The following is a 230,686-nucleotide window of genomic DNA, read 5'->3' on the forward strand; positions in this document are numbered from 1 at the left end:
TTCATTGTCGTAAAGCAGCGTCATACAGTCGATAAGGACACAGGCCAGGTGGTAGTGTCCGACATAAAACTGAATAACGGATTGATGGAGAACCGGAACTCAATCATCAAGACGATCAAAAAAGCAGCCAACGGATATACCAACTGGGACAGATTCCGCAACCGCTGCCTCTATGTGCTCAGGAAGAGCTCCCGGCCATTGTTGAACCCTGTCATTCCGCCAAAGAAGGTTAAGCAATGACAACAAACGGATTAACATACGACCAGGTGTGGATCACGGCAGAAGGAGCCCGTTTGTATGGCAAAGAAGCAGAACTATATCTGCAGCCCCGCATCCGTTCCCTGAACCGAATGTGCCGCTCAGCGCAGCGATTAATGCGCGGCATTGAAAGTGAGCTGAAGCAGCACGACCATACGAACAACAGGATCCTGTATGCCTTGAGTACAGACGAGATGCTTGCCCACATCGCCATCTGTTGCGAGATGTTTCTGGACGAATACGAAGAACTGCTGGAGACGCAGCCTTAACGGGCCCGTCTCCTTTTCGTTTCCATAAGAAAAACCGCCTGTTTTACCAGACGGCTTCATGGCGGATAAACCTTTTTGGGGTGCCCCGAGACCCCAGGTTATTTCACTTCGATTTCGAGGCCTCCCCAGAAAAATTTAGATCGCCCTTTTTTCAACACCCAAACAGAGCGTAGCTGAAGAAACCTTTAGACAAGCCGAAGCCATCATCGGATACACTGAAGCTATGAATGATGAAAAAAACACAGTAACGATTCTCATTGCCGAAGATGATGAAGATATCCGCCAGCTTGTATCGCTCTATATTCAGAACGAAGGCTGGACACCGCTGCTTGCCAAAGACGGCGAAGAAGCGATGCGCCTCTCCAGAACGTTTCATATCGATCTGGCCGTGCTCGACCTCATGATGCCGAAGCTTGATGGCTATGAAGTGACCAAAGAACTTCGTTCCTCAAGCAACCTTCCCATCATCATCCTATCCGCCAAGAACATGGATACGGACAAGATCCGTGGACTCGATCTGGGCGCCGATGACTATGTCACAAAGCCCTTCAATCCCATGGAACTGATCGCCCGCATCAAGTCACAGCTGCGCCGCTACTATCAGCTGGGTGCCAATGTCCGCAAAGAACAGCAGACCTATATCAGCGGCCCGTTCGTATTGAATCTGCGCACGATGACGCTGACCAAAAACGGTGAGCGCATCGCCCTGACACCAACCGAGTTCAAACTGCTCTCCATCCTGATGGCTTCTCACGAAACCGTCTTTACAAAGATGCAGCTGTACAAGGCCATCGCAGGATCCTACTTTGAAAGCGACGACAACACCATCATGGTCCATATCTCCAATCTCCGTGACAAGATTGAGGACGACCCGAAGAATCCGAAATTCATCAAGACCGTCCGCGGCCTGGGGTATAAATTTGAAAACGAATAAAAAACAAAGACACCGCAGCATTTTCTGGACCCTGATCCTGCAGTACGGCCTCTTCACAGTGATCGTTCTGGCTGCCTCTGCCGGCATTAGCCGCACCATTGATTCGCTTGCCAACCGATCAATGCCATCCATGGATCTTGCCGCAGATCAGAAAATCAGAAACACCATCTCCAACGGAAACTGGGATTCCGTCAATATCGAACGCCTCGCCGGAACCGGATCCTGGTTCACGGTCCTTGACGGCACCGAAATCCTCTACCGGTCCAAAAACATGCCCACGGGTCTTTCCTTTTCATTCGATGATATTGCCTGCATCCCCGACAGCTCCTGGTCCGCCTACTCCGTTTCCTACACCGATGACAGCGGCCGGAACATACGTGAATACACCAACTTCCGCTACACCACGAATAATGACAGCACCGATTACTCCGTTGAAGAATCAGGCATCTTCCAGATTGATACCGCCACCAATACAGTCGTCTATGCCAACACCGCCACGCCGGGAAATCTGACAACATATACCGACACACAGCTTGACTACATCGAAGGTATCCATGACAGCTACCAGATGCTCAGATTACCAATCACCCTTTCCGACGGAACTTCGCTTACTGCCATCGTCGGACGGACCGGCATCGATCCCCAGGCAATGAATGCCGCCTCCATCTACCGCCTCTCCCTGCCGATGACGATCGCCGGCTATATCATGATCATGGTCCTGTTCGTCTGGTTCCTTTACCGCTGGTTCCGCAAGCCAATGCGAATGATCTCAAACGCAATGCAGGATATTTCCAACGGAAGCCTTGGCACAACCATCAGCTACGACGGACCAGCCGAGCTGGAAACGGTCGCCGAAAGCTTTAACACCATGTCCAGACGCCTGGAAGAAGCTGAAGATCAGCGCAACAGGGCCGAGGAACAGCAAACCAAGCTTATCACCGACATCTCCCACGATCTGAAAACGCCGATCACAGTCATTCAGGGATATGCCAAAGCGATCAATGACGGCGTCGTTCCCCAGGATCAGATCCCGCAGTATCTCCATACGATCTATCTCAAATCCAACAACCTGGCCGATCTGATCAACACATTCCATACCTACAGCAAACTTTCGCACCCCGACTTCCATCTTGATCTCCGGAAGGAAAATCTCTGCGAAGTAACCCGCGAATATTTCGCCGCAAAGTATGAAGAGCTCAACATTACCGGCTTCGAACTTGAAGCCGACCTTCCCGAAACTCCGGTCTATGTCAATCTGGACGTACTCAACTTCAACCGCGTCCTGGAAAACATTCTCTCCAATGCCCTTCGCTACAACCCCAAAGGCACAAAAATCCTGGTCCATCTGAATAACGATGAAGAACACCATCAGGCGGTTCTTACTCTCGCCGACAGCGGCATCGGCATCCCGCCCGAAATGGCAAAGCACATCTTCGACCCCTTCTATACCGGCGACGCCTCGCGGGGCACCCATGGCAGCGGCTTGGGTCTCTCCATTGCCAGAACCATCGTCGAAATGCACCGGGGAACCATTGAACTACTCCCCCGGGATGGCGAATGGAAAACCATCTTCCGCATCACGCTTCCAATCATTGACTGAATCAGTAAAAGGGCGATCCCGTTAATGGAACCGCCCTTTCTTTCAACATGTCAGGCCAGATGACTGAGGCGCTCCTCAACACCGGCCCAGAACCGGTCGCAATCCAGCTGCAGACCGATTTCAATGTTCGCCGCCTTATGATACCTGTTGTTCAGATCACATACCGTCCGCCCGTAGCACGGCCCGTGCGACAGATCAATCTCCGCATAGACAGGCTTCAGAGAGAACAGTTGCGGCTCACTGACATACATCACCGTCGTCACATCATGGACATGAACCTGATAGGCGTGCTGGTCAATCTGTTCCTGCAGAATATCTACACAGAGACTGCCTGCCCTGTTGCCAAGCCCCCGCAGCCTCTTCAGCGTCGAATCATCCACAACAGTCTGCTCCGTAAGATCCAGACCCATCATCACGATCGGAACACCCGAGGAATACACAACGGCTGCCGCCTCCGGATCTGCGTAAATGTTGAATTCCGCCGCCGGCGTCGTATTGCCAAATCCGGCCGAACCGCCCATCAGCACAATCTTCTGAATCTTCTGCGCAATCCGTGGCTCCAGACGCAGAGCCATCGCAAGATTGGTCAACGGCCCCGTAGCACAGACCACGATATCGCCATCACCTGCCATCAGCGTACGGATCAGATAACTGACGGCATGTTCTTTTTCCGGCGACCGTGTCAGTTCCACGAAGTCCCGGTTCAGCAGCCCGTTTCTGCCATGGACCGCCTTGGCAAGAATCTGATCACGTACCAGCGGACGATCACAGCCCGCATAGACCGGCACATTCAGACCCAGATATTCCAGAACACGCAGCGAGTTCGCCGTCGTCAGAGACACTTCTACGTTGCCGGCCACCGTCGTGACCGCCAGCAGCTCAAGATCAGCACTGCCGGCAGCTGTCATGATGGCAATCGCATCATCCTTGCCCGTATCGCAATCAATGATAATCTTCTGCTTTGCCATGAAAAACTATGCTTTGGCTGCCGCTTTCTTCTGACCAAGCTCAATCTTGCGCTTCTTATTGATGGAAATAATGCTCGTAATAATGATCGCAAAGATCGTAGCCAGATACGGGATCATATTCAGGAACTCGGTCGGGAAGTTCGTCTGACTCTTCATCGTCGTACCGAGCGTATCTGCGAAACCGAAGATCAGCGAAGCGAACATCGTACCGACCGGATTTCCGCCCGCCATGTTCTGGGCAGAAAGACCGATATAACCACGGCCGTTGACCATGTTCTTCATAAAGAACGTGACCCAGCTCAGCGACATGAACGCCCCGCACAGACCGCAAAGCACACCGCAGAATGCAAAGGAAATGTAGCCGATCTTATTGACCGAAATACCGACCGACTCCGCTGCATGCGGATTTTCACCGACCGCACGAATCCGCAGACCGATTCTCGTCTTCTTCAGCATGAACCAGACCAGGAACACGCACAGGAACGAAATATACGTCAACAAACTCTGCCCCGAGATGATTCTTCCAAGAACAGGGATCTTCTCAATCAGCGGAATATTCACCGTCGGAATCTGATAGCTGCGCATCGTACCGGCCGTCGTCGACTTCTCGCCCGTCAGCAGATACATCACAAATACCGTGCCGCCGCTGGCCATCAGGTTGAACGCAATACAGGTCAGATACAGGTCCGTCTTACCGGTAAGACTGGCAAAGGCAATGAACAGTCCCGTCACAAGACCCGTAACAATCGCCCCGAGAAGACCGGCCCACACCGAGCCGCCGTAATGCGCCGCAATAACACCGCCAAGAGCGGCACAAAGGATCATACCTTCCGTGCCCATGTTGAACATGCCGGCCTTCGCCGTAATCAATGCGGCAAGAGCCGCAAAGATGATCGGCGTCGCCATCTTGATTCCATCCGCAACAAACGCTACCCAATCGATACTCATAAGGACGGATCCTCCTTTTTCGTCTCATCCGAAGATGTCCCGCCGCCATCATCTCCAACAGCCGCTATCTTCTTCGCCGTATCTGTATCAGTCGAAACTGCCTTAACCCCTGCCGAGGCACTGTCACTGTCAGACTTAACCGCAGACTTGGCCTTCTCATCTTCCTCCGCAGCCTTGAAGATCAGACGATTCTTCATGCCGGACATGAAGGATTCAGCCGCAACCAGAAGAATGATGATACCCTGAATGACCGTAACGAACTCAATCGGAATATCGCCGCTCGTATTTACAACATCGGCACCGATACGGATATAGGCAAGAAACAGAGCCGCAACCGGAACCAGCACCGGATTGTTGCGCGCAAGAACCGCAACCAGCAGACCATCGAAGCCGTGTCCCGTCGTCGCTGTCCACTGAAAACGCGTATAGTTGCTCATCATTTCCGTCGCACCGCCAATGCCGGCAAGCGCACCGCCAGCCAGCTGCGCCGTAAAGGAAATGCCAACCGAAGACAGACCGACCGCCTGCGAGAACTTCGGGTTCGCGCCGACAAGACGCATCTTCCATCCAAACGAAGTCTTATAGAAGATGATGGCAACAATGATCACCGCCGCAATCGCAACGAAGACACCGCTCTGAATCCGGAACTTTCCAAGAATGTTGGGAAGCTGGATGCTTTCCGGAATCTCCATGGAACCCATGTAGGAGATGTTCGGATCACGCAGCTTATAGCGAAGAATGTAAACCGCAAGATAAGCAACCGCACTGTTGAGCATCAGTGACGTAACGACGACATTCGCATTGAACTTCCGGTCCAGGATCGCCGGAATGAATGCAAGAACAACGCCCGTCACAATCGCAACCACATACATCAGCGGAACCATGACCGCCGCCGGAAGATTCGCTCCCGCCAGCGACAGACCTGCCCAGGTAACCATCGCAGCCGCCAGCATGAAGATACTTTCACCGATCAGGTTGAACTTATTGACGGCTGAGATGAAGCACATCGACAGACCGCAGAGCGTAAATGGAACCGCAAGATTGATGATGGAACCAATACGGCGCTGCGAAGAGAACGGACCCAGAATGAACTGCTTAATGATGAACAGCGGCTCATCCGAAACAAGAAACAGAATTACCAGCGCAATACCGTAGGCAATCGCAAGGGCCACAATAATGCGAACCACTTCCATTACCGCTTCAATTCGCTGTGTCTTATTCATAACAAGCCCTCCATCTGCGCCGGCGTCATTTCCTTGACTCCAAGCATGTATTCACCAAGCGTCTCTTCGGTAATCTCACTCGCCTTGGCAAATGCCGCAACGATCTTTCCCTTATGAATGACCAGCAGACGATCCGAGCAGCCAAGCAGCTCGTTCAGGTCCGCCGAAATCAGAAGCGTACCCGTATTTTCCTCACGCGCCTTGCGAATGATCGTCTTGCGGATCATCTGCGCCGTACCGATATCAATGCCGCGCGTCGGCTGACATGCCAGAATGAAATTTGCACCGCTCGTAAACTCACGGGCAACGACGACCTTCTGAATATTGCCGCCCGACAGCATACGCACCGGCTGATCCGGACCATCGCAGGCAATTTCAAAGTCCTGGATATACTGCCGCGCAATCTCATCAATCTTCTTATCATCCATGAACATGCCCTTCTTGAAGTCCTTTTTCGTGAAGCGGTCTGCCATGATGTTCATCTTGATGCTCATATTGCCCGCAATACCCTCGATCATCCGGTCCTCCGGAATGTAGGCCATACCGAGATCACGGATCTGACGCACCGTTTTGCCCTTGATCGATGTACCGTTAATATCGACTTCGCCATCCGCGAAATCACCCAGTCCCGAAAGTACCTGTGCCAGTTCCGACTGGCCGTTGCCCTCAACACCGGCAATGCCGACCACTTCACCGGCATCGACATTGAAGGAAATGCCATCCAGAACATGCTGACCGAAGTCGTTGATCTTCACCAGATTGTGAATCGAAACAACCGGCTTTCCGGGCTTGGGATCTTCCTTGTCCAGCGTCAGTACGACATCGCGGCCGACAATGAGCTTCGAAATCTTGGCCTCATCCAGATCCTTCGTATCATAGGTTCCCATGCCCCGGCCATGACGCAGCACCGTCACATGATTGCTGATGCGAAGAACTTCTTCCAGCTTATGGGAAATGAAGATGACCGAAACACCGCTGTCACGCAGCTTGAACAGCTGCTCAAACAGCTCCTCCGTTTCCTGCGGCGTCAGAACGGCCGTCGGCTCATCAAGGATCAGAATCTTCGCACCCTTGTAAAGAGCCTTCAGAATCTCAACCTTCTGCATCTGTCCGACACTCAGGTCCCGCACCTTCGACGTCGCACTCACATTGAAGTTGTACTTCTTTGCAATTTCCTGGGTCGCCTTGACGGCTTCATCAAAGTCATACAGACCGTTTTTCATCGGCTCCGCACCGAGGGTTACGTTTTCCGCAACCGTCAGCGAGGGTACCAGCATAAAGTGCTGATGAACCATGCCGATTCCCTTATCAATCGCATCCAGCGGGTCCGTGATCTTAACAGGCTGCCCATTGAGGAAAATTTTTCCTTCCTGCGCCTCTTCCATTCCGAAGAGAACCTTCATCAAGGTTGTTTTACCGGCACCGTTTTCACCGACAAGCGCATGGATCTCATTTGCCTCAATGGAAAATGTGACACCCTTGTTGGCCACGAATCCGTTCGGATAGATCTTGGTAATATTTTCCATCCGCAATACTTCTGTCACGAGCTTATCCTCCCGATTCTAATATCCATTCCGATTATTCTCTGTTAGGCAGAATGCCACTGACCGGACGTCGTCAGCCCCTCATAACACTACCGGAAATGATGAGGAGTTCACGACGCCCGGCAGGCAGGTTTCCCTGCCTTTCCGAGGCGCTGCTTTTTTACGCAATGGTTTCCCTAAAGAAAATTACTTACTGAACGTTTGCCAGATACGCGTTGTATTCCGTATCGTTCTCAAAATCAAAGTAGCTCTTGACGGTCAGCTCGCCGCTCTTAATCTTATCCGCAGCCTCCGAAATTTCGTTTCTCAGATCTTCCGGCGTATTTGCTTCATAGAAATCATTGTCAACGATACCGACCGAATCCTGCGCAAGACCGAGGTGCGTCGTATGACCCCACATCGAATCATCGCCGTTCTCGATGGAATGCATGATGGAAACCAGAGAGTTGCCTACTTCCTTCAGCATCGAAGTAAGAATGACATCTGCCTTTTCAGGGTTCTCGCCATCCTTGTACATAGCATACTGGTCGGAATCGACACCGATTGCCCACACATCATTCAGCTCCGTGCATGCTTCGAACAGACCATCACCTGAACCGCCGGCAACCTGATAGAAGATATCCGCATTGTTATTGCGGGCCTGATCGAGAACGATCTCCTTCATCTTGGCCGGATCCGTCCAAGAGTCAACCGCCGCCTTAACAACCTTGACGCTTGTTCCGTGAGCCGTGTTGTAATCCATGACACCGTTGACGAAACCGGTAACGAAGTCATTAATGACCGGGTTCTCAACGCCGACGTCAACCGCAACCGTTCCCGTCTTCGTCATGCCTGCTGCCAGCATGCCAACGAGATAGGAACCTTCATTCTGCGCATAGAAGATGCAGGTCATATTGTCCGGCAGCTGATCATCGGACCAGTTTTCATCGAAACCGACGAACTTGACATCCGGATACTCTTCGGCAAGCTTTGCCATGATCTCCATGTAGGTTGAAGATCCGAGAATATACTGATATCCCTGATCAATCGCATCGAGAATGCCGTCTTCGTACTTGTCAGCCTTCGAAGCATCGCCAAGCTCGAAAGTCTTTTCTTCCCAGCCTTCGCTCTTCAGAATCTGCATTCCGGCTTCACCGGAATCCGAGAACGACTTGTCACCGAGAGCGCCGACGATGTAGGCGATCTTCCCCTTGGACTCCCCGGAGTCCGCAGCAGCACTGCTGCCGGAAGAAGATGTGTCCGTGCCTGAAGAACTTCCGCCGCAGGCAGCGAGTGACAGCGACATTGCTGCTGTCATGAGAATGGAAACTAGCTTTTTCATATATCCTCCTTTGATATGATTGCCCTTCAGCTAGCGAAGGGACTTAGCCTGAATTTCAATGCCTCGTCAGATCCTGGATCCACTTCATGGACAGGACCCGGAACACGCCAACCATAGCCTCAATCACAATTGCAAACTTGATAACGCTCACGACAACAACCGGAGCCCAGTGCCACAGGAATGCACCGCAGGCTGCCAGCGGAATCGTCGTCATCCACATGGCAACGATATCCGTATAGAAGCCGGTCTTACCGTCACCGCCGGCTCTTAGAATCGCAATGGTACCGGTCATCTCCAGCAGCGAGAACGGCCAGATCACTACGAATACTTTCATGAATTGTAACGCATAGTCCCGCGTCTCAGCATCCAATGCGTAAAGAGAAAGGAAAGGTTCTGCCCCGAACCATGTAACAGCTGAAAGCAGCAGCCCGATCAGCAGGCCTACCCACAGCATCGACTTCGATTCCTTCTCGACCATCCGCCGGTCATTTTCACCGATTGTCTTGCCGATGACGACCGAACAGGCATTGTTATAGCCGTTGCCGACACTTGCACAAAGGTTGTAGAGAACAACGGTAACGCTGTAGGCCGCCACAACCGAAGATCCCAAATGGCCCGTAATCATGCTCGAAGTACTTGTACCCAGGGACCAGATGACCTCATGGCTGACAATCGGTGCCGAAGCATGCAGGAAATCGCCGGAAATCACCGGATCCGTGCGCTTCAGATCGCCGACCCTGAACTGTACTTTCTTTTCTTTTCTGAGAACAAAGTTTCCGATCACACACAGCTCAACAATCCGCGCAATGACCGTTGCCAGTCCCATGCCGTTGATGCCCAGCGCCGGCAGTCCAAGATGTCCCTGCAGCAATGCCCAGCTGAGCAGAATGTTTACCGAATAGGAAATGACATTCGTCAGAAGAATGACCCGCACCTGTTCAACGGAACGCATGATGCCAAAGAACATAAGGCTGAGTCCGCACAACGGATACATCAGTGCACAGATCCGCAGATATCCGCTGCCAGCCATGATCAGTTCAGGATCCGAACTGTAGATGCCAAGCACCGCCTGCGGAAACACGAGAACAACTGCCATCGCAATCAATCCGATCAGAAACGCAGCCTTGAGACCGGCCGCCAGCACCCTGCGGATCGAATCCATATCCTTGCGGCCCCAATACTGCGCCGCCAGAACCCCTGCACCTACGGCAAATCCGTTGACAACCGTATAGTAGATGAAAAACACCTGATTCGCCTGACTCAGGGCAGCCATCTGCAGCTGGTCATAGCTTCCCAGCAGAATACTGTTGAACGTATCCACGCTGATCCGAAGCAGATCCTGCAGCATGATGGGCACGGCCAGTGCCGCAATCATCCGATAGAATTTTCTGTCCCGAACGATATCCCGCTTCATTTCATTGTGCCCGACTGTTCTTCACCGCCTGCACAAGCCAGTGCCGGAACATTTCTACATCCAGCTTCATCGCCGCCGAAACATTGGCCGGCTTCCCGCTGCGATGACGCACATCCGCCGCCGTATGACCGCGAGTATATGTCCCTTCGCATTCAACGTTGACGTAATAGTCTTCCGTCTGCAGGCACCCGGGACAGACCGCTGCCGCCAGGGCCAGCGCATCATGCATCAAGGCCGCTTCGCCGCCCGCCCTGTGCCTTTGGAACATGAAATCCAGCAGATCCGCCGTCAGAAGCGATGCCCTGCCGCCATCCTTTCGCAGCTCAGCTTCATCTTCCGGATCCATGCATGCCTTCAGTGTTACATCCAGGCCAACCATCGTCAGCGGGATGCCGCTTTGCATGACAACCTGTGCCGCTTCCGGATCCACCCAGATGTTGAATTCGGCCGTCGTCGTCACGTTGCCACCATAGACGGCGCCGCCCATAAACCAGATATGACGGATCAGGGAAGGAAGATCCGGATACAGCAGAAGCGCAATGCCAAGATTGGTCATCGGCCCCGTGGCCAGAATCTCAAGATTCCCCTTCTCTGCGACAGCGGCGTCATGGATCATCTCCGGCGCCAGACGCGGATCGAACTGCTTCATCTTCGCCTGCGGCAGCACTACATCGCCCAGCCCCGTTCTGCCATGGGTCCCGTCCGAAAAATGAAGAGAGCCATGAAACGGCTTCACCGCGCCCCTGCATACGGGGCCGCTGTAGCCAAGATATTCCGCCATGTCCAGATTGTTCTGGCAGACGTATTTCTCCGCAACATTGCCATTTACCGAAGTGATTGCCTTCACTTCAATTTCCGGGCATCCGAACGCCGCCGCAAGTGCGATGGCATCATCCGTACCCGTATCACAGTCAATCAGAAAAGGTCTCACCATAGACTTTCTCTCCAGCGATCAGGCGAGGGACAGCGCCACTTCCATCATTTGCGTGAATGATGTCTCACGCTCTTCGGCAGTGGTTACTTCATCCGGTCCATCAGAAATCGTCAGAATGCACAGTGCTCTGGCACCGCCGGCTGCCGCATTGGTATAGAGAGCTGCCGATTCCATTTCCGCCGCCAGAACACCCATGTCCGCAAACGTCTTGGCATGCGGCAGATCTTCACCATAGAACACATCGGAAGAAAGAATATTTCCTACGTGATAGTGCAGGCCCATTTCCTTCGCCTTGGCAACCGCCTTCTCCAGCAGCTCATAGCTGCAGATCGGAGCGAATGTTCCGGGCACTCCCTGCAGCGCCGGATAGTTGCTGGTGGTGCAGGAGCCCTGGCCGAAGACAACGTCACGTACATGAACATAGGGTTGCAGCGTACCGGCCGTTCCGATGCGGATCAGATTCTTGCAGCCGTAGATATGAATCAGCTCCCAGCTGTAGATTCCCATGGAAGGGCAGCCCATGCCGGTTCCCATAACGGAAACACGCTTGCCGTGATAGGTACCCGTGTAACCGAACATATTGCGTACCGAGTTGAACTGAACCGGATTCTCCAGGAAGTGCTCCGCGATATACTTTGCACGCAGCGGATCGCCCGGAAGAAGCACAGTCTCAGCAATGTCTCCTACTTTGGCGCTGTTGTGCGGTGTTGGTGCAGTCGTATGTTTTGCCATGATATGTTCCCTATCCTTTCCCTTTTTTTTCAGCGAACTGTTTCGCAAAATCTTCCATCTCATTCCAGTCCGGAATGCTGTTGGCTGCTCCCTTGATGGTTACAGCCCGTGCGGCCGCAAGGCTTGCCACCCTGAGACACTCCTGAGCATCCAGGCCTTTGCATACCCCGGCCAGGAAGAAACCGGTAAAGGTATCTCCTGCCCCTGTCGTATCCACCGCATGCACGCGGTAGGCAGGATGGGAAAGCACCGTATCGCCTTCCTGGTAAAGAACGCCATCGCTGCCGACGGTCAGAACGATGACCGCCTGCGGAAACTTTGCATGCAGGGCAGCGAGGATCTCTGGACTGGATCCTTCCTGAAGAGAGCTGAGATAGCTTCCCTCCGTTTCATTGACCAGAAAATAATCAACCAGCTGCAGAGGGCAGGACGCAATCGCATCTGTAATCGGCGAAGCATTGAAGGCAATCTTCATGCCGCGCTTCTTTGCCTGTGTCATTGCATAGGCAAGGTTGTTGACTTCATTCTGCAGAAGAAGAAGGTCACCCGGATCACATTTTTCCAGCATGCGGTCAATGTATTCCTCCTTCAGACAGAAATTGGCACCGTGCGAAATGATGATGCAGTTCTGTCCGCCGGGCGTCAGCTGAATCACCGCGTGTCCGCTTGGTTCATCCAGCACCTGAACATCATCCGCATGAACGCCGCTGTCTTTGAGCAGCTGAATCAGAAAGGTTCCATCCCTGCCGACGGCTCCGGCGTGAATCACCTCTGCCCCGGCTTTAGCACAGGCAATGGACTGGTTCAGCCCCTTGCCTCCATTGAAGAATTCCAGACGGTCTGCAGAAATGGTTTCCCCTTCCTTCACAAAGTGATCTACGGAATAAACGCGGTCAATGTTCAGTGATCCGATATCCAGTATTTTCATTGCTCTTCCCTTTTTCTTTCCCCACCGCATTCGGCAGTGCTGCCGCGGATGACCAGCTGCCGCTCGATTTTGTATTCCCTTGGTTCTCCTGTGTAGCGGCCTTCGATGCGATCAAACAGTGCGCTGACCGCCTTGTCCGCAAACTCGTCGCTGTCGTTGATGACCGACGTCAGCGGCGGTGAACTCAATTCCCCGTAAATAATATTGTCGACGCCTGTCAGTGATACATCCTGCGGAACCCGGATTCCTTTTTTCTGAAATACCTGCAGAACGCCGAGTGCGATCAGATCATTGCCGCAGCAGATCGCCGTCGGCATCTGCTCCAGGGCGGTAAAATAGGCGCCGCTTTTCTTTCCGGAATCACTGTTGAATCCCATCTCGAATACCATGCTCGGATCCACCTTCAGACCCGCTTCCTGCATTGCTTTGCAATAGCCTCCATAGCGGCTGTTTTCAATTGCCGTATGCATCGTTCCTCCGGCATAGCCGATGCGGCGATGGCCAAGATGGATCAGATGCTTTGTCGCAAGGTAGGTACTTTCACAGCGAACGCCATGGACCGAATCAAACGGGCAGCTGTCGTAGGAGTTGATCATGACAACCGGAATGCGAAGCTTTTCCAGTTCCTCCAGAATCGCCAATTGCGCCGAGATGGACGCAAACAGTATGCCATCCACGGAAATCGAAGCCGCCACATGGAGGCAGTTCATTTCCATCGCCGGCTCTCCGCCGGAATCCAGCAGTGTCACCGTATAGCCTCGTGACAACAGAAGATGCTGCACGCGGTTCGCCATCCGGGAATAGAACGGGTTCTGAATGTCCGGCACAATCAGCGCAAGATTATGCGTACTCTGCGTTTTCAGGCTTCGCGCAATCTGGCTTGGCCGGAAGTTGAACTTTTCCACGACCTTCTGAATCCGCGCCGCCGTTTCTTCGTTTACATACCCCGATTTATTGATGAATCTGGAAACGGTTGCAGAAGAAACTCCGGCTTCGTTGGCTATTTCTTTGATTGTCGGACGGTTCCCCATGTTCCCTCCAGTTTCTGTGAAAAGTGCCAAATGGTAACGCTTACATCCCGAATTATAGGATTCCAGATCCAGATGTGTCAACAGAAATCAGGACTTCTGACCGATAAAAACAGGCAATTTCAAAATCCCCCTCATAATTTCACCGCATTCTTTCAAACGTCTGAAAACCGATTGTGTGGAATCGTTTACATATTGCTTGAAATTTCTGCTCCCCTATACTTGAAGCAGGAGATGTGCCCTATGAACGAAAAGATCATTCTCGATGTCGATACTGGAACCGATGATGCGATTGCCCTATGCGCCGCCCTTCTAAGCAAGGATCTGGACGTGCTTGGTATCTGCACGGTCGGCGGCAATGTGGAGCTGAAAAACACAACCGATAATACGCTGCGGGTCGTGACTTGCTGCAGGCGATCCGATGTTCCGGTCCATGCCGGAGCTCCGCTTCCGATGGTCAGCACCCTGCAGCCCTGGATTGCTCAGGCAAAGAGCCTTCCCAGAAAGGAAGGACAGCGCAGCCAGGAAACAGCGATCCATGTCGATCATCTGCCGCTGCCTGAAACAGCGCTGAAAGCACAGGACACCTGTGCCTGCGTCTATCTGATCGAAACATTGAATAAGGCAGCGGATCATTCCATCACCCTGGTACCGACCGGTCCAATGACCAACATCGCCCTTGCCCTGCGTGCAAATCCTTCTATAGCGGATAAGATCAAGCGGATCGTCATGATGGGCGGAACACGAAGCGTCTATCCCGATACGCAGGCGGCCGAGTTCAATGTATGGTGTGACCCGGAGGCACTGGAAATCGTTCTGCAAAGCGGCATTGATCTGACGATGGTTTCTCTTGATGCGACGTCCCATGCCTGCCTCAACGCCAGACAGGCGCAGCAGATCCGGGAAATCCATTCCGCTCCCGCCGAACTGTGTGCAGCCCTGATCGAACACCGCCTGCATGCTTCCGCAGCACATGGCGATACAAAAGGAACGGGTGTCGGAGCCGCCCTGCATGATGCGCTGGCGGTCTGTGCACTCGTTCATCCGGAAGTTCTGAAGATCGAAGATGTTTCCTGCCATGTTGATCTCGGTCATGGCTTTGCCTATGGCGAAACAGTATTGGGAAGAAACTATACCGAAGAAAAACTGGAAGCCAACTGTCACTACGCCTTCTCCGCTGACAGCGGCATCTTCTTCCACTGGCTTTACAGTACGCTTAAGGAAGGATCAGTCAAACAGGCGGCTTGAAAACAGCGTTTCAGCATTTTTCTTTGCCTGCGATACAACGTCCTGCGGGCTGCAGTGCCGGATCTCGGCAATTCTGACAGCCGCTTCTTCAATCATGGAAGGATAGGCAGGAAACGGCACCTGATAGGAAGGAAGAAACGGCGCATCCGTCTCCAGCAGCAGCCGGTCCATCGGAAGAAGACGGATGGTTTCAAGCAGCCGCTCACTGTGGGGATAGGTGATCTGAGGACCGACACTGATGTAATAGCCGAGATCAAGAAATTGTTCCGCATACTTCGGCAGTGAAAAGAAGCGATGGACGGTTCCCTTCAAGCCGGGAAATTCCCTGAGCATCTGAAGAATGTCTTCATCCGCATCACGGTCATGAATCACAATCGGAAGATTCATCTCCTTTGCCAGCTGCAGCTGGGCATGGAACACCGGCTTCTCAATTTCCGGTGCCGGCCGCTGTTCATAGCCATAGTCGAGGCCGATCTCGCCGATGGCAACGGCCTGCGGATCCTGTGCCATCGTTCTCAGCTGATCAATATAGTCATCCGGCAGTCCGGCGGCTTCATTGGGATAGATGCCGACAGATGCCTTCAGAAGGTCATAGGTGTGCGCAAGAGAAATGGAAGCGCGGCTGGAAGGAAGGTTCGAGCCGGACGTAATGATGCGGAATACTCCTTTTGCCTTCTCACTGGCAAGTATTTCGGAAAGATGATCTTTGTAGCAGGGATCATCCATATGAGCATGGGTATCGACAATTCCATCTAACATTCTGTTTCTCCTTTTTTTCTCATTTTACTGCAAGCGCACAGGAAACGTTTTTCAGGAAAAAGTACAAACCGGAATTGCGAACAACGGAAATTATGATTACGCTTTTGGAAGGAGGGTTTCCATGAATCATTCATATTCATTTCCCAAAGTAGAGCTCCATCTGCACCTGGACGGCTCTTACCGTGTTGAAACCATGTGCCGCCTGGCCAAAGAGCGCGGCATCACCATGCCCGGCACAACCCCCGAGGGCTACCGAGAATGGCTTCGGGAACATTCGGATGCTCGATCGGTCAATCGCTTTCTCGAAATGTTTGAGCAGCCTTCTTCCGTGCTTCAGGATCCTCAATCGCTGGAAACAATCACCTTTGAACTGATTGAAGACCTTGCCTTAGACGGTCATGCGGCAGCGGAAATCCGCTTTGCGCCACAGCTTCACACCGCCAAAGGCATGTCACAGGCACAGGCTGTAGAAGCGGTTCTGGCCGGCAGAACGAAGGCTCTGGAAAAATATCCGGATATCGCCATCGGCATTCTTACCTGCATGATGTGCGTAGGGACGGAAAAGGCCAACTGGGATGCGAACATGGAGACCGTCGAAGTATGTCACCGGTATCTTGGCAAAGGTGTGGTCGGCATCGATCTTGCCGGAGCCGAAGGGATTGTTCCTCTGAAAAACTTCGCTCCCCTGTTTGCAAAGGCGAAGGAATATCATCTTCCGATGACCTGCCATGCGGGTGACAGCCAGGGGCCGGAAACAGTGCGCGATGCGCTTGACTTCGGTGTAACAAGAATCGGCCACGGTCACCATATTATCTATGATCCGGACCTTTGCCAGCGCGCCATTGCCAGCGGCATTACCCTGGAACTGTGCCCTACGAGCAACGTTCAGTGCATGAGTGTTCCCTCCTATCGGGAACATCCTCTGAAAGCACTGTACCGGATGGGCATGCTTACAACCATCAGCACCGACAATAAGACCATGAGCCATGTTACGCTCGATGATGAATATGATCACTGCATCCATGACATGGGCCTCAGTGAGAAAGACATGATTCAGATGAATCTCAATGCGATCAATGCTTCGTTTCTTCCCGAGGAAGAAAAAGAACCCGTTCGAAGAACGTTAACAGAGCTGTTTAAACAATGTTGATGGAAAGAAGGGAAAATTTATGAAACAGCCGCACATTCAGCTTGATGAATCCATTCGCGCAAAATGCGCCATTCTGCCGGGGGATCCTGCCCGTCTCGACCGGATTGCCCTGCAGATGACAGATGTCCATGAACTTGCCTACAATCGTGAATTCCGCTCCCTGGAGGGACTGTACAAGGGCCATTGGATTCTTGCCGTATCGACCGGCATCGGCGGGTCGTCCGCTTCGATTGCCATTGAGGAACTTGCGCATCTTGGTGTGGATGCCATGATCCGCATCGGCTCATGCGGCGCTCTTCAGAAAGGAATTCAGCTTGGCGATCTGATCTTCGCCTGCGGCGCCATCCGTGATGATGGTACGTCCAAGGCCTATGTCGATGTTACCTATCCGGCCGTTCCGGATCCGGATCTGCTGCAGTACTGCCGCAGTATCGCAAAGGAAGAAGGCTGGGGCTGCCACACCGGCATCGTTCACAGCCACGAATCGTTCTATATCGATGACAATGCTGAAATCGAAGCTGGCTGGAGTAAGAAAGGGGTACTGGGCGCGGACATGGAGACAGCAGCGCTCTTCGTTGCCGGCCGTCTGCGTCATGTGGCGACGGCATCCATTCTGAACAATGTCGTTGTCTATGGCAGCGATACGGCTGATGCCATCGGAAGCTACAGCGATGGTGCAGTCCGTACCGCTGAAGGTGAACGCCGCGAAATTGCGACAGCTCTGGAAGCTCTGTACAGATACGAAACAGAGAGATAAACACAGCGGGGTGCCTAACGCATCCCGCCTTTTTGAAATATCGATTATTTACCGGCTTTCGGCACGCAGCTGCCGAATTTTTCATTGAACATCTGAAGAACTGACTCCGCAATCTTTCCAACCAGCACCAGGCACAGGATGGTCGCAATGCCGACCGTACCTCCCAGCAGCCAGCCGATCACAAGATTGGCACCGTCCGCGATCCAGCGCAGGGTGTGGTAGTCATCCCGATGGAAGATTCTGCCAAGCGAGAAGATAAAGCAATCATAGGTCGAAAAGCCGACGTCCGGATACTGGCTGAAACCGACGCCGAAGGCATACACCGCAATTCCCATGAGCATCAATGCGATCCGCATCCCCAGCGAAGCTACTGTTTCCGGAAGAATGGCGTCCATCAGACTGATGCCGAGTGAACTTGTAAATACACTTAATACCGTTCCAAACGACACATGGCGACGATCCAGAAACAGGGCAAATCCCACCTGGGCAAGACACCAGACCGCATTGGAAAGACTCAGAGATATGCCGAAGACGATGCTTGTTCCCTTTAAAAATACCGAGAAGGGATCGGTCCCCATACGTGCATGATCGCACATGGAGATGCCGACGCCGATCATGATCATGGCGATCGACTGCAGCACATAGCGCTTCAACAGCCGCTTTGATTTATTTATTTCATTCATCCCTGATTACCTCAACCATGCCGGCCTATTGTAGCACAGCACGAAAAAGGGATATTTAAAAATTTGAGGGGATGGTGACCTGCATTTCAAGGTGATGGGGTTGCCATCTTTTATGTATGTCTGTGAAAGTTTAAGACTCTGGGGTTTGCTTTTTTTGTACAGGTATTGTTCGAATTGGATGAAAAAGACTATCCTTCAGGTAAAGGAGGAATGTTGAGCTCCTGGCAATAATAAAAGCTGGCATCCCCAAACCCTTCGCAGTCCAGCACATGCCAGCGACTCCATTATAGACCTGTCTGATGATCATGATTCATTGTCATTTGCACAAGCTCGTGGAGTTTGTTAAGAATCGCCTGATTCATTCCTCAAACGATTCTTCCACACAGGAAATCATTACAAGAGCTGTTCAGGTCTTTTATGATCAGTCGGTTTCCGAACTGATTGTGAATAATGGCTATCTGTATTACGCAAAGTACAGCAGAAGATTTACCATTCTTGATCATACTGTGACACTGATCATTAAGCGTGTTTACCGGAAAGGCTCGTCTGCAGATGCAGTTCTGCTGTCTTTCATGATCCCCTACAGCAGCCGCACCGCGGACGATTTTACCGCTGTTCTTACTTCATGCGGGGATCGTTCCTTTACCGTTGAAGAAAGCGGTAATTCCTTTGACTATGACGCTGTACGGCTGATCCGCTGGAAGTTCAACCGGTACTGGCAGAGTATTCTCAATACCAGGCGCATTTACCTCAATACGGATATAACCACGAATTGTATTACCCTGCTTGGCAGGCAGTTCCTGCAGAACAGAAAGCTGCGCTGCCAGCTCGTTTTCACATGACCTCTTTTTCTCACAGCAGGAATATCAAAGAAGCCTCTGCGTTCCTATTCTGAGGGCAGAAGGGATGAAAGCCGATCAATACCGAACGAAGGAACGTTTCACCTCATCATTTTGAAGAAAAGCCCTTCGTTCATCATTTTGATTCGGCTTTCCGGAAAGGAATTCATGCATGGTATACGGTATTCAATCGATTCCCTGCAGAATCAGAGGTCATCGGTATGTCTCTTAACACGAATAAAGAGGACATCATGGAGCTCTTCGGCCTGGAAGACAGTGATGTGGAGGACTTCCAGTATCAGAACTTGAATGGAAATGCACAGATCTCAGTCCGGCTCGTTCCGCACTATGAGCCCTGCCCGGAATGCGGCTGTAAAACTCCAAGGATCAAAGATTATTACTGGAAGAAGATTACGCACAGTGTTCTTTCTGATCGTAAATGTACGCTGCTTTACCGGGCCAGACGATATGTCTGTCCGGTATGTCATCGAACCTATGCAGAGAAGAATCCATTCTCCTTTGGCAGTATGAGTATCTCCGCATTCACGGTTCAGAGAGTGCTCACGGATCTGAAGAACTATAACGAGACATTCTCTTCCGTTGCGCGCAGGTATCATCTCTCTCCTGCCACAGCTGCCTATCTGTTTGATGATCACGTCAGTCTTCCCAGGAAACCTCTGCCGGAGATGATCAGCTTTGATGAAGTCTATGCCTTCCGCAACTACAGCGAGAAATTCGTCTGTGTTCTTATGGATTTCCAGAGACAGACGCCCATTGATTTCCTGAACTCCAGACGGGAAGATCGGCTGCTCAGCTACTTTATGAAGATCCCGCTGGAAGAGCGGAAGAAAGTCAAAGCCTGTTCCTTCGATATGTACGATACCTATCGAACGGTCATGAAGAAGTGTTTCCCGAACAGTATCGGTATCGTGGACAGATTCCATCTCTGCCAGGAACTGGGACGCCAGACCGACAGTGTTCGAATCCGTGCCATGAAAGGAACCACAAAAGGTTCCGATGAATACTATCTTCTCAAGAAGTTCAACTGGATTCTCTACAGGCATTCCGACAGCAGCACAAAAGATGGTAAGAAGCTGTTCGATCCAAACGGACAGAGAAGATATAACAATCATTTCAAATTTCCGATTGACTACTATGATCTCCGCGAGAAGCTCCTGAAAATAAGCCCTGAGCTGATGGAGTCATGGAATCTGAAAGAAAAAGTATACGACTACTATGAGACCGCCACGCCCAACGATAGGGAGCAGAAACTGAACGAACTGATTACGGAGTTCAGGAAGTCTCAGGTACCGGAAATGCGTCACTTCGCCAGCACACTGACCAAATGGCGGACCGAAATCATCAATTCTCTTACTACCTACGGCTACATCTACAAGGTCGATTCCAAGACCGGCAAACCCAATGCCTATCATAAGCGGATGACCAATGCGATCATTGAAAACCGAAACTCAATCTGTAAGTGCATCAAGAAGAATGCGAACGGCTATCACAACTGGGACAGATTCCGCAACCGCCTCATGTACGTTCTGGACAAGGATGCGACCTACTCATTGAACCCGATACACTCGAATGTCACAAAAACGGCGAAATAAAAACTTGGCCTCACAGCTGTTCAAACCAGTTGTAAGGTCATGTCTTACTTCAGATGACTCGGGCGCTGAGTTCATGATTATGGGGCGCCAGTTACCCCAGAGATTTATCGCTCCGGTTTGACTCTAACCCCACACATTTCAAAAGCGCCCGAAAAAGAGACTCATATCAAATGGATGAGTCTCTTTCATGTTACTCAGGCACCAAGAGCTGCCGAAATTTTGGGAAGAATCTGTGTCTTGCGCGAAAGAATGCCGACCTGCAGAGAATTCTGTTCCCCATCCTTGTCCGGGAAAGCGGCGGCGGCACGCACCGCCCTCTCACCCGCCAGGAAGATGACGGAACCGTTTTCAAGAATCGAGCTGAAGGCGACGACAAGAAGATCCAGTTCCTTGCGGCGCACGAGATCATTCATTTCGCTCATGATCTCAGCGCGGCGGTTGCGCATGTCCCTGGCCGAAGTAACCAGAACCTGGGAAATCATGACATGGTTGCCCGCAATGTCGAAATACTTAATGTCCTGAATGAGCATCTCATGGATCGATTTGTCCGCTGCCGAAGCCGTTGCGCCGAACATTTCGTTGCCGAAGGTCTCAATATCAAGATCCGCAAGCGCCGCGAGAATGTTTGCGACATCGCGGTCGCGAGGCGTCGTTGTCGGCGACTGGAACATGAGCGTATCGGAAAGCACAGCCCCCAGCAGCAGTCCGGCAAGGTTCTGCGGCATTGGAATCTGATTTTCACGGAACATCGTCGTGATGATCGTTGCCGTGGATCCGACAATTTCATTCCGGAACGATACCGGCTGTGACGTTGCGAAGTCGCTGATCCGGTGATGGTCGACGACTTCGAGAATCTGTGCCTTTTCTACGGCCCGAACGGACTGGGCAAATTCATTATGATCCACCAGAATGATCTTCTTGTTCCGGTAGTTCATGATATGGAAACGATTGATGTACCCGACAAGCCTGCCATCCTTATTGACGACCGGATAGTTGCGGTAGCGCGTCTTCATCATCATTTCCGCCGCATCTTCCACAAGCTCCGTATCCTTGAATACGTGCGGCATCTTCATGATCAGCTTCACCGGCGGCGCCAGGTACAGGAAGCGGCTCGTGTTCATGCTGCCATGGCCGGACTTGATGATCGGGCAGTGATATTTCTTCGCCGCCTCCATCACATCTTCACGAAGATTGTCGCACCAGACAACGATCAGAAGCCCGGCACCTTTGTTTGCGATCAGGTCGAGCTGAGAATCCGGATCATCGCCGATGATGACGATGCGATCCTTGACATCATAGTTGGAAGTACGGTTCTTGGAGAGGGAGATGATGGAAACCTTGCCGTTGATATGCGACTGTTCATCGTCGTAAAGAATCGTTCCGTTAATGGCTTCCGCAATATGATCGACGCTTGTATTCTTCAGCAGCTCAATTTCAGCCGCCGTATCGCCAAGACCGATCTTGGCAAGATCGCTGGTAGAGACGAAGCCGACGATATGATAATTGTCATCCAGAACGGCAAACGACTGCCGGTCCAGCGAATTCATCAGCTGCAGCGTCTCAAACACCGTCGTCTCCGGTGTAATGAAATCAGGCGGATCAATCTCGATTTCACGGATCTGTTTCCGCGCATCATCCAGCAGCATCGGCGCTTCAAAGCCGAAACGCTTCAGAAGATAGTTCGTTTCATTATTCAGCGGCCCAAGCCGGCACGGGATTGCCTTGATCCCCTTCGCCCTCTTAAAGAACGCATAGGCAATAGCCGAGGCTACCGAATCCGTATCCGGATGCTGGTGCCCGGTAATGTAAATCGGTTCCGTATCTTTCATTTCGTTCTTTCCTCACAACGCTGATTATACAGCCTGACCCCCGTTCATTGAACCCCTGCACGATATCGCAGATGCTCATTGCTTTTCCCCTAGGCACCGGCGGATGCCACGGCAAAGCCGCTGCTGTTTATCGACAAAGTGGCTGCCAGGATTCCATTCAAGCATGCACCGAATGCCGCGGGCATCGAGCAATTGATAGATCTCTTCCGTACAGCTGCGCACACTGGCAAGCACCGGCTGACGCGTCAGATGTTCCCGATCGCCCAGCGAAAGATACACATCCGTTAACGAAGTGGAACACGGATGCGCCCTGCAGAAGTCGACGAATCCCGGATACCAGAGCGAACCCGAAGCGCTGACGCAGCGCGTAAAAAGATCACACTGATACACCGCATAGAGCGCAAAAAGACCTGCAAGCGAATAGCCTGCAATGATGCGATTGCCAGGCTTCTGCAAACCTTTTTCAACGGCAGGAATCACCGCACTGCCGAGCCAGGCAAGATAGGTATCAGCACCGCCTTCAAAGGGAGGATCGCGCCGTGAGAGACCATCGGCGCGCCAGGGCGAAAGATCATTATTCCAGTTCATGCGGGAAATGCAGACAAGAGAATGCGGAAGACCAATCTGTCGATCAATTTCTTCCGAAGGATCCTCGAAGCAGTTCAGATAAACGACCGGAGAACCGCTGACGCCCGGAAATACCGTGATGCGCTTTCCATCCAGTTCAAAAACCGAAACATCCATATCAGAGACAGTCTGCGGATCAGTCCTTCAGCGCTTCAAACGCCTGATCAAAATCCGCAATCAGATCATCCGCATCTTCCAGACCGATGGAAAGACGGATGAGATTGTTGTAATGCGACTTCGGAAACATCAGTGTAACGACATCGCCAAGACTGGTCGCAACCGGCGGAATCTTCGTCGCATCGCAGAACCTGCACATTGCTTCATAACCGCCCTTGAGACGTACACCAAGCATCCCGCCGTATCTCTCGCCGCGGAACATCTTTTTGGCAAGCTCATGCTGCGGATGGCTTTCCAGACCCGGATACAGCACTTCCGCAACCTCCGGACGCTGCTCAAACCATTTTGCAAGCTTCATCGCCGTTTCGCACTGACGATCGTTGCGCACATGGAGTGTATGAATGCCGCGAAGAGCGAGCCACGCATCAAACGGGCTGATATGCTGGCCAAGGTTATCCATAATATAGCGGGCACGATCCATATCCTTCTTGCACCCTGCCATTACACCGCACAGCGCATCGCCATGGCCGACAAGATATTTCGTGCCGGAATGAACGACGATATCAACACCCCAGTCCAGCGGCGTCAGAACGTTCGGCGACAGGAAGGTATTATCAACAATGAATTTGCAGCCGTGCGCATGAGCGATTTTCGCGATCTCAGGAAGATTGGCAAGCTTCAGCTGCGGATTCGATTCCACTTCCAGATAGACAACCTTGGTATTGGGACGGAACGCAGCTTCAAGCTGATCAAGATCGAGAATTTCGACACGCGAAGTCTCAATGCCCTTGGAAGGCAGAACATCTTCAAACATGCTTGAAGTGCACATGAAGGTATCATCGGAACAGATCACATGATCGCCGGCATTCAGATTGCCAAAAAGAGCACAGCTGACCGCAGCCATTCCGCACGAGACAATCAATGCGTCCTCGGAATGCTCAAGAGCGCGGATCTTCATCGCAAGCTCGTCGGTTGTCGGATTGGTCGTGCGGCTGTAGATATAGAGGCCTTCCTCCCACCTGGCGCCGCGTTCAAGCATTTCATCATATTCTTCCGCGGTTTCATAGGCGAAGGTCGAAGATTCAAAAATCGGAGTGTTCAGAGCATGCGTCCGCTCATCCGGGTGCTCGCCGCTGCGCACGGCACGCGTCCCAAAACCCATTTTGCTAAAGTCGGTATCATATCTGCTCATTTTCTTTCTCCCAAAGTAACTGGCAAGGTCATTGTAGTAAAAGAGCATTTACAATTCCACAATAAAAAAGAGAAGACCGAAGCGATCTTCTCAAGAGAACCCGGCGGCGTGCATACTTTGCCAAAGGCTATGTCCGCCCCTGCAGTGCTTAACTTCTGTGTTCGGGATGGGAACAGGTGTGACCACTGCGGTATCGTCACCGGATCATATCAGGGGATTGCTCCCTGAAAACTGAATAACAGTACAGACGTAATAGAATGTTGGTCTTTCTAAATGGCGTTTCGATTTCTTCTTTGGATAATAGTCTCGTGTGAATAAATCTTCGATCAATTAGTATCAGTCAGCTCAATGCCTCACGGCACTTACACCCCTGACCTATCAACCTCGTCGTCTTCGAGGGATCTTATCTTCTCAAGGAAGGGGAAGTCTCATCTTGGAGCCGGTTTCACGCTTAGATGCCTTCAGCGTTTATCCGATCCATTCTCAGCTACCCGGCCATGCCGCTGGCGCGACAACCGGTACACCGTAGGAATGTCCATCCTGGTCCTCTCGTACTAGGGACAGCTCTCCTCAAACTTCCAACGCCCACAACAGATAGGGACCAAACTGTCTCACGACGTTTTGAACCCAGCTCGCGTACCGCTTTAATGGGCGGACAGCCCAACCCTTGGAAGCGAATTCACCTCCAGGATGCGATGAGCCGACATCGAGGTGCCAAACCTCCCCGTCGATGTGAACTCTTGGGGGAGATCAGCCTGTTATCCCCAGGGTAGCTTTTATCCGTTAAGCGACGGCCATTCCATTCTGCACCGCCGGATCACTAATTCCGACTTTCGTCCCTGCTCGACCTGTTTGTCTCGCAGTCAAGCACTCTTCTGCATTTACGCTCGATGAATGATTTCCAACCATTCTGAGAGTACCTTTGAGCGCCTCCGTTACTCTTTGGGAGGCGACCGCCCCAGTCAAACTGCCCATCTGCCACGGTCCCGTACCCGGTTTACGGCATACGGTTAGAATTTCAATTAAATAAGAGTGGTATCCCAACATTGACTCCGATGAATCCAAAGATCCAGCCTCTTAGTCTCCCACCTATCCTGTGCATATTTAACCGAAACTCAATAGCAGACTGCAGTAAAGCTCCATGGGGTCTCTCCGTCTAGTTGCGGGTAACCTGCATCTTCACAGGTACTAAGATTTCACCGAGTCTGCTGCCGAGACAGTGCCCAAATCATTACACCTTTCGTGCGGGTCAGAACTTACCTGACAAGGAATTTCGCTACCTTAGGACCGTTATAGTTACGGCCGCCGTTCACTGGGGCTTCAATTCTGTGCTTTGGATTGCTCCGGACACTTCCTTTTGACCTTCCAGCACCGGGCAGGTGTCACCCCCTATACTTCGCCTTGCGGCTTGGCAGAGAGCTGTGTTTTAGTTAAACAGTTGCTAGGGCCTTTTTTCTGCGACTCTTTCGAGTACCCCTTCTAGCTAACGTACGGGGTCAATTTGCCGAGTTCCTTGGCAACAGTTCTCTCGCTCAGCTTAGGCTATTCGCCTCGTCCACCTGTGTCGGTTTTGGTACGGGACAATTGATGATTAACGCCAGAAGCTTTTCTTGAGAGCTGGGTCCACGCTCTTCGCTACTTGGGTCTCCCCGTTCACTCGGTCCGTGCTTTGAATTCCGCTGACGGATTTCCCTGCCAGCCTTCTATATGCACGTCCTGCCCAATCCATTCAGGGCTCACGCTTCCCTTCTCTGTCACTCCTTCACTCATCAACCGTGCGCAGGAATATCAACCTGCTGTTCATCGACTACGCCTTTCGGCCTCGCCTTAGTTCCCGGCTTACCCAGGGAGGACGAACCTTCCCCTGGAAACCTTGGACTTACGCTGAATCAGATTCTCACTGATTTCTCGCTACTCACACCGGCATTCTCACTTCCATGCGCTCCACCACTCCTTACGGTATGGCTTCAACGCTCCATGGAACGCTCCCCTACCACTCATACTTTTCAGTACGAATCCAAAGATTCGGTACTGCGCTTAGCCCCGGTTAATTTTCGGCGCAGAGATACTCGACTAGTGAGCTGTTACGCACTCTTTCAAGGGTCGCTGCTTCTGAGCTAACCTCCTAGCTGTTTACGCGTCTCCACATCCTTTTCCACTTAGCGCAGATTTTGGGACCTTATCTGTTGATTACGGGCTGTTTCCCTTTTGACCACGGACCTTATCACTCGCAGTCTGACTGCAGGGTACTAAAATACGGCATTCGGAGTTTGATATCAGTTGGTATGGCTAGGTGCCACCCGCGTGATTTCAGTGCTCTACCTCCGCATCTCTTCACCCCACGCTAGCCCTAAAGCTATTTCGGGGAGAACCAGCTATCGCTGTGTTCGATTGGAATTTCTCCGCTAATCACAAGTCATCCGCCAACGTTTCAACGGGGGTCGGTTCGGTCCTCCAGATGGTTTCACCCATCCTTCAACCTGCTCATGACTAGATCACTACAGCTTCGGGTCTATCCCTGCATACTGCTCACCCTGTTCAGATTCGCTTTCGCTGCGGCTCCGCATTGTCTGCTTAACCTCGCATGCAAGGATAACTCGCCGGTTCATTCTACAAAAGGCACGCCATCACACATCAATGTGCTCTGACTTTTTGTAAGCATACGGTTTCAGGATCTGTTTCACTCCGCTCCCGCGGTTCTTTTCATCTTTCCCTCATGGTACTGGTGCACTATCGGTCATATAGGAGTATTTAGCCTTGCCGGATGGTTCCGGCTGCTTCCGTCAGGATTCCACGTGCCCCGACGTACTCAGGATCCCGCTCGAGCCTCTCTCGCCTTCGCCTACAGGGCTTGCACCTCCTGCGGCTGAGCTTTCAATCTCATTCGGCTGGCTCAATCAGTCTCTTTATTGCGGTCCTTCTACCCCGACCCTTAGATCGGTTTGGGCTCCTCCGGTTTCGCTCGCCACTACTCCCGGAATTACGTTTGTTTTCTTCTCCTCCGGCTACTAAGATGTTTCAATTCGCCGGGTTTTACTCATCAGCCTATGTATTCAACTGATGATGACACCCCGTTACGGGTGCCGGGTTCCCCCATTCGGATACCCGCGGATCGTTGCCTGTTTACGGCTCCCCGCGGCGTTTCGCCGTTCGCTGCGTCCTTCTTCTGCTCTATATGCCAAGACATCCGCCGTACGCTCTTCTTCATTTAATCACTTCGCGTAAGATTCTCTTCTTACACGGCTTACTGAGAACTGTTATCCAAGTCTTTTACTGTTTTTCAGTTCAGACTTCTTTAAAATCTTTTCAACTATTCAGAAAGACTTTCCTTTTCTGTTATGTCTTTCTCTGTTATTCAGTTTTCAAAGAACATTCCTCTTCAGAGATCTTTTGATCTCTGAAAACCAAACAGGAAACTGCACTCCCTTTGAACGTGCTTGCTTGTACATCTTGCTCCTTAGAAAGGAGGTGATCCATCCCCACGTTCTCGTAGGGATACCTTGTTACGACTTGACCCCAATCATCGGCCCTGCCTTCGACGGTTCCTTCCCCTTGCGGGGTTCGGCCGCCGGCTTCGGGTATTGCCGACTCTCATGGTATGACGGGCGGTGTGTACAAGGCCCGAGAACGTATTCACCGCGGCATGCTGATCCGCGATTACTAGCGATTCCAGCTTCATGAAGTCGGGTTGCAGACTTCAATCCGAACTGAGACAGACTTTAAGAGATTCGCTTCACCTCGCAGTGTCGCTCCTCGTTGTATCTGCCATTGTAGTACGTGTGTAGCCCAGGCCATAAGGGGCATGATGATTTGACGTCATCCCCGCCTTCCTCCGGTTTATCACCGGCAGTCTCTCCAGAGTCCCCAACTTGATGCTGGTAACTGAAGACAAGGGTTGCGCTCGTTGCGGGACTTAACCCAACATCTCACGACACGAGCTGACGACAACCATGCACCACCTGTCTCCCTGATAACCTCTGCTGTATCTCTACAGTTTCGCAGGGGATGTCAAGGCCTGGTAAGGTTCTTCGCGTTGCGTCGAATTAAACCACATACTCCACCGCTTGTGCGGGCCCCCGTCAATTCCTTTATGTTTCACACTTGCGTGCATACTCCACAGGCGGAATACTTATTGCGTTTGTTGCAGCACTGGGTCTCCCCAACACTTAGTATTCATCGTTTACAGCGTGGACTACTAGGGTATCTAATCCTATTTGCTCCCCACGCTTTCGTGCCTCAGCGTCAGTTACTGTCCAGACAGCCGCCTTCGCCTCCGGTGTTCCTCCATATATCTACGCATTTTACCGCTACACATGGAATTCCGCTGTCCTCTCCAGTACTCCAGCCTCCCAGTATCCAAGGCTTTATGGGGTTGAGCCCCACGCTTTCACCTTGAACTTAAAAGGCCGCCTGCGCACCCTTTACGCCCAATAATTCCGGATAACGCTCGCCACCTACGTATTACCGCGGCTGCTGGCACGTAGTTAGCCGTGGCTTCCTCGCGCGGTACCGTCACAAGAGGGTACTCCCTCTCCATTCGTCCCGCGCAACAGAGCTTTACATTCCGAAAAACTTCATCACTCACGCGGCGTTGCTCGGTCAGGCTTGCGCCCATTGCCGAAAATTCCCTACTGCTGCCTCCCGTAGGAGTCTGGGCCGTCTCTCAGTCCCAATGTGGCCGTTCAACCTCTCAGTCCGGCTACGCATCATCGTCTTGGTGGGCCGTTACCTCACCAACTAACTAATGCGCCATAAGCCCATCCACCAGTGTTTCGCTCCTTTAATAATAGAATCATGCGATTCCATTACCTATCCGGTTTTAGTACCCGTTTCCAGATGTTATCCCGGTCTTCGTGGGCAGGTTGCTTATGTATTACTCACCCGTTCGCCTCTGAAAGTCTCAAGCAAGCTTGAAACTCTCCGATCGACTTGCATGTATTAGGCACGCCGCCAGCGTTTATCCTGAGCCAGGATCAAACTCTCCATTTGATTTGACTCTCTTTAACTGACTTTCGTCAGTCAATTCCTTTTTGAATTGACGTTCTTGTTCTGTGCTTTATTTCCTGTTCGGTTTTCAAAGATCACTGCATCGCTTCTCGGCGAGTGCTCATCTAATCTATCGCTATTCTTTTTCCTGTGCAAGTAAATTTTTAAAAAAAAATCCAGATTCTTCAGGAAAGAACCTGGCCCTTCTGTTTTGCCCTGTTACTGCTGCCGCAGCATCTTGAGATACTGGCGGTAATAGTCATTGACGAACTTCTCCTGAAACGGAACTTCCTGCCGCTCCATCATCCCCAGAAGAAGATCCATCTGACTTTCCACCGCTTCCATCACCCGCGCCGGATAATTCATCGTCAGCGCATGTTCCTGATATTCATCCTCATCCAGAATTTCATAGGAACGATCCGGAAACAGCTTCACATCAAGATCATAGTCAATGTTCTTGATCGCCTCCCCATCGTAGATGCTGGGCGAGGCCAGATTGCAGTAATAATAGACACCGCTCTTGCGGATCATTGAGATCACATTGAACCAGTGATGCTTATATAGAAAGTAAACTGCCGGCTCCCGAGTAAACCACTTTCGGCCGTCCGCCTCAACGACCCACGCCTTGTTTGTAACGACCGTATACAGATCATCTGTCTCTTCCAGAACAACGGCCTTGCACCAGGTACGATGGAGCGTCCCATTATGTTTATAGCTTTGGATCCACACTTCCGACCCGGGTTTCAATTTTTCCATCCGCGCTCCTTCCGGCGTATATTGTACTACACGCCCAAAAAAATGCCCCGTTGCCGGAGCATTCCACAGATCATTCCTTCGAACCGGATTCAGGCAGCGAACGGAACCTTTGCCTTCTTCAGACGGTCCACCAGCATCGGCACAACAATGATGCACACGATCATCGTCACCAGATTGTACCAGAGGTTGTAGCCGATCGAATAGGACCAAGCCGCCGAAGAACCGGCTGCCGCCCCTTCCGGAAACCAGAAATAAACGCCGCTCAGCATCTGGAACACATATTTCAGAATCATGGAAATCACAATGCCGAACTGATCCCGGCCCGCAAGGTACCAGACCGTAAATGCACAGATACCGGCGCCCACCAGCGCACCCACAACATAGGCCGCCGTGCCGTTCCAGGATTTGCTGATGCCGAAGAAGGCCGCAGCACCAAGAATGATTCCGAAAATAACCGAACCCGAACGGCTCATCTTCCTAAAAGGCCACAGTGCCGAAGCAAGACCGCATACAACCAGCGGCAGCACATAGTCGAGCAGAATCTGCGGAAACGTAACAAACCACATTTCAAAGCCAAGCACAATGCTGATCAGCCACGAAAGCACCGCATCCGCGACGCCCCACTTCCAGCCCATCTGATACGAGCAGATGAAGACGGCAATGAGCTCCAGCTCAATACTGCCGCCGTTTGGCATCTGAAGAACCGGAATCAGGTTCCCCACAAACTTCAGCACCACATACAGTGCCACGTAAAGCGCAAGATAAGCAATTGTTCTGGTCTTTGCCTGTTTCATAAAAAATCCCCCCTTCGCTTACCAGCGCAGAGGAGACGAAACAAACCTTCTTCTGAACTCCCTACGCTAGCATTAACTAGATCAGGTGATAAGGGTTATTCTCAGCCTCTTTCGAAGCACCCCTGTTCACGTTGGCAATTATAGCATCCTTTACAGTTCATGATAAGATCACCATATGAATACCGTAATCGAACAGATCAAATCATTTCTGGAAGAGCCGGACATGACGGCGGCCCTTGCCAATCTCTCTTCCCTGCTGAAGGAAACCTATCCCGGTACTAACTGGACCGGATTCTACTATGTCAAAAACAAGGAACTGATCCTGGGCCCCTTCCAGGGCCGGCCGGCCTGCACCCATATTCCCTTTTCGAAAGGTGTCTGCGGCGCAGCCTACCGCACCTCTCAGGTACAGCTCGTCCCCGATGTGACCGCCATCGCCGATCATATTGCCTGTGACTCTGCCAGCCGCAGCGAACTGTGCGTCCCCGTCCTGGTCAATGGCGAATGTGTCCTCTTAATTGATATGGATGCGCCGACCATTGCCTATTTCACAGAAGAAATGGCAGCTGAACAGAAAGAAGCCGCCAAAGTAATAGCCAGCGCATGGATTGCCCACCGCTGGCCGAACTGAATCATTAACGGTACATCGAATAAATGGAGCCGCGCTCCAGAAATGCGGTCGCCGCATCAACCGCATCAACCGCCGAGAAGTACATTGCGTGGCAGTCTCCGATCGTTGTCTCACGGATCAGGCCCGCTTTCTGCATCGCCGGACGGATCATCTTGAACACCGAACTGTCCAGATCAAGGTTCAGAAAGCTGCGCCACTCCGTTTCCCCGTCCGCCAGCATCGGCGAACGTTCCACAAGAATCGGCCGGCATTGCGTCCGATACTCCGCCAGGTGCATGCATGTGACGGTATCAAAATCCGTTCCCAGCAGAAGCACATTTCCCTTCAGTTCATACAGCCGCGCCGCCGGCGACTCTTCGCCAAGCGGAAAATGCAGCGACTGCCGGTTGCACATCAGCTTCGCATACCTGCCCCAGGCTGTATACGAATACACCGGATGACCGGAGCACACAACACCGGGGCGATGGCGGAAATTCTCCGCCACAGCTCCCATTCCATTCAACGGCGTATTTTCCGGATCATAGGGAGGCATTGCTTCGCGGATCGTATCCCAGGCCGATGGCAGAGCGGGCGGATTTTCCCACGCCGAAGGATCCGTCTGTTCGCCTGTTTGTGCCGCCATCAGAATTGTTCCATTTTCACCGACGGTCTCAAGCAGCGCATCGACAACACATGCCGCCCCGCCGACAACATAGCCGAACGAAGAAAGAGAGGCATGCACCTCTGCGATTGTGCCATGCGTCAGACCCAGCTGCGCAAGTCCGTCTTCAATAGCTGCTTTTGTCACAACGGTGGAAACCGCTGATTCTTTCCCTGTTTTTGATATCCTGTCCATGTTTTTTTATTCTACTACGAGCGCCCGGGGTATTTCGCCGGCTTTTTTTAGGACATGCCGTATAATAAAAACGAAAACAGGCATTGCAGAACAAAGTTAGATAACAAAGGAGATCATCTTATGCTGAATATTCATGAATCCTCGGAAGACTATCTCGAGGCGATCCTCATGATCCGTGAAGAAAAAGGCAACGTCCACTCCATCGACATTGCCAATCTGAAGGGCTTTTCCAAGGCCAGCGTATCCATTGCCATGAAGAAGCTGCGTGAAAACGGCTATATCGCCATGGACAAGAACGGCCTCATCACCCTTCTTCCGCCCGGCGAACGAATTGCCGAAGATACCTACAAGCGTCATAGAACGCTGACCAGCCTCTTCAAGAAAATCGGCGTCGATCCCGAAACTGCCGAGAACGACGCCTGCCGCGTGGAACATGATATTTCTGAACTGACGTTTTCACGTCTTGTTGAACTGGAACAAAGTATTCCCGAGAAGTAATTGTTCTCACTCCGCCAGGGTGTTTCCTGTGCGGCGAACATAATGCAGCAGCCACCCGGCAAATTCCGACTCGGAAGCCGGGTATTTTTTCTGTATCCAGAGATCGATGGAATGCGCAACACCGGACGCCAGAAAATACAGCTGCACACTCTTCTGCAGCGAATCCTCCTTTGGCAGCTGCAGAAGCGTCGTATCCATATAATGAGCCAGCGCCTGAATCATATCCTCCTGAAATCTCTCATTCAGATGAAACAGAATATGGAACGTCCGCCCGTTCTCACGAATATAGGCAAGATAGCGCGACAGCTTGTCCTCCAGCTTTGTCGAAGAATCAAACTGCGGCGCCTGCTGCGCCAGCGTATCACGGATACTGTCAAGCAGCTCCTGCGGCGACCGGTAATGTGCATAAAAGGTAGAACGGTTCAGATCCGCCCGCTCAGAGAGCTCCGAAACATTGATTTTCGAAAGAGGTTCTTCCTCCAGAAGATCCAGCAGCGCATTCTGCAGCATCTTCCGGGTCATACGTGTACGGCGATTATCTTCTTTGTTCATTCCTACAGTTTACGCGAAAATGATGGATTTTCAACAGGATGTTCAGTTTAATGCCTCATTTACTTCCAGATCCGTAAACTGCCGCGTATACAGCTGATAGTAATAACCCTTCTGCGCCATCAGCTGCTTATGCGTACCGCGTTCAATGATCTTTCCATCGCGGACCACCAGAATCACATCCGCATGCACAATCGTCGAAAGACGATGGGCAACCATGAACGACGTCCGCCCCTTGATGACCGTCGCAATCGCCGACTGAATCTTCTGTTCCGTCTCCGTGTCGATGGAACTGGTTGCTTCATCCAGCACCAGGATCCTTGGATCCGCCAGCAGAGCTCTTGCAAAGGAAATCAGCTGCTTCTCACCGGTCGAAAGAAGATCTCCCCCTTCGCCGACTTCCGAATCCAGCCCCTTGTCCATCTTTTCAACCACCTGCCGCGCATCCACAAGATCCAGAGCGTGCCAGATTTCTTCGTCGCTGGCCATCGGATTGCCATAGCGCAGATTGTCACGCACACTTCCCGAAAACAGATGCGGCGTCTGCAGCACATAGCCGATATTGCTGTGCAGCCACAGCTGCGAACGCTCACGGGCATCTCTGCCATCAATCAGCACCTGACCGCTCGTGGGTTCATAGAAGCGGCACACCAGATTGACCAGCGTACTCTTGCCCGCACCGGTTTCACCGACAATCGCAACATTGGTACCCTGCGGCACCTTCAGATTGAAGTGCTCCAGCACCATGTCATCTCCATCCGGATAACGGAAGCTCACATCCCGGAACTCAATGTCCCCGTACAGCGGCTCCCAGTTCTCCGTCTTCGGCTCAAAGGTATCTCCGTATTTTGCAATCACTTCCGGCGTATCCGTAACATCCGACTTCGTATTCATCAGCTTGTTGAAGCGCTCAATGTTCACCTGCACCGCGATCACCGCCGAAATCGTCTCAATGATGGCCTGAAGCGGATCCATGATGTTCAGTGCATAGCTCATGAATACCGACAGCGTACCGATGCGCATCATGTTCTCCACCGTCAGCTCGCCGCCCCGCCACAGTACCAGAGCCAGTGCCATTGAACCGACAAAGGAAACAATGCCGCTGAGCATCGCCGAATAATGCGTCGCCCTCACCGAAGTGTGCCGCATCAGCTCCGTATCCTTCTCAAAATCCTGAATCATCGACTTCTCAACGACAAGCGTCTTGATCGAGCGAAGACCGGTAATACCTTCATTCAGATCGCCGGTAATCTTAGAATTGATTTCACGGATCTTCCGGTTGATCACAATCAGCCGGCTCTGAAAGACCGAGATCAGAAATGCAGCCACCGGAATCAGAATCGCCAGATACAGTGCCAGCCGCACATTCGTCATGAACATAACGACCAGCGCAAAGATCAGATACGACCCGTTCCATACCAGATCCATCAGGCGCCACGCAAACATCTCACCGATGCGCGTCGTATCACTCATGATGCGCGCATGAATATAGCCGACATTGTTCTGATTGAAATAGCTGAAGCTAAGCTGCTGCACATGATCAAAACTCGCATCACGAAGCTTCTGATCAACACCCATCTCAACTCTTCCGCAATAGTAGGTCGAAATGAAGTTCATGATCACCTGCGCCACCAGCACAACGAGATACAGCGCAATAAACTGCGGCAGCGTGTCCAGCGTCTGCTGCCCGATGTAATGATCCAAAATATACTGCCTGAACAGCGGATAAACCGCATCAATGGCACTGACCAGCACACCCGTAATCAGCATCGGCACCGTGTAGCGCCGGAACGAGCGAACATACGGACGCATGGCCGCAATGTTCTTCCGCATCGTTTTCCAGTCAGTGCTGTGATATTCTTCCTGCTCACTCATGCGTCTTCCTCCTCTCCCGCCTTTACCTGCAGATCATAGGCGCGGGCATAGATGCCCTTCTTTGCCAGCAGTTCCTCGTGCGTCCCGCGCTCCGCAATCCTTCCATGACTCAGAACAATGATTTCATCCGCCTGCATCAGGGTGGTAATCCGGTGGGCAATCAGAAGCACCGTCGCCGAAGATGTCTGTTCCTTGAGCTGATGACGGATTTCCGCATCCGTTTCAGCATCGACCGCCGACAGCGAATCATCAAAGATCATGATCGGCGGCTTCCGGATGAGCATCTGGGCAATGGCCGTACGCTGTTTCTGACCGCCGGACAGCGTCACGCCGCGCTCACCGACGTAGGTATCGTAACCCTGCGAAAAGCTTTCAATCGTCGCATCCAGACTTGCCGTCCTTGCGGCCCCGCGCACTTCCTTCAGATCGGCCGTCGGCACAGCGATCCGGATATTGTCCGAAAGTGAACGTGAAAACAGGAACGGCTCCTGCAGAACCATACCGATATGGCTGCGCAGCCACGAACGATCAATCTTGCGGATATCGACGCCGCCGATCGTAATCGCACCATGGCCTTCCTCCAAAGGATACAGGCGGTCCAGCAGGTACATCAGCGTACTTTTGCCCGATCCCGTTCCGCCAAGAATACCGACCGTCGTCCCTGCCTTCACCGTAAACGTCACATCCTGCAGCACTTCCGTTGTTCCTTCCGGATAGGCGTAGCTCACATGATCAAACACAATGTCGCCATTCATATCCGGCCGGATGACATCCGGCGCATCCTTCTCTTCTTCCGCATTCATGATTTCCCGGATACGGTTTGTCGAAATGCCGGCCCGCGAAAGACTCGAAATGACACGTCCCAGGGCACGCACCGGCCATATGAGCATCATGTTATAGGACACAAAGGCGATAAAGTTCCCCGCCGTCAGATCCCCGGCAACGCAGGCCTTAGCCCCGGCAACCATGACCGCAAGAATCTGACCATAGGACAGAAGATCACCGGAACTCCAAAAGGCGGAAAGATACTTCATCAGCTTGTACCAGTGCCCCGTATACAGCGCATCCTGTTCCTCAAACCGCTGACGCTCATAGCGTTCACGGCCGAACGCACGCACGACCCGTACACCCGTCAGATTTTCCTGGGCAATGGACGAAAGCTTTCCTTCCTCTTCATCCGCCTTCTGAAATTCGGTTCCGATTCTCCGATGAAAATAAAAGCTGTAGAGAACGATCACCGGAATGAAGGCAAGCGAAATCCAGGACATCTTCACATTGATATGGAACATGTAGTACAGCGCCAGCACAATGATGATCACAAACCGGAACAGAAGCACCAGCTGCTCTGAAACAAACAGCCGCACCGTATCGACATCGGAAGTGGAACGCTGAATGATGTCGCCCGTCTGATTCTGCTGGTACCAGTTGAACGGCAGGTACATCAGATGTTCATAGATGTCGTTGTGCATCGTCTGCACCAGCTTCTCCGAGCCAAACGCATTGAACAGCCGGTACAGATACCGTGCAACAGCCGAAAACAGAGCGATGATCATGACGGTCAGCGCCATGGATCCGAGATGTTCCTTGTAAAGCGCAATATGATCATTGACAAAGTTCAGATATCCCGGCAGATCGCCGGCATCACTTCCAATGATGGAGTCGACCGTAAACTGGATCAGCTTCGGATTGATCATCTCCAGAAACGCCGACAGCATCGAAAAAAGGATGCACAACAAAAACCATTTCCAGCTGTACCTGAGAAAATGCACCACAAGAGAGGAATTGTTATGAAACCGTTCCTCTTTTCTTTCTTCCCCCATATTCTTCTCCCCACTCAAACCGAATGTTTTGTCGCATCAATGCGGCTCAGAAGCTCCCGCGTCGACAGCCGCATCGCCCCGTGCGCAAAGATGGAATTCTGAATCAGTGCGTCCGATGTCGCCACCGTCAGCCTGTATTGCTTTGCAAGCCGGACAGCATTGGCTTCAATCCATGCGTCGGCGGTCTCATCGGTCCGCGCATAGACAACTTCGACACTGCCCTTTCTCTGCACGGTTCCGGCATTATTCTCTACCCGATAGCCATCAAAGACAATAATCAGCCGGCCGCCGGTAAATTCCCGATAGGCACTGAGTTCTTCCACCGCCTTTTCCCGGGCAAGATAGAGATCCTCTTTGGAAAGCCGCTTCAGTTCCGGATCATAGAAGATGAAATTGTATCCGTCCACGATCATGCACGGTTCAAGATCCGGTTCAATAACAGGCTTCTTCTGCACCGCCGGTTCCGTCTTCTTCCGCGGTTTTACATTCTTATCCGGATTGCGATTGCGGCCGGAAGTCATTTCAAAGACGCGCTTCACTTCCGCTTCATCCACCTTCTGCTGCGCATAGACCGCGGCCGTTTCCCTCCGCAGGGCCCATACCGGTGTCACGAGATCTTCCACCTCGTTCCAGGGCACGTTATAGCCCGCTCCATTGGCGCAGAAGACAGAGTCCGGCGTCCGCGGCAGATCGGCCAGCGGATCGTAGGCCTTCTGCTTTACGATCGCATCCGCATCCTGACAGACGTCATAGCCATCGCCGACCGCCTGAAAGATGCCCCTTCCATGCGAGTATGCCGTCACTTCCTGCTGATAGTTGAGCAGCGTGCGGGCAGGTCCCCGGCCAGAGATCTTCATCATGCCGCCGTCTTCTTCGACCTGAACCTCTGCCTTGCGCTGATCCAGATCATAGAGCGCATGACTCAGCACATCATTCGGCAGCCGCAGGCTGAACTTCAAATACGGCTCCAGCAGAACATTGTCCGCTTTCATCAGGCCCTGGCGAAGTGCCCTGCTTGCCGCCTGCCTGAGATCGCCGCCCTTGGTATGTTTCAGCGACGCCCTGCCGGCCAATAATGAAATCTTCACATCGGTCAATAATGACCCGGTCAGTACACCGCGCAGACGGCGGTGACGGTAGTAGGAAAGAACGGAATTCTGCCAGCCGGCCGCAAAGGTATCTGCTGACACAAGCGATTCAACAACGATGCCCCGGCCGCGCTCCAATGGATCAATGCGAACCTGCACTTCGCCATAGTGGCGCAGAGGCTCGAAGTGGCCGATCCCGTAAGTTGTGGCAGCGATCGTTTCTTCATACAGAATCGTTCCATTGACAAAGTGCACCGTGATGCCGGTGCGCTCATGGATCTTTTTCTGCAGCACCTCCATCTGCATCGCCCCGCGTATTTCGACCGTGATCCGGTGCGTCTGTTCATCGACATCAATCGAAAGATCCGGATCCTCTTCATTCAACAGACGGCACGCATCCGCAAGGGCCAGCACATTTGCCCCGGGTTCCGCCTCCATCTCGTATACCATGCTCGCAGAGGAAAGGGAGGTGATGCCGCCTTCTTCAAAGCCAAGGCCTTCCCCTGCCTGAAAGGATGCCAGACCGGTCAATACCGCCAGATCCCCGGCCGATACTTCCGGCACCTGTACATAGCTTTTTCCGGAATAGATGCGGATCTCCTTGACCTTCTCATCGCCGCCAACATTCTGACGTGCCGCCAGCGTGCCGCCCGTGATCTTGACATGCGTCAGACGTGTACCGTCATCGGCGGTAGAAATCTTATAGATGCGGGCACCAAAGTCAGCGGGATAGGTGACAGGATCGAGCAGCTCATCCAGCAGATCGAGAACACGGTCGACGCCGTCATCCTTCAGGGCTGAGCCGAACAGAACAGGAATGACCTGCCGTCTGGCAAAGGCGGACCGCAGTAAATCCGGATGAATCGTTCCGTCCGCCATATACGCTTCCAGCAGATCATCGGAAGCCATGGCAAGATGCTCCTCCCTGTCAGCCGCCCCAAAGTCGACACAGGCAGATCCGAAGCAGTCGATCAGGCGCTTCATCAGGTCTGAGCGGCTCAAGGCACTGATGTCCATCTTGTTTACAAAGAGAACCAGCGGAATGGCGGCCGCATTGAGATCATCCCGGATTTCAGTCGTATGACTTTCCGGTCCCTTCTGGCCATTGATCACGACCAGCGCCGCATCAAGAACGGAAAGGACACGCTCCATTTCACTCGAGAAATCAACATGCCCCGGTGTATCGATAATATTTAGATGAAGATCCTTCCAGGTGAGATGGGTTTCCTTGGCATAGATTGTTATGCCGTGCGCCTTCTCTTCAGGATCGTAATCCATGACGGTATTCTGAAAATCGACGCGTCCGGGCTTACGGATTTCTCCCGCCCGCCACAGCATCGTTTCAATCGTAGTTGTTTTTCCCGCATCGACATGTGCCAGCACGCCAAGCGTCGCTTTCTTCATCATCGTCATGAATTTCCAGACAAAATAAACAAAACTTCTGCGACAGCTGCAGTCTTACTTCATCCTGCGCAGATCACTGCCGCACCATGGGCAGAATGGATAACAGACACTTTCACCTTCGCGGACGAGCGTCCTTCCACATACGGGACAGACGGTATTTCCATCCCCATCCATCTTCCAGAAAAGCTCACCGCTCGTGCGCGCCTTAGTCTCTTCTCTTTGGCGTCGGGCTCCCTTTTCAAGGGTAAAGGAAGGATCCTGGTGATTCTTCCGATACCAGGCTTCATAGTCATGATAGGTAAACTGCATGCGCTCAAAGGTGTCCCTGGTATCCTGGACCATCTGCTTCAGCTCTTCATTTTCCTTTTCGAGTGCATGCATGGCGGCAGGATCCGCCGCCCTGCGATACGTTTCCAACCGTACGGCCATCGAACGCAGAAGAGAATCCTTCAGCATTTCCCGCCGGCTGTCTGTAATCTGAATTCTCGTCGGCCGCCGGTACGTGCGCAGATCATTGCCGACAAGAATTCCCACCCAGTCAGGGATATACAGGCTCCAGTCCGATACCCGCTGCTCCAGCGTGGATGAAACAACCAGGTAGTTGTAATCACCGTACCAGGACAGCTTGTTTTCACTCTTGAGATCGCTGAGAGTCACCTTCAGCTCATAGCAGCGGAAGGTGCCTCCCGCATCCATCGAGAGAAAGTCGGCGATTTCATTCCCCATGCCTTGGGAGACGAAACCGATGGTCACTTCCTGGACGCCGTAAAAGCCGTTTTTCTCTGTATCCGAAATCAGGGCCTGTTCCAGCTCCAGGGTTGTCCGGGTTTTCATCGGTTAATCCTTCTCTGCATTGAACACATACTTGTCGAGTCGGTCGAACGCTTCCACGACAAGGGAATACGGAACGGCAAGGTTCATGCGGATGCCGTACGGATCATGGAACGGACGGCCGTCCTGCCACATGACACCGACCTCGGCGCCTTTCTTCTGCAGCGTATCCATATCGACATTGTGTGCCCTGCACCAGTCTTCGCAATGCAGGAACAACATGTATGTTCCCTGCGGCGCTGCGCATTCAACACCCTTGAAGTGATCCTTAATATACTGCGCACCATAGGCGGTATTCTTCGTCAGCACTTCGCGCAGCTGATTCAGCCAGTCATGACCCTCGGGCGTATACGCACCCATCAAAGCGTACATCGACAGTACATTCATCGAATTGTAATGCGTCGTTTTGGAAGCCCGCACCACTTCGTCACGGATTGCCTTGTTGTAGATGATATGGTAGCTGCCGATCAGACCGGCCAGGTTGAATGTCTTGCTGGGCGCGTAGAAGGCAGCCGTATGGTCATGGGCATAGGCAGACACCGACTGCGTCGGAAAATGCTGGTGACCCGCAAGAATCAGATCAGACCAGATCTCATCTGAAATGACGTTGACCTGATACTTCTCAAACAGGGCCATCGCCTTCTCAATCTCTTCTTTCTCCCAGACGCGTCCGCAGGGATTATGGGGCGAGCAGAAGACAGTCGTATGAATATTGTTCTCCCTGATCTTCTGTTCCATGTCTGCGTAGTCCATGCGCCAGACACCATTTTCATCCTTCTTAAGATAGGAAAGTACCGGATTATAGCCGGCAGAAGTAAACACATGCGTAAAGCCGATGTAGGTCGGCGCATGTACAAGAATCGCATCACCCGGCTGACAGAAAACGCGAAGCGCCGAAGCGACACCGCCCAGAACGCCGTTTTCGTAACCGATGTCTTCTTTCTTCAGATCGGTGACATGGTTCTGTGTCCGCTGCCAGTCAATGATCGCATCGAAATATTCCTTCCGCGGTTCATAGTAGCCATAGGCAGGATGTGCCGCGCGCTCTGCAATCCGTTCAGGGATCGTAGGGACCGTCGGAAAGTTCATATCCGCTACCCACATCGGAATCTGCGTAAATCCTGCCTTCGTCAATTCACCGTTCGGCGGGCATTCCACCGCGATCGAATCCTTGCCATGACGCTCTATCAATGTCTCAAAATCGTATTTCATTCCGGATCCCCCGTTTCAATATGGTCCATTATAAACCGTCCCTGCCCCCGTTCAGGCCAATGTGGAAACGTGCTCCGCAATTTTGTCGATTTCGATACCACGTTTGCATTATTGGTCAAAACATGAACATCCACGAAAGAATGATTATTATAATAAACGTGAGACGATACATCAGAGGAGGAGATCTCAACCATGTTCAACATCATTATCCGCGACACCTATGAAGAACTTTCTGCCGAAGCATTCAAGCCTGTTAAGGAAGTTCTGAAGAAGGAGCACCCGGTTCTGGGCCTTGCGACAGGTTCTTCACCCGTTGGCCTTTACAAGGAAATGATCCGCGACCATAAGGAAAACGGAACATCCTATCAGAACGTTGTCACCTTCAACCTGGATGAATATGTAGGCATCCCGCAGAATCACGCCCAGTCCTATTACACGTTCATGCATGAAAACCTGTTCAATTACATCGACTGCCCCGAGAGCCACATTCATGTTCCGGAAGGCTTCCGCAAAGATGAGGAACAGGCATGCGTCGATTATGAAAATGCCCTGAAGCAGTACTCCGTTGACATTCAGGTTCTCGGCATCGGCAGAGACGGACACATCGCCTTCAACGAGCCGGGCACGCCGTTCACAAGCGAAACACATCTGATGGACCTCACCGAAGAAACACGTACCGATAATGCCCGCTTCTTCGACGGCGACATCAACCAGGTCCCGAAGAAGGCAATCACCCAGGGTCTCGCATCCATCATGCGTGCAAAGAAGATCATCCTGATTGCGACCGGCGAAAACAAGGCCCAGGCAGTCTATGACATGATCAAGGGTCCCAAGAGCACAAACTGCCCTGCCTCCATTCTGCAGGACCACGCAGATGTTAGGGTCTATCTTGACAAGGCAGCTGCTTCCAAGCTGGACTGATCAGGCAAATAACTTCCTCATTCATGGAGAGCACAGAAATGTGCCCTCCTTTTTATAAAAAACGGCCGGGAAAACCCATGTGCTTCAGCCATGGGATGAAAGGCCGCTGTTACCGTATAATCCTGAATTTGACAGTTGATGGGTAAATAAAAGTGCCAAAAATGCGATTGTTAAAGGCATTTCTGGCATTTTTTCTTATGCATCGATTGTGCGTATTAAGCCTGCTTTTGCTTCGTTTGGCGAATAATTGTTCGGAGCTTGTTTTTCTTCATGATTTCGTAATCCGTATAAAAGCCAAAAGCTTCATGCAGGTCGTCTGTTATATCTGTCCTTGTATAGGCAGGTTGGTATCCGAGCCCTTCAATTGCCAGCAGCTTCATCGCACGCAAAGTACTTAGGATCTCGCATGTTGTGTATTTTTCATTGAGCTTTTTTTCCAGAATACGATAAACCAGGAGAGCCAGATAACATGTCAAAAAGTGGGCCTTGATTCGGTCTTCTCTTGATACGTGTACAGGTCTTGATTTGAAATCTGTTTTCATGATTCGGAAGGATTCTTCAATTTCCCATCTGCCTTCGCTGACAGAGAGAATATCTTTCACCGGATCGTCTACGAGGTTGGTGCAGACGGCATAGAAACCGTCATACATTGCCTCGGCATTGACCTTGTCTTCATCCAGAGACAGAATCGTTTTGTTGGCAACTTCGCCGTCCTGGGTGACGGATTGTTTCTGAATGAATCTGGCCGGATCGTTTGGATTACGCTTTCCTCTTTTCCTGGCACCGTCTTCAATCATTTTCTTCGCCCGTTCAACCTGTTTGTCACGAATTGATTTCTGGTAGAGGGCATACTTGGGTGAATAGGTGACAATCATCAGCTGGCCAGGAACCTTGCTTGTTCCATAAGGCTCTTCTTTGTAATACAACTCACCTGTATGAGATTCCGGATCAGCGATGACCTCATCCATGTTATGGACAGCCGCCCCATCCGATAAACGTTTCCAGTTCTGGCTGTTCATGGCGGCTTCCCGCTCATCTTTCTTCAGCTTTTTGAGTGATTGAGTGACGATAAAGGCACGGTCATGAATATCGTTGAACTGGCGATTAGCTTCGCTGCCAAGACCTCCATCGGTGCAGATGACAAACTTATCGAAATTGCAGCTGCGAATGACCTTTTGTTCCAAAGGCTGCAGGGATGGCTGCTCATTGGCAGAGCCGTTAAAAATCGACATCGCCATCGGGATACCGTCGGCGTCCATCAGTAAGCCCATCTGAACAATTGGATTCGGCCTGTTTTCTTTGCTCTTGCCATATTCTCTGAGACTGTCGTCCTCTTCGATCTCAAAGAAGAAGTTGGTGCAGTCATAGTAAAGAATGTGCTTGTTACGATGAATGACAAAATTGCTTGATTTATAAACATCCGCCATGATGTAATCCATCTCTTCAGCCAGAACGGAGAGAGCGCGATAAACATCATGAGGCTCATATTTCGGAGCTTCCAGGAGGGATTGACAGTACTTGTAGGAAGCCTGTTTGCTGCCCGGCTCAAGTATGCGTGCATATATCAGGTCGGAAAGAATCGCATTCAAATCATATTGGAATTTATGACGATTGCGGATCGTGCGGCAGGTGTTATCCAGGCGCAGGGAATAGTAAAGACTCTGCAGAAAAAGATAACCAGAGCCAAAGAGACGGTCCGCACCTTTTTCGATCCGGAGGTCAGGATGATAATCGACGGAGATCTTTTCGTTCTCCGCTTTCTCTTCCTCCGTCATTTGTTTGGCCTTTTCTTTTGCCCAGGCAATGACCTCATCTCTGGACATATTCATCTGTGCCATAAGCTCAGACATTTTTCCGAGTCGGGCAACGATTTTAGTGGTTCTCTTTTTACCGTTGGAATTAGTATTCGTTTTTCTGCCGCGGACATCGCCGAGGTAGAAATCCTTCTGGATATAAACGGTTTCGGAAGGGGTATTGGCATTCAGCACAGCAACTCTCATAGATAGCTCCTAAACAATTATATCATAAACCGATGTGTAACGATAAATAAAAACACAAAATTTGACACCAAAAAAGTCAAAAAAACAGCGCCATTAAGCGCTGAATTGAAATTGATCATTTTTTTAAACTGTCAAACTCCCGAGCACAGAAATGTGCCCTCCTTTTTATAAAAAACGGCCGGGAAAACCCATGTGCTTCAGCCATGGGATGAAAGGCCGCTGTTACCGTATAATTTAAGCGGAAAGGAGGTGAAGTCATGTATCTGACGCAGACAAACTACATTCGGCATCTCCCGAAGGACCAGTACGAAGCGATCCTTGAGATGTGCTCGTATGCCAACAATCTGTACAACGTTGGACTGTATCAGATCCGTCAGTATTTCTTTGCGACGAACAAGTATCTGCGGTATGAAGAGAACTACCATCTTTGCAAAGATAATGAAAATTACAAGCTGCTGCAGGCCGGCATTTCCCAGCAGATCCTGCGGACGTGCGACCATGCCTTCCGGTCGTTCTTTGCGCTGCTGAGCAAAAAGAAGTCCGGCAGCTACGACAAGAAAGTGCGCATTCCGCACTACCGCACGAAAGGCGGAAAGTATCTCCTGGTATTGTCAACGAACGCGATCAACATCAGAAACGGCAATCTGATCGTTCCGATGAGTCGTACGTTTTCAAAGCAGCATCCGGATCTGGATTCCATACGCATTCCGGTACCTGAAAGAATTTCAGGCAGGCACATCGCTGAAGTACGCATCGTGCCCGTTCTGAACGGCAAGGCACTGAAGATTCAGTACTGCTACGAACAGGAAGAAGAGCCGCAGAATCTGAATGCGGACAATGTATTAGCCATTGATGTCGGTCTCGATAATCTTGCGTCGTGTGTAACAACCACGGGGACGTCCTTCATCGTTGATGGACGTAAGATCAAATCAATCAACCAGTGGTACAACAGGCAGATTGCACACTACGCATCGATCAAAGACCATCAGAACATCAAAGGCTTTACAGCCCGTATGAGCCGCATCACAGACAAGCGTAACCGGCAGGTGACAGACTACATGCACAAGGCTGCACGCCATATCGTTGATTACTGCATTGCCAATGATATCGGCACGCTCATTGTCGGACACAGCGTTGACCAGAAACAGTCGGTCAATATGGGCAAAGCGAATAATCAGAAGTTTGTTCAGATCCCGTTTGACCAGCTTCGCACGTATCTGAAAACGCTGTGCGAACGATATGGCATTGCGTACATCGAAACGGAAGAATCGTACACGTCAAAGGCATCGTTCTTAGACGGTGACGCGATTCCGGTGTACGACACAAAACATCCGTATGCCGGTACATTCTCAGGCAAACGCATCAAACGGGGATTGTACAGAACCAAAGAAAACACGCTCGTTAACGCAGACATCAACGGAGCGTGCAACATTGCAAAGAAAGGTAAACAGAACCTCAGCTTTGAGGGACTGTGTAGAGGGCTGTTGGCAAGCCCTTTGAGAATAAGGATTGCGTAAGCAATCAGACTTCTCAAGAATCCCACGTGCTTTAGCTGTGGGAGTGTCAACTGGTCTTATATTTTTATTCATTTCTGGATATTTCAATAGGATCAGATGTGTCCTACCATGACAAATAACGAAAAGAGGGGTTTACACATGAACACAGATAGCCACAACCGCACACTGAAGCTGGTACTGACTGCCCTGATGGCAGCCCTTGCCTATATCTCATTTACCTTTCTGAAGATCAACATTCCGACACCGGGCGGCTACACGGCCTTTCACCTAGGCAATACGTTTGATGTCCTGGCATCGTTGCTGCTGGGCGGATGGCTCGGCGGCATCGCAGGCGCGATCGGCATGGGCATCGGCGACCTGCTCGATCCGATCTATGTCACCGTCGCACCGAAGACCATCATCCTGAAGCTTGGCATCGGACTGATCACCGGCCTGTTTGCCCATAAGATTTTCAAAATCAAAACCCTGGAAGGAAAGAAGCTCACGAAGGCTGTCTTCCTCTCCTCCACGGCAGGCATGGTGTTCAATATTATTGGTGAACCTCTGTTTGGCTACGTCTATACGGCCTACATCCTCGGGACACCGGAAAAAGCAGCCAAGACCCTGATGGCATGGAACGCCATTACGACGACGACCAACGCCGTTCTCACCATCATCATCGCTTCGCTTTTGTACCTGGCAATCTATCCCCGTCTGAAAAATAACGGTACACTCCAGAAGATCACTCCCAAAGACTGAGGAAGTCAGACACCGCCGGCTCACTTTCAAGTGATGCGGCGGTGTTTTTTTAAGCAAATTATTATTTTGTTGTCCCGGCAACGTTAATCACTCCTAACCGCCGTTATTCTAGGAACAGATCACAAGGAAGGAGATCCCAAATGACCAAGAAGATTGACCTGAACAAAACTGTATTCGAGCTCACGGAACAATATCCGGAACTCATCGATATTATGGCAGACCTCGGTTTTACGGAAATCACAAAGAAGCCCGTCCTCAATTCCGTCGGCAAAATCATGACCATTCCCAAGGGCGCAAAGATGAAGAACATCTCCATGATGGATGTGGTAACCACCCTGATGGCAAACGGCTTTGAGCTCGAAGGCACCATGCCTGACATCAAAGCAGCACAGCCGGCTCCTGCAGCAGCACCCACTGCTGCACCCTCGGATGAGCAGACCGAACAGTTGAAGGCTTACCTGCGCCGGCTCGGTGAAGGAGAAGACCTTGAAAGTGTACGTGCCGACTTTGTCCGTGAATTCAGTGAAGTCGATCCCTCTGCCATCATGAAGGCGGAGCAGGAACTGATGAAGGAAGGGACGCCGCTCTCGCAGGTACAGAAGCTCTGCGACATTCATTCCGCTCTCTTCCACGGCAAAACCCGCCAGGAGCAGATTGCCAACGCCGAAAAGGCCGTTAACGAATCTCTGAAACGTCAGAAGATTCAGGAACAGATGGCAAAGCGTACCGTCTTCCCCCCGAAGGATTACAGCAACAAAAACGCAAAGGCAGCCGCTCTCGAAGCCATCGACGGACATCCTCTGCACACTCTGACCGCCGAGAACAACGTCCTCAGCCGCCTGATTGAAGAATACAGGAAATCGCCCAGCGACGCTCTGCTTGCGAACATCCGTGAACTGTCCATCCACTATGCAAAAAAAGGCGACCTCCTGTATCCTCTGCTCAAGGTAAAGTACGGAATCACCGGCCCTTCAGATGTCATGTGGACCGTTGACGATGAGATCCGCGACGAACTGGGCGCTCTTGCAAAGGAAGCGCAGCACGATGAGGCCTGGAACGAACGCGCCACTGCAGTTTTGAAGCGGACCGAAGAAATGATCTACAAGGAGCAGAATATTCTCTTCCCGATCTGCGCCGTCAACTTCAGTGAGCAGGAATGGTACGGCATCTACCGCGACGCCAAAGATTATGCCGACTGCCTCACAGTCACGAAGGAAAGCTGGCCCGACGCAGAAAAGGCAGCCGCCCCGGCACAGACACCTGTTCAGGGTGAAATTGTCATGCCCGGCGGACATTTGACGCCTGCGCAGCTGACTGCCCTTTTGAATACGATTCCGATGGAAATTACCTTTGTCGACGCTGACAATATCAACCGCTTCTTCAATGAGGGGCCGAAGGTATTCAAGCGTCCCGGCATGGCCATCGACCGCGAAGTATTCTCCTGCCACCCGCCGAAGATCGAGCCGATGGTGCGCCAGATCATTGACGACTTCCGCAGCGGCAAGCGTGATGAAGTTCCGGTCTGGATGGAGAAAGGCGGAAAGACCATGCTCGTAAGATATTTCGCCGTCCGTGATTCGGAAGGAAATTATCTCGGAACAGCCGAACTGGTCCAGGATATGGAATTTGCCAAAGAGCATTTCATGAACCGGACCAATTAAGGAAACGGTTCCCCATACCCGGTCTTCAACCATTGAAGACCGGGTATTTTTTTATCTCTGCGTTCTGTTGTTTAAACAACGTACTCATCCGCCGGAATATCCGATACTGATCATGCAGTAAGAATAAGGAGAACGCAATGGAAAACAACGTAATTACAGGAAAATCACTGGTAGGCGATCTGGTGAACAACTATCCGGAAACCGCCGAAGTATTCTACGGCATCGGCATGTACTGCCTCGGCTGCCCCGCTTCTCAGGCAGATTCCGTCGAAGATGCCTGCGCCATTCACGGCGTTGATGCGGCCGCGGTTGTTCAGGCGCTGAACGACAAAATCGCCGAAGTCAGAGGGTAATCCGCATGAGCGCAATGTTAGGCCCCATTCATTTCTGGCTCTACGCAAAGATCGGAAACCAGGAACAGCTGACCCGCGAAATCGCCAATGCTGCCGTCGGCAGCGGCTGGATCGATACCGCGGAACCGTATGTAAAAACGCTGCCGCCTCTGGAATCCGTCATTGACGAAGGAAATATCCACGGCTGGCTGCAGGATCAGATCACAGATGCCGAAACCCGTTACGCCGCCCTGGTGTCATTGATTCTTTCCAAACATGAAAAGCGTCTGGAGCAGCTTTGCCAGGCTGCATACAGCTTCGGTCAACAGCATGCCCTGCCGGCAAAATCTCCTGAAGAAGTATACAAGGCCTTCGAAGATTTCTTTGTCAACGGCATGCCGTGCGACCGCGTTAATGCAGTAACAGATACAAGTGCTGACCATCTTTCCTGGGAAATGACGCAGGATATTCATGCGCCTTACTGGAATGGTGACACCGCACCTTACTATGCCATCCGCAAGAGCGTCATGGAAGGCATGCTCAATGGCAGCGGCTATTCGCTCGAATCTCAGGATGATTTCCACTATTCCATTGTCACAAAATAAGGAGGAGTGAATATGGACAGCAAAATGTTTTGTTTTCAGTGTGAACAGACGGCCGGCGGAACCGGCTGTCAGGGATGCGCAGGCGTCTGCGGAAAAAGCTACGAAGTCGCCGGCCTTCAGGATGAGCTGACCGGTGCCCTCATCGGCCTTGCGAAGACGTCAGAAAAGAATGGCAGCCACGAGGCAGGAACCTACCGTCTGCTGATCAAGGGTTTATTCACAACCATCACCAACGTGAACTTCAATGAAGAGACACTGAAGATCCAGATCGATGAAGTTCATGCCGAGAAGGCAAAGATCAGCGCCATCGGCGAGCCTGATTACAACATGAAAGACCTCTGGAATGCGGATGAAGATATCCGTTCCCTGAAATCTCTGATTCTCTTCGGTATCCGCGGCATGGCTGCCTATGCCTATCATGCCGGCGTTCTTGGGTATACCAGTGACGAAGTGAATCAGTTCTTCGTCAAAGCACTGTGTGCCATTGGCGAAAATCACACGATGGATGAGCTGCTTCCGATCGTAATGGAAGTCGGTCAGGTCAACTACAAGTGCATGGAGATGCTTGACCGCGCAAATACCGAGACCTTCGGCAACCCAGAGCCGGCAACCGTCTCTCTGAAGGTGGAAAAGGGACCGTTCATCGTCGTCTCCGGCCATGATCTGTATGATTTGAAGCAGATTCTGGAGCAGACCCAGGGTAAGGGCATCAATGTCTATACCCATGGTGAAATGCTGCCGGCACACGGATATCCTGAGCTTCGGAAGTATCCCAATCTGAAGGGCAACTTCGGTACCGCATGGCAGAACCAGCAGAAAGAATTCGCCAACATTCCGGCGCCGGTTGTATTCACCACCAACTGCCTGATGCCTGTTCGCGCCAGCTACAAGGACCGCGTCTTTACGACGGAAGTCGTTTCGTATCCAGAGCTGGTTCACATCGGCGATGACAAGGACTTTACGCCTGTTATTGAAAAGGCTCTGGAACTTGGCGGATACACAGAAGACACCCAGTTCACCGGCATCAATGGCGGCACCACGGTCATGACCGGATTTGCTCATCATACGGTGCTCGGCGTTGCGGACAAGCTCATCGAAGCTGTCAAGAGCGGTCAGATCAAGCGCTTCCTGCTGGTTGGCGGATGCGATGGTGCGCGCCCGGGCAGAAATTACTACACAAATCTCGTAAAGAATACGCCGTCTGACACAGTGATTCTGACGCTCGCCTGCGGAAAGTACCGCTTCAATGATCTGGATCTTGGTACGGTTGCCGGTCTGCCCCGCATTCTTGATATGGGCCAGTGCAATGATGCGTTCAGCGCCATTCAGGTTGCCCTGGCACTGGCAGATGCCTTCGGCTGCAGCGTCAATGAGCTGCCGCTGTCCATCATCCTTTCCTGGTATGAGCAGAAGGCGGTCTGCGTACTGCTGACGCTGCTGTCGCTCGGTATCCGCAACATCAAGCTGGGGCCGACGCTGCCGGCCTTCATCTCGCCCAATGTTCTGGATTATCTGGTAAAGACTTACAACATTGCGCCGATCGGGACCGTCGATGATGATCTCAAGGCCATCTTCGGATAAACGGAAACATCCATGAAAGAAAAAGTTGGAGAAGTATTTTCGATCGCAGTCGAAAACCCTCCGGTTACGGGCTGCACGATCTCGCGGGAGGTTCAGGGTGGTGACAATGCCATCACCTACTTCTCGCTTGCCGCAAATACAGATATCAGTGCCGAGATTCATCCCTACCATAAGCTGCTGATCGTCGCTAACGGCAGTCTGGAGGTATATGGAACCCCGGAAGTTCAAAAGACGCTGCAGGCCGGTGAGAGTATCCTTACACCTGCCGATCAGCCCATCGGGATCCAAAGCTCTGCAGGAGCTGTTTATACAGAAATCGCAATCAGGAGGAATGACATTATGAATGAAGCAGTAAAAGCCGGCGAAGTATTCCGCCTCGCTGACCTTGTCCCTTATGTGGACGGCAAGATTGTCAATATGGACGTCGTCCATAACGAGAAGATGAAATTTGTCGTCATGGCATTTGACGAAGGAACCGGACTCTCGGAACACGCAGCCCCCGGTGAAGCAATCATCTTTGCCCTCGATGGGGAAGGCGTAATCCGCTATGAAGGTGTAGATCACCCGATCAAGGCAGGGGAAAACTTCCACTTTGCTAAGGGCGGCCTGCACGCCGTAACAGCAGTGAAGAAGTTCAAGATGGCACTGCTGCTGACGCTGGAATAAAACCAGACAGACAATAGAAAAGAGGAGAACAAAATGAAGTACCATGTCAATGAAACATGCATCGGCTGCGGCCTTTGCGCAAGCATCTGCCCCGAAGTATTCTCTCTGAATGATCAGGGTGTCTCAGTCGCAATTGACACTGACGTCCCGGAAGAGGCACTCGACCGTGCCCAGGAAGCGATGAACAGCTGCCCAGTCGGTGCCATTGAAAAAGGGATATTTAAAAATTTGAGGGGATGGTGACCTGCATTTCAAGGTGATGGGGTTGCCATCTTTTATGTATGTCTGTGAAAGTTTAAGACTCTGGGGTTTGCTTTTTTTGTACAGGTATTGTTCGAATTGGATGAAAAAGACTATCCTTCAGGTAAAGGAGGAATGTTGAGCTCCTGGCAATAATAAAAGCTGGCATCCCCAAACCCTTCGCAGTCCAGCACATGCCAGCGACTCCATTATAGACCTGTCTGATGATCATGATTCATTGTCATTTGCACAAGCTCGTGGAGTTTGTTAAGAATCGCCTGATTCATTCCTCAAACGATTCTTCCACACAGGAAATCATTACAAGAGCTGTTCAGGTCTTTTATGATCAGTCGGTTTCCGAACTGATTGTGAATAATGGCTATCTGTATTACGCAAAGTACAGCAGAAGATTTACCATTCTTGATCATACTGTGCCACTGATCATTAAGCGTGTTTACCGGAAAGGCTCGTCTGCAGATGCAGTTCTGCTGTCTTTCATGATCCCCTACAGCAGCCGCACCGCGGACGATTTTACCGCTGTTCTTACTTCATGCGGGGATCGTTCCTTTACCGTTGAAGAAAGCGGTAATTCCTTTGACTATGACGCTGTACGGCTGATCCGCTGGAAGTTCAACCGGTACTGGCAGAGTATTCTCAATACCAGGCGCATTTACCTCAATACGGATATAACCACGAATTGTATTACCCTGCTTGGCAGGCAGTTCCTGCAGAACAGAAAGCTGCGCTGCCAGCTCGTTTTCACATGACCTCTTTTTCTCACAGCAGGAATATCAAAGAAGCCTCTGCGTTCCTATTCTGAGGGCAGAAGGGATGAAAGCCGATCAATACCGAACGAAGGAACGTTTCACCTCATCATTTTGAAGAAAAGCCCTTCGTTCATCATTTTGATTCGGCTTTCCGGAAAGGAATTCATGCATGGTATACGGTATTCAATCGATTCCCTGCAGAATCAGAGGTCATCGGTATGTCTCTTAACACGAATAAAGAGGACATCATGGAGCTCTTCGGCCTGGAAGACAGTGATGTGGAGGACTTCCAGTATCAGAACTTGAATGGAAATGCACAGATCTCAGTCCGGCTCGTTCCGCACTATGAGCCCTGCCCGGAATGCGGCTGTAAAACTCCAAGGATCAAAGATTATTACTGGAAGAAGATTACGCACAGTGTTCTTTCTGATCGTAAATGTACGCTGCTTTACCGGGCCAGACGATATGTCTGTCCGGTATGTCATCGAACCTATGCAGAGAAGAATCCATTCTCCTTTGGCAGTATGAGTATCTCCGCATTCACGGTTCAGAGAGTGCTCACGGATCTGAAGAACTATAACGAGACATTCTCTTCCGTTGCGCGCAGGTATCATCTCTCTCCTGCCACAGCTGCCTATCTGTTTGATGATCACGTCAGTCTTCCCAGGAAACCTCTGCCGGAGATGATCAGCTTTGATGAAGTCTATGCCTTCCGCAACTACAGCGAGAAATTCGTCTGTGTTCTTATGGATTTCCAGAGACAGACGCCCATTGATTTCCTGAACTCCAGACGGGAAGATCGGCTGCTCAGCTACTTTATGAAGATCCCGCTGGAAGAGCGGAAGAAAGTCAAAGCCTGTTCCTTCGATATGTACGATACCTATCGAACGGTCATGAAGAAGTGTTTCCCGAACAGTATCGGTATCGTGGACAGATTCCATCTCTGCCAGGAACTGGGACGCCAGACCGACAGTGTTCGAATCCGTGCCATGAAAGGAACCACAAAAGGTTCCGATGAATACTATCTTCTCAAGAAGTTCAACTGGATTCTCTACAGGCATTCCGACAGCAGCACAAAAGATGGTAAGAAGCTGTTCGATCCAAACGGACAGAGAAGATATAACAATCATTTCAAATTTCCGATTAACTACTATGATCTCCGCGAGAAGCTCCTGAAAATAAGCCCTGAGCTGATGGAGTCATGGAATCTGAAAGAAAAAGTATACGACTACTATGAGACCGCCACGCCCAACGATAGGGAGCAGAAACTGAACGAACTGATTACGGAGTTCAGGAAGTCTCAGGTACCGGAAATGCGTCACTTCGCCAGCACACTGACCAAATGGCGGACCGAAATCATCAATTCTCTTACTACCTACGGCTACATCTACAAGGTCGATTCCAAGACCGGCAAACCCAATGCCTATCATAAGCGGATGACCAATGCGATCATTGAAAACCGAAACTCAATCTGTAAGTGCATCAAGAAGAATGCGAACGGCTATCACAACTGGGACAGATTCCGCAACCGCCTCATGTACGTTCTGGACAAGGATGCGACCTACTCATTGAACCCGATACACTCGAATGTCACAAAAACGGCGAAATAAAAACTTGGCCTCACAGCTGTTCAAACCAGTTGTAAGGTCATGTCTTACTTCAGATGACTCGGGCGCTGAGTTCATGATTATGGGGCGCCAGTTACCCCAGAGATTTATCGCTCCGGTTTGACTCTAACCCCACACATTTCAAAAGCGCCTGAAAAAGCCTGAAGACAAACATCCCCAGGCTGCTTCTCAAAACAGATCCGTTCATCTGACCTTCGCCCGCCCGGCGAGGGTCTTTTTCAATCTGCCGTATCAATGTCACCGGTGATGGAAACTGTGTAATCAGGAAACGCCGCTTCAATTGATTTCTGCAGCTTATCCATCGTCTGTTGATGATCCACATCAAAGCTGATGGTAGCGTCAAAGCGAAGCTGTGTGCCGGCATCGTTCATATAAAAGCCATGGATGTCAAATGCCCCGGATTCTTCTCCCCAGTTCTCAAGCATGTTGCGAACTTTCGGCATTGCCCGACTATTCGGAACTAACAATCGCTTCCCGCGCCGCTCCGCTTGCCAGAATCAAATTGACGCAGTGTAGAAGAAAATCAATAATAAATATAGAAAATACCCAACGCAATTTCTAACAGTTTCAATTTGTTAACCATATTTTGTATTCCTTGCGAAAGGATCCGTCATCTGGTTTTATTAGAGAATACATGTACATGCATTGCGATATAGCTGGATTGAATTCTCAGCTTTCTTAAATATACCTACATTATTTTTATTCTTACCATCAAAAACTCTTAGGCATGGGCGAAAAATAAGTTATGAACCTAACTGTCAGGAAGATAAAGGAGGTGAGGAAGGGAGAGAAGTATCAAACAGAGAAACTTTTCAATAATTGCGAAATGAATTTTTTACCGCCAGTAAATATGAAGGAGACTAATATGGAAACTAACAAGCTGAAAAAGCCTTCTTTAAGATTCATCTGTCAAATAGTAATAATCGTCTGCGGCGGATTAGGACTAATAGGGATGGATTCCCAAAACAAGCTTGATATCTTAATTATTGAGATTCTCGGATCGTTTGTTGGATGCTTACTTCTATATCTATATTTTAAATTGTCAAAGAGTAGTGATATTAAGCAAAAAATCAGGTTAATTTTAGATCAGGAATTCAAATTTTTAATGTTCGTTGTTTCACTATACTTTTGGCCATTTTAGCAGCTTGGTGAATTGATTTCTGATGGGTACCAAATACAGTACAGTTGTTTTTCTGTAATCAGCTATCCTTGCCATACAAGAGGATGGATAACTTTATGGAAGACAACGTAAATTCTTGCGAATGCTGTGACGTATTTGAAGCTGCTGCGCTGAAAGAGCTTCTTCCCTGTCAGGTGGATCATCTTCGTCGGAAATTTGGAAAAGAACCCCTTTTTGCACAGTGTTGGTAGGTTTCAGATTAGAGTAGTTTTATCTGACTCATAAGGACTGTAACAGTTGACATGTAGCTGTTACAGTCTTCTTCTCGTATTTACCGTTATCAGTAAAGAAAAATACACTGCACCGTGGCCTCATGACTTAATCATGTCCTGCTGGTACATCCCTTTTCAGTCTGCCGTATCAATATCACCGGTGATGGAAACTGTGTAATCAGGGAACGCCGCCTCAATTGAATTCTGCAGCTTATCCATCGTCTGTTGATGATCCACATCAAAGCTGATGGTTGCGTCAAAGCGAAGTTGTTTTTTCGCTTCATCCATATAAAAACCATGGATGCCAAGGACGCCGCCCGTCTGCTCAGCGATACGGCGAACCTTCTGCTCCGCTGCTGCGGCCGCATCATCCTGCGTATTGTAGGAATAGACTCCAATGCCTGTCATCAGCACACCTGTCTCTTGATATACAGCCTTCTGAATCTTCCGGTCCAGAATATCCACATCCTTGACCGACATCGTATCCGGAAGCTCCACATGAACAGACCCGATGTAGCGCTGCGGCCCATAATTTGTCAACACCAGATCATATACACCGCGCACACCCGGCTGGTCCGCCACAATCTTCTTCACTTTTTTCGACAGTTCCGGCGCAGGGCGCTCACCAAGAATCGCATTCAGCGTATCTTTCAACAGTTCAACGCCAGACTTTACAATCATTGCCCCGATCACGACGCCAAGCCACGCTTCCAGAGAAATATGCATCACTGCATACAAAATTGCCGCACCAAGAACAGAGGAAGAAAGAACCGCATCCGACAGCGCATCCGCACCCGATGCCTGCAACGACCCGCTGTTAGTTTCAATGCCTTTCTTTTTCACATAGCGGCCAAGTACGATTTTCACAGCCACACCGATCGCCAGAATCACAAGCGACAGCGTCGAATAGGAGGCGGCTTCCGGATGAAGGATCTTCTTCACAGATTCAACCACAGATGAAACACCGGCATAAAGAACCAGTGTACTGACAATCAGCTCACTGAAATACTCAATGCGCCCATAACCCATGGGGTGTTCCTTATCCGGTTTCTTAGCGCCTAGCTTTGTTCCAAGAATCGTAATTACAGAACTCAGTGCATCCGAAAGGTTGTTAACCGCGTCCAGTGTAATCGCAATCGAATTTGCAGCAGCACCAATCACCGCCTTCAAACCCGCCAGGCCAAGATTAACGCCAATTGCCGTCACGCTGGTACGAATAATTACTTTTTCCCGTATATCTTCTTCAGCCATTTATTTCACCTTGGCAATTACTCTCTCATTGCCATCCGCGTACCAGTCTACATCGATCTTGTCGCCAGGAGAAAGGAAAAGGAACGTCGACGCATTTTCCTGCGTCAGCTGCACACGATACACATCGCCGTCTTCCGCTTCCAGATAAACAATCGTATTACCGTCAATGACGGCACTCTTCCAGTCCGCAACCGTGATCGTCGCCGAATCCGTTCTGTCAGCCGCCGCACTATTCGTCCCCAGAAACGAGGCGATCAGCGCATTCAGAGCCGTTTCCGAATTCTTGTCCGCCTTGATCGTATACACCTGCTGGTAGTCGCGGGCATCGACCATTGCATACATCTTGACCAGTCCCGCACTGTCCTTTAAGGAAAGAATGTAGACCGGCCGGTTCTGAATGTTCACCAGCACCGGGAAGGTTGCCGTATAGCCGTAGTTGAGCACTTCGCCCTCCGCCGAAGCCATGACCGAATACTCATCAGCACCCGAAGTCGCAATGAACTGTGCCTCATGGGTCCGCAAATCCACCAGCATGAACCCGATGTTCGAATCATCCGAAACAACCGAAGTCATTCCCGTATAGAGCCAGATATCACCATCCTTTGAAATATAGTTATACCCTTCAGATGTCTGGATAACGCCTTCCTGAGAAAAGATGGAATTGAAGAAACCCTTCTGATAGCGGCCGTAGTCATTCAGTTCTGTTTCTACAAGATCTTCCGGAAACACCCGGTCCACCCAGGAAGGAATATCATCGAGCCCATAGCGCGTACTGGAGCCATCCACCGGATCCACCAGAATCAATCCCGTCACCCGCTTCAAAGACCGGAAGCCGGTATAGGTATATGTCGTACATACATACCATGGTTTCCCCTCATCATCGATTTCAAAGGTCGGATTGCCAAAGAGCACCGTCGGATAGCTGAAGCGAAGATGCCGGTACAGATTCTCATTGAACCATGCGCTTGGCACATAGCGCATCCTCTCCTCAAGGCGCACCAGCTTCGCACTGCCTGTCGTCGTATTGACCAGGATATAACCCGGAATGCCCGCCTTCCGGTTGCGGAAATACTTGATGATGCCATCATACGCAAGCGGCGTCACACGGTAGGTTCCTTCCTGATAGGAAATCTGTGCATACTCCTGGGACACATCGAACTGAGAAACAAGATCGCTCATCTCGCCCATCACCTTATCGCCAAGCTGCTCCGCCGAGTCGCGGTCAATGATCGCCGTCCTGTTGAAGCTGTAGGCAGGAATGGAACTGAACTCGACATCCATCACCTCAATACGCTGCGCATATATGCCCGAACGAAAGAGCGGCGACTCCACCAGCATCAGGATGCCCCAGAAACAGACACACGCAAACACCATGATCTCCACCTTCCGCAAAGGTGTATGATTGCCAATATCCCTTCTTCTTTTCGATTGTTTCGATGCGTGAACAGACACCACGTCAGTCGGGTTCTTTTCCTTTCCAAACAGCAGAATCCCGGCACTTACAACGACCATTGCATAGATCCAGAAGCCGAGGCTGTGAAAATTCACCGCCGGATAATAGGCATAGAAAAGCAGGACAGCCCCAATCACAAGAAGACAGATGCGAGTTACTTTCTGCTTGATTGTCATGATATTTTCCCCGTTCCAATCGATATTAAAATTTTAGCATAGGGGCCGGAAATTCCCGAGGCGCCAGCCGTTTCCTTACATACTCCATACAACCCCTTTACATGAATCGATGTTCTTTTTGCAGATTTTCCCTGTGAAGTTCACATTTCTTTCACATTGACGCCCTAGGATATACGTGTCTTCCAAAAGAAGACAACAATTAATTTCTTTCCCCCTCCAATCAAAGAAATTAAAACATTGCATTGATGAAAAGAACTCCTTCCCCGGGAGTTCTTTTCGTTACTCGTTTGCACCATCACCGGTTTCAGGAACCAGCTGGTAATACTCTTCCATTGTCAGACCGGAAGCCTTGATCTTCTTCGCCTCCTCGACGCCGACATACCGGTAGTGCCACGGACTGTAGACAACGCCGGTAACGGACTGCCTGCCCTGCGGGAAGCGCTCAATCCATCCGTAGTCAGCCGCATGTTCACTGAGCCAGCGATAGGAAGAATAATCCTTGAAACAGGTCTGCAGCTCACATGCACCGTTGTAGTTGCCAATATCCGCCGCCAGTCCCAGCTGATGTTCCGAGGCACCGGGAATATCATCAATCTTGTTCACATAGCCCGAACCGTTGGCGTTGAGATACGTATGGTACAGAGAACGCTGCTCCTTATAGCTGCGATAGCCGTCAACCAGCTTCAGATACACATCATCCGCCTGAGCGGCCGCAAACATCTGTTCCAGTGACGCAGCCGCCTCATCGCGCAGCTGAACATCCTTTGCCTTATATACGTCGACTGACCTCAGATCTGCAGGCACATAGTCTTCCGACAACGTATGGTCACGGTTCACGATCCGTGTCAGGGAATCATCCGATGTAACATCCACGACTTCGGGTGTGGCTGTCGGTATCGGGGTTGGCTGGGGCGTAAGCGCAGGTGTCGCCACAGCAGTGGGCGTCGCCGTCGGCGTAGGTGTCGCAGCAGCCACCGGGTGCAGCGAAGGCAGAGAGATACGGCTGCCGAACTGCAGAAATGCCAGCAATCCCAGGATCACAGCCGAAAGGATAATGACCACAATAACTTTCCAGCGATACTTCGTTTCCATGAAATCAGTATAAACGAAAATGGAACGACCGCGTTCAAAGGATTACCACGCCCGACGAAGAATCGTTTCCAGATCCGAAAGCGAAAGATCCATGAACGCAGACGAGTAATCGCGTGTCTCATGAAGCTCCATGGCAATATCAGAAAGACCCTCTTGATTAACGATGCCAAGTTCACGCAATGAAACCGGAAGGCCCGCTTTTTTCCAGAACGACCGCAGCGCATCAATCCCCGCCCTTGCATTCGTCATCGGATCCCGATCTGAAAGAGCGAACACATTCCGCGCAAACTGATCAAAGCGCCTCACCGTCGCATCATTCAACACCTGTTCCATCCAGAATGGCGTAATGACCGCCAGTGACTCACCGTGGTTCACCCCATAGTGGGCCGTCAGCGCATGGGAAATGCTGTGGCAGCTCCAAGTCCCCTTCTTTCCATACGCAGTCAGTGACTTGATCCCGATGTCCGACGCATACAGAAGATCCGCCCGTGCATCATAATCATCCGGCTTTGCCAGTACCTTCTCCAGCGAGGCCATCACCGTCCGCAGCAGCACTTCCGCAATGCCGTCCGCAATCGGCGCATCAAAGCCCGGCTTGAAATAGTCTTCCAGAATATGGCTCATCGTATCGGCCGCTCCAGCCCGCGTTTGTCGCACAGGTACGCTGAATGTATAGGAAGGATCCGCGATACAGGCGATCGGATACAGCAGCGGATGCGAGAATCCTTTCTTCAGAACCAGCTTCGCATTGGAAATGACCGATGTACTGTTGAACTCCGACCCCGTCGCTGCCGCTGTCGGAATGGCGATCAACGGAAGCGCACGCTGAATTTCACCTGCATGCGTCACCATCTCCCAGAGATCACCTTCCCAGTACACCCCGGCCGCAATGGCCTTGGCACAATCAATGACACTGCCCGCGCCAACCGCAACAATCACGTCACTTTCGCTGCTTCTGGCAGCTTCAACGCCACGCGCCACTGTCTCAATCGAAGGATTGCTTTCAATGCCGGAAAATTCCGTCAACACTCCGTGACAATGCCGCAAAACGTCGTCATAGATTCCGTTTCTTCTGATTGAACCGCCTCCATATACCAGAAGAACCCGCTGATACGAAGAAAGAACAGGATCCAGCTGAACGATCTGTCCCCGCCCGAAATAATACGGAACAGGCATCTGCAGCACAAAGTTTTCCATCGTAAAACCTCCTTACCAAGCTTGACACTCCCACAGCTAAAGCACGTGGGATTCTTGAGAAGTCTGACTGCTTACGCAATCCTTATTCTCAAAGGGCTTGCCAACAGCCCTCTACACAGTCCTTCAAAGCTGAGGTTCTGTTTACCTTTCTTTGCAATGTTGCACGCTCCGTTGATGTCTGCGTTAACGAGCGTGTTTTCTTTGGTACTGTACAATCCCCGTTTGATGCGTTTGCCTGAGAATGTACCGGCATACGGATGTTTTGTGTCGTACACCGGAATCGCGTCACCGTCTAAGAACGATGCCTTTGACGTGTAAGATTCTTCCGTTTCGATGTATGCAATGCCATATCGTTCGCACAGCGTTTTCAGATACGTGCGAAGCTGGTTAAACGGGATCTGAACAAACTTCTGATTATTCGCTTTGCCCATATTGACCGACTGTTTCTGGTCAACGCTGTGTCCGACAATGAGCGTGCCGATATCATTGGCAATGCAGTAATCAACGATATGGCGTGCCGCCTTGTGCATGTAGTCTGTCACCTGCCGGTTACGCTTGTCTGTGATGCGGCTCATACGGGCTGTAAAGCCTTTGATGTTCTGATGGTCTTTGATCGATGCGTAGTGTGCAATCTGCCTGTTGTACCACTGGTTGATTGATTTGATCTTACGTCCATCAACGATGAAGGACGTCCCCGTGGTTGTTACACACGACGCAAGATTATCGAGACCGACATCAATGGCTAATACATTGTCCGCATTCAGATTCTGCGGCTCTTCTTCCTGTTCGTAGCAGTACTGAATCTTCAGTGCCTTGCCGTTCAGAACGGGCACGATGCGTACTTCAGCGATGTGCCTGCCTGAAATTCTTTCAGGTACCGGAATGCGTATGGAATCCAGATCCGGATGCTGCTTCGAAAACATACGACTCATCGCAACGATCAGATTGCCGTTTCTGATGTTGATCGCGTTCGCTGACAATACCAGCAGATACTTTCCGCCTTTCGTGCGGTAGTGTGGAATGCGCACTTTCTTGTCGTAGCCGCCGGACTTCTTTTTGCTCAGCAGCGCAAAGAAAGACCGGAAGGCATGGTCGCACGTCCGCAGGATCTGCTGGGAAATGCCGGCCTGCAGCAGCTTGTAATTTTCATTATCTTTGCAAAGATGGTAGTTCTCTTCATACCGCAGATACTTGTTCGTCGCAAAGAAATACTGACGGATCTGATACAGTCCAACGTTGTACAGATTGTTGGCATACGAGCACATCTCAAGGATCGCTTCGTACTGGTCCTTTGGAAGATGCCGAATGTAGTTTGTCTGCGTCAGATACATGACTTCACCTCCTTTCCGCTTAAATTATACGGTAACAGCGGCCTTTCATTCCATGGCTAAAGCTCATGGGTTTTCCCGGCCGTTTTTTATAACAGACTCCCGGCTCAAAACCGTCTGGGCAGCTTTGAAAGGACCATGATGTTGATGCTTTGTGCCATAATGTAGGCATGATCCGAAACATCGTCTTTGATCTTGGCGGCGTATTGATCACCTATAATCCTGAAGCCGCTCTGTTGATGGCAGGTTACAGTAAAGAAGAAGCCGACCGGCTCAATCATGCCGTCTTTCTTGATCCACTGTGGAGAGAACTGGATCGCGGAACGTACCGTTCCATGAAAGAGGCACTTCCCCTCTTCGTAAAGGCGCACCCGCAGGATCAGGCACTGATCCAAAATTTCTTCTCCAAAGACTGGATGAAGATCCTGTTCCAGCCGATTGAGGAAAGTGTCGTATTTATGAAAAAGCTGAAACAGGAAGGCTATCGCATCTACTTCCTAACGAATTACGCTGCCGACACCTATCAGGAAACCTCGAGCCGCCTTCCATTCTTCAGAATGGCCAACGGCACGGTTGTGTCCGCCGACGTAAAGCTGCTCAAGCCCGATCCCCGCATCTATCAGACACTGCTGGAACGGTATCATCTATCCCCGGAAGAAACCGTCTTCTTCGACGACAGCGAGATCAACGTTCAGGCCGCCATCGCCTGCGGTATTCATGCCTGCACATTTCATAGCGTGAGCGACGCGGAAGAATTCCTGAACCAGCTGCAGTAAAAAGGCACAGAAAAGCTGTGAGATCCCATGTACATATCAACATGGACGCTCACAGCCGTTTTTTCTGCTTAACCTTACTGCTTCATCGTCTGAGGATCATACTCCAGATTGATGCCCGTCTTCTTGTCAAACACATGCACCATCGATCCCGGGAACGTAAACTCAATCGAGGATCCGATCCGGAAGCTGCTTCCCTTCAGATCCAGCGTCGGCACAATGATGATGCCGTCCTTGCCCATCGCATTCACATGCAGATGCTCCGAAGCTCCCATCAGCTCCGCAACATCAACCGTTCCCTTAACCATCTTTCCTTCGGCTCTGGTCAGCGTAATGTGCTCCGGACGAACACCGATCGTCACTTCCTGTCCCTCAACGCCGCGCTCCTTCAGATGCGCACACTTCTCAGCCGAAAGGTCAATCACCGCATCCTCTACCTGCACCGCATAGCTGCCGTCTGCCTTCTTGATCAGCGTTCCATCATAAAAGTTCATCTGCGGAACACCAATGAACCCTGCCACAAACAGATTCACCGGATTATCATATACCGTCTGCGGCGTGCCAATCTGCTGAATGACACCATCCTTCATGATCACTATCCGATCGCCAAGCGTCATCGCTTCCGTCTGATCATGGGTAACGTAGATGAACGTCGTATGGATCTTCTGACGCAGCTTGATGATCTCGGCACGCATCTGGTTGCGAAGCTTCGCATCCAGGTTCGACAGCGGCTCATCCATCAGAAGAACCTTCGGATTACGGACAATTGCACGCCCGATCGCAACACGCTGCCGCTGGCCGCCGGACAGTGCCTTCGGCTTACGGTCCAGATATTCCGTGATGCCAAGGATCTCGGCCGCATCATTGACGCGGGCATCAATCTCTTCCTTCGGCATCTTGCGGATCTTCAGCGGAAATCCCATGTTCTCACGAACCGTCATATGCGGATACAGAGCATAGCTCTGGAATACCATCGCAATATCACGATCCTTCGGTGCCACATCGTTGACACGCTTGCCGTCAATCAGAAGGTCGCCGTGTGTGATCTCTTCCAGACCCGCGACCATGCGCAGTGTCGTCGACTTGCCGCAGCCGGACGGTCCGACAAGGACGATGAATTCCTGATCCTTGATCTTGAGATTGAAGTCATCGACCGCAAGGACACCTTCCTCGGTCACCTTGAGATTCGACTTCTTCTGCGGCTCATTCCAATGATGCTTTTTCTTTGTACCTTCCGCATTGGGATAAACCTTGACGAGATGATTCAGTTCTACGGTTGCCATATATGTTTTTTTGCCCCTTTCCTGGCCGAAAGAATTATGAAGCAGTCCGCGACAGAAGCCCTGCATCCTGCTTGCTGGCAGAGGTTCTTTCCTACCTCTTACTTCCCTTTCTTTAAATGCTGCGCAACAGCCGCAATATGTCCAGCGCTGCGCTTTAGATCCTGACGATCCATGGATCCGTCCTTCAGATGCGACATAAGGTCATCAAGATCCTGCCGGCAGCCCGGCATCAGCAGATCATTGCCTGCCCGCATCGCTTCATGCGCGGTGCATTCCGGATCATTCCAGGTCGTCGTCCAGTCGGTCATGATCAGACCTTCAAAGCTCCACTCGCAGCGTGCCGCATTCATACATAGATTATAGCTGTTTGCCGCATGGATGCCATTGATCTTGTTGTAGCTGGTCATGATGGCGGCAGGCTGGCTTTCCCTGACTGCAAGTTCGAAGCCCTTCAGATACACTTCCCGAAGCGCATGTTCCGACACCATCGCATTGTAATGGAACCGGTTGTTCTCCTGATTGTTGCAGGCAAAATGCTTGATCGTCGCCCCGCAGCCCGGCAGCGACTGAACGCCTCTGGTAACGGCAGCTGCCGTCATCCCCGACAGAAGCGGATGTTCCGAATAATATTCAAAGTTTCTTCCACACAGCGGATTGCGATGAATGTTCATGCCCGGCGCCAGCCAAAGCTGTACATGGAACAGCTGCATCTCCTCTCCCACCGCAATGCCTACCTCCTGCACAAGTTCAGGATCCCATGACGATGCCAGAAGTGTACCGATCGGAAATGCTGTACAGAACTGATAGCGCTCTTCTGCATTTTCCGGCTTCCCGTCACGATCCAGAACACCATCATCCATGTTTTGCGCCATGCCGGTCTTCACTGCCTTGCCATCAACGATCTGAAACTTCTTGCTCAGTCTGAGGCCGGCGGGACCATCCGCCATGGAGAGGGACGCAATGCCCTGTTCTTCAGCGCAGCAGCTGCTGAAGCCGGCGGCTCCCGGAACGCTGCTGTAGACATCCGCCTCCTCATCATCCTTCGGCATACCTGTCACAAGATGAATCAGCTGCTGATCCGAAAGGTCATGAACCGTTCTGCGGATTTCTTCCGGAACGGCTTCATATCCCCTGTCATAGACAACCGTATGCGTAGAGACGCTGATATTCCATTCCACATCATTGCCTGAATAGGACGATCCGGCAAAGCTGGAAATCGCTTCCTGACGCCGCTGTTGTCTGCGCTGGCGGGGAGGTTCGATTTCCTTTGGCTTTGTCTTTGAAACAAAGAGATTCTTCAGCTGTTCCAAAACAACGGACGCGGACAGACGGACTCTGGCCTGGACGCTGCTGCCTTCCAGACTGTCTCCCACAAAAAGCAGAATGTCACCAGCATCGATAACCCACGAAGCCGAAGCCTCGTCATAGCGTTCAAATCGTTCTTTCGGAAGGTGGATCGTTACCCTCTCTGTTTCTTCGGGCTGAAGAAGCTTTGTCTTCTGATAACCGGCAAGCCGACGGTACTCTTCCTGAGGACATGGAACGGACGCATAGATCTGTACCACATCCCGTCCCGAAACACGACCCGTATTCGTCACCTCTACGACGACATCGATTCCCTCATCAGACGCTTCAACGTTCTTCGTCGACAGAGCAAACTCCGTATAGGAAAGGCCATAGCCAAAGCCATAGCGCACCGCCTTCTCAAAGGTGTCAAAGTAACGGTAGCCGACGAAGATTCCTTCCGGATACGGCTCTTCCTTCACATCGCCATCCTGATCGGAGAAAACTGCCGAACCCGGATAATCCGCGTAGTGATAGGCCCAGGAATCCGTCAGCTTTCCCGAAGGATTGACCCTGCCCGTCAAGACATCGCTGACAGCACGGCCCGCCTGCCCGCCCGGCTGACAAATCAGAAGCACCGATCGAATATGCGTGAATGGATCAAGGAACGAAAGGTCCATAACCCCGCCGACATTCAACAGCAGGATAATGTCCGGATACAGATCATTGAGCCTGGTAAGGAATGCCTTCTCCTGTTCTGAAAGAAGATAGTCGCCGGACGCATTTCTGCGATCGCCGCCTTCGCCGGACGTTCTTGAAAGAACATACACAGCGAGATCTGCTTCACTTTTTTCCGGAGCCTCTCCCTGCGGCATCACGAATACGGTTCCGTTATAGGCTTCAAAGAACTGCTGCCCGTAATCCCCTTCGGGATTTCTGGTGCGAAGAACATCCATCGTATCCCAGAAGGCATCTTTCCATTGAGCCCGGGAAGCCTGATACAGCTTCTCGTAGTTATCGAGCCACTTCCCGTTGCACAGATGAATGCCGCCTTCTTCCAGACCCCGACGGACGGAAACCGTCTCGCGCGCATTGACGCTTCCGGACCCCGTACCCCCGCGCACCGTTACAATCGCACCGGGCCCGTACAGATCCACCTTCTCCCCTTTCTTTAAAGGAAGAAGATGATTTTCATTTTTCAGCAGAACCATGCCTTCGGCAGCGGCCCTGCGGCTGAGATCGCCGTGTTGGATTTCGTAATCGCGGATCGACGGATCCGGAAATCCCGGAAGCCCCATATTGCAGATACTCCTTCCAACCTGTTAACCCTTCACACTGCCGGCCGTAACACCGCCGACAATCTGCTTCGACAGAATGAGATAGACGACAATGACCGGAAGAATCGAGAACGCAATCATGGCGTAAACCTGTCCCATATCGAACTTCAGCCAGTCGGCTGCACGCAGCTGCGCAATCAGGATCGGGAGCGTCTTCATACTGTCCTTATGCAGAATCAGGGACGGAAGGAAGTAGTTGTTCCATGAAGATACGAAGGCGAAGATTGCCTGCACGGCAATCGCCGGCTTCATGATCGGAATCACGATCTTATTGAAGATACGGAATTCGCCCGCCCCGTCAATACGGGCACTTTCGAGAAGTTCCTTGGGAAGGTTGCTGTCCATGTACTGCTTCATGTAGAAGAAGACGACCGGTGCCGCAATCGAAGGAATGATCAGCGGAATGAAACTGTTCTCCAGTCCCATGTTGCGGACCAGCTGCTGGAAGCCCAGCGCCGTCACCTGCGTCGGAATCATCATGACCGCCAGAATGAATGTAAAGATCCCTTTACGCCCCTTAAACCGGTACGCATGAATTGCATAGGCAGTCATCGTCGAGAAATAAGTTGTCAAAGCCGCTGTTGCCAGAGCGACAAAGAGCGAGTTGAGCATGCCCCTGCCGACGGGCAGTGTACCATGGAACAGATTATACAGGTTTTCGCCGAGATGATTGCTCGGATAAGCCCTAAAGCCGCGGCTCAGATCGCCATTGGAACGCGTCGCATTGATAAACAGAATGTAGAACCAAATCAGGCAGAGAACCGTCAGGAAAATCAGGACGACATAGGCCAGAATGCGGCGGCCATGGGATTCCGGTTTCATTGCACTGTTGCTGGTGTTTTTCGCAGCCGTCATATCCTTCTCCTCCTTAGTTGTTGACTTCGTCGGCCGCTGTGAAGCGGAAGACGATCAGACTCAGAATGCCCGTGATGATCAGCAGCAGCACGCTGAGAGCACCGCCCATTCCAAAGTTCTTGCTGTAGAGATACTTGTTGAGCCACATGATCAGTGTCATCGAGCTGCGCATCGGATCGCCCGATCCATTGGTCAATATCTGCGGCACATCGAACATCTGCAGGCCGCCGATCAGTGAGGTAATCAATACATAGATGAAGATCGGCTTTAATAACGGCATCGTGATCTTGCGGAAGATCTGTCCCGGGGTTGCGCCGTCGACTTCCGCCGCCTCAAACAGTGACTTGTCGATGCCCATCATGCCGGCCATCAGAAGAATCGTCGTGTTGCCGAACCACATCAGGAAGTTCATCAGAGCAACCAGGAACCTTACACTGCCGACATGGGACATGAACTGATACGGCTGCGAGATTATTCCCAGCTGCATCAGAATCGAGTTTATGGGGCCGCCGTCCGCAAACAGCGTAAAGAACAGCATTGCGAACGCCGACGCCATGATCAGGTTCGGCAGATAGATGATCGTCTTGAAGAAGCGCTGCCCCTTCAGCCGAAGCGAAGGATCCGTGAACCACGCCGCCAATAGAAGCGATACAAGAATCTGGGGCACAAAGCCCAGCACCCACATGATCATCGTATTCTCGAAGTACTTGAGAAAATAGCCCTGCAGAATAATGTTCTTGAAATTCTCAAATCCGCTGAATGTCGGCCCGATATGTTTCAGGCCCGACATATAGTTTTCGAAGAAGCTATAGTAAACTGTGCTGATCAGCGGAATCAGCTGAAAAATAATGAAGACCGCCGCAAACGGAATCAAAAAGATATACCCCCACTTGTTGTAGCCTTCAACGGATCCGTTTTTCTTTTTCGCTTTCATATTGGTTTGCCTCATTTCTCTGTTCCCTGATCGAGGGGCAGTGTCTGTCCGCCGATCACGGAACCTGATATTCCGCCTGGAAATAAGCAGAACCGGCGCACGAAGCAACGATGCCACTTCATGCGCCGGCCGCAGTATCTATTGCTGTAGTAGATTTACTTCGTTGTAACTGTGCTTTATTCCGTCGTCAGATCCGGATACTTCTCAACAATCGCCGTATTGAACTGAGCCAGCGCATCGTCATAGGAAGCGTTGCCATCGAAGTAGTTCTTCATAGCACTCTGGAACTCTTCATTGCAGCCCTGATCATACGGAGAGATGTTAGACATATCGACCTTCTCGGCGCCGGCTTCCAGCTGTGCATACGGGTTCTGGCCGCCAAGGATCTTATTTTCAAACTTCGGATTTGTCGCAAGGTCATTGAGAACGGACTTGGAGTTGACACAGTCAGAATCCTTTTTCGCAATTCCATAGAGAACATCCTTATCCGTTGTCATCGTAAGAATGATGTCCTTGACCAGCGTCGGATTATCGGTTCCGGTCGCAGCCGCAATCCAGGTGCCGCCCCAGTAGAAGCTCTGCGGGCCAACAACCATGCCCCAGCCGCCCTGATGGGCAATCGAATCATCCTCGTCAGCGTGCATCGAGAAGTTGATCAGCCATGCCGGTCCAAAGTAGCAGAATACCTTGCCCTCCGGGAAGAAGCCCTTGCTCCAGTCATCGGACCAGAGTTCAGCCGTCGTCGTTTCGCCGGCATCGACCATTTCCTTGGAGTTATCAACCCATGCCTTCAGGTTCGGATCCACAACAACCTTGCCGTCCTGAACCCACGGAGCAGATACGTTGTTGGAATAAACACGGTATGTATCGTTGACAGTCGAAGTCATCTTGTAGCCGGCTGCTTTTGCCTTCTCAGCTGTTGCCATGAAGGTATCCCAGTCCTTGACAGCTTCCTGAACCGCTTCCGGATCATCCGTTCCAAGGATGTCTTTCGCCGCCTGACGGTTGTAAATCAAACCGGCCGAGCATGCCTGCCAGGACGAACCCTTGATGTTTCCGTTTTCATCCTTGACGATATCCTTCGTGTAATCAAACTGATCCGACAGATCTGCATCCGTGATGCCAAGATCTGCAAGGTTCATGGTCACATCGCTGTTGACATACTTCAGAGCATAGTCGGCTTCCATCAGGAAGATATCGACCTTGTCATCCGGCGAAGCATCCGCATTTCCCGGAAGAACAGCATCGAGGTTGTTCTGGTATGCGTTGTCATCACTCGGGGTGATTGTCCACTTAACGGTGACATCGCCGATCTTGCCGGTCGTATCATCAACCTTCTGATATCCGGGGTAATGATCCTCCATGCGGCTCTTGAACTCTTCGTTCCATGCCTGAATGTTAAGGACGGATCCCTCCGCAGATCCTGACGCATCAGAAGCTGCCGAGCCCGCTGCCGCTGCGGCGGTTGAAGCTGCTGCTTCGGACGAGCTGCCGCAGGCTGCCATCGGTACGACCATGGCTGCCGCTGCAAGTGTGCTGATAAATCTTGAGATGTTCTTGTTCATAATCTCCCTCCTATATGGTTTTCTTTATGCTTCTTTGCAACATCTCATTGCAATTTAGGCCGCATTAAAAACATCTTCATATGCTTCTCTTTTTTCGAACTTTCCGCAGCGTCTATTCTGTGGAAATCCGTTTCACTGTTTCGCCCTTGAGAAGAGTGCCTTCCACAACAATCTGTTCCACGATCTGCGAATCCTTGTTTTCAATCAGATCCACAAGCTTCGCCGCCGCCTTGGCACCGATCGCCTGGGCATCCTGCTTCTCGGTGGTCAGACACGGCCGCGTCTCCTGCGACAGGGGAATTCCGTCATACCCTGTGATGGAGAGGTCTTCCGGAATCCTCACTCCCAGCTTTTCAAACAGAGGCCGGCATCCGATCGCCGTATAGTCATCCGGGAACATCAGTACGCTGGGCCGGTTCGGCAGAGCGAGAACTTCCTCTGCTTCCTTCATCGTCCTTTCTATGTTGTGATATCTCGATTCGCGGATGTATTCCGCCGGGATGTTCAGGCCGAACTCACGTACCGCCTTATTGAATCCGCTCAGACGCTTGATGGTTACAGAGGTCTTCTCGCCATGGATGAACGCAATCTTACGATGCCCCATGGCAACGAGGTACTTCACCAGATCGTAAGCACCCTGCACGTTGTCGCTCATCACGCAGCTGTGGGAATCGAACTGGTAATCGATCGTGATCGTCGGAATCTCGCTGTTGACCAGTTCAACGACCTGCGGATTGTGGAAGTCTACCGATGCGATCAGTACACCATCCACCTTCCGGTACCGGCAATGCGACAGGAAGGAGTTCCCTCCGACCTTTCCGCCGATGAACGTAATATCGTAACCGTGGTTTTCCAGTTCGTTCTTCGCACTGTTGAGGATGTGCGAGAAGTATTCATGGGTCAGTCCGGATTCGGTTCCATCCTCGAAGACGATGCCGATATTGTAGGAACGGTTCGTTTTCAGAACCCTGGCTGCTGCGTCCGGCAGATAATTCATCTCCTGCGCTATCTTCCGGATTTTCTCGGCTGTCTGTGCGCCGACGTCGCCATATCCGTTCAGTGCTTTGGAAACTGTGGATGTAGAAACGCCTGCTGCTCTGGCAATGTCCTTTATTGTCTTCATGGTTTGTTCACCAGTCGAAATCGTTTTCGCAAATTCAATATAATTCGGCTTCCATAGCCTGTCAATATGCTACAGCGCCTATTTTTTAAAAAATGTAAGCGCTTGCCTCTTCAAATTCATGGAATAGAGCTTATAATAGGCTCGAAAGTACGAAAACGTATTCGTATTGCTTTCTGTTTATTTTTACATGCGTTTTCGTCATAAAAAGGAGGCATTCATCATGAAATTCGGTCATTTTGACGATACGGCAAAGGAATATGTCATCGAAACTCCCAAAACACCCCTTCCCTGGATCAATTATCTCGGCACAAAGGATTTCTTCAGCCTGATTTCCAATACCGCCGGCGGCTATTCCTTCTATAAAGATGCCAAGCTTCTTCGTCTGACCCGCTACCGCTACAATAATTGTCCAACCGATCAGGGCGGACGTTATTACTACATTAAAGACGGTGATACGGTCTGGAACCCCGGCTGGCAGCCGACCCGGACGCCGCTGGACAGCTATGAATGCCGCCACGGTCTTGGCTATACCAGGATCACCGGCCGAAAAAATAATGTCAGGGCCGATCTGCTTGCCTTCGTCCCTGTAGAAGATGCCTGCGAAATCAACCGGATCACACTGACCAATGAATCGGACCAGGAAAAGCATCTCGACCTCTTCAGCTTCGTTGAATTCTGTCTCTGGAACGCCATGGACGACATGTCCAACTTCCAGCGCAATTTCTCAACCGGCGAAGTCGAAGTCGTCGGCAGCGTCATCTACCATAAGACGGAATACCGTGAGCGCCGCAACCATTACGCCGTCTACGCCGTCAACAAACCGGTTGCCGGCTTTGATACGAGCCGCGACGCCTTCATGGGTGCCTATCGCGGCTTTGCCGATCCGGAAGTCGTCTTTTCCGGCGAAAGCCGCAACAGCATCGCCCATGGCTGGGCTCCTGTAGGATCACATCATCTCAAGGCCGACCTGAAACCGGGAGAATCCGAAAGCTTCATCTTCGTCCTTGGCTATTGTGAAAATCCCGTCGATCAGAAATGGGAAGCGCCGAACATCATCAACAAGGCGCCGGCAAAGGCATTGCTGAAAAAATACGAAACCGATACCCAGGTCGATGCCGCATTCGCTGATCTGCATGCATACTGGGACCATCTGCTGTCCACCTTTACAGTCCATACTGCCGATGAGAAGCTGAACCGGCTCGTCAACATCTGGAACCAGTACCAGTGCATGGTCACCTTCAACATGAGCCGCAGCGCCAGCTACTATGAAAGCGGACTGGGCCGTGGAATGGGGTTCCGTGACTCGTGTCAGGATCTGCTTGGCTTCGTCCATCTGATTCCGGACCGTGCCCGGGGCAGGATCATCGACATTGCCAATACCCAGTTTGAAGACGGCAGTACCTACCACCAGTACCAGCCGTTAACCAAGAAAGGCAACGCCGATATCGGCGGCGGCTTCAACGATGACCCGCTGTGGCTGATTGCCGGCACCTGTGCCTACCTGCGTGAAACGGGTGATTATTCGATTCTTGATGAGCCGTGTGCCTTTGACAGTGACTTCTCGAAGGCCGTTCCTCTTCTGGAGCATCTGCGCCGCAGCTTCAACTACACAACGACGCATCTTGGGCCGCATAAGCTTCCATTGATCGGACGGGCGGACTGGAATGACTGTCTGAATCTGAACTGCTTCTCGACAGAACCGGGTGAAAGCTTCCAAACCTTCGGACCAAGTGAGGGTCCGGTTGCCGAGTCAGTGTTCATTGCCGGCATGTACGTAAAATACGGACGCGAGTTTGCGGATCTTTTGGAACATCTCCATCGGCATGAAGAGGCAGAAGACGTTCGGAAACATGTCAGTGAAATGATCCGTACCGTGAAAAGCGCAGGCTGGGATGGTGACTGGTTCCTGCGTGCCTTTGATGCCTATGGTCATCCGGTTGGCAGCCATGTATGCAAAGAGGGTCAGATCTTCATAGAGCCGCAGGGCATGTGCGTCATGGCAGGCATCGGCGTCGATGACGGCAAGGCAGAAAAAGCTCTTGAAAGCGTAAAGGAAAAGCTCGATTCGAAGTACGGCATCATGCTGGTGCAGCCGGCCTATACGGAGTATCACGTAGAGCTTGGGGAAATCAGTTCCTATCCTCCCGGATACAAGGAGAATGCAGGCATATTCTGCCATAATAACCCGTGGATCGTATGTGCAGAAACGACGCTTGGTCATGGCGATCGTGCCTTTGAAGTGTTCCGCAAAACGTGCCCGATCTATCTCGAAGACATCAGCGAAATTCATCGTACCGAGCCTTATGTGTACTGCCAGATGGTAGCCGGCCGCGATGCACCGACGTTTGGCGAAGGGAAGAACAGCTGGCTGACGGGAACAGCGGCCTGGACATTCACAGCTCTCTCTCAGTACATCCTCGGCATTCAGCCGACGCTGGATGGTCTGAAGATTGATCCGTGCATTCCTGCCGAAACAGATTCGTATACCGTTGATCGTCTGTTCCGCGGCGTCATGTATCACATTACCGTTAAGAACCCGAAGCACGTGCAGAAAGGTGTTGCAAAGCTCTCTGTCAACGGGACGCCCATCTCCGGTAATGTCATCCCTGCAGATGCGGCCCAAAAGGAAGCACAGGTGGAGGTGATCCTGGGCTGAGGAAAGATCGCACCGGATCCCATCCGGAGATGCAACAGATCCTGTTTATACTGATCGAAATACACCTGTTTTTGGTAAATAAGATAAAAACCGACGCTCATATGACAATAAGTGCCGGTTTTTCTATGCTATAGTTTCATTGTCAAAAGAAAGTGCGAGCCGTAAGGCTGCCTAAGGAGGTAATACATGATGTTTGGCAATCCGTTTTCTGCAAATGTTGAACGCAAGATGACAAAGGAAGAGCTGGTTCAGGCGATCCGTGCCGATCTCTCCGGAGAACTGGAGGCGATCTACGGCTACGACGCACATGTTCAGGCGACCGATGATCCGGTTGCCAAGGCCGTGCTGGCAGATATCCGCGACGAGGAAAAGACGCATATGGGCGAGCTTCTTACGCTGCTGAAATATCTGGATCCCAAGGAAGGCGATCTTTACGCAAACGGCGAGAAGGAAGTTCTCGAAATGCTGGAGGAGCTCGGCATCAAGCCGGCTGACGTTCCGGCGATCAATGGGTCAACGGTCGGAAGTTTAAAGGAGGAAAAGTAAAATGGATTTTCTGATGAGAAGTGACAGCAAGCTTTCCGATGCACAGTGGAAAGCGATGGATGAAAAGGTAGTTGCCGCAGCACGTTCGGTGCTGACAGGAAGAAAGTTTCTGAGTATCTATGGCCCGCTGGGCGCAGGTGTTCCGGCGGTGGAAATCAAGTCGAACGGCTCGAAGAAGATTGCCGTTCTGCCGGAGCTCTCTTCAGACTTCACGCTGGCCTGGAGAGATCTTGAAACAGCGGAGCGTCTCAATGTTCCGACGTCCTGGTCCGAGGCTGTATCGGCGGCCGTTGATACGGCTCTCAAGGAGGATTCGTTGATCTTCCTGGGCGACAAGGACAATGGTGTCACGGGCCTTCTCTCTGCACCGGGCAAGACGATCAAAATGACGGGCTGGGACAAGGATGAAAATGCCTTTGCGGCAGTTTCTTCCGGACTTCAGTACATGCTTGAAAACCGGACCTACGGGGCAAAAGCTCTCGTTGTGAGCCCGGATGTGTACGCTCTTCTGCAGCGCATCCAGCCGGGTACCGGAACGCTGGAAAGCACACGCATCGCAGCTCTGATCGAAGGCAGTATCTATCAGACACCGGTTCTGCCGGCAAAGACTGCTGTACTTCTGGCAACAGATGAGCAGAACATGGATCTTGCAATCGGCCAGGATCTTGTGACGGCATATCTTGGATCTTCGGATATGAATCACGACTTCCGCATCTTCGAAACAGCTCTGCTGCGTCTGAAGAATCCCAATGCCGTTGTCGCATTCCGCGGTTAATCGTTCATAGCGCATCATACATGCAGGCAGGAAGCGGGCAGCGCCCGGCTTCCTGTTTTTTTTTTTTTACGGCTGTTCGGCATGAAAAATGCCCCCTTTCAATAGGAAAAGGGGACATGCGTCATTCACTGCCTGCAGACGCGCCGGCTTACTTCTTTACGCTGTCCTGATTTGCGACGGCGTTGATCGATGCCTGGATCTTTGCCTGATCGCCAAGATAGTAATGCCTGATGGGCTTCAGATTCTCATCCAGCTCATAAACCAACGGAACACCGGTCGGAATGTTCAGCGAGGAAATCTCTTCATCGGAAATATTGTCCAGATATTTGACAAGGGCACGCAGAGAATTTCCATGCGCCGCAATCAGCACGCTCCTGTCCGCCTTAATCTGCGGGATAATTTCCGCTTCATAGTACGGAACGACGCGGGCAATTGTATCCTTGAGGCTCTCGGCCAGCGGCAGTTCGCTGGGGTCCACATTTTTGTACATCGGCTGTCTGGCCGGATTGCGCTCATCATCCTCTGACAGTTCCGGCGGACGTACATCAAAGGAACGCCGCCACAGATGTACCTGCTCTTCACCGTATTTTGCGGCTGTCTCCGCCTTGTTCAAACCCTGCAGTGCACCATAGTGGCGTTCATTGAGCTTCCATGTCTTGATCACCGGAATCCATTCTTCATCCAGCGCCTCAAGCACCGCGTTGGCCGTATGGATTGCACGCTTCAGATAGGACGTATAGCAAACGTCAAAGCTATAGCCGCCTTCCTTCAGCAGTCTGCCGGCACCTGCCGCTTCTGTTCTGCCCTTCTCGGAAAGATCTACATCGGTCCATCCGGTGAAGAGATTCAGCTTGTTCCATTCACTTTCACCATGGCGGATCATTACAAGTCTGTATGTCATGTTTTCTTATCCTCCTTCTGCCTGCATCCGTCGCTGAACAGATGCCCGGGGTATGACTTTATTATAATTAGTCATAGCTAACTTTACCATAACGATGCTTCGAAGATACGCATGAAACCGGTCAAAAGATCTTACGAAAATAAGGAAAAACTACATTTTTTGTAAAATGACGGAATGGTAGCGTTTACATGTGAAATTGTTGTCAAATTGTTCTTGAATCCGTTTTGGAAAGTGGTAACGTAGTCAATGTGAATTCAATCACAAAATAGGAAAGAGAGAAAACTATGACAAAGAAAATCGTACTGGCAGGTGCCTGCCGAACAGCAATCGGAAAAATGGGCGGTGAACTGAGCACGGTCCCCGCCGTAGATCTCGGCGCTGCCGTCATCAAGGAAGCAGTAAAGCGTGCAGGTCTGAAACCGGAACAGATTGATCATGTCTATATGGGCAATGTCATTCAGGCCGGTCTTGGACAGAACCCTGCCCGTCAGGCTTCCATCAAGGCTGGGCTGCCGGTTACCTGCCCTGCCGTTACTGTCAACGTTGTATGCGGATCCGGTCTTGACTGCGTCAACATGGCAGCTGAAATGATTCTCGCCGGTGATGCGGACATCGTCGTCGCCGGTGGCATGGAATCCATGAGCAATGGTCCGTATCTTCTGCCGCATGCCCGCTTCGGCTATCGTATGAATACGCCGAAGGACGGGCTGGTAGATGCGATGGTCCATGATGCCCTGTGGGATGCGTTCGGTGACTACCACATGATGATCACGGCTGAGAATGTTGCTGAGCAGTGGCATCTGACCCGTGAAGAGCTCGATGCCTTCTCCGCAAACTCCCAGAACAAGGCATGTGATGCCCGTGACAACGGCCGTTTCAAGGATGAGATCGTACCGATCGAAGTCAACCTCGGAAAGAAGAAAGGCATCGTCACTGTCGATACCGATGAAGGTCCGCGTGAAGGCCAGACTCCGGAAGTACTCGCCAAGCTGAAGTGCTGCTCCGGCAAGCCGAACGGCGTCGTTACAGCCGGCAACGCATCCGGCATCAACGATGGTGCTGCCGCCCTGGTTGTCATGTCCGAAGAAAAGGCAAAGGAACTCGGCGTCAAGCCGATGGCAACGTGGATCGCCGGCGGACTGGCCGGTGTCGATCCTTCGATCATGGGTGTCGGTCCGGTTGCCGCAACCCGCAAGGTCATGGCAAAGACGGGTCTTACCATTGATGACTTTGACCTCTATGAGGCAAATGAAGCCTTCGCTGCTCAGAGCTGTGCAGTAGCCAAGGAACTGAGCTTCGATCCGGCAAAGCTCAACGTCAACGGCGGTGCCATTGCCCTGGGTCATCCGGTCGGAGCTTCCGGCGCAAGAATTCTCGTCACCCTGCTCTATGCAATGCAGCAGCGCAATGCCCACCGTGGACTTGCAACACTGTGCATTGGCGGCGGAATGGGATGCGCAACGGTTGTTGAACGCGAGGACTGAGCGAAATGTCATTCGTCACATATCAGGCAGACGGTGCGATCGGAACGATTCTTCTGAACCGTCCCGAGGCACTCAACGCCCTGAATTCCAAGGTACTTGATGAACTCAATGCAGTACTCGACCAGGTGGATCAGAATGTGATCCGCTGCCTCATCCTCAGCGGAAGCGGCGAGAAGGCATTCGCTGCCGGCGCCGATATCGGTGAGATGTATCACCTGAATGAAGAAGAAGGAAAAGCCTTCTCGAAGAAAGGCAATGATCTCTTCCGCCGCATCGAGACATTCCCTCTTCCTGTCATCGCCGCTGTCAACGGCTATGCGCTGGGCGGAGGATGTGAGCTGGCCATGGCCTGCGACATTCGGATCGCTTCCGAAAATGCTGTCTTCGGTCAGCCGGAGACAGGCCTGGGAATTACACCCGGCTTTGGCGGAACCCAGCGTCTGGCGCGCCTGATTCCGGCCGGCTATGCCAAGCAGATGATCTACACCGCCCGCAATATCAAGGCGGAAGAAGCGCTGCGGATCGGTCTTGTAAACAAAGTCGTACCCATCAGTGATCTGATGAACGAGGCAAACAAGATAGCTTCCCAGATTGCTGCCAACGCACCGATCGCCGTCAGAAATGCAAAGGCCGATATCAATGAAGGCCTGGAGCTTGCAATGGATCTGGCCATGACCGTTGAAGAGAAGCGCTTCGGTGCCTGCTTCAACACCAATGATCAGAAGGAAGGCATGGGCGCATTCCTTGAGAAGCGTAAGGAAAAGACATTCAAGAATAACTGAAAAGAGGAAAAGAAAAGATGAAAGTAGCAGTTGTCGGAGCCGGAACGATGGGCCGTGGCATTGCCCAGGCATTCGCTCAGTGCAAGGATGTTGAAAAGGTTTATCTCTGTGATGTGGAAATTGAATATGCCGAAGCCGGTCTGCACCGGATCGTCAGCTCCCTGTCAAACCGTGTTGCCAAGGGCAAGATGAAGCAGGAAGAAGCCGGCAGTATTCTCTCGAAGATCCAGACAGGCAAAGATGAAATTGCCGAAGATCCGGACCTTGTCATCGAAGCCGTTCTTGAAGACATGGATCTGAAGAAGAAGCTGTTCAAGCACATGCAGAACGAAGTTGTCAAGAATCCGGACTGCATCTACGCAACCAACACTTCTTCCCTCTCCATTACGGAAATCGGCGCCGGTCTCAAGAAGCCGGTCGTCGGCATGCATTTCTTCAACCCGGCACCTGTCATGAAGCTGGTCGAAGTCATCGCCGGCCTCAACACTCCGGAAGAGAGCGTTGAAAAAATCATCGAAATTGCCAAGATGCTCGGCAAGACACCGGTACAGGTTGAGGAAAGTGCCGGCTTCGTCGTCAACCGGATCCTGATTCCGATGATCAACGAAGGCATTCAGGTTTATTCCGAAGGCATCGCTGACATCAACGGCATCGATACAGCCATGAAGCTCGGGTGCAACCATCCGATGGGACCACTGGAGCTGGCCGACTATATCGGTCTCGATATTGTGCTCGCCATCATGAACGTGCTGTATACGGAAACCGGAGATTCGAAGTACCGTCCGGCTCAGCTGCTGAAGAAGATGGTCCGTGCAAATCATCTTGGTGTCAAGACAGGCATCGGCTTCTACAACTATGCCGATGGCAAGAAAGTACCCGTCGACGCAAAGAAGACGGAAGAAAACGCATAATCCAATTCTCAAGCATGAAAGCGCCGGAATGATTTCCTACACCGGCGCTTTCGACTGAATAAAAATATAACGGAGGTCATTGCAATGGATTTTCAGCTGGATCAGAAACATGAAATGGCGCGCAGACTGTTTCAGGAGTTTGCCGAAAATGAAGTAAAACCGAACGCAATCGAAGTCGATGAAGATGAACGCTTCCCGCGCGAAAACATCGAAAAGATGGCAAAGTACGGATTCCTCGGCATCCCGTTTGACCGCAAATACGGCGGCCAGGGATGCGATCCCCTCACCTATGTGATGTGCGTCGAAGAGCTTGCCAAGGTATGCGGCACAACCGCTGTTGCCCTGTCGGCTCATACGTCGCTGTGCGCAGACCCGATTGCCCAGTTCGGCACCGAGGAGCAGAAACAGAAGTATCTCATCCCTCTTGCCAAAGGTGAGAAGCTCGGCGCCTTCGGTCTGACGGAGCCGGGTGCCGGAACGGATGCACAGGGTGTTCAGACGCGTGCCGTCCTCGATGGTGACAGCTGGGTGCTGAACGGCTCCAAGTGCTTCATCACCAACGGCAAGGAAGCAGACATCTACATCATCATCGCCTACACCGATGTCGTGGCGGATGCCAAGGGAAGAAAGAAGAAGCTGTTCTCTGCCTTCATCGTTGAAAAGGGAACACCAGGCTTCACCTTCGGCACCAAGGAGAAGAAGATGGGTATCCGCGGTTCTGCAACCTATGAGCTGATTTTCCAGAACTGCCGCATTCCGAAGGAGAATCTGCTCGGTGTACAGGGCAAGGGTTTCCCGCTGGCCATGCATACGCTGGATGGTGGCCGCATCGGTATCGCTGCCCAGGCACTGGGTCTTGCGGAAGGCGCCTTCGATCGTACCCTTGCCTATGTCAAGACAAGAAAGCAGTTCGGAAGACCCCTTTCCATGTTCCAGAATACGCAGTTTGTTCTGGCAGATCTTGCGACGGAGATCGAAGCTTCCAAGCTGCTGGTGTATCGCGCCGCTGAAGCCAAGGCGACCAAGGACCGCTTCTCGGAAGAAGCTGCCATGGCCAAGCTTTCCGCAGCCCGTACCGCAATGGATGTAACAACCCGCTGCGTACAGCTGATGGGCGGCTACGGATATATCCGTGACTATGAAGTGGAACGGATGATGCGTGATGCCAAGATTACCGAGATCTATGAAGGTACATCGGAAGTTCAGGAAATGGTTATTTCCGGAGCACTTCTGAAGTGAGGAGGACAGAACAATGAAGATCGTAGTTTGCGTAAAGCAGGTTCCGGATACGATGGGCGGCGTCAAGTTCAAGCCGGACGGAACCCTGGATCGGCAGGCAATGCTGTCGATCATGAACCCGGATGATAAGTCTGCCCTCGAGGCGGCGCTTCGAATCAAGGACAAGGATCCGGACAATGTTACGGTCACGGCATTGACCATGGGTCTTCCGAAGGCAGAGGCTGTTCTGCGGGAAGCGATGGCAATGGGCGCCGATGCAGGTTTGCTGATTACGGACCGTGTGCTTGGCGGTGCAGATACATGGGCAACATCATCGACAATCGCCGGCGCTCTGAAGAAGATGGAGTATGATCTTGTCATTACAGGCCGTCAGGCAATTGACGGCGATACGGCACAGGTTGGTCCGGAAATTGCGGAGCACCTTGGTCTGCCGTGCATCTCCTATGCTTCGGAAATCAGTGTTGAAGGAAACACGGTAACGGCAAAGCGTCAGTTCGATGACCGCTATCATATCGAGCGTGCTCAGCTTCCTGCGCTGGTTACAGTGCTTGGTGAAACCGTGACGCCGCGGTATATGACGCCGGGCGGAATCTTCAAGGCATTCGATACGCAGGTGACGGTATGGGGCCGCAAGGATCTTGATGTGGATGATTCCAACATCGGTCTCAAGGGTTCGCCGACCATGATCACCAAGGCAAGCGACAAGGTTGCCAAGGGCAAGGGTGTCAAGCTGACACCGGAAACGGCAGAAGAGGCAGCCGACGATATTGCGTCACTGCTTCTGGAGAAGCACATTCTGTAATACTGATGCACAAAGAGAAAGGCTGGAGATAATCATGGATTTATCAGAATATAAAGGCGTATTCATCTACGCACAGGAAACAGATGGAAAAATCTCTCCGATTGCGCTGGAACTGCTTGGCAAGGCAAGAGAACTTGCGGATCAACTGGAAGACAAAAGGGTTACGGCAGTGCTGCTGGGATCCAATGTTGCAGGGCTGACGAAAGAACTGGCAGAGTATGGTGCGGACCGCGTCATCGTCGTCGATGATCCGGCTCTGACGGAATATACGAATGAGCCGTATGCGCATGCTCTGACATCGGTCATTGAGACCTATAAGCCGGAGATCTTCCTCATCGGCGCAACGGCGATCGGAAGAGATCTTGGTCCCCGTGTTGCGGCCCGTGTCCATACGGGTCTGACGGCTGACTGCACGGCTCTGGATATCGGCGATTATCCGCTGACTCCGCTGCCTGGACATGAAGCGGAACAGAAACACGGTCAGCTGCTGATGACGCGTCCTGCCTTCGGCGGCAACACTATCGCTACCATCGCGTGCCCGAACTTCCGTCCGCAGATGGCAACGGTCCGTCCGGGTGTCATGAAGAAACTGGCACCGAAGGAAGGTGCACAGGCGGAAATTGTCAACTACAATCCGGGCTTTGAGAAGAACCACTGCTGGGTTGAGATTCTGAAGGTCGTCAAGGAAGTATCCAAGGCGGCAGACATTCAGGATGCTAAGATTCTTGTATCGGGCGGCCGCGGCGTCGGCTCCAAAGAGAACTTCAAGATTCTCGAAGATCTGGCGGATGCGCTTCATGGTACGGTTGCCTGCTCGCGTGCTGCCGTTGATGCGGGCTGGATGCCGAAGGAACTTCAGGTCGGCCAGACGGGCAAGACGGTTCGTCCGAAGGTGTACTTTGCGATCGGCATTTCCGGTGCCATCCAGCATGTGGCCGGCATGGAAGAGTCGGATCTGATCATCGCCATCAACAACGATCCGAATGCGCCGATCTTTGATGTGGCGGACTACGGCATCGTCGGTGACCTGAATCACGTTGTTCCGCTGCTGACGAAGAAGATCAAAGAGACACTGGCAGAGAAAGCTGCCGCTTAAAGGAGAACAGAAGACGTATGAGTGAGAAGGTCTATCGTATATTCGTAATCAATCCGGGATCGACTTCCACGAAGCTGTCGCTGTTTGAGAACGAAAAGAATGTATTTGAGTGCAATGTGTTCCATGATTCGACGGTTCTGCGGTCGCTGGGCGATATCAACAATCAGCTCAGCTACCGTATGGAGGTCATCGAGCAGTTTCTCAAGGAACATAACATCGATCTGACGGGTCTCGATGCCGTCGTCGGTAGAGGCGGCCCCTGCTATCCGCTGGAAAGCGGCACCTATGAAATCAACCAGCAGATGATTGATGATACGCGCAATCACGTGGCAGGCCTCTACCATGCATCGATGCTTGGCGTACAGATGGCCAACGAGATTCACAAGAAGTACGGTGCCCGCATGTTCACGGTGGATCCGACGGTCGTCGATGAGTATTGCGATCTGGCGCGGATCACGGGGGTCAAGGATGTCTATCGCCGGCCGGCTTCCCATGTACTGAACACCAAGGAAGCAGGAAGACGCTATGCAGCTTCGATCGGGAAGAAGTATGAGGATCTGAATCTGATCATCTGCCATATCGATGGCGGTATCACGATCTCTGCCCATGCGCATGGCAAAATGATCGACGGCAATAACGGCGGCGGCGGTGAAGGTCCGTTCACTCCGACACGGATGGGTTCGATGCCGATCACACTGATGCTGTCGGATATGCCGGATGTGACCCGCGATCAGCTGAAGGTGCTGTGCAGTGCGGGCGGCGGCTTCTCGAGCTGGTTCAACACTTCGGATTCGGACAAGATCCATGCCAAGGTTGATGCCGGAGATCCTAAGACTACCCGGATCTGGAAGGCAATGGTGTATCAGATCTGCAAGTGGATCGGTGCAATGGCAACCGTTCTTAAGGGACATGTGGATGGCATTGTGCTGACGGGCGGTCTGATGCGCTTCAATGACATTACGGAACAGATCAAGGATTCCTGCAGCTGGATTGCGCCGATTGCGGTGTATCCGGGTGAATTTGAGCAGGAGGCTCTGGCCTACAACGCTCTGAAGGTGCTGCGTGGGGAACTGGTTCCGAAGCACTATACGGGCAAGCCGGTCTGGACCGGTTTCCATGACGAGGAAACAAAATGAGCCGCAGCTTTGAAGAACTGATGAACCGCCTTTCTTCCTGTGAGAAGAAGGTGCTGTCCGTTGCCTGTGCGCAGGATGAGCCTGTGCTTGAGGCGGTGAAGGAAGCGCATGAAAGAGGCATCGTCGATGCCATTCTTGTGGGCAGGGAAGACGAGATCAAAACCATCGGAACCAGAATCGGAATGAACCTTGCCGATTACCGGATCATCGATGTGCAGGACCCGGCAGAAGCTGCCCATACAGCTGTTTCTCTTGTGCATGACGGCAAGGCTGACATGTACATGAAAGGCATTCTTCCGACGAAGGTTTTTCTGAAGAGTGTTCTCGACAAGGAAGTCGGTCTTCGCAAAAACAAGGTACTGTCGCATGTGGCGGTGTTCGAGATTCCGGGCATTGACCATCTGCTGTTTCTGTCCGATGTGGCATTCATTCCCTATCCGTCTCTGGAAGACAAGAAGGAAATGATCCGCTATTGTGTCGAGATCGCCAATGCCTGCGGCGTAGATATGCCGAAGGTTGCGCCGCTGGCCGCGGTGGAAGTGGTCAATCCGAAGATGCCGGTGACGGTTGAGGCTCAGCAGCTTCATGAAGCAAATGTCGCGGGTGAAATTACGGGCTGCGTCGTGGATGGTCCCCTTTCGCTTGACATTGCCCTCTATGAGCAGGCGGCCATCGAAAAAGGTGCACAGGACAGGCCCTGTGCAGGCAAAAGCGATATTCTGATCTTCCCGGATATTCATGCCGGAAACATCACCTACAAGGCGATCCAGCATATGGTTCCGGGTGTCAAGGCCGGCTGTATCCTGACAGGTACAGCGGCGCCGGTCATTCTGACGTCGCGTTCCGATACCAAGGAAGTCAAGGTCAACTCGATCTGCCTTGCGGCGATTCTCTCCGAGCATCAGAAGAACCGTTAACGAAAATCAAGACCGCCCGTATAACGGGCGGTTTGTCCTAAGCCTATAAGGCTTTATTACTAGCCAGCGTCTTAAGGCGCTGGCTTTCGCATCTTCAATGTTCAAGCCACGATTGCAGTTTAACTCTCTCGCATGCCCGTTAAACGGGCTCTTTTACTCATGGCTTCGCTGTTGTCTTCCGATTCGGATTCGGCTTTCTGTTTTCTTTATCCTCTCCGAACGGATCTTCATATTCCTTTACGCTTAACTTATCTTTTGCGATATCTGCACTTTCCTGTTCACGGATATATTTGCGTATTGTGGATTCATTGATCCCCACTGTGCTCACATAGTATCCTTCTGCCCAAAAATGTCTGTTCCCATATTTGTATTTCAGGTTTGCATGCTTATCAAAAATTTCAAGCGAGGACTTTCCTTTGATGTATCCCATGATCTGTGATACCGAGTACTTTGGAGGGATGCTCAAAAGAAGATGTACGTGGTCGGGCATCAGATGCCCTTCCAGAATCTCCACTCCTTTGTATTTACACAGCCGTTTTATGATATCCCGGATATCTGAGCGCAGTTGATTGTAAATTACTTTTCTTCTATACTTCGGAGTGAACACGACATGATATACGCAGTAATATTTCGTGTGAGCTAATGAATCATATTTGTTAGCCGTATTTGGCACCTCATTCTTTCTAGAATCGTGACTTGGACAATCACCATTCTAGATAGATGGGGTGCTTCTTTCTATAAGAAGCACCGGCCCTCCTCCCGCATAGCGGGAGGTTTTATGTTTCGCACCTCTTCGGTGCTCAACAGCGCTCCTACGCACAAAAAGACCTGCTGCCGGTCAGTATGACCGGTAACAGGCCTTTTTGTTTTGTCAGTCAGCGAGTGCCTTCTTGACTGCGGCAACGGTATCATCATCACCATCCTTGTTGAAGGTGATATCCACCGGAATGCCGTAGCTGTCGCTCAGAACCTTGGCCGCGCCGACGAAGGTATCCGGATGACGCTCCTTATTGCCGGAGACAGCAGCCGCCTTGATATACGGCTTGTTCTTCTCGACAAATGAAGCGACAACCCCCGGCAGTACGCCCGCCCCGTCAGTGTAGGTAATCAGGAATACAGGCTCCGCTACGGTCTCATCTCCTGTTGTGATCTTCAATACGTTATCCGTTCCAAGACGGCTTACAAGCTTCTCAACATTCCCTGTCCGGGATGCATATACAAGTTTCATTTCATGCGCTTCCTTTCTTTAATTGCATAATAATAAGAATCTGAGTGCCAATATAGCATGATTCTTTCTGATTATTGCACAATATGCCACCATGAATTGTGAAAATATATACGAGAGTATTTGGCTTCGCATTGTCCTCTCTCTGTGATAAAAAAGAAAAGTATGAACTTTAAAATTCAGACGTTGACATTATCGGCAATGTTTCTTGCGCTTGGCCAGGTTCTTCCCTTCCTTGTACTGCAGATTCCGACCATCGGTGCGACACTTCTGCCGATGCACTGGCCGATCTTTCTGGCGGCATATACCTGCGGGCCAGAAGCTGCTGCCCTGATCGGTTTCCTGTGTCCGCTGCTGCGCAGTGTCCTCTTCGGCATGCCTGCAATGTATCCAAATGCGATTTCGATGGCTTTCGAGCTTGCCGCATACGGTGCCGTTACGGGACTGCTCTACAGCCGGGCGAAAAAGAAAGATCTCAAGGCAATCTATGTTTCCCTTCTCTGCGGCATGCTGGCGGGGCGGATTGTATGGGGAATTGCTGAGACACTGCTGCTCAGCACAGGAGAGAATCACTTTACCTTTCAGGCGTTTCTTTCCGGGGGATTCATCAACGCTCTGCCCGGTATCATTCTGCAGCTGATTCTTCTTCCATTGCTGGTGAATCGTCTGCGAAAAGCCGGCCATTTTCACTAATGCTGGCAGTAATCGAGTAGGAGGCGGTGATTAACCGCCGTCCTCTCACACCACCGTACGTGCCGTTCGGCATACGGCGGTTTCAGTACTTAGAACACAAGTTGCAGTTGAACTGCAGAATATTTAGGATGAACAGACTCGAAGTATCTGGATGCAGATGGGCATCCCCATTCTTCGAGTTTTCTATTTGACAGCGCGCGCTTGACAGTCGTTAACTGCACTGCCCTGCATGTACCTTTTCGGGTGTTTGCCGCCATGAATGCGTACTGCTTCGGAATGCCAAGTTCTATGAGCTTCCTGTATTTCGTTCTCGGCTTCTTCCAATGCTTCCATATAATCATTCTCATCCTTGTGCGAAGCCACTGGTCCATTTCTTTCAGCCAGCTTCCCAGCTCCGCCACGCCGTAGTAGTTGATCCATCCGGTGATGCTCCGCTTAATCTCCCGACAAATATCGGAAAACTTTCCCGGACGTTTCTTGTTCGTCATGATTTTGAGCTTCTCTTTGCATTTCTTCTTGGATTTCATGTGCGCATAGATGTGATAATGCCCATCCGCTCTTCTACCCATTCCGAACCCCAGATATTTGAACTTCCCACCGTTGGACGCCAGATTGACGATTTTACTCTTCTCCCTGTTTACCTTCAGCTTCAGCTTCCCTTCCAGCATCGTGATACTGCCTTCCAGTATTCTCTCTGCGGCCCTTCTGCTCTTGGCCAGTAGAACAATGTCATCCGCATACCTGATTTCCGGTACTCCTCTGCGTGCATACTCCTGATCAAATTCGTTCAGGTATATGTTTGCCAGCAGCGGACTGAGATTCCCGCCTTATGTAGAGCGAGATATTATGCGGAGTTAATTCTATGACATGATCAATTGATGCATGATATGAATTAAACTACTCCGCATAATGTCATTTAGAACTAATGGGGAAATCCGGATGATCCTGATTTTGCGAACAATCCACAAATGTGTTTTCTGCTGCCACTTCTGGTGCTAGGAATGTAATCGCTTCAGCTTCTGACCGGTAATCTGCTACTGCACATTTCAATGTTGAGCAGATAAAATCGATCAACGGATATGCATTATGCAGAGAGATTAATTTGAAAAACCTCTTAAAATGGACAAATCCGTTAATTAACTCAGCATAACGCCATACTCCACATAAGGCGGGTTATGCGGAGCTCGGCATAACCCGCCCTGAGGACTACCCTGGTCTGTTTCGACGACTACTCCGTTTTCCATCACTCCGGCTTTCAGAAACTGCTTAATCAGCTTCATTACCGCTTCGTCCCTAATTGTCTTTCTCAGTTCCCTGATCAGACGATCATGGTTCAGGGTATCGAAATACTTGGACAAATCCAGAACAACTGCCCAGCAATACCCTTCCTCCGCATATTCTTTTACCTTCATAATGGCCTGCTGTCCACTTCTTCCCGGTCGATAGCCAAAGCTGTTTTCCGCGAATTGTGGCTCATAAAGAGGCGCCAGCACCTGAGCTATGGCCTGCTGTACAACACGATCCTTAACCGTTGGAATCCCCAGTTTTCTCACTCCTCCATCCGGTTTCGGTATTTCCCTGCGTCTTACGGCTGTAGGGTGATAGTAGCCACCCATCATCTGTGCCTGAACCTCGGCGAAATGTGTCTCCAGCCATTCCATTGCCTCCGGGATTTTCATCCCATCGACTCCGGCTGCTCCTCCGTTCCTCCTCACACGCTTCATGGCTTCCTTCATGTTCGGGATTGAACTGATCTCTTCCATGAGGTGCTCGGCCCTGCAACTGCGCTCCCTTTCCTCGTCTTCCGAATGGCAGATGCTCGACGCTTCCGCATGCTTTTCGCATTCCGTGCTATTCCTCTGTGGACAGCCCATATTCTGGTTTTCTGTTTTCATAGCATCTCCTTTCTTTCAATCGGTTACTCAGGATTCATACTGATTCGGCCCTTCACCGCAACTCCCTTTCGGGTTTTCCGGCTACTACGGCCTCGGCTGACTTCCGCAGAATCAGCACCGCCTTCAATGTATAGCGATGGTTCCCGTTCCCTTCGGTACTTCTGCGGATCTCCCCGGGTAAGTACGACAACTTTCGTTCCATCTACCTGCGCCATTTATACCCATGCAATCCGTGCAGTATTGGATTTCTGCCTATATTGCGGCTTCATCCTTGCATGACTACCTCATATGGCGTTCCTGTTCGTCAGGCCAGAACTTTGCCCACGCAGTTAGTATGTTCCTGCGCATCCGGCTTCTTTCAGATTCCACCTTGCGATGGACACCCTTGCCTTCGGCTAACGATTCCTACTGCCAAGTTCGTAGTGGTCTTTCACCACCTAGTTATCGCCCATGCCGGGCACACGAACAAAAGGCCATGCAGGCACAGAAGTTATCTGTGTCCCCATGGCCTTGTTTGTTAATGATGTCAGTTAATCTCGGTTGCCAGCTGTGCCAGCGAATTATTGATGTGCGCCATCGTCTGAATGTAATAGTCATCTTCCTCCGGCGTCAGTTCGCTTTCATCCACCGCATCCAGCTTGTTCATCGCATCTGCGTACTTGCTCATGAACTCGGCATACCTTACCGCCATCGTCAGGTCAGATTTGTCATAGCTGCGCATGAAGTCACAGTATGAATCGAAGAACGCCGCATAGCTGTCCATCGCCTCCTTGAACTCCGGGCGGATGCCGGAGGCTGCTGTTGCCGTGGCTTCCGGTGTCGGCGTCGCTTCCACCGTCGGGGCGGGCGTTGATGTTGGAGTGGGGGCAGCTTCTTCCGTCGCTTCGACAGCAGGTGTTTCTTCTGCCTGCACGTCGATTTCCATCACATTTCCCATTTTCCGTCGTATGTAGACTCTAACGCCATCGGTTAAAGATCCGCTGAAGTAATCGTCATCGTTTCTGTAATCCTGATCAAAGCCGGCATCCTTTACCGCTGCCGCATAGGCCTTGAAGGCATCTTCGTCCATATCTGGAACAGTCATGATCAGACGGTCGGATGTATCGATCTGGATATTACCGCGGGTCACAGGAGGTTCCGGAAGCTTAGCCGCAAGATCACTGATCGGCCACGTGAACTCTTCATAGTCAGCCGGTGCCGTAAGCTCAATCTCAACGGTGGAATCGGAACTCTGCGTAACATTAAGAATGTATCCATCCTGGTCCGCCGCCGCATAGGAATCAGTATCATTTTCTGCATCGACCGTGAATCCCTTGTCTTTGCAGGCACGGACATAAGCCTGATACTGTTCACCATCGAATTTCTGAACAACGACATCCAGCTCCTCATCGTCACTGGTAATTACATACCCATACTTCGAATCCGGCTGCGGAAGACGGGCGGAAAGCTCCGTATCGGGCCAGACAAGCTTCTCCTGCTTTTCTGCTTTTACTGTGGTGGCATACGGAACCGCAAGAACCAGAGCCAAAACGATGAAGATCACTTCCGGAACCTTGGCAAGTGCCGGGACGCGATCCTCTCCCGAAAGCAGTCCCAGCACCAGCAGCACGATCTGGGCAATCGCGATCACAAGTGCCAGCGTCTTTCCGGTGAATAATGCGGCGGCGCCGCCGATGATGGCAAGAATCATGAGGAAAATGATTGCCTTGTATCCTTTGGTGTGACGGAAGGCACGGACAGCTTCCTTCTTCTTCTCTTCCAGGCTGTCCTGGTACTGCTGCTGTTTGAGGCTGGCTTCCTGAAGCTTCGCCTCATCTTTCACGGTAACGATTGTTTCCTTCTTTTCGTCGTCGACCGCGACATTCTTGCCGCAGTACGGACATGTCGCAATCTTCTTTCCCTCTTCGACCTGCAGCTCTGCGCCGCAGTACGGGCATTCCATCTTGATAAGCTTCATAAATTTTCCCCCTCTTTCTTCTGAATGAGCTGATCCAGTTTCATTACCTGCGTGTCGATTCTGTTTCTGGAACGGATGAGACGGTTTCTGGCGCCCCGAAGGACAGCTGCCGCATCCGCCTGCTCTTCATTGATCAGTGTCCTGATTTCCTTCAGCGTCAGACCCGCCTCCTGATAGGTGAGTATCAGTTTCAGCCGTTCAAGGGAACTGTCGGTATACATCTTTTCCTGCTGTTTTCCCTTACGTGCCGCCGGCTTCAGCAGATCGATTTTGTCGTAGAAATACAGTCTCTTTCTCGTGATGCCGAAAGCGGCGCATACTTCATGAACACTCATCATCTGTTCGCATTCTCTGCTATTGACCTTACCCCCGTTCCCTTGGGGAACTGTCAAGCCGTGTTCGTCGCAATCTGTCATGGATTTCATGTGTTTTTCCCTCCATAACAGGACCTGTTTATTTCGCGAACCCTAAAAGCCATGCAGGAAAATGCGGCGCACAAAAGAAAACCCCTGCACCAGCCGGGCTGGTTCAGAGGTCACAAACACAATGGAAATCAGATTAATCAGGAAAGCTCAACGGCACCGGTATAAAGCCCGTAGTACATGCCTTTTTTGGCCATGAGCTTCTCATGGCTGCCACGCTCGATGATTCTTCCATGATCAAGAACCATGATGACATCGGCATTGCCAACCGTAGACAGGCGGTGGGCAATGACGAATACCGCTCTGCCCTTCATCAGATTGTCCATACCGTCCTGAACAATCTTTTCGGTACGCGTATCAATCGATGAAGTTGCTTCATCAAGGATCATGACGGGCGGATCGCTGATCGCAGCTCTGGCAATGGAAAGCAGCTGACGCTGTCCCTGCGACAGACCGCTGCCGTCGCCTGAGGAGTGCCGAAGCGGATATTGTCCATCACGGTGCCGGTGAAGAGGTTGGCCTCCTTAGCGACAAAAGGAGAATTTACTTCACTCCTTTGGAATACTCTTGTTCCATCTGCAGCAGATATTTCTTGGCTTCGATGCCCGCCGCATATCCGCTCAGGCTTCCATCTGCACCGATCACGCGGTGACATGGAATCAGAATCAGAATCGGATTGCAGTGATTCGCCATTCCGACAGCGCGCGAAGCCTTCTTGTTTCCTGTCACTTCTGCCAGCTCGCCATAGGTTCGCGTCACACCATAGGGAATATCGCAAAGATGTTCCCATACATTTTTCTGAAACCCGGTTCCTTCCGGGCGAACCGGCAGATCAAAGCTGCGCCGTTTCCCTGAAAAATACTCGTTCAGCTGCGCCTCGGTGTCCATCACGAGACTGCCCGAAGTATGATCCGCAAGAATCCGGTCCGCCGGGATCTGATCAGCTTCCGCCCCGGCCTCCCTGCGTTCACGGGATGCCTGCTCCACACAGAGGACAGCATCCTTTGAAGCAATGATCCGCAGTGGGCCGATCGGAGTATCCAGGACGCTGCGACTGATGTTATGTGCAAAAATCTGCCGGTATCTTGCCGGGGTCATTCCTATCAGTCTGCGGAAATGATCATAGAATTCTGACAGATTCTCATATCCCGCCATGCCGGCCGCATCCACAATCTCACTGCCGTCCTCCAGCATCTTCCGTGCCGCGCCGATTCTTACCTGAATCAGATATTCCGACGGCGTAATGTCATACTGCTGCTTGAAAACCTGCGTCAGATGCTTGCGGCTCACGCCCGTTTCCTTCATGTCTCTTTCAAGCGTCGCACGGTCATTGTAATGCCTCTCCAGCAGTTCTTTCGTTCGCTGTGAAAGTTCCAGGGCCGGATCATACTGCAGAAGATCGGGACGGCAGCGTTTGCATGGCCGAAACCCGGCCTTTTCTGCTTCTTCCCTGGTTCTGAAAAAGACAACATGATCTCTTTGGGGGAGTTTTGATTTACAGGATGGCCGGCAGTAAATGCCGGTCGTCTTCACACCGTAGAAAAACTGCCCGTCACAGGACGCATCACAGTTTCTTACCGCTCTCCACATTTCTTCATCATTCATAGTCGTGCTCCTCTGCCCAGCTCTGCTCTTTCAGAGGCAACTCTACCATATGACTCATATTGTATTCTTCCAGAAAAGGCGGATTCAATTTTCAAACGCAGGACGCAAAAAAAATCCAAAGAAACAAGCAAAAAACCGGCCCCACATTTCTGCAGGAAACCGGCGTACAGATAGCTGTCTGCTAACGTATATGCCTACCCCTCTTCCGTGGTATTCTGGCATCCGGGTGCGGCCCGCTGAATCTGATAAATATACAGTAATTTACTGTGCTGCAACGGCGATGGCTGCTCCGAGATAGGTCACCGCTTCATCGCCAGTCAACGGCTGCCCGGCATAAATGTTGCCATTGATGTCATAAACGTAGCAGGTTCCATCTTCCGGCTCAGCCAGGCCAATCACAATCGGGTCACCCGTATAGACATCTGCACCGCTGAATACCGTAAGAGAAACGGTCGAGCCGTCTTCAGCTTCCACATCTTCTCTTTCAGTTCCATCCGCCGTCACCTGAATCGTCCACAGGCCACTGTTGTTTGCATCAACCAGCGTTGCGTAGGTATTTCCGGACGGAGCAGTATATGTCGCAAGCACAAGCTCATCACCGTCAGCATTCTGCGCATATACGGCGGCGGTGACCATGTCACCCGTCACATCATTGAGCGAGAATCCTTCCGAGTCTGCAGATTCTTCCGATTCCGCTGTTTCCTCTGAAGCATAGGCATCCTCTGTCTCAGCCGGTTCAGAATATGTCGCAGTGTCATCTTCCACTGCGCCATCGGAAGCGCTTCCGCAGCCCGCCGCCATCGTAGCTGCCATCGCAGCAGCCATCATAATACCCATCAGTTTCTTGTACGTCATTCCTTCTCTCCTTTTTCTTTTGGTTCCATATCTGCCAGTCCATTCGAGCGCAGTTCTATCTGCAGATTACGAACAGACAGCAGCGGAGCCGTTTTTTATACTACCGTTGCCTTAGAGTGCAAAATAGTGCGAAAAAATGGCTGAAGTGAAAAGTTAAATTCCACTTCAGAAGATCGGTGGAAATTAATCTTACAGAAGCGATGAACAGAGGAAAATTTGGCTCTGCGTCATCGCTTTTTGCTTGTATTTCCACTTTTTTGACCCCAAAATATAAGTGTAAAGAGATCTAAAGAGACGCATTGAAAACCAGTGAACTTTTAGCAGTTCATTGTCGTGAAAGAGTAATATCCACTGGCGGATCGACGGCTTTCGCTAAATTATCGTATCTTTAGAACGTATGGCTTCAGAATCACTTCGTCTGGATTTGAAATGTTTTGAAGCCCAAATTCATAGAATTTCTTTGCCGTTGCCGGGCTAAGAAATTCAAGGAGCTGAAAGGATGATTTTCCATTCAGCTTTTCTTTTAGGTAAGAATCGATATTTGATGAAATGATATTGCATGCATACTGATCGATAACACCAATCGCTTTCAGATCGCATTCCTTGGGACAGATTTCCCGAAGAAGCAGGTGCACGTTCTCGAGAGAGCCTTTCTGCCATGAAGCCATCGGGTCGCAGAAGAACATCCTTGTCCTTCGAGTTCCGTCGGATCTGATTTCAGCCTGGTTGGCGCATGTAAATTCTGTGCCTCGGTCTGTCTTAAGAACTTCAACTTCCTTGTTGAACAAATCATGTCCAAGGATTTCATCAAGAAGATTAATACCTGCAAGCATATTGAGCGATGTTTTCGTTTCGTGATACAGGCAGAGCAGCAGATCGTAACGGAGAAACTTGAAGGTTTGAATGAATGGACCATTGGTTGGATCGTTATATACGGTATCCATCTGTACAACCCGGGCATAAGGATTTGCGTACATGTATTCGTCGTATTCCTTACTGGTCCGGCCTTTCGTATAGGAAAGATCTTTGCGAGGCTTAAACTGCCGCTTTTTGGAGGGGACTCTTCTCACCTGCTTTTTCAGATCAAGACAGTTGATGGGAATACCGGCTTCTGTAAACACACCGGTTTCGATATATGTATAAATAGTTTTTTCGCTCAGGCCGATCTCCGGATGGGCTTCCAGGATAGCGTAAACGGATTGTCCTTTATCAAGCAGGGGCTTGATCAGCTCACCGAGTTCCCGTATCGTGCTTGCCGTGGCGTTAACACCAGCCCGCGATTCCACGAGGGTATCACGGTAAGCAGAGTGCGCATGATCGGCATAATATCTGAACTTATCAAATCGACAGCTGCTGTATTTCGAGCACCCGTTGCAGGCCCCGGGGGAACGATCTCTTCTGGTACAGGTGAATTGAACATAGCCCTGGCATTGAATTGTGCAGATCCTGTTGAACCTGCAATGTGCATAGGAGGCACATTCAAGAGGAAGCCTGCACTTGTATGTAAGCTCCCTGTGCAGCTTAATCTCTTTGCCGATTGTAGACTTATCCTTGCCGAGAAGATCAGCCATGGTTTTCTTACTGGATCCATTTTCGATGCCTTTTTGAATGATCTGACGATCGCCAAAAGTAAGATGCGATTGTTTATTGGCGGCTTCCATATAGGAACCTCCTTTCGTGAAGAAGCCGTCGACCCTACGAATATGATACAGGGAGAATGAAGGATTTAATTCAACTGGAAGTTACTGAAAGACATACTTCTACTTAGCACTCCCTGAAGTGGAATTTAACTTTTCACTTCAGAGTGCGAAAAAATGACGTATTTTGGAAAGAATGGTACTTGACAGCCGGAGAAAGGACCACTAAGAAAAATTACCCTGCGGTTCACGTTCGTTATATTCTCCAGGAAACAGTTCCATGTAGACATCCGAAATAAACACACCGTTTTCACCGTGAAATTCAGCATCTCCGCCATGCATTTCTGCAATATTGGAAATGCTGGTAAGACCGATTCCGACCTCCTGCCTTTTGCTGGAAATATAAAATTTTCCCCACTTTCTGATCTTTCCATCCATGCTGTTCTCCATATGGATGATCAGATTTCCCCTGTGTTCCACAGCCGAAAGACGGATAAACTTTCCCCGCTCTGTGCCTTTTTCTACAGTGTCCGCAGTGTCGTTTCCTCCGCAGTCCAGTCTTGCCAGTGCTTCACAGGCATTCTCCAGAAGATTTCCGAATACTACGCATAGACTCTGCTCCATATCCATCGAAAGCATCTCTGGCAGCTGTATGTCAATATCCGTTTCTACGCCCTTTTTCTTTGCCAGAGAAGCATAGTAGGCAATGACCGCATTAACCGCAACATTCTGCGTATAGCGAATATCGCTGTTTTTTGGAATAGCCTTCATCATCTCAGAAAGATATGCGGACAACTCCTGTGTCTCTCCGTTTCTTACAAATTCCTGCAGAACCATGATCTGGTGACGGTAATCATGACGCAGCCGACGAAGCTGCCTTTCATGGTCGAGCACCGTATCCTGATACTTCTTCTGCTCCAGGATTTCCTGATTCATCAGCATAAGCTGACGCTCCTGCTCCTGTGCCTTGCGTCTGTACTCATATGACCTGCGGATCTGCAGCGCACCGACGATGCACATATAGAGGCAGAAAATGCCCGTGCCCAGAAGAAAATAAAACGAGCTGTCATACTCCAGGCTTCCGTTGTAATTGAGCAGTTCTGCTATAGTCCCCCAGCTCAGGATCAGCATACCCGGAATCATCTGTCCGGCAGGCCTGCTGCGGTACCGGAACGCTTCCCATATAACACCGCCTGTAAAGACCAGGACAGAAGCGGGAACAAGGAACTGATATATGCGGGCACTCTGCGAAAACATGACCGTCCCGCTCAGCTGCAATATCACGGTCAGCGGCACCATGACGCAGAGCGCATAATGCAGCGACTGCAATAACTTCCGGAAATGGAAATGCACATATTCCTCAAGAAACATCTCCAGCGGAACCAGGAGGCTGAAAAAACAGACATAGCTGACGATGTACCAAAGATTGGGATCATTCAGAAAGAAAAGCGCAAGATCGCAGTTGGATATGCCCCACAATCCGGTGACGGCCGTGAAAATGCCGATACAGAGCAGAATGACGCCCTCGTGGATCATCTGGATCACAAAAACCGATATGACTGCCAGAAGAATGCCCCCGATCAGCAGGACAAGGCTTTCTCCCATGACATATCCAAGCTTATGCCCATCGTACCGCAACAGGCCCGCCTGATTGGAGATCAGCGGGGCCGCAACGGTCAAGGAGCTCCGGGTCGTCGGCGAAGTGTAATGCAGCGTAATCTCCACCTCACCCTGCTCCATGATCTGAACAAACTGGATCATCGTGCCCGGATCCTTCATGAACGAAGGACGTGTATTCTGTGCGCCGAACGCATAGACCTCCACGCCGTTTTCATAGACAGTAACGGGGGCGAAAGCTGTGCGGATCTGCATCCATGTATCATTGGACGTATTGTTCAAAATAAATGTGACATCCACCGGCGTCCCTTGGGCAAGATGTTCCAGCTTCGTTGAAAGACTGTATGTCTTCGTCTCTCCGTTCACCGTGATTTCGGCAGATTCAATTTTTGTTACGGGGATGGCCTGTCCCGCCAGTTTTCCATAACTATGATAAGCCAGTGTGCGAAAGATCATGAAAATTGTACAAAGAATAAAAAGTCCGATGCAGATGGAATGGAAAATGATCCCGTATCTGCCGGAAATATGAAAAGGATTATGAGAACTCTTCACGTCTGTTTTGCCTTCTTGATATCTAATATGCTTTCATGCCATTGAGCGGCAAATACCAGTATACGACCGCTGCTGCTTTTCATCCCGCAGGGAAGCTCATGGATTTTCCTTACCATGTCCAGAAATATATATTGTCTCTGACAGAAAATGCAGCTTGATTATTCCGCAATTTGATAAACAGTATCGCCTTCCACCTGCATGATGACCGGTTCCGTGTCATATTCCACGCCGAAAATATCTGTAATTTCAAACATATACATATAGTATCCGTCCCCCATATCTTCATCTTCCATGATGATATCGTCGGACCATTCTACGGCGTCAGTGTAATACCAGTTTTCTTCCTCCGAATCCGCCTGAAAAGCCGGCAAAAGGAATACGATCTCATCGCCCTCCTGCAAAGGAGTAATACCGCGGCTCGTCATGCTTCCGATCCCGTCACTGCTTTCAACGCCATCATAGGTACCAAGCACCCGGTAGGTCTCTGTGGAATAGTCGTAAATAGCCCGGATGTTCGTCTCTTTCCCGTTGACCTCCGCCGGAATAGAATACCGATTGTAACTTTCTGTTTCCTCGATCAGCTCTGCATTTACATACTCGCCGCCGATCGTCATCCACTGACCGAAGAAATTATCTTTGAACCTGCCGTTTTCCCAGTCGCTGTCGATATTATTATCTTCGCCGAGGTAAACAAATTCCGAAGCAGATCCATCTTCAGATCCGTCGGTCATGTACCAGAGGAGGAAATGAACGGATTTCACAGCCTCCAGTCCGGAGGTAATTGACAAGTGCAGATAGCCATCATCACCACTCGTCTGCTCATATTGCACATCGAAATTGCTTCCGGACACCGGCTGCATATCGGTCAAGAGCTCCTGCACATCCTCCTCGGATGAACTCCACCATACGGACGAATCGTAGTCTGCCCATTCCTGGTCCCAGTCCACATCTCCATAGGTATCCGTAACCGCTGCAATGTACTGCAGATAAGGCGTGTTGTCCGAATTCTGGATGTAGACTGACAGCTCGTCCTCTGTCACTTCGATCGGATAAAACACCGAGATGCCATGTGAATTCTCTCTGCTGTCTCCATGTACGCTGTATACGACCGCTTCATCGATCGCCCTCAGAAGGCCGCTACCATCCGTCTGCACATAATCCTGCGTGTTGCTGACCAGATCAGCGACATCGACCATGTTGCAGTAGCCCTCGGCATCTGTATTGCCGCCATAGGATTCCGTCTGATCAGCAGCTGATGCCACGCTGTTCAAGGCTTCCACATCGTCGGCCGCCATCGCCATGCCGCTGGTATATTCATCAAAGGTGCGGTCCAGCATATCGACAGCCGACAGATCGATTACGGACAGCGTTGCCTCGTCCGCGCAGTCCAGGCGGAGACATTTATCCAAAAAGGCATCGCAGATGACCTTTCCCAGCGCATCGCCCTGCATGGAAGGGTCCTCCCCGATGGCGTTCAGCATCGACTCGTAGTCCCATCCCTGGCCCGGCTCCGTCTCTTCGGATGCTACCATATAATACCCGAAGCCGCTGATCGCTTTGGCTGTTTCGAAACTTGCCATCAGGCAGGCATCAAAACCGATGAAATCCAGCGTGACACCAGTATCGTTCAGAGCCGATCCCAGTTCCGGAAGCGTCAGGTTGTCACCGTCATAGAGTTCGTCATAGCATACGCCGTCCGCATTGCCGCCGCCATGATCCCACAGGATTAAACCGTAATGTTCCGAGGGATAAGTTTCTATGCCCCACTGTATAAAACCAGTCAGCGTAGACGGATCTCCCATCGAAGCCAGTTCCACGGTCTCCGCTTCCTCCAGACTGCCATCCATCACCTGGTAGCGGCCGAGTACATCTGTCTCGATACCGTCCCAGTACCATGTGGAGGTTCCACCTGTTTCCACCAGAACGTTGACATCTTCCGGAAGCACGGCACTGCACATTTCCTCCAGATTCAGCGAGGCAAGGCCGCCGCTGCTCTCCAGATCAGACCCACACAGGTAGACCATAATCGTCCAACCGGACTCGCTGCTTCCGACACCTGGCCCGGCATTCGTCATCCTGTTCATTGGATCTGAAACAGCGGTCTCTGTATCTGTGCAGCCGGAGAGGATCGCTCCAACCGTGAGTAGTCCTGCCATGAGCAGTGCCGAATGTTTGGTCTTCATCATTGCTTTTATTCTCCACCGTCCGGATTCTGTTCTTCCAGATTCTTACGCACCATTTCCTGAAAGTCCTTGTCAAAGTCTGCAGACGCTGCCCTGCCCAGCTTTCTCATGAGAAACAGAAGCAGTACGTTTAAAACCAGCAGGAAAATTCCAGGCGCCGGTGCGCCCGTAAAGGTGGCGGCTGCACCAATCATCAGGAAGATGATAACCACGGTGTACAACACGCAGCGCAGAAAAATCAGAGAATCCTCCCAGAGGATAACCAGCTCCTTCCATATCGTCGCAAGAAATTTGTTCATCCATACCTCCATGTATCATCCAGGCAGAAATCCCTGCTTCCGGTTTTATTCGTTATGATCGTCCTGTGCCTGTTTTTTCCAGCCTCCCGCAATCGAATACAGATACTGCTCATACGCACGCTTTGCGGCATAAAATCCCTGCCGATGAATATGAACATTCTGCCCATCCTCCATGACAAAGGTCAGCAGTTCTTTGTCGATGCGGCAGATATTGGACAGGTTCACCAGATAACTTTTGTGGCACCGGTAAAAATACTTTTCCGGAAAATCCACCTGTACTTCATCCAGTTTGCCCCGCACCACCAGCTCCTGTCCGTTTTCCACATGGATGATCAGATTTTTTCCTCTCTGCTCCACGCACTGAATGCGATCAAAGGGAACTCTCACTCGTCCCGCGGCTGTCTCACATTCATAATGAGGCTCGGATTCCTTTCTGCTGATCACCAGCTGAATGAGATCCCGGATCTCTTCTTCATCCACCGGCTTTTCCAGGTAGCGGGCCGCATGCAGACGGTACGATTCGAGCGCATAGTCCTGACTCGTTGTAGCAATGGCGGCAACGACATGCACATCCGAGTGCCGGATCTGCTCCAGCGCTTCAATGCCCGTCATGCCGCCCATATAGATGTCAAAAATGATCAGATCATACTTTCCAGGATAAAAAGCAGCAAGAAGATCCTCTGCACTCTCAAATGCTTCCACGGACAACTCGGCATACGAGTCCGATACCAGCCTGAGCAGCCTTACGCGCTCGTCTTTGTTGTCTTCACAAATACCGATCTGAAGTTTTTCCAAAGTCAGTGTCCCTCCTTTTCCGTTTCAGGGAAATATCTGATCCTGCAAGCAGAAAGCGGCGACGCATCCCGGAAAGGATCGGTCGCCGCTGCCCGCAACATTCTGAGAATCAGAAAATTACATAAATGCCGCAATGAGTCCGCCTACCACAGCAAAGGTAAGGATAAGGAATATAATGCCGCCGATGAACGAAATGCGGCCGAAAATCTTTCCTGCAGTGCAGACACCTTCGGTGTTTCCATCTCTTGCCGCGGCCTTTGCAAGCTCCACGGCAACAATGCCAAGTATAATCGATAGAACAGACGAATAACCGTAAAACCAGCAGATAACGCCGATAATGCCAAGTACAAGACTTACGACGGCTTTCCCGTGCGAAGGCTGTTTCATATCATAATCCCCTTTCCAGCAGCACTCCTGTGCCGCATACTAAGTGCCAGATGAATGGCGGAAAACAGATCTTAGCCCGGCATCTGGCTGCCGAATTGTTCCAGGATTAATTGGAAGACTTATCCGGGAGGAACGGCTTAACGGCATCCGCCAGAGCATTGATGTTCCGCGTCTGGATCAAAATTTTGCCTGATCCGGTAAATCTGTTGACAAGGCCCTCGCCGGTTGTAAAGCCGAAAGATCCGGATGCCACTTCAATGCTGTAAGAGAGCGACGCATCCCAGGCAACAACATGCTCGTTATCGATAGTAACGGGCTTTGCCGGCGTGCACTCTACCTCAACGAGGTCACCGTACGCAGCAATCAGCATATCGCCCTGTCCCTCCGTCTCCATGACGAACAGACCGCCGGAGCCGCCGAAGAAAGCCTGACCTAGATCCTGCTTCTGCATCTTGTAGTTTACCGAATCATCGCAGGCAAAGAATGCACCGTCATTCAGACGGTACTGGCGAGCGCCAACCTCCAGTTTAGCGATTGTTCCCGGCACCGTGGGTGCGATGGCAACCACACCATCAGCAGCTGTTCCTGTTACCTGCGTGATGAAGATGCTCTCATCGCTGACAAGGCTCTTCGCCATCGCACTGAGGAATCCACCGAATCCCTTCTTATTGCTGTTGAGTTTTCCCTCCAGGTTCACATCCTGCATATACACCATGGCACCGTTTTCGATCTTGGCTGTTTCCCCGTTGCCAAGATGAATCTTTGCCAGCTGAAAGCCTGCACCACCCACAAGTTCAAAATTCATTTCAATATTCTCCTCTACTATGATTTTGTTTAATAGCTGTTATAGTCTGCCCGCTGATTACAGATTCAGCGCATTCAGTTCATCGACCGTCAAATCCACCAGTTTCTCAGCCTTCTTGGCATTTCCGCCGGCTGCGCTGCGCAGATTTGTAAGTCCCCCGGTCAGGTCACTCAAAATGCCATTGACAGCCATGTTTCCGACACCAGCCGCATCATTCTTCGAAATCTGGAACTTAGCTGTCGCCGTCTTTTTGAAACCCAGGACCGGTACGATCCAGACCTGGTTATGACGATCCAGCGGCGGGAACGTGATGATGGTCGCAAGACCGTGCTTTGTCAGCGCCGGTGCACCAGCGGAAAAGCTGTGACCATTGATCGCATCATAAAATTCCTCAATCGTATACTCTTTCTTCGTGTTGATGTTTTTGACTTTTACTCCAAACATAACCTCCTCCTTCTGACAAAAAATATTGCAGCGCTTCTGTGCCGGCACAGTGGCTGCGACAGATTTCCTGAAGCTGGAATCATCATAAAATCCCAGTCATTCTGAAAAAAGGACGGGAAAAGTGCGAAAGAAGGAAAAATCGGTACTTGACAAAATCTGACGCAATGTACTCAAGGCCCTGTTTCTCATTCGAATACAAGTCACTGTCCGCACATATAGCCGCTGGGGAAGCCGCTTACTCCCCCAGAGGGGCATGTTGGATAGTTACTGCCGCAAGCGCACAACAGCAGCTCTTGCCTATGTGAGCTTAACAGTTTCTTTCATGAATCCGTTCGTTACTGAAAGGAAGCGGCGATGATAGATATTTTCGAACGGTCCCTGCCGGCTGGTGCTGCACTATCATTAACGCATTGGGTATTTCAGATGACATACGTTTTCCCGAGATGCTGCAGGAAGCACCCTGCGCGTATGCGTGCATACCTCTCAAAATGATTTTTCGTGTCCTGCCTATGATTCGAATCCGTTTCAAACCGGCGCAAGAAAAAAACAGTGACCGCACAAGCCACTGCTTCATATTGTTTTATAGAGATACTTTTTTCTTCATCGTGAGTGCCACCGTGAGAGCTATTGTCACTCACGCTTATCCTCCAGCCTTCCCGCAGTGGCGGTGAAACCTTACCGTAAATCCGTAATCATCTCCACGATATTCCACTTTACAGCCGACTTAATCACAGACATCCTGAATCCGCTTTAATCCGGTTGCAAAGCTCTCCATATCTTTTAGTAATATGTTGCCGCAGCTTGTTCTCATTACAGCTTTGTGCGGTAATTTTCCAGTATATGGAAAAATCCTACAAGATATACGGTTTCCCCATCCACTCTGTAAATGAACAAATAATGATGTTTCTCCAATGCCAGTTTCCGGTATCTCTTTGATCGCAGATAGGGATCATTGCAGAAGGCAAAGGACTCTGCCATTTTCTCCAGCTTACTATATGTGTGTTCGATATCATCCAGAACAGCTCCCGCTGCGGAAGGGCTTCTCACAGTATTGACAATATAGCTGATGCATTGATCGATCTGGTGCTCTGTATGTTCCGGAATCGCGAGCTTATAAGCCATAATTCTTTCTCACATCAGCCAATGCCTCTCTGGCCTCTCTGGTTTTTCCGCCCCTGATCTCGTTTTCGGAAATCTCCAGTTCACGGTAAAGCTGCTCCTTCTGATATATTTCCTCATAGGCCTCCATGCTCATCAGTACCATATCGCCATATCCATTCTTCGTCACAAAAATAGGTTCAGAACTCTTATGGCACATTTCAGAAACTTTTGCTGTATCTTTTAAATCCTTGATGGGAATGATTTGTGGCATATTATCACCTCACTTTACTGTCGATCATGACATATTTATACCATAATTATATGTATTCCGCGATGCCATCTACACTTCCAAAACTGACTTCAAATCGACGCAAAGTAAAAGGCAGCGGCCGCAAAAGCCACTGCCTCATATTTCACAGCAACACTATTTTATTCGAGCTCGATTGTTCCAGGCGCATGCTGGCAGATGGAAGGATTCCAGAAAATTGATATTTCCTCATTCTCATATGTCTTGAATCCCTGAGCTTCAAGGTCTGTTCTTCTGGACATGGCTCAACCTCCTTATGCTTTACTTTTCCCAGGAAAAATCTACCAGGCTGATAGCCATTTCCTTCGTTCATGTTCCTTTCGCTGTTTCCCGCCCGCTCATATTTTTCTTTTTCTATGATTGTGGCCGGCACATCCGCTTCGCGGTGGAAGCATTATATCCTGATCACCTGGTATTGTTCCTGTACAGTACGATTCTTCCAAGCACAAGGCAGATCACCGCGATTACAAAGGAACATCCTTCTACTACAGCCAGAGATGTTATGGCTCTGTACTGATACATGGCTGCCGGTGCATCCACCAGGGCATGAAGAAGAATCGCGACCGGATAGAGCCAAATCTGTTTCCGGTTTCTTGCCGCCGTATATACGAGCATAGAAAGACCAATGTGTATCATCATGGCAGAAATGCGTTCAAACATGGCAATTCCTGCTGTAGCAAACGTAATGCTTTGTGCGTTAGCCAGTATTTGTGCTGTTGCCTCTGCAGTGCCGATTTTCACTCCGCCAGCTGCCAGAAGCATGGTCAGATAAGATACTCCCAATATCAGGATTACTTCCATTCCGCCGTGCCCGATTCCATATGCAACTGCGCAGGAATTTTTGTTATTTTTGCGCAGAAGCACTTTGAATCCAAACAAACGACCGGTTTCTTCAAAAATGCCAGCCGCAAATGCCGCATACAAAGTATACAGAACCGGCGAAGCCAGTATTTTGGATGAAACAGCATTCCGGCTTCCCAGACATACCTGATGCATAAGATTTTCCAGCACCATGGCAAACAGGACAAAACAGAGAGCTCCAGCCGCAAAGGACCAGATGGATTCTCCTGTACGCCGCTTCCACCAGATCATCATCCCGACCGGAAATGCGATAGCGAAGACAAAGGTAATAATCAGAACAGCATTTCTGTCCATTATCATGATGCTCTCCCTTTACTCTTTATTGTTTCTATATCATATCATCCCAAAGCTACGCAAAAGTGAATTATTTGTCACATTTATTGCTGACAAGTAATTTTAATGTGATATATTTATAACGCAAAGTGATAAATATATCACACGGGAGGCATTATGAATAAAAAAGTCAGTATTACAGAATTGATGACAGAAACTGCAGTTCTTACCATTGGTTTGACATTCTACTATTGGTGCTGGGTAAGAACGGATTGGAAAGAATCCTACACGTATATTCAAAATGCTGTCGCAGGAGGGATCATATGTTTTATTTTCCTGATATCATACAGAGTCCGGAAATTTCACAAAGAACCCATCGATGAGCTTGCAAGAGCAAATTTAAAAAGATGTGACTCCATCTGTCTGAAAATATTTGCAGCAGCAATGGTTTTGACTGCATTTATTGGCGGCACATTGGGGCATGTAGCTAATACTGCATCTTTCATGGGCTGGGTTATTATGTTTTCGCTGATCATCATTTCCATACTGCGAATTATCATTTTCAAGGTAATGGATCAGAAGGGAGTATGAGGTGGCACTTGTTACAAAAATAAAAGAATTCCGTGAAAAAGCAGGATTAACGCAGGCGGATCTTGCGGAGAAAGTTGGTGCCCGGAGGGAGACAATTGTTCATCTGGAAAACGGTAAATATAATCCCTCATTAAAGCTGGCAATGGATATCGCAAGAGTATTTGACGTTACTGTCGAGGAATTATTTACCTTCACAGACGGAGATAAATAGGTGGTTCCGTTTTCAGGCAAAAAGGGTGGTCGGTAAACGCCGAATCTTTTTTGAAAAATGTACACCCGATGCATAGAAAAAGTCCGGAAGCCCAGTGTTTATACCGACTATCTAAAAATAGATGGGGTTTGGGGGTGCCTCTAAGAAATCCTGGGATTGATGATCCGGGAGGAGTTAAAGAGCTGTAAACCCTCATGGGGAGGCACAAAGACCTTCTCCTTTTCGTATTTACCGATTATCATGCGGTTAGAGACATCAATAGAAAGGAAAAGGTTCAGAGACTAGTTTCCAGCCATCTCTGAACCCATAACCAAAACCATGGTTAGTGTACCACATTCACAATACAAAATTGTTAAACATCCTAATCATCTGAATGATTTTTGATGAAATGCAGCGAACCTGTTTTGGATCCTGAAACAGGCCTGCCAATGAGATTCTGCGGAACTGCCAGAAGGTGCGTTAAAACGCCAAAAGGTTCTTACTGGATCTGGATTCCTGTCGCCGTCTCTTCCAACGGAAGACATCACCGTGTTCTCCCTGATTTCCTTGTCCCTTACAAGCACTACTCGGTGCAGACCATCGAATCGGCTCTGGACAATGATCTGGATCTTGATCGTTATTCGCTTCCTTCCGATTCTTCCGTTTACCGTTGGAACAAATGGCTCGATAAGCTCATTGTGCAGCTCCGGATTTTCCTGAAGCTGGTTGATCCGCCTGATTCGCTGCTTCAACAGCTTCGTGTTCTATTCCGGCGTGATGTCCGCCGGGCTCCGGAATATGATTCTTCCAGTGGCTGGGTGGCCGGAATCAATCTCTGCCTGAATGGGCCAAATGACTTTGACTTGGGCCTTTCCTGATCTTCCCCTATGCTGGGCTCAAAGGAGAAGATCTATGTCCGAACAATCTGATAAACAGGCCATTCTTGAATTCTTTAACCTCGATACAGGCAGTGTGGAGAATGTCATCTTCCATAATGACAATGGCAGTGCGTCTGTCCATGTTTTACTGCGGCCGGATCATCCGCCTTGTCCCGATTGCGGCTGTACCCTGCCAAGGGTTAAGGACTACATTGACAAGAAGATAAGCCACGGCGTCTTTACTGATCGTGAGTGCACCATCTTCTATCATGCCCGCAGGTACATCTGTCCTGTCTGTCATCGAACGTACTATGAGAACAATCCATTCTGTTTCAGGAAGCAGCACATCTCCGCCCTCACGGTTGAAAACATTCTGAACGATTTGAAGATTCAGACCGAGACCTTCGCTTCCGTCGCTAAGCGGTATCACATCTCTCCCACAACCGCTGCCTCCGTCTTCGATGCCCACGTAAAGGAGGCGCGAAGACCTCTGCCCACATTGATGTGCTGGGATGAGAACTACGCATTTTATCATCCGGGAGAGAACTCAAAATATGTGTTCGTTATTCTCGACTTTGAGTCACAGGAGCCGGTGGATATCCTGCCAAGCAGAAGAAAAGATTATCTGCTCAGCTACTTTCTCAAAATCCCAGTGGAAGAGCGAAAGCGCGTCAAAATGATTGCCACGGACATGTATAGTGAATACCGCGCCATCATACGTCAGCTGTTCCCTAAGGCCTATCATTCCGTTGACCATTATCATGTCAGCCAGGAGCTCTCCAGAAAGGCTGACAGCGTCCGGATCAGAGTAATGAAGCAGACTCCAAAATATATTGAAGGCACAAAAACACAAACCAACGAGTATTATCTGCTGAAGACATTCAACTGGATGATATTCAAGCGGCTGGACGCCAGAGACAAAGATGGTAAAAAGCTGTTCGATCCCGGCCATCCAAGGAAAATGAACCGCAAGCTGAACCGGTTCCTCAATTATTACGAAATTAAAGCCATGATCGAAGCCGTTCATCCCGATTTGAAAAAGGCATGGGACCTCAAGGATGACGTTGTGGACTTCTATGACAACTGCACTTACGATACTGCTCCCCAGGAGCTGAACAAACTGATTCAGTCCTTCGCAGCCAGTGGTATTCCGGAAATGAAAGAGTTCTCCCGCACCCTGATCAGCTGGAGAGAGGAGATTATCAACTCCTTCATTGTCGTAAAGCAGCGTCATACAGTCGATAAGGACACAGGCCAGGTGGTAGTGTCCGACATAAAACTGAATAACGGATTGATGGAGAACCGGAACTCAATCATCAAGACGATCAAGAAAGCAGCCAACGGATATACCAACTGGGACAGGTTCCGCAGCCGCTGCCTCTATGTGCTCAGAAAGAGCTCCAAGCCAATGTTGAATCCTGTCATTCCGCCAAAGAAGGTTAAGCAATGACTTCAACCAGCTTTCAGCCCCTGAGTCCCGAACAGGCATGGATCACTGCAGAAGGAGCCCGTTTGTATGGCAAAGAAGCAGAACAATATCTGCAGGCCAGCATTCGTTCCATGAACCGAATATGCCGCTCAGCACAGCGATTAATGCGCGGCATTGAATGTGAGCTGAAGCAGCGTAACCAAACGAGCAATATGACTCTGTATGCCATGAACACAGACGAGATGCTTGCCCGCATCGCCATCTATTGTGAGATGTTTCTGGACGAATACGAAGAACTTCAGGAGACGCAGCCGTAACAGGCGGTCTCCTTTTCCTTTCCATTCAAAAACCGCCTGTTTTACCAGACGGTTTCGTGGTGGGATAAACCTTCATGGGGTACCCCGACACCCCAAGTTTTTTTACTTCGTTTTCGAGGCATCCCTGTCATAGTTAAATGAAAATGTCCCACACGTGATCAAATGAAAATGTCCCATTGATTTCAAGGCATTCGGGGACTAATGCATTCATCTGGAGGTGATCCAGATGAAGAAAGAAAAAGATAAAGTTAAAGCTCTAAAACTACTGGAACAAAGGGATTCGAACCCTAAGATTACTTGTCAATGGATAGCTGATCAATGTGGATACAGCCGGAAGCAGATTGAGCGATTGTCAGCCGAGAGAAAGATAAAAGATACGTCTGCTATTCTCACTCACGGCAATACCGGAAGAAAGCCGGTAACCACTGCCTCCGACCAAGAGATCAGGTACCTTGAGGATTTAAAGAAGACGTATCCGTCAATCACCATAGCACAGTTCAGAGACATCTATCTTGAAGATGTCATTACAAACAAAGACAAGGAAGCCGATGTTGTGAGGTATGGATTGAAGAACCGCAGCAAGACCTGGTTCCGCGATCTGTTTGTAAGGGAAGGATGGACGTCTCCTGTAGAGAAGCCAGGCCGGACAGATGGTACACGCGTCACGCATTCAACAAGAGCCCCGAGAGACCATATGGGAGAGCTGGTGCAGATTGATGGAACGCCCTACGACTGGTTCAATGATGGCAGAGCTTACGCCCTTCATCTTGCGGTTGACGATGCCAGTACCGAGGTTCTTGCGGGATACTTCATGGCTGAAGAATGTGCGCGTGGATACGCCCGTATGATGAAGCTTGTTCTGGAGAATTACGGCATTCCGGAAGCACTGTATTCAGACAAGTTCTCAGTCTTCCGCAGCGTCAAAGCCGGAACACCAACGCAGTTTGCCAGCATGATGAATAAGCTTGGCATCACTATGATCTTCGCAAATTCAGCTCAGGCCAAGGGACGCGTTGAACGTTATAACGGTACGGCACAGATGCGGCTTCCGAATGACCTGATCCGATGGAAGGTACCCCACAACTATGATTACCTCAATGACTGGTTCAACAAGAAATACAGGCTTTACCTGAATGCGAAATTCTCATATCCGGTAAAGGATCCACATGAGCTGTTCACTCCGGTACCCTTTGATTTCAACTATTCAGAAGTCTTCAGAGCAGAATATCAGAGGCAGATCAGGAACGATGTGTTCTCCATGGGGAACTGCTTATATACCCCGGTGACAAGCAATGGAGAGATTGTTCACCTCAGCCAGAAGCAGAACATTACTGTTTACATAGACGCAATTACAGATGAGATCTACATCGAAAGATACGGAAAACATTACACATGCATGAAGGTTGGAGAACGGAAGCGTGACAATTACTACACGGTAAGTAACGAGAAGGAACTTCAGAAGGTACTCAATGAAATGAACGCGAATAAAAACAAATGATTGTTACGTTTCAGAAGTTTCTAACAAGATGGGACATTTTCAAAAAATCTTAACACGTTTTCGAGGCATCCCCAGATAAATTTAGATCGCCTTTATACCTGATTCCGGACTTTCAATATTTATTCCATGCCGATAATTACGGAGTATTTATCGTTAGCTTCTATTATTTTTATTAACAATTCTTTGTTTTGAATACACAGACTATCTCTTGTATACGAGTTTTTATCCCTTTTTTGGGTCAATTTTTGGTCATCATTCAAGCATTCTGATTCTGTTGAATATTCTGGGCATCCTAGGGCAAGTGTTACGGATCTTCAAGGCCATTGATCCGGAGCGTCAAGGACGGGCAGTAATTACCAGTCGTTTCCGGCACCGAAGTCCTGCGTTCCGGAGCTGTAAGTCCACCTTCCTGCATGCATAACCCAGCTTGTTTTATTCCAAGACGGGTTTCGTCGTCTATCCAGGTTTCTATCCAGGTTGGTGAATGTCAGTCATTTCTGGTTCTCATTGACTTGTCGCTAAGGATAATGATCCGCTCTGCACATGCTGTGAGTCGGTCCATGATTGCTTCGGCAACTGCACCGCTTCCGAGACGTTCTCTCCAGCCGTCCTCTGCGTACTAAGAGCCGGAAATCGTTGCACTATGCCGATATCTTCCCTCAACAACATCAAGGACCTGTTCACATTGTCCTTCTTTGACAGGATAGAGGAGTCAGTCGTCAATGATTAGAAGGTCTCTGGAGTGGTACCTCTTCAGCCAGTAATTATGCATAGGTTTATTCGAATCATACGCAGCAAAGAATGGCTGATCAGCACTTTCTTTTATGTACTATTCTCTGGGTTCAGGAATTCCAAACCAGTCAGATAATGCCTCTAGGATTTCTCTGGCAATTCTTTGTTTCTGATTAATTTCTTCTCTTCTATAATTTTTATTTCTTTACTCATCATATATTCGTCATCTCCAATCCCTCATTTCAAATCCTTAATGAAATATAGCATTCTCATTGTTGCCAACTCATTGCGAGGCATTGAGCGCAATTCTTCTGCCGTTACCCACCTATATGCAGAGGTTTCACCTTCCTGCAGTACCACGCTGGTTTTATCAGCATCAGTCTCGCACAGATAGTCCACATATATTGATTTATGTAAGTGATGTAACACACGGCCGACTTCTGTAAGCTTATCTGCTTTAATTCCGGTTTCTTCAGAAAGTTCCCTTAACGCACAAGTCATCGGATCTTCTCCCTGAAGCGCAGACCCTCCTGCAGTGGCTTCCCACATTCCGCCCAGATGCTTTCCTGGATCTCTTTGCATAAGCAAATAAGTACCATCGGTATGTTTTACTATAATTTCACATACAAGATGGAAAACTCCGTCCGGGACTTCTTCTCCACGGACTAAGGTCATTCCCTCAATCTTATTTAGTTTTTCATCATAAGCATCCCATATTTCCATAAATATCCCCTAAGATTTGCAGGACGCTGTCTCGCAAATCATTGGCATAATAGTGCAAACCGACTTCCACTATTAATCACATTTATATTTATCTATAATCCTTGATTCTATGTCATCTAAGCTAGGCACAGTATTCTGCAATTCCTTCGGAACATCATCAAATAACCTATATTCACTTACTCCTATCGGCTTAGTCATATCTTTAAGTGCATATTCTGCAACAATCTTATTCTTGTCCCTGCATAGGATTAAGCCAACTGACGGATTATCAGCCTCACTTTTCACCTGATCATCAAGAACGGACAGGTAGAAATTCATTTTACCCGCATATTCAGGAACAAACTTGCCAGTCTTTAGTTCTACTGAAAAAAGTAATGCCCAGAAAACAATCCATTCATTGTTGGATTCTGCGCAGCATGGAAAAATATTTCCGTTTTTGTATTGCCTTGCCGATCGGATTAGATAGAATACCGGCTGCAACACCAATGATCCACACATATTTCCAGCTGAAAAGAAATCCGATCAGATTGATGGCGGCGATGATTGTTGCCCAGTATATGAAGTGGAATCTCACTGTCGTTTTATTCAGCTCACCGACAACATCTAATCCGTTCGATGAATGCGGTGCATTTTCGATAAACTCCGCTGCTCCGGCAGCACCGGTACAAGAACGAAAATCTGTACTGCACACTTCTGCGGCTTTTCCGTAAGCGGCGTTGCTCAGAATCTCATGCACAGACGCCCGGATTCCGTCAATGGAATCGTCATTTAAAGCCGTACCTGCGCCGATTTCCATTACCCTTCTCGCCACTGCTTTCTGCTCACTTGTCTGGGGATAAAGCACCATCGGTGCAGCCATATAGAGGCTTTCGGAAACGCTGTTCATACCGCAGTGCGTTATAAAAACGTCCGCTTTGGAAAGAATGTCAAGCTGATCAACGTAGGGATACACATGGATGTTGTCAGGCAGCACTCCCAATGACTCACGGTTTACAGCATTCCCGCATGAAATGACGACGTTAACATTCTGATCCCGCAATGCTTCAATGCATTTAGTGTAAAAATCCCGTCTGTCGTTGATAACGGTTCCCATGGAAATATAAACGAGCGGGCATTCCTTCGTTTTATCCGGAACGGCCTTTGAAAATACAGAGGGCCCTACAAAGGCGTAGTGGTCAGAAAAGCTTTCCGCATAGGGCTGAAACCGCCGTGAAGTATAGACGATGCTGTCCGTCTGATTATCGCTCTGTACCAGTGACAAGGCGCCTTTCACATGATAGCCGTAGGGTTCGAGTGTTTTTAACTCCTTAGAAACCCTCGGCAGCCCGAGAATCATATCTGCCAGCTCTTTCGGCGTGTTCTTCATGTACTGTGATGACAGCTGGTTAAAGGCGAAGGTACTGGTGGAGACCACCAGTGGCACATGATGCTTCCATGCGTTCAGTTTGCCCCAGAAACAAACGGAATCCGAATAAATGACATCGGGCTTGAAGGTCTTAAACTCTTTATCAAGGAAGCTGTCCATACGAAGCGTGATCCGGATGTCCTGCAGTGTCATTTCTGTCGTGGAAATATTCTTTAGTCCAGCTTCTTCCTGCTCCGTGAGTTTAGGAAGATACGCATCGCATGAGATAAACTCTGCGCCTGTTGCATTGATCTTATCTTCAAATTCGTCGAACGAATAGAATCGGACGGTATTCCCTCGTTCCACCAGTTCCGCAGCAACCGGTAGCATGGGATTCGTATGACCGTGCGCAGGAATGCAGAAAAAGGCGACCTTTTTCATTCCTTGTCACCATCCCGCTCTTGGAATGCGATCCCGAACAATTCTGCAAACGCTCCTTTTGGGGGAATGGCGATCCCCCGCTTATCATCGCCAAGAAGAAGCAGAGTATCTCCGGGCTTGATCCCGAAGATATCCCGCGCCTGTTTCGGTATTACGATTTGTCCTTTCTCCCCGACGGTAGCCGTCCATGCATATTTCCCTTCCGGTGCTTTCATTAATATTGCCTCCAGAGTATGATTTGTATAACAAATTATACTCTCTTCGCGCGAATATGTGTCAAAAGGAAAAGAGCGGCGGGGATTTCCCCCCCCCCCGTTGCCAAATTGTTATCATAATGTTATCAACGCTGATAACGCAAAGCAGCAGGCACTCCGAAGAATGTCTGCTGCTTCAAGTAATTCAGAATAATTCAGCACATTTTGAGTCAAAAGCTGCATTATTCCAGCTCAACATCGAATCCGCTGCAGGTCACGCAAACAGCGGACATTTGGGGAGACTTCGACGGAACTCAGTGGAACCACTCCGGCGGGAAATTGGTACCGGAGCGACGGCGGTTTGGAACCAGAAGAAAAGAATAAGCTTATCAATTTTATTGCACTGGTTGCACATGCGATTTGAGTCCGGCAGTAAAGTCCATCAGTTGCATGACGTTTCCCTGTATTTCTATGTCTTGAGCTTTTTAAAACAGTCTGTTGATGGTGCTGTCTGTCAGGCTCGGGGATCTTTCCTAGTGCTGTATCTCTGACTCATGTGTTCTTCTTTCAGTCCCTAATCCGTCTTTGGATATTTCTTACGGTGAGGGATACGTAGTTCTTTGAGATATACTCAGCTGCAGCGATTTTTTCCCTGCGGCAGTTGTCCTTTCTCAATGTACCGTGAAGCCTTCAGAATCTTTCATCCTATTTCTGGCACCTTCGACACTTGATACTACCTTTTCATGAATGGAAAGCCGGATCATTGCTCTTTCATACAACTTCTCACTAGATTACCCATTGAATTTTCAGCCACGCCGCTTTGGTACCGTCGCGGTCTCCGTCGAGGCGGTTCCAAAAGTGCCGACGCTCCGCGTCCGCAAACCCGCCGTTTGCGGGTCATGAACCTGCTACTATTTCGTCCTATTTACGTATCATTATGATACGCTTTTACGTTTCATACACCTCATTTAAAAGCTGGTGTACCCAATTTGTACCCATTAGCTGTTAAATGGCATTGACTATGCTGCATTTGCATTAATCTGTTCGATTACTTTCCGGATCCCCATCCACACATTTAGGTCCGGGAAGATCTCCACGATGCTTCCATGATCTGTGAATGGTGCTTCCTGCAGAACGGACAGATCTTTCATCATCCCATTGTGAACAATATATTCCACGATCTGATTGACAAAATAGATCTGACGGCTGTCCAGATTCACATCATTCAAATACGCAGAGAATGCTTCCTTTGCCGCATTCATATCAAGGCCGACGATACTGCGGACAAATTCGCCGAGAGGCTTGTCCCCGTATTCCTGTTCGTACTCTTCTCTGGTGCCAACCTCACTCCAGAGCACTTCTTCCAGAATCTCGACGTCGTTTGCCGTTAATGGCTTGTTGGTTTTCAGCTTCGCAATCGTGATCATGTCCTGATGTGTCCGCACATAGTATTCTGCCTTTGCTTTATAATTGGCCAGTTCTCCATAATCCAATTCAGATTCATGAACTTCCATATTCAGGATATCGTCCGTAAAACTCGTATCGTAACGCACAGAAGGCGTGTGTATGTATACCATCAGGCCACGCAGTTCTTCCCGGATCTTTTCAAACTCATCAATCCCGGCATTTTCCAGATAATCTGTATGCAGAATCATACGGATCAGCTCAGACTTCCCCTGAATTGCCGGTATGTTGGCAATATCCGCCAAGGCTCTCACGTGTTTCATGAGATCCTTCCGGGCTCTTGCATACTTCTCCCCGGAAAGATAAGCCAGTTCTATTCCGTACATCAGCGCGTCAAAGCGGACGCTACTTGCCGTGTCAGGATCAGGCAGAATCAACGGAACAAGCTCATCCTGGATGGTCAATGTGTCTTCATAAGACAGGGATTGATACCCTTCCGGTTCCGAATAAAGATCTACATACTTGATATGCTGCCGGACCGCAAAGTTTTCCCGGTTTAATTCCGATACCTTTCCGCACATTACTTCAACAAGTTTATCCCGATATGCTTTTAATCTCTGCGTCTGATTTTCCAATGTCTGCAGTTTATATGCGATCTGAAATTCCAGGTTAAAGACTGCCCCTTGCAATGCGATCTGATTGGCGGATGGTTTTCCCTTGTTCATCCGGAAGAATTCGAAATTCCCGCAGAAATCAAAGATATAGAATTTGTCTTTATCCTTACCGTCCACAAGTCCCGGGCAGAGCCTTGTCCCACGGCCGATCATCTGCCAGAACTTCGCCTTGCTCATCACCTTCTTAAAGAACACAAGATTCAGAATCTCCGGTACATCAATACCGGTATCCAGCATATCGACCGAAATGGCAATCTGCGGGAGTTTCCGCGGATCGCTGAACTCATCAATCGCACTCTGCGCATAATTGATCCGGTTATCAATTACTTTGGCAAAGTCATCCGGCAGATGCGGATATTCCTCATGGAACACCTCAAGGATCTTCTCTGCATGAGCATGATTTTTGGCAAAGATAATTGTCTTGCCGATCTTTTCCCCGTAATCGATCTTCAGCCCCTGTGTCATCACCGTCTGCAGAACTTTCCGAATGGTATCTTCGTTAAAGATCCAGGTGTTCAGCGCAGACGAGCCAATAGTTTCCGGAAGATTTCCATCTTCATCAATGAAATCCTTCTCGTATTCCTCTTTTTCTTCATCCGACAGTTCGTCATAAACAATACCCTGATCAATGAATTTCAGAGTTGTCTCAACGGACTGGAAGTCAACCAGATACCCGTCCTGCACAGCTTGTGCCAGCTCATACCCATATGTCGGTACGCCGTTTTCCAGATCAAAGACCTCATAAGTATTCTTGTCAACCTCATCCTTTGGCGTTGCAGTCAGACCGACAAGCGGTGCATCGAAGTAATTGAAAATATCCTTGTATTTGTTGTAGATAGAGCGGTGTGCCTCATCGCAGATCACAAGATCAAAATGACCGCAGGAGAAAATCTTGCCATCTTCATCTTTGGCTTCGTCGATGAGATTAATCATGGTCTGATAGGTAGAGAAGATGCAGTGCGCACCGTAATTGTCTTTCTCTTCTGTGATATTGCTGCAGGAAAGGTCCGGAAGGAGATTTACAAAGTTCCGTTTTGCCTGCACCACAAGCGAAGTTCTGTCCGCAAGAAAGAGAATGTTGCGGATCCATCCGGCATTCATCAGCACTTTACAGAGTGCGATGACGGTTCTTGTCTTGCCAGATCCGGTCGCCATAACAAGCAGCGCCTTTCGGCGATTCTTGTTATCAAAGCTGTCGCAGACCGCTTTAATCGCGGCTTCCTGATAATATCGCCCTGCAATCTGCTTATCTACTACCACATTTCGTAGGCTTGTCCGCATGGACAGCAGGTTAAACCATTTCTCCAAGTCGCGCTTTGACCAGATCGCTGCACACTGTCGCTCCGGATACTGTCCGTCAACTATTCTTGTATCAAAGCCATTCGTCAGGAATACAACCGGCCTCCGATGATACTGCTGTTCCAGAATATCAGCGTATAGTTTTGCCTGCTGACGCCCCTTGGACACATCCACGCAGGTACGCTTAGCCTCGATGAGCGCAAGCGGACGATGCGCATCATCATAGAGCACATAGTCCGCATATCCCTTGCCGGAAGCATTCGGCATTCCGTCAAGTTCAACTTCATTCAACCAGTCTTTCCCCTCTGTCCAGCCGGCATCCACCAGCATGGAGTCGATGTAAATCTTTCTTGTCTTAAATTCAGAAAGATCCAGCGGCTTTGTGACGTAACCCGGTGCCAGCTCTTCCCGGCGTCTGGTCAGCTCTTCTTTAAGCGCCTTGTTCTCTGCGATCAGTACTTTCAGATCAACTTCAGCGACATCTGATGCCTTTTCAGAATCTGCTGCAGCTTCAGGAATCTCTGCAGGCTGTCCCAGCAGTGATTCATCATACTTACGTTCCTGATAATTTTCTCCATAGCAATAGGAAACAAAGTCCATAAAAAGGAACAGGTTCTTCAGACACAGCTTTGCCTGATCCAGCGTCACCGGTTTTCCGGTATGCGCCACCTGGTTTCCCATACGCCGGATAAAATCAAGACGCCGCCAAAGACTGTCATCCATCAAATCTTTGAATTCTTCCGTATGCAGGAGTGTAACCAGATTGTCCTGATAGGGCATGACGAGAGCCTTATCAACGGAATACATCCACTTAATGGCAAATTCCATGGCACGCCGGCAGTTGATAATGCTGGCTGAAGGATCAATCACCGCAATCTTCTCCGCAGAGATTGCCACTGGTGCAAATGTATGGAATTGTGGTTCTGAATTCAGATAATCAAAGTTTGTCATTCACACCATCTCCTTCCTCTGGTTGTTGCGCTTGCCAAGTAGCAAATATCATCCGAAATATTTTTGCATCAGACTGTTAAAGAGTAGTTGTGTTTCATCTAACGATTTCTGGACGGCAACTTTTGATTTGTCGACTTGTCTGCAGAAATCCTCAAACTCTTCCTGCAAGTGAATCGGCGGCACAATAATCTTTCTTTGCTGAAATGTCTTAAAGTCAATATTATCTGCCGTAACTCCTCGAACACCAGCAAGAACATCTAGTTCAATAGCTTTGAAATAGTTCCGTAAAAAGCTTGCAGTGATATTCTCTCCTGGGACAAACGCTTTCATATCTTGATTAATGGTTACAGGAACAGCGTTTATTGATACAGGAAGATCATGCTTCAAAATACCACTCCTAATAACCATTAATACGGAGCCTTCTGGAACAAGATTTGTAGTACTGTTTGCTATTGCCTCTTCTGTAATATGGTCGATACTATCAGTAATAACATCTGACTTCATATCCTTGGGTGAAACCCACGGAATTGAGCCTTCAAAATACTCGGGGTGGCTTTTAGACGGAGTCCCACCACCATATATTCTTGAACAAACAGCGGTTAATGGATCCGTGTTCCATCCTTTGTCATTACTGATTGGATCTCCAAACATCTCGACAAATCGGGCTTTGACAAGTTCATTAAGTGCTTTAAGCACTTTCCTTTTGCCAGTAATGATAGCATCGTTCTTATTCAGTATCGCTATAATACTCCTCTGCTCATCCACTGTTGGTACCGGAACTTCTAAGGATTTCAGAATAGAAAGATTAATGTTATTTTGCGCAACTCCGCGACCAATATTATTAACATACGTCTTTTTTGAAAGTAAATAGTAATAAATGTATTCCGGATCGATTGTTCTGCTATCCCTTACAGTCAATCCCGCTATAGCTTGGTTTGTTGATGCATCAATATCCAAAATGCCTGTTGCTCCCAACGTAGCAAATATTGAGAAAAGAATAGTACCTCTTGGGAGTAACTTAGCAGAAGACTCTTTTAATCCAGTTTCAGTAATTTTTTCCTCTGTTCCTTTTATATATTTTGAGGATAAATCACTGATTTTAACCCATGGTATTGTTCCATTTTCCCAACACTCTATTCTCGACCTTGCAGGTGTCCCCCCAGATACCACATCGCATAAATCGCTAAGCTTTTTGTAATCCATTTTCTCACCTACAAATATCAATTTGTCTCATCAGTCAGCATCTTCTCGAGATCATTCAGATCTTCCGTGATCTCTACTTCCAAACTTCGAATATTAGCCATTATCTCGCTTGTCGGCGGATACTCCACCGGCTTATATTCAACCTTCTTGTACTTGTTGATGGACAGATCATATCCGTTATCAACAATTTCCTGCTTTGGCACCATGAAGGACTGTTCTGTGCGTTCACGGTTCATCTCCTGATTCCGATGCTGGTAACGCTCAATAATATCCGGAATGTCGTTTGCTTCGGTCGGCGTTCTCTTATCATCCAGGCTGAAGCCATCCGCCTTCATATCATAGAACCAGACGTTATCGGTCCCGCCGTGGTTCGTCTTCGTGAAAATCAGGATTCCGGTAGATACACCTGCATACGGTTTAAACACACCGGATGGCATGGAGATTACCGCTTCCAGTCTTTGGTTTTCAATCAGCTCTCTGCGGATTGCTTTATGCGCTGTTGAGGACCCAAAAAGTACACCATCCGGAACGATGCAGGCACAGCGTCCGCCAACTTTCAGCATCTGGATGAACAAGTCCACAAAGAGCAGCTCCGTCTTTTTTGTCTTACACAGTTTCAGCAGGTCTGTTGAAACGATGTCATAATCAAGGCTCCCCTTGAAAGGTGGATTAGCCAGAATCAGTGTGTATTTATTCCGGTCAGGATTTTGATCGGAAAGGCTGTCCCGATATTCGATATAAGGATTGTCAATGCCATGCGTCATCATGTTCATGGCGCCGATACGCAGCATCGTCCGGTCCATGTCATAGCCATGGAACATATGATTCATGTAATGGTCTTTTTTCACCCGGTCAAAGAAGATCTCTTCCCTGTGATGTTCCTTTTCATATTCACCCGCCGCCACGAGGAAACCTGATGTGCCACATGCCGGATCACAGATAATTTCGTCCGGTCCCGGCTGCATCAGCTCGACCATCATTTTGATGATATGTCTCGGTGTCCGGAACTGTCCGTTCACACCGGAATTCGCCAGTTTGGACAGGAGATATTCATAGACATCGCCGCGGGCATCGGTATCCTTAAGACCGCTCATCTGATGATAAAGGTCATCCATCGCGTCCACAATCTTGGATAACATCAGCGGTGTTGGGATCTTGAAGATTGCATCCTGCATGTATTTTGCATAGGCACTCGCTTTATTACCATGCAGATCTTTGATGAACGGGAATACCATCTCCTGCATGACGGAATACATCTTCTGCGCCGGGAAATCATGAAAAACCGACCACTTGAGCTGCGATCCATCAACAATCCGGTCCCCAATCTTAACCTCTCCGGCAAATATGCTTTCATAGGGGAGCCCCAGCATGGCGCTTTCTTTAGCGTGCAGATTATCGCTGTCATCCAGGTCATGAATGAACATAAGGTATGTCATCTGCTCAATGACATCCAGCGGATTGGTAAGTCCTCCCGTCCAGAAGATTTCCCATAAACCATCGATTCTGTTTTTTAGTTCGCCTGTAATCATACCTTCCTCCCGGGTCTACTCTTCGTTATCCCAATTCCAGCGATACTTCGTATAACGACCGCCGCCGATCTTAATAATCTTGTTTTCCTTCTGGAGCTTCGAAAGCGTTCTCTGTATCGTAGCCTGACCGATATTCGGAAAATCTTTCTGTATCTCCGTCTTTGTAAAAGTCCCGAATTTTTTCTTAAGCATTTCTTCGATGCGCTCTGGTTTTGAAACTTTTCGTTCTTCCACAAGCTCCGTGCGTTCCATAAACTCACGGTAGGCAGCTGTGATGACGCCAAGCATATAGGTAACAAACGGCATATAGTCATTGCTTCCTTCATGCCATTCTGCTGAACTTGCCTGCAGTGCATCATAATACCCATCTTTCGTTGTCTCGATCAATTTCTCAATACTGATATACCTGCCTACGTAATATCCATTTTTATATAGCAGAAGAAGTGTAAGCAGTCTGCTCATTCTGCCGTTTCCATCAAGGAACGGATGAATGCACAGAAAATCAAGAATGAACATCGGGATCACAAGCAGTGGATCAACCTGTGCATCTGACAAAATCTCCTGATATGCCCTGCACAACCGCTCCATCGCCTCTGGTGTTTCAAAGGCTGAAACAGGCTGGAATCTCACTTTCCGATTTCCATCTTTATCCACTTCCTCAATCCTGTTTTCGGAAGATTTCCAGCTGCCGCCGATTCTTGTCTCCTCAAATTTATACATATCGCGGTGGAGCTGCAGTAGCAATGCGGGCTTGATGGGAATGTGTTCATAGTTCTCGTGGATGGTGTTCAGGACATCCCGATATCCGGCAATCTCATATTCATCTCTGGAATGCGGCGTCGTCTTATCCAGAACAATTTTCTTCAGCCGCTCATCCGAAGTGTAAATGCCTTCGATTTTGTTCGAGCTTTCCGTGCTTTGAATTTTTGCAATTTCAACAAGATTCTGCAGAACATCTGCATGCCTGGTCGCAATCAGTTCCTGTCTTCCCTTATACTCATGAATCGCTGTCAGGTAATTTACAATTTGAGGTGTAAGCAGTTTTGTCCACTTGTTCCGATAGGAGAAATCACGCATATCCCGATCCTCTATTTTGATCATTTTCAAACTATTGATGCACTTAACGTATCATATGATGCAATTGAAATCAAGCGTTTCAATATGATCATATTTTCATAGATGATCATATTGAAAGGATAATGATCAAATTACACCCCTGATATCAGCTCGATATAGAGTATGCCCCTTGCCATTCTACTGGCCTGTCTGAACGGATCTGAGAATGTCAACGCAGATCTACAGGCTGGCCTCTTTTCTGTATACTTTCGTATCGGCATGGTTTATATTTCGTTCTGACGTTTCTGCTTGCTTCTCCGCAAGTTGTTTCAGAACACTGAGTTTCTGTGTCCGCGGCTTTGGCTGCTCTATATTTTTCTCATCCTGAGTGATGATTCCATCCCATTTCGCCTGTGCTCTGCGCACCTGCTCCAGCGCTTTCTTCGCTGCATGGTATTCCTGTTCTGCTTCCCATACACTGGCAAATCCGTTTGCATCCGGAATCAGGAACAGCTGATTTCGACAAAATGTGATCTGACGCTCCAGCCCATCGATCCGTTCCTGCAGCTCCTTGCATTCCCTGCGATGAAGGATGGATTTCGGCTTATGATCCAGCGCCAGCTGGACCGTTTCTTTCCGTTTCTGCAGTGCATAGAGCTTGCGGTTGGTTTTGTAAAGCTTCTGATGAACCGATTCAATCCGCATGAATCGAAACTCTGCATCGCGGGAATCCGGGTGCTCGGATTTCTGCTTTTCGTGCAATTCGAATCCTGTCCTGCTGGAACTTTTTCCTGTCTCACGAACTTCCGGTTCTTCCTTCACGGACTGCATCAGGAGATCCAGAAATTCCTTCAGTACAGCGATCGCTCTCCTTAAGATTCCCGCCAAAAGTCCCGGCTGTGGCCCATGTATCTGCACGGATTCTGATACCTTCTGCACCACTTCTTCCCGCTTGAACGCCGTCACTTCCTCCTGGCTGCCGCCCGCATTCAAAACCTGATCTACCGTCTGGTTCCATTCCTACCGGAGCTGGTTGTCGCTTCGGATTTCGTCCTCCTTCGGATTGTTTTTCCCGATCTTCTTTGTGGCAATGTAGGGACCAGATGCATCAAAGATCTGCAGTCTGTCCTCCTCATGCTCCACGACCTTGTTGATCAGATCTGTGTACAGCACTTTGACATCATCGAGGAAGTTCCGGTCCTTGAACACGTCTTTTCTTCCGGAGAACCACTTGATGTCATAGATCTCACCTTTCTTTAGGATCCGGCATCCGGGTCTTATGTTGCCGTCCGCATCCAGAATTTCTTTTTTCGTCCGCACATGCCGGCCTGCTTCGTCGTAAAACATGTTCCGGGTTGCCCGCTTCACGTCTGTTTTCTCCAGCGTGTCCCGGTCCGCAAAAACCAGATGGATGTGATAGTTGGTCATGGTCTTGTTATGGTGGAGCGCCGCCGTGCACTGCACGCCGTATTTCTGGCGGAACGTCTCCGTAAACAGCTGGAGTAGAAGGTCCGGATCTTTTTTCCTGAGACTCTCCGGAAGGGCAATGATCAGCTCACGCCCCTCAATGCATTTTCCCGTCTTCTGATTGCTCTTCCAGAAATCATGCTGCGCCTGTTCCGACAGATACTGCCAGAACTCCGGCTTCACTGTGCTGTACGATGCATATAGATGCTCCTATCTTTTCGGGTTGCTGATGTAGTCGACACGCCCCCGAACGTCGGTCAGGCTACGATACAGAGAACGCTTGTCGAAGCCCAGAAGAAGCACGACGCGATCATGGATCAGATTGGACTCAACCCCAAGAATTCAGATTGATAACCGTGTGATAACAGGATGCATGTCATGAAAATCATAGCTGCATCCTGTTTTCATTTGGCCAGTCATAAATCACAGGCGAAAATCTCACCGGAATAAGGAGTTTGTACTCAAACCGTACCCAGCGGGTATAGAAAAATCCCTGTAAGCCTCATAAATTCAAGACTTACAGGGATTCGTTTGTTTATTCCAGCTCGATTGTTCCAGGAGGGTCTGTCATCAACACATTATGCTGGATGCACTGCCGCAGAGAATTCATCCGTGCAGCACGTCTTCTGAATTCATCAAAGCTCAGAGAAGAAGAACTGGAGACCTTTCCGGAATTCAAAGCGATAGAACTGATCCGCAGAATTTATGTGGAAGAGAACAAGCTGAAGGATCTGTCAGATGGAGAAAGACTCAAAGGACGCCAGAAACTGGTTAAGCCGGAAGTCGATGCCTTCTTCGGATACATGCATTCCCTGGATTCAGAGGATCCTGCTTTCAGCGAGCATCTTTCCTCTGCAATCAGATATGCCCTGAACCACGAAGAAGGACTGCGGGAGTTTCTTGATGATCCGCAGGTACCGCTGGACAATGGTTTTTCCGAACGAAGTGTCAGAAGTATCTGCCAGCTCAGGATGAACTCTCTATTCAGCTATTCCATCACCGGAGCAGAAGATAATGCGATCATCGAATCCCTGGCAGAAACGGCAAAGGCAAACCATGCCAATCCGAGAATCTACTTTCAGTATCTGATCGATCGCATGATGGACAGAAACAGATCTGCCTGAATATACCGATGTGGCGAAGCCGGGTTTCCGGTGAAACCAAGGCCACTTTTTCAAAGACTGATTTGATGTGATTCCGGGCCTCTAAGGCCACGCAGATTCGTCAGGATTCCTTAAGAAACCTTCTTTCTATAATGGCGATGAGGCTGATTGCCTCACTTGTACGAAAGGAGGTTTTTTTTATGTCAAAGTACAAGGAAATCCTGCGGCTTCTATCAACCACAGGACTATCGGGCAGACAGATCGCCAGCCAGCTTCACGTTGGCAGGGATTCTGTGGCTGCTGCCCGACAAGCGTCGTCTTCACTGAAATTGCAATGGGAGGAGGTGAAAGACAAGAGTGAAGACGAGATTCACCAAACGCTTTTTCCAAGGGAGAAACAGGAATCTATTCAGGTAAAGCCGGACTTTAACGAAATGCTCAAGGACTATGATCGTATTCCTGGCATGACCAAGAAGGTCCTCTGGGAAGATTACGTCAAAGAGGTGCAGGCGTCAGGAGGAATTCCCTATCAGTACTCACAGTTCTGTGAGCTGTTCGCGTGGGAAGCTGCAGTTAATAACGCCACCATGCATAAACAGCACAAACCAGGTGAGCGAATTGAAGTTGACTGGGCGGGGACGAAAGTGCCTGTCACAGATCCGGATACCGGGGAAGTTACCTATGGATACATGTTCGTTGCGGTCCTCCCTTACAGTCAGTACGCTTATGCCGAAATCCTTCCGGATATGAAGCTGGAAAACTGGATCGGAGCTCATGTTAATATGTATGAGTTCTTCCATGGCATTACGCCTATCCTCTTTTGTGACAATCTCAAGACAGGTATTCTTTCTCACCCGGAAATGGGCGACTGGATTGAAAAACCAGCTACCGTGAAATGGCAGATTACTATGACACCGCCATCCTGGCTGCGCCGGTGAGGACTCCGAAAGCCAAGGCATCCGTGAAAGGAACGGTAGGTAAACTCACTTCAAGGATCATTGCCCGATTATATAAGCAGAAACCCGGAAGCTTTTCCGAAGCTGGCAAAATGTGCCGGGAATACCTGAACCAATTCAATGCGACCAAATTCGAAAAACGAGAAGGATCACGACTCGAAGAATTCATAATAATTGAGAAGCCACTTCTCCACAGCCTGCCGCGTGAGCCGTATGAGTATGGAATATGGAAATCTGCCACTGTTCAACTGAATTATCACAACGCCGTTGATTGTATGTACTACAGCGTTCCATACCGTTATATTCATCAGAAAGTACGCGCACGCATTTCAAAATATAAGATTGACATCTATTTGGGTGATTCCAGAATCGCTTCTCATACACGCTTATACCGTCATACTGGCCAGTATTCCACAAATCCGGAGCACATGCCTGCAAATCACAAACAGGCTCCGGAATGGGACGATGATCGTTTCCGTAAGTGGGCTGAGTCCATTGGGCCATCGGTTTATAAGGTAATTAATCAGCTTCTAAAATCCTACAAAGTAGAAGAACAGGGATATAACGCCTGCATGTCTATCCTGAAATTCGCAGACAAATACACCCCTGAGCGGTTAGAAAAGACCTTTGCCAAGGCCTTATCTGTTATCACTGTTCCCCGCTATAAGGATATTAAGTTAATCCTTGAGCACTATCAAGGTGAGCCCGATCAGGAAGCTTCATTTGAAGTCAATGGCAGCCTCTTATGAAACACAGGATTCCGTACCAGGAATTATGGATATGACGTTCGATGAACGCTTATCTTTTCTCGTGGATGCAGAGATGGACTCCAGAGATAACCGAAGATTGAGCAGAAGGATCAAGGAGGCACATTTCCCGGATTCCAACGCTGTAATTGAGGGCATCAAGTATTATCAGGATCGTCATCTTAATCGTACCCAGATTACGGCTCTGGCGACGAATCAGTATATTCATAAGCCGAAAAACGTTCTGGTGACCGGTGCCACCGGCGCAGGCAAGACCTATATTTTGGCAGCACTGGGGAACAGAGCATGCCAGCAGAACTATAAAGTTCTGTATATCCGGATGCCTGAACTGTTCAATGAAATCGAACGGGCAAAAATCGAAGGCGAATATGACAGACTGTTGAAGAAATACCACTCCAGGGACCTTCTGATCATTGATGACTGGCTTCTCTATCCTGTCAAAGAAGGACAATGTGAACAGATCCTTGAAGTCCTTGAGGGAAGATATCGGCATAGCGCAACGATTGTCGGCTCTCAGTACGCAGAGGACGGTTGGAGAGAGCGCCTGGGAGGCAGTGCAGTCGCCGAAGCAATCATGGACCGGCTCACAGCATGTGCAGAGCGGATCATGATACTCGGAGACAAGTCAATGCGAACCAGAAATGACTGACATTCAGCAAACCAGATAGACGACGACACCCGGCTTGGAATAAGACAAGCCGGGTTTTGTGCGCAGGAAGGTGGCCTTATAGATGCGGAACGCTGGACTTCGATGCCGGAATAAACCGGTAATTTCTGCCCGGCCTTGGTGCTCCGGATCAATGGCCTTGAAGGTCCGGAATGATGGCCCTGGGAGCTCCGGAATATTCAATCTGCCCGCATTACAGAATCGTTTCTGAAAGAACTGATGCCCTGGAGCGATTCCTATCATGAATATGAAGCCGGTAAGAAGCGAGAGATCGTTGATTACATGGGAACCGGTCCAGACAAGCCTCCGAAGGTCCGGGTTGTGGATGGAAAGAAGAAATTGATACAGCCATCTGCGTAAATCAGATTCGCCATCAAAAGGCGATCGAGCTTTACTGACCCAGCACTGGGTTCTTTAAAGTCCGGTCGCCTTCGCGCTCATTATATTGTCCTGCTCTTATGAAATAAGTTCACCCTGTATTAGACGCTTACGTTCGATTGATGTCATGATTTGTCCTCCTCTCAGCCATTCAGGCATCAAAAAAGACATACCCATCTGCCCGCTGCTTATGCGTAAGCATTCCGCAGAAGTTCAGCCGATTCACGGCGTTCTGATCACACACGCAGAGAAATGGTTGCGTGCGTAACTTCAATGGAATGACCTGCAATGCAGGGCTTCAAAGTATGTCTTTATCGATTAAATGATAGCATGGTTCAGAAAATATTAGCGAGATTTCAGATTTTAAATGTGAACCTCCCCGCCTAAGTCCTAACGTACTATAGACGGAGCTTCCAAGGGCTTGTGTGCCCTCAGACTTCCGTCTGCTAAACGATTCGGTGACAGCACAGCACACAAGCCGAAACTTATGTACCCATCTGCACTAACGTTTCTCAGACTTATGTCAGGATCGTCAGACTGCCATAGGAAGCAGAGGGTACAAGACCCTGTTGATCTTCCACAGGTCAGCTAACGTCCTTTGGGTTCCACTCCCGATCCCAGAGATTTTGGTCATAAGATCGGGTGATTCCATAAACAGCCCGCGGATCTACAGGGACCACTTTATGCAAATACGGCTTTTTTAATTACATCAACGATTCCAGATTGTTTGCTCGTGAATTAGGAATCTGCATCAATCAGGTTCCATGCTTTTTATTGACAGTAAAAGTGTATTCTTCCTTATCCCGGGTTTCATAAAATCTTCTGACACACTTCAACACGCCTGTGGCTTTGGTATATTTGTACTTTTCGTATGGTTGGTACGAATTGTCAGATGAGTTTTCATTCGAGCCTTCACCAGTGAATGAGACGTCCGGCATGGATTGTGCAAGCACCATTGCCAGCAGTGTAGGAAAATGAATTTCGTCTTTGCCTGTCTGTGTCCCGAACCACAGGCTGATTTCCGCCTGCATGGCATCGTTTTTGCAATAATAGAAATCGAGGAAATCTTCGCAGGTTACATCGTTGGCTGGCATGATGTAGTTTCCTATTTCAACCTGCACATCGCTCAGATTTTCCATCGCAGGCCATCCCCAATCCTGATGCTCCCTGGCGAAATCAGAAATAACCTTGGCAGCTTGTTCTGCGTCTTCCTTGTTCTTGTACTGAATTTTGAAAAACATCCATTCCCGCATATTATTACTCCTCCTAATGGTTCAATATACTGATGAGCCAAATGACTACGATTGCGATAAACTGTATATCGTCAAGTAAGTATCCCTGAAAATATTACAGACTTTATATCAGATTATCTGTCTCAACACCCTCTCATAATATTCTTTATAGTTTCCATTGAAATGATCCGGTGTCATGATTCTGACACCATAGTTCTGCATCAGCAGTGCTTTTCCTTTACCGTAAATATCATCTTTGCTTGCTTCATAAAATACAGTTGATGCATCCGGAAAATTCCTTTTCTTGCAGCAAAGAAGCCACCATAAATCCATTTCCGCCGGATCCATTCCGAATCCGATGATATGCACATCACCAAGCAGAAAATAATCAACCCAGCTCAATGCCTCTATGGTTTCTTCTCCATTTTTCTCTGCTATGCGGCAACGGCGGATCAGCGATGGTACATATTTTTCAATTTCATTCAGTAGCTTTCCATAATAGTAATGCCCCATTACCATGGAAGACGGCTGCCACGCATTGCCATGAATATGCCAGATTGGGGCTGAAGCACCACCGTCAGATAAATTCTGATATTGGAATAGAAGACGGCGTATGCGATTGTCTTCTTTACGTGTCATGCACCTATGCATGCGATATTGATAGGAAGTGTAATTATCTATAAAAGACTGTTCAATTTCATTGGAATAATTAGCAGTCAGGATTGCATCAGCACTGCCGCTTTCAAGAAGTCTAAACAAGCTGCAGCAGTCTTGATCCAGATGAATCTGTGTCATAAGCATGCTGATTTTCTTAATGTAATCAGTCACTTTATCATTTGTAGCTGCTACGATCTGCTGTGAAAACGGAAGCTCTTTTAAAACTGCAGCAGAAATAGCCGGGTTTTCTTTCTTCCTGATCTTCTCTATAAAATCATCACAGGAAGATTGGCCCGCTGCTCTGCAGAATCCATTTCCAATCAGAAAAACAACAGGTCTTTTCTTCAATTGAATCATCAGATGATTTTCTTCTGACTTTAAATGCTCTTTCCCGGACATAAATGTTCTTTCTCAATTTGCTTCAGCTGCAGCAGTTGATTCAGGCTGCTCTTTTATTTCAATATACTCGCATTTAAGTTCATCCGCCATTTGCTTAGCAATGGAGTTTTTGCTGCCATATACCTTTTTTACAATAGTACCACCATAGTTATATGTATCGGCAAGAACGTTGAGATTATCTATCTTTTTCAGACTGTCTGGAATTGTTATTTCTGTTAATTTACTGCATCCTCTGAAAGCCCGTGCATCAAAATCCGTCATACCTTCAGGAAGAACAATGTTTTTAACTCCACTTGCCAAAAAAGCAGCAGGATGTATTACTCTTATTGAACTTGGGAGAGAAATATTTTCAAGACTACTGCATCCATAGAATGCTCCTTCTCCAATTTCAATCACTCCTTCCGGAATTTCAATTTTCTGGATGGAACAGGACTTAAAAGCACTTTCTCCAATAGAGATAACATCTGCAGGAATCACGGTATTTCTGCATCCGGCAATCAGCTTATTTGTTTTTGTTTCGATTACCGCATTGCAGTTCTCTCTGGAATCATACACCGGATTGGCAGGATCTACAGTGATACTTACAAACTGATCTCTTTCCGTTAATGGTGCATGAATACTATCTGTACTTGCAGGAATGCAGATACTACGGATTGACCAGCATCCATCAAAAACATCCGAACCGATATATTCAACAGTTGAAGGAATACTGACATCTGTCATCTTTGTGCAGTAATCAAATGCATTATCACCAATTCTGCGCAGCCCTTCATTCAGCTTTATCGATGTTAATTCCGTGCACCTTGCAAATGCACATTCAGGAATTTCTTCTATTCCTTCAGATAATTCAACTTTGCAGATATCTATGTTGTCTGTAAAAGCAGCTCGTAGGAAAACAGAATATCCTTCAATTCTGTCCGGAACCTGAATTTCTTTTTCTTTGCCGATGTATTTCCAAAGATAGATCTTTTGTTCATAGATAGAGAATTCATAATTCGAAATACTTCTGTAATTATCTGTACCGAAAAGATTTTCAAAATAGTCATCCGCATGTTTCAGACATTCTGAAGCCTTGATAATAGCAACATGTTTTCCTTGCTTTCCTGGATGCATTGCCTTTTTTGTAATGGCGTTTTCTATGAATTCATAATCCGGAATAATCAGATAATCAACATCTTTTCCAAATCTGTTTTCAATTATTCCTCCTGCACTGCTTATTCTGCTTTCAACAAGTGAAATCATTTCCCTGTCTTTTTTATCCATTTCCAGAAATTCCATGACGAAGAAATGACTGTCTGAAAACACAATGGAATTAACAGTTTCCGCTTTGACGGAATTTATATTGGCTGCAGCTTGACTGGTTTTCTGTTCCTGTGCAATTCTCTGTTTCAGCTGCGGATCAGTAATTATACTTGCATCAAAGTCAGAGACAGTATGGAACTTCTTTTTATACCATCCCTTGTAATTATGCATATCATATATAACAAAGCTCCCATTTGTATAAATTCCTTCAGGAGGAGTATCAAATAATCTTACATTGCTTTTCAGGTTGCCCAGAGCAAGAAGATTTGTTACTTTGGCGCCTGCAAACAACTTGGATGGATACTTTTTCTCTGGTGATTCCAGAACCAATGTATTGATTACAGCTCCGTTAAATGTATTATGACCTGAAAAGGATATTTCTTTTGCTAGATATAATTCTTTTAAATGCGTGCATCCTTCAAAAGCCTGTGATCCTATTTCCCGAATTGTTGTAGGAAGCGTTATGTATTCAAGATTCTCACAGCCTGAGAATGCTTTGGCTCCGATTGTTTGATATCCTTCCGGGATTGTTATGGTCCTGATATGCTTATAGTACTCAGGAGCACTGCCTGCTGTACCTGCAATGCCATTGATCTTTATGCCGCCTACCTGTTCAGGGAATACAACATTTTCCTCATTTCCATGATACCTTGAGATAAGATGTGTGCCTGCTTTCGGCTTCTTCCAGGGGTCAACGTGTTTTGGAGATGCAGCGCTTTGTGCCACAGCAATCTTTTTTCTGATTTCTTCAGCTTTTTTTATATTCTCTTCAGGTGTATATGGCTTTGTTAATGAATAACGATAATGATGCTCCTTGAAATATTTCTCTGCAGGAGAGTCTGCAATAAGCTGCCAGTTGGTTTCTTTGAATTCGCCAAAATTTCCAGTTGGATGCGAAAGGCTTTCTGGAAGCTTTACTGTGAAACCTTCTGAATGCTCATCCGGTAAAAAAGCATCAAGATTCAGCTCTGTTATGCCTTCCTGAATATCAATCTCAACTGTATGGTAAATGTGACCAAGTGAATACGGTTCAAGTATAGAAAACCATCCAGGCACTATGATCTTGCTTACGCTGCTGTCAACATAAAAGGAATAAGAAGCATAATTTCCGATACCGATCACATACTTGTCACCGATTTTTTCAGGGAAAGTGACAACTGAATCATTTCCGTGATAACCCGTAATCAATACACAGCCATTTTTATATTTGAAATCATATATTTTTCTCCAGTCTGATACTTTCATTGATCGCTTAGAAGATTTATCATCCATTTTCCCAAGTGATGGCATGCTGGATGTCTTGAAATGCTCTTTCTTGTAATCCAGCAGCATTGCAGTTACTTCCAGCATTTCATGTTCTGATGCATAAGTGGTCAGCTGCTCCGCTGCCTTCTCATTGAATATGGCAAGATCGCATAAAAAGCCTAGCAGTGATATATCTTTCCGTTCAATTGCCAGCATACCAGCCTTTACAGAATACCTTTTCAGATAGGAAAGATAAAGATTCCTGAATTCATCAGAAAGCATATATGGATACTGCATGCGGACTGCAGCCATCCGCAGTTTGTTTTCAGGTTTTGAAATGACAGTGAACATGGAATCATAGCCAGCAAAATCAAATCCCCCATTCTTGTTGCTGCGAATTGCAAGAATAAAAGCACAGGATTTCGGCTCTGTTTCATCTTTTATTGCAAGAATGATTCTTGCAATTACTTTTCCTGTCTGATCCCGAAAACTGATCATTGCACCATCAATTCCAATTATGGAATAAGCAGATGCATATGTTTTAGCTTCTCCACTGGTCTTCCAGCGAGGGCAATGGATTGACATCTCAATTTCGCCTCTGCAATCTTCAAAAGCATTTGCATCGACTGATTCACAGCCATCAGGAATTACAATTTTATCCTTTTTGGTGTCAGAGGTAAGCACCCGTTTCCCCTGCATCAGTACTCCTGATTCACCTGTAAGTCCATCGCATTTCTGAAAAGCATCTTGGCCTATTTTCAAGGAATCCAGCGCAGGACCGGTGATTTTCTTAAGATCATGACAGTAGCTAAAAGCACCACTTCCTATTTCATCAAGACTGTCTGGAAGATTGATAGACTCCAGACCGCTGAAAGAAAAGGTGTCTGCTTCAATCTTTTTAACGCCATCTGGAATCACGATTGTTTTTAAAGCAATGCAGCCTGAAAATGCGTCTGCACCGATTTTCTGCAGATGTCTGGGAAGATGTATCTCTCTGAGTTTTTCACAAAGCTGGAATGCGCCGGGCATAACAGTTGTTACTGTTTCCGGCAGCTGGATCTGTTCAATGATGGTATCGGAAAAAGCACCACGACCGATTATTTCTGTTCCTTCCTGGATAATCACTTCCTGGATTGAATTATATCCTTCAAGAAGACCATCCGGAATCTTCTTTAAGCTTGCTGGAAATACAATTTTTTTAATATGCTCATTTTCACAATTCTGAAACACATCGGAGCCAATGGAGATAACTCCTTCAGGAATAATTACAGTATCACTATCACCGTTATATTCTTTCAGGCATCCTGAACGATCTATTACAAAATCTTTGTTGTCCATTCCTATACCTTCCTTCTATTTAAGTTCCAGCTGATCCAGCTGGCTGATGATTTCTTTCTGCCTGTCATAGAACAGAAGATCTTTATTATGCTCAAAGTATTCCTTGCATCCAAAGTGGCTGATGTAATCAGCAGTATAGTAATTTGCTGTAAGTTCTGTTACCAGAATAAGCATCTCCTGCCCACCCTTGAATACTTCTTCTACAAAGTGGAACACATTGGATAATGCTTTCCCGCATTGATCTGCTTCTGCTTTCAATTCCTTATTTCCTTTGCTGTATTCTTTCTTGATCAGTTTGAATGCTTCAGAACTATTAGACGGCTTATCTTTGACCAACTGCTCTTTAATTGCAGACAATGACGCCACGGCACTGTGATAAGCATGCTGCTGATCTGTGGATAAGGAAGATGCCCTTTTTGCTGTCTCAAGCTTTTTCTTAATGACACCAATGCGCTTTTCAAGCACCTCTGCTGCATCGATGTTTCTGGCAAGATCCTGCTTGGCATCCATCATCTGATGCATTACCTCCAGCTGGCTCTGCTCTGTGTAATAGACATTTCTTGCTCGAGATGATACTGCATCAATCAGCAGTCCAAGCAGAGACAGTCTTTCATCAAACGGTGCATTTTCTGCACGCTGCTTGATCTCATCAGAAGCCTTTCCTTCCATGATCTTATCTACCTGATAATCGGACCTGTATTTGATGAACAAGTCATAGTAGATGGCAAAATCCTTGGCAATCTTGGGATTCTGAAGATACTGCTTGATCAGATCCTCATTGACAGGAATATTGTTTTTCTCGTAAAGCTTCATCATATCTGAAAGATCTGACCAGCCTCTTGCGGTTACAAAAGTCTTTCCATCTATGGTTGTCTCTATTTTATAGAAATTCTGCTTTTTGATATCCAGATAGGACGTAATGGAAGGATGAATTCCTTTCTTATAGGCATATTCCTTCCATACCCCGTAATCCGGTTCTACATCAATTCTTTTCAGACGATCCCATGTGACAATGTCATATTCACGGACAGAGTTGTTGTATTCAGGCGGGTTTCCGGCTGTTACTACAATCCATCCATCCGGCACACGGTGCCTCCCAAAGACTTTGTACTGCAGGAACTCCAGCATTGCCGGAGCAAGCGTTTCTGAGACGCAGTTGATTTCATCCAGGAAAAGAATGCCTTCTTTCATTCCCGTGTCTTCCATCATGCCATAGACGCTGGCAATAATTTCACTCATAGTGTATTCACTGACACTGTATTCTTTGCCGTTGTAGTTCTTCTTTACAATGAAAGGAAGACCAAGTGCACTTTGTCTTGTATGATGCGTCATGGAATAAGAAACAAGACCAACACCAAGTTCAGAAGCAATCTGTTCCATAATGGCAGTCTTTCCAACACCAGGCGGACCCATCAGAAATACCGGACGCTGCTTTTCAATCGGAATGACATATTCTCCGAATTCATCCTTTGTAAAATACGCCTTCATTGCATTCTTGATTTCCTGTTTGGCCTGCTTGATGTTCATATGATTCTGTTCCTTTCCTTTAATTCATCCGGTCTTAATACAAGCTTGATTGCCCAGTCCGGAACTTCAACATCATCAATTCCTTCATTCAAAAATACGAATGCTGTTTCATAATCCGGCTTGGATTCCGGATACCATCCATATCCATCTGTAAAATAAATCAGTCCTTTGAGATTAGAGAATTCATTTTCTGCAACAAGTTGATTAACATAAGCGAATACCGGTCTGAAATCTGTTCCACCCATTCCATGGAGCTTCATAGTTTTCAAGTACTGATCAAATTCTTCCTGTGATGTAATCTTTGCGTCTTCCGTGATCTCTGCATCGCACTGGATGATATGAATATTGATTTTAGAGAAGAAGCTCTCGGTGCTTTTGAGAATATTGTATGTCTTCTGCACGAAAGCCTGCACAAGATCTCCTGAGGTTGATCCTGAGGTATCAATGGCTATGACAAATTCACGGATACGCTTTACTTCACGATACTCAAGCGGTTCAATCAATGGCATGTTCCCATACATCTTCATACCATAGGTATAGAAGATGTAATCAAACTCATCCGGATCAAGCTTCATTACTTCCCCGCACACTGCAAACTTTTTTAGAAAAGAAGTGTAATCATATTTTTCACGGTTTACTTCTTTGAGGTTCTGCACAAGATCATAGGATTCTGATCCCTGCATTCTTTCCTTCTGAAAGGTTTCCATATCCGTCTGCATTCTTTCAGAGATTTTCTTCCATTCCTCTTCCTGCCTGAGATTGGAAAAATATGATGTTTCTCTTTTCCCGTGAGAATTCTTTCCGGAACTGCTGCTGTTTCCGGATACACTTCTATTGCCTCCGCCTCCTGTTATTTCTATTTTCTTTTCGTCACTCATGTACCAGATCAGATGATCATCTGCCTGAAAGAGAGGTGCATATTTTTGGGCATAAGCATCATCATAGTTCTGATCAAGAAAATAGGCGTAGATCACTTCTGCAGTCATGTACTTCACTTTTTTACGAAGCTGATTCAGATAGGATTCCTGCTTCATCTGACGTGAAGAACGTGTGCTTGATAAAGAAAGACCATTGATGATATTTTCTACTGCAATGTCACAGGAAAAATTCCACAATGGCTGATTGATCAATGTATGCACATACATGTGCCGGAATATGCAATGAAAAACCATATGCAGATAATCCCGATTGACTGCTTCTTTCTCTTTTCTGAATATTCTGAGGACATAGCGTGGATCATAAATAAAGTAATGACCATCTGTGCATAACGTTCCGGGATATTCTTTAAATTCAAACTGGCTTAATGCCATATCCAGAAAGCGAAGATTCACTAAAAGAGTGTTCCTGGACAGCTTTAAAACTTCTGCTGCCAGAGATCTGATCTGATTGATTTTATCTTCGCTTTTTATTTCCATGTAATATGTTCCTTTACCAGTTCAGCGTGAAATCACTCATCGGATCGAATTGTGAGAATTGCTGATTTTTATAATTCAGAAGAAGAGCAAGAACATTAACTGCATGCACTTTTTCGGCTTCTGAAATAAACATATTGATCTGAGCAAATGTAAAACAGGGAAACTGATCAGCAAGCGTTACATCATCATTATGCACTCTTTCCAAGGCAGTGATGTGGTCCAGATAAGCAAGCTGATGATTTGCTCTTCGGGTATACTCTTCTTTCACACCAACCGATGCTATGTTAAATCGATCAGTTGGATTGATCAGGTGCTTGTATCCCCAGTTAACACGATTGATTTCTATATTAAGATCAGAAAATGTGATTGAAATTTCATTGTGAAAATCACTGTCTGTTACTGTTATGCCAATCCTTTCCTGTCCAAGAAATCTGTAATATGGAATTTTACAATCAACATATCTGTCGGATCTCACATCTGCAGGATTGATAACCGGCTCCCATATCTGCAGAAATGGCTGTTTCAAGGAATGGGCAGTAAAATATTTCAGCCATTCTTCCAAATCATTTGACATCATTTCCAGTGGATGAGCAATCTTTACTGACGCATCATTAAGTACATACGACTTTTCATGACTGTCAATAAAACCTTCTGAATCCATTGTAAAAGTCGAATTGCCCTGCGACCACACAATCAGCATTTCCGCATGTTTCAGTACGGGATTGTTAAAATAAATCTCTTTCCAAGCTGAAACAGTTTTTTCCTTTCGCTAAGTTAAACGAGATTTGATGCCACCTCATTGAAATAGCTTTAAAAAGACGTCATGTACACATGCTTTAATTTTTCACGGGTAACGTTGTACTTCACTTCCTTCAGTTTCCTGACAATCAGCTCTGTAATCTCGTTGTCAACCATACCCAAAAATCTCCGCTTGATGACAAACAGCGCCAGATAACGATCAAGGTAATACGATGCGACGCCTCGATAAAAGGCATAGATCTTCTTGATCATGGAATGGATGCAGTTGACGGTATTCAGATGCTCAACTTTGTTGTAGCTCGCATAGCTTTCAGATGACGAATGTCGCATTCGGTTTTCTTCGCCAGATCGTCGTAAATATGCGAGCCATCTACGTACATCTCTGATTTGCATTCGATTTCATCTTCGAATCCTTCATCAATATCCTCTGCTGATGGCCTCCCTGTTTCCGCTGTCTTATACACTTCATGGCCATTACGATCGGAAGATGTGACGATACAGACCTGCTCATGGGAAATTCCTCTGTAATGGCTGGATTCGCCTCTTCTGCGAACTTCCCGTTTGATTGACCTGGCTCCTTTCTGAGACTCAAGCACATACGTCTCATCTATTTCCACGGTACCTCCCAGCTTTTCTGTTTCTTCCCCCAGAGCTTTTTCAAGGAAACAGAGAAATTTATGGCGGTTCTCAAATACACACTGTATGGACCGGTTGAGTCTGCCTGCGGTTTTCTTCATCGGTACGCAGAGAATCGCATCCTTGCAGATCTCAACGAATTCCTCCTGTGTGATCTTGAGGTTTTGCGTCATGGTTCCGGAATCATACACAAAGCGTTTGCCACAGGATCTGCAGCGGTAGATCTGCTTTGTGGCATAGGGATTGCCGGTACGTTTTCCACCCGTATGCTTAATGTGCTCAATTCCTGCTTTTGTAAATCCGTCGGCACAATGGCATTTAGGACATACCTCCGGCTCGGTCCCGGCAAGCTGAGCATTCAGATTCGCCATGTCATTGACGACACGGATGACGCGATCCTGCTGGGAATCAGTGAGGCTGAAAAACTTACAAAGAACATCGGGAACTCTCATTGTTGTCCTCCATTTTTATGGCTTCTAATGACAGTTTCCTACTTGAGGGTTACAAAAACGTACAGTGAACCAAATCTTGTTTAATTTAGCGTAAAGTTTTACTGCTGGAGATCAATCAATATTGATGGCATCTTTGCTTACTTAGTTCATATTGCCAGCTACCAGTTCAGTTCAAATTCATCCAACGGATCTGAAGTTCCGTATTTCTGATTCTTATATTCAAGCAGAACTGCTGATGCATTGACGCATTTGTTTTCACCTGCATATTTGATGAATTCATTGATTTGAGGAAGCGTAAATTCATTAAGTATCGGTTTAAAGCTAGCATCATCTTTATGGATCAAATCGTAAACAGCTATTTTGTCAAAATAAGCTATAAGATGATTGACCTTTCGGGTAAATTTTGAAAATTTGAATGAGTCAATGCTGAATTTATCTTTTATGCTGTAATTCCAATCCAATCTGGTAATCCGGACATTACAGTCATCAAAGGTTATTTCGATATTTCCTGACTGTTTTTCTGCGTGTATGCCATTTTTTTCCTGATTGGCAAATCGATAATATGGAATTGATAAATCTGAGTAGCGATCTGCTTTAATCACTGAAGGATCACATACAGGCTCCCAGATCTGAAGGAATGGCTGCTTTAACTGATGAGAAGTAAAATATGTTTTCCATGCATTCAGATCAACTGGCTTCATCTCAGTTGGATAAGCTACAGCGACAGGCTCTTCTGCAATTTCATAAGATTTTTCATCAGAAGTTACAGCACCATGATCAGTTACTGTAAACGTTGCTTCACTCTGTTTCCATACGATTAAACGTGCTAAGTGATTCAAAACAGGATTGTCAAGATATGTTTTAGCCCAGCTTTCTGGTGTTCTTTCGCTTCCACTGAGAAAATCCTTGAAAAGTGCATCGGACCTGTACTTATATATATCTTTTACTGCTTTCTTTAATTTTGCAAAATCAGCTGCTGCATCAGCATATTTCAGTGGATCTGCACCTTTTTTGGGGAGTGATTTAGCGGTTTTGCCATTCGGAAGTTCTATAATGAAACTTAAATCATTCTTCAGGAATGCGACAACTTTCTGATTACCAAGATCGTACTCTTTGCGATCATCCACATTCAAGCCTGTATCCGATATCATATCGCGCAGTTCATCAACACTTTTATTCCTGGCTTCTGCATATTTATCAAGTTCATTGTATTTATCCGCAAACATAATTGCAGAACGTGTATCGCTCTCACGCACTGCTTCACGGAATACAATCATCGCACGGGAATTTCTTCCGCTGGAGTGAGTCGCAAGCTTTGGAGCGGCAGCGCACATTTTTTTCATCAGATCCTCATCAGCATACCTGCAAAGCGGATAAGCCAGATAGCACTGCTTGATTCCTGCGAATCCATTGCAGATATACTTATCAGCCAGATCATTCAGGGCCTTGTGGAAACATTCATGATCCAGAAGCTTTATAACTGAGCTGGCACTCCGATCAGTACATAAAAGCCATTCCAGCACATAATAATCAAGCTTATTTCCTTTGCTGTCATATAGCTCAGGCAGATCAGAAGGTCTTAACAGGAATTTTGAATAAAGCTTTTTACCAAGTTTTTCCAGATCGATCTTTTCTGACTTCATTCGATCAAGAACCATATTTTCAACTATATTGGTCTGTCCCTTAAGTTCTTCTTCACTATAAAATTTTTCTTTCAATGCCCTGTTTTCATTAAAGCGTTTCTTTAATGAGCCATCTGTATCATGCTTTATTATTAATTCGTATGCATCTTTTACATAATCATCAGATAGCTTTTTATAATAAGTTTCCAGATACCACATCAATCCTTCAAGATGACTTCTGCCGGGATCTTCCGATATTTTTTCAAAAATCTTCTGTCCTAAAGGAACGATGTCACCAGAACCGATACACTTTTTAAAAAAACTCTTAAACTGGAATTTATCATTCATCAATTTAACATAAGTATCTGCTTGCTGTTCCAGACTCAGTGATTGCCATATTTTCTTATCTGCTAAAATACATGTTTTTATATCTGCATCACTCAGCATGTCAAGAAAATCGGATACAAATGGAACCAGCTTACTGGGTAAATACAAAAAATTATTTTCTGCCAGGCTTACTCCATCATGAATATCAACTGGCATATCACATCCATATAGTTCAAATTTCTCTATGCCACTGCACCAATTAACTAAATTTTTTCCTAGTTTTACATTTTTTCCTTGAATTATAACTGTTTTTAAATTGTTGCAGCCGCTAAAAGCATAATCCCCAATTATCTTCACTGATTCCGGAATGATGATTTCCGTGATTAGGTGATTCTCATAAAAAGCATGGTCCTTAATTGCAGAAACACCTTCTGGTATTTCAACTTTTGGATTAATGCCTAAATACTTTACTACTGCATTATTACGAATGATAAGACCGCTTTCATCTTTATGCACTGTACATCCCAGCAAACAATCAGAACTGACAAATACTTTTGAAAAATCAAAATCATAATCCGTCTTTATTTGAATCTCCCCATTATTTGCGAAAGCGCGGCTTCCGATTGTTTTTACTGAACCAGGTATATAGATGCTGCTGATTCCCTTATCTTCAAATGCTGTTGACTGGATATCTGTTACACCATCTGGTATTCGTACATCGACATTATCTCCAAAATATTCAATTAGATGATTATTTATTATTACAAATCCATTTTCATCAGCCAGTTTGCTGCACCCACTAAATGCTCCGTCCATTATGCGAGCAGACAGATTTGGAAGAACTACGCTTTGCAAAGATATACTGTTTTCAAATGCATGAAAACCTATTAATTTCAAGCTGGCAGGAAATAGTACAGAAGTTATATTGCTGTTTTTAAATGCGTCCGATGCTACAATTACAATTCCTTCCGGTACATTTATACATGTTGAATTTCCATGATAACCTGTGAGAATTTTTCCGGTTTTATCTGTTTCAAAATCACTTGTCATATCTAAACATTTCTTTCTTTTGCTGTTTAATGCTAGTTATAATCTTTGCTTAATAATCTAAGATAAACTGATCCATCGGATCATAATCTTTAAAATTTTTATTCTTATAATTCATGAGAACCACAATTGAGTTTGCTGCCTTGCAGGCATTTGCTTCATCAATCAGATCCATGATTTGCTGCAGCGTGAAACCGTTTAAAATTGATTCATTGATATCTTCATTTTTCCGAATACGTTCCCTCAGCGTCCACATGTCGAGAAGATAAAGAATGTGATTATTTTTTCTTGTGATTTTTGAAATAGTAACATTTCCAAGAGCAACCCTTTCATCCTCTGGAATCACATGTCTGATCTCATGAATGCAGTGATTATCAATTGACATATCATCCGTTGTAAAATACCGCTTATCATGGAAATCTTCATCATGGAAATGAATGCCATGTTCATCTGCATTTTTCACACGATAAGATGGAATTCCCATGCCTGCATACCGATCAGGTTTTATGTCCTCAATATGATGCACACATTCCCAGATCTGCGGGAATGGCTGTGCAAGATTGCTGGCTGTGAAATATTTCTGCCATGCTTTTATGTCATATGAAGTCATTGCTAGGGGATGTGCCACTTTAACTGCTGACTGATTCAGCTCGTATGGTGTTTCATCAAATGTAATGAATGATTTATTTTTTATTGTAAATGTATCAGTTCCCTGAGCCCAGACAATACGTTTAGCAATGTTCCGTAGAACCGGATTATCCACATATGATGATTTCCACTGATCTGCCTTCCAGACCGTTTCATTCAGAAATGATCTCAGCAGGATATGCCTGCGATCAGAAATCACACTTTTTATATTTTTTCGCATTTCACTGATATCTTCTTTTGCTTCACCATACAGTACAGGATCAGTTCCTTTTTTAGGAATTGATTTCAGTTCTTTCTTTGTGGCTGGATCATATAGATTTACCTTCAGGTCATCCGATATGCAGACTTCAACCTGCCTGCTGCCAAGATCTAATATTTTCTTACCGTCTTCATCCAGTCCGAAATCAATCAACTTATGGTCAATAATTGTATCGATATCAGTATTTCTGATCTTTGCATAGTATTTCAGATCATACTCATTTGCATTTTTGCTGATTTGCAGCAATGCAGCTTTTGTATCGCTCAGCAGCAATGCGTTTCGAATCAGCATCAGGAAACCTCGTCCTCCACGACCGGAAAAACCTTGTTTATTCACCGCTGCAATAAGCCGTGCAATCTGTTTTTCATTTCCATATCTTGCATAGGAGATCAAAAATGAACCATGGCATTTTTTGAAGCGCTTTCCATCCGAGCTGAATCTCAGCTCTCCGTACTGAATTTCAAAACGGTCCAAGAGATCGCTGAATTCTTCCTGATTCATTTCAGCTTGAATACGATCAGCATCTTGGGAAAAATCAAATCCCAAGTTCAGGGTTTTATATTCGTCAGCAGTTGCCGCAATACTCTGCTTCATCTGCCCGCTGTACGAAGCAAGAACAAACACAAGTGCCTGCATTGAGCATAATTGACCATTCCTGTAATGAATTGGGCTCAGACCAAGCTGGTTTGTTCTTCTTACCGCATCCGGATCAAGTTTGTTCCAATTCAACTTCACAGAAGTTTCCAGATGGTCTTCATCAGCAGAGCTTTGATTATTCCCTGAATTCTTATTATCTTCGGCTTTTCTATCTGCTGGAGATATTTCGCCAGATAGAAATCTGTGAAATATTTCAAGATCTTCACCGTTTGCATTTGCTCCAGCAGCTCCTATGAATTCTGAGGCATCTTTTTTATATTGACTCAGTAAATCATTCTGCTCACACGCAGAAAGAGTATTTACAACATTCGCAATTACATCTGAAAAACTGATTCTCTGATGCTGTATTTCCTGTACAAGCAGATTGTTTTTTCTCTTTCCCTCCATATACAGAGCAAGCTTACTTGCATTGAAAACAGTAAGATTGCTCATATCTATCTGAAGACTTCTTCTTACTGGATCAGGCTTTGCCAATCCATCTGCAGATAGTTTTTCTATATCGATGAACCATCTGCCTATTTCAGCTATATCTGAAGTGTTTCCTGCATTTGTATTGGAATCTGTTAAATGATAAGTTACTTTTCCAGTAAATATGTGATTGATTACAGCTTCAGGCTTTTTCAGAAACTTCTGGAAGGCAGAATTCTCGGTAAACATTTTTACTGCATCGCTTTTTCTATTAAGCATGAAATCATAGAATTTTCTAAGATCCGCAATACTGAAATTCTTTTGATTTCTCAGGACAAATCCGGTCGCATTCGATTCATAGCAATAGACTTCTGCACCTTTTTCATGCTGAAGAATATTCATGATTGCTTCAATAATTTCATGTGGGTTGAATGCAGTACTGTTCCAGTTTACTGTTTCATTCCGGCTCACGCCGCTCATATAAACTGCTATTTGAGCAGCTTCATTGCTATCATGTGCTGACAATTCATAACGCTCCCTGTCAGACTGAGGCAGGCGTAAGATAGTTTCAGAAAGTTTATTCTGAGCAATATAGACACATTCATTGTCCCATTTAGAACCAGCTGCTGTTATAATACATAAATCCCGTGATGGCAGAACAGACGAAATACTGCCATCTGCGTTTTTTATAATCAAGCTTCCACTTCTGATTGATATCCTTTCGTTATCCGTATAATCAATACTGGCAGGATCACATGTAAAAGCTTCACATCCGATTTTCTGCAGACTTTCAGGAATAATAACTTCAGTCAGTGGACATTTATAAAAGCATCTCTGTCCGATTTCTTTTAAACCGTTATTGAAAATTATTGTTTTTAAGTTCGCACAACCATAAAAAGCACTTTCTTCAATGACTTTGAGTGACTCAGGAAACACTATGTTTTCAAGAGAAGTACATTCTGAAAATGCCGCTGTGCCGATCTTTTCTATTCCTTCTGGTAAAAGAATAGTTTTCAATGAGCTGCAGTTTCCAAACGCTCTGCTTCCAATGCTCTTGACACCGGATGGAATTACAGCCTCAGTCAAAGCAGTATCACCAAGCAGAGCATTTTCCGGTATCTTTTTCATACCTTTTTCAAATGTAACTCTGCGAATACTTTTCCCAAGTATGCCTGTTGTTCCATCAAAAGTACTGCCGTCAAAATAACCGATTGCTACGGTCTTTATGTTTTTTGGAAAAAAAACCTCAACGGCTTTCCCAGTATATTTTGTAAGAAAACCATTTTTGTCAGTGATAAACTCATTATTCATTGCTGAAGTTTCTCCTGTTCTAATAGAATGGAAAATTACCTATAGCTCGGAAAACTGATTTTTATCTTCATCTGCTTTTCTTATGTCAACTACCAGTCAAGTACAAACTGATTCATCGGATCATACTTCGGAAAATTCTGGCTTATTAAAAAGGAAGAATTAATTAATGGAGTATTTTTTTACGGTCTAAGCTTCTTCTAACATTTATTGACTTTAAAAAGCTACAAAGTCATGACCACCAGCTCTGCTGGTGGTTTGCGCATATCCCTCCGGGATTCATTTCTTCCATCGCCTAAAGGCGAGGTCTAATCGACCATTTTTTTACAGGCTGCTTCCTAAAGGAAGCTTATCCCTCAATTCGATCTGAATTTTCCTGTTCCGTTATATACTTCTTTATTGTCTCTTCGTTCACGTTTCCAACGGTTTCGCAATAGTATCCTCTTGCCCAGAAATGTCGTCCGTATTTGTCACGCTTTTCCGGATGCCGATCGAAGATCATCAGTGAACTCTTTCCTTTAATTCGTGACATCGCCGTCGATATACTGATCTTGGGCGGAACTGATATATACATGTGAACATGATCGCTGCATACTGCCCCTTTGATCAACTTGATTCCTTCTATTTCACATACTCTGCGTAAGATTTCGACAACATCCCTCCTCAGCTCTCCGTACATTTTCTTGCACCGATACTTCGGAATAAATACTACGTGATAAGGACTATCTAAAAATAGATGGGGTTTGGGGGTGCCTCTAAGAAATCCTGGGATTGATGATCCGGGAGGAGTTAAAGAGCTGTAAACCCTCATGGGGAGGCACAAAGACCTTCTCCTTTTCGTATTTACCGATTATCATGCGGTTAGAGACATCAATAGAAAGGAAAAGGTTCAGAGACTAGTTTCCAGCCATCTCTGAACCCATAACCAAAACCATGGTTAGTGTACCACATTCACAATACAAAATTGTTAAACATCCTAATCATCTGAATGATTTTTGATGAAATGCAGCGAACCTGTTTTGGATCCTGAAACAGGCCTGCCAATGAGATTCTGCGGAACTGCCAGAAGGTGCGTTAAAACGCCAAAAGGTTCTTACTGGATCTGGATTCCTGTCGCCGTCTCTTCCAACGGAAGACATCACCGTGTTCTCCCTGATTTCCTTGTCCCTTACAAGCACTACTCGGTGCAGACCATCGAATCGGCTCTGGACAATGATCTGGATCTTGATCGTTATTCGCTTCCTTCCGATTCTTCCGTTTACCGTTGGAACAAATGGCTCGATAAGCTCATTGTGCAGCTCCGGATTTTCCTGAAGCTGGTTGATCCGCCTGATTCGCTGCTTCAACAGCTTCGTGTTCTATTCCGGCGTGATGTCCGCCGGGCTCCGGAATATGATTCTTCCAGTGGCTGGGTGGCCGGAATCAATCTCTGCCTGAATGGGCCAAATGACTTTGACTTGGGCCTTTCCTGATCTTCCCCTATGCTGGGCTCAAAGGAGAAGATCTATGTCCGAACAATCTGATAAACAGGCCATTCTTGAATTCTTTAACCTCGATACAGGCAGTGTGGAGAATGTCATCTTCCATAATGACAATGGCAGTGCGTCTGTCCATGTTTTACTGCGGCCGGATCATCCGCCTTGTCCCGATTGCGGCTGTACCCTGCCAAGGGTTAAGGACTACATTGACAAGAAGATAAGCCACGGCGTCTTTACTGATCGTGAGTGCACCATCTTCTATCATGCCCGCAGGTACATCTGTCCTGTCTGTCATCGAACGTACTATGAGAACAATCCATTCTGTTTCAGGAAGCAGCACATCTCCGCCCTCACGGTTGAAAACATTCTGAACGATTTGAAGATTCAGACCGAGACCTTCGCTTCCGTCGCTAAGCGGTATCACATCTCTCCCACAACCGCTGCCTCCGTCTTCGATGCCCACGTAAAGGAGGCGCGAAGACCTCTGCCCACATTGATGTGCTGGGATGAGAACTACGCATTTTATCATCCGGGAGAGAACTCAAAATATGTGTTCGTTATTCTCGACTTTGAGTCACAGGAGCCGGTGGATATCCTGCCAAGCAGAAGAAAAGATTATCTGCTCAGCTACTTTCTCAAAATCCCAGTGGAAGAGCGAAAGCGCGTCAAAATGATTGCCACGGACATGTATAGTGAATACCGCGCCATCATACGTCAGCTGTTCCCTAAGGCCTATCATTCCGTTGACCATTATCATGTCAGCCAGGAGCTCTCCAGAAAGGCTGACAGCGTCCGGATCAGAGTAATGAAGCAGACTCCAAAATATATTGAAGGCACAAAAACACAAACCAACGAGTATTATCTGCTGAAGACATTCAACTGGATGATATTCAAGCGGCTGGACGCCAGAGACAAAGATGGTAAAAAGCTGTTCGATCCCGGCCATCCAAGGAAAATGAACCGCAAGCTGAACCGGTTCCTCAATTATTACGAAATTAAAGCCATGATCGAAGCCGTTCATCCCGATTTGAAAAAGGCATGGGACCTCAAGGATGACGTTGTGGACTTCTATGACAACTGCACTTACGATACTGCTCCCCAGGAGCTGAACAAACTGATTCAGTCCTTCGCAGCCAGTGGTATTCCGGAAATGAAAGAGTTCTCCCGCACCCTGATCAGCTGGAGAGAGGAGATTATCAACTCCTTCATTGTCGTAAAGCAGCGTCATACAGTCGATAAGGACACAGGCCAGGTGGTAGTGTCCGACATAAAACTGAATAACGGATTGATGGAGAACCGGAACTCAATCATCAAGACGATCAAGAAAGCAGCCAACGGATATACCAACTGGGACAGGTTCCGCAGCCGCTGCCTCTATGTGCTCAGAAAGAGCTCCAAGCCAATGTTGAATCCTGTCATTCCGCCAAAGAAGGTTAAGCAATGACTTCAACCAGCTTTCAGCCCCTGAGTCCCGAACAGGCATGGATCACTGCAGAAGGAGCCCGTTTGTATGGCAAAGAAGCAGAACAATATCTGCAGGCCAGCATTCGTTCCATGAACCGAATATGCCGCTCAGCACAGCGATTAATGCGCGGCATTGAATGTGAGCTGAAGCAGCGTAACCAAACGAGCAATATGACTCTGTATGCCATGAACACAGACGAGATGCTTGCCCGCATCGCCATCTATTGTGAGATGTTTCTGGACGAATACGAAGAACTTCAGGAGACGCAGCCGTAACAGGCGGTCTCCTTTTCCTTTCCATTCAAAAACCGCCTGTTTTACCAGACGGTTTCGTGGTGGGATAAACCTTCATGGGGTACCCCGACACCCCAAGTTTTTTTACTTCGTTTTCGAGGCATCCCCAGATAAATTTAGATCGCCATAGTGATGTGACCTTTGGCTTCCGGATTTTCTTGTGGGGCAGTATGACAGAAGAGATGATCCTCTGTCATCGATCTGGCAGGAGTGCTGCGTCAACGACTTTCCTCCGTATTATTTATCTAATGAGGTATCCTGCTTGCCGCTTTGTTTACTGTATGGGCCGCGCTTCTTTCCGGTAGAAGTATGAACGTCTTCGCGGCTGCGAGGTATCGCAAGCATTGGTTTCTGCTCACGTGTTGCCCAAAGGATTCTGTTGCGGGTGTATTCGAAATTACTGACGCCTCTGGATTGTCTTTTGAGATCCTTTGGCAGGACGTTAAATCCCTCCATGGGGCCGTTGGACAGTCGTGTCATCATCTCGTTAGAGTTCTTTCTGTCAGCTCCGGAGATGTAGGTAAAAGAGTTGACGATGTTGTCATGATACGTCTTCAGAGTGACAGCAATCTCCCTGAACATGGAGAGATCACTGTTCTGATAAGTATCAATGATCTTATTCAGATCTTCCGAAGCTCCTTCGGGATCGTTGACGTGTCTCTTATTGAATTGGACATACAATTCTTTGAGGTCACGAATCTTCGAAAAGTTCTTGTCCAGTCCCAAGAAATTCTTCTCATAAACGTAGGGATCAAAGTAATATTCATTGCCGCGTTTTGAAGTACGCCAGCCAGCCGTGAAGTCGATGTCATCATGATTTTTCAGAAGGAAGTAGTCATAACGTCTCAGATAAGTGACCTCGCGTGATTCACGCATCGTCTTATGGCTTGCGTTATTTCTGTAATTCTTTTCTTTCAGTTCCTTTCTGTCGAGCTCCTGATATTTCTTCATGACCATGCGAATATACTGCCTGATCCGGTTGATGATCAGCTGAATCACATGAAAACTATCAACGATCGCAATGGCATTGTAGAAGTATCTCTGCACGTAATTGATATATGGCTTGTACATATCGCAGATCAGATACTTGACGCCTGCACGCTCTTCCCTCGGGATATTGAGGAAGTATTCCTGTGAAGTGCTCTCATAGCTGTTTGGCAGCATATCAATCACCTGACCGCTCTTGAAATCCATGATTACCAGGCTGTACAGATCTCTACGGTCATATACCATGTGAACCTCATCCACACAGATCGCCTCCGTGAATTTCAGGCGGGGCATATTCACGTACTGCATAAATGTTGTCATAACATAGGTATCTGATACATTGAAGCGTACAGCAACCTGCCTGGCCGTGACATGCAGGTCTTTCATCTCATTTACGATCATGATCGGGACCAGCGAGGTGTTCTGCTTGTAGTCCTCCAGAAAATTGAATCGGTCGTGCGTATAGAAATTACAGTTTCGGCAGTGCCACTTGCGTTCTTTGACGTGCAGAATCAGCTTATAGCCGTCCTGCATGACAGGGTGGTTTACCTTTCGCACACGAATACCTTTAGATTCCATCCGGCATCCGCATTCAGGGCAGAACATCACCTGATCTTTCTTCTGCAGAGTGACCTCAATAGTGTCGCTGCTTATCTGAACATCGGTGACGTCTGCAGAATCATCACCAAGTCTCAAAATCCTTGTTATACTTTCTTTGTTAATCATCGCTCCTTCGTCGTTGACTCAGCAATCACCATGATAGGAGCGAAAAAGAGTGGCTGGCAAGGTATATCCCCGCTGGTCACTCTTTCCTTTTATTCTTGAAATATGTCAATAAAATTCAAATGAATCCCGGTCCCCCAAAGTTGAATTCAGGAGGTCCCCCAAAGTGGTCCCCCAAACTTCACTCCCCCAAGGATTTTGGAGACCCCAAGGAGAAGAGAGCAGGCTTGATTAACCGGACCTGCTCTTTTCATTGCTTTTTGCTGATCTCATTGCTGACTGAATGTCAATTTCTGGTAAAATACTCTTAAGAAGCAAAAGAGGAAATAATCCATCTCTGCTAATAATAGACAGATGCTTGTGATGTGTGTCACTCTGTATTTCTTTTATCAATTATAAGTTATGGAAATGAATTCAGCCTTATTTCAGTTGAAATGTGCCCGTTCTGATTTTACAAGATAAGGAGGATTAATACGATATGGGAACAGGTTTCATGAGTAAGCTGCCAAGGATCTTTGCTACGGTGGAGGGGTTGAATGCAGCAATGAAGATTGTGCAGCAGGATCCAGATGCCGGATGGCTTTTCGGATGGGGATCCGGATGAATATGATCCGGATAATGATCAGTACAATTATTCAGAGGACATGTTCTTTGATCCTCCTTATGAAAAAATGGCTGACACCTGGGACATGACCGAAAGGAAAAAGGTTGGGAATTCTGATCAGTTGCATAGTTGTGCGGGAAAGAAGTTTGTCATTGCAGGTGAGATGAAGCACTTTCAAGGTAGAGATGGAATTGTGGAATGCATTACTGCAGATGGCGGTAAGGTGACAGAAAACGTAGGTAAAAAAACAGATTATCTCGTTGATAACATCGATGGTTATTCAGCCAAAAGAGAAAAAGCGAAGAAGCTCAATGTGCCTGTCATTACTGAAGATAAATTTATTGAAATGTTCGGCGGTTCAGAGAAAGTAGTAGATCAGAAGAAGGTTGATATTCCGAAACCAATAACAAGGAATGGCATTATTTTCGAAGAATGGGAATACAATCTTTTGAAAGACGGAACTGTCCGGATTGTGAATTATACAGGGCGGCACTCGACCGTTAAAATTCCATCAATGCTGGATCATAAAGAATTATCTGAAATAGGGCCGGATTTATTCAGTCTGGATGATCATGATCGCACCCGAAGGATTCCTCGGGAAAAACGGAAAAGTCTGGAGCCGATCAGAAAAGTGTATATTCCCGGTTCTGTCAAAAAGATTGGAAGAAATGCATTCAGCTGCAATCCTGTAAAAAAAGTTCTGATGGAGGATGGAACCGAAGAAATCGGAGCATACGCTTTCAGCGGCTGCCAACTAGAATCTATAAAGCTTCCGGGTACACTGACAATTATCGGAAAAGGCGCTTTTGAAGGTTCACAGGGGATCAAGCAGTGGAATCTTCCGGAATGTTTGAAAGTCATTGATGACGACGCATTCCAGTATTCGAGCATTTATGATGTTTATATTCCTTAGTCAGTTAAAAAGATTGCAGATAATGCATTTATAGGAGCCCCATTCGAATGGGACGAGGATGGTTTTCCTGTATTCGATGAGGATGAAGAAGGAAACGAAATAGATCATTTTACGATCTATGGAAAGCCTGGCAGCAAAGCAGAGGAATATGCAGAAAATAATGGTTTCTCATTTGTACCTGCAGATCACTGTCCATTTTGAGCATTTTAAAAAGGAGAAAATATGTTCTGGAATGATAATGATTCTGATAATTCATTTATCGATGTAGAAGAGCTTCGTAGAAGACTGAAAGATGAATACGGAACAGCTGCATATGCAGGCAGTGGTCCTGCAGCATTTGCGGACATGATAAACGTTGACAATATGAGTGATGAAGAAGTTATACAGGAAGCTGAAAAAATTGGAATCATATAAAATAAACGCTAAGTTAAACCAGATTTGATGCGAGCTTTTGGAAATGCTTCTATAAAGCGGTCATGTACACATGCTTTAATTTTTCACGGGTAACGTTATACCTTACCCCCTTCAGCTTCCTGACAATCAGCTCTGTAATTTCGTTGTCAACCATACCCAAAAATCTCCGCATAAAGACAAACAGTGCTAGATAACGATCGAGGTAATACGATGCGACGCCCCGATAAAATGCGTAGACTTTCTTAAACATGGAATGGATGCAGTTGACGGTATTCAGATGCTCAACTTTGTTGTAGCTCGCATAGCCTTTCAGATGACGAATGTCGCATTCGGTTTTCTTCGCCAGATCGTCGTAAATATGCGAGCCATCTACGTACATCTCTGATTTATATTCAATTTTTTCTTCGAATCCTTCATCAATATCGTCTGCTGAGGGCCTTCCAGTTCCGGCTGTCTTATAAACTTCATGGCCATTACGATCGGAAGATGTGACGATACAGACCTGCTCATGGGAAATTCCTCTGTAATGGCTGGATTCGCCTCTTCTGCGAACTTCCCGTTTGATTGACCTGGCTCCTTTCTGAGACTCAAGCNTATAAACTTCATGGCCATTACGATCGGAAGATGTGACGATACAGACCTGCTCATGGGAAATTCCTCTGTAATGGCTGGATTCGCCTCTTCTGCGAACTTCCCGTTTGATTGACCTGGCTCCTTTCTGAGACTCAAGCACATACGTCTCATCTATTTCCACGGTACCTCCCAGCTTTTCTGTTTCTTCCCCCAGAGCTTTTTCAAGGAAACAGAGAAATTTATGGCGGTTCTCAAATACACACTGTATGGACCGGTTGAGTCTGCCTGCGGTTTTCTTCATCGGTACGCAGAGAATTGCGTCCTTACAAATCTCAACGAATTCTTCCTGCGTGATCTTGAGGTTTTGCGTCATGGTTCCGGAATCATATACAAAGCGCTTGCCACGGGTTTTGCAGCGATAGATCTGCTTAGTGGCGTAAGGATTGCCAGTACGCTTCCCGTCCGTATGTTTAATGTGCTCAAAGCCAGCTTTTGTAAATCCGTCGGCACAATGGCATTTAGGACATACCTCCGGCTCGGTCCCGGCAAGCTGAGCATTCAGATTCGCCATGTCATTGACGACACGGATGACGCGATCCTGCTGGGAATCAGTGAGGCTGAAAAACTTACAAAGAACATCGGGAACTCTCATTGTTGTCCTCCATTTTTATGGCTTCTAATGACAGTTTCCTACTTGAGAGTGTATAAAAACGTATAGTGAACCAAATCTTGTTTAATTTAGCGAAAAGAAAAGATAAACGGAGAATGCATTATGTCGAAATCCAATGATCACGAGAACAGAAAACCAGGCGCAGAGGAAATGCAGCAAAACGATATGAATGGCGATCTGGATCAATCAGTTGACCTTTTTATAGATCAGCAGACATTGTACGCATTTGCCTGCAGAATGATGAAAATCCTGAACGATGAACTTAAGGAAACGTATACTCCAAAGAAACAAACTGATGCTTACGAGATGGTCGTCGATTTTACAGACATAACATTGATGGGTATTCTGAAAGCTGGCAAAGAAAAAGTGACAATAACCCTTTATACAAGAAATGAATGTAAAGCATTATCTGATTATCTGATACAGGGATCACGTTTCTGGACCATTGATGAGAACTTTAATATTTCACTTAGTCAGGATGATTTTTCGGAAGAAAACAGATCTCTTACTTTATACATGCTTTCCGTTGTTGAAATGCGTCGTTTTCTGGCCTATTCCGGAAAGTTAGATGAATTGAAAAAACTTGGGAATCATGGGGCAGGAGTAATTCTTCATGCAACAGGCTGCGCTGAAGATGCTGCAGCTGAGATTGTACAGGGAATGGAGCGCCCGGAGCTTCCCTGTCATGTTGCCTTTATGCCGGAAGAACTGATGCTTCGTCCTTATGCGGATGAGATGACTGCGGAAAATGCAGATCAGGATTCTTCGGCTACTGACATGACAGCGACGGCTGAAAAGGGGGATACAGCCAGCATGGAAGCACTTGCCATGGCTTATCTGAATGGGACAGACGGCTTAAAGCAGGATCCGGAAAAGTCAGCATACTGGTTTGAACAACTGGCGGATGCAGGTGATTCAAATGGAATGTTCAATCTTGGTCTGTTTTATGTCAAAGGTTTCGGTGTGAAGCGTGATTTTAAAAAGGCTGCAGAATGGATGAAGAAAGCGTCACAATCCGGTGATGAGGAAGCTGAACCAATAGCGGCACAATTTGAAAAAATGGATGATCTGCTCAGCAAGGCCGAAGCTGGTGATGCTGAAGCACAGGCAGAACTTGCAGTAAAACTAATGGAATTAGGAGGAACGCTGGAACAGGCAGGACCTAGCAATGATTACAAGGAATCCGTAAAGTGGGCAAGAAAATCTGCTGAGCAGAACTGTGCGAAAGCCATGTGGCCGCTTGCATTGGCCTATGATCATGGCAGAGGAGTTAAACAGAATACCGCAAAAGCAGTTGATTATTATCAGAAGGGCGCAGAACTTGGGAATGCTGCATGTCAGCACAGCCTTGGCTGTTTCTATGCAAGAGGCGAGTATCTGAAACAGGATGACAAGAAGGCTTTTGAACTGTTTCAGAAATCAGCAAAGCAGGGATATGGCCTTGCTATGAAAGATCTTGGCAGATGCTATCAGTTCGGAACCGGATGCAATGGCAATATGAAGAAAGCCGTTGACTGGTATGAGAAGGCTCTTACAACAATGGATGATCCGGAACTTGAAAGCAAGGTAAGGATTTATAAAGTACTCGGCAGAAACAACCCGGACTGGGATAAGGATTATGAGAATGAGGATAAAGGTGATCCGGAGAAAGCATTTTATGCCGACGATGAAATAAAAAAAGGGTTGAGAAAAAACGGCAGAGAAGACAGTAATGACGCACTTGATGATATGCCCATTGAAGATGCCTATGCTGCATTTGCAACTGGATCAGATAACGCATTTGTAGACAGCTTCAGCATTTCCTTCAAAGAAAACAACACTTTCTCAAATGACAAATACAGTATCGGCATTCCGGATGGATATTCTGTCCAGAAGAAAAAAGACCGTGATTTTGCTGCTTGGTTTCCTGATCCGGATCATCCAAAGGATGCGGACATGGGCAAAGTCTGCATATATGCAGGCGAGTCATTTGATGTAAACGGTTTGTCAGAGCTTAAGCTTCCTGAAGCAAGAGCTCAGACTGCATATTCATTCTGTGAGCTTTCACGTGAATCAACAGAAGTAATTTTTTCCTCTGTTAAATCGGTTCTTTATACCGGAAAAAGAACCGGCGGTGCCTATTACAGTGTATATGACACTGGTGCTATACATGTGATGATTTTCATTACGCTTAAGACACAGATAAAGCTGTTCCGGTTGCTGTTTCAGAATGCAAGAAAATCAGATCTCAAGAGAGTGACTGCATATGTAAACAGCCTGCTTGATACTTTCAAGCCAAAAGAAAGATTATCAGTTCTGGAACCAATTGACAGCGAGAAAAACCGCAATGCGGAACTGAATGAAAAATTCGTAGCAAAGTTCAAGAAACTGCTGTCTGATACATCTGCTCAATATCTGACTGCTGTGAAAGTCCAGACGATCATGGAAGCATCAGCTGCACAAAGCGGGCTGGGAAATGCTGAATCAGTCAAGGAAAAAGGTACAGTGCATCTGATCGGACTAGCTCAGGAAATCCATAATATGGAAATGTCTGCAGCAGCTGTCATTCAGGCACAAAGTAAGAACAACCCGGATAATCTCCTTCTTTTGGAACTTTACGATGCAGCAATGAAACAAATCGGCACCAAAAAAGGACAAAAGGAAGTTATTGATTTCAGTGATGTAAGACAGGCATTGAAAACACCTGAAATCAAAGCTTTGTTGAAGAAGCAGTCTGATGATAAGAAACGTGCAAAGGTACTTGTAAAACAGCAGGCTGAAGCTGCGAAAAAAGCAAGAGAAGATAAAATTGCGAAAAGAGAAGCAGAACAGCAGGCCTGGGTTGAAGAGAGAGACCGCATTGAGGAACAGATAGATAATGAGCTGCTGGATGCTGCGTTTGATTATGAAAAGCAGCTGGAGAAGTCCTATGAAGAGAAATATATAAGGGATAAGCAGGAATGTCAGAAAAAGATAGATGCAAATGAAGAAGAACGCAGGAAAAAAAGAGCGCAGCTGGAACAACTGGGTGTATTTAAATTCAGTGAAAAAAAGAATCTGAAGGTTTACATTCAGTCACTGGATCAGGCAATTGCAGAAGCCTATGAAAGAATTTCTGATATTGAAAATGAATACGCCGGAAGAAAACAGGTGATCAGTCAGAAAGTAAAGGAATTCCGTACTGCTAAAAAGAAGGAATTGGCTGAAAAGTATCCATTTCCTCAAGATCCATCTGCCATCAGAAGAAATAAGCTTCGAGGCAGAATCGAAAAAACAATAAATGATGAGCCTAAAAGTGTGAAACAGATTCTGGCCGAAAACAATATTGATGAAATTGATGAAGATGATGTTTCAAAGATACTTCATGAAATGAAAAAAGCAGGAGATGTTTATCAGACGTATGGAGGCAGCTATCGCAGAATACCGGATCATATTGATAAGCGTTATCTGATGAACTATCTATATGATGATCTTCTGTCAGAGAAGAAGATGACACTTGAACAGATTGCCGAGGATGCTGTAGTACGCAGGGCCAACATGGACAATGCCTCGCTGCAGAGTATCCTGAATGAAATGTATCAGAGAAATCTTATTTCTCGTGAAAACTGGAAGGGACAAAACAGGTATCAGGCATGCTAGAAAAGCCATGCGCTCATAGTAAACATATATGCAATTAGGCGGGTTGAAATAAAGAAATAATTATATGGATAGGAAAATATAAATGATCCAACCATTAATCCCCCACTTGAAGTGGGGCGAACGGAATAAGCAGTAGCTTTGACAGGAGCACCAAAAGAAAACAGGCCGGATTTGCACACGGGTGCTATCGGCCCCCTGATTTTGCCTTTTTTCCGGCAAACAATGTTCTGTATCTAAGCGTTTCAGGCGTTTCAAATCCTAGATTTAACAGAAAGTCGATCTTTTCGTAGATGTCATTTGGTGCGTTATAGATCAGTGCGAACAAGTTCAGATAGTNTGTCCGATTATTCCACTCCTCGCAGCTCCAAAGTACTTCCATTTTCCGTATTCTTTACAACAAGCTGCTGAACGATGCTTTCCTGCAGCCGATCTACATGAGAGATGATTCCGACAAGATGACTGCTGCTGTCTGTGAGACTGTTCAGAACAGAAACAGCTTTATCAAGTGTTCCATCGTCAAGAGATCCAAAGCCTTCATCAATAAACAGTGTATCGAGTTCCTTTCCTGCAGAATGATTCTGAACAACATCCGATAATCCAAGAGCCAGTGCAAGCGAAACAATAAATGATTCACCTCCCGATAAGGATGCGCTGGGACGTGTCTGACCTGAACTCATATCCAGAACCACCACACCAAGTCCGGCAGCAGAATTGGAACGATTTGCATCCAGTTCGTGCTGAAGTTCATACCTGCCTCCGGACATTACATCAAGCCGATGGTTAGCCATTTCCAGGATTTCCTGGAAGACTGTTCCCATGACATATCGATCAAAACTCAGCTTTCCACCTTCACCAGCTGCTCCATTAGCCAGATCCGATAACTCGGAAAGCATCTTCCAAGTCTGATCAGTTGCGGCAAGCTGTCGCTTTGCCTCTGTTACTTTCTTAAGGATATCATTGTGCTGATCTATCTTTGTCTGCTTTTTATTGTACGCATCATTTGCGGCTTCATACTTGTCCACGGCTTCTTTGATCTTCGCATCGAATTCATCAAGTCTGGAGCGCTCTTTTCCCTTCGTCTTATCCAGCATGTCATTGACCTGCTTTTCAGCTGTTGCTCGATTCTGGTCATACAGCTTAAGACTTGCATCAGTCTGTTTCAGCCACAGTTCAATATCCTTTGATTCTACAGCATCAAGAATTTCCATAGCAGCTTTATCGGATTCCAGCTTATTTGCGGTCAATGCAGCATTGAGTTTTTTACGATTGTTCTCAACGTTCATTTCAAGATCTGGTTTCTGCTTCAGAAGTGCATCAATCTTTCCTGCAAGAGTATCATTCTGCTCCTTTGCTTTCTCAAAGGCTTTTTCATGCTCTTTTACCAGATCGTCAATTTCATTTTTCTGCACTGTAAGCGTACGAACAGCATCCTGCACAGCAGCTTTATCCGGATACTTCAGCGCTTTCTGCATCGCGTCAGCTTCACCTCTCAGTGTACTGCATGCAGTATCGGCATCCTGTGCCTGCTTCTGCAAAGCAGCTTTTCTGTCAGCAGCAGTTTTCAAAGCAGCTTCGTCTTTCTGAAGTTGCTTTCCAAGCTCATTGTACTTTTCAGCTTTTGCAGTAAGTATCTCTGCAGAAGATGTCTGCTGTAACTTCAGATCATTCAGCTCATTGTTCTTTACATTCAGATAGTCCGGATCGCAAAGTATTTCCCAGCCTGTGCAGTCTTCGAAGAGTTTCTGTCCTTTTTCTGCAGCAGATGTCTGCTTCTCTACTGCTTCTGTATTAAGCTCTGTAAAATCAGTTTGTTTTTTCTGCCTCTGCAGTTCTACGGCCTTCCATTGCTTTTCTGCCTGTTCGACTTCTGTCTGTGAAGGAACATCAGCTTCTATCTGTGCAAAGCTATGTACCTGGCCGCGAATAAAACGTGTCCTGCACACAGGGCATTCAGCACTTCCATCTTTATCAAGATTGCTTTCCAGTTGAGACCCCATAATGCCAGCCTGTCCACTGATAAAGCGGTTGTATTTCCGGCTGTATATTGTGTTCAGATTCGATGCATCGGTGGTAAGCTGATTCAGCGCATCTTGTGCCCTGTCCCTTTTCTTCTCAGTCTCATGAATGCTCTGAATGTTTTCCTGCAGATTCTGCAGTTCAGCCAGCTTTACTGACGTTTCATTCAGTTTCTGGTCTGCCTCTGTCTTCTTTAAAGGAGCATCTTCCAGATTGCTACGTTCTTCACGCTCATTCCGTATCTTCTGATCCAGTGCTTTCCATGACTTGTCTGCTTCTGCTGCCTGCCTGTTCAGTGATTCCAGAATATTCAGTGCATTATTCAATTCTTTTTGTTTTTCCTGCAGATCATCATACTGACCAAGTGAATTTTTAAGTTCCTTTATTGCTGCACCAAGTTCAGAGCTTTTCAGAGTTTCTGACTCATCTGCATTTTTCAGCTTCTCAGCTTCCTTCATTACTTTTTCAGCCTCTTTCAGTTGATTATTAGTATCAGAAATGCCTTTCTGGTTATCTGAAAGCAGGCCTGATGCTGTAAACCACGCATCGTACAAAGGCATAATCTGGTGCTGCACATTTTCTACCTGAAGGTATTGTTTCCGAAGCAGATCTATGGATGCTTTCTGATGGCTCAATTCTTCCAGTTTCTTCTGATACTGATCCAGCAGATCGAAATCATTATTTACAGCTTCTGCATTGGTCCTCTGCTTTGTAAGGTCTGTCCGCAGCTTATCACTCTCATCACGTGTTTTTTTCAGATCAAAGAGTTCAGTATTCTCCTCTTTCAGGAGATCTGAAAGATTCTGCACAAGATCCGGATTTGCCGGAAGATATTTTTCACGTTCTTCCGGATCCTCAATCTCCTGATATACGAATACCGTCTCCATCTGCACACGGACTGCATCCATGTTAGAAATTCGTTTCTCTTTCAGCTTTCCGGCGGCATCGGCAAGCAGCTCTTCATACCGTACATAGATGCTGCTGTCGAACAGCTTCCCGAGAATCTTACTCTTCTCCTCACTATCTGATTTCAGGAACTCGCGGAATTCTCCCTGTGCCAGCATGACAATCTGCCGGAACTGATCTTTGTTAAGACCCAGAAGCTCCGTGCATCTCCTTGAAACTGCTGAATCTCCTTCAATGGTCTTTCCTTCCGGTTCATACAGCACAGCATTCTTGGTTATCTTTTTATACTCACCGGTTCTGCGTTCCCTGGTAAACCGCAGTGTCCGGGTCACGGTGTATGTCTTGCCATTCTGCTGAAATTCCATCTTTACTTCCGTCGGCACAGATTTCTCTACTTTGTCACAGTGCATCATCTCTGGCTTCCGGTCGGAACTTGCAGATCCACTTAGTTCTCCATAAAGTGCATATACAATTGCATCAAAGATCGTTGTCTTGCCAGCACCGGTATCACCGGTGATCAGAAACAAGCCGTCGTTGAATCGATTGAAAGGAACCGTTGTTTCTTCAGCATACGATCCAAATGCCTTCATCGTCAGAGTTACCGGTCTCATTGTGCATCCTCCGTCAGTTTTGCTGCAAAATTCAGGATCTTATCAGCATCCTTATCATTCAGTGGTTCATGCGGATCACTGTTTCTTACAAGTTCTCCTACATACTGCATCAGTTTGTAGGAAACATCGTCCGGCGGATTGTCGCCGTTTCGATCTCTGTAAAGATCAGCAAACAAATCCTCAACAGGCTTCTCGCGAATCGATTTTGCATCTGCATGTTTTCCGGATTCCGGAACTGCTGACCATGAGCTCAGCAGTTCAAGCAGGTTGCTCTGCCTGCTTTCAGCAAGCTCATGAAACTCTGCTGAAGTTTCCGGACGAACACGCTGATCACTGAGCGTTATGCCGATATATTCATTCCGCCCGACATCATCGCGCATCTGCTGACGAACTTCTGCATATGTTCCTTCAAGCCATTTCATTTTGTGAAGCGGATCAATCTTCTCTAATTTAACGGATGGATCTTGTCCCTTTTCTCCAAGTTCCACCAGCAGCGGTCCCTTGGCCGGCTGTCTGGTCTCCTCAAAGTGATAGCACATTGGTGTTCCTGCATACCGCACGGATGGTCTGCCAACCGGATAGGCCGAATGAATATGTCCCAGTGCCGCATACTCAAAGCCATCAAATGCCGTATAATCCACTTCGCCAACGCCACCGACCATTGACTCTGATCCGCCCCGTTCCACTTCTATGCCATTTGCAGTTACATTCTGATGGGCAATGATGACATTCCGCTCCGAGAAATTAATATTCTGCGCTGACAGAAGCTTCCTGACAGCGGTATCGTAGCTGTGAATGTTTTCATCCTGCAGAAGAACGCTGATGGCTTCCGGAAAAAGATACGGCATCAGCCAGAATGTCACTGGTCCTGCACCATCAGGATTTTCAAATCGCACATGAACCATTTCTTTCTGTAATGTTCCGGCAATATGCACTTTCTGTTTCGCCAGCATTTCATGTGCAAATGCCAGCCGCTGCCCGGAATCATGATTTCCCGCAGTCATCATTACAACAATTTTCATCTCAGACAAACTGGTCAGCAGATGGTCAAGCAGTTCCACCGCTGCACCGGAAGGTGTGCTACGGTCATACACATCTCCTGCAATTACCACAGCATCCGGTCTTTCTTTTCTGCACATGTCCAGGAACTTCTCAACCCAGTCTTTCTGATCATCAATCATAGAAAGTCCGTAAATGATTTTTCCAAAATGCAGATCCGCAATGTGAATGAATTTCATACTAACAATCTCCTGTAAATTAACACATATCAATAGGATTGCTAATATTTTAAGAAAAAATCGACATTTGCACCAGGGGGGGGTGACTGCGGGCTTATTCAGCGGACTTTTTTGACATCGCATCTCTGAATTTCACCACATGTGGCGACATTATTGCCCGTCTGATGAAAAGGTCGACCTTCTCATATCGATTACTAGGCTCTGACAGAACAAACCAGATCAGATTCATCCAGTCCTGAAGATTGTCCCTGTCATAACCGCCATGTGCACGCATATATTGCTTTGCCAGTGAATGCAGATTGTTAATCGGATCCAGAGGATTGTCTTTGTCCGATAATCCTTTGGTCTCACTCGTAGTATGCACTTCTTCTGTCAGATGGAGTCGTTCGACAAGTATTCCATGCGAATTATCTCCATCATGAATCAGTTTTGATCCAGGCTTGATATGTTTTCCGAGAGCTTCCCATGTTGTCTTTCTGGATGGCTTTGATGTTCTCTCTACGGCAAGATACATATGCCCATGTTTATCATAAGCTGCTGCTACACAGATCTTGTTGCGTGAAATGCCCCTAAGTTTCTTACCGTTCACAATCTCAGTCTCGTGCTTGATGACCGGAAAGAACATCTCATCAAAATAGATGGGATATTTAAAAATTTGAGGGGATGGTGACCTGCATTTCAAGGTGATGGGGTTGCCATCTTTTATGTATGTCTGTGAAAGTTTAAGACTCTGGGGTTTGCTTTTTTTGTACAGGTATTGTTCGAATTGGATGAAAAAGACTATCCTTCAGGTAAAGGAGGAATGTTGAGCTCCTGGCAATAATAAAAGCTGGCATCCCCAAACCCTTCGCAGTCCAGCATATGCCAGCGACTCCATTATAGACCTGTCTGATGATCATGATTCATTGTCATTTGCACAAGCTCGTGGAGTTTGTTAAGAATCGCCTGATTCATTCCTCAAACGATTCTTCCACACAGGAAATCATTACAAGAGCTGTTCAGGTCTTTTATGATCAGTCGGTTTCCGAACTGATTGTGAATAATGGCTATCTGTATTACGCAAAGTACAGCAGAAGATTTACCATTCTTGATCATACTGTGCCACTGATCATTAAGCGTGTTTACCGGAAAGGCTCGTCTGCAGATGCAGTTCTGCTGTCTTTCATGATCCCCTACAGCAGCCGCACCGCGGACGATTTTACCGCTGTTCTTACTTCATGCGGGGATCGTTCCTTTACCGTTGAAGAAAGCGGTAATTCCTTTGACTATGACGCTGTACGGCTGATCCGCTGGAAGTTCAACCGGTACTGGCAGAGTATTCTCAATACCAGGCGCATTTACCTCAATACGGATATAACCACGAATTGTATTACCCTGCTTGGCAGGCAGTTCCTGCAGAACAGAAAGCTGCGCTGCCAGCTCGTTTTCACATGACCTCTTTTTCTCACAGCAGGAATATCAAAGAAGCCTCTGCGTTCCTATTCTGAGGGCAGAAGGGATGAAAGCCGATCAATACCGAACGAAGGAACGTTTCACCTCATCATTTTGAAGAAAAGCCCTTCGTTCATCATTTTGATTCGGCTTTCCGGAAAGGAATTCATGCATGGTATACGGTATTCAATCGATTCCCTGCAGAATCAGAGGTCATCGGTATGTCTCTTAACACGAATAAAGAGGACATCATGGAGCTCTTCGGCCTGGAAGACAGTGATGTGGAGGACTTCCAGTATCAGAACTTGAATGGAAATGCACAGATCTCAGTCCGGCTCGTTCCGCACTATGAGCCCTGCCCGGAATGCGGCTGTAAAACTCCAAGGATCAAAGATTATTACTGGAAGAAGATTACGCACAGTGTTCTTTCTGATCGTAAATGTACGCTGCTTTACCGGGCCAGACGATATGTCTGTCCGGTATGTCATCGAACCTATGCAGAGAAGAATCCATTCTCCTTTGGCAGTATGAGTATCTCCGCATTCACGGTTCAGAGAGTGCTCACGGATCTGAAGAACTATAACGAGACATTCTCTTCCGTTGCGCGCAGGTATCATCTCTCTCCTGCCACAGCTGCCTATCTGTTTGATGATCACGTCAGTCTTCCCAGGAAACCTCTGCCGGAGATGATCAGCTTTGATGAAGTCTATGCCTTCCGCAACTACAGCGAGAAATTCGTCTGTGTTCTTATGGATTTCCAGAGACAGACGCCCATTGATTTCCTGAACTCCAGACGGGAAGATCGGCTGCTCAGCTACTTTATGAAGATCCCGCTGGAAGAGCGGAAGAAAGTCAAAGCCTGTTCCTTCGATATGTACGATACCTATCGAACGGTCATGAAGAAGTGTTTCCCGAACAGTATCGGTATCGTGGACAGATTCCATCTCTGCCAGGAACTGGGACGCCAGACCGACAGTGTTCGAATCCGTGCCATGAAAGGAACCACAAAAGGTTCCGATGAATACTATCTTCTCAAGAAGTTCAACTGGATTCTCTACAGGCATTCCGACAGCAGCACAAAAGATGGTAAGAAGCTGTTCGATCCAAACGGACAGAGAAGATATAACAATCATTTCAAATTTCCGATTAACTACTATGATCTCCGCGAGAAGCTCCTGAAAATAAGCCCTGAGCTGATGGAGTCATGGAATCTGAAAGAAAAAGTATACGACTACTATGAGACCGCCACGCCCAACGATAGGGAGCAGAAACTGAACGAACTGATTACGGAGTTCAGGAAGTCTCAGGTACCGGAAATGCGTCACTTCGCCAGCACACTGACCAAATGGCGGACCGAAATCATCAATTCTCTTACTACCTACGGCTACATCTACAAGGTCGATTCCAAGACCGGCAAACCCAATGCCTATCATAAGCGGATGACCAATGCGATCATTGAAAACCGAAACTCAATCTGTAAGTGCATCAAGAAGAATGCGAACGGCTATCACAACTGGGACAGATTCCGCAACCGCCTCATGTACGTTCTGGACAAGGATGCGACCTACTCATTGAACCCGATACACTCGAATGTCACAAAAACGGCGAAATAAAAACTTGGCCTCACAGCTGTTCAAACCAGTTGTAAGGTCATGTCTTACTTCAGATGACTCGGGCGCTGAGTTCATGATTATGGGGCGCCAGTTACCCCAGAGATTTATCGCTCCGGTTTGACTCTAACCCCACACATTTCAAAAGCGCCATAAAAACAAGATTGGCTGCATGATTGCATCGGATGCACACTATCCATATAATTGCAATCCTATAAATATTCTTGCCGCTCAGAATAGCATGCGGAAATTATGGTATTGCGGCGATGTGCAGGTCAGAGGTGAATATCCTTATTTTGCTAAGAAATATCTTGATCAACGTAGGGTATCACTGAAAATCGATCCAGAAGATTATGAGATTTTGAAACAAGGAACAGTAGATTATTATTCGTTTAGCTACTATACATCTGGGACAGATTGCATGGATCAAGTAGTAGGAACTGATTCCGGCAATTTTAACCTTGGAGCCGAAAACCCTTTTTTAAAAAAGACAGAATGGGGTTGGGCATTTGACCCACAAGGATTACGATGGGTGCTGAACGAAATCTATGGACGATATCATATTCCACTATTTATTGCCGAAAACGGATTGGGGGCGAGAGATGTCATCAGTAAAGACGGGAAAATTCATGATGATTACAGGATCAGCTACCTCAAGACTCATGTCGACGCGATGAGGGATGCAATTGATGACGGTGTTGATCTGTTTGGCTATACATGGTGGGGCCCGATTGATTTGGAAAGTGCCTCAACTGGAGAAATGTCAAAACGCTATGGCTTCATCTACGTCGATAAAGATGATGATGGACATGGAACGCTCAATCGTATGCGGAAAGATTCCTTCTATTATTATCAAAAGGTTATCGAAACAAATGGAAGTTGTACAAAGGAATAGCATCTGAATGTCCATCATTCGGTTCAAGAAGACCGCCGTTCCGGCTCTATGCCGCCGGCGAAGCGGTTCCGCCGTGCGACGTGCTTGTCTCCCCAAATTCCGCTGTGTACGTCAATCCAACTTCGAACGATACAACTGAAAAAAATTGGTTGCTTCTCATACAGATATTCAGTGTTCCACAGATAGATAACGAAACCCGACTTGAGACAGAACGGGTCTCCAAAATCCTTGGGGGAGTGAAGTTTGGGGGGACCAGGATTCTTTTGGATTTTATTGACATAATTCAAGAATAAAAGGAAAGAGTGATCAGCGGGGATATACCTTGCCAGCCACTCTTTTGGCGTTTTTGAAATGTGTGAGGTTAATTACCTCACTTGTACGGAAGGAGGTTATTTTCTATGTCAAAGTACAAGGAAATCCTGCGGCTGCTATCGACCACAGGTCTTTCGGGCAGACAGCCAGCCAACTTCATGTTGGCAGAGATTCTGTGTCTGCTGTCCGGGAAGCGGCGTCTTCACTGAGCCAGAAATGGGAGAAGGCTAAATATAAGAGCGAAGACGAGATTCAGCAAATGCTTTATATTGCTCATGTCGAGTATAATAGCCGTTGCAAGTGGTCTTAGGGTCCGGAATAGTGACTCTGGTCATCGGAATGAAGCGCCAAAATATGCCTGGCCTTAGCCCTCCGGAGCACTGGCCTTAGATACCCGGAATGATGGTCTCAGCAACTTCTGAATAATCGCAGGACGCATACGGTGGACTTTTGGACTGTTCGGGTCGGGTGAAAAAGGCCCTTTGATGCCTGATATTGCAGCCAATAATGCTGTCAATCGCTGTTGACCATCAATCACTAAATAATCCGGATGAATATACGTTTTGTCATTCGTTCCAATATGGTTAATTGTTTCATAGCCTTCTGGAGATTGCCAAAGCATGATATACCCAATCGGATACCCTTTTAACATTGAATCCAGCAGATCACGTGTCTTACTGTCTTTCCAGACAAAGGGTCTCTGAAGATCAGGGAGGCCGACTTTGCCATTCTTTACATCGCTAAGCAGGTCACCAACTTTGCTGGGGATGTTATCAAATAATTCTTTTCCCATGTGACATTGCCCTCCCTTTTCATATTGCGTTCATTAATCCGAGAAGATTCTGATATGAATCAACTTGACCATAGACGACATCATCGGTTGAGATTTCATTAAACAATTTCTTTGCACACTTGATTTTAGCCTGTTCGATAGGGCGCAGATCCATGCTTTCCATCGATCCCTTCGTTTCAGCAATAAAGTAGATATGCTTTACGGTTCCCTTCTGGAATGCAATCGCCCAGTCAGGAGCATAGTTTCCTACCGGAGTCGGGATCTGGAATCCACGCGGTAATTTTGCATATACAACGACCTTATCATCCAGATCCATGTCCTCAGCAAATTTCCGTTCGATCGACTTTTCGGCAGTTCCATCTGCGAACACATAGTCCTGCACATTCTTCTTGGCTAGATATGCCTTTGAGAAATCTTTGTTCTTCTCGGCTGTGAAGATCGACGAATCATAAGTTCCGTCCGTCTTATTGTAGGTAATGTCATCCACAATCATCGTCGCCTTTTCTTCGTTTATCAGCTTCACAACTTTTGAAATAAACTCTTCCGGGTTATTTTTAAACATGGCAAATTTCGAAGGAGATATTCCCTTAAGGATCGCTGCAACAGTTCTTCTGGTAAGATGCGTACCGGCACCGATTTTTCCTATAAGGTCATATTTCAACTGTGAAGTTTCTCCACGGTCAAGGGTATAGGTATGGCTCTTTTGAGAAACGAAACCCGTTCCTGACTTCACTTTCTCGGCATTCCAATCTTCGCCCTGTGTTCCTTTCGTTACAGTGTACTGAAGCTGTGCAACAAAGAGCTTATCATCGATATGCTGTACGGATTGTATGATCAGCTCATCGCTGTCAAAATGCACTGTATAGCTCCATTTGTGATTGATGTAGTTCCAGAGCGTCTGGAATTCCTTCTTGTAGAAATTGTCATTCAGAGCATTTTCTTGAATCTTTGTCGCATGGCCGTCTTCGATCATTCCATCAAGGGCATGTTCATCAAAGATACCATTCACAAGCGCATGCACGCCTTCCGCAATGTCTTTTAACTTTTCGGGCAGAGGTGCCAATGCCTTATTCTCATCATCTGCACGGTATTTCTCCGTTATATGACCATCTTCATCGATGTAATCATTCTTTACTAGATAGAAATAGATCGCATGCGCCTGATCGCTGGTAACGGTAATAACAGCATCGCCGATCTTAAGCCGCTTGCCGGTGAAGTATTCCGGTGTTGCCTTTGTCGGACGCTCATACAGGTCGTCCTTAATCTCCTTCTGAAGAGATGCTACAAAATCTTTATAGCCATCACTGGCGATAACCGTCAGCTTATTGACTTCCTGCACCTCAGAGCCAAGCACATGTTCATCCATGCGATCTCCGGTCTGATTGACGCAAATACGAAGCCCACGGCCTACTTCCTGACGTTTATTTGTCGTGCTGTCTCCGCCATGCTTCAAGGTACAAATCTGGAATACATTCGGATTATCCCAGCCTTCACGCAGCGCAGAATGAGAGAAGATAAAACGCACAGGATTATCCAGAGACAGCAGCTTCTCTTTATCTTTCAGGATAAGCTCATAAGCGGATTCATCATCGCTGATATCTGTTCCACGTTTTAAACTGGAATCAACTTTGTGCCCTTTTTTATCAATGCTGAAATAACCAGCGTGTGTAGAGTGAACATCGATACTCCGCAGATACTGCTCATACGGAGTATTAAAAAGTGTCAGGTATTCATTGAGGATAGACAAATACTCCTCTTCGAACATCTGTCCATATTCCGAGTTAACCTCATTGCCGTCTTCATCATATTTACGGTAATTTTCCACTTTATCAATGAAAAACAGCGACAATGTTTTGATGCCACGGTTATACAGCTCTTTTTCCTTCTCAAAGTGTGAACGGATAGTTTCACGGATCTGTACACGGCGAATATCCTTTTCACTTACATCACCGAGTACTTCTCCGGTGTGGATCTCGACACCATTAGTAAAGGTAAGGACGCCTCTTATCGGATCAATGTCATTGATGTGGTAGCCCTGATACTGCTCCATTCCCTTGGAAAGAGCATAAAGGTCATCATCCACGCCTACGATACGAGTCTCACGGTTAATGGATTTATCGTATCCAATCTCGAATTCCAGCCTTGCCATCGGCGGTTTATTGGGCGAGATCACAATATCCTCAAGGAACAAGTATCCATCTGTCCCGCGCAGATTCTTGATATCAAAGCCTTTTACTTCGATCTTCTTAACGAGCTTCATCTGGTAAGCATCCAGCGCATCGAGAACATACACGAGATCATGATGTTCTTTGTGCGTGGCCGAATAGTTCAGCGTAAAAAGCGGATTGAATTCCTTGAGGGATTCCTGCGTTTTTTCACCACCCATCTTCTGCGGCTCATCAAGAATTACGATAGGCCGGTTCGCCTGAATGACGTCAATCGGCTTTCTGCTGCCGAATTCATCCAGCTCCATACGGATACGACGGGCATCTTTGCCACGTGCGTTGAATGCCTGAACGTTTATGATCATGACCGACAGATCAGCGCTCGAACAAAAATTATCGATATCCGTCAGATTCTTCGAGTTATAGACAAAGAAACGTGCCTTCTTGCCATACTGCTCCATGAAGTGATCCTGCATCATCTGAAAGCTCTTATGGACGCCCTCACGGATTGCAATCGATGGTACGACTACTATGAACTTGCTCCAGCCGTACTGTTTATTAAGCTCAAACATCGTCTTAATATAGACATATGTTTTTCCAGTTCCGGTCTCCATTTCTACGTCAAGAGAGCAGACTCCCATATGCTTAGCAAGAGAAAAAGACGTTTTGATATTATTATCGTTCTGAACATCCTGAATGTTCTTTAAGAGCTGATGCTGGTCTATGACAACAGGTGCATTGGCAAAGCCCATGTAGAGTTCTTCGTCGGATATTTTGTAATTAAACAAATCTCTTTCAATTTTCTGCGTACCAGTGTCACGTCGATAGCTTACTTTGTCCTGAAACGGCTGCCCGACAAAAACCTTCACGACACTATTGACCGCTTCAGTCTGATAATTTTGTATGGTAAATTTGAATTTCATCTCAGCCATGTCACAGCACCTTTCTCACAGTTTGTGGGCTGTAGGTCTCGAATATCTGTTCAAAGTTTGCAGCCACGCTGTCATCAGCCATTGAGCTGTCACGGAACACCGCATAGAAAGGATGCTGCTTCGCAATCGATGTGACTACATCCTCAGTCACATTCTTATCAAAGCAGGCAATCAGATAGCCATCCTGAACCGAAAAGACTTTCTTTCCGGCAATCTCCGTCTGTTCTACTTTTGAAGAGAGTAGCACGCCCAGATCCAGCATTACCTGAATCAGAAGGTCCTCCGGTGTTCGATCTTCCTTGATATTATCCGTCAGATCATCCATCTCCATCTGTCCGATATCCGCCGGGCGGTAGTAAACATCCTTCATATTCGAAGAGTCAACCTTGAAGCAGCGGAAGCCATAATCGATATCCGCGCCGGTTTCTTCTTTGATCTTCTTACCGGCACGGCGGATGCGCTCTTCACCAATATCGCAGATGGTTTTGTAGCCAGCTTTATGTGCTTCGCTCTTTTCACCACATACTTCGGGCAGCTGCACCATAATAAACTTTCTTTGTCCGTCATCTTCAGCATTTTGTTGCAATACGGCGTGGGCAGTAGTGGCTGATCCGGAAAAATAATCCAGAACAGTATAATTTTTCGTTTCAAAAAAGCTTAAAAAATATCTCAATAAAGAAGTTGGTTTAGGATAATCAAAAACTTTGGTGTTAAATAACTGACTCCTTTCAGCATTTGCACTTAAAATGTCCGACACTCTATCTTTAGGGATGATCTTATTTGGGCTTTGAATTGTTGGTTCAGCCTTTTTTGTATAAGGAACAAATGTATCGTTTTTTATAACAATCTTAGTTCCATTTTTTATCTGTTTATCTAAATAATCTTGTCCCCAAATCATTCTTCCTGTAAGTCTAAAATCATTTTGTATTTTACCGTCTTTAACAATAACATCGTCAAGCAATACGTAATTACCTTTATTACCCGAAAGATAAACTCCATCTTCGAGATACGTTTCTGTACTGTTGGCAGTTATTAGTAGTGTACTTTCTTTCATTGAATTTTTTGTTAAAGATGGCAGTCCATCAGAACTCGATATTCCTCCAATAAGTCTTGTAATACACTTTTTGTTTTTTGCATAGCAAAGAATAAACTCTGCATTTTTTCTATTTATTGGGGATGAATTGTCTGGCCTAAATGTGCTTTCCCAAATATAGTTTTCAATAAAATTATTTTCACCAAAGATTTCATCACAGTGTAATCCTGCATAATAAAATAAGCGCGGACAGCAGAAATACGGCAGATAAAAATAGGAGCAGATTTCATGTTGTGATGAGAATGTGCCGTGAATAACTGCACATTTTTTCGTTATGCTCTATGCTGTAATCAANCAGTGTAATCCTGCATAATAAAATAAGCGCGGACAGCAGAAATACGGCAGATAAAAATAGGAGCAGATTTCATGTTGTGATGAGAATGTGCCGTGAATAACTGCACATTTTTTCGTTATGCTCTATGCTGTAATCAAAGGACATAAAAAGGGAGAGAAGACCTTAAGTCGCCAAACCGAAATCTTCTCTCCGTCCGATGTGTAAGCACATCCTTTTTGTGTCAAAAAGGAGGCTACAAATGCAATGGTAGGCATTTTCGTTCAACTAATCAAGCTATCAAAACTGAATATTTCTGCGCAGGAAATGACAGATCTGCTTCTGACGCGTTTCCTTTCTTCCGGTCATTGCCCACTGTGCGGCGCTGGGAATCTTAGGAAATACAGAAATTACAGTCGCTGGATTCTTGAATATCGCAACGGGCAAATTATCCAAAGTGAATTGCATACAAAGCGGTTCCGCTGCGGCAGTTGTCATTCATCACACGCCTTTTTGGTGGCGCTGATCATTCCGTATTCCCCCTATAGCCTGCTTACGGTCCTTTGGGCTCTGAGTGACTATTTTTCTCATCGGCTCACAGTCAGGCAGATATGCGAAAAGTACAAAATCTCGGCTCCTACACTTTATCGGTGGAAAGCGAGATTTCTCCATGCCAAATCATTATGGCTCGGTGTTCTGAAAGACGCTGTTACCTCTGAGATTCAGTTCCTGAAAGATCTGCTGAATTTCCCGGACTTCATGAACTTTGAAAGAGGATTCATGAAGCTTATGCCGGACCACCATCGTTTCCTGCAAGGGCATAGAAATGCGCGATCCGGGCAGTACATCTAAGTTTGATTTTTCCTTTCCAGCCATAGGCACGGCGTGTTAATTTACCTTTTCATCATCACTTCTATCATTACGAATGGAGGTGATCATCATGAAAAATGGCCCTAATATGAATCCTGATCTTGCAAAAGCGGCGGAAGCTGCGCAGTTTCGTTTTGGTTTAATTGCGCCTGTTCTTCAGGGAACCTGCCCTGATAAGAGTGCGAAAAAGTACTATCAGCGCGTTGCCGCTACAGCCTCCATTACGATGCCTGATGGGAGGCCTATGAAGTATTCATGGAAGACGCTTGAAAAATGGACGTCTCTTTATAAGCGTTACGGATTTGATGCCCTTATGCCAGTGACGCGGAAAGATAAGGGAGCCAGCCGTGCTCTGCCTGACATTGCGATTGAGAGAATATATGCCCTGAAGCAGGAATTTCCCAGAATGAATGCCACTCAGATTTATCATCAGCTCATTAAAGAATCCTTCATCGATTCAACAGTAAACGTATGTACTGTGCAGAGATTTATTAAAAATCACGATCTGAAAAGTGCCAGAAATCCAAATGTGAAAGATCGAAAAGCCTTTGAAGAAGACTCGTTTGGCAAGATATGGCAGGCCGATACGAAATATCTCCCCTACATTACGGAAGATGGCATCAGCCGCCGTGTCTACTGCATAGGCATTCTGGATGACTATAGCCGAATGGAGCTGAAAAGCCAGTTATTCTACGCGGATAACGCAGTCAATTTCCAGAAGGTGCTGAAGGATTCCATCGCCGCCTATGGAATTCCCGATAAGCTTTATGTTGATAACGGCTGTTCCTACCTGAATGAGCAGCTTGAGCTGATCTGCGGAGAACTAGGTATTGTGTTGATTCATGCGCCTGTTCGGGATGGCGCCGCCAAGGGAAAACGGGAACGAGCATGGAGAACACTGGATGAACGTTTCCTCTTCAAATTGAATCCTTCAGAGATCCATTCTCTTGAACAGTTCAATGAAATGTATCGGGATTATGTGCGAAGCTACAATACAACGGTTCATAGCTCTATCGGCTGCACACCATTTGAACGTTACGAGAAGACGAAGGACTATATCCGAAAGCCTAAATCGCAGGAATGGCTGGATGAGTGTTTCCTCAACCGGATCAGGCGTCTTGTACACCTGGACTCCACAGTACGGATTGGCGGGGTTTTGTATGATGTGCCGATGGAGTTCATTCGTCAGACTGTAGAAATCCGGTATGTTCCATCGGATATGCGGACCGCATATATTCTCTATGACGGAAAGCATTATTCCATTCACAGGACAGATAAGAATGCCAATGCCCATACGAAGCGGAAGAATCTGATTCTGGATTATTCGAAGATGAGGAGTGACGAACATGTCAGGTAATATCTATGGTCTGACTGGAAATCCATTTGATAAGAATTTCAGCTTCGGAGGCCGGTACTTTGAGTCAGATGATTTGAAGCAGGTTCTTTCCCGCCTGAATCTGTTGAAAACAACCCGTGGTATTGGAATGATTACGGCTCCTCCCGGGATGGGAAAATCAATGGCACTGAAGGTCTTTGCGGACAGCCTGAACCCAAATCAGTACAGACCGGTATACATTAGTTTCACTACTGTAACCGTTCCTGAATTCTATCGACAGTTGTCAGATACGTTCGGGATTACGGACGTCAAAGGCAAGACTGCCAGGGTCAGGGCTCTGAAGGAACAGATCGCCTATACCTACAAAGAAAAACGCCAGACAGTTATTCTGATCCTGGATGAAGCCCAATATCTGAATCAGGGCATTCTGAATGATTTACAAATGTTGATGAACTTCGACTACGACTCCAAAAACTGTTTTGCGCTGGTACTAAGCGGCGAACCCTATCTGAACACAGTCATCAATAAGCCGGTGCACGCCGCCCTAAAACAAAGAATACTGGTGCATTATGAATACAATGGCCTGTCTGGTGAAGAAGTAAAGGAATATATCTTCTTCAAGCTGAAACAGGCCGGCGGCACAGAAGCGATCGTTGACCCAGCCGCAATCAGTGTGATCAACGGATATGCAGGTGGAGACCCCCGTATCATCGACAATATTATGTATGACTCAATCAATATCGGGGAACAGCAGAATGCGATGACGATCAATATAGATATCGTCCGTGCAGCTGCGCAGAACAGATCATTTTAAAGAGAGGCGGTATGAGCAGTACTGAGAATGAATATGCGACTCTGGTATATTCCATGATTCAGGAGACCAGAGAACTTGAGCTGGAAATAATAACTCTGCGCTATCTCTTATCTACATGCATGTGTGATGAACACAGACAAGACCTGAGAGATGAAATCTACACATCAACATTACCGGAGTTCAGAGATCAACCGGCCTATAATCAATTTGTTAAGGAATATCTCAATGGTAAAGATCCGTTTGAAACACGGGCATTTATGCGGCGGATGAAAAAACAGGCACATGGTTATATTGAAAACAACAACCAACGCCACCCAAATTTATGCCTGCAAGGATTATCCAATTATCTGAAGGTAAGTGGGATGTACATAAAAGATTTACGCTAAGAATCGGCCAGAAACCGGTTCTTTTTGTAATCCAAAGATGCAGGAATAAGCATGCATTTTTACTTCCAATAAAGTGCTGCGTGCATAAGAACATCACGTTTCTTCCGGTATCTTCACTGATTATAATCTGCTGCCTGCGCGGATCTTAATCTGCCGCTTCACATCACAGCATTTTCTCAAATTCTCTTGTTCATTATCATCAATTGAAATAAAAATAACCCCATCATCAGACAATAGATCCTTTGAAAGCCTAAGCCTAGGATAAATCATGTTAAGCCAATCAGTGTGGAACCTACCATTGCTTTCACTGTTTTGTACAAGACGGTTTCCCTCGTCATCGGTCTGTCCGCTATTGCCTGCGTAATCTGCAGCATTCTGTGAAAAATCGTCTTCATAAATAAAATCATTTCCCGTGTTATACGGTGGATCTATATATATCATCTTTACCTTGCCAAGATAAGTCTCCTGAAGAAGTTTCAGTGCATCAAGATTATCTCCCTCGATATAGATATTTTCTGAGTCAGCTTTACCTGGCGTACCATCTCTGCCGACAGACATCTCCTTTTCAAAGCGCAGTGTCTTTGCAATCGGCTGATTTGCCAGAACGACAGATTTTCTCTTGTCTGGCCATGTAAATTGATAACGCTCCTGCCCATCATCTACGACCTGTGCATTGATTTCCTGCATCAGAACATCCTTGTCAATGGCGCGTACTACTTTCCCTTCATCATCTATCGTCTCTGTCACTGCATCCGGGAAGAGTGCCGCCAGCTTCTTATAATTCTCTTCGGCCAGATCCGGTGTGTGCATCTTAAGCTTTTCCATGTGTAATTTCCTCCATTTGTCTCTTATATTCCTGCAGCCTGGTATATAGCTCAAAGCGCTTCTTTGGCTGCTGTTCCTTCCATGTTTCTGCTTCTGTTTTCTTGATCAGTCTGTTCAATCGATCTATTTCATCCTGGTTCTTAAGCTGCTCATCGATGGTCTGATTTTGCTTCTGCAATATGATCTCTGAAGATATCGCTATCTGACGAATCAGATCATCCCATATCTCATCCAGCGTATTCCCATGTAAGGAAAGCTCTGCCTTATTCTCCGGCATCCATGCGGTGCGGTATAGTTTGCTGTGATATATAGCAAGCTGACATTCATCCTCATACTTAAGCAGAAACGCGAGCCTATGCGGATTCTGCCGTGCGATTGCTTCTACGATCTTCCCATCGAAGTCCTGCTTCTTCAAGTCAATGGATAACAGCATGATCTCTTTAACTTCTGAGGCCTTGGTAAGATTCAGATTCTCTTTTGTCAGGCTGTTTTCCACTACAATCTGATTTACATCTGACACAAATGTTGTTTTTAAGGCAGCAGAGAGCGGAAGGTGCTTATAAAATGCCTCCTTCGGGATCCGCCGATGCACCACCGTGCTTTCTGGAAAATCTATCATGCCATCACCACCATAAAGCAAATCAGTTCAAAGTCCTCAAGACCGGAAAAGCCCCCCGACTGGAATGTCGTCTCGCCTGCGGAGAAGAAGCTGGAGATATCTTCTTCATCCTTGGCATCGATAATTGATCCGATGGCATCCTCGAGTAGTTTGGACACCTTACTCATATTCCGACCATCCTTTGTTTCTCTGTTAAATGTCCTGCACAGATCCTTATCGGGTTCGGCTTTCCCTTTGGCGATGTGCCGCATCTCGTCCAAAGTATCCTTTGGCTGCAGATGATCCGTGATGATCTCGCCATCATTACCTACATAAACCATATAGAACGGATGCAGCCGGTTTTGGTTTTTGATGTTGACCTTCGTATTCACATTTTTAAGCACGAAGATCACTCCCGGCTTCTCTCCGTGAGCTACGGCATGAATGCCAAATGGGATGTGATTGATATCCTTGTGTTCTTTCATGTATGCGAGAAGGTCCATCCGGAAATCATTCAGGCCAAGGTCTGTGATGGAGACACCGCTTGTCATGTCTTCCAGATCCACGACCTCTTCCTGCAGCTTTTTCAACTGCTCCTTACGATATTCGAGATCACCTTTTTCATCCGGATTGATCAGATCATCATCACCGGTTGAGGTCATAACAGAAATTCTCATTCTGGTCTCAACTCTGGCTTTAAGATTGATATACTCGTCAAGCGTAAGATCGGGCCAGAAGTTCACGAGCTGGATCACGTTGTTTCTACTGCCGATTCGGTCAATTCTTCCGAACCGCTGGATGATTCTCACCGGATTCCAGTGGATGTCATAATTGATGCAGTAATCACAGTCCTGAAGGTTCTGTCCTTCTGAAATGCAGTCCGTGCCGATCAGGATATCAATGTTGTTATTTTTATCCTGCGGATAAAGAATATCTCGATCTTTTGACATTGGTGAAAAGCAGGACAGCACATGATTCATCTCTGCTTTGAAATTCGGAATCGTCGTTTTTCCTTCAATGCTTCCTGTTACAAGAGCCGTATTCAGTCCCAGTTCCTTTGCTTTTGGGGCAATATTATCGTACAGGTATTCAGCTGTATCGGCGAAGGCAGTGAATATCAGAACCTTCTTATTTCCCGGATTGATTGGCTTTTCTTCCTTATTCCGAATGACCTTCATCAACTGATTCAGCTTGTAGTCATATTCCGGTGTAATGTCCTTCACCATGCTAATCAGAACAGAAAGAGTATCGAGGTCATCCTCAATATCCCGTTTCCACGAAATATAATCCATATCGTGAAGATCGATCTGTACCTTCTTGCCTACAGAGAAAAAATCCGTATTCTGATCGTCATCATCAAAATCTTCTGCGGCGGCAGACAGATCTGTCATTTCATTCAGGTTCCCAGAACCGTTCTGAATAAAGTCTTTTATAGTCTGATCAGTATTGTAAAGATATTGATAAACCCTCTGTACCGTCAGCAGGAATGAATGAACAGAGCTTTCCATTCGCTTTAACAGGTTTATATTCATGAGACGCTGGATACCCGTCTCACGGCCTTTCCGGAAGTTCTCGGTTTCTTCTTCCGACAGGTATTTTGAGAGCTTGCTGGGAAGAATAAACTGCGTCGGTGTATAAATCGTAAGCTTCAGCGTAGAAAGGCATTCATACACTTCTTTATAGTTAATAGCTCCCGGCTTATCCGTCAGTTTCGGATAAAGAGAAATCGGTTTATTCCGCTTTGGGAACGTTCCAATATCCTTGGTATCGTAGTAGGTCTTTATATGATGCCGCGATCTTGCAATCGTCACGGAATCCAGTACTTCGAAGAAGTCAAAATCCAGCTGCGACAGCAGATTCTGAGTTGTTCTTTCTTTTTCCGGAAGCTTACACCATGCGTTGTAGACCTTCTGCGCCTGACGGAAAATCGTATCGATATCCGATTTGGTATTTAACTTTTCATTGATCTCTTCCGGATCACCTTCATAGGCGAGGGCCAGCTGATTTCTGAGATCATAGAACCGATTGTTGACCGGTGTGGCGGAAAGCATTAAAACCTTCGTGCGTACACCCGGCTTGATCACTCGGTTCATCAGCCGCATGTAGCGGTTTTCTTTTTCTCCTCCATGCGTGTTTGTGCCATTTCCATTACGGAAGTTATGACTCTCATCGATCACCACCAAGTCATAGTTTCCCCAGTTGATCCGGTCGATTGGAAGACCGATCGGTGTCATACCACTGTTTCTCGAAAGGTCAGTATGGTAGAGCACATCGTACCGGAAGCGATCTGCTGCCAGCGGGTTATTGATTAAATTTCCGCGATACGTCATCCAGTTCTCGGAGAGCTTCTTCGGGCACAGGACGAGCACATTTTTATTTCTGCCCTCATAGTATTTGATGACGGCAAGAGCGGTGAAAGTCTTTCCAAGGCCGACGCTATCTGCGAGGATGCAACCGTTGTACTGTTCAAGCTTATTGATAATACCAAGTACGGCATCCTTCTGAAAGTTGTAGAGCTTATTCCAGATCACACTGTTCTTGAAACCGGTCGCCTCATTCGGAAGAACATCCTCTGAAACATCATCGAGGAACTCGCTGAAGATGTTATACAGCGTCATGAAATAGATCAGTTCTGGGGAGTTTTCCTGATAGACTGTGCTGATCATATCAATCACTTCATTTGTCACATCGGCAAGTTTTTCCTCATCATTCCATACCGAATCAAAGAGATTTAAAAACTCCTTGCTTGCCGGATTTTCGAAGCGTGTCACCATGTTACTGATATTGTTTCCACGCTCGCACCCAAGATCTACAGCCGTAAAGGAATTCATGGGCATATAGGTATAAGCATCCTCCGGATCCTGAACAACAAGAAAATTATTCATACCTTCCCGCGTCGTGTTAGTACGGAAAGATGCTTTCCGACGCATCCAATCAGCGCACTCCTTTGCCACTGCTTTCTGCTTTAATTCGTTCCGAAGACGGATCTCAAACTCTGTTCCATACAGACTCTTTTCGCGATTAAGTCTCGGAATATAAAACTCGCGCCTCTCCTTTGGTGTCTTCTCTGCAACGAATGTTGGCGAAGTAAAAATAAATCTAAATTCATCACACTTTTCAAGTTCATTCTTAAGCGCCTGATAGGCATAAATAGAAAAGCAAGCAGCCGCAACAGACACCTTGCTGCCTGAATATATCTTTTTTTCAAGATCATCTTTCACGACCTTGGTGGTGTTATTAAATGTCTCCATTTAGGTGCTCCGTTCTGCATATTCTGAATTTTTCTATCAAATGCATCTTCATTGGCATTTAACACAAGCAGCAGTTTCTCTATCATCATAAATCCCTGCTCAATATATTCTCTATCCTAATTGAATGTTCATAGAGCTTGTTGGATAAATCAATTATAAGTGATCTGCTGCGCATGCATTAATGAATGTATATTCTCCGTTCTCTATATCACCTCCATCAATAGAATTTAAGGCTGATCCAAAAAAGGCACCTCGTTAGTCTGAAGTGCCATCGCTTTGTTTCATGAAGGGAAATCTCTATTATTCATAGCTAGGATTATCCCAGATCTTCACCGTTTGTTGCAATTACTTTCTGATACCAGTAAAATCCATCCTTTCGATACCGGTTGCCTGTTCCATTTCCATGATCATCACGATCAACATAAATAAAGCCGTAGCGCTTGCTCATTTCACCTTTCGATTGAGATACGATATCGATCGCTGCCCACATGGTATATCCCAGGACATCTACACCATCCTCCACAGCCAGCCGCATCTGTTCAATGTGCTTGCGCATAAATTCAATACGGTACGAATCATGTACTTGATGATCTTCGGTCAAAACATCTTTTGCGCCAAGACCATTTTCAACAATAAAGCAAGGCAGCTGATAGCGCTCATAGTAATCATTAAGAACATAGCGCAGACCGATCGGGTCAATGGTTGTTCCCCAGTCAGTGGTTTCCGTAAACGGATTCTTGACCGGCTTTTTCTGCACACTTTTCTGAATTTCTTCAGATGAAATCCGCATGCAATAATAAGAAAACGGAATGTAATTCTGCACTCCCTTCTTTAAATCCACAAAGTCTTCCGGCTCTGTCTCGATCCGAATATGCTCATGGTTCATTTCAGCCTGCCATGCCTTAGGATATTCGCCCTTGATCAAAACATCGAGGAACGTATAGGTATAATCCTGGTTATCCTTCTGCGTAGCCAGAACATCCTCCGGTTTGCAGGAAATCGGGTATGCAAGACTCCCCTCCATCATCGCTCCGATATATGCATCCGGAATATAGCGATGGCAAAGCTGAACCGCCCTGGCACTCGCGACCATCTGATGATGCACAACCTGCCACGTCAGTTGCTTCAGATTGTCTCCTTCCTGTAGAGTGACGCCCCCGTTTTGCACGAGCATTCCTTCTTCGAAGATGAAATTGATCTCATTGAATGTGATCCAGTAGCGAACCGTATTCAGATGTTTGAACATTGTTTCTGCATAATGAAGAAAAATATCAATCATCTTACGGTTGCGCCAGCCACCGTATTTTTTGATCAGACCAATCGGAGTTTCCGTATGGCTCAGCGTAACCATCGGCTCAATTCCAAACTGATGACAAGTACGAACAAGATCTTCGTAATACTTCAGTCCAGCTTCGTTGGGTTCCTCTTCATCGCCATTTGGAAAAATCCGGGACCATGCAATGGAAAAACGGAAGCACTTAAATCCCATCTCCGCCATTAAAGCAATGTCTTCTTTATACCGGTGGTAAAAGTCAATTGCTTCGTGGGTTGGATAATACTGCGTCGGATCAATTGTCAGAGCAGGATCATTATCAGAATAATTGCCAAGATACAGGTAATCGGCAGTACATGGACCTTTGCCGTCAACATTCCATGCCCCTTCCGCCTGATTCGCAGCAATTGCTCCTCCCCAAAGAAAATCATCTCGAAACACGCTCATGTACTCCTCCTTATTGAATAGTGAGCAGAATCCCGCAACCGATCATCACAAGGCCAGCGAGATACTTAGCAGAAACCGTCTCATGATAGACAAGAACCGAAACAATACACAGCAGGATCAGCAATGCCGCGCCGACAATCGGCTGCAGTTTTCCAACTCCCCAGCCGTTTCGATATGCCAGCTGATACCCAAAATCATATGCAACAAGAACAATGCCAAGAATAATCTACCAAAAATTCAGGCTGCGTATCTGCTGAAAAAGTGTTGTATCCTTCTTTGTCAGAAAGAAAAGAATCAGCGAAACCGTCAAAGCAACCAGATATGTAACAATCAGTGAGCTGAACAGATTAGCTCCCTCAGGAACATTCTTTGAGCAGATCTGATAAATCGTGCCCGCGGCAACAATCAACAAGAGAGATAAATATTTCATTAGGCACCCGTCGAAAAGGCCGGTTTTTACACCGGCCAAGAATTATTTCATTGCTGCAGAAATCTGTTTCCAGACATTTGTGCCATTCATCATACCGAAATCCGCCGGAGAGATGACCAGAACAGGCTTCCCCGCTGCCTTTGCCTCAAAGTCCTTCTGCGCATAGCGAATCTGCGGCCCGAGAAGATAAATATCGTAGTCTCCAAGGTCTTCAATCGCCTGTGCATAGGCAGTAGCCTTAATATCCAGATCAGTCACACCGTCTTTTGCAGCGGCTTCTTCGATCTTTGTCTTCATAATTCCGGTAGACAGTCCGCCATAGCAGATAAGCAATATTTTCATGTAGTTCCTCCAGATCAGGCCTGTACGGCATTCTTTTCTTCCGCGAGCTTCTCACGGTCCAATGCCTTGATAAACGGGAAGTAAATCAAAGCATCAACCACAATTAGCACCAGAACAAGGATAAATGCCCTTACATCGACCGTAGAAATCATCGCAGCAATCGGGCAGAACAGATTCCAGCCCGGATATGATACAGTACGCGACACCAAACCAGTTGACATGCAGATATAGGTGATGATCATGTTTGCAACCGGTGCCCCGATAAATGGAACAGCCATAATCGGATTCATCATTAGTGGAACACCGAAGATGACCGGTTCATTGATATTGAAGAAGGCAGGTACAATTCCAAGCTTTCCAACTGTCTTTAACTGCTTTGATTTGCATGCAAAGCACAGCAGAAGTACCAGTCCAAACGTTGCGCCGGACCCACCGATCATGACAAAGAACCACCAGTACGGTTCTGTAATGACATATGGAAGTTGCGTACCCGTCGTACCTGCAGCATATGCAGAAATATTTGCCGCCAGTGCTGTTGCCCAGAATGCGCCCATCGGGCCGGTAATGACGGAATCATGAATTCCAAACCACCAGAACAGCATAACAAGGAACACAAGAATAATACCGCCCCAAATGCTGTCAGTAGCCTTCAGAACCGGAGCCAGGATTGTCGAAATAATTGCCGGGAATGTAGAACCTGTCAAAGCGATCGTAACGGCATGCACAAGTCCAAATACAAGCAGCACAATCGCAACCGGAATCAACATCCCGAACGATTCCGTAAGAGCTTCCGGAACTCCCTGCCCCTCTAGCGAGATATAGCCAACCTTCTTATTTGTCAGCCAGCGCAGAAGTTCAATCGAAAGAATACTGGAAATCAAGGCCGCAAAGAGGCCGGTACCACCAAGATAGTCAAATGTCTTTGCACCACTGGGATCCATGACGGCAACGATCATATAAGAGACAACAGCGGTCAAAACAGGGATAAAACCCTTCATCTTATATGTCTGATTGCCCAGGAAATACCCGATGCCGGCTGCCACAAACAGTGACAGAAACTCCATGCAGATGGTATAGATTGCACCAATCGGTGTTCCAACCACATTTGCAAATGCCGCCCAGCCTTTCATAAAGCTGTACAGGAAACCCGGATCCAATGTCGTATAATCCACCGGCGGTGAAATCAATACGAGTGCAAGTGAACCGAGCGTCATGAACGGAATCATGCTCATGAACGAGTTTGAGATCGCCTTCAAATAGCGATTGCTGGCAAGCTTATTCGCTGCCGGGAGCATTTTTTCTTCAATGAATGATGACTTAGCCATACTTTATCCCCTTTCTTCGTCTCAATCATTTACTGCCAAATGTTTGTAAAGCCTGATCAGATCTCGTACATTCTGCTCATAGGACATTGCATGCATCAGATGATCCTGTGCATGAATCAGAATGATAGAGAACGGAATCTCTTCGTTTCTTGCTTCCGCGTTCAGAAGATTTGTCTGTGACTGATGTGCCTGTACGAGCTGCTGATCCCCTGTTTTCATCAGCTCTTCCGCACCCGCAAAATCAAAGTTCGAAGCTGCTTCCCCGGCTTTTACAAAGCTGTCGAATGCTTCGCCAGCATGGGAAATAACCTGAAATGAAATCATCTGAACTTCTTCTTTTGTCATTAATTCCTCCGCCCCTTTTCAGAATCCTGCAGATTCCTGAAATAAATCTCTTCTTGTAAAAAGAATAATTTTTTCAACATCAAAAAGAAAATTGCATTTTGCGGCACCTCCCGCAGACGAACATTCTCCATGTTTTGTGTAATGATATATTCATGGATGAGTTAACGAATAAATTGACAGAGCGCCAATGGGCACTGTTAAAGGCAATTCAACAGTGTGGCGGCAAGGCCAGCGGAAAAACATTATCCGGTCGGCTGAATCTTTCGCTTCGAACCGTTCAGTCCGAGATGCGGATTCTGAAAACCGATGGATACATATCTTCCGATCCGGAGGGATATCGGATTTCCAGCCACGCTGCCACGCTGATAAGCACTCCCGTCAAGAACGGTGGCGATGTAGACCAAATTATTCACGCACTGTTATTTTCCGATTCTCCGGTCTCTATCTATGATCTGTGTGATGAATTTGCGCTCAGCGAATCCGCTTTGAACGTGCGCCTTACACACATTCAAAACTATGTCCGCAAAGACAGCCTGAAACTTATTCGTAAGGGTTCACTTGTATCCATCGAAGGTTCAGAATTGAACAAGCGCCGGATGATTCGAGGGTTGATTATTGACAATGTAAAAGAAAACGCAAATGGAATTGCGTGTTATCAGAGGTACTTTCCAGGGATTGATGTCGATGTTGTTCAAAACATTATTGTTTCTTCTTTACAGGATGCAGGCTTCTATATCCAGGCCCCTTATGCATCATCTCTCTATCTGAGCATTCTTATCTTTCTGTACCGGATTCTCCACAATATTCATACACCGGATCTGAATAATCCGATTGATACTGCATCGGTAGAATACATGCTTGCACAAACCATCGTGAAAAGGTTTGGGCAACACTACACTATTTCCTATACAGGAAATGACGCATCCTACCTTGCTTCGCTTTTCCAAGGGCAGATTTCACAGAGTGCAGGTCAGAGGATTTTGAAAATCGATGTAATCGAAAAACGAGTGACGGAATTATTGACCGAGGTCCTTGAGGAGCGTTTTGTTCCAGCTGATGTTTCGCCATTCATCCATAATCTTTCGCTTCATATATATGAATTGATTCATCGTTGCCAGACACATAATGTTGTATTGAGCAATTCCTATGTGAGTCTGAAAGAAAGTTCACCATTCATCTACGATGTAGCCGTTGCCTTCGCAAAAGAGCTGGAAAAGGAATACAGCATTCAAATCCCAGATGATGAAATTGCATTCCTGGCTGTCCATATCGGTCTAATCATTGCATCGCAGAACGCTGATAAATCGTCCCCTGTTTCCATCCTTCTTTTCGCTTCTAACTATCATGGCATCGCTGAAATGATCCGACAAAGAATGATAGAGAGCTATCAGGACCGTATTACTGTCGAGATTGCTGATATCCTGTCTTCATCATCCATTTTTTCAATCTATGACCTGATCATCAGCACCACGCATCTTTCTGTCATCGGCGGTAATGTCATTGAAATCTCACCGTTTTATTCCGTAATGGACAGAACGCGCGTTGATGAAGCCATTACTGCATGTTTGAAGAGAAAAGAAGCCTCTCGCTGGAAGAGAGACATCATGAATGCTTTCGCACCTGATCTCTTCTTTATTCGTGATGATATTGATACATCCACAGAAGCAATCCGGTTTCTATGTGACAGAATGATTCGCTTCGGTGCGGTGGATGAAAACTATACAGAATCAGTACTAGAACGTGAATCCCTATCACCAACCTGCTTTTTCAATGAGTTTGCAATTCCGCATGCGTTAGAAATGAACGCAAAGAAGACGATGTTTGCAATCCTTATCAATAAAAACGGGATTCAATGGAGCAGCTCCAAAGTACAGCTCTGCATGATGATTGCAATCACAAAGGAAGACAGCAAGGTCTTCTCCGATACCTACAATGGAGCTGTCCATGTTCTGACCGATTTCTCGAAATTTACAAAGCTCATTAACAGCAAGACATTCGCCGAGTTTATTCTGAATTTCATGCAGGATTGATTCTATTTGACGCTATAGCTTGTGCACTTCTCTTTCTGCTTTCATTTAGTACTGCCGATTCTTTTCAATAGAGGCCGATAGATCAAGCTTATTTCTCCCACCTACCGGCGCAGTAATCCAAATACACAGATTCTGTCGAGTTAATTCCTGCTAAGAAGAAGACCTCGATCAGAATGTAGATCAAGGTCAATGTACTATACATGCACGCAATGTGTACCAGTCACTCTTTTGGACGATATACGCGTACGTTATCGAGGAAGTAATTTGCAGTTTCAGCTGTTTCTCCAGGCTTCAAATCCTTATATGCATCCTCGAAGATCCACACACGGCTATCAGTCAGGTCACAGAGATAGAGCAGATAGGCTTCAAGGAACTTGGGCTGCACGCAAGCTCCAAACTCCGGGTTTCCATGATGGCTCAGCAACATATGCTGCAACAGCATCTTCTTTTCCGGGTCAATCGAAAGCTCGTCACACACTCTGCCGATGTACTCGGCACCAATGAACAAATGGCCTTCGAGATTGCCCTCATTGGTGTAACCACTGACCAGACCGAACTTGCTGCGCTGAAATTCCCGAATCTTGCCAATGTCATGCAGGATCACGCCACAATACAGCAGTTCCGCATTGATCAGAGTCGGATACGCCGCAACAAAACCTTTCGCGACCCTGAGCATACCTGTCAGATGCTGAAGAAGGCCGCCAACTCCATTTTCATGGACTTTCTGCGCAGCGGGGATCCTCAGTAACACTTCTCTGTTATCTGACAGTACTTTCTCAGTTAACCGCTTGTAATCCGAATCGTGAAACCCATCTACCGTATTCCAGAGTTCTGAAAACATATTTTCCAATGGCTCGGGTGCCATTGGCAACAGCAGTCTCAAGTACTCATCCGGGATAGGGTGATCATCCGGTATACGCTGAAGCATGTTAACGTTGATCTGAAGCTTACCGTTGTATGTCTCGACTGTGAATCCTGCATGTACTGCTTCGCCGGCAACGAGAGCATCCATTTCCGGCTTTTTCTCCCATACCTTACCCGAAATAGAGCCTGTCGCATCCTGAAGTGTTACAGCCAAATACGGTTTTCCGGTTGTTGTATTGCGAGGCGTGATGGCCTGCAACAGATATACGCTTTTGCAGGCCATTCCTTCCGCGAGTCCACTGATATCCTGATGCTGATAACGCCTTGTTTCGCCCATGTCAGATCTCCCAACAGGTAATGAACTCAGACGGGAACTCTTCCGAATCCGGGTTCAGCCCATTCTCTGCCCGAAAGGATACCTTCCTGTTTCCCTTCTCAACAGTCAAATGACTGCTGAATTCCGTCCATCCGTGGGCATAAAACCAGTGATCATCATAATCATTGCCGATCGGCTGAACAATGTTTTCCATGAACGATGCCATATTGAACAGCGTCCCGTCACTGAGATTCTGGATATTGGCATCGATCACTGCCATAACCAGCTCGCTCAATCCAGTCTCCTTGGTGACTGCCTGCTTCAACGCTGCCCATGCAAAAGTGGCAAACATATCATTGCTGAGGTTCAGAGTATCATCCACCATAACGCTTGTTGCTGCGTCATACATCCGCATTCGTTCTGTAACTGAACTCAGGGCTTTTGCTCTTGCTTCTTTTTCCTCAGAAAGCCGATTGCTGAAGGAAAGCCAGCCATGCTCGCAGAGCCAGTCATAATCGGATTCGCAGGAACACGACTGAACTTCGCTTTCCATAAGCGATGCCATCATGAACAGTGAACCGTCATTAAGATAAGAAATGCTGGGCGAAATGGATGCCATCAGAAGCTCTCCAATATCAGGTGCCTCTGACACCGTATACCTGATCGCTTCCAGTGCAAATACGCTGAAGATCTCACTGCTCATTGCTACGTTGTTGGTTGTGTTTCTCATTTCATGTTCTCCTTTTCTTCTTTAGATTCATGGATTCGATTGATTCCACAATCGATTGTTGCCTGATACATTTCGACGATATATGCGATTCGGGTCAACTGTTCATCGCTGAGTTCCCCGCGGGTTTTGAGTGCTTCCAGCTCCTGAATCATTGCTTCAATCTCCCTCTTCAAAGCAAGGAAGATGCGAGGATTTCCTGTCACTACAATTTCGTGATTCAGAAGTTTGCTGATGATATAGTCCTGACTGGTCATTCCCGACAAATGAACCAGAGTCTTGAGTTCAAGATACTCATCCTGCGAGAGACGGATGCCGCAGAATTTATTGCGCCACCGTCCCCTTGCATCCAGGTTTTTCCTACTCATCATCCACCTCCTTCTGGATATCATCCAGTCTTCCAGCCATCTTCCGCTGCGCATTTGGAAACAAATGGGCATAGTGAAATGTAATGTAGACACTGCTGTGGCCAACACGTGCTCCAATTTCCAGTGCACTGAACCCCTCATGGATCAAAAGTGATACATGGGAATGCCTCAAATCATGAACCCTGATCTGATGGACTCCAGCTTTAGCTGCGCCACTCTTGATATGCTTGGTCAAATGGCTTTTCGTCAACGGGAACAGTCGCTGATCATCCTGAGGGTTGTAGATCATCTTCAGATAGTCCCGAAGCTCATTGATAAGGAATTCGGGAATTTCCACTTTCCGGACGCTCATATCGGTCTTGGGGCTTGTGATATGCTCCTCCCCGTGCAAGATATAAAAGGTCTTGTTGATATCGATGTATCCCTCATCGAGATGGATATCTTTAGGAGTAAGAGCAAGCAGCTCACCCTCCCGCAGCCCTGCCCAGTAAAGAACCTCAAATGCGTAGTAATACATCGGCTCCGCCATTTCTTCCAGAGCGAATTTCCGGTATTCCTCAGTCGTCCAGAAGGAAATCTTCACTTCCTTATCCGTTCCAAGGTTTCCGACAACTGCAGCTACATTTTTCGGAAGCTCGTAATACCGAACCGCAAAGTTCAGCACAGCCGACAACTGATTGTGAACCGTCTTGAGATAAGACTTACTCAGCTTTTCTCCGTTTGGCATCCGATATGTCAGCAACATATTCTGCCAAGACAACACATCCGCTGTCGTAAGCTTGTTCACCGCACGTTCCCCAAGATAAGGCGTTATCCATTTCGAATAGATCATCATCTTCTCATAGAAGGTGTCAGGCTTAATCCGTTCCTTCATATTGGTCATGTAGAGATCGATGAAGCTTGACAGCGTCATATCCAAGGTTCCTGCAGTTCTCAGCTTGAACTGGTTTTCCCAGGAAAGGGCATCCCTCTTCGTTTTGAACCCACGTTTCGTGAGCCACTTGCGCTTCCCGTCCCAGGTCAGATAGCTGAGCTTCACAATCCACGATCCGTTTTTCTGCTTATATGCAGGCATATCAGTGCACCCCCAGACCGCCGTAGATGCGCGTCTCGAAGTAGTTCTTACTGACACGGCCATGAATAGTCAGATAACCCATCTTCTCAAGCTCGGTATTCATCGAAGCAATGACCTTATAGGCTTTGGAGACAGATATTGACATGATCGCTGCTACGTCCTGAGCATTCAGGAACAAACTTCCACTGGTGTTGTTCATCTTCATTCTCCCTTCAGAGTGGGGAAATAAAACGCCGCGGAGGTGCTTCCTCACGCGGTGTCCTAGATGAACATCGTTTCCGAGTGCTTGCATTGATATTGTGTTAAACATTACAATATCGATGCGGTGCAGCTCGGCTGCTGTGAGGTACCAGTCCTACCTTGCAGGTCTGAGGAGGTGCGAACTCTTCAGGCTGCCGCTTTTTATTTCCATCTATAATGTAGCATACATGGTACCATGTGTCAAGCGAACTTTACCAGTTTCTGTGGTATAGTTTTGGAAGAGGTAACAATGGTAAGCGAGGCGAAGAAAAAAGCAGATCGTAAATGGGAAGCAGAAAAAACGGATGCTGTTCGTTTTCGTGTACCTAAAGGCATGCGCGACAAGATCAAGAAGTGTGCGGAATTAAACGGCGAAACCGTCAATGAAATGCTAATGCGGTTGGTCGAAGCTGAAATGAAACGCACTTTCCCTAATGGAGAAAGTGGCACAGATTCGCAATAGCCATTATTGAATTCAGAGAGAAAGCAAATCTTTTATTCTTCTGCAGAGGCAGTTATTCTCTATAATACACTGCCCCTTTTTTGCGCAGTCATTCGCATGATATCCCGCTTATCCTCGCTCTGTTCATTCGTTGAAGCAATCATGCATTCATATCATCTGTCTCACAGTTCCCGTCCAGTTTGTTGCCAGGCATGACCAATTCATTTCTCCAAAAGCAGCTTCTAATTCAGCAATAGTGGCTATTATCGAGGCTTCGGGCATGATTGTGGGTGAAAAATCAATTTCAAACAGAAAATAAAGATTGAAAAAGCCATCCTAGCTCCTGTAATGTATCAGCGACCAAACATCAACATAAAGGAGACCAAGATGACTGCTGATACCTTATGCAAGAAACTGCTCTGTGTCAAGGACACAGTTGTTGAATCACAGGATTTTTATTCAGCATTTTTATTCAGATACGGATGGAGTCAAGCATCTGAGAATCAAAGCAAGACCTTCCAAATGGCATGAGGATGAATGCGCGTTCTGCGGGAAGAGACATCTTTCCAGATACGATACTGCAGCCAGAAAGCCGAAGGTCTGGAGGGGTCTGGACTTCGGAGGTATTCTGGTTGAGATTGAGCATTAGACGCATCGTGTGACATGTCCCGAGCATGGCATAGTCACTGCTGCAGTTCCATGGGCACATCCTTCCAGCAGCTTTACGAAGGAATTCGATATGGCTGTTACCTGGCTTGCCGAATACCTTCCCAGGAGTGCAGTAGCGAACTACATGCGCATTGACTGGCAGACGGTAGGAAGCTGTGTTTCCAGAGCTCTTCACGACCTTGAACCGGATCGCTCAGGAAGACCGAACGGGCTGGTAAACATCGGCATTGATGAGACAAGCTACTGCAAAGGACACAAGTACATAACAGTAGTAGTCAACCACGACACCAATTCTGTTGTCTGGGTTGCGGATGGCCACGGAAAAGCTGTTCTTGAGCAGTTCTACAAAGGTCTTACCCCAGAACAGCTTGCCAGTATCAAGGTCGTTACAGGAGACGGTGCACGCTGGATCACAGACTGTGTCAATGAGTTCACCCCAAGCTGCACCAGGTGTATGGATCCGTTCCATGTCGTAGAGTGGGCGACGGAATCCTTAGATGAGGTTCGCAAAGATCGATGGCGCTGCGCCCATCAGAAAGTCCAGGAAATGGAAAAGAAGGACCCTCAGAAACCTGGCCGCCCGAAATCTGATGACAATATCTCTGCAGCGATCAAGGCTGCTAAGGAAAAGGCGTCTGAGATCAAGAATTCCGCTTACACCTTAGGCAAAGCACCGGAGAATCTGACAGAGAATCAGCAGATCCGTCTGGAGATGATTCAGGCAAATGATCCTCAGCTGTACCGTGCGTATCGGCTGAAGGAATCACTTCGTCTTCTGCTCAAGTCGACAGATGCTGAGCAGGCGGAAGCAGATCTGAAGCACTGGATCTTCTGGGCAAGCCACAGCAGAATCCCTGCATTCGTTGAACTCTCCAGAAAGATCAAGCGTCACAAGGAGCACATTCTGAACACGATCCGGCTAGGACTGAGCAACGCCAGAATTGAAGCGACGAACAACAAAATCAAGCTAATCATTCGAAAGGCTTACGGCTTCAGAAACATTAACAACATGATGGATATGGTGTACTTGGTATGCTCGGATATTAAGGTTCCACTTCCAAGCAGAAAGTTGAAGGTACACACCCCTGCATGAATACTGGAGATTCAGTAATTTTCACCCACAACGATGCCAGAAGAGCCCTAAGTTTCTTTATATTTATGACAGAGATAACTCAATGTCTAATCCTATCAGAACTATTTAAGCGCTTTCATTATGGAAATGCAACTGGTATTTTTGACACTGTTCAAATAACAAGTTCATAATTGCTGTAAATTAAGCCATTTCATTGTTCATGATAAATTGCAGAAATTTTTTTTAGAATATCCATATGTTCAAAACCATTTGGATAAACAATATCTATTTCACGATTCATACTGAGATTTTCAATTGGAAGTGCCACAAGCTTCTTCTTCCTGATTTCACTCTGGCATGCACTTCTGGCTAAAACGGATGCCCCATACCCATGTCTGACAAGGTCTTTGATGGTGGCCACATTATCTATTTCCAGAATGACATTAAACTCTTCAATGGACATGTTCTGCCCTTCCAATGCAGCCATAAAAAGATCTCTGGTGCCGCTGTTAGGCAGGCGCAGGATGAGTTTCTGAGAGCGCACATCGTTTATTGTCACCATGGATTTCTGAGCAAGCTCATGACTCGGCGGCACAATCAGAACAAGACTGTCCGTATCCAAGGGCATACTGATAAGAGAAGGATCATGAAAAGCACCGTCAATAATAGCAAAATCAGCTTCATAATTCTTGATTTTCTGCAGCAGATGAGCCTGGGTATCTGTGATTAATCTCATCGTCACACCTGAGTTTTCCATAATGTACTTGGCAAAGACTTCTGTAATGCGGTTTGCCTCAACCGTATGAGTAATGCCGATATTCAGGCTCGTGATTCCATTTGCCTCATCCTGCAGTTCCTTACGCAGCTTGATATCAAGTGCAACCATGGAGCGGGCATACTTGACTACTTTTTCACCCTCCCTGGTCAGCTTCAGGTGCATGCCGGTCCGTTCAAAAAGATGAATGTTAAGTTCAGACTCAATCGCATGAATATGCTGGCTGACGGCCGGCTGTGAAAGGCCGAGCTCATTTGCAGCACGTGAATAATTTCCTGTTTCCACTACTTTCAAAACGGTGTATATCTTTGCATCAATCATTCATTCTCACCTTATTGTTCATATTAAAAACTGTTCGCTGGTGCTTTATATGAAGCTTTTGTTTCAAACTTTTGTTCAAGATAAAGCAGTGACTGTTCAAACAAAATGACAGCTACAGCGCAGCTCAGAATATCCGTGATCGGCGTAGCCCAGACAACAGCATCTGCAGATCTGGTTAAGTTCAGAATAAACATCAGCGGAATATCAACAATTCCTTTTCTTAATAATGCAAGTATAAAGGATTTTCTTCCATTGTTAACAGCCTGAAAGAAAGAAATAATGGAATATGCAAAGGCAGAAAAAGGACAGCCTATCGTCAGAATGCGCAGAAATTTTTCGGCATAGATCAGAGAAGGTCCTTCCGGCAGAAAGATACCGGTCAGCCCCCTGGCAAAGATAAGATTGATTGTCATTGCGGCCAAAGCAAATACAACTGCCAGGGTTGAAGAGAATCTGATGACCGACTTCATTCTTTTGAAATCACGGCTGCCATAGGCATAGGCGATTAGCGGAAGAACGCCCTGCGATATACCGCGAACAATGGAATGAGCAAGCATGTTGACTTTCTTTGCCACACCGATGCCGGCCTGTACATCCGTCCCGGCTGAAGCAATCAGGGCATCCAGAACGGCATAGGAGATATTTTCCATCAAAGTCATCGTAAATGCCGGCATGCCGGTCATGAATATCTCCCGGAATGTTCCGTCCTCAAAAGCAGTGCTGTTTAAATGAAACTGAATGCAAGAGCCTTTCTTCTGCAGAACATGAATCAATATGACAAAATACAGAAACGAAATAACATTGGAAAGAGCAGTAGCGATACCGGCACCGAGAACTTCATTTCCTTTTGGAAGAATGACAAACATGAATAACGGATCAAGCAGAATATTCAATACACCGCCTAATACAATGCCGGCACCGGATTCAGCCAATCTGCCTTCTGCCCGGACGAGATTTGCCAGCATGGAGCTCATGGAAGTAAATAATCCGCCGAAGCATACTGTCACCACCATGTATTTCACAGCCTGTGTGTGGACAACTTCATTTCGCCCACCAAGTACATTCAGAAAGGAGTCACGCAGCAGCCATACGCCTGTGCAGTACAGTGCCGTAACCAAGAGGCAGCCGTAAAAGGCAAATGCAGATGCATTTTCTGCTCTGCCCGTTCTCTTTCTACCCAGGGCTCTTGAAATTGTTGTGGAACCGCCGACGCCGAATAAATTGGCAATGGCAGAAAGAAACATATAGGGAGGCATGCAGATGGTTACGGCAGTAATGCTTGTCACCTGACCGGTAAGACCGATGAAGAATGTATCCGCCATATTATAAATAACCAGTATAATCTGACTGATTACCATCGGCAGAGCCAGTTTGATAACCGCTCTGGACACATGCGTATTATCAAATAATTTTTTTGTATCTTCTTTCATGCTCTCTGCCTCCATTTCTTGAAAACTACGTTCCAATCATAGATGTAAACCCTTACAGCATCAAATAAGATCATTTGATCAGCTTATAAATTTTTCTTATAGTTTATGTAATTTCTGGTTTTTATAAGCGAGTTTATGCGACATTGTCAAATTCATATCATAAGATTTTCTTATATATTTATTGAAAATTATTATTTGTTCAAAAAAACTGTCTGAATGAAAAGCATCTTAACATTCAGGCAGGTTTATCTGACTATGCTTATATTATTGGCAATTGCGCTTGCTACTGCACAGAATTGAAGTTTTCTACAGCCGATTATCAATAGACTCAATAAGCCAGTCAAGTCTCAAGCCATTTTTGTACTTTATTCGGTATTCGTTGAGACTCATAAAATTCGCGCCAAGTTCTATCTCAAGATCCTCTTCCTGTGCTTCATCATCTTTCCATCCACAAACAGGACATCAGCCAATTGCTCTTGTGTCATATTCTTCTGTTTCTGGTAATAAAGAATATTATCATCCGATTTCATGGCATTCTTATCAGATGAACCTTCACCATTTCTCATCCCTCATTTTTGTTCGTATACTTCAAATATACGGAGGTATTTATGAAAATCAGAAACACCAAGGCAAAAGCAGTAAAGAGGGTGATTGGCGCAGGAGAAGAATCTGTTGATGGGATTATTATTGACACATCTACTCCTGATTTAGAAAAAATAGCAGAGTACTATATCAACAACAAGGACAAGTACAGATTTGTCTGTCCATCATGCGGCGTCGAGGTGTTCCCTCGCAGAGCACCGCGTCGAACCTCGGATATTTTAAAAAGAAAGGTGTGGGAATATTCTCCTAAGTATTATTTTGCAGCGCCCAAAAAACATACACCGAAATGTGAATACAATAAAAGTTCAAAGCGACAGCGTCGGGTGCGAAGGCTTAATTTTGGGGGCACGAAGTTTAATCTGAACTACATTTACAATTATGTAGATCCGGATGAGCCTGGGGCAAATCAAGTTTGCTCACAGCAGGCAATTGAAACAAAAGGTCAAGATCATCACGAATCGTCTGCCGAACTGGAAATCAACAATAGCCCGAAAGAGCTAACAACTATTGAGAAAATATACGAGAAAATTACCCTATTATCTGCAGATGCGGTCATCGCAAATGGCATTTACAAAAAGGACTATTTTATCGATAGAAATTATCCGGACAAAGAGTTTCAAGAGGATTTGTCGGGGGATAAAATGATTGTTACAAAACGTGTTCCCACCGCTCTGCTGAAAAATATCCCTTTTGAGCAAAGAAAGGGATATGTTTGCTTGATCAATGAAGATGCTGATTACGATAGTGGCAACCCTGAAAATATTCTCTTTCTGCTTGTAAAATGCAAAAAGCCTTGGGTACATAGCCTGTTTGCGGAATCTGTGATGGGATCTAGTCAGCGCAATCCCCATTCATATATCGTCATCATGGCGGACTGGAAGAAAGTTAAATGCAATGACAATCTTCACGTTTACAAAGCATACATCAATTCAAAACAGTATCTTTTTACCGATAGATGACAAATCCTAGAGAAAGCCTGTTCTATGGCTTTCTTTTTATTACTTCCGCCAGTAAACCTGGTTGACGGAATCAGTGATATCTACTTCTTCCTTTGGCTTGTTCCGGGCGGGGCTTTGCCGGATTACCAGATTCATCGGTACCCTGGTCTGTATCAGAATCTGATCGTTATACTCTTTGTTTGTTATGCGAACATGAACAGGGCCGCCATCAATATTGGTTCTTGCGGACAGAGAAAAATCATTCTTGGGATGATTCAAAGGATGCCTAAGAAGCAGCGTATACAAATAGTGCAGATACTCTTCGTTTGCATAGTCCGCGCGCCGCATTGGCGTATTGTCCATTGCATGTCCCATATAGTATTGAGAGTCGGTCAAAGTGAAGCCCAGATTGTATAAATGCGTCGCAAAGTTTCTGCGGAAAAGATATGTCGTAACATCCTTTTCCTTCAGATCTTCCCATGTATTCTGTGTCTCGATCATGTAGGCCGCGATGCCTGACACTTCCTGTTCCTGCAATTTCAGAACATCATGAAGAAACCTTTTTCCTGCAAGTGTCAGATCTTTCGAACGGCAAATCACACTGAATTGATTGCCTCTGCAGGCAATCGGAAGCTCATCTACGGAAGAAAAAGTTTTTCCAGAAGAGTCTGTATAAGGAAAGCGGATTTGAGAGCAGATATATTCCTTTCTTCCCCGCAGGTAATCAAGAAGGACAGGCATAATTGGCAGCCTTCGCGGTGAATTGGCGGTCTTGCCGCTGGCTTTCAGAGTATTGTCGCCTAATCGAACAGTCTCAAAAATCTGTACATAATAGCATCCCGGGAACTCTGTCATTTCGCGAATATCACCAAACCTGAGCGGACACGTTTCGTTATTTCGCGTGCCCAAAAGAAACATCAATGTGAGGCCAGGATTCTCGCCACTTTCCGTTTTAGGATCCAAAAGATACTTTGCTGCAGCTTTCTCTTCTTCAATAGAAAGTGACTTACGGATCTTCAGGAAGGCGGCAGAACGGTCTTCATTTTCCTTAACTCGATAATCATTTGCCGATCCCCACAGTGTGTTCGGGTCAACTCCGATATTCTTAGGATCACGGAAAAAGCACATGCAGGGATCATAAATCAGATGCCGAATACTTGAATTAATACTCTGGTCCGAATACCCGCTCCGCACACGGATTCTGCTGATCAGTTCTTCAATTGTTTCTTCGTCGTAGTCTTCTGCCGGAATTCGAATATCCACATACGGAAAGATATTTTCTTCGTAGCGCTGAATATATGTGTCATTGGTTTTCGGAAGGTTATTCTTATTAATCTCATCAAAATAGCGATGCGTAATGCCAATGAAGTTCATCTTCCCTTCCGCGGTTTTTTCCTGATATTTCAGAGAAAATGTAGCCATAGATTTCAATCACTCCTTCTTGATCTTTACAACATCAACATCGATTCCGTGCTGCGCATAAGCAAGAATATTCGTAAGCTGGCCAGCGTCCTCAACCGTAAAATCAAGCTCTGTACAATGATCCGGATCCAGAGTTGACTTGTATTCCTCTCTCTCTGTTTTTCCTTCAATTACAGTTCCCTCTGCCCGTTCCTGAAGCAATCGTGCAAAGCGATTCTGCTTAATATAAAGTCGATATTGCGCCGCATCATTCTCCATATCGCAATAGTTTCTGGCAAAGGTTGAGTCCGGTTTATTTCCGGTCAGAAAGTCCACCTCGTCTTTCTCATATGCGCAGTCTGATAAGGCAAAGTGGCGGAAATTTGAGCGGAAAATATCGCCGTTATAATTCCTCAAATCAATCTGCTCGAAATCCGTTTCGTTGATCGGAATCTGAATCTCTTCTTTATCAATGTATTTTTTCAGAATGCTTCGGCAAAGGTGGTTGATCTGCGAAGGAGAATAAATCATGGTTATTCCATTAATGCGATGCCCGCTTTCTCCTCCCACAATCGCCAACGGAGCCATCTGTTGGATAGTATCAACACCCAGTTTTTCCATCTGACGATCGAGCTCTGTCTTAATATATTTTCCGAGCAGATCAGGAACCGGAATCAACCGATATGCCTCCCGTTTCTGAAGAGGATGAAATGAATTCCCATCGAAAGAAGCACACCGTCGAATGATCAGCTGATAGAAGGATGCGCCGAATTCTTTCACTTCTTTCAGATCCTGCCACTCAAGTGCAGCAACCGCAGCTGTTTCTAATCCTGTCGTAAGTTTGATCAAAACGGCAAGATATCTTGAGTCTCCTTCAAGATATTTTTTAGAGCAGACAGAGAACAAATCCTTCATCACATCGCGTCTGAAATATGAAGGAACCAGCGCACTGCGTACCTCATACATCGCACGTTTCTCGTTGCTGACAGCCTCAACTGCATCATGAAGATCGTTGGCAAATGCGTAGCCTTTCTTTACAGCAAGATCAAGAATCGCTGAAAGAATTGACTTCAATGCATACTTTGTTTTCTCCCCTTCATAACTCTGATATTTCTCTGAGAGGAGACGATCGACGGCGTCATTCTGAATCAGATCAGCAGTTAATGATCCAATTTCTCCATTCATCAGCTCATGAAAATCAGCGTTGTTTCCGATTAAAGAATCGCATTCAGGAAAGAAATAAATGAACGTCTTCAGAGAAACATCATGCGGTTTCAGTACCTTTTGATAGGCGGAAGAAATCTCATGACGAGTCGAATACCGCTTTCCCTGGTATTCTGTTTCAGAATATGGATATACCGTCAGCACCCATTCTTTTACATCTCCAGCCGGTATATTCCTGGCACTCTTCTGCGTCTGATACATTGTCTTTTTCTCATTGCTGCCAGGATCTTTGATGAATGCGCGTACTCTCCGGCAACCATCGTCACCTGCAGATTCCGTGTAGAAAAGATGGACTTCATCTGTCAGATCAATGCGCTCAGCCCGATTTCGCTCAGCGTCCGATTTCCTCTCATAGCTATTAAATTCCTGTCGATAGACACTGCGGAAATCAAGATTTGAAGGGAGCTCTTCCATTGCCATTGACAGCACAAGAGGACGGCGTTCAAGGGCTTGATACTTCTGATTCTTCAGTAATCTGTACTGGGAAATCACCACCTGATTGTCCACAGAGTTCTCCATCGATCGAAACCAGACAAGACACTTCCTGGACGGCTTTCGCTCATCATTAATACCAGAAGGAAGAAGCGATACACATTCGATCTGCAGGGAAGTTTCCGCGAGCATTGATTGTATTTCCCCAGAGGAATCTTTCAGATATCCATCACTTGTAAACATGAGAAAACGATTCGTCCCGGCAGATTTCCGTAAAATTCCATACAAATCTTCTGACAGTTTTCCTCCCGGTTCATGCGTCTGAAACAGCAGAATATTGCGAGAAAACGCAGGGTTTTCTTCAAGAAAATCTGCCAGATGATCCACTGAAATATACGAACTCCCGCCTTGTTCAGATTTGCTCAGTATTCCTGCCTGCGCAGAATTTTCGACCACAAAAACGGTTGCGATCTTGATAAGTTCTGCATCATTCCGCCACTTTTTCATGAACACTGGCGAAGGTAAAACAACCAATGCAGAATCCTGATTCTTGTTCAGAAAAGAAGTGAATTGATAATAAACGTAATTGTTTTCAAGTGAGTAATCGTTTGGAATCAAACCTTTCGGATCATTTTCCAGGCAGATCAATGCATCATTTCCATAAAGCATCGCATCCGCAGACTTCCTGATAAATTGCAGACTGCTGTTAAAAATCAGCCGTGAATTATCATCCGAATTGTGCTGCAATCCATTCAGAAATTTTGCCGGATTAGAGAACAATTGAAGCAGGATTCTATCCTGATCCGTTTGATTTCCGTACGCTTTTTTAACATCAGAAATGAAGTTTAATACGTTCTTTTCAACGTTCAATTCTTCCGGCAGTTGAAGAGAAATCTGCGTAATGCATTCATAAAACTGAACGAAATCACGGTTGCTTACGGAAGGAAAACGGCTGCGATACTGCGCGCAGAAGAGCTGCCATGGCGATCGATTTCCGTCCGATTTATGAACACGTTCACGCGTCAATTCAACACGAATTTCGTTTGAAATTAGGATCAATTCCTTTAACTCTTTCTGCGTAAAATCCAAGCGATCAAAGAACGAAAAGGCTCGATGCTTATCTTCAATCAGATCGGGATATTCAAACCGAATCAAGGAATAAATCGAGCTGATCTGCTCTTTGCTCAATCTGGCATTCAATTTCTCCAGCTCAATCAATACGGGATCTATGTATTCCATGCCGTCTCCTCCCCATGTTTCTTCAATCATAGTATAGTCATTTTGACACAAGCACGCTTTTAAAGCTATAGCATTTTGCATAATATTTGTGTCAAAAGAATACACCATATAGATCTTTTGGGTCAAAATTGGGTCAGCGGGAACGAAAAAACCCCGTAAAATGCGATGATTACGGGGTTTCAGAGAAAACGCAATTATTCCAGCTCGATTGTTCCAGGAGGCTTCGAAGTCAGATCATAGAGGACACGGTTCACTCCCTTGACTTCGTTGATAATACGGTTCATGCAGATCTGCAGCGTCTCCCAGGGAATCTGAGCAGCCTCTGCTGTCATAAAGTCCGACGTAATCACGCCACGCAGCACAACCGCATACTCATACGTACGCCCATCGCCCATCACACCGACCGAGCGCATGTTGGACAGTGCCGCAAAGAACTGGCCCCTGCCCATATCAATATTGGCCTTCTCCAGTTCCTCCCGGTAAATCGCATCCGCTTCCTGAACGATACGGACCTTTTCTGCCGTCACTTCGCCGACAATCCGGATCCCAAGACCCGGCCCCGGGAACGGCTGACGATACACAAGATTCCGCGGAATTCCAAGCTCCAGGCCAACCTGACGAACCTCATCCTTGAACAATGTCCGCAGCGGCTCCACGATCTCCTTGAAATCCACATGATCCGGCAGACCGCCGACATTGTGATGCGACTTGATCACTGCGCCCTTGCCGATACCGGACTCAACAACATCCGGATAAATGGTTCCCTGCGCCAGGAAATCAACCTTCCCGATCTTCCGGGCTTCCTTTTCAAAGACGTTGATGAACTCAGCGCCGATGATCTTCCGCTTCTGCTCCGGATCCGTCACGCCCTTCAGCTTCTCGTAGAAATACTCCTGCGCATTGACCCGGACAAAATTCAGCTCATAAGGTCCTTCCGGCCCGAAAACCTTCTCAACCTCGTCACCCTCATCCTTGCGCAGAAGGCCGTGATCCACAAAGACACAGGTCAGCTGCTTGCCGACTGCCTTAGAAAGAAGCACCGCACATACACTCGAATCAACGCCTCCCGAAAGTGCACACAGCACCCGGCCATCGCCGATCTTTTCACGCAGCTCTTTCACCGTGGTATCGACAAAGGAATCCATCTTCCACGTACCCGCGCACCGGCAGATGTCATACACGAATGCATGGAACAGCTTCGAACCCTCTTCCGTATGAACGACTTCCGGATGGAACTGAACCGCATAAAGATTCCGGCCCGCATTCTCCATCGCCGCCACTGGACAGTTTTCCGTCGAAGCCAGAACCTCAAATCCCTCCGGCACCTCAGAAATCCGGTCCGTATGACTCATCCATACCGTCGACGTCCGCTTCCAGTCCCTCAGAATACGGCCGCTCTTAGCAACCTTCACTTCCGTATGCCCGTACTCACTGACATCCGCATGCAGAACTTTGCCCCCAAGCTCATAGGCCATCAGCTGCGCACCATAGCAGATGCCAAGCACCGGAATGCCCGTCTCAAACAGCCTCGGATCATAGGACAGTGCCTCATCACCGAACACACTGTTCGGGCCCCCCGTCAGAATGATTCCCTTCGGATTCTCCGCCAGCAGCTTTTCGAGCGGCGTCGAATACGGAAGAATCTCACAGTACACATGATTCTCACGGACACGGCGCGCAATCAGCTGCTTGTACTGTCCACCGAAATCCAGAACAATGATCTTCTCTACCATACCTTACTGCTTCTCCACCTCATCCCGATGCTTCAGGGAAGCACGGACAAACTCACGGAAAATCGGATGAGCCCTGTTCGGACGCGACTTGAACTCCGGATGGAACTGAACACCGATGAAGAACGGATGATCCTTGATCTCCACCGCTTCCACCAAACGTCCATCCGGCGACGTACCATCCACGAGCATACCGTGATCAATAAAATCCTGACGATACTCGTTATTCACCTCATACCGGTGACGATGACGCTCCGAAATCTCACTCTCCCCATAGCACTTCTCAAGCAAAGATCCACTCCGGACCGCGCACGGATACGCACCCAGCCGCATCGTACCGCCCTTGTCAATATCATCACTCTGATCCGGCATAAAGTCGATCACCTTATGCGTACTCTCCTCATCAAATTCACGGGAGTTCGCATCCGACCAGCCGAGCACATCCCGCGCATACTCAATCACCGCAATCTGCATGCCCAGACAGATTCCGAAGTAAGGAATGTTGTTCTCACGCGCATACTTGGCCGAAGCCACCATGCCCTCAATGCCGCGGCCACCGAATCCGCCCGGCACAATGATGCCGTCAACGCCCTTGAACACTTCCGGCGCCGTCGCATCCGTAATTCCTTCCGACTCAATCCAGTGAATATGCAGATGCGTATCTGACTCATAGCCGCCATGGTGCAGAGCCTCCTTCACCGAGAGGTATGCATCATGAAGACGCACATACTTGCCGACCAGCGCAATGTCCACATCCTTCGAACGGTTGCGGATTCTCTCAAGCATCGCATTCCACTCCGTCAGATCCGCAGCCGGAGCCGAAATCTGCAGCTTCCGGCACACCATGTCCGAGAACTTCTGCTGCTCAAGCATCACTGGCGCATCATAGATCGTATGCACATTCGTATTCTGAATAACGCAGTCCTTGCTCACATTGCAGAACAGCGCGATCTTCCGCGTAATGTCCTCCGGCAGCGTACCATCGCAGCGCGCAATGATAATATCCGGCTGAATACCGAGCGACTGCAGCTCACGCACCGAGTGCTGCGTAGGCTTCGACTTATACTCATCCGAACCGGCAATGAACGGAACCAGCGTCACATGAATAAAGCAAACATCCTGCGGATCCTTCTCGATCCGGATCTGACGGATTGCCTCCAGGAACGGCTGACTCTCCATATCACCGACCGTACCGCCGATCTCCGTAATAACGACATCCGCATCCGCCTTCTCACCGACACGGTAGATGAAGCGCTTGATCTCATTTGTAATATGCGGAATGATCTGTACCGTCTCACCCAGATACTCACCGCGCCGCTCCTTCTGCAGCACGTTCCAGTACACCTTGCCCGTTGTCAGGTTGGAATACTTGTTGAGGTTCTCATCAATGAAACGCTCATAATGACCAAGGTCCAGGTCCGTCTCCGCACCGTCCTCCGTCACGAACACTTCGCCATGCTGATAAGGTGACATTGTGCCCGGATCCACGTTGATATAGGGATCCAGCTTCTGCGAAATAACCTTCAGACCACGCTGCTTCAGAAGGCGTCCGAGCGAAGCCGCCGTAATTCCTTTGCCAAGTCCCGAAACAACACCGCCAGTCACGAATATGTACTTCATATCTCTCCCCTCTTTCCTACTGAGTTATAAACAATAAACAGACCATCTTCACAAAAAAAATGAGGCCACGAAACTGCCGGAGCCCGCCGGCCGTTTTTTTTTAACCTCATTTACGGCGCAATTATAATCCCGATCCAAGGGAAAACTCAACCGTTTTGAAGAAAAACCGCAAAGATTTTTTTGAACCCGTCCAATTACTGCTCATTCGCATTGTTCTTCGCATCCCAAAGCGCCTGTTCCAGCACCGACGGCTGCATATATCCGGGCATATAGCCAAGAAAATTGCCGTCCGGCTGAATGATGTACGTCATCGGAAAGCCGCTCACACCATACATACTGTGGACAGACCCCGTCGTATCAAACAGCACCGTCATTGAATAGCCCGCATCCGCCATATACTTCATCACATAATCCTGATCGCCCTCGCCTGAAACATTCGGCATATCCACCAGCAGAACAACCACATCCGGATCATTGTCATGAACCTTCTGGAAATCAGGCAGCTCCTGATTGCAGTAATAGCACCACGTCGCAAAGAAGTTCAGCACCACCGTCTTTCCCTTGTAGGAAGAAAGCGTCACCTCATTGCCATCCCCGTCCATCAGCGTAAAGTCATACTTCTCGATGTCACTGCGCGTATCCGCCGACGCACTCGGTGAAGCACTGGCTTCCGCCTCCGCAGCAGCATCCGCACTCTCTTCTGCCACCGCCGGCGCCGTTTCCTGCGCGGGCGCCTGTGTCTTCTGTACAACACTGCGATTGGCATCCACGAGCATGTACACGCCCATTGCCAGCACAATCGCACCGCCAACCTTACCAACGACCGCCGTCACATTCCTGTACTTCTTCAGCAGACGCAGCGTCTCATCCGTAAACAGACCAAGCAAGACAAACAGCAGAAGGAAGCCGGCCGCATAGCACACGATGTAAAGAATTCCCTGCAGATGACTTTCCGCATTGGCTGCCAGCACCAGCGCACTCGCCAGCAGCGGCCCCACGCATGGTGTCCAGGCAAAGCTGAAGAAGAAGCCAAGAAGATAGGCCCCAAGGTTTCCTCCCCTGCGCTGTGCGTTATGACGATACGTCCTCTCCAGCGCCGGAATCCGTATCACACCAAGAGCGATCAGCCCCGCCGCAATCAAGAGAATGCCGCCCGCAATCTCCATCGGCAGCTGATACTTTGCAAGAAAATCCTGCAGAAACGTAATGCCCAAAGCAGCGACAACAAACACCGTACCAATGCCGAGCACAAAGAAGAGCGTATGAACCAGCATTATCCTGCGGCTCTGCCTGCCATCGACATCCTGCGAAAGATAGCCGACATACAGCGGAATCAACGGCAGAACACAGGGCGAAAGGAAGGACAGCAGCCCCTCCAGAAACACACCGAAATAGCTCAGGTTACCGAGACTCATGCCGAAATCGCGGCCGGAAGCACACCCAGCAACGCCAGAATCAGAATCAAAGCGCCAAGCGCAATGCGGTACAGACCAAACGCCCGGAAATTATGCTTGCGAATATAGGACATCAGCGAACGGATCACCATCACTGAAACCACAAAGCTCACAACCATGCCAACAATCAGAACGATCACTTCCCCAAGGCTCACGGCCGCCGCATGTTTGACAAGTTCCAGAAGCGAAACGCCGAACATGACCGGAATTGCCAGGAAAAAGCTGAACTCCGCAGCCGTACCGCGGCTCAGTCCCAGCAGCAATGCACCAAGAATCGTCGATCCCGAACGCGAGGTACCCGGAATCACAGCAAGCGACTGCGCACAGCCAATCAGGAAGGCTGTCTTGAAATCAATCGCAGCGATTGACTTGATCTTTGCCTTGCGGGGAACACGCTCAATCACCAGGAACAGGACACCATATACAATTAACGCCACTGCCACAACAACAGGTGTACTCAGATGCGCGTCCGCATAATCATTCAGCAGCACACCGACAATGCCCGTCGGAATCGAGGCGATGACGATCTTCACCCAGATATCCCACGTATCCTTCTTTTCCTTCTCATTCTTTTTCGGACTGAACGGCCACAGCTTGTGCCAGTACAGCACAATGACAGCCAGAATCGCACCCAGCTGAATGATGTACTTGTACATATCCCAGAATTCAGCATTATCCGTTAACGGAATTACCGCATTCAGAAGAATCAGATGACCCGTCGAACTGATCGGCAGCCACTCCGTAATACCTTCCACAATACCGAAGACAATGGACTTCAGAATCTGAATCAACACCGACATAGATACTCCCTCAACCAAACCACAAAATTATAGCATCTTAGACAACTGCCGAAACCCGCAGCGACCCGCAAGCTCACGATCAAACGTATCTGGCACAATCATCTGCACCTTCAGCTGCAGCTCTCCGGCCTTTTGAGCAAGATATTGCGCCGTTTCCGGTTTATTTTCAAGAATTTCAACGCCATCGAAGAACACGCCGTCCGCCAGCCCCTCATAGAACTCCAGAAGTTCCAGAAGAACACGGTATGCACCATCCCAGCGAATGTTTCCTTCCCCATCATAAAGAGGATTGTGATACCAGGCGTCTACCGCCTCCTGACGCTGCGGAAACGGCACATGGACAATCACCTTCACGCCGCCATGGTGACAGGCCCGCGAAAACTCCTTCCACGCCTTCGAAAGTTCATACTGCACAAAGAGAAGATAGAAGAGATCATCCTCCATCACCTTCAGATTCACGCCTTTTCCCTGCGGATAATCCCGATAGACACAGTCCCATTTCTTCCAGTCCCGTTCCTTCGTCTTCCGTGCAAACAGCTGATACAGAACGCCTGCCTGCACCTGATCATCAAACGCAAAGGAAGAAAAGTCATAGTCCGGACGAAAGCTGCGGTATGCCTGACGAATCATCCCGTCACGCTGCAGCGGCGACAGCACCTTCGCACCCAGCAGCCCCTCCTTCTGCAGCTGATCCGGTGACAGCAGGTCCTGACGCAGCAGATAGTGGGAAACGTCATTCTGTTCCTCCAGACAGCCGATATCCCACACGGTTCCAGGCACCAGATCATCCAGCATACGAAGCGCATGACGGTCAAAGCAGGATAACGTTTTCGAAAACAGCTCGCTCATGATTTATATTTTACATTCCATAGGCCCTCTCACCTGTAAAACTGCTTCTCATTCAGAATATTTCGTATAAAATAGGAAACGCAAAAAGGAGATATTCAAATGACCCTCGAACAAGAGCTGGTTTCACTGCTTGGCAAGCCGATTGCGGATGCCAAGCGCCGGGAACTTTACGCTGCCCTGCTCAAGCTTGTGAAGCAGAAGAGTGCAGAACGCCCCGTGACCTCCGGCAACAAGAAGCTGTACTACATCAGTGCAGAATTTCTGACCGGCAAACAGCTTGGCAAGAATCTCATCAATCTCAACCTCTATGACGAAGTTGATCAGCTGTTCAAGAAATATGGAAAGTCTCTTTCCAGTGTCGAAGATGTCGAAGAAGAGCCTTCGCTCGGCAATGGCGGCCTCGGCCGTCTTGCGGCCTGCTACCTCGACTCTGCCGCAACGCTGGATCTTCCGGCAGACGGCATGGGCCTGCGTTACCATTTCGGCCTCTTCAAGCAGGAATTCCGCGACCATAAGCAGTATGAAGTTCCGGACCGCTGGCTCTCGTCCCCGTCCGTTCTGACCAAGACCAATGTCAGCTACACCGTCGAATTCGGCAAGCTGAGTGTCAAGAGCCGCATGTATGACATGGATGTGCTCGGCTACAAGACCGGCCACAACATGCTCCATCTGTTTGATATCGATTCCGTCGACGAATCTCTCGTCAAGGAAGGCATCGACTTTGACAAGACGGCGATCGCCAAGAACCTGACCCTCTTCCTGTATCCGGATGATTCCGACGAAGACGGCCGCAAGCTGCGTATCTATCAACAGTACTTCATGGTATCGAACGCTGCCCAGTACATTCTCGACGAAGAAAAGAAGGCGGGACACAATCTGATGGATCTTGCCGACCATGTTGCGATCCAGATCAACGATACCCATCCTTCGATGGTCATTCCCGAACTGATCCGTCTTCTGATCAAGGAAGGCATTCCGTTCTACAAGGCCGAAGAAATCGTCACCAACGTCTGTGCCTATACGAACCACACAATCCTCGCCGAGGCTCTTGAAAAGTGGCCGTATGCCTATCTGCAGGAAGTCGTTCCACAGCTGATGCCGATTATCGGCGGCATGGACTTCGGCGTCGAATGCGCCTATAACAACAATCCGGATCTGCGCATCATCGATGCCGGCAACACCGTCCACATGGCACACATCGACATGCATTACGGACATTCGATCAACGGCGTCGCCGCACTGCATACCGATATCCTTAAGAAACAGGAACTCCGCCCCTTCTATAACATCTATCCGGAGAAGTTCAACAACAAGACCAACGGCATCACGTTCCGCCGCTTCATCATGCATGCAAATCCGGATCTGTCCCACAAGATTGATTCACTGCTGGGCGCAAGCTGGAAGAGCAATGCAACGGATCTCGAACGTCTGATGCAGTATTACAACGACGAGAACGTTCTCAACGCCTTCGCCGAAATCAAGCATAACAACAAGGAGCGCGCAGCCCAGTTTATTCTCGACAAGGAAGGCGTCGAAGTCGATCCTGACTCTGTCTTCGATGTTCAGGTCAAGCGTTTCCACGAATACAAGCGTCAGCAGATGAATGCCCTCTGGGTCATCTATGAATACTTCCGGATCAAGAGCGGCGTCACCTTCCCGCATCCGGTCACCGTCATCTTCGGCGGCAAGGCTGCACCTGCCTACTATCAGGCACAGGCAGTCATCCATCTGATTCTCTGCCTTCAGGAGCTGATCAACAACGATCCGCAGGTATCGAAGTATCTCAAGGTCGTCATGCTCAAGAACTACAATGTCGCCAAGGCTGAGAAGATCATCCCGGCTGCCGACATCTCGGAGCAGATTTCGCTCGCCTCCAAGGAAGCCAGCGGCACCAGCAACATGAAGTTCATGCTCAACGGCGCAATCACCCTTGGCACAATGGATGGCGCCAACGTCGAGATCAAGAACCTCGTCGGCGATGGCAACATCTATATCTTCGGCCGCTCCAGTGACGAGGTCATCAACCTCTACAACACAAACGGCTATCACGCCGAGGATTACTACAAGTATCACGAATCGATCCGCCGCTGCATCGACTTCATCACCAGCCCCGAAATGCTCGCCATCGGCGATGCGAAGCTGCTGGGCGATCTGAAGGACAACCTGATCCATAAGGACTGGTTCATGACACTGCTCGATCTTGAGTCCTACTGCAACGTCAAGGAAACCATGATCTATGACTACTCCGATCAGGAGCGCTGGAAGCGCATGAGCCTCGTCAACACGGCAAAGGCAGGCTTCTTCTCCTCCGACCGCAGTATCGCCGAGTATAACCGCGACATCTGGCATCTCAAGTAATCTTCACAGGCACATCAGCGCATGATGTGCCTTTTCTGTACCTTCGCATACAGAACCGGCATTTCGTCGGTTTCTGACGGTCTTGAACATGGAATAGCAGCGTGCTATAGTACTTAGCAGTCACGTTATGTGAGTGCTAACTTCAGGAGGCAATATGGCAAAGAAACAATTTAAAGCAGAATCCAAACGACTGCTCAATCTGATGGTCAACTCCATCTACACAAATAAGGAAATCTTCCTGCGCGAACTCATTTCCAATGCGTCCGACGCCCTCGACAAGCGCTGGTATCTCTCCCTGACCGACGATTCCAAACGCATCAACAAAGACGATCTCTGGATCAGAATTGAACGCAATAAGGACGCGCGCCAGCTCGTCATTGAAGACAGCGGCATCGGCATGGACAAGGACGAACTCGAAAAGAACCTCGGCACTATTGCCAAGAGCGGCTCCGCCGACTTCAAGGAACAGCTCGACAAGTCCACCGACTCCAATGTCGACATCATCGGCCAGTTTGGTGTCGGCTTCTACAGCGCCTTCATGGTCGCAAAGAAGGTTACGGTCGAATCCCGTTCCGTCAACAGCGACACCGCCTACCGCTGGGAGTCGGAAGGTGACGACGGCTACACTATCACCGAATGCGTCAAAGCCGAACCCGGAACCCGCATCACCCTCGATCTCAAGGATGATACCGACGATGTAAAGTACTCTGATTATCTTGAAGAATACAAGATCCGCGAACTCGTCAAGAAGTACAGCGACTATGTCCGCTATCCGATCAAGATGATGGTCACCAAGTCCGTCCCGGATCCGACCGACGACAAGAAGACCATTGAAACCCAGGAAGAGGAAACACTCAACTCCATGATTCCTCTTTGGAAGAAAAACAGGAAGGACATCAAGCCCGAAGAGTACAACGAATTCTACAAGGCAAAGTTCAACGACTGGCAGGATCCGCAGAAGGTGCTCCACTTCAACGTCGAAGGAAACATCTCCTATACAGCGATGCTGTTTCTGCCGTCGAAGGCTCCGTTTGACTTCTACAACGCCGACTACCAGCCGGGTCTGCAGCTGTATTCCAAGGGCGTCTTCATCATGGACAAGGCAAAAGATCTGATCCCCGAATGCTACCGCTTCATGACCGGCATCGTCGACTCTGAAGATCTGAGCCTCAATATTTCCCGTGAAATACTCCAGCAGGACAGCCAGGTCAAGGCTCTTGCCAAATCCCTCGACAAGAAGATTACGTCCTTCCTCAGCGACATGCTCAAGGATGAACGCGAAGACTACGAAAAGTTCTTCGACAACTTCGGCCTCAATCTGAAGTACAGCATCTACAAGTCCTTCGGCGCCGACAAGGAAAAGCTCCAGGACCTCCTGCTGTACCGTTCCAGCAAGGAAGACAAGTATGTCACCCTCAAGGAATATGAAGACCGCATGCCGGCAGATCAGAAGAGTATCTATTACGTCTGCGGCTCCTCGATCGAAGATATCAAGAAGCTTCCGGTCATGGCCGCCGTTCAGGACAAGGGCTATGAAGTTCTCTACTTCACCGATACCATCGACGAATTCGTCATCAGGATGATGCAGAACTACGACGGCAAAGACTTCAAGTCCATCACCGACGCCGATGCCGACTTCCAGTCCGAAGAGGAAAAGAAGGAAACCGAAAAGAAGGCCGACGAAAACAAGGATCTTCTCACAGCCATGAAGGATGCGCTGAACAATCAGGTCAAGGAAGTGCGCATCTCCTCACGTCTCAAGGATGATCCGGTCTGCCTCAGCTCCGATGAAGGCATGTCCATCGAAATGGAGAAGGTACTGTCACAGAACCCTGCCAACAAGGGAATGCGCGCAGAAAAGATTCTCGAGATCAACCCGAACCATCCGATCTTCGCAAAGCTGCAGAACGTATACAAGGAAAACCCGAAGGCACTGAAGAATTACGCCGAAGTGCTTTATGATCAGGCACGTCTCATTGAAGGTCTGCCGATCGAAGATCCGGCCGCTTACGCCAAGAAGATCGTCAATATGATGGTCAATGCCAGCGAACCCACCGAATCGGAATCGGAAAACAAGTAATCTACGCTCAGGAAAGACAGCGGCAATGAAATCTGCCGCTGTCTTCTTTTATTATTTACTTCCCGGCATCCGACTTTTCAGGCAGAGAAGACAATACCGTCGCTGCAAACATCAGCGCGCATCCCGCCACCTGCCTGAGACTCATCGCCTGATGCAGCAGCACAAAGCCAGCCAGTGCCCCGAACACAGATTCCAGACACAACAGAATGCTGGCCAGTGTTGGATCCGCATGTTCCTGACCCGCGATCTGCAGCGTATAGCCAAACCCCATTGAAACACAGCCCGCATACAGCAGCGGAACGATCGCATCCATGGCAGCGCCGATCGAGAACGGCTCCGTAAACAGCGAACCGACAAACGTCGTCACAGAGCACCCCAGAAACTGCAGACACGACATCCGCACCGCATCCGTCCTTGGCGCAAAGTAATCAATCGCAAGAATATGAAACGCAAACACGATCGAGCAGAGAAGCACATACACATCCCCGCCCGCCGGCTTCAGTGAACCCTGCATGCAAAGAAGATACAGGCCGCTCACCGCCAGCACAACCGAAACCCATGTTCGAACGCCAACCCTCTTTCCGAAGAAAATCGAGAATAACGGCACCTCAACGCAGTACAGCGCCGTCAGAAAGCTCGCCTTCCCAACCGTCGTATACATGACCCCGATCTGCTGCAGAATCGATCCACAGCCCAGAATCACTCCCGTCGCCACTCCGCCAAGCAGAAGATATTTCCTCTCCGTTTCATTCAGCTTTGTCTTTCCTGTCCGCTTTGCATGAATGTGCGCCACCGGAATCAGCACCAGAAAGGCCAGCAGCGAACGCATCCAGGTAAACGACCACGGACCGATCGAATCCATTGCACTCGACTGTGCCACAAAGCCGTTGCCCCAGATGAAGGCCGCCAGCAGTAACAGCAGCTCACTTTTCCGCCTTGTCTTCATCGCCTTCCTCTTTCATTCCTGTATAGGCACGATCAAAGGTGATGACGGTATAGATCTTTGGATCCCGGTTGGCAAAGTGCGCATCAATCGCCTTCTGGATATCCTCCTGGGAAGCGGAACAGCCATAGGGAATCAGAACATCAAACACCAGATTATTGTGATGCTCGCCGAACACCACCCGGAAATCATGCATCGAAAGCGATGGCGACAGTGACTCAAGCACCCGCTCCACCTCCGTACGATACCGATTGATCCGCGGATCATCAAGCACCACCGGATCCAGATGCAGCGTCATCGAAACATGCGTCTTCTCATAAATTTCCCGCTCCGCATTGTCGATGATTTCATGCGCATTCAGGAAATTCATGTTCGCATCCACTTCCGCATGCGCACTGCCAAACTGCTTCCCCGGACCGTAATCGTGAATGATCATATCGTGCACACCGATCACTTCCGGATGCGCCAGAATGATTTCACGGATCTTCTGTGTCAACTCATAGCTGGCCGGCTGACCGAGCAGACGCGAAATGATTTCCCGCGAAATTTCAACGCCCGACCACAGAATGAACAGCGACACCAGGACACCGGCCGCCCCATCAAAGGGAAACGAAGAAAACTGCGACAGAATCATGCCCGCAAGTACCGCCGCCGTCGTCACCACATCGTTGCGGCTGTCTTCCGCCGCCGCAATCATCGCAATGTTGTTCAGTTTCCTACCAAGCATCCGGTTGAAGCCCGCCATCCACAGTTTTACAAGAATGGACACAACAAGAATCACAACCGTATACACGCTGAACAGCACCGCCTCCGGATGCAGCAGCGACTCAATCGAAGAGCGCAGAAGCTCGAAGCCGACCACGAAGATGATGACCGCCACAATGAAGGACACAATGTACTCCATCCGCCCATGGCCGAAGGGATGTTCCCGGTCCGCCGGCTTCGCCGCCAGCTTATAGCCGAATAACGTAATCAGACAGCTCAGACAGTCGGAAAGGTTGTTGAACGCATCCGAAATAATGGAGATCGCACCAGACACAATGCCAAGAATCAGCTTCAGCGCAAACAGAAGAAGATTGCACACGATCCCGGTAAACGACGAAAGACGCCCGTACGCATAACGAACGTCTTCATTGTCAACATCATCCGGATTTTTTATGAACCAGCGAACCAGAAGTTTTCCCATATCTGCCACCACTCAATTCAGATTATTATAGCGGCATCATCACCTTTTTTCGATACCCGCAGCGCATGCGTACAACAAGCGCCGGAAGCCCCATCGCCACCAGCAGAACAACCGAACCAAGCCTGCCCGCCCCAGCCTCCAGGATCTGCTGCGGCAGAACAAACGCAATCACCAGCAAAGCCCCGTATCCCCGCAAAAGAAACGTAAGCGCCGGAACGATTGCCTTGCGGGAACTGCTGGACCACACACCCGTTACCACCGCATTCATCACCATCACAATCCCCAGACCGTACGCCGACGGATCCATGCCCACCATCTTCACCAGCAGGATTTCCACCAGGCTCGCCAGCACAATCTCCCCGCTCTTTCTCCACAAGCACTTCCAGGAATGCGCCCATACCGCAAGGAACGCGCCAAGAACCGCAAAATATACTGCCGCAGCCGTCTGCTGCCGCATCACATAGGCAAATGCCAATACCACCAGCGCCTCATGGAATACCATCTTCTGACTGTAGTTCATCGTGCTTTCCTCCGTTTCAACTGTCCAAAAGATAGCGTATTTCCAGAAAAGAACTGTACCGTTTATGGTACACTTCTCGAAAAGGGGAAAATTCTATGCAGGAAGCCGAACGAGCCCTCACCATCTGGCAGATCCTTCACGATGAAACTGATGAAGCTCATCCCATGTCCATGTCCACGATCATTGCCCGCCTTACGCAGAAAGGCATTCCTTCCCAGCGGCGCAGCGTCTACAGCGCCATTACCGCCTTAAGAAATCATGGCATGGACATTCGCTATGAGCACCGCAGCTATTATCTGAGACACGACTTTTCACCCGCCGAGATCACCATCCTTGCGGACAGTGTCCAGGATTCCGTCTCCCTTTCTTCCAGAGAGACGACGCTTCTGACAAAAAAGCTCAAAAACATGCTCAGTCTGCCTCAGCAGAAGGTTCTTTCCCTCAATCCGCCGTCCTCCTCCAAAAGCCGCAACGATGCCGTACTGAAAGCCATCAACCTCCTTCTTCAGGCCAGTGCGCATCATTATCCGGTCGGCTTCATTTACTACGACATCCAGCCGGACGGCTCAAAGAAGTACCGCCGCAGCAGCCGGCGCTATAACGAAGTTCCCTATGCCGTCATTTCCTCCGGGGGAAAGTTCTACGCCGTCCTTTACTCACCATTACACAAAGGCTTTGCCAACTACCGCATCGACAAGATGGAACGCATCACCGTCAAGGAAGAAGAAACGGAGCCCGTACGCTTCGACAAGGATGCATGGCTCGCCCGTTCCTTTGACATGTACGCCGGCACACCGGACACCATTACTCTGCGTCTGGATCCGTCGATGGCCCAGATCGTCTTCGACACCTTCGGGACGAGCGTCCTGATTTCGGAAATTACGGATTCGTATTTCATCGCCAACATCCGTACCGCCATCACTCCGACCCTGACTGCCTGGCTGCTGGAGTTCTATGACCGCTGCACCGTCCTGAAACCCGACGCCTTAATCCAGCAGATGCGCACCATCGCTATGACCATTGAGAATGCCTATAATAAGGGCGGAGGCAGATCATGACACAGAATCTCGCTGATAAAATCGCTTCACTTCAGACCATCATCGATCAGGCAAAGCACATCGTCTTCTTCACCGGAGCCGGTGTTTCCACCGACAGCGGCATCCCTGATTTCCGCTCCACCAACGGCCTTTACAACCAGACCTACAAATATCCGCCGGAAGAGATCATCTCCCACAGCTTCTTCGAAGAAAATCCCGAAGAGTTCTTCCGCTTCTACAAAGACCGGATGCTCTATCTCGATGCACAGCCCAACGAAGTTCACCGCTTCATTGCAGAATGCGAAAAGAAGGAGAAATCTCTCGGTGTCGTCACCCAGAACATCGACGGCCTGCATCAGAAGGCCGGATCGAAGCACGTCTATGAGCTGCACGGTTCCGTGCTGCGCAACTACTGCATGGACTGCAGCACCTTCTACAGTGCTGAATACATAAAAAACAGCGAGGGAATTCCCCGCTGTCAGAAGTGCGGCGGCATCATCAAGCCAGATGTCGTCCTTTATGAAGAAGGCCTCTCGCAGGCCGTGGTGGAAGGGGCTGTTGCGGCCATCCAGTCTGCCGACGTCATGATCGTTCTCGGCACGTCGCTGGTTGTCTATCCGGCCGCCGGTCTGATCCGCTACTTCTCCGGCAGACATCTGGTGCTGATCAACCGCGACGCAACTCCGTATGACTCGGATGCGGATCTTTTGATACAGGCACCGTTTGCGGACGTCTTCCCGCATCTCCACGTTTAGCGTTAATCTTCGCCGCTCACCAGCCCATTGAGATAATCGGCCGCATAGCAGACATAGATGCCCTCGGAATACCGCAGCGTATCCTCATCAATGTCATACATCGCATCATGCTGGGCAACCATCGTTGCCGGAAGCTTCGGATTTCCCGTGCCGATATAGGCATAGGCACCCGGAGCTTTTTCTATGAAGTCCGCAAAATTATCGCCGCTCATGGAAGCAGCACGCGACGTAACCAGATGATCCGCCCCAAACACGGCGGCAGCCGTCTTCTGCGCCTCCCTTGTTGCGACAGGATCGTTGATCACCGGCGCACAGTTGTCCCGGTTCTCAAAGTCCGCGCTGCCGCCGTACTGCTCAGCCGTGTTATGGACCAGCTTCTCAAAGTCGGCCAGAATCTTTCTGCGCACCTGCTGATCGAAGCAGCGCAGCGTCCCTTCAATGATGCCTTCCCCGGCGATCACGTTATAGGAATTGCCCGCCGAAATATGACCGATCCCAAGCAGAACATGCTGAAGAGGATCCACGCTGCGCAGCACACTCTGCGCATCCACGACGATCTTCGAAGCGATATACGCCGCATCAACGCCGCGGTGAGGCTGGGCGATATGCGCCCCGTGGCCGTGGACCGTGATCTTGAACTGGTCCGCGCTCGCATTGTTCGGCCCCGGTACCAGCGCGATCTTACCGGCTTCAAGATTACTTGCCATATGGACCGCAAACGTACGGTCAGCGCCGTCGATGACGCCTTCCCGGATGATGTTGCGCGCCCCGTAGCCGATCTCTTCACCCGGCTGGAAGACGATGATGATCTTTCCCGGGAAACGGTCGCGATGTTCGTTCAATATTTTCGAAGCACGCAGAAGTGCCGAAGTCTGCGCATCATGTCCGCATGCATGCATCACGCCGGGAACGGTACTTTCATATTCACAATGGTGTGTCTCCCTCACCGGCAGCGCATCGATATCCGCCCGCAGCACGATCGTCTTCCCTTCGCCCTTTTCGCCCCGGATCACAGTCCATACGCCGGTTCCGGCCGTTTCATGGGGCTCGAGACCATAGGAGCGAAGCTCCTCTTCAATCTTCTTCTGTGTCCCGTATTCTTTTGTGGAAAGCTCCGGATGGGCATGGAACCAACGGCGCAATGCCACTACCTCTTTCTGATCAGCCAGCACTTCCCTGTACAGAAGTTCCTCAAGTTCATTCATTTTCAAAATCTCCTTCCAAAAGGGCGGAAGATCCGCCCCGTATCACGTTTCTCAGTCAAGCTTTCCAGCCAGAGTCTTCAGTTCATCCAGCGTCGAAGCCTTCTTGGAATACAGTGTCAGCGGCGCAATCAGCGTATCACCGATTGCCGTGATATCATAGCCTGCCGCATCGATTTCACTCTGCAGATAAGCCTTGTGCTGGAAGGAGTTGAGATCAATGTCACCTGCATTCAGCGCATCGTTGGGAACATCGTAGGAATCAAACTGCTGCAGCTCAATGTAGATGCCCGCATTCTCATCATCGAGAACCTTCTGAACCGCCTTCCACTGCTCGTTGTTCGCGCCGCAGACGCCGACTGTCACAACCGTCTTGCCATCGGAGCCGGACTCATAGGAATCGACTTCTTCAACAACCTTGTCCTTGTTGGCTTCTGCCTCATCTTTGTCATAGTCAAATGCCGGATAATAGGTATCCTGATATTTGCCAAGCAGATAATCCGCAACATACTGTGTCTGATACGCTTCAACGATCGTCTTGTAGGTTTCGTTATCCTTGTCAGCAGTACGGGCAACGATGACGTTGACATAGGGGTTGTCGCCGCTTTCACCCTGGTCCTCAATGATAAGACCATCACGTTCCGGATTCAGTCCTGCCGGAATCGCATAGGTACCGTTGATCGTCGCAGCGCCAAGATCATCCAGCGACTGCGGCAGCGTCTCGGCCGACTGCGGAACGATTTCAATGTTATAGAGATACTTGGTGATGTCCTTGAGCTCCGGAGAATAGCCGGCAGCCGGATCCACCTCGATCAGACCTGCGGATTCAAGAAGCTTGATGGCACGGGCGCCGTTGGTCGCATCATCCGGAATCGCAATCTGCAGCGGTTCGCTGGATAGGGCAGCGGTATCCGAAGACGCTGCTGCAGAAGATGATGGAGATGCTGTGGAGGCGGAAGAAGATCCGCATGCCGCAAGTGTGGAGAATGCCAGTACTGCCGATAATGCCTTGAATGTCTTGTTCATTTTTCTTTTCCTCTTTTCCTTTTTCTCGTATTTCTGCGATGTTTTACGTCGCACGGGTAATTCAGTTTCCTACTGCTTTATTTTTCTGCGGATCAGGGCACGGTTGGTTGTCTTGCGTGCCAGTACGTTGCCGAGCGTCTGTATCAATGAAACAATCACCAGCAGCACGATGACGCAGACGTTGACGATATCCTGATGATGCTGCGACTGTCCGTAGTTGATGGCGAAGCTTCCGATGCCGCCGGCGCCGACCGCACCAGCCATCGTGGTGAGACCGATCAGACTGATGGCTGTGATCGTTGTGACGCGGATCAGCTCCGGAACGGCTTCATGAATGTAAACGCCCCAGACGATTTCAACGGAAGAACATCCCATGGACCGTGCTGCCTCGATCTTGCCCGGATCAACGTTGGCAAGTGACGTTTCAATCTGCCGCGTATAGAAGGGCACCGTTCCGAAGATCAGCGGAATGATCGCACCCTTGACGCCGACGGCCGTACCGACAACGGCCCGGGTGAACGGCATCAGGAAGATCATCAGGATCACAAACGGAATGGAGCGGAACACGTTGATGAAGATCTCAACGATCCGGTGCACCGTCCGGTTGGGACGGATGCCGCCATCCTGCGTAACAATCAGGAGAATGGCGAAGAAGAAACCGAACAGGAAGATGAAGATCCCCGCCAGCAGAAACATCTGCACCGTTGCCGAGAGGGACTTTATAAACTGGTCCCAGTAAGCAATCAGATTCGGCACCAGGCTCGTCCAGTCAATCATTGTTCAGCACCTCCACTTTCACTTTGCACTGGCGCATGAAGTCGATGGCGGCACTGATGTCATCCGGGTTGCCCTTGATCTTGACCACCATTCGTCCAAGCGGCTTATCCTGCAGCAGCTCCACATTGGCAAGCACGATATTGAGATCGACGTGATAGCGCCGCGACACATCCGAGATCATCGCATCGCCTACACACTCCGTATCAAACAGCAGCCGCAGCAGCCGGCTGTCGCTGGTTGTCGACACAAGCGAACTGTCCTCCTTGAGCAGGCGGTCAAGATTGGCAAATCCGTTCGATGCGCTGACGAAGCGCTTCGTGATCGGCTCCACGGGAGTGGAGAAGATGGAATAGACGGGGCCTTCTTCGACAACGCTGCCGCCGTCCATCACCGCAACCCGATCGCAGATATTCTTGATGACGGCCATCTCATGGGTAATGAGGATGATCGTCAGCCCCAGTTTCCTGTTCAGATCCTCCAGCAGCTCAAGAATCGATTCCGTCACATCCGGATCAAGGGCACTGGTCGCTTCGTCGCTGAGCAGGATCCTGGGATCCATGGCCAGAGCACGGGCGATGGCGACACGCTGTTTCTGGCCCCCGGACAGTTCGCTGGGATAGGAATCTGCACGATCACTCAGTCCGACCAGCCGCAGCTCCTCAAACACCTTGTCGTGAATTTCCTGTTTCGTCTTTCCGCTGTGCTTCAGAGGGAAGGCGACGTTTTCATAGACGGTGCTGCGGTCGAGAAGGTTGAAGTGCTGGAAGATCATGCCGACATGCTTGCGCAGATCCTTGAGGTCGCTTTCTTTGACAGGATGCTGGTTGTCCACTGTCGCAGTCTGTCCGTCTGCCGTGTGGTAGAGAACACCGCTGCGGGCGGTATAGGTACCGAAGCCGCTGAATGTGATCTGTCCCTCATCCGGTATTTCCAGAAAATTAAGACATCGTACCAGCGTCGACTTTCCGGCGCCGGAGTAACCGATGACGCCATAGATGTCACCATCCCCGATCTTCAACGACACCTCCTTCACTGCCGCAATCGTCTGATCCTTGAGATGAAATGTTTAAAGCCGGTTTTGCACAGTGTTGCACTTAACACTTGAATAACGGCTATTTCTTCGCAAATACATCTCTGTATTTCAGAGTTTCTCGTGTATTGATCTCGAGCTCCAGCAACTTTTTGATCTTTTCCAGTTGGTCTTCCGGTGGATTCACAATGAAAGCAAATATGTTCAGATAATCATTCAGATCATCTCTTTTGAACCCACTGTGGGCACGCAGAAATTTCTGCAGAAGATTGTGCATCTGGTTTACTGTGTTCAGAGGATTCTCATTATCCGGAAGCCGCTTGATCTTTTTGGAATCGTGTTCTTCATTCTTCAAGCCCAATTTTCTGACCAGCATTCTATGCCCTGGATCTTTATCTGTGACAAGTTGTGAACCAGGTTTGATATGATCTTTCAAAGCATCATAAATCGTTTCTGCTTTTGGCTGACCTCGTCCAATGTATGTGACGTAGGTTTCCACGCCGGTGGTAGCTACAGCGATGCAGATCTGATTTATTGAGTGTCCTCTCAAGCGTTGACCGTTTTCCTTTCGGATAATGTCTTCACTGCGTACGGGAAGATATGTTTCATCATAGTAGATGCGGCCGCTTAATACGATGTTCTTCTGGCAGTCTTTAAGAAGAATACCAGTTTTGAGGAACCAGTATTTCGCAGTTGTCGCGGCATTTTTGTTATTCCATGAATCAGAGGACAAGCTTTCAAACCGGAAAAGATTACGCCAGTAATCTATCAATTCCGCAATCTGAATTTTATGGTTTTCCAGCAAGGTTCCTGTGGTCACCGTATAGGAATGGTGACAATGATTGCAGTAATAGCGCTGAATACCATTGCTAGTATGTCCGGCTCTTCTTATCGAGCCTGATCCGCACAAATGGCAGTTAGTGACTTCTATGGAATTCAAGAGATCGATCTCCGATGAACCTTTCAAAGAGGCATGTCTTTGTTCATACAGGATATTTACTTGATCACGAATAAAATTCTCAGTAGCTGAACGATCGTCAAAATCGTCCCAGGGCGTCTGCCTCCGAGATTTTGTATGGTATTTGTTATTCATGGGTGGTGGCCATGTTTTCAGGCAGACAGCCATGCCTGGCCACCACGCACGATTGCACAGCTGCCTGCCTGAAAATAATCTTTCTAGATCCTCACGGATCATTCAGATTATACAATCAGTGCAACACTGTGCAAAACCGGCTTTAATGTTTTTGATACATTGCGTATTTCAATCATGACCCCCTCCGTACAAAAAAACGTCCTCATCATGCCTATGCATGACAAGGACGAAAACAGTTCCGCGTTACCACCTTGTATTTACAGATACATCACTGCACCTGCCTCACAGAGTACCAACATACCCTTTTCCTGTAACGGGAAATCCCGTCATGGCCTACTCTCGTTCAGCCATGCAGCTCCAAGACCATCTTCACCAGCCTTCAGCCTGATCCCTTTCACCAAGCGGGAACTCTCTGCTAAGACGTTCAGCGGGTTACTCTTCTCTTCGTCGCTTTCTGATTGAAAGTTTATCCACGGCCATTTGGGATGTCAATGAAAGAAATAAAGAAAAAATCCTCATTTGCACCAGGGTGGTATTCATAGGCTTATTTATTGACATTTTTAGCCATCCGGTCCCGATATCGCACTTTTCCTGGTGCGTTTAGCGCCATGTTGAGAAATAAGTCGATCTTTTCATACCTGTTGTCCGGCTTGGAAAGAATGAACCAGATCAGATTCATCCAGTCTTGTAGATCTTCTCTGTTGTATCCTCCATGCATGCGCATGTATTGCTTTACCAGAGCATGAAGGTTGTTGATCTTGTCTAACGGATTCTTTTCGTCAGGCAATCCCTTCGTTTCTTTTGTGAGATGGATCTCTTCTGACAGACCCAGTTTCTCGATCAGAACAGAATGAGAATTGTCACCATCATGAATCAGTTCGGAGCCTGGCTGTATATGATTTCCGAGCGCCGCCCATGTGCTTTTGCGGGAGGGCTTGGAGACATGTTCAACTATGATGAGGTTTGTCCCGTGCCCGTCGTGTGCTGCGACAACACAAATCTTATTCTTTGATATGCCGCGAAGTTTCTTTCCGTCTTTCGTAATCGTTCTTCTCTTTATGACAGGGAAGAACATTTCATCAAGGTATATTTTCCCTTTGAGCACAATGTTATCCTGAATTCCATTCAGAACGAAAAATACCTTTTTCAGCCAGTATCTGCCTGTGCTTTCGGCGTTTCGATTATCCCTGGCAGATGAATTAATAGAATGAAATTCAAACAGATACAGAAGATATTCAATCCATTCGGAGATTGGAATCTTCCGATCATCAAATATTGTGTTGGTAATAGGTGAAAACTTATGCCCGCAATCATGGCAGAGGTAACAGCGCATGCCATTCTTATAAAAACCATACTTAATGAAATTCGTGCTGCCGCAATGCGGGCAGGATTCAATATTTCTGTTATTCAGAAATTTGATTTCATCTGCCGAAAACTCTGGGTGTTTGGCATCATACCATTCGTGAATGGTATGGGAAATGAGCTTTTGAGAATCTGAAATGTCATGGTACTTGTCCCATTCGAGCTTTCTCAAAGACCGTCCCCAGAAGTGACGGTTCTTCTTGAAATTATTCATTTGTTTGGCGGTTTGAAGTTTCCAGGAGTTGACTAACGAAACCGCCAAGTCAGCGCTAATCAACTCCTGGAGACTTCCTGATCTGTCCCCTTTCCAGGACACGATCATTATAGCCCGGGATCAGAACTGCAACCCGTTCTTCCACCACCTTGGTGCAAATGAGGATTTATAAAGAATTTCTGAAAAGTCGAAAACAAAGAAATAAAAGATGAAACATTTTTCAAGCAAGTAATCAGGCAGCCTGCATCTGATGTGCCCGCTTCTCATCGGCAATGACATGTTCTGCATGAAGATAGGCAAGACGGCACGTCGGAAGAATGTACAGATCGGCCGCAATCCAAGCAGCCGGATCGGCAAAGCAGACCGCCGTATAGCCGTACTTCGGCACCAGCAGAACACTGATTGCAATCCGGGCAATCATCTCAAATACGCCGGACAATATCGCCCGCCGCGACCAGCCAAGCCCCTGTGTAGAATAGCGGAACACATTGAGAAAGCCCAGAATCACAAAGAACTTCGAAATCGTACGCAGATACTGGGCACCTGCCGCAATAACCGCCTGGTTGTCCGCAGAGACGAAAATCGAAACAAAGAACGGCGCAAACAGCTGCATCAGTATGCCGCTGGCAATTCCCCACACCGTCGCCGCAGCTCCACCGACCAATAATCCTCTCCGGATCCGGTCCGCATCACCATAGCCGTAGTTCTGTGACGCAAAGGTACATACCGCCGTCGCCAGCGCATCAAAGGGACACTGCATCACATTGTTGATCTTCGAACCGGCCGCAAACCCGGACACATACGTCGTTCCCAGCGTATTGTTCGCCGTCTGCATCACCATACAGCCAATGGCCGTGATCGAATACTGCAGTCCCATCGGCACACCCATATTGAGCATCCGCAGCGCATGACTGCGGTCCAGTTTCCTCTCATCTCTGCGGATATGAAGCACCTCATACTTCTGTACAACGACCGCAAGACAAAGCAGACCCGAAAGTCCCTGCGAAAAGATCGTCGCAAACGCTGCGCCGCTTACGCCCCACTTCAGCACCAGAATGCAGAAGAAGTCGAGGCCGATATTCAACAGAGAACTGAAGGCAAGAAACAGAAACGGCGTCCGGGAATCGCCAATCGCCCGCAGAATCGCGCTGATGTAGTTGTACAGCAGCGTACAGGGAATACCAAGAAAGATGATGAGCAGATAGCTGCAGCTGTCCGCAAAGATTTCAGCAGGCGCCTTGAGCATCGTGATGATTCCACGGCACAGCAGCGCACACACAATCGTCAGCACAATGGCGAAGACGGCCGTAATCACTGCGCCGTGATAAACGTACCGCCGCATTTCAGAATGACGCCCGGCTCCGAATTCGGTCGCAATCGGAATCGCAAAGCCGCAGGCAATGCCGATGCAGAAGCCGAGCACCAGAAACTGAACCGAACTCGATACGCCAACCGCCGCCAGCGCATTGGCCCCGAGCGTCTGCCCGACAATCGCCGCATCCGCCATGTTGTAAGCCTGCTGAAACAAATTTCCAAATAACAGCGGCAGCATAAACCGCATGATCAGAGGAAACGGCTTTCCTTCTGTCAACGATCCACTCATATCCATTCCCCCCCCCGCATGTTGTATGCGCGAAATGAAATTATAGAATCTTCCGCACCTGTGTAAAGAAAAAACGCATAAGAAAACCAGCGCCGCAGCGCTGGCATAGATACAGGATCAAGCGGCCTCGGCAGCCTTCTTCCTTCTGGCTGCCGGCTTCTTCTTTGACTCCTTTGTGTCCTTCTGGCTGACAGCCTTTTCGACTTCCGCATTGAAGTAAGCCTTGCAGTCTTCGGGACTCATGTTCAGGACATAGGACAGCTCATTGTACAGATAGGTCTCCGCCTTATCGAGATACTCTTCATCAATGCTCGCCGTCTTCTTGTGATTCTGTTCCCGCATCGCATTGCGCATGTAGGTCGTCTTAATGACGGTGATCAGATCCTCCAGAGAATCCCCCTTCATCACGGCCGCATACTGCGAACGCATATTGGCAGGCTTTGACTCAAGTGTATCCACATCCGGGACCTTCTCGATCAGCTCCTGCAGCTGCTTCTTCGTGATCAGATTGCGCAGGTGTCCGCCCTTGTTGGAAACAGGCACGGTCATTGTCATACTTCCGTTTGCCTGAACCATCGGCTCCAGTACATAGCAATCCTCTCCGGTGAGCGGATGCTTGGCCATGCCAACGACTTTGCACACATTCCGGCGGTAAACTACAGTATCTCCGACTTTATACATGCAGAGACCTCGCTTTCTATTAACCGGTTAAATTGTAGCACATTTTCACAATTTCTGCGATATATGCTTGCATGGTAGCTCACTCAACCGTAACTGATTTGGCGAGATTCCGCGGCTTATCAATATCCCTTCCCTTTTCCTTCGCAGCCGCATACGCAAACAATTGCAGCACGATCGCCGCCGGAATGCTCACGAGCTCCGGATCACATTTCGGCAGCCGCACGACATGCGTAAAGCCGCTGGCATCCGCATCGGGATTCGTCACCAGAATGACCCGTGCCCCACGGGCAATCGTCTCCTGAATATTCGAGATCGTCTTGGCCGCAACATCCGGCTGCGTCGCCAAGGCAATTACGATCGTACCGTTCTCGATCAAGGCAATCGGACCATGCTTCAGCTCGCCAGCATAATAGGCATCCGCATGAATGTACGATATTTCCTTCAGCTTCAATGCCCCTTCCAGTGCACTTGGATAGTCGAGCTGTCTGCCGATGAAGTAGGCATCCCGCTGATCCTTCAGATACGCCGCATACGACGTCATCTGATCTTCAAGGGACAGTGCCGCTTCCGCAGCCGCCGGCAGCTGCGACAGCTCCCTGAGACGATCCTCCAGATCATCCACCGGATCCCCGGTCAGCTGCGCAATCTTCAAATCCACCAGATGCAGCAGAACCAGCTGCGTCGTATAGGCCTTCGTCGACGCTACCGAGATCTCCGGCCCCGCACAGGTATAGAGAACCGCATCACACAGCCGCGCAATCGAAGAGCCCAGCACATTGACAACGCCCAGCGTCGGGCAGTGCATCTTCTTTGCCAGCTTGATGGCCGCAATCGTATCTGCCGTTTCACCGGATTGCGAAATGGCGATCACCAGCGTATGTTCATCGATCCGCGGATGGGCATAGCGAAACTCACTCGCCGGAAGGGCATGGGCATAGAGCGGCGTCAGACGCCGTAACAGTGTCGAAGCATAAATGCCCGCATGATAAGCCGTCCCGCAGGCGATGAAGACAACCTCCCGCAGCATCGTCCAATCAACGGCCATTGCCTCCAGCTCATTCAGCTTCAGCTCATGCGCCCCGATTCTTCCCCGAAGCGTTTCACGGATCGCTTCCGGCTGCTCATGGATCTCCTTAAGCATGAACGAGTCATAGCCGCCCTTCTGTGCCGCTTCAAGATCGTACGGAATTTCCACCGGCACCAGCGGTTTCTCATTGCCGTCCGCATCGAACAGCTTCACTCCGTCCGGCCGCAGCACTGCCATATCCCCATCGTCCATCAAACAGATCTGATGTGTATAGGCGAGCATCGCCGGCGCATCGGAAGCACAGAAGGAACCCGCTTCATTGTGTCCAAGCACCATCGGACTTTCCTTGCGCGCCGTATAGATCGTATCGGGTTCAAAGGCTGTCACAATGCACAGGGCCCAGCTGCCCTCCAGCTGCCCCAGCGTCTTCTTCAGTGCCTCGAGCATCACACCGCTCTGTCTGTATTCATAATCGAGCAGATGAACGACGGCTTCACTGTCGGTTGCCGACTGAAAGACATAGCCAAGCCTTTCAAGCTTCTCCTTCAGAGCAGTGTAATTTTCAATGATGCCGTTATGAACCAGGGAAATGGTGCCGTCCGCATTCGTATGGGGATGCGCATTGAGATTGCTCGGAACGCCATGCGTCGCCCAGCGCGTATGGCCGATGCCGCAGGTCTGGTTACAGTTCTTCTGGTCGATGATTGCTTCCAGCTCCTTGAGGCGGCCTTTGGCCTTCCACGTTTTCAGACCCGTACCATCCGCAAGTGTAATGCCCGCCGAATCATAGCCCCGGTATTCCAGCCTGGCCAGACCCTGCAGTAAAAATGGCAAAGCACGTTCTTTGCCGGTGAATCCTGCGATTCCACACATAAAAAGATATCCTCCGTTTTGACTGCGAAGGATACCGAATGGATCTGTTCAGCCCTCACGGACTGTTTTTTCCCATTGTTCAGGCCGTATCCAGCCTCCGGGCCATCCGCCGAATATTTCGATCGGCCCGGTCCTCGTCAACTGCTGAACATCAGCAGTCCAGGCGCTCCGTTTCACTACAATTCATTCGCAGTAACCGTATTATACCGCAAACGGTCCCCGCCGGAAAACGCCTAGAGCACCTGCACCAGGAAGAACTTCAGATAGTCCGTCTCCGGGATCGAAAGAATCACCGGATGATCAAAGGCCGCATGACGCTCCTCAATGACACGCACCGATACGCCGGCCGCCCTGCCCGCATCCTTGAGCATTTCACGGAACTCCTGGGTCGGCATGAAGTGCGAGCAGCTCGCTGTCGCAAGATACCCGCCCCGCGGCAGCAGCCGCATCGCCAGCGTATTGATCTTTTCATAGCCCGTACGTGCATGTTCAAAGGTGCGGCGGCTCTTGGTAAAAGCAGGCGGGTCGAGAATGATGAAATCATAGTACGCATGTTCACTCACCAGCTTCGGCAGCAGTTCCATCAGATCCGCCTGCACGAATTCGATGTCATCCTCCATGTGATTGAGAGCCGCATTCTCCTTCGCCATCGCAAGTGCACTTTCCGAAATATCGACTGCCGTCACATGCGAAGCACCGCCGGCAACTGCATTCATCGCAAATGATCCGGTGTGCGTGCAGCAGTCCAGAACCTTTCTGCCCTTTGCCAGCGGACGGATCGCCACCCGGTTGTACTTCTGATCCAGGAAGAAACCGGTCTTCTGTCCGTTTTCTACGTCAACTTTGTACAGGATCCCGTTTTCATTGATGACGGTGATGCAGGAATCCGGATGGCTTTCCCCATACCATCCCTTGTACTGGGGCAGACCCTCCTTCTTTCGCAGTTCGCCTTCGTTGCGCTCATAGATGCCATGGATCTCTTCTCCCATTGCCCTGAGTTCAGTAAGCAGAGCATCGTAGATCACATTCTTCTTCTGTTCTGTGCCATAGCTCAGTACTTCGGATACGAGAATGTCATTGTAGCGGTCCACTGTCAGCCCCGGCAGACCGTCCGCCTCCCCATGAATCAGGCGGCAGGCCGAGAACTGATCACCCATCACATCCTTGCGATAGGAAAGTGCATAGTGTACGCGGCGCGCAAAGAAGGCATCCGAAAAGGTTTCGTTAGCGTTGTTGTCCAGAATCCGGATTCGGATCTGTGAAAGCTGCGACCAGAAGCCGGTCCCAAGATAGTTTCCTTTGGCTCCCGTCACATCGACCAGACTGCCGTTTTCAACCGCTTCCGGCTGCGCAGTAATTTCTTCGGCATAGACCCATGGGTGGCCCTCCTTAATCCGGTTCTCCTGCTTCCGGGTGACGGTGACAGCTGGAAATGGTCTTGGTTTTTTCATAATGCGTCTGCCTCTTTCTGTTCCTACCACTTTAGCATATCCGCAAAAATGCTCCGCCGAAACGGAGCATTTTCACGAAGATTCCAATGATATGTTTCAGCGCTTTCCCTGATCGTAAGGAACGCCTTCGGCCTTTGGAGCCGCAGAGTTCTCAGACGTAAAGGCAAGGACAATCAGCGAAATAATGTACGGCAGCATATTGTAGACCGTCCCCGGAATGTTGAGGGCCTGCAGGAAGCCGATACCCATATAGACATTGGAAAGGGCACGGAAGAAACCGAACAAAAGTGCCGTCAGCGCAATCCGGTGCGGCTTCCACTGACCGAAAATCATAACCGCAAGAGCCAGGAAACCAAAGCCGGCGACCCCGACCTCAAACTTCCACTGTGAGACGCCGGAGGTAATGTAGGCTGCGCCGCCAAGGCCGCCAAGCATTCCCGAAATCAATACACCTGCCCAGCGCATCTTATATACGTCGATGCCGACAGAAGCGGCAGCCTGCGGATTTTCGCCGCAGGAGCGCAGACGCAGTCCGAATTTCGACTTATAGAGAACGATATAGGCAACAATCAGAGCGATCAGAGCGCCGACCATGAACCAGGTAAATTCCATATTCCCGATATGGATCAGCAGCTTCTTCTTCGGCTCCACATAAGTCAGAATCGAAGAAACGTTCTGCGAATCGATGCTCGAATTGTAGGTGCGCACGATAATGACAGCCAGCGCTGTCGCAATCAGGTTCAGTGCGGTTCCGACAAGCGTCTGATCCGCTTTGAAGTTAATGCATGCGGCAGCCAGAAGAATACTGTAGAGAACGCCGAACAGAACCGCCATCCCGAATACGGCAAGAACCTCAAGGGCCGCGGGCGTTGTTTCGGCAAGCAGATCCATGGCCAGAGCACCGCCCAGGCCGCCCATAACCATGATGCCTTCCAGACCCAGGTTAATGACGCCGGAATGCTCCGAGAAGCAGCCGCCCAGTGCTGTCAGCGAGAGAACAGCCGCAAAAATGATTGTGTACTGTACTAACAGAGTCATTTCTGCTCAGCCTCCTTTCTCTTTTCTGTCTTGTCTTTCCGCGGTTTGTTCATCAGTGACTTGAAGAAGAGAACGAAGCCGCTGAGGTAAATGATAATGCCCGAAATCAGATCCGAAATCTGGGAAGGATAAATCATACGGTTGATCAGAGCGCCGCCATCCGTAATGTTCTGGATAAAGAACGAAGCGAAGATGGTGCCGATCGGATTGAGGCCGCCAAGGAACGTGGCAGCGATACCGTTGAATCCCATGCCCGGAACCGAACTCTGCGTCACTTCCCACTGCATGTATCCGGACAGGAACATAAAGCTGGCACCGATCCCGGCAAGAGCACCGCCGATCGCAAGAGTTACGATGATGTTGCGCTTCTCTTTCATGCCTGCATAGCGGGCCGCATCCTTGTTATAGCCGGTAGCCATCAGTTCATAACCGAACCGCGTCTTATTGAGAAGGAACCAGATCGCAATCGCCGCCAGAATGGACAGCGGAATAGCAATCGTCACCGTCTGGTTGTTGGAGAACAGTTTATCCAGACCGCCCGACGGCAGCAGTGCACTGGTATTGACCGACTTGATCGGATACGTATAGGGGCTGGAAAGCTCCTTGGCATTGGTCAGAATCGTATTGGTCAGATACAGCGTGATCCAGTTGAGCATAATGCCGGAGATAACTTCGTTAACGTTGCGGTAGGCCTTCAGAGCACCGGAGATAATTCCCAGTACAGCACCGGCCGCTGCCGCAAGAAGAATGTCAATCCACCAGGGAAGTCCCAGCAGCAGCGCACCGGCCAAAGCGGCGCAGGCACCTGCCTCATACTGGCCGGCGGCTCCGATATTGAAGAGGCCGACCTTATAAGCGAAGCAGACGCTCAGTGCACACATCAGCAGAGGAGCCGTCTTAGCCAGCGTGTTACCCAGCACTTTGAGCCTAGCGGCATGCGAGGCGCGGGTCATAAAGTTCATCAGAATCGTAAGAACAGCTTCGCCGGCACCTTCCGGATTGATAATGAACAGAACGATGAAGCCGACGAGAAGACCGATCGCGATACAGATCAAGGATGTGAGGATGGTCTGTACGCCCGGCCGTTTCCAGAAACTCTGCTTTTCCATCAGTCTGCCTCCCTCTTCGGTGTATTGCGTTTTGCGCCGGCCATATAAAGACCAAGCTCTTCGTTGGTTACTGTCTTAGGATCCAGTTCGCCGACGATTTCACCTTCGTGCATGACCAGAATGCGGTCCGAAAGATTCATAACCTCCTCCAGCTCCAGAGAAACCAGGAGTACTGCGGTACCGGCATCGCGCTCCTCAACAATGCGCTTATGAATGCCTTCGATGGCGCCGACATCGAGGCCGCGGGTCGGCTGAACAGCCAGCAGCACCTTATGCGGACGATCCAGTTCGCGGGCAATGATAACTTTCTGCTGGTTGCCGCCGGACATGGAGCGTACGCGCGTCACGGCGCCCTGACCGGAGCGGATATCGTAGGCTTCAATCAGCTGGTTGGCATAGGAGCGGATGGCTCCCCGGTTCAAAATACCATGGGCAGAAAACTGCGGCTCATAATAGCGCTGCAGAATCAGATTGTATTCAAGCGGGAAATCCAGAACGAGGCCGTGCTTCTGACGATCCGCCGGGATATGGGACATCAGCTGGTTGCGATCCCGGATCGTATCGTTGGTAATATCTTTGCCGTTGACTTCGATCTTTCCCGAGACCAGCGGATCCAGACCCGAAAGACCGTACACCAGCTCCGTCTGCCCGTTGCCGTCAATACCGGCGATACACACGATTTCTCCGGCATGAACGTCAAAGGAAACATGCTTAACCGCATTGGTGTGATGGTGGCGCGAAGCAATCGTCAAATCCTCCACGCGCAGAACAACCGGTCCCGGCTGCGCCGGCTTCTTGTCAACAACAAGCTGAACATCGCGGCCGACCATCATGCGTGACAGTTCCTTTTCGTTGGTGTCCTTGACATTGACGGTTCCGATGCATTTGCCGCGGCGCAGGACAGTGACGCGGTCCGCAACTTCCATGATTTCATTGAGCTTATGGGAAATGAAGAGAATCGACTTGCCTTCCTGGGCAAGCTTCTTCATAATCTGCATCAGATCTTCAATTTCCTGCGGCGTCAGAACGGCCGTCGGCTCATCGAAAATAAGGATATCGTTGTCGCGGTACAGCATCTTGATAATTTCGGTTCTCTGCTGCATACCGACGGTAATGTCGGATACCAGCGCATCAGGATCGATCATGAGGCCGTATTTTTCGGACAGGTCCATAACCTTTTTGCGTGCCGAAGCGGTCTGCAGAATACCGTGCCTGGTATCTTCGTCGCCAAGAATGATGTTTTCCAGGACGCTGAAGCACTGGACAAGCATGAAGTGCTGATGCACCATGCCGATGCCAAGGGCGTTGGCGTCGTTAGGACTGTTGATAACGGCTTCTTTGCCGTTGACGCGGATCGATCCTTCTTCGGGATGATACATTCCGAAAAGGACGGACATCAGGGTCGATTTTCCGGCACCGTTTTCACCGAGCAGGGCATGAATTTCGCCTTTTTTCAGCTGAATAGTGATGTCGTCATTCGCCACGATTCCGGGAAACCGCTTTGTGATATGCAGCATCTCTACTGCATATTCGTTCTCTGAAACTGACATGATGGGTACCCCCTAAGAGAAATGAATGAAGAGAAAATATGGAAACATATGATGCACAAACACAAAAGCCTTTAACTATTTTATTATTTTGAAACTCGCAGGACAAGAAAAGCAGACCATAGTTTCCTATGATCTGCCATTTTTTCTGAAAGGTTCAGAGCTTACTTGAGGTTGCCCTGGAAATCAACGGTAACGTTGCCCAGACCAACATACTTGTTCTCGGTAGCCAGCAGGTCGCCGGAATCGTCAACTGTCAGATCACCATCGTAGATGGACTTTACAAGAGCCTTGTAATCGTCCTGTGTGAAGCCGTCCGTCCAGACTGTGGACTCCATCGGCAGCTGTACATAGTTCGCAGTCGGATCATCGCCGGAGACGAGGCCGAGGTTCTCAACCTTTCCTGCGTATTCATCCCACTTGCCGGCCTTGATCGCATCGAGCAGCGTGTTAACCGTCTCAGCCAGGCCCTTCATTGCCGAAGTAATGCAGATGCCGTCACCATATTCGCCATCAATGGTCGGTGCCTGATCGACGTCGACGCCGATGATCTTGGCGCCCGTCTTGGCAGCAGCCTCAGCTGCGGAAGTGTAGATCGAACCGCCGGCAGCGAAGATAACTTCGGTACCGTCACTGCACCATGTATCCATAGCAGCGGTGATATCAGCGTCACCATAGAACTGGTTGCCGTATGCATACTTGATTTCAATGTTCGACTTGCCAAGTTCCTGCGCAGCCTGATCAGCGCCCTGAACGAAACCTGTACCATAACGGACAACGGACGGAACTGCCATGCCGCCAAGGTAGCCAAGCTTTTCATA

Annotated in this window: 192 protein-coding genes, 3 rRNA genes, 6 pseudogenes, 1 riboswitch and 1 other annotated feature (1 of these 203 cut by a window edge); of the genes and pseudogenes, 70 read left to right on the top strand and 131 right to left on the bottom strand. The window is 48.2% G+C overall.

Going from position 1 to position 230,686, the window contains the following annotated elements:
• From C1714_RS00415 to C1714_RS00430, 4 genes are all read left to right on the top strand, one after another.
• The coding region (locus C1714_RS00415) for a transposase (RefSeq protein WP_210115214.1) at positions 1 to 240 on the top strand (240 nt) is incomplete at its 5' end.
• Positions 237 to 527 carry a hypothetical protein gene (locus C1714_RS00420; protein WP_102341339.1) on the top strand — a complete coding sequence of 97 codons (291 nt, stop codon included), beginning with the start codon at positions 237 to 239 and terminating at the stop codon, positions 525 to 527. The genes C1714_RS00415 and C1714_RS00420, both read left to right, overlap by 4 nt.
• Before the next feature lie 223 nt (positions 528 to 750).
• Positions 751 to 1,461 (top strand): response regulator transcription factor, encoded by a 711-nt coding sequence (locus C1714_RS00425; RefSeq protein ID WP_102341340.1) that lies wholly within the window; start codon positions 751 to 753, stop codon positions 1,459 to 1,461.
• Positions 1,448 to 3,061 carry a HAMP domain-containing sensor histidine kinase gene (locus C1714_RS00430; protein ID WP_102341341.1) on the top strand — a complete coding sequence of 538 codons (1,614 nt, stop codon included), beginning with the start codon at positions 1,448 to 1,450 and terminating at the stop codon, positions 3,059 to 3,061. The genes C1714_RS00425 and C1714_RS00430 overlap by 14 nt, the downstream gene beginning before the upstream one ends.
• A 50-nt stretch (positions 3,062 to 3,111) precedes the next feature.
• Here C1714_RS00430 and C1714_RS00435 read toward each other — a convergent pair whose 3' ends face one another.
• The 10 genes from C1714_RS00435 to C1714_RS00480 form a co-directional block, all read right to left on the bottom strand.
• Positions 3,112 to 4,029, bottom strand: coding sequence for a nucleoside hydrolase (locus C1714_RS00435; protein WP_102341342.1), 918 nt, complete (start codon positions 4,027 to 4,029; stop codon positions 3,112 to 3,114).
• Between the two features lie 6 nt (positions 4,030 to 4,035).
• Complete coding sequence (locus C1714_RS00440; RefSeq protein WP_102341343.1) at positions 4,036 to 4,977, bottom strand: ABC transporter permease; 942 nt, start codon at positions 4,975 to 4,977, stop codon at positions 4,036 to 4,038.
• Entirely contained in the window at positions 4,974 to 6,200 is a 1,227-nt protein-coding gene (locus C1714_RS00445; protein WP_102341344.1) for an ABC transporter permease, read from the bottom strand. Before C1714_RS00445 ends, C1714_RS00440 begins: the two co-directional genes overlap by 4 nt.
• On the bottom strand, positions 6,197 to 7,744 hold the full coding sequence (locus tag C1714_RS00450) for an ABC transporter ATP-binding protein (RefSeq protein ID WP_245304966.1): 1,548 nt from the start codon (positions 7,742 to 7,744) through the stop codon (positions 6,197 to 6,199). The genes C1714_RS00445 and C1714_RS00450 overlap by 4 nt, the downstream gene beginning before the upstream one ends.
• Before the next feature lie 190 nt (positions 7,745 to 7,934).
• The gene (locus tag C1714_RS00455; protein ID WP_102341346.1) at positions 7,935 to 9,065 is read right to left on the bottom strand and encodes a BMP family lipoprotein; all 1,131 of its coding nucleotides are present in this window, start codon (positions 9,063 to 9,065) and stop codon (positions 7,935 to 7,937) included.
• Positions 9,066 to 9,120: 55 nt separating this feature from the next.
• On the bottom strand, positions 9,121 to 10,479 hold the full coding sequence (locus C1714_RS00460) for an MATE family efflux transporter (RefSeq protein WP_102341347.1): 1,359 nt from the start codon (positions 10,477 to 10,479) through the stop codon (positions 9,121 to 9,123).
• A gap of 1 nt (position 10,480) precedes the next feature.
• Entirely contained in the window at positions 10,481 to 11,413 is a 933-nt protein-coding gene (locus C1714_RS00465) for a nucleoside hydrolase (protein ID WP_102341348.1), read from the bottom strand.
• Between the two features lie 18 nt (positions 11,414 to 11,431).
• Positions 11,432 to 12,145 (bottom strand): purine-nucleoside phosphorylase, encoded by a 714-nt coding sequence (deoD, locus tag C1714_RS00470; protein WP_102341349.1) that lies wholly within the window; start codon positions 12,143 to 12,145, stop codon positions 11,432 to 11,434.
• 10 nt (positions 12,146 to 12,155) lie between these two features.
• Entirely contained in the window at positions 12,156 to 13,073 is a 918-nt protein-coding gene (locus C1714_RS00475) for a ribokinase (RefSeq protein ID WP_102341350.1), read from the bottom strand.
• Complete coding sequence (locus C1714_RS00480) at positions 13,070 to 14,104, bottom strand: LacI family DNA-binding transcriptional regulator (protein WP_102341351.1); 1,035 nt, start codon at positions 14,102 to 14,104, stop codon at positions 13,070 to 13,072. Before C1714_RS00480 ends, C1714_RS00475 begins: the two co-directional genes overlap by 4 nt.
• A 240-nt stretch (positions 14,105 to 14,344) precedes the next feature.
• On the opposite strand from C1714_RS00480, the gene C1714_RS00485 reads away from it, so the two are divergent.
• Positions 14,345 to 15,349, top strand: coding sequence for a nucleoside hydrolase (locus C1714_RS00485; protein WP_167849873.1), 1,005 nt, complete (start codon positions 14,345 to 14,347; stop codon positions 15,347 to 15,349).
• Here the strand turns inward: C1714_RS00485 and C1714_RS00490 are convergent.
• Positions 15,329 to 16,108 (bottom strand): TatD family hydrolase, encoded by a 780-nt coding sequence (locus C1714_RS00490; protein ID WP_102341353.1) that lies wholly within the window; start codon positions 16,106 to 16,108, stop codon positions 15,329 to 15,331. The genes C1714_RS00485 and C1714_RS00490 overlap by 21 nt on opposite strands.
• A gap of 121 nt (positions 16,109 to 16,229) precedes the next feature.
• On the opposite strand from C1714_RS00490, the gene add reads away from it, so the two are divergent.
• Positions 16,230 to 17,258, top strand: coding sequence for an adenosine deaminase (gene add / locus C1714_RS00495; protein ID WP_102341354.1), 1,029 nt, complete (start codon positions 16,230 to 16,232; stop codon positions 17,256 to 17,258).
• A gap of 19 nt (positions 17,259 to 17,277) precedes the next feature.
• Positions 17,278 to 18,015: a nucleoside phosphorylase gene (locus C1714_RS00500; protein WP_102341355.1), complete on the top strand. Its 738-nt coding sequence runs from the start codon at positions 17,278 to 17,280 to the stop codon at positions 18,013 to 18,015.
• Positions 18,016 to 18,059: 44 nt separating this feature from the next.
• On the opposite strand, the gene C1714_RS00505 is transcribed toward C1714_RS00500, so the two are convergent.
• The gene (locus C1714_RS00505; protein ID WP_102341356.1) at positions 18,060 to 18,698 is read right to left on the bottom strand and encodes a YczE/YyaS/YitT family protein; all 639 of its coding nucleotides are present in this window, start codon (positions 18,696 to 18,698) and stop codon (positions 18,060 to 18,062) included.
• 299 nt (positions 18,699 to 18,997) lie between these two features.
• Here C1714_RS00505 and C1714_RS00510 point away from each other — a divergent pair, with 299 nt between their 5' ends.
• On the top strand, positions 18,998 to 19,540 hold the full coding sequence (locus C1714_RS00510; protein WP_102341357.1) for a hypothetical protein: 543 nt from the start codon (positions 18,998 to 19,000) through the stop codon (positions 19,538 to 19,540).
• Between the two features lie 218 nt (positions 19,541 to 19,758).
• On the top strand, positions 19,759 to 21,150 hold the full coding sequence (locus C1714_RS00515) for an ISL3 family transposase (protein WP_102341358.1): 1,392 nt from the start codon (positions 19,759 to 19,761) through the stop codon (positions 21,148 to 21,150).
• Between the two features lie 194 nt (positions 21,151 to 21,344).
• Here the strand turns inward: C1714_RS00515 and C1714_RS00520 are convergent, their stop codons facing one another.
• The 8 genes from C1714_RS00520 to C1714_RS00555 form a co-directional block, all read right to left on the bottom strand.
• Complete coding sequence (locus C1714_RS00520) at positions 21,345 to 22,979, bottom strand: putative manganese-dependent inorganic diphosphatase (protein ID WP_102341359.1); 1,635 nt, start codon at positions 22,977 to 22,979, stop codon at positions 21,345 to 21,347.
• Between the two features lie 75 nt (positions 22,980 to 23,054).
• Positions 23,055 to 23,723, bottom strand: coding sequence for an alpha/beta hydrolase (locus tag C1714_RS00525; protein WP_102341360.1), 669 nt, complete (start codon positions 23,721 to 23,723; stop codon positions 23,055 to 23,057).
• Between the two features lie 19 nt (positions 23,724 to 23,742).
• A complete protein-coding gene (locus C1714_RS00530; RefSeq protein ID WP_167849874.1) occupies positions 23,743 to 24,915 on the bottom strand; it encodes a trans-sulfuration enzyme family protein in 1,173 nt (390 codons plus the stop codon).
• A 98-nt stretch (positions 24,916 to 25,013) separates the two neighbouring features.
• Positions 25,014 to 25,119: ribosomal RNA gene (gene rrf / locus C1714_RS00535) — 5S ribosomal RNA — on the bottom strand.
• Positions 25,120 to 25,225: 106 nt separating this feature from the next.
• Positions 25,226 to 28,129, bottom strand: a 23S ribosomal RNA gene (locus tag C1714_RS00540).
• A gap of 247 nt (positions 28,130 to 28,376) precedes the next feature.
• Positions 28,377 to 29,904: ribosomal RNA gene (locus C1714_RS00545) — 16S ribosomal RNA — on the bottom strand.
• The 16S, 23S and 5S rRNA genes sit together here, the layout of an rRNA operon.
• A 216-nt stretch (positions 29,905 to 30,120) precedes the next feature.
• Entirely contained in the window at positions 30,121 to 30,657 is a 537-nt protein-coding gene (locus C1714_RS00550; protein WP_102341362.1) for a DUF402 domain-containing protein, read from the bottom strand.
• A gap of 89 nt (positions 30,658 to 30,746) precedes the next feature.
• On the bottom strand, positions 30,747 to 31,451 hold the full coding sequence (locus C1714_RS00555; RefSeq protein ID WP_102341363.1) for an energy-coupled thiamine transporter ThiT: 705 nt from the start codon (positions 31,449 to 31,451) through the stop codon (positions 30,747 to 30,749).
• 41 nt (positions 31,452 to 31,492) lie between these two features.
• A riboswitch (TPP riboswitch) is annotated at positions 31,493 to 31,585 on the bottom strand.
• Between the two features lie 41 nt (positions 31,586 to 31,626).
• Between C1714_RS00555 and C1714_RS00560 the strand changes: the two genes are divergently transcribed.
• Positions 31,627 to 32,082, top strand: a complete 456-nt coding sequence (locus C1714_RS00560) for a GAF domain-containing protein (RefSeq protein WP_102341364.1) — start codon at positions 31,627 to 31,629, stop codon at positions 32,080 to 32,082.
• A 4-nt stretch (positions 32,083 to 32,086) separates the two neighbouring features.
• Here C1714_RS00560 and C1714_RS00565 read toward each other — a convergent pair whose 3' ends face one another.
• Positions 32,087 to 32,917, bottom strand: coding sequence for an AAC(3) family N-acetyltransferase (locus C1714_RS00565; RefSeq protein WP_102341365.1), 831 nt, complete (start codon positions 32,915 to 32,917; stop codon positions 32,087 to 32,089).
• A gap of 120 nt (positions 32,918 to 33,037) precedes the next feature.
• Here C1714_RS00565 and C1714_RS00570 point away from each other — a divergent pair, with 120 nt between their 5' ends.
• Positions 33,038 to 33,415, top strand: coding sequence for a metal-dependent transcriptional regulator (locus tag C1714_RS00570; RefSeq protein ID WP_210115215.1), 378 nt, complete (start codon positions 33,038 to 33,040; stop codon positions 33,413 to 33,415).
• A gap of 6 nt (positions 33,416 to 33,421) precedes the next feature.
• Here C1714_RS00570 and C1714_RS00575 read toward each other — a convergent pair whose 3' ends face one another.
• From C1714_RS00575 to C1714_RS00600, 6 genes are read right to left on the bottom strand one after another with little or no spacing between them, the layout of a single operon-like run.
• Entirely contained in the window at positions 33,422 to 33,967 is a 546-nt protein-coding gene (locus C1714_RS00575; protein ID WP_102341366.1) for a TetR/AcrR family transcriptional regulator, read from the bottom strand.
• Between the two features lie 42 nt (positions 33,968 to 34,009).
• Entirely contained in the window at positions 34,010 to 35,839 is a 1,830-nt protein-coding gene (locus tag C1714_RS00580) for an ABC transporter ATP-binding protein (RefSeq protein WP_245304967.1), read from the bottom strand.
• Positions 35,836 to 37,659 carry an ABC transporter ATP-binding protein gene (locus C1714_RS00585; RefSeq protein WP_102341367.1) on the bottom strand — a complete coding sequence of 608 codons (1,824 nt, stop codon included), beginning with the start codon at positions 37,657 to 37,659 and terminating at the stop codon, positions 35,836 to 35,838. The genes C1714_RS00580 and C1714_RS00585 overlap by 4 nt, the downstream gene beginning before the upstream one ends.
• Before the next feature lie 14 nt (positions 37,660 to 37,673).
• Complete coding sequence (locus C1714_RS00590; protein ID WP_167849875.1) at positions 37,674 to 40,154, bottom strand: translation factor GTPase family protein; 2,481 nt, start codon at positions 40,152 to 40,154, stop codon at positions 37,674 to 37,676.
• A 51-nt stretch (positions 40,155 to 40,205) separates the two neighbouring features.
• Positions 40,206 to 40,985 (bottom strand): hypothetical protein, encoded by a 780-nt coding sequence (locus C1714_RS00595; RefSeq protein ID WP_102341369.1) that lies wholly within the window; start codon positions 40,983 to 40,985, stop codon positions 40,206 to 40,208.
• Between the two features lie 3 nt (positions 40,986 to 40,988).
• Positions 40,989 to 42,194 carry a MalY/PatB family protein gene (locus C1714_RS00600; RefSeq protein WP_102341370.1) on the bottom strand — a complete coding sequence of 402 codons (1,206 nt, stop codon included), beginning with the start codon at positions 42,192 to 42,194 and terminating at the stop codon, positions 40,989 to 40,991.
• Positions 42,195 to 42,386: 192 nt separating this feature from the next.
• Between C1714_RS00600 and nagB the strand changes: the two genes are divergently transcribed.
• Complete coding sequence (nagB, locus tag C1714_RS00605; RefSeq protein WP_102341371.1) at positions 42,387 to 43,115, top strand: glucosamine-6-phosphate deaminase; 729 nt, start codon at positions 42,387 to 42,389, stop codon at positions 43,113 to 43,115.
• A 215-nt stretch (positions 43,116 to 43,330) separates the two neighbouring features.
• Here the strand turns inward: nagB and C1714_RS00610 are convergent, their stop codons facing one another.
• Complete coding sequence (locus tag C1714_RS00610) at positions 43,331 to 45,115, bottom strand: IS1634 family transposase (protein WP_102341372.1); 1,785 nt, start codon at positions 45,113 to 45,115, stop codon at positions 43,331 to 43,333.
• Positions 45,116 to 45,372: 257 nt separating this feature from the next.
• Between C1714_RS00610 and C1714_RS00615 the strand changes: the two genes are divergently transcribed.
• The 10 genes from C1714_RS00615 to C1714_RS00660 all read left to right on the top strand — a co-directional run bounded on the left by C1714_RS00615 (position 45,373) and on the right by C1714_RS00660 (position 54,832).
• Positions 45,373 to 46,632 (top strand): RNA-guided endonuclease InsQ/TnpB family protein, encoded by a 1,260-nt coding sequence (locus tag C1714_RS00615; protein WP_102341373.1) that lies wholly within the window; start codon positions 45,373 to 45,375, stop codon positions 46,630 to 46,632.
• A gap of 138 nt (positions 46,633 to 46,770) precedes the next feature.
• Positions 46,771 to 47,370 (top strand): ECF transporter S component, encoded by a 600-nt coding sequence (locus C1714_RS00620; RefSeq protein ID WP_102341374.1) that lies wholly within the window; start codon positions 46,771 to 46,773, stop codon positions 47,368 to 47,370.
• Positions 47,371 to 47,510: 140 nt separating this feature from the next.
• Entirely contained in the window at positions 47,511 to 49,031 is a 1,521-nt protein-coding gene (locus tag C1714_RS00625) for a DUF438 domain-containing protein (RefSeq protein ID WP_102341375.1), read from the top strand.
• A 137-nt stretch (positions 49,032 to 49,168) separates the two neighbouring features.
• Complete coding sequence (locus C1714_RS00630; RefSeq protein ID WP_102341376.1) at positions 49,169 to 49,384, top strand: DUF1858 domain-containing protein; 216 nt, start codon at positions 49,169 to 49,171, stop codon at positions 49,382 to 49,384.
• A gap of 5 nt (positions 49,385 to 49,389) precedes the next feature.
• Entirely contained in the window at positions 49,390 to 49,968 is a 579-nt protein-coding gene (locus C1714_RS00635; RefSeq protein WP_102341377.1) for a hypothetical protein, read from the top strand.
• A gap of 12 nt (positions 49,969 to 49,980) precedes the next feature.
• Positions 49,981 to 51,549, top strand: a complete 1,569-nt coding sequence (gene hcp / locus C1714_RS00640) for a hydroxylamine reductase (protein WP_245304968.1) — start codon at positions 49,981 to 49,983, stop codon at positions 51,547 to 51,549.
• Positions 51,550 to 51,561: 12 nt separating this feature from the next.
• A complete protein-coding gene (locus C1714_RS00645; protein ID WP_102341378.1) occupies positions 51,562 to 52,215 on the top strand; it encodes a cupin domain-containing protein in 654 nt (217 codons plus the stop codon).
• A gap of 33 nt (positions 52,216 to 52,248) precedes the next feature.
• Positions 52,249 to 52,458: a ferredoxin gene (locus C1714_RS00650; protein WP_102341379.1), complete on the top strand. Its 210-nt coding sequence runs from the start codon at positions 52,249 to 52,251 to the stop codon at positions 52,456 to 52,458.
• Positions 52,459 to 52,679: 221 nt separating this feature from the next.
• Positions 52,680 to 53,222 carry a hypothetical protein gene (locus C1714_RS00655; protein WP_102341306.1) on the top strand — a complete coding sequence of 181 codons (543 nt, stop codon included), beginning with the start codon at positions 52,680 to 52,682 and terminating at the stop codon, positions 53,220 to 53,222.
• Positions 53,223 to 53,440: 218 nt separating this feature from the next.
• Positions 53,441 to 54,832, top strand: a complete 1,392-nt coding sequence (locus tag C1714_RS00660) for an ISL3 family transposase (RefSeq protein ID WP_102341307.1) — start codon at positions 53,441 to 53,443, stop codon at positions 54,830 to 54,832.
• A 236-nt stretch (positions 54,833 to 55,068) separates the two neighbouring features.
• On the opposite strand, the gene C1714_RS00665 is transcribed toward C1714_RS00660, so the two are convergent.
• From C1714_RS00665 to C1714_RS00700, 6 genes are all read right to left on the bottom strand, one after another.
• The gene (locus C1714_RS00665; protein ID WP_102341380.1) at positions 55,069 to 55,293 is read right to left on the bottom strand and encodes a hypothetical protein; all 225 of its coding nucleotides are present in this window, start codon (positions 55,291 to 55,293) and stop codon (positions 55,069 to 55,071) included.
• A 1,084-nt stretch (positions 55,294 to 56,377) separates the two neighbouring features.
• A complete protein-coding gene (locus C1714_RS00675) occupies positions 56,378 to 57,493 on the bottom strand; it encodes a cation diffusion facilitator family transporter (RefSeq protein WP_102341382.1) in 1,116 nt (371 codons plus the stop codon).
• Positions 57,494 to 59,122 carry a hypothetical protein gene (locus C1714_RS00680; protein ID WP_102341383.1) on the bottom strand — a complete coding sequence of 543 codons (1,629 nt, stop codon included), beginning with the start codon at positions 59,120 to 59,122 and terminating at the stop codon, positions 57,494 to 57,496.
• 279 nt (positions 59,123 to 59,401) lie between these two features.
• Positions 59,402 to 60,214: a M15 family metallopeptidase gene (locus C1714_RS00685; RefSeq protein ID WP_135567854.1), complete on the bottom strand. Its 813-nt coding sequence runs from the start codon at positions 60,212 to 60,214 to the stop codon at positions 59,402 to 59,404.
• 42 nt (positions 60,215 to 60,256) lie between these two features.
• The gene (locus C1714_RS00695; protein ID WP_102341386.1) at positions 60,257 to 61,411 is read right to left on the bottom strand and encodes an iron-containing alcohol dehydrogenase; all 1,155 of its coding nucleotides are present in this window, start codon (positions 61,409 to 61,411) and stop codon (positions 60,257 to 60,259) included.
• A gap of 71 nt (positions 61,412 to 61,482) precedes the next feature.
• Positions 61,483 to 62,742, bottom strand: a complete 1,260-nt coding sequence (locus C1714_RS00700) for an RNA-guided endonuclease InsQ/TnpB family protein (RefSeq protein WP_102341387.1) — start codon at positions 62,740 to 62,742, stop codon at positions 61,483 to 61,485.
• A gap of 167 nt (positions 62,743 to 62,909) precedes the next feature.
• Here C1714_RS00700 and C1714_RS00705 point away from each other — a divergent pair, with 167 nt between their 5' ends.
• Complete coding sequence (locus tag C1714_RS00705; protein ID WP_102341388.1) at positions 62,910 to 63,515, top strand: HAD family hydrolase; 606 nt, start codon at positions 62,910 to 62,912, stop codon at positions 63,513 to 63,515.
• Positions 63,516 to 63,589: 74 nt separating this feature from the next.
• On the opposite strand, the gene C1714_RS00710 is transcribed toward C1714_RS00705, so the two are convergent.
• The 6 genes from C1714_RS00710 to C1714_RS00735 all read right to left on the bottom strand — a co-directional run bounded on the left by C1714_RS00710 (position 63,590) and on the right by C1714_RS00735 (position 71,893).
• A complete protein-coding gene (locus C1714_RS00710; RefSeq protein ID WP_102343107.1) occupies positions 63,590 to 64,795 on the bottom strand; it encodes an ABC transporter ATP-binding protein in 1,206 nt (401 codons plus the stop codon).
• Positions 64,796 to 64,893: 98 nt separating this feature from the next.
• Positions 64,894 to 67,377: a glycoside hydrolase family 3 protein gene (locus tag C1714_RS00715; RefSeq protein WP_102341389.1), complete on the bottom strand. Its 2,484-nt coding sequence runs from the start codon at positions 67,375 to 67,377 to the stop codon at positions 64,894 to 64,896.
• A gap of 24 nt (positions 67,378 to 67,401) precedes the next feature.
• Positions 67,402 to 68,271: a carbohydrate ABC transporter permease gene (locus C1714_RS00720; RefSeq protein ID WP_210115216.1), complete on the bottom strand. Its 870-nt coding sequence runs from the start codon at positions 68,269 to 68,271 to the stop codon at positions 67,402 to 67,404.
• A gap of 13 nt (positions 68,272 to 68,284) precedes the next feature.
• Complete coding sequence (locus C1714_RS00725) at positions 68,285 to 69,205, bottom strand: carbohydrate ABC transporter permease (RefSeq protein ID WP_102341390.1); 921 nt, start codon at positions 69,203 to 69,205, stop codon at positions 68,285 to 68,287.
• Between the two features lie 176 nt (positions 69,206 to 69,381).
• On the bottom strand, positions 69,382 to 70,770 hold the full coding sequence (locus C1714_RS00730; RefSeq protein WP_102341391.1) for a type 2 periplasmic-binding domain-containing protein: 1,389 nt from the start codon (positions 70,768 to 70,770) through the stop codon (positions 69,382 to 69,384).
• Positions 70,771 to 70,882: 112 nt separating this feature from the next.
• Complete coding sequence (locus C1714_RS00735) at positions 70,883 to 71,893, bottom strand: LacI family DNA-binding transcriptional regulator (protein WP_102341392.1); 1,011 nt, start codon at positions 71,891 to 71,893, stop codon at positions 70,883 to 70,885.
• 220 nt (positions 71,894 to 72,113) lie between these two features.
• Here C1714_RS00735 and C1714_RS00740 point away from each other — a divergent pair, with 220 nt between their 5' ends.
• The 3 genes from C1714_RS00740 to C1714_RS00750 all read left to right on the top strand — a co-directional run bounded on the left by C1714_RS00740 (position 72,114) and on the right by C1714_RS00750 (position 75,870).
• Positions 72,114 to 74,549, top strand: coding sequence for a glycoside hydrolase family 94 protein (locus C1714_RS00740; RefSeq protein WP_102341393.1), 2,436 nt, complete (start codon positions 72,114 to 72,116; stop codon positions 74,547 to 74,549).
• A gap of 186 nt (positions 74,550 to 74,735) precedes the next feature.
• Positions 74,736 to 75,095 (top strand): ferritin family protein, encoded by a 360-nt coding sequence (locus tag C1714_RS00745; protein ID WP_102341394.1) that lies wholly within the window; start codon positions 74,736 to 74,738, stop codon positions 75,093 to 75,095.
• A gap of 1 nt (position 75,096) precedes the next feature.
• On the top strand, positions 75,097 to 75,870 hold the full coding sequence (locus tag C1714_RS00750) for a family 1 encapsulin nanocompartment shell protein (protein WP_102341395.1): 774 nt from the start codon (positions 75,097 to 75,099) through the stop codon (positions 75,868 to 75,870).
• Between the two features lie 148 nt (positions 75,871 to 76,018).
• Here C1714_RS00750 and gpmA read toward each other — a convergent pair whose 3' ends face one another.
• Positions 76,019 to 76,771: a 2,3-diphosphoglycerate-dependent phosphoglycerate mutase gene (gene gpmA, locus C1714_RS00755; RefSeq protein WP_102341396.1), complete on the bottom strand. Its 753-nt coding sequence runs from the start codon at positions 76,769 to 76,771 to the stop codon at positions 76,019 to 76,021.
• A gap of 284 nt (positions 76,772 to 77,055) precedes the next feature.
• Between gpmA and C1714_RS00760 the strand changes: the two genes are divergently transcribed.
• The 8 genes from C1714_RS00760 to C1714_RS00795 all read left to right on the top strand — a co-directional run bounded on the left by C1714_RS00760 (position 77,056) and on the right by C1714_RS00795 (position 85,138).
• Entirely contained in the window at positions 77,056 to 78,255 is a 1,200-nt protein-coding gene (locus C1714_RS00760) for an acetyl-CoA C-acetyltransferase (RefSeq protein WP_102341397.1), read from the top strand.
• Positions 78,256 to 78,260: 5 nt separating this feature from the next.
• Positions 78,261 to 79,037, top strand: coding sequence for an enoyl-CoA hydratase-related protein (locus tag C1714_RS00765; RefSeq protein ID WP_102341398.1), 777 nt, complete (start codon positions 78,261 to 78,263; stop codon positions 79,035 to 79,037).
• Positions 79,038 to 79,054: 17 nt separating this feature from the next.
• Positions 79,055 to 79,948 carry a 3-hydroxyacyl-CoA dehydrogenase family protein gene (locus C1714_RS00770; protein ID WP_102341399.1) on the top strand — a complete coding sequence of 298 codons (894 nt, stop codon included), beginning with the start codon at positions 79,055 to 79,057 and terminating at the stop codon, positions 79,946 to 79,948.
• A gap of 84 nt (positions 79,949 to 80,032) precedes the next feature.
• A complete protein-coding gene (locus C1714_RS00775; RefSeq protein ID WP_102341400.1) occupies positions 80,033 to 81,187 on the top strand; it encodes an acyl-CoA dehydrogenase in 1,155 nt (384 codons plus the stop codon).
• Positions 81,188 to 81,200: 13 nt separating this feature from the next.
• On the top strand, positions 81,201 to 81,989 hold the full coding sequence (locus tag C1714_RS00780; protein WP_102341401.1) for an electron transfer flavoprotein subunit beta/FixA family protein: 789 nt from the start codon (positions 81,201 to 81,203) through the stop codon (positions 81,987 to 81,989).
• Positions 81,990 to 82,023: 34 nt separating this feature from the next.
• Entirely contained in the window at positions 82,024 to 83,085 is a 1,062-nt protein-coding gene (locus tag C1714_RS00785; protein WP_102341402.1) for an electron transfer flavoprotein subunit alpha/FixB family protein, read from the top strand.
• A 17-nt stretch (positions 83,086 to 83,102) separates the two neighbouring features.
• Positions 83,103 to 84,221 carry a butyrate kinase gene (gene buk, locus C1714_RS00790; protein ID WP_102341403.1) on the top strand — a complete coding sequence of 373 codons (1,119 nt, stop codon included), beginning with the start codon at positions 83,103 to 83,105 and terminating at the stop codon, positions 84,219 to 84,221.
• Complete coding sequence (locus tag C1714_RS00795; protein WP_102341404.1) at positions 84,218 to 85,138, top strand: phosphate acyltransferase; 921 nt, start codon at positions 84,218 to 84,220, stop codon at positions 85,136 to 85,138. The genes buk and C1714_RS00795 overlap by 4 nt, the downstream gene beginning before the upstream one ends.
• A gap of 157 nt (positions 85,139 to 85,295) precedes the next feature.
• Here C1714_RS00795 and tnpA (C1714_RS00800) read toward each other — a convergent pair whose 3' ends face one another.
• Both tnpA (C1714_RS00800) and C1714_RS00805 read right to left on the bottom strand, forming a co-directional pair.
• Positions 85,296 to 85,811: an IS200/IS605 family transposase gene (gene tnpA / locus C1714_RS00800; RefSeq protein WP_102341405.1), complete on the bottom strand. Its 516-nt coding sequence runs from the start codon at positions 85,809 to 85,811 to the stop codon at positions 85,296 to 85,298.
• Between the two features lie 198 nt (positions 85,812 to 86,009).
• A complete protein-coding gene (locus C1714_RS00805) occupies positions 86,010 to 86,366 on the bottom strand; it encodes a class Ib ribonucleoside-diphosphate reductase assembly flavoprotein NrdI (RefSeq protein WP_102341406.1) in 357 nt (118 codons plus the stop codon).
• Between the two features lie 162 nt (positions 86,367 to 86,528).
• On the opposite strand from C1714_RS00805, the gene C1714_RS00810 reads away from it, so the two are divergent.
• On the top strand, positions 86,529 to 87,056 hold the full coding sequence (locus C1714_RS00810) for an ECF transporter S component (RefSeq protein WP_102341407.1): 528 nt from the start codon (positions 86,529 to 86,531) through the stop codon (positions 87,054 to 87,056).
• An 89-nt stretch (positions 87,057 to 87,145) separates the two neighbouring features.
• On the opposite strand, the gene C1714_RS00815 is transcribed toward C1714_RS00810, so the two are convergent.
• The 20 genes and pseudogenes from C1714_RS00815 to C1714_RS00900 form a co-directional block, all read right to left on the bottom strand.
• A complete protein-coding gene (locus tag C1714_RS00815; RefSeq protein ID WP_342587472.1) occupies positions 87,146 to 87,625 on the bottom strand; it encodes a group II intron maturase-specific domain-containing protein in 480 nt (159 codons plus the stop codon).
• Positions 87,626 to 87,640: 15 nt separating this feature from the next.
• Positions 87,641 to 87,871, bottom strand: a pseudogene (locus C1714_RS14620) (reverse transcriptase domain-containing protein); the annotation flags it as partial.
• A 321-nt stretch (positions 87,872 to 88,192) separates the two neighbouring features.
• The gene (locus C1714_RS00820; RefSeq protein ID WP_210115218.1) at positions 88,193 to 88,951 is read right to left on the bottom strand and encodes a reverse transcriptase domain-containing protein; all 759 of its coding nucleotides are present in this window, start codon (positions 88,949 to 88,951) and stop codon (positions 88,193 to 88,195) included.
• A 526-nt stretch (positions 88,952 to 89,477) separates the two neighbouring features.
• Positions 89,478 to 90,908 (bottom strand): DUF6591 domain-containing protein, encoded by a 1,431-nt coding sequence (locus C1714_RS00825; protein ID WP_102341409.1) that lies wholly within the window; start codon positions 90,906 to 90,908, stop codon positions 89,478 to 89,480.
• On the bottom strand, positions 90,905 to 91,333 hold the full coding sequence (locus C1714_RS00830) for a MerR family transcriptional regulator (RefSeq protein ID WP_102341410.1): 429 nt from the start codon (positions 91,331 to 91,333) through the stop codon (positions 90,905 to 90,907). Before C1714_RS00830 ends, C1714_RS00825 begins: the two co-directional genes overlap by 4 nt.
• Positions 91,334 to 91,470: 137 nt before the next feature.
• Positions 91,471 to 91,800, bottom strand: a pseudogene (locus tag C1714_RS00835) (ATP-binding cassette domain-containing protein); the annotation flags it as partial.
• A 73-nt stretch (positions 91,801 to 91,873) separates the two neighbouring features.
• Positions 91,874 to 92,935: a bifunctional transcriptional activator/DNA repair enzyme AdaA gene (locus tag C1714_RS00840; RefSeq protein ID WP_102341411.1), complete on the bottom strand. Its 1,062-nt coding sequence runs from the start codon at positions 92,933 to 92,935 to the stop codon at positions 91,874 to 91,876.
• Positions 92,936 to 93,196: 261 nt separating this feature from the next.
• On the bottom strand, positions 93,197 to 93,790 hold the full coding sequence (locus C1714_RS00845; protein ID WP_102341412.1) for a hypothetical protein: 594 nt from the start codon (positions 93,788 to 93,790) through the stop codon (positions 93,197 to 93,199).
• 377 nt (positions 93,791 to 94,167) lie between these two features.
• Complete coding sequence (locus C1714_RS00850; RefSeq protein ID WP_102341413.1) at positions 94,168 to 95,451, bottom strand: helix-turn-helix domain-containing protein; 1,284 nt, start codon at positions 95,449 to 95,451, stop codon at positions 94,168 to 94,170.
• Positions 95,452 to 95,652: 201 nt separating this feature from the next.
• Entirely contained in the window at positions 95,653 to 97,500 is a 1,848-nt protein-coding gene (locus C1714_RS00855) for a GHKL domain-containing protein (RefSeq protein WP_135567855.1), read from the bottom strand.
• A gap of 254 nt (positions 97,501 to 97,754) precedes the next feature.
• A complete protein-coding gene (locus C1714_RS00860; RefSeq protein WP_102341415.1) occupies positions 97,755 to 99,782 on the bottom strand; it encodes a clostripain-related cysteine peptidase in 2,028 nt (675 codons plus the stop codon).
• Between the two features lie 5 nt (positions 99,783 to 99,787).
• Positions 99,788 to 100,078, bottom strand: a complete 291-nt coding sequence (locus C1714_RS00865; protein ID WP_102341416.1) for a hypothetical protein — start codon at positions 100,076 to 100,078, stop codon at positions 99,788 to 99,790.
• 45 nt (positions 100,079 to 100,123) lie between these two features.
• Positions 100,124 to 100,873: a LytR/AlgR family response regulator transcription factor gene (locus C1714_RS00870; RefSeq protein ID WP_102341417.1), complete on the bottom strand. Its 750-nt coding sequence runs from the start codon at positions 100,871 to 100,873 to the stop codon at positions 100,124 to 100,126.
• 117 nt (positions 100,874 to 100,990) lie between these two features.
• Positions 100,991 to 101,260, bottom strand: coding sequence for a hypothetical protein (locus tag C1714_RS00875; protein WP_102341418.1), 270 nt, complete (start codon positions 101,258 to 101,260; stop codon positions 100,991 to 100,993).
• Positions 101,261 to 101,366: 106 nt separating this feature from the next.
• Complete coding sequence (locus C1714_RS00880) at positions 101,367 to 102,065, bottom strand: TIGR00266 family protein (protein WP_102341419.1); 699 nt, start codon at positions 102,063 to 102,065, stop codon at positions 101,367 to 101,369.
• Positions 102,066 to 102,122: 57 nt separating this feature from the next.
• Positions 102,123 to 102,509 (bottom strand): hypothetical protein, encoded by a 387-nt coding sequence (locus C1714_RS00885; protein WP_102341420.1) that lies wholly within the window; start codon positions 102,507 to 102,509, stop codon positions 102,123 to 102,125.
• An 810-nt stretch (positions 102,510 to 103,319) separates the two neighbouring features.
• Positions 103,320 to 103,631 carry a type II toxin-antitoxin system RelE/ParE family toxin gene (locus tag C1714_RS00890; RefSeq protein ID WP_102341421.1) on the bottom strand — a complete coding sequence of 104 codons (312 nt, stop codon included), beginning with the start codon at positions 103,629 to 103,631 and terminating at the stop codon, positions 103,320 to 103,322.
• Positions 103,621 to 103,881 carry a type II toxin-antitoxin system Phd/YefM family antitoxin gene (locus C1714_RS00895; RefSeq protein ID WP_102341422.1) on the bottom strand — a complete coding sequence of 87 codons (261 nt, stop codon included), beginning with the start codon at positions 103,879 to 103,881 and terminating at the stop codon, positions 103,621 to 103,623. The genes C1714_RS00890 and C1714_RS00895 overlap by 11 nt, the downstream gene beginning before the upstream one ends.
• A 158-nt stretch (positions 103,882 to 104,039) precedes the next feature.
• Entirely contained in the window at positions 104,040 to 104,159 is a 120-nt protein-coding gene (locus tag C1714_RS14350) for a (4Fe-4S)-binding protein (RefSeq protein WP_245304970.1), read from the bottom strand.
• Between the two features lie 163 nt (positions 104,160 to 104,322).
• Positions 104,323 to 105,078, bottom strand: coding sequence for a YhfC family intramembrane metalloprotease (locus C1714_RS00900; RefSeq protein WP_102341423.1), 756 nt, complete (start codon positions 105,076 to 105,078; stop codon positions 104,323 to 104,325).
• 150 nt (positions 105,079 to 105,228) lie between these two features.
• Here C1714_RS00900 and C1714_RS00905 point away from each other — a divergent pair, with 150 nt between their 5' ends.
• The 6 genes from C1714_RS00905 (at position 105,229) to C1714_RS00930 (ending at position 109,954) form a co-directional block, all read left to right on the top strand.
• Complete coding sequence (locus C1714_RS00905; RefSeq protein WP_102341424.1) at positions 105,229 to 105,642, top strand: hypothetical protein; 414 nt, start codon at positions 105,229 to 105,231, stop codon at positions 105,640 to 105,642.
• A gap of 1 nt (position 105,643) precedes the next feature.
• Positions 105,644 to 105,853 (top strand): helix-turn-helix transcriptional regulator, encoded by a 210-nt coding sequence (locus C1714_RS00910; protein ID WP_102341425.1) that lies wholly within the window; start codon positions 105,644 to 105,646, stop codon positions 105,851 to 105,853.
• Positions 105,854 to 106,236: 383 nt separating this feature from the next.
• Positions 106,237 to 106,710: a DUF6431 domain-containing protein gene (locus C1714_RS00915; protein WP_135567852.1), complete on the top strand. Its 474-nt coding sequence runs from the start codon at positions 106,237 to 106,239 to the stop codon at positions 106,708 to 106,710.
• Positions 106,711 to 106,744: 34 nt separating this feature from the next.
• Positions 106,745 to 108,160 (top strand): ISL3 family transposase, encoded by a 1,416-nt coding sequence (locus C1714_RS00920; protein ID WP_167849870.1) that lies wholly within the window; start codon positions 106,745 to 106,747, stop codon positions 108,158 to 108,160.
• Positions 108,157 to 108,456, top strand: coding sequence for a hypothetical protein (locus tag C1714_RS00925; protein ID WP_102341426.1), 300 nt, complete (start codon positions 108,157 to 108,159; stop codon positions 108,454 to 108,456). Before C1714_RS00920 ends, C1714_RS00925 begins: the two co-directional genes overlap by 4 nt.
• A gap of 226 nt (positions 108,457 to 108,682) precedes the next feature.
• A complete protein-coding gene (locus C1714_RS00930; RefSeq protein ID WP_102341427.1) occupies positions 108,683 to 109,954 on the top strand; it encodes a DDE-type integrase/transposase/recombinase in 1,272 nt (423 codons plus the stop codon).
• A gap of 969 nt (positions 109,955 to 110,923) precedes the next feature.
• On the opposite strand, the gene C1714_RS00935 is transcribed toward C1714_RS00930, so the two are convergent.
• The 10 genes from C1714_RS00935 to C1714_RS00980 form a co-directional block, all read right to left on the bottom strand.
• Entirely contained in the window at positions 110,924 to 111,409 is a 486-nt protein-coding gene (locus tag C1714_RS00935; RefSeq protein WP_102341428.1) for an NUDIX hydrolase, read from the bottom strand.
• A gap of 72 nt (positions 111,410 to 111,481) precedes the next feature.
• Entirely contained in the window at positions 111,482 to 111,907 is a 426-nt protein-coding gene (locus C1714_RS14515) for a PDDEXK nuclease domain-containing protein (RefSeq protein WP_102341429.1), read from the bottom strand.
• Positions 111,804 to 113,195: a macrolide family glycosyltransferase gene (locus tag C1714_RS00945; protein WP_102341430.1), complete on the bottom strand. Its 1,392-nt coding sequence runs from the start codon at positions 113,193 to 113,195 to the stop codon at positions 111,804 to 111,806. Before C1714_RS00945 ends, C1714_RS14515 begins: the two co-directional genes overlap by 104 nt.
• Entirely contained in the window at positions 113,192 to 113,410 is a 219-nt protein-coding gene (locus C1714_RS00950; RefSeq protein ID WP_102341431.1) for an AbrB/MazE/SpoVT family DNA-binding domain-containing protein, read from the bottom strand. The genes C1714_RS00945 and C1714_RS00950 overlap by 4 nt, the downstream gene beginning before the upstream one ends.
• A gap of 998 nt (positions 113,411 to 114,408) precedes the next feature.
• Positions 114,409 to 117,717, bottom strand: a complete 3,309-nt coding sequence (locus C1714_RS00955) for a DEAD/DEAH box helicase family protein (RefSeq protein ID WP_102341432.1) — start codon at positions 117,715 to 117,717, stop codon at positions 114,409 to 114,411.
• 48 nt (positions 117,718 to 117,765) lie between these two features.
• The gene (locus C1714_RS00960; protein ID WP_135567856.1) at positions 117,766 to 118,920 is read right to left on the bottom strand and encodes a restriction endonuclease subunit S; all 1,155 of its coding nucleotides are present in this window, start codon (positions 118,918 to 118,920) and stop codon (positions 117,766 to 117,768) included.
• A 17-nt stretch (positions 118,921 to 118,937) separates the two neighbouring features.
• Positions 118,938 to 120,449 (bottom strand): class I SAM-dependent DNA methyltransferase, encoded by a 1,512-nt coding sequence (locus tag C1714_RS00965; protein ID WP_102341434.1) that lies wholly within the window; start codon positions 120,447 to 120,449, stop codon positions 118,938 to 118,940.
• A 15-nt stretch (positions 120,450 to 120,464) separates the two neighbouring features.
• A complete protein-coding gene (locus C1714_RS00970) occupies positions 120,465 to 121,550 on the bottom strand; it encodes a Fic family protein (RefSeq protein WP_245304972.1) in 1,086 nt (361 codons plus the stop codon).
• Between the two features lie 195 nt (positions 121,551 to 121,745).
• Positions 121,746 to 122,471, bottom strand: a complete 726-nt coding sequence (locus C1714_RS00975; protein ID WP_135567857.1) for a hypothetical protein — start codon at positions 122,469 to 122,471, stop codon at positions 121,746 to 121,748.
• A 54-nt stretch (positions 122,472 to 122,525) separates the two neighbouring features.
• Positions 122,526 to 123,155: a MobA/MobL family protein gene (locus C1714_RS00980; RefSeq protein ID WP_102341437.1), complete on the bottom strand. Its 630-nt coding sequence runs from the start codon at positions 123,153 to 123,155 to the stop codon at positions 122,526 to 122,528.
• 365 nt (positions 123,156 to 123,520) lie between these two features.
• On the opposite strand from C1714_RS00980, the gene C1714_RS00985 reads away from it, so the two are divergent.
• The 5 genes from C1714_RS00985 to C1714_RS13915 all read left to right on the top strand — a co-directional run bounded on the left by C1714_RS00985 (position 123,521) and on the right by C1714_RS13915 (position 126,825).
• On the top strand, positions 123,521 to 124,096 hold the full coding sequence (locus tag C1714_RS00985; RefSeq protein WP_483423417.1) for an IS66 family transposase: 576 nt from the start codon (positions 123,521 to 123,523) through the stop codon (positions 124,094 to 124,096).
• Positions 124,097 to 124,275: 179 nt separating this feature from the next.
• Positions 124,276 to 125,013 (top strand): DDE-type integrase/transposase/recombinase, encoded by a 738-nt coding sequence (locus C1714_RS00990; RefSeq protein WP_167849877.1) that lies wholly within the window; start codon positions 124,276 to 124,278, stop codon positions 125,011 to 125,013.
• On the top strand, positions 124,971 to 125,780 hold the full coding sequence (locus C1714_RS00995) for a Mu transposase domain-containing protein (RefSeq protein ID WP_102341440.1): 810 nt from the start codon (positions 124,971 to 124,973) through the stop codon (positions 125,778 to 125,780). The genes C1714_RS00990 and C1714_RS00995 overlap by 43 nt, the downstream gene beginning before the upstream one ends.
• Positions 125,764 to 126,447 (top strand): IS21-like element helper ATPase IstB, encoded by a 684-nt coding sequence (gene istB, locus C1714_RS01000; protein WP_102343110.1) that lies wholly within the window; start codon positions 125,764 to 125,766, stop codon positions 126,445 to 126,447. The genes C1714_RS00995 and istB overlap by 17 nt, the downstream gene beginning before the upstream one ends.
• 237 nt (positions 126,448 to 126,684) lie before the next feature.
• Positions 126,685 to 126,825 carry a hypothetical protein gene (locus C1714_RS13915; protein WP_167849879.1) on the top strand — a complete coding sequence of 47 codons (141 nt, stop codon included), beginning with the start codon at positions 126,685 to 126,687 and terminating at the stop codon, positions 126,823 to 126,825.
• Between the two features lie 773 nt (positions 126,826 to 127,598).
• On the opposite strand, the gene C1714_RS01005 is transcribed toward C1714_RS13915, so the two are convergent.
• From C1714_RS01005 to tnpA (C1714_RS01055), 11 genes and pseudogenes are all read right to left on the bottom strand, one after another.
• Complete coding sequence (locus tag C1714_RS01005) at positions 127,599 to 128,096, bottom strand: hypothetical protein (RefSeq protein ID WP_102341441.1); 498 nt, start codon at positions 128,094 to 128,096, stop codon at positions 127,599 to 127,601.
• Positions 128,097 to 128,204: 108 nt separating this feature from the next.
• The gene (locus C1714_RS01010) at positions 128,205 to 129,131 is read right to left on the bottom strand and encodes an SIR2 family protein (protein WP_102341442.1); all 927 of its coding nucleotides are present in this window, start codon (positions 129,129 to 129,131) and stop codon (positions 128,205 to 128,207) included.
• A 12-nt stretch (positions 129,132 to 129,143) separates the two neighbouring features.
• The gene (locus C1714_RS01015) at positions 129,144 to 133,016 is read right to left on the bottom strand and encodes a leucine-rich repeat domain-containing protein (RefSeq protein ID WP_102341443.1); all 3,873 of its coding nucleotides are present in this window, start codon (positions 133,014 to 133,016) and stop codon (positions 129,144 to 129,146) included.
• A gap of 15 nt (positions 133,017 to 133,031) precedes the next feature.
• Complete coding sequence (locus tag C1714_RS01020) at positions 133,032 to 134,543, bottom strand: ATP-binding protein (protein WP_102341444.1); 1,512 nt, start codon at positions 134,541 to 134,543, stop codon at positions 133,032 to 133,034.
• On the bottom strand, positions 134,540 to 135,958 hold the full coding sequence (locus C1714_RS01025; RefSeq protein ID WP_102341445.1) for a VWA-like domain-containing protein: 1,419 nt from the start codon (positions 135,956 to 135,958) through the stop codon (positions 134,540 to 134,542). Before C1714_RS01025 ends, C1714_RS01020 begins: the two co-directional genes overlap by 4 nt.
• A 13-nt stretch (positions 135,959 to 135,971) precedes the next feature.
• Positions 135,972 to 136,703 (bottom strand): annotated as a pseudogene (locus C1714_RS01030) (DUF4132 domain-containing protein); the annotation flags it as partial.
• Between the two features lie 65 nt (positions 136,704 to 136,768).
• On the bottom strand, positions 136,769 to 137,047 hold the full coding sequence (locus C1714_RS01035; protein ID WP_102341447.1) for a hypothetical protein: 279 nt from the start codon (positions 137,045 to 137,047) through the stop codon (positions 136,769 to 136,771).
• Entirely contained in the window at positions 136,993 to 137,805 is an 813-nt protein-coding gene (locus C1714_RS01040) for an IS1595 family transposase (RefSeq protein WP_102341448.1), read from the bottom strand. Before C1714_RS01040 ends, C1714_RS01035 begins: the two co-directional genes overlap by 55 nt.
• Before the next feature lie 158 nt (positions 137,806 to 137,963).
• Positions 137,964 to 140,804: a leucine-rich repeat protein gene (locus C1714_RS01045; RefSeq protein WP_102341449.1), complete on the bottom strand. Its 2,841-nt coding sequence runs from the start codon at positions 140,802 to 140,804 to the stop codon at positions 137,964 to 137,966.
• A gap of 49 nt (positions 140,805 to 140,853) precedes the next feature.
• Positions 140,854 to 144,084: a leucine-rich repeat protein gene (locus C1714_RS01050; protein WP_102341450.1), complete on the bottom strand. Its 3,231-nt coding sequence runs from the start codon at positions 144,082 to 144,084 to the stop codon at positions 140,854 to 140,856.
• A gap of 346 nt (positions 144,085 to 144,430) precedes the next feature.
• Positions 144,431 to 144,892, bottom strand: a complete 462-nt coding sequence (gene tnpA, locus C1714_RS01055; RefSeq protein WP_280951983.1) for an IS200/IS605 family transposase — start codon at positions 144,890 to 144,892, stop codon at positions 144,431 to 144,433.
• Between the two features lie 187 nt (positions 144,893 to 145,079).
• Between tnpA (C1714_RS01055) and C1714_RS01060 the strand changes: the two genes are divergently transcribed.
• Genes C1714_RS01060 through C1714_RS01070 form a run of 3 tightly spaced genes read left to right on the top strand, consistent with a single transcriptional unit; the run spans position 145,080 to position 147,299 of the window.
• Positions 145,080 to 145,553, top strand: coding sequence for a DUF6431 domain-containing protein (locus tag C1714_RS01060; protein WP_135567852.1), 474 nt, complete (start codon positions 145,080 to 145,082; stop codon positions 145,551 to 145,553).
• Between the two features lie 34 nt (positions 145,554 to 145,587).
• Positions 145,588 to 147,003, top strand: coding sequence for an ISL3 family transposase (locus C1714_RS01065; RefSeq protein WP_167849870.1), 1,416 nt, complete (start codon positions 145,588 to 145,590; stop codon positions 147,001 to 147,003).
• Positions 147,000 to 147,299: a hypothetical protein gene (locus C1714_RS01070; protein WP_102341426.1), complete on the top strand. Its 300-nt coding sequence runs from the start codon at positions 147,000 to 147,002 to the stop codon at positions 147,297 to 147,299. The genes C1714_RS01065 and C1714_RS01070 overlap by 4 nt, the downstream gene beginning before the upstream one ends.
• 255 nt (positions 147,300 to 147,554) lie before the next feature.
• Here C1714_RS01070 and C1714_RS01075 read toward each other — a convergent pair whose 3' ends face one another.
• On the bottom strand, positions 147,555 to 149,030 hold the full coding sequence (locus C1714_RS01075; RefSeq protein WP_102341451.1) for an ISL3 family transposase: 1,476 nt from the start codon (positions 149,028 to 149,030) through the stop codon (positions 147,555 to 147,557).
• A 475-nt stretch (positions 149,031 to 149,505) separates the two neighbouring features.
• On the opposite strand from C1714_RS01075, the gene C1714_RS14520 reads away from it, so the two are divergent.
• The 3 genes from C1714_RS14520 (at position 149,506) to C1714_RS01085 (ending at position 150,958) form a co-directional block, all read left to right on the top strand.
• Positions 149,506 to 149,631 carry a hypothetical protein gene (locus C1714_RS14520; protein ID WP_280951984.1) on the top strand — a complete coding sequence of 42 codons (126 nt, stop codon included), beginning with the start codon at positions 149,506 to 149,508 and terminating at the stop codon, positions 149,629 to 149,631.
• Positions 149,597 to 150,544: a leucine-rich repeat domain-containing protein gene (locus C1714_RS01080; protein ID WP_102341452.1), complete on the top strand. Its 948-nt coding sequence runs from the start codon at positions 149,597 to 149,599 to the stop codon at positions 150,542 to 150,544. Before C1714_RS14520 ends, C1714_RS01080 begins: the two co-directional genes overlap by 35 nt.
• A 222-nt stretch (positions 150,545 to 150,766) precedes the next feature.
• On the top strand, positions 150,767 to 150,958 hold the full coding sequence (locus tag C1714_RS01085; RefSeq protein WP_102341453.1) for a hypothetical protein: 192 nt from the start codon (positions 150,767 to 150,769) through the stop codon (positions 150,956 to 150,958).
• A 49-nt stretch (positions 150,959 to 151,007) separates the two neighbouring features.
• Here the strand turns inward: C1714_RS01085 and C1714_RS01090 are convergent, their stop codons facing one another.
• Positions 151,008 to 152,183: an IS1595 family transposase gene (locus tag C1714_RS01090; protein WP_102341454.1), complete on the bottom strand. Its 1,176-nt coding sequence runs from the start codon at positions 152,181 to 152,183 to the stop codon at positions 151,008 to 151,010.
• An 831-nt stretch (positions 152,184 to 153,014) separates the two neighbouring features.
• On the opposite strand from C1714_RS01090, the pseudogene C1714_RS14635 reads away from it, so the two are divergent.
• Positions 153,015 to 153,719 (top strand): annotated as a pseudogene (locus C1714_RS14635) (tetratricopeptide repeat protein); the annotation flags it as partial.
• 21 nt (positions 153,720 to 153,740) lie between these two features.
• Positions 153,741 to 155,819 (top strand): hypothetical protein, encoded by a 2,079-nt coding sequence (locus C1714_RS14360; protein ID WP_245304975.1) that lies wholly within the window; start codon positions 153,741 to 153,743, stop codon positions 155,817 to 155,819.
• 344 nt (positions 155,820 to 156,163) lie between these two features.
• Here the strand turns inward: C1714_RS14360 and C1714_RS01100 are convergent, their stop codons facing one another.
• From C1714_RS01100 to C1714_RS01110, 3 genes are all read right to left on the bottom strand, one after another.
• Complete coding sequence (locus C1714_RS01100) at positions 156,164 to 159,352, bottom strand: AAA family ATPase (RefSeq protein ID WP_102341456.1); 3,189 nt, start codon at positions 159,350 to 159,352, stop codon at positions 156,164 to 156,166.
• Positions 159,349 to 160,590 (bottom strand): exonuclease SbcCD subunit D, encoded by a 1,242-nt coding sequence (locus C1714_RS01105; RefSeq protein ID WP_167849880.1) that lies wholly within the window; start codon positions 160,588 to 160,590, stop codon positions 159,349 to 159,351. The genes C1714_RS01100 and C1714_RS01105 overlap by 4 nt, the downstream gene beginning before the upstream one ends.
• Positions 160,591 to 160,684: 94 nt before the next feature.
• Positions 160,685 to 161,104, bottom strand: coding sequence for a hypothetical protein (locus C1714_RS01110; RefSeq protein WP_135567859.1), 420 nt, complete (start codon positions 161,102 to 161,104; stop codon positions 160,685 to 160,687).
• 377 nt (positions 161,105 to 161,481) lie between these two features.
• Here C1714_RS01110 and C1714_RS01115 point away from each other — a divergent pair, with 377 nt between their 5' ends.
• From C1714_RS01115 to C1714_RS14525, 4 genes and pseudogenes are all read left to right on the top strand, one after another.
• A complete protein-coding gene (locus C1714_RS01115; RefSeq protein ID WP_102341306.1) occupies positions 161,482 to 162,024 on the top strand; it encodes a hypothetical protein in 543 nt (180 codons plus the stop codon).
• A 218-nt stretch (positions 162,025 to 162,242) separates the two neighbouring features.
• Positions 162,243 to 163,634, top strand: coding sequence for an ISL3 family transposase (locus C1714_RS01120; protein WP_102341307.1), 1,392 nt, complete (start codon positions 162,243 to 162,245; stop codon positions 163,632 to 163,634).
• A 157-nt stretch (positions 163,635 to 163,791) separates the two neighbouring features.
• A pseudogene (locus C1714_RS01125) lies at positions 163,792 to 164,526 on the top strand (family 1 glycosylhydrolase); the annotation flags it as partial.
• Between the two features lie 398 nt (positions 164,527 to 164,924).
• Complete coding sequence (locus C1714_RS14525; RefSeq protein ID WP_280951985.1) at positions 164,925 to 165,047, top strand: hypothetical protein; 123 nt, start codon at positions 164,925 to 164,927, stop codon at positions 165,045 to 165,047.
• Between the two features lie 155 nt (positions 165,048 to 165,202).
• Here the strand turns inward: C1714_RS14525 and C1714_RS01130 are convergent, their stop codons facing one another.
• The 3 genes from C1714_RS01130 to C1714_RS01140 are packed head-to-tail and all read right to left on the bottom strand — an operon-like array spanning position 165,203 to position 170,097.
• Positions 165,203 to 165,631 (bottom strand): DUF262 domain-containing protein, encoded by a 429-nt coding sequence (locus C1714_RS01130; RefSeq protein WP_102341460.1) that lies wholly within the window; start codon positions 165,629 to 165,631, stop codon positions 165,203 to 165,205.
• 19 nt (positions 165,632 to 165,650) lie between these two features.
• On the bottom strand, positions 165,651 to 168,728 hold the full coding sequence (locus C1714_RS01135; protein ID WP_210115221.1) for a type III restriction-modification system endonuclease: 3,078 nt from the start codon (positions 168,726 to 168,728) through the stop codon (positions 165,651 to 165,653).
• A gap of 1 nt (position 168,729) precedes the next feature.
• On the bottom strand, positions 168,730 to 170,097 hold the full coding sequence (locus C1714_RS01140; RefSeq protein WP_135567860.1) for a DNA methyltransferase: 1,368 nt from the start codon (positions 170,095 to 170,097) through the stop codon (positions 168,730 to 168,732).
• A gap of 262 nt (positions 170,098 to 170,359) precedes the next feature.
• On the opposite strand from C1714_RS01140, the gene C1714_RS01145 reads away from it, so the two are divergent.
• The 4 genes from C1714_RS01145 to C1714_RS01160 all read left to right on the top strand — a co-directional run bounded on the left by C1714_RS01145 (position 170,360) and on the right by C1714_RS01160 (position 173,498).
• A complete protein-coding gene (locus C1714_RS01145; RefSeq protein WP_102341462.1) occupies positions 170,360 to 170,944 on the top strand; it encodes a helix-turn-helix domain-containing protein in 585 nt (194 codons plus the stop codon).
• Between the two features lie 88 nt (positions 170,945 to 171,032).
• A complete protein-coding gene (locus tag C1714_RS01150; protein WP_210115222.1) occupies positions 171,033 to 172,319 on the top strand; it encodes a DDE-type integrase/transposase/recombinase in 1,287 nt (428 codons plus the stop codon).
• On the top strand, positions 172,309 to 173,112 hold the full coding sequence (locus C1714_RS01155; RefSeq protein ID WP_102341463.1) for an ExeA family protein: 804 nt from the start codon (positions 172,309 to 172,311) through the stop codon (positions 173,110 to 173,112). The genes C1714_RS01150 and C1714_RS01155 overlap by 11 nt, the downstream gene beginning before the upstream one ends.
• Positions 173,113 to 173,123: 11 nt before the next feature.
• On the top strand, positions 173,124 to 173,498 hold the full coding sequence (locus C1714_RS01160) for a hypothetical protein (protein WP_102341464.1): 375 nt from the start codon (positions 173,124 to 173,126) through the stop codon (positions 173,496 to 173,498).
• Between the two features lie 120 nt (positions 173,499 to 173,618).
• Here C1714_RS01160 and C1714_RS01165 read toward each other — a convergent pair whose 3' ends face one another.
• The 7 genes from C1714_RS01165 to C1714_RS01200 form a co-directional block, all read right to left on the bottom strand.
• A complete protein-coding gene (locus C1714_RS01165) occupies positions 173,619 to 174,323 on the bottom strand; it encodes a DNA methyltransferase (protein ID WP_210115223.1) in 705 nt (234 codons plus the stop codon).
• Positions 174,310 to 174,942 carry a DUF4391 domain-containing protein gene (locus tag C1714_RS01170; protein ID WP_102341465.1) on the bottom strand — a complete coding sequence of 211 codons (633 nt, stop codon included), beginning with the start codon at positions 174,940 to 174,942 and terminating at the stop codon, positions 174,310 to 174,312. The genes C1714_RS01165 and C1714_RS01170 overlap by 14 nt, the downstream gene beginning before the upstream one ends.
• The gene (locus C1714_RS01175) at positions 174,939 to 178,172 is read right to left on the bottom strand and encodes a helicase-related protein (protein WP_102341466.1); all 3,234 of its coding nucleotides are present in this window, start codon (positions 178,170 to 178,172) and stop codon (positions 174,939 to 174,941) included. Before C1714_RS01175 ends, C1714_RS01170 begins: the two co-directional genes overlap by 4 nt.
• A gap of 316 nt (positions 178,173 to 178,488) precedes the next feature.
• On the bottom strand, positions 178,489 to 179,892 hold the full coding sequence (locus C1714_RS01180; protein ID WP_102341467.1) for a glycoside hydrolase family 1 protein: 1,404 nt from the start codon (positions 179,890 to 179,892) through the stop codon (positions 178,489 to 178,491).
• A gap of 472 nt (positions 179,893 to 180,364) precedes the next feature.
• The gene (locus C1714_RS01190; protein ID WP_102341469.1) at positions 180,365 to 180,664 is read right to left on the bottom strand and encodes a PTS sugar transporter subunit IIB; all 300 of its coding nucleotides are present in this window, start codon (positions 180,662 to 180,664) and stop codon (positions 180,365 to 180,367) included.
• Between the two features lie 14 nt (positions 180,665 to 180,678).
• Complete coding sequence (locus tag C1714_RS01195) at positions 180,679 to 181,989, bottom strand: PTS sugar transporter subunit IIC (RefSeq protein WP_102341470.1); 1,311 nt, start codon at positions 181,987 to 181,989, stop codon at positions 180,679 to 180,681.
• 21 nt (positions 181,990 to 182,010) lie between these two features.
• Entirely contained in the window at positions 182,011 to 182,334 is a 324-nt protein-coding gene (locus C1714_RS01200; protein WP_102341471.1) for a PTS lactose/cellobiose transporter subunit IIA, read from the bottom strand.
• 152 nt (positions 182,335 to 182,486) lie between these two features.
• On the opposite strand from C1714_RS01200, the gene C1714_RS01205 reads away from it, so the two are divergent.
• Complete coding sequence (locus C1714_RS01205) at positions 182,487 to 184,364, top strand: BglG family transcription antiterminator (protein ID WP_102341472.1); 1,878 nt, start codon at positions 182,487 to 182,489, stop codon at positions 184,362 to 184,364.
• Positions 184,365 to 184,584: 220 nt separating this feature from the next.
• On the opposite strand, the gene C1714_RS01210 is transcribed toward C1714_RS01205, so the two are convergent.
• From C1714_RS01210 to C1714_RS01230, 5 genes are read right to left on the bottom strand one after another with little or no spacing between them, the layout of a single operon-like run.
• Positions 184,585 to 185,565 (bottom strand): 3'-5' exoribonuclease YhaM family protein, encoded by a 981-nt coding sequence (locus C1714_RS01210; protein WP_102341473.1) that lies wholly within the window; start codon positions 185,563 to 185,565, stop codon positions 184,585 to 184,587.
• Position 185,566: 1 nt separating this feature from the next.
• Positions 185,567 to 186,274 carry a hypothetical protein gene (locus C1714_RS01215; protein ID WP_102341474.1) on the bottom strand — a complete coding sequence of 236 codons (708 nt, stop codon included), beginning with the start codon at positions 186,272 to 186,274 and terminating at the stop codon, positions 185,567 to 185,569.
• Complete coding sequence (locus C1714_RS01220) at positions 186,271 to 186,639, bottom strand: plasmid mobilization protein (RefSeq protein WP_102341475.1); 369 nt, start codon at positions 186,637 to 186,639, stop codon at positions 186,271 to 186,273. The genes C1714_RS01215 and C1714_RS01220 overlap by 4 nt, the downstream gene beginning before the upstream one ends.
• Positions 186,632 to 187,714, bottom strand: coding sequence for a site-specific integrase (locus C1714_RS01225; RefSeq protein ID WP_102341476.1), 1,083 nt, complete (start codon positions 187,712 to 187,714; stop codon positions 186,632 to 186,634). Before C1714_RS01225 ends, C1714_RS01220 begins: the two co-directional genes overlap by 8 nt.
• Before the next feature lies 1 nt (position 187,715).
• Positions 187,716 to 187,913, bottom strand: coding sequence for a DNA-binding protein (locus tag C1714_RS01230; protein ID WP_342587455.1), 198 nt, complete (start codon positions 187,911 to 187,913; stop codon positions 187,716 to 187,718).
• Between the two features lie 291 nt (positions 187,914 to 188,204).
• On the opposite strand from C1714_RS01230, the gene C1714_RS01235 reads away from it, so the two are divergent.
• Both C1714_RS01235 and C1714_RS01245 read left to right on the top strand, forming a co-directional pair.
• A complete protein-coding gene (locus tag C1714_RS01235) occupies positions 188,205 to 188,417 on the top strand; it encodes an Arc family DNA-binding protein (protein WP_167849881.1) in 213 nt (70 codons plus the stop codon).
• A 637-nt stretch (positions 188,418 to 189,054) separates the two neighbouring features.
• Positions 189,055 to 190,158, top strand: coding sequence for an ISL3 family transposase (locus C1714_RS01245; protein ID WP_102341480.1), 1,104 nt, complete (start codon positions 189,055 to 189,057; stop codon positions 190,156 to 190,158).
• A 190-nt stretch (positions 190,159 to 190,348) separates the two neighbouring features.
• On the opposite strand, the gene C1714_RS01250 is transcribed toward C1714_RS01245, so the two are convergent.
• The 3 genes and pseudogenes from C1714_RS01250 to C1714_RS14640 all read right to left on the bottom strand — a co-directional run.
• Complete coding sequence (locus C1714_RS01250; protein WP_102341481.1) at positions 190,349 to 191,233, bottom strand: LysR family transcriptional regulator; 885 nt, start codon at positions 191,231 to 191,233, stop codon at positions 190,349 to 190,351.
• Between the two features lie 23 nt (positions 191,234 to 191,256).
• The gene (locus C1714_RS01255; RefSeq protein WP_167849882.1) at positions 191,257 to 192,663 is read right to left on the bottom strand and encodes an MATE family efflux transporter; all 1,407 of its coding nucleotides are present in this window, start codon (positions 192,661 to 192,663) and stop codon (positions 191,257 to 191,259) included.
• A gap of 306 nt (positions 192,664 to 192,969) precedes the next feature.
• A pseudogene (locus tag C1714_RS14640) lies at positions 192,970 to 193,113 on the bottom strand (hypothetical protein); the annotation flags it as partial.
• A gap of 158 nt (positions 193,114 to 193,271) precedes the next feature.
• Between C1714_RS14640 and C1714_RS01260 the strand changes: the two are divergent.
• Positions 193,272 to 194,225, top strand: a complete 954-nt coding sequence (locus C1714_RS01260; RefSeq protein WP_102341483.1) for a hypothetical protein — start codon at positions 193,272 to 193,274, stop codon at positions 194,223 to 194,225.
• A 39-nt stretch (positions 194,226 to 194,264) separates the two neighbouring features.
• Here the strand turns inward: C1714_RS01260 and C1714_RS01265 are convergent, their stop codons facing one another.
• The 7 genes from C1714_RS01265 to C1714_RS01295 all read right to left on the bottom strand — a co-directional run bounded on the left by C1714_RS01265 (position 194,265) and on the right by C1714_RS01295 (position 204,953).
• Complete coding sequence (locus C1714_RS01265) at positions 194,265 to 195,626, bottom strand: site-specific integrase (protein ID WP_102341484.1); 1,362 nt, start codon at positions 195,624 to 195,626, stop codon at positions 194,265 to 194,267.
• Between the two features lie 9 nt (positions 195,627 to 195,635).
• Positions 195,636 to 197,504 carry a hypothetical protein gene (locus tag C1714_RS01270; RefSeq protein ID WP_135567861.1) on the bottom strand — a complete coding sequence of 623 codons (1,869 nt, stop codon included), beginning with the start codon at positions 197,502 to 197,504 and terminating at the stop codon, positions 195,636 to 195,638.
• 1,190 nt (positions 197,505 to 198,694) lie between these two features.
• The gene (guaA, locus tag C1714_RS01275) at positions 198,695 to 200,233 is read right to left on the bottom strand and encodes a glutamine-hydrolyzing GMP synthase (RefSeq protein ID WP_102341486.1); all 1,539 of its coding nucleotides are present in this window, start codon (positions 200,231 to 200,233) and stop codon (positions 198,695 to 198,697) included.
• Positions 200,234 to 200,236: 3 nt separating this feature from the next.
• Positions 200,237 to 201,850 (bottom strand): CTP synthase, encoded by a 1,614-nt coding sequence (locus C1714_RS01280; RefSeq protein WP_102341487.1) that lies wholly within the window; start codon positions 201,848 to 201,850, stop codon positions 200,237 to 200,239.
• A gap of 194 nt (positions 201,851 to 202,044) precedes the next feature.
• Positions 202,045 to 203,265 carry a cytochrome c biogenesis protein/redoxin gene (locus C1714_RS01285; protein WP_102341488.1) on the bottom strand — a complete coding sequence of 407 codons (1,221 nt, stop codon included), beginning with the start codon at positions 203,263 to 203,265 and terminating at the stop codon, positions 202,045 to 202,047.
• Complete coding sequence (locus C1714_RS01290; protein ID WP_102341489.1) at positions 203,262 to 204,104, bottom strand: undecaprenyl-diphosphate phosphatase; 843 nt, start codon at positions 204,102 to 204,104, stop codon at positions 203,262 to 203,264. Before C1714_RS01290 ends, C1714_RS01285 begins: the two co-directional genes overlap by 4 nt.
• Positions 204,105 to 204,131: 27 nt before the next feature.
• Complete coding sequence (locus C1714_RS01295; protein ID WP_102341490.1) at positions 204,132 to 204,953, bottom strand: 4-alpha-glucanotransferase; 822 nt, start codon at positions 204,951 to 204,953, stop codon at positions 204,132 to 204,134.
• 99 nt (positions 204,954 to 205,052) lie between these two features.
• Between C1714_RS01295 and C1714_RS01300 the strand changes: the two genes are divergently transcribed.
• Both C1714_RS01300 and htpG read left to right on the top strand, forming a co-directional pair.
• A complete protein-coding gene (locus C1714_RS01300) occupies positions 205,053 to 207,311 on the top strand; it encodes a glycogen/starch/alpha-glucan phosphorylase (RefSeq protein WP_102341491.1) in 2,259 nt (752 codons plus the stop codon).
• 154 nt (positions 207,312 to 207,465) lie between these two features.
• Positions 207,466 to 209,391: a molecular chaperone HtpG gene (gene htpG / locus C1714_RS01305; protein ID WP_102341492.1), complete on the top strand. Its 1,926-nt coding sequence runs from the start codon at positions 207,466 to 207,468 to the stop codon at positions 209,389 to 209,391.
• Between the two features lie 55 nt (positions 209,392 to 209,446).
• On the opposite strand, the gene C1714_RS01310 is transcribed toward htpG, so the two are convergent.
• From C1714_RS01310 to C1714_RS01320, 3 genes are read right to left on the bottom strand one after another with little or no spacing between them, the layout of a single operon-like run.
• Positions 209,447 to 210,337, bottom strand: coding sequence for a DMT family transporter (locus tag C1714_RS01310; protein ID WP_102341493.1), 891 nt, complete (start codon positions 210,335 to 210,337; stop codon positions 209,447 to 209,449).
• The gene (locus tag C1714_RS01315; RefSeq protein WP_102341494.1) at positions 210,315 to 211,520 is read right to left on the bottom strand and encodes a cation diffusion facilitator family transporter; all 1,206 of its coding nucleotides are present in this window, start codon (positions 211,518 to 211,520) and stop codon (positions 210,315 to 210,317) included. The genes C1714_RS01310 and C1714_RS01315 overlap by 23 nt, the downstream gene beginning before the upstream one ends.
• Positions 211,521 to 211,545: 25 nt before the next feature.
• Entirely contained in the window at positions 211,546 to 212,040 is a 495-nt protein-coding gene (locus C1714_RS01320) for a hypothetical protein (protein WP_102341495.1), read from the bottom strand.
• 95 nt (positions 212,041 to 212,135) lie between these two features.
• Here C1714_RS01320 and C1714_RS01325 point away from each other — a divergent pair, with 95 nt between their 5' ends.
• Together C1714_RS01325 and C1714_RS01330 are read left to right on the top strand one after the other, a co-directional pair.
• Positions 212,136 to 213,098, top strand: coding sequence for a helix-turn-helix transcriptional regulator (locus C1714_RS01325; protein WP_102341496.1), 963 nt, complete (start codon positions 212,136 to 212,138; stop codon positions 213,096 to 213,098).
• The gene (locus C1714_RS01330; protein WP_102341497.1) at positions 213,095 to 213,832 is read left to right on the top strand and encodes an NAD-dependent protein deacylase; all 738 of its coding nucleotides are present in this window, start codon (positions 213,095 to 213,097) and stop codon (positions 213,830 to 213,832) included. Before C1714_RS01325 ends, C1714_RS01330 begins: the two co-directional genes overlap by 4 nt.
• A gap of 2 nt (positions 213,833 to 213,834) precedes the next feature.
• Here C1714_RS01330 and C1714_RS01335 read toward each other — a convergent pair whose 3' ends face one another.
• From C1714_RS01335 to C1714_RS01400, 14 genes are all read right to left on the bottom strand, one after another.
• Positions 213,835 to 215,037, bottom strand: a complete 1,203-nt coding sequence (locus C1714_RS01335) for a M20 metallopeptidase family protein (protein ID WP_102341498.1) — start codon at positions 215,035 to 215,037, stop codon at positions 213,835 to 213,837.
• Between the two features lie 51 nt (positions 215,038 to 215,088).
• The gene (locus C1714_RS01340; RefSeq protein ID WP_102341499.1) at positions 215,089 to 216,060 is read right to left on the bottom strand and encodes a MetQ/NlpA family ABC transporter substrate-binding protein; all 972 of its coding nucleotides are present in this window, start codon (positions 216,058 to 216,060) and stop codon (positions 215,089 to 215,091) included.
• A 69-nt stretch (positions 216,061 to 216,129) separates the two neighbouring features.
• Positions 216,130 to 216,837 carry a methionine ABC transporter permease gene (locus tag C1714_RS01345; RefSeq protein ID WP_102341500.1) on the bottom strand — a complete coding sequence of 236 codons (708 nt, stop codon included), beginning with the start codon at positions 216,835 to 216,837 and terminating at the stop codon, positions 216,130 to 216,132.
• Positions 216,830 to 217,861 (bottom strand): methionine ABC transporter ATP-binding protein, encoded by a 1,032-nt coding sequence (locus C1714_RS01350; protein ID WP_280952007.1) that lies wholly within the window; start codon positions 217,859 to 217,861, stop codon positions 216,830 to 216,832. Before C1714_RS01350 ends, C1714_RS01345 begins: the two co-directional genes overlap by 8 nt.
• A gap of 88 nt (positions 217,862 to 217,949) precedes the next feature.
• Positions 217,950 to 219,062 (bottom strand): transposase, encoded by a 1,113-nt coding sequence (locus C1714_RS01355; protein ID WP_102341502.1) that lies wholly within the window; start codon positions 219,060 to 219,062, stop codon positions 217,950 to 217,952.
• 117 nt (positions 219,063 to 219,179) lie between these two features.
• Positions 219,180 to 219,417, bottom strand: a binding site (T-box leader).
• 87 nt (positions 219,418 to 219,504) lie between these two features.
• Positions 219,505 to 220,536 (bottom strand): IS1/IS1595 family N-terminal zinc-binding domain-containing protein, encoded by a 1,032-nt coding sequence (locus tag C1714_RS01360; protein WP_102341503.1) that lies wholly within the window; start codon positions 220,534 to 220,536, stop codon positions 219,505 to 219,507.
• 232 nt (positions 220,537 to 220,768) lie between these two features.
• Positions 220,769 to 222,139: an MATE family efflux transporter gene (locus tag C1714_RS01365; RefSeq protein WP_102343114.1), complete on the bottom strand. Its 1,371-nt coding sequence runs from the start codon at positions 222,137 to 222,139 to the stop codon at positions 220,769 to 220,771.
• A 117-nt stretch (positions 222,140 to 222,256) separates the two neighbouring features.
• Positions 222,257 to 222,820, bottom strand: a complete 564-nt coding sequence (locus tag C1714_RS01370) for a CarD family transcriptional regulator (protein ID WP_102341504.1) — start codon at positions 222,818 to 222,820, stop codon at positions 222,257 to 222,259.
• Positions 222,821 to 222,899: 79 nt separating this feature from the next.
• Entirely contained in the window at positions 222,900 to 224,720 is a 1,821-nt protein-coding gene (gene glmS, locus C1714_RS01375; protein WP_102341505.1) for a glutamine--fructose-6-phosphate transaminase (isomerizing), read from the bottom strand.
• 233 nt (positions 224,721 to 224,953) lie between these two features.
• Positions 224,954 to 226,171 carry a class I SAM-dependent rRNA methyltransferase gene (locus C1714_RS01380; RefSeq protein WP_102341506.1) on the bottom strand — a complete coding sequence of 406 codons (1,218 nt, stop codon included), beginning with the start codon at positions 226,169 to 226,171 and terminating at the stop codon, positions 224,954 to 224,956.
• 96 nt (positions 226,172 to 226,267) lie between these two features.
• The gene (locus C1714_RS01385) at positions 226,268 to 227,209 is read right to left on the bottom strand and encodes an ABC transporter permease (protein WP_102341507.1); all 942 of its coding nucleotides are present in this window, start codon (positions 227,207 to 227,209) and stop codon (positions 226,268 to 226,270) included.
• Positions 227,206 to 228,318 (bottom strand): ABC transporter permease, encoded by a 1,113-nt coding sequence (locus C1714_RS01390; protein ID WP_102341508.1) that lies wholly within the window; start codon positions 228,316 to 228,318, stop codon positions 227,206 to 227,208. Before C1714_RS01390 ends, C1714_RS01385 begins: the two co-directional genes overlap by 4 nt.
• Positions 228,318 to 229,868: an ABC transporter ATP-binding protein gene (locus C1714_RS01395; RefSeq protein ID WP_210115224.1), complete on the bottom strand. Its 1,551-nt coding sequence runs from the start codon at positions 229,866 to 229,868 to the stop codon at positions 228,318 to 228,320. The genes C1714_RS01390 and C1714_RS01395 overlap by 1 nt, the downstream gene beginning before the upstream one ends.
• Before the next feature lie 161 nt (positions 229,869 to 230,029).
• Positions 230,030 to 230,686, bottom strand: partial view of a BMP family lipoprotein gene (locus C1714_RS01400; RefSeq protein ID WP_102341509.1) — the 3' portion only. Its footprint extends 564 nt past the window's final position; the window shows 657 of its 1,221 coding nt (coding positions 565-1,221); the start codon falls outside the window, past its right edge — the gene reads right to left on this strand; it ends in the stop codon at positions 230,030 to 230,032.

Origin of the sequence: Galactobacillus timonensis, from assembly GCF_900240265.1 — a bacterium.
In the GTDB taxonomy this organism is placed as follows: Bacteria; Bacillota_I; Bacilli_A; order Erysipelotrichales; family Erysipelotrichaceae; genus Bulleidia; species Bulleidia timonensis.

Excerpts from the sequence above, each read along its gene's own strand:
- C1714_RS00420 (WP_102341339.1), top strand. The coding sequence starts at position 237 with ATGACAACAAACGGATTAACATACGACCAGGTGTGGATCACGGCAGAA.
- C1714_RS00425 (WP_102341340.1), top strand. The coding sequence starts at position 751 with ATGAATGATGAAAAAAACACAGTAACGATTCTCATTGCCGAAGATGAT.
- C1714_RS00435 (WP_102341342.1), bottom strand. The coding sequence starts at position 4,029 with ATGGCAAAGCAGAAGATTATCATTGATTGCGATACGGGCAAGGATGAT.
- C1714_RS00440 (WP_102341343.1), bottom strand. The coding sequence starts at position 4,977 with ATGAGTATCGATTGGGTAGCGTTTGTTGCGGATGGAATCAAGATGGCG.
- C1714_RS00445 (WP_102341344.1), bottom strand. The coding sequence starts at position 6,200 with ATGAATAAGACACAGCGAATTGAAGCGGTAATGGAAGTGGTTCGCATT.
- C1714_RS00455 (WP_102341346.1), bottom strand. The coding sequence starts at position 9,065 with ATGAAAAAGCTAGTTTCCATTCTCATGACAGCAGCAATGTCGCTGTCA.
- C1714_RS00460 (WP_102341347.1), bottom strand. The coding sequence starts at position 10,479 with ATGAAGCGGGATATCGTTCGGGACAGAAAATTCTATCGGATGATTGCG.
- C1714_RS00465 (WP_102341348.1), bottom strand. The coding sequence starts at position 11,413 with ATGGTGAGACCTTTTCTGATTGACTGTGATACGGGTACGGATGATGCC.
- deoD (WP_102341349.1), bottom strand. The coding sequence starts at position 12,145 with ATGGCAAAACATACGACTGCACCAACACCGCACAACAGCGCCAAAGTA.
- C1714_RS00475 (WP_102341350.1), bottom strand. The coding sequence starts at position 13,073 with ATGAAAATACTGGATATCGGATCACTGAACATTGACCGCGTTTATTCC.
- C1714_RS00480 (WP_102341351.1), bottom strand. The coding sequence starts at position 14,104 with ATGGGGAACCGTCCGACAATCAAAGAAATAGCCAACGAAGCCGGAGTT.
- C1714_RS00485 (WP_167849873.1), top strand. The coding sequence starts at position 14,345 with ATGAACGAAAAGATCATTCTCGATGTCGATACTGGAACCGATGATGCG.
- C1714_RS00490 (WP_102341353.1), bottom strand. The coding sequence starts at position 16,108 with ATGTTAGATGGAATTGTCGATACCCATGCTCATATGGATGATCCCTGC.
- add (WP_102341354.1), top strand. The coding sequence starts at position 16,230 with ATGAATCATTCATATTCATTTCCCAAAGTAGAGCTCCATCTGCACCTG.
- C1714_RS00500 (WP_102341355.1), top strand. The coding sequence starts at position 17,278 with ATGAAACAGCCGCACATTCAGCTTGATGAATCCATTCGCGCAAAATGC.
- C1714_RS00505 (WP_102341356.1), bottom strand. The coding sequence starts at position 18,698 with ATGAATGAAATAAATAAATCAAAGCGGCTGTTGAAGCGCTATGTGCTG.
- C1714_RS00510 (WP_102341357.1), top strand. The coding sequence starts at position 18,998 with ATGATCATGATTCATTGTCATTTGCACAAGCTCGTGGAGTTTGTTAAG.
- C1714_RS00515 (WP_102341358.1), top strand. The coding sequence starts at position 19,759 with ATGTCTCTTAACACGAATAAAGAGGACATCATGGAGCTCTTCGGCCTG.
- C1714_RS00520 (WP_102341359.1), bottom strand. The coding sequence starts at position 22,979 with ATGAAAGATACGGAACCGATTTACATTACCGGGCACCAGCATCCGGAT.
- C1714_RS00525 (WP_102341360.1), bottom strand. The coding sequence starts at position 23,723 with ATGGATGTTTCGGTTTTTGAACTGGATGGAAAGCGCATCACGGTATTT.
- C1714_RS00530 (WP_167849874.1), bottom strand. The coding sequence starts at position 24,915 with ATGAGCAGATATGATACCGACTTTAGCAAAATGGGTTTTGGGACGCGT.
- C1714_RS00550 (WP_102341362.1), bottom strand. The coding sequence starts at position 30,657 with ATGGAAAAATTGAAACCCGGGTCGGAAGTGTGGATCCAAAGCTATAAA.
- C1714_RS00555 (WP_102341363.1), bottom strand. The coding sequence starts at position 31,451 with ATGAAACAGGCAAAGACCAGAACAATTGCTTATCTTGCGCTTTACGTG.
- C1714_RS00560 (WP_102341364.1), top strand. The coding sequence starts at position 31,627 with ATGAATACCGTAATCGAACAGATCAAATCATTTCTGGAAGAGCCGGAC.
- C1714_RS00565 (WP_102341365.1), bottom strand. The coding sequence starts at position 32,917 with ATGGACAGGATATCAAAAACAGGGAAAGAATCAGCGGTTTCCACCGTT.
- C1714_RS00570 (WP_210115215.1), top strand. The coding sequence starts at position 33,038 with ATGCTGAATATTCATGAATCCTCGGAAGACTATCTCGAGGCGATCCTC.
- C1714_RS00575 (WP_102341366.1), bottom strand. The coding sequence starts at position 33,967 with ATGAACAAAGAAGATAATCGCCGTACACGTATGACCCGGAAGATGCTG.
- C1714_RS00580 (WP_245304967.1), bottom strand. The coding sequence starts at position 35,839 with ATGAGTGAGCAGGAAGAATATCACAGCACTGACTGGAAAACGATGCGG.
- C1714_RS00585 (WP_102341367.1), bottom strand. The coding sequence starts at position 37,659 with ATGGGGGAAGAAAGAAAAGAGGAACGGTTTCATAACAATTCCTCTCTT.
- C1714_RS00590 (WP_167849875.1), bottom strand. The coding sequence starts at position 40,154 with ATGATGAAGAAAGCGACGCTTGGCGTGCTGGCACATGTCGATGCGGGA.
- C1714_RS00595 (WP_102341369.1), bottom strand. The coding sequence starts at position 40,985 with ATGAAAACCCGGACAACCCTGGAGCTGGAACAGGCCCTGATTTCGGAT.
- C1714_RS00600 (WP_102341370.1), bottom strand. The coding sequence starts at position 42,194 with ATGAAATACGATTTTGAGACATTGATAGAGCGTCATGGCAAGGATTCG.
- nagB (WP_102341371.1), top strand. The coding sequence starts at position 42,387 with ATGTTCAACATCATTATCCGCGACACCTATGAAGAACTTTCTGCCGAA.
- C1714_RS00610 (WP_102341372.1), bottom strand. The coding sequence starts at position 45,115 with ATGAGAGTTGCTGTGCTGAATGCCAATACCCCTTCCGAAACCGTTTAT.
- C1714_RS00615 (WP_102341373.1), top strand. The coding sequence starts at position 45,373 with ATGTATCTGACGCAGACAAACTACATTCGGCATCTCCCGAAGGACCAG.
- C1714_RS00620 (WP_102341374.1), top strand. The coding sequence starts at position 46,771 with ATGAACACAGATAGCCACAACCGCACACTGAAGCTGGTACTGACTGCC.
- C1714_RS00625 (WP_102341375.1), top strand. The coding sequence starts at position 47,511 with ATGACCAAGAAGATTGACCTGAACAAAACTGTATTCGAGCTCACGGAA.
- C1714_RS00630 (WP_102341376.1), top strand. The coding sequence starts at position 49,169 with ATGGAAAACAACGTAATTACAGGAAAATCACTGGTAGGCGATCTGGTG.
- C1714_RS00635 (WP_102341377.1), top strand. The coding sequence starts at position 49,390 with ATGAGCGCAATGTTAGGCCCCATTCATTTCTGGCTCTACGCAAAGATC.
- hcp (WP_245304968.1), top strand. The coding sequence starts at position 49,981 with ATGGACAGCAAAATGTTTTGTTTTCAGTGTGAACAGACGGCCGGCGGA.
- C1714_RS00645 (WP_102341378.1), top strand. The coding sequence starts at position 51,562 with ATGAAAGAAAAAGTTGGAGAAGTATTTTCGATCGCAGTCGAAAACCCT.
- C1714_RS00650 (WP_102341379.1), top strand. The coding sequence starts at position 52,249 with ATGAAGTACCATGTCAATGAAACATGCATCGGCTGCGGCCTTTGCGCA.
- C1714_RS00655 (WP_102341306.1), top strand. The coding sequence starts at position 52,680 with ATGATCATGATTCATTGTCATTTGCACAAGCTCGTGGAGTTTGTTAAG.
- C1714_RS00660 (WP_102341307.1), top strand. The coding sequence starts at position 53,441 with ATGTCTCTTAACACGAATAAAGAGGACATCATGGAGCTCTTCGGCCTG.
- C1714_RS00665 (WP_102341380.1), bottom strand. The coding sequence starts at position 55,293 with ATGCCGAAAGTTCGCAACATGCTTGAGAACTGGGGAGAAGAATCCGGG.
- C1714_RS00675 (WP_102341382.1), bottom strand. The coding sequence starts at position 57,493 with ATGGCTGAAGAAGATATACGGGAAAAAGTAATTATTCGTACCAGCGTG.
- C1714_RS00680 (WP_102341383.1), bottom strand. The coding sequence starts at position 59,122 with ATGACAATCAAGCAGAAAGTAACTCGCATCTGTCTTCTTGTGATTGGG.
- C1714_RS00685 (WP_135567854.1), bottom strand. The coding sequence starts at position 60,214 with ATGGAAACGAAGTATCGCTGGAAAGTTATTGTGGTCATTATCCTTTCG.
- C1714_RS00695 (WP_102341386.1), bottom strand. The coding sequence starts at position 61,411 with ATGGAAAACTTTGTGCTGCAGATGCCTGTTCCGTATTATTTCGGGCGG.
- C1714_RS00700 (WP_102341387.1), bottom strand. The coding sequence starts at position 62,742 with ATGTATCTGACGCAGACAAACTACATTCGGCATCTTCCAAAGGACCAG.
- C1714_RS00705 (WP_102341388.1), top strand. The coding sequence starts at position 62,910 with ATGATCCGAAACATCGTCTTTGATCTTGGCGGCGTATTGATCACCTAT.
- C1714_RS00710 (WP_102343107.1), bottom strand. The coding sequence starts at position 64,795 with ATGGCAACCGTAGAACTGAATCATCTCGTCAAGGTTTATCCCAATGCG.
- C1714_RS00715 (WP_102341389.1), bottom strand. The coding sequence starts at position 67,377 with ATGGGGCTTCCGGGATTTCCGGATCCGTCGATCCGCGATTACGAAATC.
- C1714_RS00720 (WP_210115216.1), bottom strand. The coding sequence starts at position 68,271 with ATGACGGCTGCGAAAAACACCAGCAACAGTGCAATGAAACCGGAATCC.
- C1714_RS00725 (WP_102341390.1), bottom strand. The coding sequence starts at position 69,205 with ATGAAAGCGAAAAAGAAAAACGGATCCGTTGAAGGCTACAACAAGTGG.
- C1714_RS00730 (WP_102341391.1), bottom strand. The coding sequence starts at position 70,770 with ATGAACAAGAACATCTCAAGATTTATCAGCACACTTGCAGCGGCAGCC.
- C1714_RS00735 (WP_102341392.1), bottom strand. The coding sequence starts at position 71,893 with ATGAAGACAATAAAGGACATTGCCAGAGCAGCAGGCGTTTCTACATCC.
- C1714_RS00740 (WP_102341393.1), top strand. The coding sequence starts at position 72,114 with ATGAAATTCGGTCATTTTGACGATACGGCAAAGGAATATGTCATCGAA.
- C1714_RS00745 (WP_102341394.1), top strand. The coding sequence starts at position 74,736 with ATGATGTTTGGCAATCCGTTTTCTGCAAATGTTGAACGCAAGATGACA.
- C1714_RS00750 (WP_102341395.1), top strand. The coding sequence starts at position 75,097 with ATGGATTTTCTGATGAGAAGTGACAGCAAGCTTTCCGATGCACAGTGG.
- gpmA (WP_102341396.1), bottom strand. The coding sequence starts at position 76,771 with ATGACATACAGACTTGTAATGATCCGCCATGGTGAAAGTGAATGGAAC.
- C1714_RS00760 (WP_102341397.1), top strand. The coding sequence starts at position 77,056 with ATGACAAAGAAAATCGTACTGGCAGGTGCCTGCCGAACAGCAATCGGA.
- C1714_RS00765 (WP_102341398.1), top strand. The coding sequence starts at position 78,261 with ATGTCATTCGTCACATATCAGGCAGACGGTGCGATCGGAACGATTCTT.
- C1714_RS00770 (WP_102341399.1), top strand. The coding sequence starts at position 79,055 with ATGAAAGTAGCAGTTGTCGGAGCCGGAACGATGGGCCGTGGCATTGCC.
- C1714_RS00775 (WP_102341400.1), top strand. The coding sequence starts at position 80,033 with ATGGATTTTCAGCTGGATCAGAAACATGAAATGGCGCGCAGACTGTTT.
- C1714_RS00780 (WP_102341401.1), top strand. The coding sequence starts at position 81,201 with ATGAAGATCGTAGTTTGCGTAAAGCAGGTTCCGGATACGATGGGCGGC.
- C1714_RS00785 (WP_102341402.1), top strand. The coding sequence starts at position 82,024 with ATGGATTTATCAGAATATAAAGGCGTATTCATCTACGCACAGGAAACA.
- buk (WP_102341403.1), top strand. The coding sequence starts at position 83,103 with ATGAGTGAGAAGGTCTATCGTATATTCGTAATCAATCCGGGATCGACT.
- C1714_RS00795 (WP_102341404.1), top strand. The coding sequence starts at position 84,218 with ATGAGCCGCAGCTTTGAAGAACTGATGAACCGCCTTTCTTCCTGTGAG.
- C1714_RS00805 (WP_102341406.1), bottom strand. The coding sequence starts at position 86,366 with ATGAAACTTGTATATGCATCCCGGACAGGGAATGTTGAGAAGCTTGTA.
- C1714_RS00810 (WP_102341407.1), top strand. The coding sequence starts at position 86,529 with ATGAACTTTAAAATTCAGACGTTGACATTATCGGCAATGTTTCTTGCG.
- C1714_RS00815 (WP_342587472.1), bottom strand. The coding sequence starts at position 87,625 with ATGGGTAGAAGAGCGGATGGGCATTATCACATCTATGCGCACATGAAA.
- C1714_RS00820 (WP_210115218.1), bottom strand. The coding sequence starts at position 88,951 with ATGAAAACAGAAAACCAGAATATGGGCTGTCCACAGAGGAATAGCACG.
- C1714_RS00825 (WP_102341409.1), bottom strand. The coding sequence starts at position 90,908 with ATGAAGCTTATCAAGATGGAATGCCCGTACTGCGGCGCAGAGCTGCAG.
- C1714_RS00830 (WP_102341410.1), bottom strand. The coding sequence starts at position 91,333 with ATGAAATCCATGACAGATTGCGACGAACACGGCTTGACAGTTCCCCAA.
- C1714_RS00840 (WP_102341411.1), bottom strand. The coding sequence starts at position 92,935 with ATGAATGATGAAGAAATGTGGAGAGCGGTAAGAAACTGTGATGCGTCC.
- C1714_RS00845 (WP_102341412.1), bottom strand. The coding sequence starts at position 93,790 with ATGACGTACAAGAAACTGATGGGTATTATGATGGCTGCTGCGATGGCA.
- C1714_RS00850 (WP_102341413.1), bottom strand. The coding sequence starts at position 95,451 with ATGGAAGCCGCCAATAAACAATCGCATCTTACTTTTGGCGATCGTCAG.
- C1714_RS00855 (WP_135567855.1), bottom strand. The coding sequence starts at position 97,500 with ATGATCTTTCGCACACTGGCTTATCATAGTTATGGAAAACTGGCGGGA.
- C1714_RS00860 (WP_102341415.1), bottom strand. The coding sequence starts at position 99,782 with ATGATGAAGACCAAACATTCGGCACTGCTCATGGCAGGACTACTCACG.
- C1714_RS00865 (WP_102341416.1), bottom strand. The coding sequence starts at position 100,078 with ATGAACAAATTTCTTGCGACGATATGGAAGGAGCTGGTTATCCTCTGG.
- C1714_RS00875 (WP_102341418.1), bottom strand. The coding sequence starts at position 101,260 with ATGAAACAGCCTTCGCACGGGAAAGCCGTCGTAAGTCTTGTACTTGGC.
- C1714_RS00880 (WP_102341419.1), bottom strand. The coding sequence starts at position 102,065 with ATGAATTTTGAACTTGTGGGTGGTGCAGGCTTTCAGCTGGCAAAGATT.
- C1714_RS00885 (WP_102341420.1), bottom strand. The coding sequence starts at position 102,509 with ATGTTTGGAGTAAAAGTCAAAAACATCAACACGAAGAAAGAGTATACG.
- C1714_RS00890 (WP_102341421.1), bottom strand. The coding sequence starts at position 103,631 with ATGGCTTATAAGCTCGCGATTCCGGAACATACAGAGCACCAGATCGAT.
- C1714_RS00895 (WP_102341422.1), bottom strand. The coding sequence starts at position 103,881 with ATGCCACAAATCATTCCCATCAAGGATTTAAAAGATACAGCAAAAGTT.
- C1714_RS14350 (WP_245304970.1), bottom strand. The coding sequence starts at position 104,159 with ATGTCCAGAAGAACAGACCTTGAAGCTCAGGGATTCAAGACATATGAG.
- C1714_RS00900 (WP_102341423.1), bottom strand. The coding sequence starts at position 105,078 with ATGATAATGGACAGAAATGCTGTTCTGATTATTACCTTTGTCTTCGCT.
- C1714_RS00905 (WP_102341424.1), top strand. The coding sequence starts at position 105,229 with ATGAATAAAAAAGTCAGTATTACAGAATTGATGACAGAAACTGCAGTT.
- C1714_RS00915 (WP_135567852.1), top strand. The coding sequence starts at position 106,237 with ATGAAATGCAGCGAACCTGTTTTGGATCCTGAAACAGGCCTGCCAATG.
- C1714_RS00920 (WP_167849870.1), top strand. The coding sequence starts at position 106,745 with ATGTCCGAACAATCTGATAAACAGGCCATTCTTGAATTCTTTAACCTC.
- C1714_RS00925 (WP_102341426.1), top strand. The coding sequence starts at position 108,157 with ATGACTTCAACCAGCTTTCAGCCCCTGAGTCCCGAACAGGCATGGATC.
- C1714_RS00930 (WP_102341427.1), top strand. The coding sequence starts at position 108,683 with ATGAAGAAAGAAAAAGATAAAGTTAAAGCTCTAAAACTACTGGAACAA.
- C1714_RS00935 (WP_102341428.1), bottom strand. The coding sequence starts at position 111,409 with ATGGAAATATGGGATGCTTATGATGAAAAACTAAATAAGATTGAGGGA.
- C1714_RS14515 (WP_102341429.1), bottom strand. The coding sequence starts at position 111,907 with ATGTGTGGATCATTGGTGTTGCAGCCGGTATTCTATCTAATCCGATCG.
- C1714_RS00945 (WP_102341430.1), bottom strand. The coding sequence starts at position 113,195 with ATGAAAAAGGTCGCCTTTTTCTGCATTCCTGCGCACGGTCATACGAAT.
- C1714_RS00950 (WP_102341431.1), bottom strand. The coding sequence starts at position 113,410 with ATGAAAGCACCGGAAGGGAAATATGCATGGACGGCTACCGTCGGGGAG.
- C1714_RS00955 (WP_102341432.1), bottom strand. The coding sequence starts at position 117,717 with ATGACAAACTTTGATTATCTGAATTCAGAACCACAATTCCATACATTT.
- C1714_RS00960 (WP_135567856.1), bottom strand. The coding sequence starts at position 118,920 with ATGGATTACAAAAAGCTTAGCGATTTATGCGATGTGGTATCTGGGGGG.
- C1714_RS00965 (WP_102341434.1), bottom strand. The coding sequence starts at position 120,449 with ATGATTACAGGCGAACTAAAAAACAGAATCGATGGTTTATGGGAAATC.
- C1714_RS00970 (WP_245304972.1), bottom strand. The coding sequence starts at position 121,550 with ATGATCAAAATAGAGGATCGGGATATGCGTGATTTCTCCTATCGGAAC.
- C1714_RS00990 (WP_167849877.1), top strand. The coding sequence starts at position 124,276 with ATGTCAAAGTACAAGGAAATCCTGCGGCTTCTATCAACCACAGGACTA.
- C1714_RS00995 (WP_102341440.1), top strand. The coding sequence starts at position 124,971 with ATGGCAGATTACTATGACACCGCCATCCTGGCTGCGCCGGTGAGGACT.
- istB (WP_102343110.1), top strand. The coding sequence starts at position 125,764 with ATGGCAGCCTCTTATGAAACACAGGATTCCGTACCAGGAATTATGGAT.
- C1714_RS13915 (WP_167849879.1), top strand. The coding sequence starts at position 126,685 with ATGCCCTGGAGCGATTCCTATCATGAATATGAAGCCGGTAAGAAGCGA.
- C1714_RS01005 (WP_102341441.1), bottom strand. The coding sequence starts at position 128,096 with ATGCGGGAATGGATGTTTTTCAAAATTCAGTACAAGAACAAGGAAGAC.
- C1714_RS01010 (WP_102341442.1), bottom strand. The coding sequence starts at position 129,131 with ATGTCCGGGAAAGAGCATTTAAAGTCAGAAGAAAATCATCTGATGATT.
- C1714_RS01015 (WP_102341443.1), bottom strand. The coding sequence starts at position 133,016 with ATGGACAACAAAGATTTTGTAATAGATCGTTCAGGATGCCTGAAAGAA.
- C1714_RS01020 (WP_102341444.1), bottom strand. The coding sequence starts at position 134,543 with ATGAACATCAAGCAGGCCAAACAGGAAATCAAGAATGCAATGAAGGCG.
- C1714_RS01025 (WP_102341445.1), bottom strand. The coding sequence starts at position 135,958 with ATGGAAATAAAAAGCGAAGATAAAATCAATCAGATCAGATCTCTGGCA.
- C1714_RS01035 (WP_102341447.1), bottom strand. The coding sequence starts at position 137,047 with ATGCGACATTCGTCATCTGAAAGCTATGCGAGCTACAACAAAGTTGAG.
- C1714_RS01040 (WP_102341448.1), bottom strand. The coding sequence starts at position 137,805 with ATGAGAGTTCCCGATGTTCTTTGTAAGTTTTTCAGCCTCACTGATTCC.
- C1714_RS01045 (WP_102341449.1), bottom strand. The coding sequence starts at position 140,804 with ATGACAAGTGATTTTGAAACAGATAAAACCGGAAAAATTCTCACAGGT.
- C1714_RS01050 (WP_102341450.1), bottom strand. The coding sequence starts at position 144,084 with ATGAATAATGAGTTTATCACTGACAAAAATGGTTTTCTTACAAAATAT.
- tnpA (WP_280951983.1), bottom strand. The coding sequence starts at position 144,892 with ATGAGGGTTTACAGCTCTTTAACTCCTCCCGGATCATCAATCCCAGGA.
- C1714_RS01060 (WP_135567852.1), top strand. The coding sequence starts at position 145,080 with ATGAAATGCAGCGAACCTGTTTTGGATCCTGAAACAGGCCTGCCAATG.
- C1714_RS01065 (WP_167849870.1), top strand. The coding sequence starts at position 145,588 with ATGTCCGAACAATCTGATAAACAGGCCATTCTTGAATTCTTTAACCTC.
- C1714_RS01070 (WP_102341426.1), top strand. The coding sequence starts at position 147,000 with ATGACTTCAACCAGCTTTCAGCCCCTGAGTCCCGAACAGGCATGGATC.
- C1714_RS01075 (WP_102341451.1), bottom strand. The coding sequence starts at position 149,030 with ATGATTAACAAAGAAAGTATAACAAGGATTTTGAGACTTGGTGATGAT.
- C1714_RS14520 (WP_280951984.1), top strand. The coding sequence starts at position 149,506 with ATGGGAACAGGTTTCATGAGTAAGCTGCCAAGGATCTTTGCTACGGTG.
- C1714_RS01080 (WP_102341452.1), top strand. The coding sequence starts at position 149,597 with ATGCCGGATGGCTTTTCGGATGGGGATCCGGATGAATATGATCCGGAT.
- C1714_RS01085 (WP_102341453.1), top strand. The coding sequence starts at position 150,767 with ATGTTCTGGAATGATAATGATTCTGATAATTCATTTATCGATGTAGAA.
- C1714_RS14360 (WP_245304975.1), top strand. The coding sequence starts at position 153,741 with ATGGATGATCCGGAACTTGAAAGCAAGGTAAGGATTTATAAAGTACTC.
- C1714_RS01100 (WP_102341456.1), bottom strand. The coding sequence starts at position 159,352 with ATGAGACCGGTAACTCTGACGATGAAGGCATTTGGATCGTATGCTGAA.
- C1714_RS01105 (WP_167849880.1), bottom strand. The coding sequence starts at position 160,590 with ATGAAATTCATTCACATTGCGGATCTGCATTTTGGAAAAATCATTTAC.
- C1714_RS01110 (WP_135567859.1), bottom strand. The coding sequence starts at position 161,104 with ATGTATCTTGCCGTAGAGAGAACATCAAAGCCATCCAGAAAGACAACA.
- C1714_RS01115 (WP_102341306.1), top strand. The coding sequence starts at position 161,482 with ATGATCATGATTCATTGTCATTTGCACAAGCTCGTGGAGTTTGTTAAG.
- C1714_RS01120 (WP_102341307.1), top strand. The coding sequence starts at position 162,243 with ATGTCTCTTAACACGAATAAAGAGGACATCATGGAGCTCTTCGGCCTG.
- C1714_RS14525 (WP_280951985.1), top strand. The coding sequence starts at position 164,925 with ATGTCAAAGTACAAGGAAATCCTGCGGCTGCTATCGACCACAGGTCTT.
- C1714_RS01130 (WP_102341460.1), bottom strand. The coding sequence starts at position 165,631 with ATGGGAAAAGAATTATTTGATAACATCCCCAGCAAAGTTGGTGACCTG.
- C1714_RS01135 (WP_210115221.1), bottom strand. The coding sequence starts at position 168,728 with ATGGCTGAGATGAAATTCAAATTTACCATACAAAATTATCAGACTGAA.
- C1714_RS01145 (WP_102341462.1), top strand. The coding sequence starts at position 170,360 with ATGGTAGGCATTTTCGTTCAACTAATCAAGCTATCAAAACTGAATATT.
- C1714_RS01150 (WP_210115222.1), top strand. The coding sequence starts at position 171,033 with ATGAAAAATGGCCCTAATATGAATCCTGATCTTGCAAAAGCGGCGGAA.
- C1714_RS01155 (WP_102341463.1), top strand. The coding sequence starts at position 172,309 with ATGTCAGGTAATATCTATGGTCTGACTGGAAATCCATTTGATAAGAAT.
- C1714_RS01160 (WP_102341464.1), top strand. The coding sequence starts at position 173,124 with ATGAGCAGTACTGAGAATGAATATGCGACTCTGGTATATTCCATGATT.
- C1714_RS01165 (WP_210115223.1), bottom strand. The coding sequence starts at position 174,323 with ATGGAAAAGCTTAAGATGCACACACCGGATCTGGCCGAAGAGAATTAT.
- C1714_RS01170 (WP_102341465.1), bottom strand. The coding sequence starts at position 174,942 with ATGATAGATTTTCCAGAAAGCACGGTGGTGCATCGGCGGATCCCGAAG.
- C1714_RS01175 (WP_102341466.1), bottom strand. The coding sequence starts at position 178,172 with ATGGAGACATTTAATAACACCACCAAGGTCGTGAAAGATGATCTTGAA.
- C1714_RS01180 (WP_102341467.1), bottom strand. The coding sequence starts at position 179,892 with ATGAGCGTGTTTCGAGATGATTTTCTTTGGGGAGGAGCAATTGCTGCG.
- C1714_RS01190 (WP_102341469.1), bottom strand. The coding sequence starts at position 180,664 with ATGAAAATATTGCTTATCTGCTATGGCGGACTGTCTACCGGAATTATG.
- C1714_RS01195 (WP_102341470.1), bottom strand. The coding sequence starts at position 181,989 with ATGGCTAAGTCATCATTCATTGAAGAAAAAATGCTCCCGGCAGCGAAT.
- C1714_RS01200 (WP_102341471.1), bottom strand. The coding sequence starts at position 182,334 with ATGACAAAAGAAGAAGTTCAGATGATTTCATTTCAGGTTATTTCCCAT.
- C1714_RS01205 (WP_102341472.1), top strand. The coding sequence starts at position 182,487 with ATGGATGAGTTAACGAATAAATTGACAGAGCGCCAATGGGCACTGTTA.
- C1714_RS01210 (WP_102341473.1), bottom strand. The coding sequence starts at position 185,565 with ATGGGCGAAACAAGGCGTTATCAGCATCAGGATATCAGTGGACTCGCG.
- C1714_RS01215 (WP_102341474.1), bottom strand. The coding sequence starts at position 186,274 with ATGAGAAACACAACCAACAACGTAGCAATGAGCAGTGAGATCTTCAGC.
- C1714_RS01220 (WP_102341475.1), bottom strand. The coding sequence starts at position 186,639 with ATGAGTAGGAAAAACCTGGATGCAAGGGGACGGTGGCGCAATAAATTC.
- C1714_RS01225 (WP_102341476.1), bottom strand. The coding sequence starts at position 187,714 with ATGCCTGCATATAAGCAGAAAAACGGATCGTGGATTGTGAAGCTCAGC.
- C1714_RS01230 (WP_342587455.1), bottom strand. The coding sequence starts at position 187,913 with ATGAACAACACCAGTGGAAGTTTGTTCCTGAATGCTCAGGACGTAGCA.
- C1714_RS01235 (WP_167849881.1), top strand. The coding sequence starts at position 188,205 with ATGGTAAGCGAGGCGAAGAAAAAAGCAGATCGTAAATGGGAAGCAGAA.
- C1714_RS01250 (WP_102341481.1), bottom strand. The coding sequence starts at position 191,233 with ATGATTGATGCAAAGATATACACCGTTTTGAAAGTAGTGGAAACAGGA.
- C1714_RS01255 (WP_167849882.1), bottom strand. The coding sequence starts at position 192,663 with ATGAAAGAAGATACAAAAAAATTATTTGATAATACGCATGTGTCCAGA.
- C1714_RS01260 (WP_102341483.1), top strand. The coding sequence starts at position 193,272 with ATGAAAATCAGAAACACCAAGGCAAAAGCAGTAAAGAGGGTGATTGGC.
- C1714_RS01265 (WP_102341484.1), bottom strand. The coding sequence starts at position 195,626 with ATGGCTACATTTTCTCTGAAATATCAGGAAAAAACCGCGGAAGGGAAG.
- C1714_RS01270 (WP_135567861.1), bottom strand. The coding sequence starts at position 197,504 with ATGTTTACAAGTGATGGATATCTGAAAGATTCCTCTGGGGAAATACAA.
- guaA (WP_102341486.1), bottom strand. The coding sequence starts at position 200,233 with ATGGTAGAGAAGATCATTGTTCTGGATTTCGGTGGACAGTACAAGCAG.
- C1714_RS01280 (WP_102341487.1), bottom strand. The coding sequence starts at position 201,850 with ATGAAGTACATATTCGTGACTGGCGGTGTTGTTTCGGGACTTGGCAAA.
- C1714_RS01285 (WP_102341488.1), bottom strand. The coding sequence starts at position 203,265 with ATGAGTCTCGGTAACCTGAGCTATTTCGGTGTGTTTCTGGAGGGGCTG.
- C1714_RS01290 (WP_102341489.1), bottom strand. The coding sequence starts at position 204,104 with ATGTCGGTGTTGATTCAGATTCTGAAGTCCATTGTCTTCGGTATTGTG.
- C1714_RS01295 (WP_102341490.1), bottom strand. The coding sequence starts at position 204,953 with ATGAGCGAGCTGTTTTCGAAAACGTTATCCTGCTTTGACCGTCATGCG.
- C1714_RS01300 (WP_102341491.1), top strand. The coding sequence starts at position 205,053 with ATGACCCTCGAACAAGAGCTGGTTTCACTGCTTGGCAAGCCGATTGCG.
- htpG (WP_102341492.1), top strand. The coding sequence starts at position 207,466 with ATGGCAAAGAAACAATTTAAAGCAGAATCCAAACGACTGCTCAATCTG.
- C1714_RS01310 (WP_102341493.1), bottom strand. The coding sequence starts at position 210,337 with ATGAAGACAAGGCGGAAAAGTGAGCTGCTGTTACTGCTGGCGGCCTTC.
- C1714_RS01315 (WP_102341494.1), bottom strand. The coding sequence starts at position 211,520 with ATGGGAAAACTTCTGGTTCGCTGGTTCATAAAAAATCCGGATGATGTT.
- C1714_RS01320 (WP_102341495.1), bottom strand. The coding sequence starts at position 212,040 with ATGAACTACAGTCAGAAGATGGTATTCCATGAGGCGCTGGTGGTATTG.
- C1714_RS01325 (WP_102341496.1), top strand. The coding sequence starts at position 212,136 with ATGCAGGAAGCCGAACGAGCCCTCACCATCTGGCAGATCCTTCACGAT.
- C1714_RS01330 (WP_102341497.1), top strand. The coding sequence starts at position 213,095 with ATGACACAGAATCTCGCTGATAAAATCGCTTCACTTCAGACCATCATC.
- C1714_RS01335 (WP_102341498.1), bottom strand. The coding sequence starts at position 215,037 with ATGAATGAACTTGAGGAACTTCTGTACAGGGAAGTGCTGGCTGATCAG.
- C1714_RS01340 (WP_102341499.1), bottom strand. The coding sequence starts at position 216,060 with ATGAACAAGACATTCAAGGCATTATCGGCAGTACTGGCATTCTCCACA.
- C1714_RS01345 (WP_102341500.1), bottom strand. The coding sequence starts at position 216,837 with ATGATTGACTGGACGAGCCTGGTGCCGAATCTGATTGCTTACTGGGAC.
- C1714_RS01355 (WP_102341502.1), bottom strand. The coding sequence starts at position 219,062 with ATGATCCGTGAGGATCTAGAAAGATTATTTTCAGGCAGGCAGCTGTGC.
- C1714_RS01360 (WP_102341503.1), bottom strand. The coding sequence starts at position 220,536 with ATGAATAATTTCAAGAAGAACCGTCACTTCTGGGGACGGTCTTTGAGA.
- C1714_RS01365 (WP_102343114.1), bottom strand. The coding sequence starts at position 222,139 with ATGAGTGGATCGTTGACAGAAGGAAAGCCGTTTCCTCTGATCATGCGG.
- C1714_RS01370 (WP_102341504.1), bottom strand. The coding sequence starts at position 222,820 with ATGTATAAAGTCGGAGATACTGTAGTTTACCGCCGGAATGTGTGCAAA.
- glmS (WP_102341505.1), bottom strand. The coding sequence starts at position 224,720 with ATGTGTGGAATCGCAGGATTCACCGGCAAAGAACGTGCTTTGCCATTT.
- C1714_RS01380 (WP_102341506.1), bottom strand. The coding sequence starts at position 226,171 with ATGAAAAAACCAAGACCATTTCCAGCTGTCACCGTCACCCGGAAGCAG.
- C1714_RS01385 (WP_102341507.1), bottom strand. The coding sequence starts at position 227,209 with ATGACTCTGTTAGTACAGTACACAATCATTTTTGCGGCTGTTCTCTCG.
- C1714_RS01390 (WP_102341508.1), bottom strand. The coding sequence starts at position 228,318 with ATGGAAAAGCAGAGTTTCTGGAAACGGCCGGGCGTACAGACCATCCTC.
- C1714_RS01395 (WP_210115224.1), bottom strand. The coding sequence starts at position 229,868 with ATGTCAGTTTCAGAGAACGAATATGCAGTAGAGATGCTGCATATCACA.